At 56.2% G+C, this 230,686-nt stretch carries 201 protein-coding genes, 3 tRNA genes, 1 other RNA gene, 4 pseudogenes and 1 riboswitch (2 of these 210 cut by a window edge); of the genes and pseudogenes, 132 read left to right on the forward strand and 77 right to left on the reverse strand.

Features of this window, described 5'->3' with window-relative positions:
• Positions 1-528: the 3' end of a nif-specific transcriptional activator NifA gene (nifA, locus tag ACHZBS_RS19140; RefSeq protein ID WP_319408129.1), read on the forward strand. It extends 996 nt beyond the left edge of the window; only the last 528 of its 1,524 coding nucleotides appear in the window; its start codon lies off the left edge, out of view; the stop codon is at positions 526-528.
• Positions 529-536: 8 nt separating this feature from the next.
• On the opposite strand, the gene ACHZBS_RS19145 is transcribed toward nifA, so the two are convergent.
• Positions 537-1,097 carry a hypothetical protein gene (locus ACHZBS_RS19145; RefSeq protein ID WP_319408130.1) on the reverse strand — a complete coding sequence of 187 codons (561 nt, stop codon included), beginning with the start codon at positions 1,095-1,097 and terminating at the stop codon, positions 537-539.
• Between the two features lie 293 nt (positions 1,098-1,390).
• On the opposite strand from ACHZBS_RS19145, the gene thiD reads away from it, so the two are divergent.
• Entirely contained in the window at positions 1,391-2,203 is an 813-nt protein-coding gene (gene thiD, locus ACHZBS_RS19150; RefSeq protein ID WP_319408131.1) for a bifunctional hydroxymethylpyrimidine kinase/phosphomethylpyrimidine kinase, read from the forward strand.
• Positions 2,204-2,266: 63 nt separating this feature from the next.
• Here thiD and ACHZBS_RS19155 read toward each other — a convergent pair whose 3' ends face one another.
• From ACHZBS_RS19155 to ACHZBS_RS19170, 4 genes are all read right to left on the reverse strand, one after another.
• Complete coding sequence (locus ACHZBS_RS19155) at positions 2,267-2,461, reverse strand: hypothetical protein (RefSeq protein WP_319408132.1); 195 nt, start codon at positions 2,459-2,461, stop codon at positions 2,267-2,269.
• A gap of 34 nt (positions 2,462-2,495) precedes the next feature.
• Positions 2,496-3,929, reverse strand: coding sequence for a fibronectin type III domain-containing protein (locus tag ACHZBS_RS19160; protein WP_319408133.1), 1,434 nt, complete (start codon positions 3,927-3,929; stop codon positions 2,496-2,498).
• A 288-nt stretch (positions 3,930-4,217) separates the two neighbouring features.
• Positions 4,218-4,913: an anaerobic ribonucleoside-triphosphate reductase activating protein gene (locus ACHZBS_RS19165; RefSeq protein ID WP_319408134.1), complete on the reverse strand. Its 696-nt coding sequence runs from the start codon at positions 4,911-4,913 to the stop codon at positions 4,218-4,220.
• Positions 4,914-4,919: 6 nt separating this feature from the next.
• Positions 4,920-7,142 (reverse strand): ribonucleoside triphosphate reductase, encoded by a 2,223-nt coding sequence (locus tag ACHZBS_RS19170; protein ID WP_319408135.1) that lies wholly within the window; start codon positions 7,140-7,142, stop codon positions 4,920-4,922.
• A gap of 676 nt (positions 7,143-7,818) precedes the next feature.
• Between ACHZBS_RS19170 and ACHZBS_RS19175 the strand changes: the two genes are divergently transcribed.
• Positions 7,819-10,299: a vitamin B12-dependent ribonucleotide reductase gene (locus ACHZBS_RS19175; protein ID WP_319408136.1), complete on the forward strand. Its 2,481-nt coding sequence runs from the start codon at positions 7,819-7,821 to the stop codon at positions 10,297-10,299.
• 308 nt (positions 10,300-10,607) lie between these two features.
• Here the strand turns inward: ACHZBS_RS19175 and ACHZBS_RS19180 are convergent, their stop codons facing one another.
• On the reverse strand, positions 10,608-11,468 hold the full coding sequence (locus tag ACHZBS_RS19180; RefSeq protein WP_319408137.1) for a ChaN family lipoprotein: 861 nt from the start codon (positions 11,466-11,468) through the stop codon (positions 10,608-10,610).
• Positions 11,469-11,604: 136 nt separating this feature from the next.
• Between ACHZBS_RS19180 and ACHZBS_RS19185 the strand changes: the two genes are divergently transcribed.
• The gene (locus tag ACHZBS_RS19185; RefSeq protein ID WP_319408138.1) at positions 11,605-11,865 is read left to right on the forward strand and encodes a hypothetical protein; all 261 of its coding nucleotides are present in this window, start codon (positions 11,605-11,607) and stop codon (positions 11,863-11,865) included.
• Positions 11,866-11,897: 32 nt separating this feature from the next.
• On the opposite strand, the gene ACHZBS_RS19190 is transcribed toward ACHZBS_RS19185, so the two are convergent.
• The 4 genes from ACHZBS_RS19190 to proC all read right to left on the reverse strand — a co-directional run bounded on the left by ACHZBS_RS19190 (position 11,898) and on the right by proC (position 14,667).
• Positions 11,898-12,386, reverse strand: a complete 489-nt coding sequence (locus ACHZBS_RS19190; protein WP_319408139.1) for a thioredoxin family protein — start codon at positions 12,384-12,386, stop codon at positions 11,898-11,900.
• Between the two features lie 12 nt (positions 12,387-12,398).
• On the reverse strand, positions 12,399-13,157 hold the full coding sequence (locus tag ACHZBS_RS19195; protein ID WP_319408140.1) for a cytochrome c biogenesis protein CcdA: 759 nt from the start codon (positions 13,155-13,157) through the stop codon (positions 12,399-12,401).
• A gap of 101 nt (positions 13,158-13,258) precedes the next feature.
• On the reverse strand, positions 13,259-13,735 hold the full coding sequence (locus ACHZBS_RS19200; protein WP_394708011.1) for a DoxX family protein: 477 nt from the start codon (positions 13,733-13,735) through the stop codon (positions 13,259-13,261).
• Positions 13,736-13,812: 77 nt separating this feature from the next.
• Positions 13,813-14,667 carry a pyrroline-5-carboxylate reductase gene (gene proC, locus ACHZBS_RS19205; RefSeq protein WP_319408142.1) on the reverse strand — a complete coding sequence of 285 codons (855 nt, stop codon included), beginning with the start codon at positions 14,665-14,667 and terminating at the stop codon, positions 13,813-13,815.
• Positions 14,668-14,973: 306 nt separating this feature from the next.
• Here proC and ACHZBS_RS19210 point away from each other — a divergent pair, with 306 nt between their 5' ends.
• From ACHZBS_RS19210 to ACHZBS_RS19265, 12 genes are all read left to right on the forward strand, one after another.
• The gene (locus ACHZBS_RS19210; protein ID WP_319408143.1) at positions 14,974-15,693 is read left to right on the forward strand and encodes a FadR/GntR family transcriptional regulator; all 720 of its coding nucleotides are present in this window, start codon (positions 14,974-14,976) and stop codon (positions 15,691-15,693) included.
• Positions 15,693-17,783 carry an FAD-dependent oxidoreductase gene (locus ACHZBS_RS19215; protein ID WP_319408144.1) on the forward strand — a complete coding sequence of 697 codons (2,091 nt, stop codon included), beginning with the start codon at positions 15,693-15,695 and terminating at the stop codon, positions 17,781-17,783. Before ACHZBS_RS19210 ends, ACHZBS_RS19215 begins: the two co-directional genes overlap by 1 nt.
• Positions 17,776-18,930 (forward strand): FAD-binding oxidoreductase, encoded by a 1,155-nt coding sequence (locus tag ACHZBS_RS19220; protein ID WP_319408145.1) that lies wholly within the window; start codon positions 17,776-17,778, stop codon positions 18,928-18,930. The genes ACHZBS_RS19215 and ACHZBS_RS19220 overlap by 8 nt, the downstream gene beginning before the upstream one ends.
• A 35-nt stretch (positions 18,931-18,965) precedes the next feature.
• On the forward strand, positions 18,966-21,104 hold the full coding sequence (locus ACHZBS_RS19225) for an aldehyde ferredoxin oxidoreductase C-terminal domain-containing protein (protein ID WP_319408146.1): 2,139 nt from the start codon (positions 18,966-18,968) through the stop codon (positions 21,102-21,104).
• Positions 21,105-21,302, forward strand: coding sequence for a MoaD/ThiS family protein (locus tag ACHZBS_RS19230; RefSeq protein WP_319408147.1), 198 nt, complete (start codon positions 21,105-21,107; stop codon positions 21,300-21,302).
• A 228-nt stretch (positions 21,303-21,530) separates the two neighbouring features.
• A complete protein-coding gene (locus ACHZBS_RS19235) occupies positions 21,531-21,830 on the forward strand; it encodes a YggT family protein (protein ID WP_319408148.1) in 300 nt (99 codons plus the stop codon).
• Between the two features lie 26 nt (positions 21,831-21,856).
• Positions 21,857-22,354, forward strand: a complete 498-nt coding sequence (locus ACHZBS_RS19240) for a DivIVA domain-containing protein (protein WP_319408149.1) — start codon at positions 21,857-21,859, stop codon at positions 22,352-22,354.
• Between the two features lie 117 nt (positions 22,355-22,471).
• A complete protein-coding gene (locus tag ACHZBS_RS19245) occupies positions 22,472-23,554 on the forward strand; it encodes a type IV pilus twitching motility protein PilT (protein ID WP_319408150.1) in 1,083 nt (360 codons plus the stop codon).
• A gap of 45 nt (positions 23,555-23,599) precedes the next feature.
• Positions 23,600-24,763 (forward strand): PilT/PilU family type 4a pilus ATPase, encoded by a 1,164-nt coding sequence (locus tag ACHZBS_RS19250; protein ID WP_319408151.1) that lies wholly within the window; start codon positions 23,600-23,602, stop codon positions 24,761-24,763.
• A gap of 50 nt (positions 24,764-24,813) precedes the next feature.
• Positions 24,814-25,470 carry a zinc-ribbon domain-containing protein gene (locus ACHZBS_RS19255; protein WP_319408152.1) on the forward strand — a complete coding sequence of 219 codons (657 nt, stop codon included), beginning with the start codon at positions 24,814-24,816 and terminating at the stop codon, positions 25,468-25,470.
• Positions 25,471-25,518: 48 nt separating this feature from the next.
• On the forward strand, positions 25,519-25,677 hold the full coding sequence (locus tag ACHZBS_RS19260; protein ID WP_319408153.1) for a hypothetical protein: 159 nt from the start codon (positions 25,519-25,521) through the stop codon (positions 25,675-25,677).
• Between the two features lie 3 nt (positions 25,678-25,680).
• A complete protein-coding gene (locus ACHZBS_RS19265) occupies positions 25,681-26,622 on the forward strand; it encodes an MBL fold metallo-hydrolase (RefSeq protein WP_319408154.1) in 942 nt (313 codons plus the stop codon).
• Between the two features lie 67 nt (positions 26,623-26,689).
• On the opposite strand, the gene ACHZBS_RS19270 is transcribed toward ACHZBS_RS19265, so the two are convergent.
• The 6 genes from ACHZBS_RS19270 to ACHZBS_RS19295 all read right to left on the reverse strand — a co-directional run bounded on the left by ACHZBS_RS19270 (position 26,690) and on the right by ACHZBS_RS19295 (position 33,262).
• The gene (locus ACHZBS_RS19270) at positions 26,690-27,478 is read right to left on the reverse strand and encodes a type III pantothenate kinase (RefSeq protein WP_319408155.1); all 789 of its coding nucleotides are present in this window, start codon (positions 27,476-27,478) and stop codon (positions 26,690-26,692) included.
• Positions 27,479-27,491: 13 nt separating this feature from the next.
• Positions 27,492-28,424, reverse strand: a complete 933-nt coding sequence (locus ACHZBS_RS19275) for a CdaR family protein (RefSeq protein WP_319408156.1) — start codon at positions 28,422-28,424, stop codon at positions 27,492-27,494.
• Positions 28,425-28,429: 5 nt separating this feature from the next.
• Positions 28,430-29,308: a dihydropteroate synthase gene (folP, locus tag ACHZBS_RS19280; protein ID WP_319408157.1), complete on the reverse strand. Its 879-nt coding sequence runs from the start codon at positions 29,306-29,308 to the stop codon at positions 28,430-28,432.
• A 75-nt stretch (positions 29,309-29,383) separates the two neighbouring features.
• Positions 29,384-31,351, reverse strand: a complete 1,968-nt coding sequence (ftsH, locus tag ACHZBS_RS19285) for an ATP-dependent zinc metalloprotease FtsH (protein ID WP_319408158.1) — start codon at positions 31,349-31,351, stop codon at positions 29,384-29,386.
• A 74-nt stretch (positions 31,352-31,425) separates the two neighbouring features.
• Complete coding sequence (gene tilS / locus ACHZBS_RS19290; RefSeq protein WP_319408159.1) at positions 31,426-32,898, reverse strand: tRNA lysidine(34) synthetase TilS; 1,473 nt, start codon at positions 32,896-32,898, stop codon at positions 31,426-31,428.
• On the reverse strand, positions 32,873-33,262 hold the full coding sequence (locus ACHZBS_RS19295; RefSeq protein WP_319408160.1) for a DUF3568 family protein: 390 nt from the start codon (positions 33,260-33,262) through the stop codon (positions 32,873-32,875). The genes tilS and ACHZBS_RS19295 overlap by 26 nt, the downstream gene beginning before the upstream one ends.
• A gap of 238 nt (positions 33,263-33,500) precedes the next feature.
• On the opposite strand from ACHZBS_RS19295, the gene ffs reads away from it, so the two are divergent.
• The 3 genes from ffs (at position 33,501) to dnaK (ending at position 36,642) form a co-directional block, all read left to right on the forward strand.
• Positions 33,501-33,745, forward strand: an RNA gene (gene ffs, locus ACHZBS_RS19300) — signal recognition particle sRNA large type.
• Between the two features lie 288 nt (positions 33,746-34,033).
• A complete protein-coding gene (gene grpE / locus ACHZBS_RS19305) occupies positions 34,034-34,666 on the forward strand; it encodes a nucleotide exchange factor GrpE (protein ID WP_319408161.1) in 633 nt (210 codons plus the stop codon).
• Positions 34,667-34,713: 47 nt separating this feature from the next.
• Positions 34,714-36,642 carry a molecular chaperone DnaK gene (dnaK, locus tag ACHZBS_RS19310; RefSeq protein WP_394708012.1) on the forward strand — a complete coding sequence of 643 codons (1,929 nt, stop codon included), beginning with the start codon at positions 34,714-34,716 and terminating at the stop codon, positions 36,640-36,642.
• A 149-nt stretch (positions 36,643-36,791) separates the two neighbouring features.
• Here dnaK and ACHZBS_RS19315 read toward each other — a convergent pair whose 3' ends face one another.
• Positions 36,792-38,366, reverse strand: a complete 1,575-nt coding sequence (locus ACHZBS_RS19315) for a class I adenylate-forming enzyme family protein (protein WP_319408162.1) — start codon at positions 38,364-38,366, stop codon at positions 36,792-36,794.
• Positions 38,367-38,622: 256 nt separating this feature from the next.
• On the opposite strand from ACHZBS_RS19315, the gene ACHZBS_RS19320 reads away from it, so the two are divergent.
• The 12 genes from ACHZBS_RS19320 to ACHZBS_RS19375 all read left to right on the forward strand — a co-directional run bounded on the left by ACHZBS_RS19320 (position 38,623) and on the right by ACHZBS_RS19375 (position 49,704).
• Positions 38,623-39,012 (forward strand): hypothetical protein, encoded by a 390-nt coding sequence (locus tag ACHZBS_RS19320; RefSeq protein ID WP_319408163.1) that lies wholly within the window; start codon positions 38,623-38,625, stop codon positions 39,010-39,012.
• A 244-nt stretch (positions 39,013-39,256) separates the two neighbouring features.
• Positions 39,257-40,837, forward strand: a complete 1,581-nt coding sequence (gene serA, locus ACHZBS_RS19325; protein ID WP_319408164.1) for a phosphoglycerate dehydrogenase — start codon at positions 39,257-39,259, stop codon at positions 40,835-40,837.
• A gap of 113 nt (positions 40,838-40,950) precedes the next feature.
• A complete protein-coding gene (locus ACHZBS_RS19330) occupies positions 40,951-42,168 on the forward strand; it encodes an ISL3 family transposase (RefSeq protein WP_319405756.1) in 1,218 nt (405 codons plus the stop codon).
• A 41-nt stretch (positions 42,169-42,209) separates the two neighbouring features.
• Positions 42,210-42,530, forward strand: coding sequence for a DUF1844 domain-containing protein (locus tag ACHZBS_RS19335; RefSeq protein WP_319408165.1), 321 nt, complete (start codon positions 42,210-42,212; stop codon positions 42,528-42,530).
• A gap of 22 nt (positions 42,531-42,552) precedes the next feature.
• Positions 42,553-43,425, forward strand: a complete 873-nt coding sequence (ispE, locus tag ACHZBS_RS19340) for a 4-(cytidine 5'-diphospho)-2-C-methyl-D-erythritol kinase (RefSeq protein WP_319408166.1) — start codon at positions 42,553-42,555, stop codon at positions 43,423-43,425.
• Between the two features lie 48 nt (positions 43,426-43,473).
• Positions 43,474-43,548 (forward strand) — tRNA-Gln (locus ACHZBS_RS19345).
• Positions 43,549-43,578: 30 nt separating this feature from the next.
• Entirely contained in the window at positions 43,579-44,529 is a 951-nt protein-coding gene (locus tag ACHZBS_RS19350) for a ribose-phosphate pyrophosphokinase (protein WP_319408167.1), read from the forward strand.
• A gap of 33 nt (positions 44,530-44,562) precedes the next feature.
• A complete protein-coding gene (locus tag ACHZBS_RS19355; protein ID WP_319408168.1) occupies positions 44,563-45,195 on the forward strand; it encodes a 50S ribosomal protein L25/general stress protein Ctc in 633 nt (210 codons plus the stop codon).
• A 48-nt stretch (positions 45,196-45,243) separates the two neighbouring features.
• The gene (pth, locus tag ACHZBS_RS19360; protein WP_319408169.1) at positions 45,244-45,828 is read left to right on the forward strand and encodes an aminoacyl-tRNA hydrolase; all 585 of its coding nucleotides are present in this window, start codon (positions 45,244-45,246) and stop codon (positions 45,826-45,828) included.
• A gap of 42 nt (positions 45,829-45,870) precedes the next feature.
• Positions 45,871-47,868, forward strand: a complete 1,998-nt coding sequence (locus ACHZBS_RS19365) for a sodium-translocating pyrophosphatase (protein WP_319409099.1) — start codon at positions 45,871-45,873, stop codon at positions 47,866-47,868.
• 265 nt (positions 47,869-48,133) lie between these two features.
• Positions 48,134-48,679, forward strand: a complete 546-nt coding sequence (locus tag ACHZBS_RS19370) for a CarD family transcriptional regulator (RefSeq protein ID WP_319408170.1) — start codon at positions 48,134-48,136, stop codon at positions 48,677-48,679.
• An 11-nt stretch (positions 48,680-48,690) separates the two neighbouring features.
• Positions 48,691-49,704 carry an RluA family pseudouridine synthase gene (locus ACHZBS_RS19375; protein WP_319408171.1) on the forward strand — a complete coding sequence of 338 codons (1,014 nt, stop codon included), beginning with the start codon at positions 48,691-48,693 and terminating at the stop codon, positions 49,702-49,704.
• A 196-nt stretch (positions 49,705-49,900) separates the two neighbouring features.
• On the opposite strand, the gene ACHZBS_RS19380 is transcribed toward ACHZBS_RS19375, so the two are convergent.
• From ACHZBS_RS19380 to ACHZBS_RS19445, 14 genes are all read right to left on the reverse strand, one after another.
• Positions 49,901-51,994, reverse strand: a complete 2,094-nt coding sequence (locus tag ACHZBS_RS19380) for an FAD-dependent oxidoreductase (protein ID WP_319408172.1) — start codon at positions 51,992-51,994, stop codon at positions 49,901-49,903.
• A gap of 20 nt (positions 51,995-52,014) precedes the next feature.
• Positions 52,015-52,587 carry an electron transport complex subunit RsxA gene (gene rsxA / locus ACHZBS_RS19385; RefSeq protein WP_319408173.1) on the reverse strand — a complete coding sequence of 191 codons (573 nt, stop codon included), beginning with the start codon at positions 52,585-52,587 and terminating at the stop codon, positions 52,015-52,017.
• Positions 52,588-52,601: 14 nt separating this feature from the next.
• Entirely contained in the window at positions 52,602-53,225 is a 624-nt protein-coding gene (locus tag ACHZBS_RS19390) for an electron transport complex subunit E (protein WP_319408174.1), read from the reverse strand.
• Between the two features lie 15 nt (positions 53,226-53,240).
• Positions 53,241-53,834 (reverse strand): RnfABCDGE type electron transport complex subunit G, encoded by a 594-nt coding sequence (gene rnfG / locus ACHZBS_RS19395; protein WP_319408175.1) that lies wholly within the window; start codon positions 53,832-53,834, stop codon positions 53,241-53,243.
• Between the two features lies 1 nt (position 53,835).
• Positions 53,836-54,798, reverse strand: coding sequence for an RnfABCDGE type electron transport complex subunit D (locus ACHZBS_RS19400; RefSeq protein ID WP_319408176.1), 963 nt, complete (start codon positions 54,796-54,798; stop codon positions 53,836-53,838).
• Entirely contained in the window at positions 54,788-56,071 is a 1,284-nt protein-coding gene (locus ACHZBS_RS19405) for a 4Fe-4S dicluster domain-containing protein (RefSeq protein WP_319408177.1), read from the reverse strand. Before ACHZBS_RS19405 ends, ACHZBS_RS19400 begins: the two co-directional genes overlap by 11 nt.
• A gap of 74 nt (positions 56,072-56,145) precedes the next feature.
• On the reverse strand, positions 56,146-56,592 hold the full coding sequence (locus tag ACHZBS_RS19410; RefSeq protein ID WP_319408178.1) for a cytochrome c3 family protein: 447 nt from the start codon (positions 56,590-56,592) through the stop codon (positions 56,146-56,148).
• 345 nt (positions 56,593-56,937) lie between these two features.
• Positions 56,938-58,497, reverse strand: coding sequence for an ASKHA domain-containing protein (locus ACHZBS_RS19415; RefSeq protein WP_319408179.1), 1,560 nt, complete (start codon positions 58,495-58,497; stop codon positions 56,938-56,940).
• 37 nt (positions 58,498-58,534) lie between these two features.
• A complete protein-coding gene (locus ACHZBS_RS19420; protein ID WP_319408180.1) occupies positions 58,535-59,290 on the reverse strand; it encodes an NAD-dependent deacylase in 756 nt (251 codons plus the stop codon).
• Between the two features lie 93 nt (positions 59,291-59,383).
• Positions 59,384-60,223: an MBL fold metallo-hydrolase gene (locus ACHZBS_RS19425; protein WP_319408181.1), complete on the reverse strand. Its 840-nt coding sequence runs from the start codon at positions 60,221-60,223 to the stop codon at positions 59,384-59,386.
• A 25-nt stretch (positions 60,224-60,248) separates the two neighbouring features.
• Positions 60,249-61,082, reverse strand: a complete 834-nt coding sequence (locus tag ACHZBS_RS19430; protein ID WP_319408182.1) for a 50S ribosomal protein L11 methyltransferase — start codon at positions 61,080-61,082, stop codon at positions 60,249-60,251.
• Between the two features lie 13 nt (positions 61,083-61,095).
• A complete protein-coding gene (locus ACHZBS_RS19435; protein ID WP_319408183.1) occupies positions 61,096-61,773 on the reverse strand; it encodes a CBS domain-containing protein in 678 nt (225 codons plus the stop codon).
• A gap of 63 nt (positions 61,774-61,836) precedes the next feature.
• On the reverse strand, positions 61,837-62,787 hold the full coding sequence (locus tag ACHZBS_RS19440) for a histone deacetylase (protein WP_319408184.1): 951 nt from the start codon (positions 62,785-62,787) through the stop codon (positions 61,837-61,839).
• 102 nt (positions 62,788-62,889) lie between these two features.
• Positions 62,890-63,639, reverse strand: a complete 750-nt coding sequence (locus tag ACHZBS_RS19445; RefSeq protein WP_319408185.1) for an AAA family ATPase — start codon at positions 63,637-63,639, stop codon at positions 62,890-62,892.
• Positions 63,640-64,127: 488 nt separating this feature from the next.
• Between ACHZBS_RS19445 and ACHZBS_RS19450 the strand changes: the two genes are divergently transcribed.
• From ACHZBS_RS19450 to ACHZBS_RS19515, 14 genes and pseudogenes are all read left to right on the forward strand, one after another.
• A complete protein-coding gene (locus tag ACHZBS_RS19450; RefSeq protein WP_319408186.1) occupies positions 64,128-64,445 on the forward strand; it encodes a hypothetical protein in 318 nt (105 codons plus the stop codon).
• 10 nt (positions 64,446-64,455) lie between these two features.
• The gene (locus ACHZBS_RS19455; protein WP_319408187.1) at positions 64,456-66,153 is read left to right on the forward strand and encodes an AarF/ABC1/UbiB kinase family protein; all 1,698 of its coding nucleotides are present in this window, start codon (positions 64,456-64,458) and stop codon (positions 66,151-66,153) included.
• Between the two features lie 413 nt (positions 66,154-66,566).
• Positions 66,567-67,178: pseudogene (locus ACHZBS_RS19460) on the forward strand (transposase); the annotation flags it as partial.
• 705 nt (positions 67,179-67,883) lie between these two features.
• A complete protein-coding gene (locus ACHZBS_RS19465; RefSeq protein ID WP_319408188.1) occupies positions 67,884-69,305 on the forward strand; it encodes a sigma-54 dependent transcriptional regulator in 1,422 nt (473 codons plus the stop codon).
• Between the two features lie 338 nt (positions 69,306-69,643).
• Positions 69,644-70,336 (forward strand): response regulator, encoded by a 693-nt coding sequence (locus ACHZBS_RS19470; RefSeq protein ID WP_319408189.1) that lies wholly within the window; start codon positions 69,644-69,646, stop codon positions 70,334-70,336.
• Positions 70,337-70,469: 133 nt separating this feature from the next.
• Positions 70,470-71,708: an ATP-binding protein gene (locus ACHZBS_RS19475; RefSeq protein ID WP_319408190.1), complete on the forward strand. Its 1,239-nt coding sequence runs from the start codon at positions 70,470-70,472 to the stop codon at positions 71,706-71,708.
• Entirely contained in the window at positions 71,705-72,076 is a 372-nt protein-coding gene (locus ACHZBS_RS19480; RefSeq protein ID WP_319408191.1) for a response regulator, read from the forward strand. Before ACHZBS_RS19475 ends, ACHZBS_RS19480 begins: the two co-directional genes overlap by 4 nt.
• A 129-nt stretch (positions 72,077-72,205) precedes the next feature.
• Entirely contained in the window at positions 72,206-75,268 is a 3,063-nt protein-coding gene (locus tag ACHZBS_RS19485; protein WP_319408192.1) for an FAD-dependent oxidoreductase, read from the forward strand.
• A gap of 74 nt (positions 75,269-75,342) precedes the next feature.
• Positions 75,343-75,747, forward strand: a pseudogene (locus tag ACHZBS_RS19490) (hydrogenase iron-sulfur subunit); the annotation flags it as partial.
• Positions 75,748-75,871: 124 nt separating this feature from the next.
• Positions 75,872-76,690 (forward strand): 4Fe-4S binding protein, encoded by an 819-nt coding sequence (locus ACHZBS_RS19495; RefSeq protein WP_319408193.1) that lies wholly within the window; start codon positions 75,872-75,874, stop codon positions 76,688-76,690.
• A gap of 84 nt (positions 76,691-76,774) precedes the next feature.
• Entirely contained in the window at positions 76,775-78,820 is a 2,046-nt protein-coding gene (fdhF, locus tag ACHZBS_RS19500; RefSeq protein ID WP_319408194.1) for a formate dehydrogenase subunit alpha, read from the forward strand.
• A 104-nt stretch (positions 78,821-78,924) separates the two neighbouring features.
• Positions 78,925-79,740, forward strand: coding sequence for a transposase (locus ACHZBS_RS19505; protein ID WP_394708013.1), 816 nt, complete (start codon positions 78,925-78,927; stop codon positions 79,738-79,740).
• 144 nt (positions 79,741-79,884) lie between these two features.
• Complete coding sequence (locus ACHZBS_RS19510; RefSeq protein WP_319408196.1) at positions 79,885-82,416, forward strand: serine/threonine-protein kinase; 2,532 nt, start codon at positions 79,885-79,887, stop codon at positions 82,414-82,416.
• Between the two features lie 46 nt (positions 82,417-82,462).
• Positions 82,463-82,843 carry an FHA domain-containing protein gene (locus ACHZBS_RS19515; protein WP_319408197.1) on the forward strand — a complete coding sequence of 127 codons (381 nt, stop codon included), beginning with the start codon at positions 82,463-82,465 and terminating at the stop codon, positions 82,841-82,843.
• Between the two features lie 213 nt (positions 82,844-83,056).
• Here ACHZBS_RS19515 and ACHZBS_RS19520 read toward each other — a convergent pair whose 3' ends face one another.
• The 3 genes from ACHZBS_RS19520 to ACHZBS_RS19530 form a co-directional block, all read right to left on the reverse strand.
• On the reverse strand, positions 83,057-85,327 hold the full coding sequence (locus ACHZBS_RS19520) for a xanthine dehydrogenase family protein molybdopterin-binding subunit (RefSeq protein WP_319408198.1): 2,271 nt from the start codon (positions 85,325-85,327) through the stop codon (positions 83,057-83,059).
• 63 nt (positions 85,328-85,390) lie between these two features.
• Positions 85,391-86,269 (reverse strand): xanthine dehydrogenase family protein subunit M, encoded by an 879-nt coding sequence (locus ACHZBS_RS19525; protein WP_319408199.1) that lies wholly within the window; start codon positions 86,267-86,269, stop codon positions 85,391-85,393.
• 5 nt (positions 86,270-86,274) lie between these two features.
• Entirely contained in the window at positions 86,275-86,766 is a 492-nt protein-coding gene (locus ACHZBS_RS19530; protein ID WP_319408200.1) for a (2Fe-2S)-binding protein, read from the reverse strand.
• 480 nt (positions 86,767-87,246) lie between these two features.
• Here ACHZBS_RS19530 and ACHZBS_RS19535 point away from each other — a divergent pair, with 480 nt between their 5' ends.
• On the forward strand, positions 87,247-88,242 hold the full coding sequence (locus ACHZBS_RS19535; protein ID WP_319408201.1) for a tRNA 4-thiouridine(8) synthase ThiI: 996 nt from the start codon (positions 87,247-87,249) through the stop codon (positions 88,240-88,242).
• Positions 88,243-88,349: 107 nt separating this feature from the next.
• Here ACHZBS_RS19535 and rlmN read toward each other — a convergent pair whose 3' ends face one another.
• Positions 88,350-89,417 carry a 23S rRNA (adenine(2503)-C(2))-methyltransferase RlmN gene (rlmN, locus tag ACHZBS_RS19540; RefSeq protein WP_319408202.1) on the reverse strand — a complete coding sequence of 356 codons (1,068 nt, stop codon included), beginning with the start codon at positions 89,415-89,417 and terminating at the stop codon, positions 88,350-88,352.
• 196 nt (positions 89,418-89,613) lie between these two features.
• On the opposite strand from rlmN, the gene ffh reads away from it, so the two are divergent.
• From ffh to ACHZBS_RS19600, 12 genes are all read left to right on the forward strand, one after another.
• Positions 89,614-90,945: a signal recognition particle protein gene (gene ffh / locus ACHZBS_RS19545; RefSeq protein WP_319408203.1), complete on the forward strand. Its 1,332-nt coding sequence runs from the start codon at positions 89,614-89,616 to the stop codon at positions 90,943-90,945.
• 12 nt (positions 90,946-90,957) lie between these two features.
• Positions 90,958-91,212: a 30S ribosomal protein S16 gene (rpsP, locus tag ACHZBS_RS19550; RefSeq protein ID WP_319408204.1), complete on the forward strand. Its 255-nt coding sequence runs from the start codon at positions 90,958-90,960 to the stop codon at positions 91,210-91,212.
• Positions 91,213-91,259: 47 nt separating this feature from the next.
• A complete protein-coding gene (locus ACHZBS_RS19555) occupies positions 91,260-91,490 on the forward strand; it encodes a KH domain-containing protein (RefSeq protein ID WP_319408205.1) in 231 nt (76 codons plus the stop codon).
• Complete coding sequence (gene rimM / locus ACHZBS_RS19560) at positions 91,474-92,016, forward strand: ribosome maturation factor RimM (RefSeq protein WP_319408206.1); 543 nt, start codon at positions 91,474-91,476, stop codon at positions 92,014-92,016. The genes ACHZBS_RS19555 and rimM overlap by 17 nt, the downstream gene beginning before the upstream one ends.
• Positions 92,017-92,035: 19 nt before the next feature.
• A complete protein-coding gene (gene trmD, locus ACHZBS_RS19565; RefSeq protein ID WP_319408207.1) occupies positions 92,036-92,782 on the forward strand; it encodes a tRNA (guanosine(37)-N1)-methyltransferase TrmD in 747 nt (248 codons plus the stop codon).
• On the forward strand, positions 92,763-93,332 hold the full coding sequence (locus ACHZBS_RS19570; RefSeq protein WP_319408208.1) for an RNA methyltransferase: 570 nt from the start codon (positions 92,763-92,765) through the stop codon (positions 93,330-93,332). Before trmD ends, ACHZBS_RS19570 begins: the two co-directional genes overlap by 20 nt.
• Positions 93,333-93,389: 57 nt before the next feature.
• Positions 93,390-93,737 carry a 50S ribosomal protein L19 gene (rplS, locus tag ACHZBS_RS19575; RefSeq protein WP_394708014.1) on the forward strand — a complete coding sequence of 116 codons (348 nt, stop codon included), beginning with the start codon at positions 93,390-93,392 and terminating at the stop codon, positions 93,735-93,737.
• A 33-nt stretch (positions 93,738-93,770) separates the two neighbouring features.
• Positions 93,771-94,427, forward strand: a complete 657-nt coding sequence (locus tag ACHZBS_RS19580; RefSeq protein WP_319409101.1) for a ribonuclease HII — start codon at positions 93,771-93,773, stop codon at positions 94,425-94,427.
• On the forward strand, positions 94,428-94,799 hold the full coding sequence (locus ACHZBS_RS19585) for a YraN family protein (protein ID WP_319408209.1): 372 nt from the start codon (positions 94,428-94,430) through the stop codon (positions 94,797-94,799).
• A complete protein-coding gene (rsmI, locus tag ACHZBS_RS19590) occupies positions 94,774-95,667 on the forward strand; it encodes a 16S rRNA (cytidine(1402)-2'-O)-methyltransferase (protein WP_319408210.1) in 894 nt (297 codons plus the stop codon). Before ACHZBS_RS19585 ends, rsmI begins: the two co-directional genes overlap by 26 nt.
• Positions 95,668-95,672: 5 nt before the next feature.
• Complete coding sequence (locus ACHZBS_RS19595; RefSeq protein ID WP_319408211.1) at positions 95,673-96,251, forward strand: 4'-phosphopantetheinyl transferase superfamily protein; 579 nt, start codon at positions 95,673-95,675, stop codon at positions 96,249-96,251.
• Positions 96,252-96,580: 329 nt separating this feature from the next.
• Entirely contained in the window at positions 96,581-96,913 is a 333-nt protein-coding gene (locus ACHZBS_RS19600) for a hypothetical protein (RefSeq protein ID WP_319408212.1), read from the forward strand.
• A gap of 317 nt (positions 96,914-97,230) precedes the next feature.
• On the opposite strand, the gene ACHZBS_RS19605 is transcribed toward ACHZBS_RS19600, so the two are convergent.
• The 7 genes from ACHZBS_RS19605 to ACHZBS_RS19635 form a co-directional block, all read right to left on the reverse strand.
• Positions 97,231-98,181: an electron transfer flavoprotein subunit alpha/FixB family protein gene (locus ACHZBS_RS19605; RefSeq protein ID WP_319408213.1), complete on the reverse strand. Its 951-nt coding sequence runs from the start codon at positions 98,179-98,181 to the stop codon at positions 97,231-97,233.
• A 2-nt stretch (positions 98,182-98,183) separates the two neighbouring features.
• Entirely contained in the window at positions 98,184-98,951 is a 768-nt protein-coding gene (locus ACHZBS_RS19610; RefSeq protein ID WP_319408214.1) for an electron transfer flavoprotein subunit beta/FixA family protein, read from the reverse strand.
• A 113-nt stretch (positions 98,952-99,064) separates the two neighbouring features.
• Positions 99,065-100,402 carry an FAD-dependent oxidoreductase gene (locus ACHZBS_RS19615; RefSeq protein ID WP_319408215.1) on the reverse strand — a complete coding sequence of 446 codons (1,338 nt, stop codon included), beginning with the start codon at positions 100,400-100,402 and terminating at the stop codon, positions 99,065-99,067.
• Between the two features lie 397 nt (positions 100,403-100,799).
• On the reverse strand, positions 100,800-101,441 hold the full coding sequence (locus ACHZBS_RS19620; RefSeq protein WP_319408216.1) for a sarcosine oxidase subunit gamma SoxG: 642 nt from the start codon (positions 101,439-101,441) through the stop codon (positions 100,800-100,802).
• 38 nt (positions 101,442-101,479) lie between these two features.
• On the reverse strand, positions 101,480-104,395 hold the full coding sequence (locus tag ACHZBS_RS19625) for a 2Fe-2S iron-sulfur cluster-binding protein (RefSeq protein WP_319408217.1): 2,916 nt from the start codon (positions 104,393-104,395) through the stop codon (positions 101,480-101,482).
• Complete coding sequence (locus tag ACHZBS_RS19630) at positions 104,392-104,652, reverse strand: sarcosine oxidase subunit delta (protein ID WP_319408218.1); 261 nt, start codon at positions 104,650-104,652, stop codon at positions 104,392-104,394. Before ACHZBS_RS19630 ends, ACHZBS_RS19625 begins: the two co-directional genes overlap by 4 nt.
• Before the next feature lie 13 nt (positions 104,653-104,665).
• Positions 104,666-105,889 carry an FAD-dependent oxidoreductase gene (locus tag ACHZBS_RS19635; RefSeq protein ID WP_319408219.1) on the reverse strand — a complete coding sequence of 408 codons (1,224 nt, stop codon included), beginning with the start codon at positions 105,887-105,889 and terminating at the stop codon, positions 104,666-104,668.
• A 251-nt stretch (positions 105,890-106,140) separates the two neighbouring features.
• On the opposite strand from ACHZBS_RS19635, the gene ACHZBS_RS19640 reads away from it, so the two are divergent.
• The 18 genes from ACHZBS_RS19640 to ACHZBS_RS19725 all read left to right on the forward strand — a co-directional run bounded on the left by ACHZBS_RS19640 (position 106,141) and on the right by ACHZBS_RS19725 (position 130,578).
• Complete coding sequence (locus ACHZBS_RS19640) at positions 106,141-107,019, forward strand: MurR/RpiR family transcriptional regulator (protein ID WP_319408220.1); 879 nt, start codon at positions 106,141-106,143, stop codon at positions 107,017-107,019.
• 212 nt (positions 107,020-107,231) lie between these two features.
• Positions 107,232-108,755, forward strand: a complete 1,524-nt coding sequence (locus ACHZBS_RS19645) for a sigma 54-interacting transcriptional regulator (RefSeq protein WP_319408221.1) — start codon at positions 107,232-107,234, stop codon at positions 108,753-108,755.
• Positions 108,752-110,494 (forward strand): sigma 54-interacting transcriptional regulator, encoded by a 1,743-nt coding sequence (locus ACHZBS_RS19650; RefSeq protein ID WP_319408222.1) that lies wholly within the window; start codon positions 108,752-108,754, stop codon positions 110,492-110,494. Before ACHZBS_RS19645 ends, ACHZBS_RS19650 begins: the two co-directional genes overlap by 4 nt.
• 359 nt (positions 110,495-110,853) lie before the next feature.
• Positions 110,854-111,249, forward strand: a complete 396-nt coding sequence (locus tag ACHZBS_RS19655; RefSeq protein WP_319408223.1) for a 4Fe-4S binding protein — start codon at positions 110,854-110,856, stop codon at positions 111,247-111,249.
• A gap of 16 nt (positions 111,250-111,265) precedes the next feature.
• On the forward strand, positions 111,266-112,885 hold the full coding sequence (locus tag ACHZBS_RS19660) for a BCCT family transporter (RefSeq protein WP_319408224.1): 1,620 nt from the start codon (positions 111,266-111,268) through the stop codon (positions 112,883-112,885).
• Between the two features lie 12 nt (positions 112,886-112,897).
• The gene (locus ACHZBS_RS19665) at positions 112,898-114,808 is read left to right on the forward strand and encodes an aldehyde ferredoxin oxidoreductase family protein (RefSeq protein ID WP_319408225.1); all 1,911 of its coding nucleotides are present in this window, start codon (positions 112,898-112,900) and stop codon (positions 114,806-114,808) included.
• A gap of 33 nt (positions 114,809-114,841) precedes the next feature.
• Positions 114,842-116,053: an FAD-dependent oxidoreductase gene (locus ACHZBS_RS19670; protein WP_319408226.1), complete on the forward strand. Its 1,212-nt coding sequence runs from the start codon at positions 114,842-114,844 to the stop codon at positions 116,051-116,053.
• A gap of 159 nt (positions 116,054-116,212) precedes the next feature.
• Entirely contained in the window at positions 116,213-117,106 is an 894-nt protein-coding gene (locus tag ACHZBS_RS19675; RefSeq protein WP_319408227.1) for a sugar phosphate isomerase/epimerase, read from the forward strand.
• 83 nt (positions 117,107-117,189) lie between these two features.
• The gene (locus ACHZBS_RS19680) at positions 117,190-118,623 is read left to right on the forward strand and encodes a trimethylamine methyltransferase family protein (protein WP_319408228.1); all 1,434 of its coding nucleotides are present in this window, start codon (positions 117,190-117,192) and stop codon (positions 118,621-118,623) included.
• A gap of 319 nt (positions 118,624-118,942) precedes the next feature.
• Positions 118,943-120,199 carry an ABC transporter substrate-binding protein gene (locus ACHZBS_RS19685; RefSeq protein WP_319408229.1) on the forward strand — a complete coding sequence of 419 codons (1,257 nt, stop codon included), beginning with the start codon at positions 118,943-118,945 and terminating at the stop codon, positions 120,197-120,199.
• A gap of 92 nt (positions 120,200-120,291) precedes the next feature.
• On the forward strand, positions 120,292-121,047 hold the full coding sequence (locus tag ACHZBS_RS19690; protein WP_319408230.1) for an ABC transporter ATP-binding protein: 756 nt from the start codon (positions 120,292-120,294) through the stop codon (positions 121,045-121,047).
• 14 nt (positions 121,048-121,061) lie between these two features.
• Positions 121,062-121,769, forward strand: a complete 708-nt coding sequence (locus tag ACHZBS_RS19695; protein WP_319408231.1) for an ABC transporter ATP-binding protein — start codon at positions 121,062-121,064, stop codon at positions 121,767-121,769.
• Positions 121,770-121,788: 19 nt separating this feature from the next.
• Complete coding sequence (locus ACHZBS_RS19700; protein ID WP_319408232.1) at positions 121,789-122,829, forward strand: branched-chain amino acid ABC transporter permease; 1,041 nt, start codon at positions 121,789-121,791, stop codon at positions 122,827-122,829.
• Between the two features lie 10 nt (positions 122,830-122,839).
• Positions 122,840-123,859 carry a branched-chain amino acid ABC transporter permease gene (locus tag ACHZBS_RS19705; RefSeq protein ID WP_319408233.1) on the forward strand — a complete coding sequence of 340 codons (1,020 nt, stop codon included), beginning with the start codon at positions 122,840-122,842 and terminating at the stop codon, positions 123,857-123,859.
• Between the two features lie 96 nt (positions 123,860-123,955).
• Complete coding sequence (locus tag ACHZBS_RS19710; protein WP_319408234.1) at positions 123,956-126,373, forward strand: FAD-dependent oxidoreductase; 2,418 nt, start codon at positions 123,956-123,958, stop codon at positions 126,371-126,373.
• 215 nt (positions 126,374-126,588) lie between these two features.
• Positions 126,589-127,359, forward strand: a complete 771-nt coding sequence (locus tag ACHZBS_RS19715) for an electron transfer flavoprotein subunit beta/FixA family protein (RefSeq protein WP_319408235.1) — start codon at positions 126,589-126,591, stop codon at positions 127,357-127,359.
• A 10-nt stretch (positions 127,360-127,369) separates the two neighbouring features.
• Positions 127,370-128,329 carry an electron transfer flavoprotein subunit alpha/FixB family protein gene (locus ACHZBS_RS19720; protein WP_319408236.1) on the forward strand — a complete coding sequence of 320 codons (960 nt, stop codon included), beginning with the start codon at positions 127,370-127,372 and terminating at the stop codon, positions 128,327-128,329.
• Between the two features lie 245 nt (positions 128,330-128,574).
• A complete protein-coding gene (locus ACHZBS_RS19725; protein WP_319408237.1) occupies positions 128,575-130,578 on the forward strand; it encodes a (Fe-S)-binding protein in 2,004 nt (667 codons plus the stop codon).
• Positions 130,579-130,682: 104 nt separating this feature from the next.
• Here ACHZBS_RS19725 and ACHZBS_RS19730 read toward each other — a convergent pair whose 3' ends face one another.
• Together ACHZBS_RS19730 and ACHZBS_RS19735 are read right to left on the reverse strand one after the other, a co-directional pair.
• Positions 130,683-131,015 (reverse strand): PilZ domain-containing protein, encoded by a 333-nt coding sequence (locus tag ACHZBS_RS19730; RefSeq protein ID WP_319408238.1) that lies wholly within the window; start codon positions 131,013-131,015, stop codon positions 130,683-130,685.
• Positions 131,012-131,222 (reverse strand): annotated as a pseudogene (locus ACHZBS_RS19735) (HU family DNA-binding protein). The gene ACHZBS_RS19730 and the pseudogene ACHZBS_RS19735 overlap by 4 nt, the downstream one beginning before the upstream one ends.
• Before the next feature lie 967 nt (positions 131,223-132,189).
• On the opposite strand from ACHZBS_RS19735, the gene ACHZBS_RS19740 reads away from it, so the two are divergent.
• Positions 132,190-132,390 (forward strand): cold-shock protein, encoded by a 201-nt coding sequence (locus ACHZBS_RS19740; protein ID WP_319408240.1) that lies wholly within the window; start codon positions 132,190-132,192, stop codon positions 132,388-132,390.
• A gap of 92 nt (positions 132,391-132,482) precedes the next feature.
• Here ACHZBS_RS19740 and ACHZBS_RS19745 read toward each other — a convergent pair whose 3' ends face one another.
• From ACHZBS_RS19745 to ACHZBS_RS19755, 3 genes are all read right to left on the reverse strand, one after another.
• Entirely contained in the window at positions 132,483-133,139 is a 657-nt protein-coding gene (locus ACHZBS_RS19745) for a TPM domain-containing protein (protein WP_319408241.1), read from the reverse strand.
• A gap of 73 nt (positions 133,140-133,212) precedes the next feature.
• Positions 133,213-134,109 (reverse strand): TPM domain-containing protein, encoded by an 897-nt coding sequence (locus ACHZBS_RS19750; RefSeq protein ID WP_319408242.1) that lies wholly within the window; start codon positions 134,107-134,109, stop codon positions 133,213-133,215.
• Positions 134,110-134,119: 10 nt separating this feature from the next.
• Positions 134,120-134,710, reverse strand: coding sequence for a LemA family protein (locus ACHZBS_RS19755; protein ID WP_319408243.1), 591 nt, complete (start codon positions 134,708-134,710; stop codon positions 134,120-134,122).
• Between the two features lie 469 nt (positions 134,711-135,179).
• Between ACHZBS_RS19755 and ACHZBS_RS19760 the strand changes: the two genes are divergently transcribed.
• The 9 genes from ACHZBS_RS19760 to ACHZBS_RS19800 all read left to right on the forward strand — a co-directional run bounded on the left by ACHZBS_RS19760 (position 135,180) and on the right by ACHZBS_RS19800 (position 149,195).
• Complete coding sequence (locus tag ACHZBS_RS19760; protein ID WP_319408244.1) at positions 135,180-136,475, forward strand: GMC family oxidoreductase N-terminal domain-containing protein; 1,296 nt, start codon at positions 135,180-135,182, stop codon at positions 136,473-136,475.
• A gap of 243 nt (positions 136,476-136,718) precedes the next feature.
• Positions 136,719-138,212, forward strand: coding sequence for an MFS transporter (locus ACHZBS_RS19765; protein ID WP_319408245.1), 1,494 nt, complete (start codon positions 136,719-136,721; stop codon positions 138,210-138,212).
• A gap of 228 nt (positions 138,213-138,440) precedes the next feature.
• The gene (locus ACHZBS_RS19770) at positions 138,441-139,928 is read left to right on the forward strand and encodes an efflux transporter outer membrane subunit (RefSeq protein ID WP_319408246.1); all 1,488 of its coding nucleotides are present in this window, start codon (positions 138,441-138,443) and stop codon (positions 139,926-139,928) included.
• A 35-nt stretch (positions 139,929-139,963) separates the two neighbouring features.
• Positions 139,964-141,124 (forward strand): efflux RND transporter periplasmic adaptor subunit, encoded by a 1,161-nt coding sequence (locus tag ACHZBS_RS19775; protein ID WP_319408247.1) that lies wholly within the window; start codon positions 139,964-139,966, stop codon positions 141,122-141,124.
• The gene (locus ACHZBS_RS19780) at positions 141,121-144,261 is read left to right on the forward strand and encodes an efflux RND transporter permease subunit (protein ID WP_319408248.1); all 3,141 of its coding nucleotides are present in this window, start codon (positions 141,121-141,123) and stop codon (positions 144,259-144,261) included. Before ACHZBS_RS19775 ends, ACHZBS_RS19780 begins: the two co-directional genes overlap by 4 nt.
• A gap of 490 nt (positions 144,262-144,751) precedes the next feature.
• A riboswitch (cobalamin riboswitch) is annotated at positions 144,752-144,965 on the forward strand.
• Between the two features lie 104 nt (positions 144,966-145,069).
• Positions 145,070-146,383, forward strand: coding sequence for a phosphomethylpyrimidine synthase ThiC (gene thiC / locus ACHZBS_RS19785; RefSeq protein WP_319408249.1), 1,314 nt, complete (start codon positions 145,070-145,072; stop codon positions 146,381-146,383).
• Between the two features lie 284 nt (positions 146,384-146,667).
• Positions 146,668-147,732 carry a nicotinate-nucleotide--dimethylbenzimidazole phosphoribosyltransferase gene (cobT, locus tag ACHZBS_RS19790; protein ID WP_319408250.1) on the forward strand — a complete coding sequence of 355 codons (1,065 nt, stop codon included), beginning with the start codon at positions 146,668-146,670 and terminating at the stop codon, positions 147,730-147,732.
• Between the two features lie 118 nt (positions 147,733-147,850).
• On the forward strand, positions 147,851-148,792 hold the full coding sequence (locus ACHZBS_RS19795) for a DUF882 domain-containing protein (protein WP_319408251.1): 942 nt from the start codon (positions 147,851-147,853) through the stop codon (positions 148,790-148,792).
• A gap of 169 nt (positions 148,793-148,961) precedes the next feature.
• Entirely contained in the window at positions 148,962-149,195 is a 234-nt protein-coding gene (locus ACHZBS_RS19800) for a hypothetical protein (protein WP_319408252.1), read from the forward strand.
• A gap of 102 nt (positions 149,196-149,297) precedes the next feature.
• Here the strand turns inward: ACHZBS_RS19800 and ACHZBS_RS19805 are convergent, their stop codons facing one another.
• From ACHZBS_RS19805 to ACHZBS_RS19825, 5 genes are all read right to left on the reverse strand, one after another.
• The gene (locus tag ACHZBS_RS19805; protein WP_319408253.1) at positions 149,298-150,971 is read right to left on the reverse strand and encodes a cation:proton antiporter; all 1,674 of its coding nucleotides are present in this window, start codon (positions 150,969-150,971) and stop codon (positions 149,298-149,300) included.
• A gap of 490 nt (positions 150,972-151,461) precedes the next feature.
• Positions 151,462-152,412: a hypothetical protein gene (locus ACHZBS_RS19810; protein ID WP_319408254.1), complete on the reverse strand. Its 951-nt coding sequence runs from the start codon at positions 152,410-152,412 to the stop codon at positions 151,462-151,464.
• Between the two features lie 59 nt (positions 152,413-152,471).
• Positions 152,472-153,221 carry a hypothetical protein gene (locus ACHZBS_RS19815; protein ID WP_319408255.1) on the reverse strand — a complete coding sequence of 250 codons (750 nt, stop codon included), beginning with the start codon at positions 153,219-153,221 and terminating at the stop codon, positions 152,472-152,474.
• A gap of 272 nt (positions 153,222-153,493) precedes the next feature.
• Positions 153,494-154,138 carry a CPBP family intramembrane glutamic endopeptidase gene (locus ACHZBS_RS19820; protein ID WP_319408256.1) on the reverse strand — a complete coding sequence of 215 codons (645 nt, stop codon included), beginning with the start codon at positions 154,136-154,138 and terminating at the stop codon, positions 153,494-153,496.
• Entirely contained in the window at positions 154,102-155,607 is a 1,506-nt protein-coding gene (locus tag ACHZBS_RS19825) for a HEAT repeat domain-containing protein (RefSeq protein WP_319408257.1), read from the reverse strand. Before ACHZBS_RS19825 ends, ACHZBS_RS19820 begins: the two co-directional genes overlap by 37 nt.
• Before the next feature lie 143 nt (positions 155,608-155,750).
• Here ACHZBS_RS19825 and ACHZBS_RS19830 point away from each other — a divergent pair, with 143 nt between their 5' ends.
• From ACHZBS_RS19830 to ACHZBS_RS19875, 10 genes are all read left to right on the forward strand, one after another.
• A complete protein-coding gene (locus ACHZBS_RS19830; RefSeq protein WP_319408258.1) occupies positions 155,751-157,037 on the forward strand; it encodes an acetyl-CoA C-acetyltransferase in 1,287 nt (428 codons plus the stop codon).
• Positions 157,038-157,146: 109 nt separating this feature from the next.
• Positions 157,147-157,302, forward strand: coding sequence for a hypothetical protein (locus tag ACHZBS_RS19835; RefSeq protein WP_319408259.1), 156 nt, complete (start codon positions 157,147-157,149; stop codon positions 157,300-157,302).
• Between the two features lie 261 nt (positions 157,303-157,563).
• The gene (locus ACHZBS_RS19840; RefSeq protein ID WP_319408260.1) at positions 157,564-158,661 is read left to right on the forward strand and encodes an AI-2E family transporter; all 1,098 of its coding nucleotides are present in this window, start codon (positions 157,564-157,566) and stop codon (positions 158,659-158,661) included.
• A gap of 58 nt (positions 158,662-158,719) precedes the next feature.
• The gene (gene gyrA, locus ACHZBS_RS19845; RefSeq protein ID WP_319408261.1) at positions 158,720-161,215 is read left to right on the forward strand and encodes a DNA gyrase subunit A; all 2,496 of its coding nucleotides are present in this window, start codon (positions 158,720-158,722) and stop codon (positions 161,213-161,215) included.
• 5 nt (positions 161,216-161,220) lie between these two features.
• Positions 161,221-162,255 (forward strand): NAD(P)H-dependent glycerol-3-phosphate dehydrogenase, encoded by a 1,035-nt coding sequence (locus tag ACHZBS_RS19850; protein WP_319408262.1) that lies wholly within the window; start codon positions 161,221-161,223, stop codon positions 162,253-162,255.
• A gap of 20 nt (positions 162,256-162,275) precedes the next feature.
• Positions 162,276-163,001 (forward strand): DNA repair protein RadC, encoded by a 726-nt coding sequence (gene radC, locus ACHZBS_RS19855; protein WP_319408263.1) that lies wholly within the window; start codon positions 162,276-162,278, stop codon positions 162,999-163,001.
• Positions 163,002-163,055: 54 nt separating this feature from the next.
• Positions 163,056-163,331 carry a hypothetical protein gene (locus tag ACHZBS_RS19860; RefSeq protein WP_319408264.1) on the forward strand — a complete coding sequence of 92 codons (276 nt, stop codon included), beginning with the start codon at positions 163,056-163,058 and terminating at the stop codon, positions 163,329-163,331.
• Positions 163,332-163,401: 70 nt separating this feature from the next.
• Entirely contained in the window at positions 163,402-164,598 is a 1,197-nt protein-coding gene (locus ACHZBS_RS19865; protein WP_319408265.1) for a phosphoglycerate kinase, read from the forward strand.
• A gap of 87 nt (positions 164,599-164,685) precedes the next feature.
• Complete coding sequence (locus ACHZBS_RS19870) at positions 164,686-165,357, forward strand: VTT domain-containing protein (protein WP_319408266.1); 672 nt, start codon at positions 164,686-164,688, stop codon at positions 165,355-165,357.
• Between the two features lie 15 nt (positions 165,358-165,372).
• Positions 165,373-166,515: a hypothetical protein gene (locus ACHZBS_RS19875; RefSeq protein WP_319408267.1), complete on the forward strand. Its 1,143-nt coding sequence runs from the start codon at positions 165,373-165,375 to the stop codon at positions 166,513-166,515.
• A 7-nt stretch (positions 166,516-166,522) separates the two neighbouring features.
• On the opposite strand, the gene ACHZBS_RS19880 is transcribed toward ACHZBS_RS19875, so the two are convergent.
• Positions 166,523-167,374 carry an alpha/beta hydrolase gene (locus ACHZBS_RS19880; protein ID WP_319408268.1) on the reverse strand — a complete coding sequence of 284 codons (852 nt, stop codon included), beginning with the start codon at positions 167,372-167,374 and terminating at the stop codon, positions 166,523-166,525.
• A 45-nt stretch (positions 167,375-167,419) separates the two neighbouring features.
• Between ACHZBS_RS19880 and ACHZBS_RS19885 the strand changes: the two genes are divergently transcribed.
• The gene (locus tag ACHZBS_RS19885; RefSeq protein WP_319408269.1) at positions 167,420-167,872 is read left to right on the forward strand and encodes a hypothetical protein; all 453 of its coding nucleotides are present in this window, start codon (positions 167,420-167,422) and stop codon (positions 167,870-167,872) included.
• Positions 167,873-167,886: 14 nt separating this feature from the next.
• On the forward strand, positions 167,887-168,207 hold the full coding sequence (locus ACHZBS_RS19890; protein WP_319408270.1) for a YhbY family RNA-binding protein: 321 nt from the start codon (positions 167,887-167,889) through the stop codon (positions 168,205-168,207).
• On the opposite strand, the gene ACHZBS_RS19895 is transcribed toward ACHZBS_RS19890, so the two are convergent.
• Positions 168,208-170,187, reverse strand: a complete 1,980-nt coding sequence (locus ACHZBS_RS19895; RefSeq protein WP_319408271.1) for a penicillin-binding protein 1A — start codon at positions 170,185-170,187, stop codon at positions 168,208-168,210. It abuts the gene before it with no gap.
• Positions 170,188-170,388: 201 nt separating this feature from the next.
• Between ACHZBS_RS19895 and ACHZBS_RS19900 the strand changes: the two genes are divergently transcribed.
• Positions 170,389-170,688, forward strand: coding sequence for a hypothetical protein (locus ACHZBS_RS19900; RefSeq protein ID WP_319408272.1), 300 nt, complete (start codon positions 170,389-170,391; stop codon positions 170,686-170,688).
• On the opposite strand, the gene ACHZBS_RS19905 is transcribed toward ACHZBS_RS19900, so the two are convergent.
• From ACHZBS_RS19905 to mltG, 15 genes are all read right to left on the reverse strand, one after another.
• Positions 170,642-171,457: a dihydropteroate synthase gene (locus tag ACHZBS_RS19905; RefSeq protein ID WP_319408273.1), complete on the reverse strand. Its 816-nt coding sequence runs from the start codon at positions 171,455-171,457 to the stop codon at positions 170,642-170,644. The genes ACHZBS_RS19900 and ACHZBS_RS19905 overlap by 47 nt on opposite strands.
• The gene (locus ACHZBS_RS19910; protein ID WP_319408274.1) at positions 171,454-172,695 is read right to left on the reverse strand and encodes a U32 family peptidase; all 1,242 of its coding nucleotides are present in this window, start codon (positions 172,693-172,695) and stop codon (positions 171,454-171,456) included. The genes ACHZBS_RS19905 and ACHZBS_RS19910 overlap by 4 nt, the downstream gene beginning before the upstream one ends.
• Positions 172,692-173,528, reverse strand: a complete 837-nt coding sequence (gene cbiR, locus ACHZBS_RS19915; protein ID WP_319408275.1) for a cobamide remodeling phosphodiesterase CbiR — start codon at positions 173,526-173,528, stop codon at positions 172,692-172,694. Before cbiR ends, ACHZBS_RS19910 begins: the two co-directional genes overlap by 4 nt.
• Before the next feature lie 7 nt (positions 173,529-173,535).
• Entirely contained in the window at positions 173,536-174,498 is a 963-nt protein-coding gene (gene cbiB, locus ACHZBS_RS19920) for an adenosylcobinamide-phosphate synthase CbiB (RefSeq protein ID WP_319408276.1), read from the reverse strand.
• Positions 174,488-175,600 carry a threonine-phosphate decarboxylase gene (locus ACHZBS_RS19925; protein ID WP_319408277.1) on the reverse strand — a complete coding sequence of 371 codons (1,113 nt, stop codon included), beginning with the start codon at positions 175,598-175,600 and terminating at the stop codon, positions 174,488-174,490. Before ACHZBS_RS19925 ends, cbiB begins: the two co-directional genes overlap by 11 nt.
• Positions 175,597-176,325, reverse strand: a complete 729-nt coding sequence (cobS, locus tag ACHZBS_RS19930) for an adenosylcobinamide-GDP ribazoletransferase (RefSeq protein WP_319408278.1) — start codon at positions 176,323-176,325, stop codon at positions 175,597-175,599. The genes ACHZBS_RS19925 and cobS overlap by 4 nt, the downstream gene beginning before the upstream one ends.
• On the reverse strand, positions 176,322-176,870 hold the full coding sequence (gene cobU, locus ACHZBS_RS19935) for a bifunctional adenosylcobinamide kinase/adenosylcobinamide-phosphate guanylyltransferase (protein ID WP_319408279.1): 549 nt from the start codon (positions 176,868-176,870) through the stop codon (positions 176,322-176,324). The genes cobS and cobU overlap by 4 nt, the downstream gene beginning before the upstream one ends.
• 195 nt (positions 176,871-177,065) lie before the next feature.
• On the reverse strand, positions 177,066-178,601 hold the full coding sequence (locus tag ACHZBS_RS19940; protein ID WP_319408280.1) for a cobyric acid synthase: 1,536 nt from the start codon (positions 178,599-178,601) through the stop codon (positions 177,066-177,068).
• Between the two features lie 214 nt (positions 178,602-178,815).
• Positions 178,816-179,340, reverse strand: coding sequence for a cob(I)yrinic acid a,c-diamide adenosyltransferase (locus ACHZBS_RS19945; RefSeq protein ID WP_319408281.1), 525 nt, complete (start codon positions 179,338-179,340; stop codon positions 178,816-178,818).
• The gene (gene cobJ / locus ACHZBS_RS19950) at positions 179,337-180,125 is read right to left on the reverse strand and encodes a precorrin-3B C(17)-methyltransferase (protein WP_319409102.1); all 789 of its coding nucleotides are present in this window, start codon (positions 180,123-180,125) and stop codon (positions 179,337-179,339) included. Before cobJ ends, ACHZBS_RS19945 begins: the two co-directional genes overlap by 4 nt.
• Positions 180,089-181,174, reverse strand: coding sequence for a cobalamin biosynthesis protein (locus tag ACHZBS_RS19955; RefSeq protein WP_319408282.1), 1,086 nt, complete (start codon positions 181,172-181,174; stop codon positions 180,089-180,091). The genes cobJ and ACHZBS_RS19955 overlap by 37 nt, the downstream gene beginning before the upstream one ends.
• Positions 181,171-181,989 carry a precorrin-4 C(11)-methyltransferase gene (gene cobM / locus ACHZBS_RS19960; RefSeq protein ID WP_319408283.1) on the reverse strand — a complete coding sequence of 273 codons (819 nt, stop codon included), beginning with the start codon at positions 181,987-181,989 and terminating at the stop codon, positions 181,171-181,173. The genes ACHZBS_RS19955 and cobM overlap by 4 nt, the downstream gene beginning before the upstream one ends.
• A 23-nt stretch (positions 181,990-182,012) precedes the next feature.
• Positions 182,013-183,230, reverse strand: a complete 1,218-nt coding sequence (gene cbiE / locus ACHZBS_RS19965; RefSeq protein ID WP_319408284.1) for a precorrin-6y C5,15-methyltransferase (decarboxylating) subunit CbiE — start codon at positions 183,228-183,230, stop codon at positions 182,013-182,015.
• A 98-nt stretch (positions 183,231-183,328) separates the two neighbouring features.
• A complete protein-coding gene (cbiD, locus tag ACHZBS_RS19970; RefSeq protein WP_319408285.1) occupies positions 183,329-184,432 on the reverse strand; it encodes a cobalt-precorrin-5B (C(1))-methyltransferase CbiD in 1,104 nt (367 codons plus the stop codon).
• On the reverse strand, positions 184,429-185,445 hold the full coding sequence (mltG, locus tag ACHZBS_RS19975) for an endolytic transglycosylase MltG (protein WP_319408286.1): 1,017 nt from the start codon (positions 185,443-185,445) through the stop codon (positions 184,429-184,431). Before mltG ends, cbiD begins: the two co-directional genes overlap by 4 nt.
• 141 nt (positions 185,446-185,586) lie before the next feature.
• Between mltG and ACHZBS_RS19980 the strand changes: the two genes are divergently transcribed.
• From ACHZBS_RS19980 to ACHZBS_RS20120, 29 genes and pseudogenes are all read left to right on the forward strand, one after another.
• The gene (locus tag ACHZBS_RS19980; RefSeq protein ID WP_319408287.1) at positions 185,587-186,753 is read left to right on the forward strand and encodes a radical SAM protein; all 1,167 of its coding nucleotides are present in this window, start codon (positions 185,587-185,589) and stop codon (positions 186,751-186,753) included.
• Positions 186,753-187,277, forward strand: a complete 525-nt coding sequence (locus ACHZBS_RS19985; RefSeq protein ID WP_319408288.1) for a hypothetical protein — start codon at positions 186,753-186,755, stop codon at positions 187,275-187,277. The genes ACHZBS_RS19980 and ACHZBS_RS19985 overlap by 1 nt, the downstream gene beginning before the upstream one ends.
• Before the next feature lie 141 nt (positions 187,278-187,418).
• Positions 187,419-189,473 carry a methyl-accepting chemotaxis protein gene (locus ACHZBS_RS19990; protein ID WP_319408289.1) on the forward strand — a complete coding sequence of 685 codons (2,055 nt, stop codon included), beginning with the start codon at positions 187,419-187,421 and terminating at the stop codon, positions 189,471-189,473.
• 153 nt (positions 189,474-189,626) lie between these two features.
• Positions 189,627-189,974 carry a metalloregulator ArsR/SmtB family transcription factor gene (locus ACHZBS_RS19995; protein ID WP_319408290.1) on the forward strand — a complete coding sequence of 116 codons (348 nt, stop codon included), beginning with the start codon at positions 189,627-189,629 and terminating at the stop codon, positions 189,972-189,974.
• 126 nt (positions 189,975-190,100) lie between these two features.
• Positions 190,101-190,334 carry a thioredoxin family protein gene (locus ACHZBS_RS20000; protein ID WP_319408291.1) on the forward strand — a complete coding sequence of 78 codons (234 nt, stop codon included), beginning with the start codon at positions 190,101-190,103 and terminating at the stop codon, positions 190,332-190,334.
• A gap of 53 nt (positions 190,335-190,387) precedes the next feature.
• Positions 190,388-191,476: a permease gene (locus tag ACHZBS_RS20005; protein ID WP_319408292.1), complete on the forward strand. Its 1,089-nt coding sequence runs from the start codon at positions 190,388-190,390 to the stop codon at positions 191,474-191,476.
• Between the two features lie 46 nt (positions 191,477-191,522).
• A pseudogene (locus ACHZBS_RS20010) lies at positions 191,523-191,963 on the forward strand (arsenate reductase ArsC).
• A gap of 8 nt (positions 191,964-191,971) precedes the next feature.
• Positions 191,972-193,159: an ACR3 family arsenite efflux transporter gene (gene arsB / locus ACHZBS_RS20015; RefSeq protein WP_319408294.1), complete on the forward strand. Its 1,188-nt coding sequence runs from the start codon at positions 191,972-191,974 to the stop codon at positions 193,157-193,159.
• Between the two features lie 131 nt (positions 193,160-193,290).
• A complete protein-coding gene (locus ACHZBS_RS20020) occupies positions 193,291-193,698 on the forward strand; it encodes a PA2779 family protein (RefSeq protein WP_319408295.1) in 408 nt (135 codons plus the stop codon).
• A gap of 46 nt (positions 193,699-193,744) precedes the next feature.
• Positions 193,745-194,674 (forward strand): PA2778 family cysteine peptidase, encoded by a 930-nt coding sequence (locus ACHZBS_RS20025; protein ID WP_319408296.1) that lies wholly within the window; start codon positions 193,745-193,747, stop codon positions 194,672-194,674.
• A 251-nt stretch (positions 194,675-194,925) separates the two neighbouring features.
• The gene (locus ACHZBS_RS20030; protein ID WP_319408297.1) at positions 194,926-197,448 is read left to right on the forward strand and encodes a PAS domain S-box protein; all 2,523 of its coding nucleotides are present in this window, start codon (positions 194,926-194,928) and stop codon (positions 197,446-197,448) included.
• 102 nt (positions 197,449-197,550) lie between these two features.
• Positions 197,551-198,357 carry a glutamate racemase gene (murI, locus tag ACHZBS_RS20035; RefSeq protein WP_319408298.1) on the forward strand — a complete coding sequence of 269 codons (807 nt, stop codon included), beginning with the start codon at positions 197,551-197,553 and terminating at the stop codon, positions 198,355-198,357.
• Between the two features lie 815 nt (positions 198,358-199,172).
• The gene (locus tag ACHZBS_RS20040) at positions 199,173-201,311 is read left to right on the forward strand and encodes a TonB-dependent receptor domain-containing protein (RefSeq protein WP_319408299.1); all 2,139 of its coding nucleotides are present in this window, start codon (positions 199,173-199,175) and stop codon (positions 201,309-201,311) included.
• A 24-nt stretch (positions 201,312-201,335) separates the two neighbouring features.
• The gene (locus tag ACHZBS_RS20045; RefSeq protein ID WP_319408300.1) at positions 201,336-203,012 is read left to right on the forward strand and encodes an SAM-dependent methyltransferase; all 1,677 of its coding nucleotides are present in this window, start codon (positions 201,336-201,338) and stop codon (positions 203,010-203,012) included.
• 35 nt (positions 203,013-203,047) lie between these two features.
• Entirely contained in the window at positions 203,048-203,905 is an 858-nt protein-coding gene (locus tag ACHZBS_RS20050; RefSeq protein ID WP_319408301.1) for a DUF4198 domain-containing protein, read from the forward strand.
• Positions 203,906-203,956: 51 nt separating this feature from the next.
• The gene (locus ACHZBS_RS20055) at positions 203,957-204,793 is read left to right on the forward strand and encodes an SAM-dependent methyltransferase (protein WP_319408302.1); all 837 of its coding nucleotides are present in this window, start codon (positions 203,957-203,959) and stop codon (positions 204,791-204,793) included.
• 81 nt (positions 204,794-204,874) lie between these two features.
• The gene (locus ACHZBS_RS20060; RefSeq protein ID WP_319408303.1) at positions 204,875-206,293 is read left to right on the forward strand and encodes an amino acid permease; all 1,419 of its coding nucleotides are present in this window, start codon (positions 204,875-204,877) and stop codon (positions 206,291-206,293) included.
• 157 nt (positions 206,294-206,450) lie between these two features.
• Positions 206,451-206,936 (forward strand): hypothetical protein, encoded by a 486-nt coding sequence (locus ACHZBS_RS20065; protein ID WP_319408304.1) that lies wholly within the window; start codon positions 206,451-206,453, stop codon positions 206,934-206,936.
• 47 nt (positions 206,937-206,983) lie between these two features.
• Entirely contained in the window at positions 206,984-207,982 is a 999-nt protein-coding gene (locus ACHZBS_RS20070) for an FmdE family protein (RefSeq protein WP_319408305.1), read from the forward strand.
• A gap of 171 nt (positions 207,983-208,153) precedes the next feature.
• Positions 208,154-211,393: a fused MFS/spermidine synthase gene (locus tag ACHZBS_RS20075; protein ID WP_319408306.1), complete on the forward strand. Its 3,240-nt coding sequence runs from the start codon at positions 208,154-208,156 to the stop codon at positions 211,391-211,393.
• A gap of 57 nt (positions 211,394-211,450) precedes the next feature.
• On the forward strand, positions 211,451-211,615 hold the full coding sequence (locus ACHZBS_RS20080) for a hypothetical protein (RefSeq protein ID WP_319408307.1): 165 nt from the start codon (positions 211,451-211,453) through the stop codon (positions 211,613-211,615).
• A 673-nt stretch (positions 211,616-212,288) separates the two neighbouring features.
• Entirely contained in the window at positions 212,289-212,699 is a 411-nt protein-coding gene (locus tag ACHZBS_RS20085) for a hypothetical protein (RefSeq protein ID WP_319408308.1), read from the forward strand.
• Between the two features lie 192 nt (positions 212,700-212,891).
• Positions 212,892-213,341 carry a MaoC/PaaZ C-terminal domain-containing protein gene (locus ACHZBS_RS20090; protein WP_319408309.1) on the forward strand — a complete coding sequence of 150 codons (450 nt, stop codon included), beginning with the start codon at positions 212,892-212,894 and terminating at the stop codon, positions 213,339-213,341.
• Between the two features lie 59 nt (positions 213,342-213,400).
• Positions 213,401-213,658 carry a hypothetical protein gene (locus tag ACHZBS_RS20095; RefSeq protein WP_319408310.1) on the forward strand — a complete coding sequence of 86 codons (258 nt, stop codon included), beginning with the start codon at positions 213,401-213,403 and terminating at the stop codon, positions 213,656-213,658.
• Between the two features lie 162 nt (positions 213,659-213,820).
• The gene (locus tag ACHZBS_RS20100) at positions 213,821-214,438 is read left to right on the forward strand and encodes a methyltransferase domain-containing protein (protein ID WP_319408311.1); all 618 of its coding nucleotides are present in this window, start codon (positions 213,821-213,823) and stop codon (positions 214,436-214,438) included.
• Positions 214,439-214,718: 280 nt separating this feature from the next.
• Entirely contained in the window at positions 214,719-215,483 is a 765-nt protein-coding gene (locus ACHZBS_RS20105) for a transporter substrate-binding domain-containing protein (RefSeq protein ID WP_319408312.1), read from the forward strand.
• A 940-nt stretch (positions 215,484-216,423) separates the two neighbouring features.
• Positions 216,424-217,257 (forward strand): hypothetical protein, encoded by an 834-nt coding sequence (locus ACHZBS_RS20110; protein ID WP_319408313.1) that lies wholly within the window; start codon positions 216,424-216,426, stop codon positions 217,255-217,257.
• A 71-nt stretch (positions 217,258-217,328) separates the two neighbouring features.
• Complete coding sequence (locus tag ACHZBS_RS20115; protein ID WP_319408314.1) at positions 217,329-218,255, forward strand: DUF3883 domain-containing protein; 927 nt, start codon at positions 217,329-217,331, stop codon at positions 218,253-218,255.
• A 454-nt stretch (positions 218,256-218,709) separates the two neighbouring features.
• Positions 218,710-219,900, forward strand: a complete 1,191-nt coding sequence (locus ACHZBS_RS20120) for a hypothetical protein (protein WP_319408315.1) — start codon at positions 218,710-218,712, stop codon at positions 219,898-219,900.
• A 535-nt stretch (positions 219,901-220,435) separates the two neighbouring features.
• Here the strand turns inward: ACHZBS_RS20120 and ACHZBS_RS20125 are convergent.
• Both ACHZBS_RS20125 and ACHZBS_RS20130 read right to left on the reverse strand, forming a co-directional pair.
• Positions 220,436-220,512: transfer RNA gene (locus ACHZBS_RS20125), tRNA-Arg, on the reverse strand.
• 58 nt (positions 220,513-220,570) lie between these two features.
• A tRNA-His gene (locus ACHZBS_RS20130) sits at positions 220,571-220,646 on the reverse strand.
• A 512-nt stretch (positions 220,647-221,158) separates the two neighbouring features.
• On the opposite strand from ACHZBS_RS20130, the gene ACHZBS_RS20135 reads away from it, so the two are divergent.
• The 3 genes from ACHZBS_RS20135 to ACHZBS_RS20145 all read left to right on the forward strand — a co-directional run bounded on the left by ACHZBS_RS20135 (position 221,159) and on the right by ACHZBS_RS20145 (position 224,639).
• Positions 221,159-221,338, forward strand: a complete 180-nt coding sequence (locus ACHZBS_RS20135) for a hypothetical protein (protein ID WP_319408316.1) — start codon at positions 221,159-221,161, stop codon at positions 221,336-221,338.
• Positions 221,339-221,361: 23 nt separating this feature from the next.
• Entirely contained in the window at positions 221,362-223,275 is a 1,914-nt protein-coding gene (gene selB / locus ACHZBS_RS20140) for a selenocysteine-specific translation elongation factor (RefSeq protein WP_319408317.1), read from the forward strand.
• Positions 223,276-223,343: 68 nt separating this feature from the next.
• A complete protein-coding gene (locus tag ACHZBS_RS20145; RefSeq protein ID WP_319408318.1) occupies positions 223,344-224,639 on the forward strand; it encodes a DUF2333 family protein in 1,296 nt (431 codons plus the stop codon).
• Positions 224,640-224,786: 147 nt separating this feature from the next.
• On the opposite strand, the gene hemW is transcribed toward ACHZBS_RS20145, so the two are convergent.
• The 6 genes from hemW to larA all read right to left on the reverse strand — a co-directional run bounded on the left by hemW (position 224,787) and on the right by larA (position 230,259).
• Positions 224,787-225,998 (reverse strand): radical SAM family heme chaperone HemW, encoded by a 1,212-nt coding sequence (hemW, locus tag ACHZBS_RS20150; protein WP_319408319.1) that lies wholly within the window; start codon positions 225,996-225,998, stop codon positions 224,787-224,789.
• 108 nt (positions 225,999-226,106) lie between these two features.
• Positions 226,107-226,649, reverse strand: a complete 543-nt coding sequence (locus tag ACHZBS_RS20155) for a 2-oxoacid:acceptor oxidoreductase family protein (protein ID WP_319407880.1) — start codon at positions 226,647-226,649, stop codon at positions 226,107-226,109.
• Positions 226,650-227,453 (reverse strand): 2-oxoacid:ferredoxin oxidoreductase subunit beta, encoded by an 804-nt coding sequence (locus ACHZBS_RS20160; protein WP_319407879.1) that lies wholly within the window; start codon positions 227,451-227,453, stop codon positions 226,650-226,652.
• Positions 227,454-228,602, reverse strand: coding sequence for a 2-oxoacid:acceptor oxidoreductase subunit alpha (locus ACHZBS_RS20165; protein ID WP_319407878.1), 1,149 nt, complete (start codon positions 228,600-228,602; stop codon positions 227,454-227,456).
• Positions 228,599-228,808, reverse strand: a complete 210-nt coding sequence (locus ACHZBS_RS20170) for a 4Fe-4S binding protein (RefSeq protein WP_319407877.1) — start codon at positions 228,806-228,808, stop codon at positions 228,599-228,601. The genes ACHZBS_RS20165 and ACHZBS_RS20170 overlap by 4 nt, the downstream gene beginning before the upstream one ends.
• A gap of 161 nt (positions 228,809-228,969) precedes the next feature.
• Positions 228,970-230,259: a nickel-dependent lactate racemase gene (larA, locus tag ACHZBS_RS20175; RefSeq protein WP_319408320.1), complete on the reverse strand. Its 1,290-nt coding sequence runs from the start codon at positions 230,257-230,259 to the stop codon at positions 228,970-228,972.
• 81 nt (positions 230,260-230,340) lie between these two features.
• Here larA and ACHZBS_RS20180 point away from each other — a divergent pair, with 81 nt between their 5' ends.
• Positions 230,341-230,686 carry the start of an AAA family ATPase gene (locus ACHZBS_RS20180; RefSeq protein WP_319408321.1) on the forward strand. The gene runs 563 nt beyond the window's last position, so 346 of the gene's 909 nt are visible here — the first part of the coding sequence; the start codon lies at positions 230,341-230,343; its stop codon lies beyond the right edge, outside the window.

Genomic DNA, 230,686 nt, shown 5'->3' on the forward strand with positions numbered 1-230,686 from the left:
ATCGCCGCTACCAACAAGAACCTCGAACAGGCCGTGGAGGACGATTCCTTCCGGGGAGACCTGTATTACCGCCTCAATGTGTTTCCCATTTACATGCCGCCCTTGCGGGAACGCAAAACGGATATTCTGCTGCTGGCGGATTTCTTTCTGGAGCGATACGCCGAAGAGAACGGGCGGGAAGTCAAACGGCTTTCCACCCCGGCCATTGACATGCTCATGGCCTACCACTGGCCCGGCAACGTGCGTGAACTGGAAAACTGCATCGAACGGGCCGTGCTGCTCTGCGAAGAGGGCGCCATCCACAGCTACCATTTGCCGCCCACCCTTCAGACGGGCAAGGAGAGCGGCACGCTGCCGGATCTTTCTTTAGAGGATGCCGTGGGGGCGCTGGAAAAAGAGATGATCATCGACTCCCTGAAAAACACCCGGGGCAACATCACCATCGCTGCGGAGATTCTCAAAACCACGGTGCGCAAATTTGCCTACAAGGCCAAAAAATACGGTGTGGATTACCGTAACTACCGATAGATGCCATTTCAAGATGTTGCGTCGGGGTTGGTGCGGATGCGACTGATGAGCACCGCCTCGCCGCGGATGGCATCGGCCAGCTGACGGGTCAGCGTCCCTTTTTGTGAGCGGATCTGCCCGGTCCCTTCGGAGCGATCCACCAGCCAGGTGACATATATCTTCTCCAGCTTGGCGGATACATCGGCAAGCACTTTGGCCATGCCGTCCCGGGCGATGGTGAGTTCTCGGGTCTGGGCGGCAACGATCCCCCGCTGGTTGGGAAACTTTTTGCCGATCCGCTTCAGCCGGTCCAGTTCCTTGTCCATCATGACCACGATGTCGTCCGTAAGGACCATGTTGCCGTAAAGGGCTGTGGATACGTGGTCATGGGTGAAGGCGACCAGTTCCTCCTTGATCTTCATGGAGGCCAGCTTGGTCCGCAGCGGCTCCTTTTTAAAGTATTTGCCGTAAGTCCAATACCCTCCACCGCCGGCCAGGGCCAGCACGAGCACCAGGGCGATGAGGATCCCGGCGGCCCCGCCGTTGGCATTGCTGGTCGGGCGGATATGAAGGTGTGGGTTACGGGCCATGCTTCTTTCCACGCTTTCGGTGTTGTTTGTCATTCCGGCGAAAGCCGGAGTAACCGATTGATAACTTTTTCAGTTAACCGTATTTATCCAAATTAGATTTTCACAATCATTATCGGCAGGTGGTTGAAAATCTGTATATTTTTTGGCCATTTTTCCTCAGATGGCCACTTTAGATAAGCGGTGGCTCTGATTTTCGTTGACGATAGTCCCCCATTTAAATAATTCAGACGGTTAATTCATCCGGTCACCGAATCACTTTTTATATCAGAAACATTGCCCATCAGGAGATTGATATGCGCGTGGCATTGACCATTGCCGGATCCGATTCATCGGGAGGGGCGGGGATTCAGGCGGATTTGAAGACATTTCAGGCATTGGGTGTTTTCGGAATGAGCGCCGTGACGGCGGTGACGGTGCAAAATACGCAGAAAGTTTATGATATTCAGGAAATGAGGCCCCAGATCGTCCATGATCAGATCGTCTGCCTTTTTGAAGATATTGCCATTCATGCCGTGAAGATCGGCATGGTGGCCAGCATCCCGCTGGTCGAGGCCATTGCCCGGGCGCTGAACGCCATCGATCCGTTGCCGCCGGTGATTCTGGATCCGGTGATGATTTCCAAAAGTGGGTACGCCCTGCTCCAGCCCGATGCCCGGGCGGCCCTGGTCCGGCACCTGTTTCCCCTGGCCCGGGTGGTGACGCCCAATCTGCCCGAAGCCGAAGCCCTGCTGGGAAAAACGATTGCGGATATCGATGCGATGAAAACCGCCGCCCGGGAAATTTCGGCATTGGGTGCGAAAATGGTGGTGGTCAAGGGCGGCCACCTGGGAGGGGGCAGTGCCACGGATGTGCTGTTCGACGGAGCGGATTTCAGGCTGTTGGAGAATCGACGCATCGACACGGTCAACACCCACGGTACCGGGTGCACTTTCTCATCGGCGATTGCCGCCTACATGGCACGGGGTGAGTCGTTTTTCGATGCGGTTGCTCAGGCCAAGACCTACATTACCGGGGCCATTGAAAACGCTTTTGCGTTAGGAAAGGGATGCGGTCCCACCCATCACTTCTTCGACCTTTACCGACGGGCGAGAATGGATGTCGGCTGAAGGGGAGGGCCGATCGCCCTCTCCCTTCAGCACTCGCCAAGAGCGCACCCATGCACCCGTCGATCAGGCATATCGCCGCCTGTCGCGCCACTCTCCCTGAATGTCAGTTGCGGATTTTTTGTTCTGTCGCCGGTCATCGATGGTCCTGCGTTCGGGAAAATACCCATCGTAGGTCAGCACCCGGCGGTCAATGCCGGTTCGCCGGTCGCCAGCGATTCGTCCGCCCACTGATGCTGCTTCTTTCTCTTTGATAATCATGGCTATCCTTATCCCGACCGGTTTCGATATCCGGTTAGTGACCGACCATACCCGTCAGCAGCCGGCTCGTTTGATCCTTGATCCACTGCCAGGGGCCAGGGCCCGCATCGGTCCTCTTTTCCTGGCGGTAGAGGGAAACAATAAAGCAGCCCCCGCCCCCGCCACCGCCTGCGGTGGCGGTCGACGAAGAACCGTCGACCGAAGTGGAAAGCCCCGCCGGGTCGATAATGATTCCGTTGGCAACGCCGTCGGCATCGCCGTATCCGCCGTCTTTGACTTCAACGGTTACTGACCGGCGGTCTGCGGAAAATTGCGTGTGATCGGAGAAATCCTGCCATCCGTTGACTTCATCGTATTTGATCCATCTGGCACCGGCGGATGCAGGATCGGAAAGCTGAATTGTTACCAGAGCGCACTGGCCGGGTTCATAAAGGATCAGCTTATAGGCCAGCATGGCTGACGGCAGTCGATCCGGCGTTGTCTCATCGATTTCCAATTCAGCTGGATCGATCATCATCATCTGTTCGATTTCGGCAACGGTATCTTTGGATGCCACCACTAAAGCCATAGGTTCGCAGTTGGTGGTCGGCGATGATAGGGAGTGGGTCACTTGAGCCTGAACCAAACCACCCTCCTGATCGTCGCGAATACCGTTGCCATCGAAATCGTTAGTCGCTGCCTGTGTGGTGAAATGAACCATCGTCGACCAGGCTGACACCTTTCCGCCGGAGTCGAAAAAACGGGCACGCCAGTGGTAGGCCCCGTCCCCATTGAGCAACAGAAGCGGTACCTGCAACTGGTTGAGCCAGCGATCAGTCACCACATCCATCAGGCAATCTCCCGACCCATTGTCGTATACCTGCCACTGGGTCGCAATATGGGCATCCCCGTCGGTATCTGAAAAATTTCCGGCATCAAGCTGCGTGTTGCGTTCCACCTGGGTATCGGATTCCGGGAAAAGAGATTCTGGGCGCAGCGGTGCCGCACCTACACCCGGACCATCAGGCTCCAATCCAGCACGGAATTCGTCGCGATTGCTGATGCCGTCCCGATCGAGGTCTCCGTTGGCGTCATCGACCCGGGGGTTCAGGCCGAAGTGGGCTTCCCAGTCGTCGGGTATGCCGTCGCCGTCATTATCCGTTACCGGTGGAATATAGTGGGCTTCAGTGGAGTCGTTGCTCTCCAGACCGCCTTCATAGGCACGCACCACGAAGTAGTACTCGGCCTGGCCATCGAGAGTGTCGACGGTACAGGAAGTGGAGGCACCTTCCCAGTCGGGCCGGCTGTAATCATAGGCCTGGTCGATCTTTCGAGCGAACACCCGGTAACCTTGGGGGGCGGGATCGTTGGGATCCCAGCGAAGGCTCACGCTGGCGGCCATGGCGGAAATGGTTGTGAAAAAAATAACGATGGGAACGACAATGGTGCCGACTCGGACAATAATTGATCGTAGCTGTTTATTATACATGGTCGAAGGCAATTCTCCCGGTTTATTTTCAGTGTTTGCAGGGACGTGCCTGCATATTCCCGTCAGGAACGGTTGCCCCCGTTCAGAGCAATAGGTTTGCCAGATGGTCAACCATCATCGCTGATTATTTTTAGCCTATTGATTTAGTTCACAAAAAAAAATACATGAAAGACGTGGTGACAGGCGGGCAGATGGTGGAAAAGGGCATGCGGGCAAGGCTGGTAACCCCGCTGTGCAAAAACCGTAATCGGTTGGATCGGGGGAAGCGGAAAAGGAGCCCGGGAACGATTACCGGATCATGCAGGTTCTGACAAAGGGGGCCGCCAAGGTTTTTAACCGCATCATTTCGTCCGGAAAGAGGGTCGGATCCTGCCGTCGGTTGAACTCGGGGTCTAGGCACACGGCACGGCGGTTGAACGGCTGGAGCACATAGCAGGCGGCGCCTTCGATCGTTCTGGCGATGGTTTCAACTGAATTTGCGTTGACGAACGGTGCTGCACAGGTGGTGCGAAATTCGTAGGCGGGGGCGGATTCCATAATCATGCGGATGCTTGCGGCCAGCCGTTCATGGATTTTGGGGTCCCGGCTGAAGGGGTGATAGTCGTTTAGCGGCGCCTTGATGTCCATGGCGATAAAATCTACCAGGCCCTGCTCCAGAAGCCCGCGGAGCACCGCGGGCCGGCTGCCGTTGGTATCCAGCTTCACCGGATATCCCAGCGATTTGACGGCCCGGCAAAGATCGACGATGCCCCCCTCCAGGGTGGGTTCACCGCCGGTGATAGCCACGCCTTCCAGCATGCCCCGGCGGGATTTTAAAAAATCAATCACCTGCGCCAATTTGAACCGTGCCGGGTATTCGCCCCTTGCCAAGTCCGCGTTGTGGCAGTAGGGGCATATGAAGTTGCAACCGGTGGTGAACAGGACGCAGCTGATTTTGCCCGGAAAGTCGATAAAGGAGTTCTTCTGGAGACCGGCCAGGATCATGGGCTGCTACGCTGACCCCAGCTGCCGCAGTGCATCCTCGGTGCAGACCGGATCCATCGTAACGGTCGGGTTGTCCATCGGCGGGTTGCATGGGGCATCTTCCTTGAGTGCCACTGCCGCCGCCACACCCGGCTCCTCAAGGTTGATTTTAAACGGCCGCCGGCGGCAGTATTCCGCCTGTTTGCCGTCGTTCCACTGCTTCACCGGCCGCAGGTAACCCACCACCCGGGAGTAAACTTCCGTTTCGCGGTTGCAGTGCGAGCAACGGGTCTGCTCACCATTGAGATAGCCATGGGAGGGACAGATCGAAAAGGTGGGGGTCAGCGTGAAGTAGGGCAGATGGTAATTACCCGACACTTTACGAATCAGCGACTTCACCGTCTCGATATCGGTGATCTGCTCGCCTAAGAACAGGTGAAGCACGGTGCCGCCGGTGTATTTGGTTTGCAGGTTGTCCTGTAGCATCAGCGTCTCGAAGATATCGTCGGTGTGATTCACCGGCAGCTGGGTGGAATTGGTGTAATAGGGAACGGCACCTTTCCGGACGTCTTCCTCGTTGGCGCACAGGATGTCCGGATAGCGTTTTTTGTCGATCATGGCCAGGCGGTAGGAGGTGCCTTCGGCCGGGGTGGCTTCCAGATTGTAAATGTCTCCGGTGCGGTCCTGGACCTCGGTGATCATGGCCCGCAGTTCGTCCATGACCTTCACGGCAAAGGCCTGGCCCTTGGCGGTGGTGATGTCCGTTCCCAGAAAGTTCAGGCAGGCTTCGTTCATGCCCACGATGCCGATGGTGGAAAAATGGTTTTTCCAGTAAACGCCGGAGCGGTTCTTGATGGATCTCAAGTAGAATTTGGAATAGGGGTACAGGTTTTTGTCGGTAAACTGTTCCAGCACCTTGCGTTTGATGGTCAGACTTTCAATGGCCAGGTCCACCTTGGCCTGGAGGCTCGTGAAAAACTGGGTTTCATCCTTGGCCACATGGCCGATCCGCGGCAGGTTGATGGTCACCACGCCGATGGAGCCGGTCAGGGGGTTGGCGCCGAACAGACCGCCGCCGCGTTTGAGCAGTTCGCGGTTGTCCAGTCTCAGGCGGCAGCACATGGAACGGGCGTCTTCGGGAGACATGTCCGAATTGACGAAGTTGGAGAAGTAGGGGATGCCGTATTTGCCGGTCATTTGCCAAACGGTTTCCAAGTTGGGGTTGTCCCAGTCGAAATCCTTGGTAATGTTGTAGGTGGGGATCGGGAAGGTGAAGACGCGGCCCTTGGCGTCGCCTTCGATCATCACTTCGGCAAAGGCCCGGTTGAAGGTGTCCATCTCCGCCTGAAACTCGCTGTAGGTGGCTTTTTTGTCCTTGCCGCCAATGATCACTGGGTGGTCCTTCAAGGTGCCCGGCACACAGAGATCCATGGTGATATTGGTGAAGGGCGTCTGGAATCCCACCCGGGTGGGAATGTTGATGTTGAAGACGAATTCCTGAAGGGCCTGCTTGACCCGGGCGTAGCTCAGCTTGTCGTATCGGATGAAGGGGGCCAGCAGGGTGTCGAAGTTGGACAGGGCCTGAGCGCCGGCTGCTTCTCCCTGCAGGGTGTAGAAGAAGTTGACGATCTGGCCGAGTGCTGAGCGCAGGTGCTTGGGGGGTCCACTTTCCACCTTGCCCTCGACGCCTTTGAACCCATTGCGCAGGAGGTCGGTCAGATCCCAGCCCACGCAGTAGACCGACAGCAGGCTCAGGTCGTGGATGTGCAGGTCCCCGTCGGCATGCGCCCGCCGAATCTCCGGCGGATAGATCTTGTTGAGCCAGTATTCCGCGGTGACGTCCGAGGAAATGTAGTTGTTGAGCCCCTGGAGGGAGTAGCACATGTTACTGTTTTCTTTTATTTTCCAGTCCAGTTTGCGGATGTAGTGCTCCACCAGGTCCACCTGGGCCTCGGTGGCAATGCGCCGGATCTGGGCATGCTGCTCCCGGTAGATAATGTAGGCTTTGGCGGTTTTATAGTATGGAGAGTCCAGCAGCACCCGCTCTACGATATCCTGAATCTCCTCCACCTCGGGGGTGGAACCCATGCGAAGCTCATGGGCCATGGTCAGCACCCGCAGGGTCATTTTCTTGGCGTCCCGTTCCCCGAATTCCCCCGAGGCATGACCGGCCTTGGCGATGGCTGCGGTGATTTTGGATGGGGCAAATTCGACAATTCGGCCGTCACGCTTTTTGATCTGTTCAATCACGGGTCTCTCCTCGGGTGCAGCATTCGTTTTTGGCGGTTTGGAACGACGAAAAAATGCCGTGGCCAGCATTTTTTCAGGGTGTGCAACGCATCGGGCAATTTCGGATATGCTGTAATTCCAGCCCCATGGATCACGGGGCAGTGACGGGACTAATACAACAAGATGTTGTTGTCTGTCAAGGAGCAATTTCCATATGTAGTGGATGCGGCCGGTTAGTGCAGAAAGGGCCAACGCTTTGTGTTTGCTTAAAAAAACCAATCCGGGCCGGATTTCTTCCCTCGTTGGTCAATAAAAAAAAGGTGGCTTTTTTGACTTTTTGTTATGGGTATATGTTGTGCTAAAAGCTGCTTGACATACAATATGTTGTGTGAGAAATTAGTTCTGACGCGGGTACGGCAGGTTTGCGGCATAAACTGTTACCATCGTGTTAACCCTGTATGGCAGGTTCCCTTCTTCCCCGCGTGTCGTGCCGGCATTCAATTCGATTCGGGCAGGATTTCCACACCAGAGAAACACCGACACTACTCACTTGCGGGTGCCAGGGGTTTTTTTTCGTGGGCTGCCAAGTGGGATACCGGCTGGCGTAAACCCGAAAGTAATCAATCGGAACCATGGTTTCGGATCCGGGCAACAGTTCAGTAAAACCACTTACCCCATTACGGAGTTGTGATACCCTATGACACAGAAAGAGAAAATTCTCATCGTGGACGATGGAAATGTGGACCTGAATACCCATGTCTGGGATGACCAGGTTTTCTGCAAGAGCCTCATCGGCGCCAATGCCGTCAATAAAAGTCAGGCCAAAGAGATCGCCCGATTCATTCGATCCACCATCGATCGCATGGATCTGAGGCACATTTCATCGCCCATGGTGGACGAGATGGTGAAGGCCAAACTGGCTGAATACGGTCTGAATGCCCAAGGGCCGGTGCGATTGACCCGGGACATGTTCATCAGAAACGGTATCGATCTTTCTTCCAACGCCAAAACGGTACTGGAGCGGCGCTATCTGAAGAAAGATACGGACGGCAAAATCCAGGAGACGCCCGCCCAGATGTTTCATCGGGTGGCCAAACATATTGCGCAGGCGGAGGAAATATATGACGAGAACGCCGATATCCGAAAAATAACCGAGCAGTTCTATAGCCTGATGACGGATTTCAAGTTCCTGCCCAACTCGCCGACCCTGATGAATGCCGGCAGACGCCTGGGACAACTGGCCGCCTGTTTCGTGCTGCCCATCGAAGACAGTATGGAAGGCATTTTCGACTCGCTGAAAAACGCCGCCATTATCCATAAATCGGGTGGTGGCACCGGTTTCTCTTTTTCCAGACTGCGGCCGAAAAACTCCATGGTGGGCACCACGGGCGGCATTGCCTCCGGTCCTATTTCCTTCATGAAGATTTTCAATACCGCCACCGAACAAGTCAAGCAGGGGGGGACCCGACGCGGTGCCAACATGGCGATCCTGCGGGTGGACCACCCGGACATCATGGAGTTTATCCTCTGCAAGTCCACCAACACCGAGTTGAACAACTTCAACATTTCCGTGGGCATTACCGAAGCCTTCATGGAAGCGGTCAAAGCCGATGCCCTGTATGATCTGGTGGATCCCCGGGACCGCCAGACGGTGGGAACGCTCAATGCCCGGGAAGTCTACTCGGCGTTGATCGAACAAGCCTGGAAAAACGGCGATCCGGGCATCGTTTTTCTCGACCGGATCAACCGGGACAACCCCACGCCCGCGTTGGGTGAGATCGAAAGCACCAACCCTTGCGGTGAACAGCCCCTGCTGCCCATGGAGGCCTGCAACCTGGGATCCATCAATCTTTCCAAGTTTGTGGTCGACGATCCGGGTGAGGCAAAAATCGATTATGATGCCTTGAAAGAGACCGTCTGGACGTCGGTGCGCTTTCTGGACAATACCATCGACATGTCCCGCTACCCTCTGGACGCCATCGACAGGATGGTCAAGGGAAATCGGAAGATCGGTCTGGGGATCATGGGTTTTGCCGATCTGCTGTTCCAACTGGCCATTCCCTACAACAGCGAGAAGGCTTTGGCCGTGGCCGAGGACATCATGGGATTCATTCAGGCCGAATCCCACCGGGCGTCTCTGGCCCTGGCCCGGCAGCGCGGCGTGTTCCCCAATTATGAGCAAAGCCGTTTCATCGGTGACGAGCTGTCGGCCTACCGCAACGCCACCACCACAACGATCGCCCCTACCGGAACACTGAGCATCATCAGCAACTGCTCCTCGGGAATCGAGCCGCTTTTTGCTTTGAGTTTCGTGCGTACGGTCATGGATGGCGACAAGCTCACCGAGGTCAATCCCCACTTCGAGGCTGCCGCCAGACGGCAGGGCTTTTATTCGGAGGCGCTCATGGAGGCCATTGCCGGTGCCGGAACCATCGCCCACATGGAGGATATCCCGGATGCGGTGAAGCAAGTGTTCGTCACCGCTCACGACATCTCGCCGGAATGGCACCTGCGCATGCAGGCGGCCTTTCAAAAACACACAGACAATGCTGTTTCCAAGACAGTCAACCTGGCCCGGGATGCAACGGTGGCGGATGTGCAGAAGATTTACGACCTGGCCTGGGAACTGGGCTGCAAGGGTGTCACTATCTATCGGGACGGCAGCAAGGAGAACCAGGTTCTTTCCTTTTCAGCGGCCAAAAAGGAGGAGGATGCCTTCATGACCGCCGTTCGTAAGCGGCCCGACACCCTGAACGGCTTCACCACCCGGGTGAAGACCGGACTGGGGCAACTCTACGTGACGGTGACCGATTACCACGGCAAACCCTTCGAGGTTTTTGCCACCATCGGCAAGTCGGGCCGGTCCACCACCGCCAAGACCGAGGCCATCGGTCGGCTGGTCTCCCTGGCCTTCCGGTCCGGTGTTACTGTGGATAAGGTCGTGGAGCAGCTCAAGGGGATCGGCGGCGAGCATCCCATCTTTCAGAACGGGGGGCTGGTGCTCTCCATCCCCGATGCGATCGCCCGGGTCCTGGAACAGCATTATCTTAAGGATGAGAAAATGAAAAGGAAGGGGGGGAGTCTGATGGGCGAAGTCTGCCCGGAGTGCAGCCAGACCATCAGCTTCGAAGAGGGGTGCATGACGTGTCATTTCTGCGGATTTACCAAGTGCGGATAGATTGCCCGTTCAGAAATGGCATCTTTTGGCCCAAGCCTGCGTGCTCGCTCAGTTGAGCACCTTGTGAAGCTTCAGCGCTATCCTCGACGTAGCGCCGCTACGCCTCCGGTTTCAACATCGCTGCGGCCCTTGGCCGGAACTAAAATTCTCCACTGCTGGACGGCCGCCAATGTCAAATGACAAAGTTCAAATGTCAATTGAAGGATAGAAAAGCATTTTTATAAAACGCCCAAATGCCTTCATTTGGCACTTGGTTTTTTACCTTGGGCATTTACGCGTCCCAATGAAGTGGTACAAGGTAGGCCTGTTTATGGTTTCTTCATCCCGCCGCCGCGCATCTGGCCGTGGGGCATGCGCGTCTCCGGGGTGACCCACAGGTAGTCGGCCCAGGACAGTTCAGCCTCTCCGCCCACCGGCGCCAGGTAGATGGTTTTGAAGGGGGCGTGCGACCGGGCAAAGGCCCGGTCGGGGATGCCGAATTTGCGGATGATGTGGCCGTTTCCCGCCAGCACCACCATTTTTCCCGATTCCATGTTTTTGGCGACAGCTTCGGCCATGGCATCTTCCCAGGTGCACTGGGCTTCATAGAAAAATTCGAAGGTGTCGCTGCCGCTGAAGGCATGCAGATTAAAGATTTTTTCCAGATAGGCCCGGTGGTCGGCATCGGTGGTATCGATAATGTCCGGCAGTTGCATTCGATCCGCCTCCGACAGGCTGGCGAGCCCCCCCACCCTTATTCTGGAAGGGATGTAAAAAGGCACGTTCAGGGCGATGACCCGAAGTCCTTTTTCCTTTGCAAATTCCAGGATATCGCGGTACAGACCAAAATCGAAGCGCCAGTTGGCGTACCAGTGGGTTTTTGCTAAGAACGCGTTCTGGTCGAGTTTTCCGGCCGTCCATTGGTCCAGCACCGGCTGGTAGGTGTGATCGAACATCTCCATGCCGATGACCAGATGATCTGTGGTTTGCGCAAGCGCTTTGATGATTTCCAACTGGATGGCATGGTGGGAGGGATTGGTATGGTTTTCTCCGACATAGACCACCCGGGCATCGGCCATGTCGGCGATCAACTGCTCCCGGGATACCACCGACGCAGTGGCGGTTTTCAATATGGTATTTTCCATCAAGCGGGTCGGCTTATCCTTGATGGAGAGTGTCTTTGGGGTCACGGCACATCCACCGATACCAATTATCGTCAGCGCGACAAGCGTCACCATCCCCTGCCGGTATAACCGTCGCTTTTCCCGGCAAGTTCGTTCATATTTGCAGAATAGATCCATTGCTCAGCACGTTTTGGAGGTACGGGTGAAAGTGAAATTTAAAAGCGAGCTGCTTTTCCGCAAGGCCTTTATCCCATGGTACGACACGGAGCTCGCCATGATGCTCACCCTGGCCTTTGCCTTGGTGGTGCTGCTGTTCAGCATCACCGGTGTTGCCGCATCCGTGGATACGCCCAGCTACCATGCCTTCATCTGGGTTCCCTGTCTCTTGGGGTCCCTGTCACTGGTCATCACCATTTCTACGCTCATCCGCCTGCTCCGAAGAGGTTCGCCCGGATCAATCTGAAACGCTGGTTGATGTCGGGGTGCCTGCTCGCCTTATTTCTCCTTTTCCACAAAGGCCTTGAAACTCATGGACAGGTAGCTGTCAGTGCCGAAGAATTTTAGGATCTTCAGCATTTCGTCAGGCGCGATGTACCCGGGCCGGTTGGCAATTGGCTCACCGGTCTCGGAAATGAAATAAGTACTGGGCAGCCCCCTGACCTTGTATTTGGCGGCAATGTCCTGCTGCTTGTCCGAGTTGACGCTGATGGGTACAAAGTTGCGGTTGACGTAGGCGATGACTGTGGGATTTTGAAACGTTTCCTTTTCCATCTGCAGGCAGTAGCGGCACCAGTCGGCATTAAAAACCAGAAACACCTTCTTGTTTTCGGCCTCTCCCCGCTGACGGCCCTCGGCATAGGAGAGCCACTGGATGCCGCCGTCAGTGGACTGGGCGGCGTTCGCCCGAACAACACCGGATATCGAGGCGATCACTTCTATCAGGACGATCAGGAGCATCGCCGTGGATCTGCAATAATTTTTCATAGCGGTTCATTCCTATGTGCTGATCAGATTCAGTTTATTGCTGAGCAACAGCAGGCCGAGGATCACCAATAACGCACCTGCGGTCATGTTGATATACTTTATCGACCAGGATACCTTTTTAATCAAGGTCAACAATGAATCGACGAAAATTGAAATCACTAAAAAGGGAATCGCCAGCCCCGCGGCATAAACCGAGAGGAGGCCAATGCCCTGGCCCACCGTATCCTGGTTCCCCGCCACGATCAGGATCGAGCCCAGCAGCGGACCGATGCACGGGCTCCAACCCGCCCCGAAAGCCATCCCCACGACAAAGGTTCCCAGAAAATGGAGGGGTTTCTTTTGGATATTCAGCCGCCGTTCGAATTCCAAGAGCCGGAAGCGAAACAGCCCGGTCATATGAATACCGAAAAGGATAATCGCCACCCCGCCGATGATCCGTATCCAGTCGCGGTATTTGAATATGGCACCCCCGATGAAGGAGGCAGACGCTCCCATGAGGATGAAGACCAGAGAGAAACCCAGAACATAACTCAATGTCGACAGGACGACCCGTGTACGGATACCCACCCCATTCAGTTTTTCAAAGTCGGGTTTAGATCCAAGAATAATCTGCGCACGGATACGGGTCTGCCGGGCCTCGGTCAATTCATCCAGGGAAAGCCCGGTGATAAAGGTAAAATAGGCCGGTATCAACGGAAAGATGCACGGGGAGAAAAACGAGAGCAACCCTGCAATCAGGGCCGCGGAATACGAGATCGATTCTGTAAACATGCGTCCGGTCAATCCTGTAACGTTGTTGGCGGCATGAAACGGTGACTGTTTTTTCTGGTGAGCCGCCGGAACCGTATGGGGTTACAATAAAAGTGTCCCCTTTATCGGGCAGACGCCAGGCGCTGGTGTTTCGGAAAGAAAAGGACCCATGCTCCGGCCGCCAGAATAGACAGATTGCGCAGCGTGTTCACGGCGATATCCGAAGGCGCTTTGGCGGACAGCGAAAAGCAACCACAGGCGATGTTCAATCCACGATAGCTGTTATAAAGGATGAGCCCGGTAAAAACGACCATCATCAGGCTTACCAGCAGCGCCGCACCCTTTTCAAACCTGCCGAAAACCAGTGCCAGCCCGCACACGGCTTCGATCCAGGGGAAAACCACGGCGGTGGTTGTGACCAGTGGCGGCGGAAGCAACTGGTAGTTGGTCACAATTGCTGCAAAGCCCGCCGGGTCGGCAATCTTGCCGGCGCAGGAAAACAGGAAAACCGCCCCCAGAATGATTCGTACAACGGGCGTGACGTTTTTAACAAGGGCAGATGGAAGCGCTCTCACATGTTCACCCCGGGTTGCACTCAATGATGCCATTCTAACAATATAAACATATGAGCTGAATTCGGCAAGGCCGTGCATTGGCCAGGAGGATCAGGCGCGATTCAAGGCTGCGTTTGACCGTTGGCAAAGTTCTTGAGCATGGCTTCCCCCAGCTCCTTGGAACGGTTGGTGGCTGCCTCCACGGCATTGATCAGTGTCGTTCGGAGTCCGCCTTTTTCCAGGGTATGAAGGCCGGCGATGGCCGTACCGCCCGGTGAGGTGACCGAATCTTTAAGCTGACCGGGATGGGCATTGGTTTCCAGGAGCAGCTTGGCGGCGCCCAGGATAGTCTGGGAGGCGAGGAACAGGGCGTCTTTCCGGGAAAGCCCCACTTTGACGCCGGCATCGGCCAGGGCATCGACGATCATGAAAATATAGGCCGGACCGCTGCCGCTGAGTCCCGTGATGGCATCCATCAGGTCATTTTCCTTGAGGAAAATGGATTTGCCTACCGAATCGAAAATCGCCATGGCCAGCTTAACGTCTTCCTTGTCCGCATGGCCGCCGGCGGCGACGGCCGTGGCGCCTTCACGGACCGCCACGGCTACGTTGGGCATGACCCGGATCAGTCGAAGATCCTTATTGAGCAGCGACTCGATGGCTGCCAAAGGAACCCCGGCGGCAATGGATATGATCAGCTTGCTCATGTCCAGATAGTCGGCCGTTTCCTTGAGCACGCTGGCCATAATCTGGGGTTTGATGGCATAGATGATGATGTCGGCCGCCTTGACCACCTCGATATTGTCAGTGGTGGTGGTCACTTTGTATTTTTCATGCATGGTAGCCAACTGCCGTTCGCTGGCATCAGAACAGATGATGTTTTCGGGCTGGGCCGCACCGGATCGGATCAGTCCGTCAATCAGGGCGTTGCCCATGTTTCCGGTTCCGATCATACCGATTTTTTTGTGGGTCAACATGGATTCGATCTCCTTTTGAGTTGGCATTGTCGCAGATAGTTCACCTACGTTTTATACCTTTATGGTGTCAAGGGAAAACATGCGGTCGGCAGGTGTGTTGACTCGGCAACCCAGAATTCGCCAGGCGCTCCGATGGGGTCGTATGGGGCTTGACATCGATGGCGGAAATTTGTAATGGTTTAACCATTCAGTTAAATGGTTAAACCATTCCTATCTACCACTACCTGAAGGCCTTCGATTCTCTGATTCGGAAGCATGTCAATGGAGATACTGCAGGGGGATGCGGGATGTATTGGGACAGACGCTATGTTTAAAGCAGCCAAACAGAATCGAATTTTCCAGGACGTGGTAGAGCAGATCCAGGAGACCATTCTTGCGGGTAAGCTCAAACCGGGCGAAATCCTTCCCTCGGAAAGGGAACTCAAAGAGATGCTTCAGGTGAGCCGGGGAACCTTGAGAGAGGCCCTGCGGGTGCTGGAGCAGAAGGGCCTCATCGAGATCAAGCTGGGGGTGGGGGGGGGTGCGGTGGTGCAGGATGTCAGCTACGACCAGATCAACGAAAGCCTGGCCTTGCTGATTCGATACCAGAAGATCTCACTGCGGCATCTCTCGGAGTTTCGTGTGGGTGTGGAGGGCCGGGTGTCGGCATTGGCCGCAGAACGGGCCACACCGGCGGATGTCATCCGTCTAAAATCCCTGCTGAAACAGGCTCGCCAGTTTGCCGAAAAGGGCGGCGATTTCCAAAAGGAGTTTGTGGAGGTGGATAAGCAAATTCACCTGGCCCTGGCGGAAATTACGGGAAATCCGGTCTACATCTCCCTGCATCACACGGTCCATGACAACATTGACCATTACTATGAGACTTTTTTGGTCATGAACCAGCGGGAAATGAAGGAAAATTTTACCGATCTGGGCAGCATTATCAATGCCGTTGAAAAAAAGGATGTGGACGGGGCAAGGCAGTTGGCCGAAGCCCATGTGTTGCGATTCAACCACTACATGGAAAACCGGGAGATACAACCTTAATGTCGATTAAGCGAATTCAATCCCATCCGATTCTGACTGTGCCGACTGACGCTGAGGTTCCGTTTACCTGGAATGGCACGCCGTTGACCGGCAGGGACGGGGAAATGATCTCCTCAGCCCTGTTCGCCAACGATATTCATGTGTTTGGTCACCATCACAAGGACGGCAGCCCCCAGGGATTGTTCTGTGCCAATGGCCAGTGCTCCCAGTGCCTGGTTATCGCCGACGGCGTTCCCGTCAAAGCCTGCATGACACCCCTGAAAAAAAAGATGGCGGTGCAGTCTGTGGAAGGCCTTCCCCGGTTGCCGGAAGTTGCCGCTAAGCCCGTCTTTGAACCATCAGCGGAAAAATCGGTGACGGTCTTGATCATCGGTGGCGGACCTGCGGGGCTGAGCGCAGCCATCGAGCTGGGTAAACTGGGCATAGAAACGCTGATCATCGATGATAAGGATCGTCTGGGGGGCAAACTGGTTCTGCAGACCCACAAGTTCTTCGGCTCCGTGGAAGACTCCCATGCCGGTACCCGGGGATTTGAGATAGGAACTATTCTGGAGGCGCAGCTGCTATCATTTCCCTCGGTGGAGATCTGGCTGGAGGCTACTGCCGTGGGCGTCTTTTCCGACGGCATCGTGGGGGTGGTTCAAAAAAATGTGTATCGGAGGATCCGGCCCGAAAAACTGCTGGTGGCCACCGGTGCCCGGGAGAAGATGCTCTCTTTTCCCGGCAACACCCTGCCTGGCGTCTACGGTGCCGGGGCGTTCCAGACCCTGGTGAATCGGGACCTGATCAAATCGTCGGAACGCGTACTCATCGTGGGCGGAGGCAATGTGGGACTGATTGCCGGGTATCACGCCATCCAGGCCGGTATCCAGGTGGTCGCGCTCATCGAGGCCCTGCCCCGGGTGGGCGGCTACAAGGTCCATGCAGACAAGTTGATGCGGTTGGGGGTTCCCATTTACACCGGGCATACGGTGGTGGCCGCCCATGGCAAGGCGCATGTGGAAGGCATCACGATTGCCGCGCTGGACGAGGGGTGGCAGATCATTCCCGGAACTCACAAAACTTTTGCCGTGGACACGGTCTTGATCGCTGTCGGCCTGGCCGAGGTGAACGAATTTGTTTTGAAAGCCAGGCAATGGGGAATGGACGTCTACGCCGCCGGGGATGCCCAGGAAATCGCCGAGGCTTCGGCAGCCATGTTTACCGGAAAGATCGAGGGGTTGAAGATCGCCAAGGACCTTGAACGCTACCCCGGTGAGATCCCGGCCGAATGGGACGAAAAGGCCACCATTCTCAAATCCAGGCCCGGGACCCCGGTGCATCGCGAGCCGCCGCCGGGAGAGGAAGGGGTAATGCCGATCTTCCACTGCGAGCAGGAAGTGCCCTGTAATCCCTGCACGTCGGTATGTCCGGAAGGGGCCATCCGCACCGAAGATGATAGGATCACCGGGCTGCCCTATCTGGTAAAAGGCGCCACATGCCAGGGATGCATGGCCTGTGTGGCCATTTGTCCGGGACTGGCCGTCACACTGGTTGATTATCGCAAGGATCCGGATCACCCCACGGTGACCCTGCCATACGAGATCTGGCGGGATCAGGTGGAAAAGGGGCAGCGGGTGCCGGTGACCGACCGGGACGGGGCCATCCTCGGCTATTACCCGGTACAGCGGGTCGTGACCAACCCCAAAAGATACCCGGGAACCTTGCTGGTGCAGGTTAAATTGGAACGGGCCGCGGCCAAGCGGGCCATCGGCATCCGGGTCCAGGAGGTCCAGGTGGATCCCTCCGTCGTCTATGAAAAGACCCCCCTGCCCGACGAAGCGGTGATCTGTCGCTGCGAGCGCATTACTGCCGGTGAGATCCGATCCAGCATTCGCAGCGGGGTGAGGGACATGAATCAGATGAAAGCATTGAACCGTGCCGGTATGGGGGCTTGCGGGTCCAAGACCTGCCGGCCCATGATCCAGCGGATTTTCCAGGAAGAGGGCGTGGATATGAAATCGGTTACCGACCGGGTGGACCGCCCACTTTTCGTGGAAGTCGCCTTGGGAATCCTCGCCGGTGAAAAGAAAGGCGAACGGGATGGATAACATCGATGTCATTATCGTCGGAGCCGGCTCGGTGGGTGTCCCCACGGCGATGGCACTCGGGGCTTTGGGGATGAAGACCCTGGTGGTGGACGGTAAACCGTCTCCGGGCCAGGGTGACAACAAACGGGCCATCGGCGGGATCCGTGCCACCCACTCGGACCCGGCCAAAATCCAGGTCGGCCTGCGGTCCCTGGAGATTTTTTCCACCTGGACCGAGGTTCACGGAGACAACATCGAGTGGCTCAAGGGTGGCTATCTCTTCCCGGTTTACCGGGAACGGGAAGAGCAGGCCTTGAAGAAACTGCTGCCGCTGCAGCAGCAATTCGGCCTGAACATCGACTTCATCGATCCTGAGCAGTTGCGTCGTATCCTACCGGGCATCGATCCCGATGGTCTCATGGGCGGCACTTTTTCCCCGGACGACGGCTCGGCTTCACCTCTTCTGGCCGTTAATGCCTTCGCACGAAAAGCCCTTGAAAATGGTGCCCGATTCCACTTTAATGAACGAATCGACACCCTGGTGGTGGAAAAGGGTCGGGTGGTGGGCATTCAGACGGAAAAGGGGCAATACCGGGCACCGGTGGTCGTTGATGCGGCCGGTGCCTATTCCCGGCCTTTGTGCGCGACTGCCGGCGTGGATCTCCCTGTGTTCCCGGATTCCCACGAAGGCGCCATTACCGAGCCGGTGGCCCGAATGTTCTCATGCATGGTGGTGGATCTGCGTCCGGGGCCGGGATCGAAGAACTACTATTTTTACCAGAACAGTCACGGCCAGGTCGTGTTCTGTATTACGCCGGACCCGCCCATTGTCGGCACCGATACCCGGGAAACGTCTGTATTCCTACCCCAGGTGGCCGCCCGTATGGTGTCCCTGATTCCCCGTTTGAAAGCCCTGCGGGTGCGGCGGGTGTGGCGGGGGTGCTACCCCATGAGCCCTGACGGATCGCCTATCGTCGGCTGGAGCCCTGAATTGAAGGGCCTGTTTCATATCACCGGTATGTGCGGTCAAGGCTTCATGCTTGGACCGGGCATGGGGGAACTGGCTGCGCGGATGATTGCGGGCAGACCCTCCGAGCCGGACAAGGCGGCTATTTCAATTTTTTCACCGGGCCGACAATTTTCCGGAGTCCGTGAGGAACTTAAATAGGGTCAATTTCAACGATTATCATCAGGAGCAAGACCATGACCACAATGAAAACCACTTCACTCAATACCCTGACCTACCAGCGGCGAGATGTCGATAAAGGCTATACCAACCAGTATCTGGATGTGGACCTGTCGGACGGAACCATCGCTGTTGGCACCGTTGAGGAAAAGATAAAAAAGACCTTTATCGGCGGAAAAGGTTTCGACCTGTGGCTGCTGTGGGATGCCGTCAAAGGCGAAAACAAATGGGACGACCCCCAGAATGCCGTCTGCATCTCTTCGGGTCCCATGGGGGGCACGCCCGCCTATCCCGGTTCGGGAAAGAGCATCGTGACCTCGATTTCTCCGCTCACCGGTTCGGTGATCGATTCCAACGTGGGCGGCTATTTCGGTCCCTACCTGAAGTTTTCCGGTTTCGATGCCCTCCGGATTACCGGAAAGGCTCAAGGCGATACGGTGGTGGTTATCGACGGCATCGAAGAAAAGATCGAAATTCTCCAGATCCCCGGACTGCCTGAGGATGCCTATGCGCTGTCCGACGTGTTGACAGACCACTTCTCCCAAGGCAAGAAGGTGGGGATCTCGGTGATCTCCGCCGGGCCGGGCGCGGCTAACACCCGCATCGGCTGCCTGAATTTTTCCTGGTACGACAATGCCCGCAAACGGGTGCGTTACAAACAGGCGGGGCGAGGGGGTATCGGGACGGTGTTTGCCGACAAGGGCATCAGGGCCGTCGTGGCCCGCTGGGAGCAGGTATCGCTGAAAACCAACAACCCCGCCGACCTGGAGGCACTGAAAACCGTGGCCAGGTGCCACTCCAGGGAAATTGTGGAACTGGATCCCAAGCAGAACGAAATGGCCCGTCTCGGTACCGTCCACCTGGTGCCGATCATGAATGATTTTGACCTGCTGCCCACCCACAACTTCCAGTACGGTTCCCATTCGGGGGCGTCGCTCATCGGACGGGAGGCCTTTGAAAAGCTTTTCGACCCGGGTTACGATGGCTGCTGGAAAGGCTGCACCGTGGCCTGCGCCCACGGTGTCAAGGATTTCGTACCCTATACCGGTAAGTATAAAGGAAAGAAAGTCTTCGTGGATGGCCCGGAATACGAAACCATTGCCGGCTGCGGCTCCAACCTGGGGATCTTCGACCCCTTCACCATTCTGGAGATCAACTTTTACTGTGATGCCTATGGCCTGGATACCATCAGCGTGGGTACGGGCATCGCCTTCGTCATGGAGTGCTTCGAGCGGGGACTGATCAACACAAACCACACCGGCGGCATGGACCTGTCTTTCGGCAACCGTGTCAATGCCCTGGAACTGGTTCACCAGATGGCTGCCGGCAAGGGATTCGGCGCCATTGCCGGTCAGGGCATCCGCCGCATGAAGGGAATTTTTGCCGATCAGTTCGGCGCCGATCCGGCCATGCTGCAGGATATCGGCATGGAGTCCAAGGGGTTGGAATTTTCCGAATACATGACCAAGGAATCCCTCGCCCAGCAAGGCGGATACGGCCTGGCCCTCAAAGGCCCCCAGCATGACGAAGCCTGGCTGATCTTTCTGGACATGGTTCACAACTTCATGCCCACTTTCGAGCAAAAAGCCGAGGCGCTGCATTGGTTTCCCATGTTCCGTACCTGGTTCGGCCTGTGCGGCCTGTGCAAGCTGCCCTGGAACGACATCGTTCCCGAGGACAACAAGGATACGCTCGAACCGGCCAAGGTGATGAAGCATGTGAACTGGTACGCCGACTATTACACGGCGGTTACCGGCAACCCGGCCACACCCGAAGACCTCATCACCATGAGTGAGGCCGTTTACAATTTCCAGCGCATCTTTAACCTGAAAATGGGCTACGGCACCCGGGATCACGACACCTTGCCTTACCGTGCCGTGGGACCGGTTACCGTGGAGGAATACGAATCCAGGAAGGATCGATACGACACCGAACTCAAGGAAAAATACAGTATTGACATCACGGGCAGGGATACGGCGTGGAAAGTGGCTGCGCTCAGAAAGAGGAGGGAAGCCCAGTACGAAACTCTGAAGGACGCGGTTTACGAACGACGCGGATGGACCGCCGACGGGATACCCACTGTCGCCACTGTGAAACGGCTGGGTATCGATTTTCCCGAGGTCATGGCGGTGCTGGCCAAAAATGGTGTAAAATAGGTGGTCATCGTCGCCGACCAAGAACTTCCCTGGCAGGAAGGCTTGACCGTGGCCACGCTGCTCGCCCGACTGACGGACGGCCACATCTATGCCGTAGTTAAACTGGATGGCAAGCTGGTATCCCGGCCTCATTTCAACGTCACACCGGTTCCCGACGGGTCCCGGGTCACACTCATCCCCATGATTGCCGGCGGGTAGCAGGCCTTGTGCCTTCGGGCCGTTACCCATGCCGTCAGCGGCTCTACAGATTGCTGCCGGCATGTGTTTTATACGACCTGAAACCGTCCGGGAGTCTCCTTGAAGTTCTTCCAACCCCATGAAAAACCTTGACTTATCCGAGCAAAAGGTCGTATTTTTCCTATGTCAAGGACCCGGCCACCCATTGACATGCAGGACCAACCCTTTAACGCCGAGGATTATTTTTCAATGTATATCGTAGGCTACTTTCTGATGGCAGCGGCCAAGGTCATGGATGTCGTGCTGCTTTTTTTCATGTGGGTGGTCATTGCCCGGGCCATCCTTTCCTGGGTCAACCCGGATCCTTACAATGCCATTGTCCGTTTCATCAACAATGTCACCGAGCCGGTGCTTTACCCGATTCGGTCGAAACTGCCGATTAACTTCGGGGGGATTGATTTTTCTCCCATTGTCGTTTTTCTCGTCGTTATCTTTTTACGAACCTTTGTCGTGAACAGCCTGATGCGGATAGCTGCCTCGCTCATATAATATTCTCCAAAAACAGGAACCCCGACATGAAATTAACGCCGTTGGACATTCAGCAGCAGCAATTCAAAGTCCGATTCCGTGGCTTCGATGTGCGGGAGGTGGACCGGTTTCTGGAGCAGACCGCCGATGCCTTTACCGCTATTCAGGAGACCACGAAGCGTCAGGAGGAGGAGATTCGCCGACTGAAGCTCGAAACACAGGGCTACAAGGAGCGGGAAGAGACGTTCAAGCGGGCCATGCTCAATTCCCAGAAAGTCCTTGAGCAGATGAAGGACAACGCCCGTAAATCGGCGGAGATCATCATTGCCGACGCCGAAGTCAAGGCGGAAAAAATTCTCAATCGGGCCCACAGCCGCCTTTCCCAGCTTCACGAAGACATCGCCGAACTCAAGCGCCAGCGGGTGCAGATCGAAGTGCAGATCCGTTCAATTATCGATGCCCACACCAAACTGCTGGAGATCGGTATGGAAGGAATGGATGTTCTGGACGCGGAAGATACCAAAATCAAGGTGCTGAACAAGTAGCCCAACGATTCAAACAGCGCCTCGGTCATCAGGTTCTGGGCACCCTCCGCATTTTTTCTGATTTCGGTGTTGCCGGATCGCCGGGCCCTGCCCCCTATCAACCACCAGGAGACGTTTATGGCCAAGATCGACGCCTTTTTCAAGCTTATGCACGAACAGAATGCCTCAGACCTTCACCTGATTTCCGGTCAGCCTCCTGCGCTGCGCATCCATGGTGACATCGAGCGGGTAAAATTCAAGGTGCTGGACAACGACGACCTTCGCGCCATGCTTTACGAGATCACTTCCGAAGACAAGGTTAAAACCTTTGAAGAGACCGGCGATGTGGACTTCGGTTACGAAATCCCCGGCCTGGCCCGCTATCGGGCCAATTATTTCATGCAGAAGAACGGCATCGGAGCGGTGTTTCGAGAAATTCCCAGCACCATCATGACTGCTGAACAGCTTGGCCTGCCCCCGGTGATCTCCAAGCTGGCATCGCTGCCCCGGGGGCTGGTCATCGTTACGGGGCCGACCGGTTCGGGTAAATCCACCACCCTGGCCGCCATTATCGATGTGGCCAACCGGACCCGCAGCGACCACATCATCACCGTCGAGGACCCCATCGAATTTGTTCACAAAAGCAGGGGGTGCCTGGTGAATCATCGGGAGGTGGGGCTGCACACCAAATCCTTTTCCGCAGCCCTGCGCGGCGCGCTTCGCGAGGATCCGGACATTATCCTGGTTGGCGAAATGCGGGATCTGGAGACGATTTCCCTGGCCATTGAGGCCAGTGCTACCGGCCATCTGGTGTTTGGGACCCTGCACACCACCAGTGCCCCCAAAACCGTCGACCGGATTGTGGAGGTGTTTCCCGCCCAGGAACAGGCTCAGATCCGTTCGACCCTGGCTGACGGCATCCGGGCGATTATTTCCCAGACCCTGTTCAAGCGTATCGACAAAAAAGGGCGTGTGCCGGCCATGGAGATTCTGATCGCCACTCCGGCCGTACGAAACCTGATCCGCGAATCCAAGTCTCATCAACTGCCATCCATGATGCAGACAGGTAAAAAATACGGTATGCAGCTTCTCGACGACGCCATTATGGACCTGTACAACAAGGGGCGGATTTCTGCCGAGGACGCATACACCAAAGCCAACGACAAGGGACGATTCCGGCCGCTGCTCAAATCGCCGCCAACGGATTTCACCGAAGCCTAAAGCGATCCTGATACCGGTATCGATGGCCGAAAATAGAGGGAGAACATGAAAAAGCAGGAAGTCGATCATATCCTGACCCGGATGCTGGATTCCCACAGCAATGTCTCCGACCTCAATCTCACCGTGGGAAAGCCACTTCAGGTGGAAAGTGCCGGGGAACTGGTGCCCGTTGAGATCAAACCGGAAATCAAGGAACTGACCCCCTTCCAGACCGAGTCTTTCGCCTTGAACCTGATCAGCCAGGACCGGCGTCTTACCGAGACCCTCATCAAGACCGGATCCTGTGACCTTTCCTACTCGCTGCCCGGCAAGGCCAGGTTCCGCGTGAACATTTTTTCGCAGACGGGTCACTATTCCATTGTCTTGCGGAAACTGGAATCCAAGATTCCCACGATCCGGGACCTGAACCTTCCGGATACATTTTATAAAATTGCCAAAGAGCTCAACGGCATTGTTTTCGTCACCGGTGCCACCGGTTCGGGCAAGACCACCTCCCTGGCGGCGATTCTGGAAGAGATCAACGAAGCCCGGTCCGTTCATGTGGTGACCCTGGAGGACCCCATCGAATACCAGCACCCCCACAAGAAGGCCACCTTCAACCAGCGGGAACTGGGTGCCGATTACGATACGTTTGCCAACGGCCTCAGGGCAGCCCTGAGACAGGCTCCCAAGGTCATTCTGGTAGGCGAAATGCGTGACCGGGAGACGGTGGAAATCGGGCTGAATGCCGCGGAAACCGGCCATCTGGTGCTGACCACGCTGCATACCGTGGATGCCGGGCAGACCATCAACCGACTTCTGGGCATGTTCCCCAACGAAGAGGAGAAACAGATTCGCATTCGACTGGCCGATACCGTGCGCTGGATCGTCGGCCAGCGGCTGCTGCCGAAAATCGGCGGGGGTCGGGTGGCCGCCTTCGAAATCCTGGGCACCAACCTGCGGGTCAAGGACGCCATCCTCAACGGAGAGTCCGAAGGCAAGACCTTTTATGAAATCATGGAGGTGGGGCGGCCGTTCGGCATGACCACGTTCGACGACCATATCGTCGGGTTGTACGAGCAGGGGCTGATTACCCAGGAAACCGCTCTGGCATATGCGTCCCACAAGGGTGTGGCCGGTCGCGGCATTGACAAGGTGAAGAGCGCCCGGGGGGAATCCACCACGGATATCGATAACCTTGAGATAGACCGCCATTACGATAAAGCCTGATTGCAGCAAGTCCCGTTGCCTGCGTGACGGAAAGGATCGGTTAAAAAACCATGGAAATTATCTGTGAAAGCTGCCAGAGCAAATTCAGGATTGCCGATGAAAAGCTCCCCAAAGATAAGACGGCATTCCTGAAATGTCCCAAATGTCAGAACCGCATCAGTGTACCGCCGTTGTCAAAGGACGCCGACGGTACCGACAAGCCCGATCTCGAGGAGGATTTTTTTTCGTTCGATGAAGATGAAAGCGACGGCTACGAATCGTCGGACAAGCCCTTTGACTTTGTGGAGGAAGAGGGCAAAACCGCCCTCTTGTGCGAGTCCGACCCCATGATCACCAAAACCATCAAGCCGGTCCTGGATGTTCTCGAATACCATATCACAGAGGCCAGGAACAGCCGAGAAGCTTTAAAAAACATGCGTTACCACAATTATGACCTCATCGTGGTCAACGAATATTTCGATGCCAAAAACCCGGATGCCAACGGGGTGCTGATTTACCTGGAACGCCTCCATATGGCCGTTCGCCGCAACATCTTCCTGACCATGATCACTCGCCGCTTTCGAACCATGGACAACATGGCGGCTTTCCAGAAAAGTGTGAACATGATTGTAAATGTGGACAACATTGCCGATTTCGATAAGATTCTAAGACGGGGCATGGCTGACTTCGGTATTTTCTATCAGGCATACAAGGACTGTCTCGCCTGATTCATTCCCCCCACGCAACGCGAAACGCCGATTTTGCAGCAGGACCTCATGAAACCCGCCGGAAAATATACCTGCATGGAATATCGCCAAGAGATGATTCTGCTGGGCTTGAAGCGGCAGCTCGAAGATCCAGGTCTGTCGGAATTGCAACGGATTGATATTGAAGGGGAAATCCGTGAACTGGAGCGGCAGATGGGGATGGATTGACCCGTGGCCGCCACCGTTCATCATGTTTCCCCTGATCTTTACCTGATCGTTTTAGCGCCCCCCATCAGCGGATTCCAGAATTTTATCGGCGCCTGGTTGATGGTCGGGCCCGACGCGGTCTTCCTGGTGGATGTCGGGCCGGCGGCGACTGCAGACCAACTCGTCGAGGCAATCGCCGCGCTGGGTGTGGATTGCCTGGATTATATCTGCCTGACCCATATCCACATCGACCATGCCGGCGCCGTGGGTCACATGGCCAGACAATTTCCCGGCACACCGGTGGTTTGTCATCCCAAAGGCGCCCCTCATATTATAGATCCTGAACGCCTGTGGCAGGGCACGGTGAAGACCCTGGGAGAGACCGGCCGCGCTTACGGGCCGATGCTGCCGGTGGACCCATCGCGGATCGCCAGCGAGGAACAACTGGCATCGGCGCCCTTTCAACTGCTGGACACGCCCGGTCATTCACCGCATCATTATGCCATTGCCGCCGGTGACTATCTGTTTGCCGGAGAAGCGGGCGGCGTATGCCTGCCGTTGCCTTCGGGAGACCGCTACCTGCGGCCGGCAACCCCACCCCGATTCTTTCTGGAAACCTCCCTGTCTAGTATCGACCGGATCATGGCAACCCGTCCCAAGGCTTTGTGCTATGGGCACTTCGGTTTGCAGCCGGACGGTATGAACATGCTCGCCAGGCATCGGGAGCAGCTGCTTTTCTGGAAAAATACCCTGGCCGTCGAAGCTGCCGGTGGGGGCTTGGCGGCCGACGATAATATCAATCGGTGGGTGGATTTGTTGCTGAAAGCGGATCCGCAGCTCCACGGGTTTTCACAACTATCGCCTGAGGTACAGGTCCGGGAACGGGGATTTTTGAGCAACAGCGTCAAGGGCTTTGCCGGCTACCTGGCCAGACTGGAACGCAACGATAACCAGACCGATGAATAATGAAGAATTCCTAATTAATGGATCGGACTCGTGTAATACGATAGAATGCCCGCACTCAAATCGAAAATTATGAATTCATCGTTGGATTTTTGTCGAGGCTAACGCTGATGATGCGAAGTCCCTCCAGGGTCAGGGAGGACTCGACTTTTTCTATGCTTTCGGCCACATTGGCCATCAGGGGTGCCAGGCCGCCTGTGGCCAGCACCATGGGCACGGTGTTCATCTGTGACTTCATACGGCCCACAATCCCATCCACCAAACCGGCATAGCCGAAAATGATTCCTGATTTGATGCTGCCGGCGGTATCTTTGCCCACCACGTTTTCCGGCGGTTCGAAGATCTCCACCCGCGGCAATTTGGATGCTTCACGAAACAGGGCCTCGGAGGCGATCATGATGCCCGGGCTGATGGCACCCCCTAAATATTCCCCCTTCTCCGAAACCACGTCGAAGGTGGTGGCCGTACCGAAATCAATGATGATGAGGCTTCGGCGGTATTTGTGATAGGCGGCCACAGAATTGACGATACGATCCGCCCCCAATTCCGAGGGATTGTTGATCAAAATGGGCATGCGGGTATAGGAGCGGGCATCCACCCACTGGGGGGCATGGCCCAGGTATTTGCGGCAAAAGGAATCCAGAATGGTCACCATGGGGGGGACGACACAGGAAATCACGGTTTGCCGGATGCCTCCGGCATCGATGCCGCCGATGGCGAACAAGCTGGTGACGATAACGTTGAATTCGTCTTCCGTCGTTTTTCGTTCCGTGCGGATCCGCCAGTCTTTGACCAGCGTCTCATCGCGATAGATACCCATGACCGTATTGGTGTTGCCCACATCGATGACAAACAGCATGATCGCCTCCACCCTATTTGCTGATGGTTACGGAAAAACGTTCCGGACTGGTGCAGACCAGTGTGGTTCTGACCGGTAGATTGATGGCGGCCTTGAGGGAATGGGTCCCCGTTGTCAGATTGTTCAGGTCCAAGGTGACGGCAAAGGCCGGGTTGGTTTCGATTGTGTTGACAATAACCTCCGGACCCTTGACGGTCAAGGTGATGGACTCGGGGTGGATCTGAAGGGCCGCGGAGGTTCCCTTAACCAGGACCGGAACGTTTTCCAGCACTCGCGTGATGATGCGTTCTTTTACCTGGACTTGTGCCACCACAATACGAAGGGGCGGATCTACCGCAATGGTTTCCTGCAGGTTCAGGGGCACCTCTTTTTTGAAGGATTCCGAAGCGCCCTCCAGATTGATGGGCCGGGTTCTGACTGAGTCGATATCGGCCAGCAGGGTTGCCGTTCCCTTGAGAAGGACGTGGTCCGGTATTAGGGAAACGGCTGTTACCGCAAAGCCCGGTGCCGGTTGTCCCTCCAGTACCGCTATGACCCCCGCCGTTTTTTGGGACACCCTTTCCAGCCTGATGGTCAACGACGGTGTTAACAGCGCTTGGAGATCGATACCCGTGGGCAGGCAGATATCCGCCGGACGTACCGGGAGGGTGTGCGTTCCTTCTCCCAGACCGGACAGATTCACTCGACAGGAGGTTTCATTGGAATCGATCGTCTGGAGGGCACGGGTGGTGTCTGAAACCAAAAGCCTGACCGAGTGGCGGGGGGCGTCAATCAGCAGCAGGTTGTCGGCAAGGTTACTGAAAGTGACGGCAAGGGCAATTTCCCGCTCCTGTTTCTCGGTCCGGGAGATCAGTGCTACGGTTGCCGCACCCAAAAGCAGAGAAAGGATCAGCCATCGGATCCAGGTGCCGCGTGCGCGCTTGTTCGAAGGAACGAATGGTGTCATAAGGCTCACACGGATGTGATGGCGTTGACAATGGCAAGCGTGGCGCGGGTTCGGGCGACATCATGAACCCGGACAATGTGGACCCCTTTCATGGCTGCGGCGGCAACGGCTGCCTGGGTTCCCCGGGCCACCTCCACAGAAAGCGGATCCATGTCTTTTTGAGACGGATCTTTCAGCAGTTGACGGATGAACATCTTGCGCGACGGGCCGATCAGCAATGGGGCGGCCAGATCGTGAAACCGGTCAATGTCGCGGATGAGTTGAAGGTTATGGGCAATGGTCTTGCCAAACCCGATCCCCGGGTCGAGGATAATGGCGGAGCGTTCCACGCCGGCGGCTATGGCCCGGTTCATGGCGTCGGAGAGAAAGGCCATGATGTCGGTCGTCAGGTCATCGTAGATCGGTTCCACCTGCATGGTTTTAGGGGTGCCTTTCATGTGCATGAGGATAATCGGCACCCGGCATCGGGCGGTCGTAGCAGCCATCTGCGGATCCGTTCGCAGGGCGCTGACATCATTGATCAGGGTCGCCCCGGCCGCCACGGCCTGCTGAGCCACCGATGCTTTGGTGGTGTCGATTGAGATGGGAGTGGCCACACGGCTTGCTATGCCTTCGATTACCGGCAATACCCGGTCCATCTCTTCCGATTCGCCCACCGGGTCCGAAAAGGGGCGTGTGGATTCTCCACCGATATCCAGGATGTCCGCTCCCTCTTCGATCAAATGCATGGCTTGGGCAATGGCGCGGTCCGTCGAGAAAAAATGCCCGCCATCCGAAAAAGAGTCGGGCGTGACATTGACAATGCCCATGATCAGGGTTCGTTGCCCCAGCGCCAAGGTTTGTGACCCGCAGGTAATCGTGTATGATGGCATGGTACCGCTCATTTGAGTTCCAGGGCAAAGGGTATCGGTGGCGTTGTTTCCGTGGCACCCCGATGGCCTCGATTGGGATTTGGCGCATTATCGCGGCTCAGTATCGTCTCCCGAGTCCGTCTCCTGCGGTGCGCTGCCAAAGGTGTCATCCGCCTGCTCTGCATTCGTTTCCACTGCCTGCGTCGCTTCGGATGCTGCCGGCGCCGAGGTGGAAGTGTCCTCCGGAGGTTCTTCCTTGTCGGCGGGTTTTTCCGGAAGCTGGATGCCCGGCCGCACCTGGCGGATTATTTCATCCAACTCGGCGCCCAGAATGGTTTCTTTTTCCAGAAGCTGTTCGGCCAGTTTGTGCAGCACATCGATGTGTTCGGTCAATACGGAGTGGGCACGCTCATAGGAGCGCGTGACCAGGCGGTTGACCTCTGAATCGATCTTACGGGCGGTCTCTTCCGAGTAGTCGCGGTGTTGGGCGATTTCCCTGCCCAAAAACACCTGTTCTTCGTCTTTGGCAAAAGAGAGCGGTCCCAGGGTCTCACTCATGCCCCAGCTGCGGATCATCTGCTGGGCCAGATCAGTTGCTCTTTTGATGTCGTTGGAGGCTCCGGTGCTGATGCGGTTGAAAATGATTTCCTCGGCCACCCGTCCTCCGAAGGCGATGGCCAGTTCGGCTTCCAACTGGTCCTTGTAGCGAAAGTCCCGTTCTTCCGGCAGAAACCAGGTCACTCCGGCGGCCCTCCCCCGGGGAATGATAGTGATCTTGTTGACCACGTCGGTGCCGGGGATGAATCGGGCTACCAGGGCATGGCCGCCTTCATGGTATGCCGTGGTCAGCCGGTCTTCTTCCCTGATCACCTTCGACTTCCTTTCGAGGCCCATGTAGACCTTGTCCTTGGAGTCCTCGAAATCAACCATGTCCAGGCGTTCCTTGTTGCGCTTGGCGGCCAGCAGGGCGGTTTCATTGACCAGGTTTTCCAGATCGGCTCCGGAAAAGCCGGGGGTGCCTTTGGCCAGTACCACCGGATCCACATCCGAAGCGATGGGAGTGCGCTTCATGTGCACCCGCAAAATCTTTTCCCTCCCCTTGATGTCCGGCAGCGATACCACCACCTGCCGGTCAAAGCGGCCGGGGCGGAGCAGCGCCGGGTCCAGTACATCAGGCCGGTTGGTGGCGGAGATGAGAATGACGCCCTCGTTGGATTCGAAGCCGTCCATCTCCACCAGCAGCTGGTTCAGGGTCTGTTCACGCTCGTCGTGGCCTCCGCCCAGTCCGGCACCGCGGTGGCGGCCGACTGCATCGATTTCATCGATGAAAATAATGCATGGCGCATTTTTCTTGCCCTGCACGAAAAGATCCCGCACTCGGGAGGCACCCACGCCGACGAACATTTCCACAAAATCCGAGCCGCTGATGCTGAAAAACGGAACCCCGGCCTCACCGGCGATGGCCCGGGCCAACAGGGTCTTGCCGGTGCCCGGGGGGCCCATGAGGAGAACGCCTTTGGGAATGCGTCCTCCCAATCGCGTAAATTTTTTCGGATCTTTCAGGAACGCGACGATTTCCTCCAGCTCCTCCTTGGCTTCATCGATGCCGGCGACGTCCTCGAAGGTTACTTTTTCCTGCTGGTCGGAAAGCAGACGGGCCCTGCTTTTGCCGAAAGACATGGCCTTTCCGCCGCCGCTTTGCATCTGGCGCATGAAAAAGATCCATACGCCGATGAGCACGATCATGGGGAACCAGGATACCAGAACAGACATGTACCAGGGAGATTCGGCCGGCGGTTTGGCGATGATGGTGACTCCCTTGTCCTTCAATCGTTGAATCAACGAGGGATCTTGGGGTGCGTAAATCTTAAAATGGCTGCGGTTGAGGTCCGTAACCCGGAGCTCCTGGCCCTGGATGGTGACTTCCGATACCCGGTCGGCCTCTACCATGGCCAGAAATTCCGAGTAGCTGATGTCGTTTTGCGCGAGTTGCTGCTGATTGAAAAGATTGTAGAGCATGACCATCATTAACGTGATGACCAGCCACAGGGCCATGTTCTTGTAGAATGGATTCAAAAGTGTTTTCCTCCTCGAGATGCTTCAGGCACGGTAAACGGTTTCCGAATTTTTGGTTAGGATCATATTAACCATCATCGGGTGTCAAGCAAGAAAATTTCAACGCAGAGGACTTCAGATGTATGTGCGGTCACTTTAACATGATCATCGATGCGCTGCCCCACCAGCCAGATGATTCGCTGTTTGTCCGTCAGTACCGGTGCCCTGGCTCGGTCCTTTCGATGAATCCGGTGATCGATGAAGAACTTTTTCAATTTCTGGGAACCGCCGGCACCCAGGGGCGTGAACCGGTCACCGGGAATCGACGGACGGACCGTCAATGGAAGGGATAGCCGCGCCAAATCGAAATAGGCCTGATTCCGGCCAACATCGGCCCACTGCGGCAACTGGTTTGGCCGACAGGTTGAAAATCGCAGACCGGCTGCCATTTCCTTGATCTCAACGGTTGAGGGAAATGGCGAGGAAATGACCGTCGTCGATACCGCCTTTTCTTCAAGCGCCGGATCGACGCCGCCCCGGTAACGTCCATTTGCTATTACCAGCATCACTCGGTCGCCCGTTCGACGGGCGCGGATACCGCCGGGCAGATGAAGCCCTTTTTCATCGCATCCGTCCGTCAGCATGTGCAGCACGGCTTGGACGTGGGAGAAAGTGATCCGCCGCAGGGTGCCGGCGAGTTCCTCGATGGCCTTTCGCACCAGGCGGCGGGCCAGGGCGGGATGAGCCTGATTTATGGCACTGGCGGAGAGGGTGAGGGTGCCCTTGTCACGATTGAGCAATGCCTGTTCGTATTCGGCGGCTACCAGTTTGTCAATCCATGTTTCTTCAGTACGCATCACATCGGCGAGCTGGTTCAGATGCGTTTCGATGCGCGGGTTGTACTCGGATGACAAAAGGGGCAGCAGACGATGCCGGATGCGGTTGCGCATAAACCGGAGGTCATCGTTGGATGCATCCAGAACGCAGGCGATACCTTCTTCTGCAATGAAAGTTTCGATCTGTGAGCGATGGGCATTGATCAGGGGACGGATGATGTGTTTTCCCCGCACCGGGGCGATACCCGAAAGCCCGCGCGGACCGGTTCCACGCAACAAGGCCATGAGCATCTGCTCGGCGTTGTCGTCCGATTGGTGGCCAAGCGCCAGCTTGTTGTAACCGGCGTTGGCCATCGTTTTATTGAAAAACGCATAGCGTATCCGGCGGGCCGCTTCTTCCAGGGAGAGTCCCAGATGCTGCTTTACCTTTAATACGCGGGCATGACCGATATGGTAGGAATATCGTAATTCTTCGGCTGCCCGACGCACCACCTCGGCATCTCTGTCCGCCGATGCTCCCCGCAGGCAATGGTTCAGATGGGCCACCCCTATCCGGATATTTAAATCGGGTGCCAGCCGGTTCAGCAGGTGAAGCAGTGCCATGGAATCCGGTCCGCCGGAAACCCCCACGAGCACCCGATCTCCCGGATCTATCATATGGTGGGTGGCCAGCGTTTGTTCAACCGTGGACAGAAGGCTTTTTGGGTCAGATGGTGTTGAGGATGGTGGCATGAATCAGTTCGGCGTTTTTCCGATTCCAATAGCCGACATAACCGCATCTGACGGAAACCTCGGTCATGTCATAGCGGACCGTCCGGATGCTTACCGTCACCGGGGAACCGTCACTCTGGCGCGCCTTGATCGTGGTTTCGCTGCCCGTCTGGGTTTTCTCATCAATAGTGATCTTCAGATAATCCAGGCTCTGGAGGGTTGCCTTTTCGGTGTGGGTAAAATCATTCGCGTAGGAGCGGATCAATTCTCCCTTGACCCATGTGTAAACACCGGCCCCGGCTCCGGCACCGACGACGATGGCGGCACAGCCCGCTGTGAAAAGCAGGGCAAGCAATAAGGTGATCGCAGTAATGGTTCGTGCCATTATCGGTACCTCCCAATCTGTTGTAAGGGTTGTTCTCAACAACGTGTACCTCCTGCTCTATTGCATGGTTAAAGAGAAGTCAATACCGCAGAGCCGGCTGGAAAGTGAATGAAGGAACGCTGACAGCTGAAATTAAAGTTCAACCTGCGGTGGTGAGGTAATCTCAGTCCTGCCTGATTAAAAAGATCTGCACTTATCTCTTGTAAAAAAAGCAAGGATCATACTATAGGGGCTCCGGTTGTGCTAGGCGGGGAGCCAGCGGTGCCCTATACCCGAAATCCGCTTCATGCGGGGCTGAATTCCCCCTTTAGGGTTAATCCCGAGAAAATCGGGTCATTTTGACCGGCCGCCGCGCAACAGACGGTCTCGAACCTCGTCAGGTCCGGAAGGAAGCAGCGATAAGGGATGCGGTCTGTGTCGTGGATCGATCCCGGTCATGTTGTGGCTCCGATTTTTCGGATCAGCTCGACGGGGGGTGCACAACCATCTCTTCTGCCCACTATACGCGCCATTCAACTTGACGAGACAATCGCATCACAGCAGGGGGTAACACCCGCTGTATCTGTCCAACCCATCAAATTTACAATTAATTATTATTAGTCGGAGAAGGCCGGACTTGTCCTTGACAAGCCACCATCTGGTCTTATTTTTTATCAACTTTGCGGACCTGGTCGCAGTCAACAGCTTTAATTTCAAGCGTTTCGGGCCGACCGGGACCCCACCGGCCGTGAAGACAAGAAAATCCAGTGAAACCAGGAGATACAGGAGCTGATGGCAAAAAAGACAAAGATTGTGATTGATGACGAGAACGATAAAACGCCACAAGAACCCCCATCAACGCCTCCGGACCCGAGCGGTGCAACTGATGAACCGGCGGAGTCTGTTGATCCGCTGAAAGATCTTGAAGAAAAACTTACCGTGGCGCAGGCTGAAGCCAATGAAAATCGCGACCGCATGCTCCGGATGGCGGCCGAATTCGAAAATTTCAAAAAACGGTCTGCCCGCGAGTTGGACGATATCAGAAAATATGCCACCGAAAACCTGATTCGGGAACTGCTCAGCGTTGTGGACAATCTGGAACGGGCCATTGCTTCAGCCGCTCCAGAGAACGAAAACGACCAGCGTCTGGTTGACGGAGTGTCCTTGACCTTGGCTGAAATCAACAAAATCCTCGAAAGGCATTACGTCAGTCCCATTCAGGCCCTGGGAGAGTCCTTTGACCCGGCCTTTCATCAGGCCATGTGCCAAGAGGAGAGTACCGACCAGCCGCCCAACACGGTGGTACAGGAATTTCAAAAGGGATATTTGATTCATGACCGGCTGCTCCGCCCCGCCATGGTGGTGGTCTCAAAGGCCGTCCAGAACGGGCAACCAGCTGAAAGATCGGTTGATACCAACGCATAATTTATCACTATTTTCAAGGATACGCCGAAGGTAAGGAGGAACATCAGATGGGCAAGATTATCGGAATTGATCTCGGGACCACTAACTCTTGTGTGGCCATCATGGAGGGGGGCGACGCCAAAGTGATCACCAACCCGGAAGGCGGGCGAACGACACCTTCCATTGTGGCTGTCAGCGAAAGCGGTGAGCGAATGGTGGGGCAGATCGCCAAGCGCCAAGCCATTACCAACCCGGAGAACACGGTTTTTGCGGTCAAACGGTTGATCGGCAGAAAATTTTCATCTCCCGAGGTTCAAAAAGACACCAAAATCCTCCCTTACCACGTCAAACAGGCCGAAAACGGCGATGTTCGCATCGATTTAAGGGGAAAACTCCACAGCCCGGCAGAAATTTCATCGTTCATCCTGGCATATATCAAAAAATACGCCGAAGACTACCTGGGAGAACCGGTAACCGATGCGGTAATTACCGTGCCGGCCTACTTTAACGACAGCCAGCGCCAGTCCACCAAAGATGCCGGAAAAATTGCCGGCCTCAACGTGCTTCGCATCATTAACGAGCCCACGGCCGCCTCACTGGCCTACGGCTTGGATAAGCGCAAAGAGGAGAAGATAGCCGTATTCGACTTGGGCGGCGGGACTTTCGATATTTCCATTCTGGAAATCGGCGAAGGCGTTTTTGAAGTTAAAGCCACTAACGGGGATACCCACCTGGGCGGCGAGGATTTCGATCTGCGGATCATCGATTTCCTGGCCGACGAGTTCAAAAAAGATCAGGGAATTGACCTGAGAAGTGATAAGATGGCGCTGCAGCGGCTTAAAGAGGCGGCCGAAAAGGCCAAGATGGAACTCTCCTCATCCATGGAAACCGATGTGAATCTGCCCTTCATTACTGCTGACGCCAGTGGCCCCAAACATTTGAATATCAAGATCACCCGGGCCAAGCTGGAAGGTCTGGTTGCCGATTTGCTGGACAAGCTGGAGCCGCCCTGCCGGACCGCGCTGAAGGATGCCGGCCTGTCCACCGGGGAAATCGACGAAGTCATTCTGGTGGGTGGAATGACCCGGATGCCGGCGGTGCAGGAGCGGGTGAAACGGCTTTTCGGAAAAGAACCCCATAAGGGTGTCAACCCCGACGAAGTGGTGGCGCTGGGAGCGGCCATTCAGGGCGGCGTGCTTAAGGGCGATGTGAAGGATGTGCTCCTTTTGGATGTCACCCCGCTTTCATTGGGGATCGAAACTCTGGGCGGCATCATGACGCGGCTCATCGAAAAGAATACCACCATCCCGACCCGCAAGAGCCAAGTCTTCTCCACGGCGGCGGACAGTCAGCCGGCGGTCTCCATCCATGTGCTCCAGGGCGAAAGGGAAATGGCTGCCAGCAATAAGACCCTGGGACGGTTTGAACTGGTTGGCATACCGCCTGCCCCCCGCGGTGTTCCACAGATCGAGGTGACGTTTGACATCGATGCCAACGGCATCGTCAATGTGTCCGCGAAAGATATGGCTACTGGCAAAGAGCAGTCCATTCAGATTACGGCGTCCAGCGGCCTTTCCAAAGCGGAGATCGACAATCTGATCAAAGATGCCGAATTGCATGCGGATGAGGACAAGAAGAAAAAGGAACTGGTTGAAGCCCGAAATCATGCCGATACGCTTATCTATTCGACTGAAAAGTCCTTAAAGGATCTTGGCGAGAAGGTGGATGCCGGAACGCGAAGTAAAATCGAAGCCGCCTCGACGGCTCTCAAGAAGGCCATGGAAGGCGACGATCTCAAGGAGATTCAACGGCTGAGCGAAGAATTGACCCAGGCTTCCCACAAGGTCGCTGAAGCCATGTATAAGCAGGCGTCCGAAGCCGGTGCCGGCGCTGCGGGCGATCCGGGGCCCGATGCCGGTGCGGCGGATGCCGGGGGCGCGGGTGCTGATGACGATGTGGTGGATGCCGATTTCGAAGAGGTGAAGGATAAAAAGTAGCTCTGTACCAATTTGAAGGAGAGGCAAGTTCTCGCTTTCGAGATTAAAAAACCCGCGCCTGTTAAAGGTTGCGGGTTTTTCTGTATGGAAAACCAATGCCGGGTGATTCCGGTTGCGATGGTTGTGATCACTCGATCCGCCACGCTCGATCAGATGGCAAATCTTTCCGTTTGCCCGGCATACCGTCGTCGCAGTTTTGGTTTTTCGATCTTACCCGTGGGGTTTCGCGGCACGTCACTGAAAATGATTTTGCGTGGACGCTTATATCGGGCCAAGGCACTACAGAAGTCCTCCACCTCCGATTTGGTCATGTCGCAGCCGCTCTTTACCTTGATGATGGCCGTGGTGATTTCTCCCAGCCTGAGGCTGGGCAGGCCGATCACCGCCACATCTTGAATTTTTGGATGGCTTGCGAGAAAATTCTCGATTTCTACCGGATAGATGTTCTCTCCACCGGTGATGATCACATCTTTTTTTCGGTCCACCAGCCAGATGAACCCTTCCTCGTCCTGCCGGGCCACATCGCCGGTGAGCAGCCAGCCATTTACGATGGCAGCGGCCGTGGCCTCCGGATTTTTGTAATACTCCTTCATGACCCCGGGTCCCCTGATGATCAATTCACCCGGGTTACCCCGGGTTACCGGTTTCGATTGGTCGTCGACAATCTGAAATTCCCAGTCAAAACCAGGAACCCCGATGGCACCCACCTTGTGCATGTTTTCCATCCCCAAATGGATGCAGCCGGGGCCGGTGCTTTCCGTGAGGCCGTAGTTGGTATCATACTGGTGGTTGGGGAAAATTTTGCGCCACTCCCTGATCAGGCTCGAGGGGACCGGTTGGGCGCCGATATGCATGAGCCGCCATTGGTTCAATTGGTAGTCTCTCAATTTCAGTTCACCGCTCTCGATGGCCAGCAGCAGGTCCATGGCCCAGGGCACCAGCAGCCAGACGATGGTCACCTTTTCTTCGGAGATGGTTTCCAATATCCACCGTGGCTCGATGCCTTTGAGAATGACCGCCCTTGCGCCCATGATGAAATTGCCGAACCAATGCATCTTGGCGCCTGTGTGATACAAGGGAGGGATGCAAAGGAAATTGTCCCTGTGGGTTTGGTTGTGGTGGCGATTTTCCACATAACAGGCGTGCTCCAGGTTCCGGTGCGTCAGGCGGGTGGCCTTGGGTATGCCGGTGGTGCCGGAGGTGAAGTAAAGGGCTGCATCATCACAGATGTCTATGGCAACCCCCGGATCTTCGGCACGATGATCGGCGATGAGCCGGTCTAATGCTTCCGCCCACACGGGGCGCTTGTTCTCAGGGCCTGCAAAAATGAATGTTCGGACGCTGTTTTCAATCTCGGCCCGGATTTCCGTCACCCGGTCGATAAATTCCTCGCCGAAGATGAAGGCCTTTGCCTCGGCGGTGTGGGTGCAATTGGCGATCGTTTTTGCGACGAAACGGAAATTCAAGGGAACTGCCCAGGCCCCGGTCCTGAGAATGCCGAAATAGGCGGGCAGCCATTGGATGCCGTTCATCATCAGGTGTACCACGCGGTCTCCTTTTTTGACGCCCCTGGCCATCAGCGCCTGGGCAATGGCGCTGGCCTGGTCGTCGAAAGTTTTCCAGGTGATTTCGACCCGGCGATTTTTTTCCGGTTCCCGTTCGATGAGGGCGGTTTCCTGGCCATACATTCTGGCGTTTCTGGCCAGAATTTCTGTAATCAGCATGGTGATTATCCTTGTTTTCAATGGTGACGTGCCGGTTACCCGCGTTGCGGGTGTTGATCCACCAAGGGGGGGGAGATAACAGAATGCCGGCGGATGGTCAAGCCGGGACACGGATGATTGCCGTCGTCAGTTACCGCCGGTGCAATTGCCGCCAAGGCAGGGTGGCGAGTGGGGTGTCGTGAAAAAACGTTTGCCGTCAGCTGTTTGATTCTTTAGACTGATGCCCGGTTCACCATTGGCAAAAAAGGGAGATGGCATGATTATTTTTGACGGTTCTTACATGCTTGAACGAAAAGAGGACCCCGGGGCGAGCCCCGCCCATGCCTGCACCTGGCGTGTGAAGATCATTGATTTTTCATCCGGCGATCCCATGCATCCTCATATTCGCCCTTATGCCTTGCTGGCTTTTCGCAAGGAGGGCGGTATTTTTAAAACCAGCTGTGCCGAAAGTATGGGAAAGCGGATCTGCAGGGATTTCGACCTCAATGTGGATGATGTGCTTTGGGTCGAGGCGTTTCCCGACCTTCCCGGTGCTCTCTACGTGGCAGTTTTTACCCCCCGGTACCAGGATGCGGACATTCACTACACCGTTACCTGGCGGCCCATCTTGAAAAACGAGCAGGCTGCCGTGGAGCCCTGGTGCTGACAGCTGCATGGTCGGTTAACTGCCGGTTTACCAAAATATGGGTTGAATGTTCAATCGCTTTTCACTAAAATACGCCTCCAACAACGGGCCGTTCACCGCTTGTTCCCTCTATTGGGCCGATTGACAATTATCATTGAAAAGAGAGCGCTTGTCTCAGACGGGCGCCGGGTCCGTCAGCAGATCCATTCACGGCCGTTCAACAGGAATGGATGAATCATCAACCCTTAAATCAAGGATGCCCGTAATGAAGGTGCTGGTCAGTGACAATCTGGGTGAAGATGGAATTCGTATGTTTCGGGAGGCTCCGGGTATCGATGTGGATGTGAAAACCGGCCTTGCTCCGGAGGCGCTCAAGGCGATCATTGCCGATTACGACGCGCTGGTAATTCGAAGTGCTACCAAGGTGACCGAAGACCTGTTGCAGGCGGCCTCGCGGCTGAAGGTGGTGGGTCGGGCGGGTATCGGCCTGGATAATGTGGATATTCCGGCAGCCACCCGGCGCGGGGTGGTGGTGATGAATACGCCCACGGGCAACGTGGTAACGACGGCAGAGCACGCGATTGCCATGATGCTGGCCCTGACCCGTAACATTCCCACGGGAACGGCTTCCCTGCGGGACGGCCGGTGGGAGAAGAAGAAACTCCAGGGCCGGGAGATCTTTAACAAGGTGTTGGGTGTCATCGGGTACGGTAAGATCGGCGCTATCGTGGCGGACCGGGCCCGTGGGCTGAAGATGAACGTGATTATCTATGACCCCTTTGTCACCCCGGACCAGATTCAAAAGGCGGGGTTCGAGAGCGTTGATCTGGGCATCCTGTACCAGCGGGCCGACTATATTACCGTGCATGTGCCCAAGCTGAAAAATACCGTCGGAATGATCAACAAGGAGGCCTTCGACCAGATGAAATCCGGGGTGATGGTGATCAACTGCGCCCGGGGCGGGATCGTCGATGAAAGCGATCTGTACAATGCCCTTGTCTCCGGCAAAGTGGCCGGTGCCGCGCTGGATGTATTTGAAACCGAACCGCCGGGCCAGTCCCCCCTCATCACTCACGAACGGGTGATCTGTACGCCCCACCTGGGGGCTTCCACCCGGGAAGCCCAGACCAATGTGGCTGTGGCCGTCGCCCGGCAGATCATCGATTTCCTGACTGCCGGTACGGTGTCCAATGCGGTGAACATGCCTTCGGTGACCGGTGAAGTGCTGGAAAAGATCGGCCCCTACCTCACCCTGGCCGACCGCATGGGATGCCTCCAGGCCCAGTTGGTTCAAGGTCCCATCAAGGAGGTGGTCGTTGAATTTCACGGTGATTTCAAAGAGCTGGACCTCTCTCCTGTTTCAACCGCGGTACTCAAGGGCATTTTGACGCCCGTGGTCAAGGATGACGTAAATTTTGTCAATGCCCATGTCATGGCCCAGCAGCGTGGAATCAAGGTGACCGAAACCAGCAGTGCCGAGTCGGACTATTACGTGAACCAGATCACCGTCAGGGCGATTACTACCGAGATGGAAAGTGTGGTGTCCGGTACGATCTTCGGAAAAAAGGACCCGCGGATTGTCAAGATCAACAAGTTCCGGCTGGAGATGATTCCCCACGGCCACATGGCGTTGATCCAGAACATCGACAAACCCGGTTCCATCGGTGAAATCGGCGCCACCCTGGGCCGATACAACATCAATATCGGCAGGATGCAGGTCGGCCAGGAGGAGGAGGGGGATCGCAATATCATTTTCCTGACTACCGACACGCCCATTCCTGAGGCGGTGGTTGAGGAAATGCGGCATCTCTCTCTGGTTAAGACCGTTACGCCGCTGGAATTTTAAATCCGTCCGGTGGATCTCGCCGTCGGCGCAGGGGCTATTTTTATGGTTCCTCGCTGTTTCGTATGGGTAGATAGTTGATTGACTTACCGCACTAGTGATAATCGCTAAGCACTATGAAAGATACAGAACTCCTTCAAATGGCTCTTGGTCTGAAACCGCCCTGGCAGGTTTCGACAGCGGATTTCAACCCCGATGAAAAGCGTCTGGATATCCGCCTTGATTTTCCCAAAGGGAGCACCTTCACTTGCCCGAAATGTGGGCTATCGGGAGTCAAGGCCCACGATACCGTCGAGAAAACATGGCGGCATCTGAACTTCTTCCAGCACGAAGCGTATCTGACCGCCAGGGTTGCCAGAATCGACTGCAAAAAATGCGGCATCCGTCTGGTTGATGTGCCCTGGGCCAGACCCGGCAGCGGCTTCACGCTGTTGTTTGAAGCGATGATTATGATACTGGCCAAGGCTATGCCGGTGAAAACCGTCGCCGAGTTTGTCCGTGAGCACGATACCCGGTTATGGCGTATCTTGCATCACTATGTGGGCGAAGCGCGTAAGGCCGCCGACCACAGTCAGGTCAAGCATGTCGGCATGGACGAAACCTCAAGACGCCGCGGCCACAACTATGTCAGCCTGTTTGTCGATCTTGACGAAACCCGGGTTCTGTTCGCCACCGGCGGCAAGGATGCATCAACCGTTGATCGATTCAAAAGAGATCTCACCGACCATGGCGGCAATCCCGGCGCTATCGAGGAGATGTGCTGCGACATGTCTCCGGCGTTCATCAGCGGTGTCGAAAAACATTTTCCCGAAGCCCATATCACCTTCGATAAGTTCCATGTGCTGAAAGTCCTCAACGAAGCGGTGGACCAGGTTCGCCGGGAAGAATCCAAAGGCCGGCCGGTGCTAAAGGGCAGCCGCTATCTTTGGCTGAAGAACCCATCCAACCTCAAGGCGTCCCAGGCCGAACAGCTTGAACAATTGACGATCAAAAAGCTCAACCTCAAAACCAGCCGGGCGTACCACATCAAACTCAACTTTCAGGAATTCTACAATCAGACCGCCCGGACCGCCGAAACCTTTTTGAAGAAATGGTATTTCTGGGCAACCCACAGCCGCCTGGAGCCCATGAAAAAAGCCGCATACACCATCAAGAACCACTGGGACGGCGTCCTGCGTTGGTTTACCTCCAGGATCAATAACGGAATCCTAGAAGGGATAAACAGTCTGATTCAAGCTGCCAAAGCCAGAGCCCGAGGGTATCGAACTGAGCGAACACTTATCACCATGATTTATCTTATTGCAGGCAAACTGAAGTTCGATTTACCCACATGAAACAGCGAGGAACCATTTTTATCTTTTAAGGAGCGTTCGCCATGACAGACGAAAAGCAGGACAATATCGGCAAAGCAGGTCCGGGCGGCCAACCCAGATCCGCTGCAAAAGTATCCCTGCCGACCCTCAATTTCGCGACCTTTATCTTTTCGCTCAATTCATCGGCCCTGGTTCAACTGGGAATGATGGAAGACCCGATGACCGGTGAAAAAACCAAAAACCTCCCGGTGGCCAAACAGACCATAGACATCCTTTCCATGCTCGAAGAAAAGACACGGGGAAACCTGGATGTCGATGAGGCGGCGATGCTCAAGAACATCCTTTACGACTTGCGTATCCTTTACGTGAAAGAGAAGGGGTAGCCAACCACGGCTGTCACCTGACATGGAACCGTTTCGCGTAAAGGCGCCGGCGAAGATTAACCTGTTTCTTCGCATCACCGGGAAACGTCCCGACGGCTATCATGAGTTGTATAGCCTCATGTGCCCGTTGGCCTTGTACGACACCCTGACCCTGAGCGTGGGCGGGAAAGGGATTGTTGTTTTCTGCGACCATCCCGGTGTCCCGGAAGATGCATCCAACCTGGCGGCCCGATCGGCGCGCCTGTTTTTGGAGACCGTGTTCGCGGATCAGGAACCGCCGGTTCACGGTCTCACCATCCATATAAATAAGAAAATTCCCGTGGGTGCCGGGCTTGGCGGCGGCAGCAGCGATGCCGCCGCCGTCCTGAAGGCCTTGAACGACTTCTTCGGGCTGCCCCTTTCCAGGCGAAAACTCATGGCTTTGGGCAAGCGAATCGGTGCCGATGTACCTTTTTTTATCCTGGGTGCGCCGGCGCTGGCGACTGGAATCGGTGACCGGCTTGAGCCCTTTCCCCACCTGACGCCATGGACGGCGCTGCTGGTCTACCCCAACGAGGCGGTATCCACCGCCTGGGTCTACAAAAATCTGAATTTAAGATTGACAAAAGACGAAAAAAAACTTAGTAAATTCCACTTTGATGGCCGATTTTTCAACGTCGATGAGCATCTGGTCAACGATTTGGAACCGGTGACCGAAAGGGCGTTTCCGGTCATCAAAGGAATAAAGCGCTTGCTGCTGGCACATGGAGCGGCCGGGGCCATGATGTCCGGCAGCGGATCAACGGTGTTCGGATTGTTTGCGGACTCCGAGCGAGCCATTTCAGTTTGTACAGCCTTGCGTGACAATCAGCTAAATCAAAACTGGACGCTTTATGTCGCGGATCTTTTGATCTAAGTGCCGGTTGTTGCCGTAGTCCGGGCTCAGGACACCGGCATTTTTTGCTGGGGCGTCGTCAAGCGGTAAGACACAGGATTTTGGTTCCTGCATTCGGAGGTTCGAATCCTCCCGCCCCAGCCAATCTCATCGAACAGGAGTGGCGTTCAGAAAGTGACAACGAAAAAACAAAAGTTCTGTGTTTTTACAGGCAATTCCAATCCGGATCTGGCATGTAAGATCGGCGAATACTTGGGGATGCCCCTGTGTGGTGCCGTTGTCAAGCGATTCAGTGACGGTGAGATTCAGATCGAGATCGATGAAAACGTACGGACCAAAGATGTTTTTGTCATTCAATCCACCTGCCATCCGGTCAATGACAACCTGGTTGAGTTGCTTCTCATGGTGGATGCCCTGAAACGGGCCTCGGCCCGCCGGATAACCGCCGTGATTCCCTATTACGGTTATGCCCGCCAGGACAAAAAAGTGGCACCCCGCGTGCCTATCAGCGCCAAGCTGATCGCTGATCTGCTGACGACCGCCGGTGCCACCCGTGTGATTACCATGGACCTGCATGCAGGGCAGATTCAGGGTTTTTTCAACATTCCCGTGGATAACCTTTACGCGGCACCGGTTCTACTGGAATATATCAAATCCAACTTCAATGAAGGCTTGGTCATCGTGTCGCCTGATGCCGGCGGCGTGGAGCGCGCGCGGGCCTTTGCCAAACGCCTCAATGCCGGACTGGCCATCGTGGACAAACGGCGGTCGGCGCCCAACAAAGCCCGGGCCATGGCTATTATCGGCGATGTGAAGGACAAGACCGTCATTATTCAGGACGACATGATCGATACCGCCGGCACCCTCACCGAAGCCGTGAATGTGATCATGGGAGGAGGCGCGCGGGAAGTCCATGCCTGCTGCGCCCATCCGGTACTGTCCGGGCCTGCCGTTGACCGAATCAATGCCTCACCCATTACCAGCGTCGTCTGTACGGATACCATTCCACTTAACGAGAAGGCGGCTGCCTGCAATAAAATCAAAGTGCTTTCCATCTCCAGCCTGGTGGGGGAAGCCATTATCAGAAGCTACACCGGGGATTCGGTAACATCCCTGTTCGTGTAATATTCTTTAAGGAGGAAAAGATCGTTGGAAATAATGAACCTGAAAGCAAGTCAACGGGAAGCCGTGGGTAACGGGTCTTCAAGAGTTCTGCGGCGTGACGGAAAAATTCCCGCCATTTTGTATGGCCCCAATACTGAACCCATTAAGCTGTCTATCGACAAGCTGGAACTCGAACCCATTTTTAAATCCGGTGCCGTGGCCCAGAAACTGTTGAAGCTGCAGATCGAAGGTGCCGACGATACCCGCAACGTCATGATCAAGGAGATGCAGAGGCATCCTGTCTCCCATAATCTGCTTCACTTGGACCTTTACGAAGTGAGCATGGACCACAAGATCAAAGTCATGGTTCCTGTGGTCACTACCGGTAAGTGCATCGGCGTGGAGATGGGCGGCATGTTGCAACTCATTCGCCGGGAACTGGAAGTGTTCTGTCTGCCCGATCGGATTCCCGAGAAAATTACCATCGATATCACCGACCTTGACATCGGCGACTCGTTTCATGTCGAAGACCTCGCGCTGGAAGGGGAAGTCGAGATTCCCGCCGACGTCAACTTTACCATTCTGACCATCAGCAGTACGAAGGCGGAAGAAGAGAAGGCGGAGGGTGAAGAAGAGGAAGGTGAAGAAGAAGGCGCAGAGGCTGCCGAGGAACCGGCTACCGAGTAATCTTGCTGATGGGCAGTTTGACGTATTCCGGTTCGGCTTACCATCGCCATGAAGGCTGAAAGTAGACAGCACCTGGTCGTCGGGCTCGGCAATCCGGGACAGGTGTATGCATCGACCCGCCACAACATCGGGTTCATGGCCGCAGACCGACTGATACGGGAACATGGGCTGACCGCCTGCCGTAGCCGGGTCAACGCAGAGGTTGCCGAAGGGGATATCGCCGGCGTTCCGGTAATGATTGCCAAACCGCTGGCTTTCATGAACCGGTCCGGCGGCCCGGTGCGCAGCATCATCCAAATCTACGGGATTAAATGCGAGGATATGGTCGTCATCCACGATGACATTGACCTTGCTTATGAAAGATTGAAAATCAAAGAGAAAGGGGGGGATGGAGGACACAATGGTCTGAGGTCCCTGATTGACGCCCTGGGGACCGATGATTTCGTAAGGGTGCGAATGGGCGTCGGGCGGCCTGAAGGCGGCATTGGTGTGGTGGATTACGTTCTGGAGGAATTCGATGCCAATCAACGGATAACACTGGGACCCTTCCTATCACGGGCCATCGAGGCTGCTGCAACAATCCTTTGTGAGGGAGCAAAGGAAGCTATGAATCGGTTTAACCGCAAACCTTGATTTCACGCTAAACACTGAATGGAGGAAAGAATGGACGTTGTAATGAACAACATACCGCTCGTGTGTACATTGGTCGGTGTTGCTGGGGTAGCTTTTGCAATTATCCTCGCCGGTATCGTTAAAGGTGCGCCTGCCGGAAACGAAAAAATGCAGAGAATCGCCGGCGCTATTCAGGAAGGCGCCATCGCTTACCTGAACCGCCAGCTGAAAAGCATGGGTATTGCCGGGATCATTATTTTCGGCATCATTTTTACCACCATGGGTGCCAAGACTGCCTTCGGGTTCATGATCGGCGCCGTGGCTTCCTTCATGGCCGGCTACATCGGCATGCGGGTTTCCGTTCTGGCCAACGTGCGTACGGCAGAAGCCGCTAAAAAAGGCATGGCAGCCGGTCTCTCCATGGCCTTCAAAGGCGGCAGCGTAACCGGTATGATCGTTGCCGGTCTGGCCCTGACCTCCGTGGCCGGTTACTATACCGCCACCCATGATGTCATTGCCCTGGTCGCCCTCGGTTTCGGTGGCAGCCTGATCTCTATCTTTGCCCGTCTGGGCGGTGGTATCTTCACCAAGGGTGCGGACGTGGGCGCCGACCTGGTGGGCAAGGTCGAAGCCGGAATTCCCGAAGACGACCCCCGCAACCCCGCCACCATCGCCGATAACGTGGGCGACAACGTGGGTGACTGCGCCGGTATGGCCGCCGACCTGTTCGAGACCTATGCCGTCACCGCCGTGGCCGCCATGCTGATCGGCCACCTGTTGTTTCCCAAAGTGCTCATGGCGACGGAGTTTCCGCTGATCCTCGGCGCCATCTCCATCATCGCCTCCATGATTGCGGTCTTCTTCGTCCGCCTGGGCAGCGGCGGCTACATCATGGGCGCCCTGTACAAGGGTATGTTCGGTGCCGCCATCATCGCCGCCGTCGCCTTCTACTATGCCACCACGAAATATATGGCTGACCTGGGAACCATTTCCGCACTGAACATCTACTACTGCACGTTGATCGGCCTGGTGCTGACCGTCGTGATCGTGATCATCACCGAGTACTACACCGGCATCTACGGCCCGGTGAAGAGCATTGCCGAGGCCTCCACCACCGGCCATGGCACCAATATTATCGCCGGTCTGGCCGTCTCCATGCAGGCCACCGCCCTGCCGGTCCTGGCCATCTGCATCGCCATCCTGCTGGCTTTTAAATTCGCCGGCCTCTACGGTATCGCCATGGCCGCCATGTCCATGCTCTCCATGACCGGCATGGTCATCGCCATTGATGCCTACGGACCCATTACCGACAACGCCGGCGGCATCGCCGAAATGGCCGAGATGGACGAGAGTGTCCGTGCCGTCACCGATCCGCTGGACGCCGTCGGCAACACCACCAAGGCCGTTACCAAGGGATATGCTATCGGTTCCGCCGGTCTGGCTGCCCTGGTGCTGTTTGCCGCCTACGTTATGGAATTCCAGATGCAGGGCGCCGAAAAAGCGATTAAATTCGACCTTTCCGACGTCAACGTCATCATTGGTCTGTTCATCGGCGGCTTGCTGCCCTACCTGTTCGCCTCCATCGCCATGAAGGCTGTCGGCAACGCCGGTGGCGCGGTCGTCGAGGAAGTTCGCCGTCAGTTCCGCGAAATTCCAGGCATCATGGAAGGTACTGCCAAGCCGGACTACGGTGCCTGCGTGGATATCGTCACCAAGTTCGCCCTGAAAGAGATGCTGGTTCCCGCATTGCTGCCCGTGATCGCGCCCCTGCTGGTGGGTTTCCTGCTGGGCAAAGTCGCCCTTGGCGGCCTGCTTATCGGTTCCATTGTTACGGGTGTGTTCGTGGCCCTGTCCATGACCACCGGTGGCGCTGCCTGGGACAATGCCAAGAAATACATTGAAGACGGTCACCTGGGCGGTAAGGGCTCCGATGCCCATAAAGCCGCCGTTACCGGTGACACCGTTGGCGATCCCTACAAAGATACCGCCGGCCCGGCCGTAAACCCGATGATCAAGATCCTCAACGTGGTGGCTCTGTTGATGGTTCCGTTCCTGATGTAGTCACAACTGCGGGTCTGATCCGCAAATAGCGTTCCTTTTAAAAGGATTGGCGCCAATCGGCGCCAATCCTTTTTTTATTGATTATTGTTGGTCGCAGTGGTATATTTTGCTATTCCATATGGTTAGTATTTGCTCCCCCAGCAGGCGACGGGGGGCCTCCCCCTGCGGAATTCAATGCTGAACTGATCGCCTGTAATCCCCGGTTTTCGTTCCGGGAGAGCAACCCCGCTCAAGGTGGTTATAACCCCTGATCACTGGTACCCACATGTCAGATAAATCGGCCAAGGACAGCTCAAAAAATACAGCATCCGTGAAACGGTTCAAGGTCGGTGATCTTGCCGTATATCCGGCCCACGGCGTCGGACGGATCGAATCCATCGAAACCAAGGTCGTGAACGGCGAAGAGCACGACTTTTACATTATGAAGGTCATCGAAAATGCCATGGTGATCATGATTCCCACCTGGAATGTGGAATCGGTCGGTCTGCGGGACGTGATCCAAAAAAAAGATATCCCGAAGATTTTTGATGTGATGCGTTCCCGGCAGGAACAGCCTATTGACAACCAGACCTGGAACCGGCGTTACCGCGAGTATATGGAAAAGATTAAAACCGGTTCCCTGTTCGAAGTGGCCGAAGTTTATCGGGATCTGTCTCTGCTGAAGACCACCAAAGACCTCTCTTTTGGGGAGCGAAAACTTTACGACACCGCCCAGAACCTGCTCGTCAAAGAACTATCCACGGCCAAGAACAAAAACGAAAAGTCCATTATCAACGAGATTGAAGCGTTGTTCAAATCCGATGAGGCCTGAGCCTTTCACCCATGTCCAACCCACCTTCGTCCTTCTCCTTTCGCGTCGGTCACGCGCAGGCGGGAGTCCGTTTAGATTCTCTGGTTGCCACCGCAATTGATTACTGCTCACGCTCATTTGCCGCCACGCTGATCCGGCAGGGATGCATCACTGTCGACGGGTCGGTGAAAAAACCCGGCTATCCGGTAAAACCCGGAGAGACCGTCTCAGGAAAGGTACCCACTCCGGAGGTGTCAAGCTTTCTTCCGGAGAACATTCCCCTTCACATCCTCTATGAGGACGCTGAATTACTGGTGGTAAACAAGCAGCCCGGCATGGTTGTACACCCGGCTCCCGGGCACAGCCGAGGAACCCTGGTCAATGCACTGATGTACCACTGCCCGAATTTGACGGGAATTTCCGGAAGCCTTCGACCGGGCATTGTCCATCGGCTGGACAAGGATACATCCGGGGTGCTGGTGGTGGCAAAGAATACCCGCGCCATGCATCATCTGGCCGCTCAGTTCAAGTCCAGAGAGGTTCGAAAAAAATACTTGGCACTGGTCTATGGAATTCCGGGCAAAGATGCGGGAATCCTTGACAGCCCCATCGGCCGTCACCCGGAGGACCGGAAAAAGATGTCCATTACCACCCGCACGCCGCGTTCGGCGCTCACCAAATGGCGAACACTCGATAAGTTTCCGGGGGCATCTTTGTTGGAACTGGACATCCGCACAGGCCGAACCCATCAGATCCGGGTACATTGCAAAACCATGGGGCACCCGGTCATCGGGGACCCGGTATATGGCAACCGTGGTGATAAAAGAAGGCTGGCTTCGGTTTCACCCGAGATGAGTCGGGCCGTTATGACGCTGGACCGCCAGATGCTGCATGCCTGGAGGCTGTCTTTCGTCCATCCAGTAACCGAAAAGAAAATGATCGTTGAAGCCCCCATGCCACCGGAAATGGTTCAATTAATTGATCGATTCAGGGTGATTTCAGAAACCTCACGAAAAGCCGACGAGGCATGCGGATTCGCCAGATAAAAAAGATAAAATCGTAAAAAGTCGAAATCTCAGATTTATTATCATCCCCGCAAGGCGGGGATCCATAAGATTCAGATAGTTATTGATTCCCACCTTTGCGGGAATGACACATTGGGGACTTTTTACTAGGCCATCAAAAAAGGAGCAGCCAATAAACAGATAGCTGCTCCTTTGATGTCGATTATCAGCGGGAAGTTCAGGCGGCGTTCTGGCCTTTTTGATCGATGGTGTCCGGGTTGTAGCAAATCCGGCAGCAGTTGAGGCAGCGGCTGGATTCGTGTTTGGCCTCGGCTTCGGTGATGACCTGATCCACCTCGATCATGGAGTCGATCCGTTCGGCCACGGGCAGTTCGGGCATGGGGGTTCTGGGGGATTTGACCACGCCGGGAACGGTTTCGAACAGGGACTCGGGGATATGCCGCTTGCGCAGGGATTTCGGGGTTCCTTTGACTTCCTCGCCGGTGATGTACTGATGAATGGCGCGGGCCGCCCGCCTCCCGCCGCCGATGGCATCCACCACCAGAGAAGGACCAGTGGCGACATCGCCGCCGGTAAACAGGTAGGGCACGCTGCACTGCAGGGTTTCCGGGTCGTTGTCAAAGGTGTTCCAGCGGGTGATGGCGATGTTCTCCTTCTCCGGCTCTCCCTCCATGAAGCCGATGTCCGGCTGTTGGCTGATGGCGGAAATGACCATATCCACGTCGAGAACCGTCTCCGACCCCTCGATGGGCACCGGCCGACGGCGGCCGCTGGCATCGGGCTCACCCAATTCCATCTGCAGGTATTCAAGTCCTTTGACATTTCCCTGGCCGTCATCGATGACCTGCGTGGGGGCGGCTAGAAACTGGAATTTGACGCCTTCATGCTCGGCCGCTTCGATCTCGACCGCATTGGCGGGCATTTCCTTGCGGGTTCGGCGATAGACGATATAGACCTCTTCACATCCCAGGCGCAGCAGGGTGCGCACGCAGTCGATGGCCGAGTTGCCGCCGCCGACAACCGCTGCCCGTTTCCCGATAGGAACTTTCTTGTCGGGCGAACTGGCCACGGATGAGAGGAAACTGATGCCCTGGGAGACACCCTTCAAATCTTCACCCTTGATGCCGAGCTTGTAGTCCTTCCAGGCCCCGATACCCATGAAAATGGCTTCATACCCTTCGTCCCTCAGGGATTGGATAGTAAAATCCCTGCCGATGCTGGTGTTGTAATGGACGTCGATGCCCAGGTTTAAAATGCCCTCGATTTCCCAGTCGAGCACTTTGTCGGGCAACCGGTATTCGGGGATGCCGTAGCGGGTGATGCCGCCCAGTTTGGGCATGGCTTCGTAAATGGTGGGATGGTGGCCCAGCCGTCTCAGGAAATAGGCGCAGCTGACGCCAGCCGGACCGCCGCCGATGACAGCAACGCGTTTCCCCGTATCCGGAGCACATGCGATGGGGTAGCGCTTGCCGCTGTTCATTTCGTAGTCGGCTACGAAGCGTTTGAGCTGATTGATGGAAACCGCTTCATCCTCGATTTCGCGACGGCAGTAATTCTCGCAGGGATGGGGGCATACCCGGCCGCAGGAAAGCAGCAGCGGGTTGCGCTCGCGGATGGTGTTGACCGCCCCTTCATAGTCGCCTTCCTTGATCAGACGGATGTATTTGGGAATGTCGATCTCGGCCGGGCAGGTCTGCTGACAGGGGGCCAGGGCATGGTCTTCCTGGTTGAAGACCAACAGGCGCTGGGACATGGTTTTGACGGAGAGGAGGTCTTTCGGGCATGCAGCTGCGCAGGCACCGCAGCCCACACACTTGAATTCGTCAATGACCGGAAACCCCTGGGGGCCCATGTGGATGGCATCGAACTGACACGACCGGATGCAGTCGCCAATGCCCAGACAGCCGATGGAACAAACCCGTTTGCCACCGTAGAGGGCCGTCATGGCCGCACAGGTCATGGCTCCGTTGTAGATGAATTTGTCTTCCGCCCGGTCCCCACCGCTGCATGGGTTGAGGGATTTTATCGGTTCGGCGGTTCCCGGTTCGACGCCCATTACGCCAGCGATATTTACGGCGGCTTCGGTATCTGCGGCTACACAGACGCCGGGTTTGGCCTTGCCTTCGACGATGGCCACGGCCGCGGCACTGCATCCGGCGAATCCGCATCCGCCACAGTTTGCACCGGCGAGAAAGTACTCGACCTGTCCGATGCGGGGGTCTTCATAAACATAAAAGACTTTGGAGGCAACGCTGAGGATAATGCCGCAGGTTGCACCAATGCCCAGCATAACGAGGATAGCGATGGTCACGAAAACCTCCTTGAATCAGTCTATACCATTCCCCGGAAGGCGTAAAAACTCAGCGAAAAAATACCGGCGGTGACCAGGGCGATCGAGGTGTCCTGCAGCGGTTTAGGGACACGGGCTAACAGGATGCGTTCTCGCACACCGGCAAAAAGAACCAAAGCGAGGCCGAAACCGGCGGCGTAACCGAAGGAGGCAACCAGCGCCTGAAGGAAATTGAATTCTTTGTCGATGTTGAGCACACAGACACCGAAGACCGCGCAGTTGGTGGTGATCAAGGGCAGGAAAATGCCCAGGCCCGCATACAGGGCCGGAATGCTTTTTTTTAGAAACATTTCGACGAACTGCACCAGCGAGGCAATGACCAGAATGAAGGCGATGGTGCGAAGAAATTCCAGTTTATATGGCACCAGCAGCCATTCGTAGATGATCCAAGTCATCACGCCGGCCATGACCAGCACGAAAATGACTGCCATACCCATGCCCGCGGCCGTTTCCATTTTCTTGGATGTGCCCAAAAACGGGCAGTTACCCAGAAATTGTGCCAGCAGGATGTTGTTGACGAAGATGGTGGCGATAATTAGCTCAATGTATTCCATGGTGACTCCTCACACTATTTGCTGGGAATAAGGTTCATGGCACAGAGCATCAAGCCCAGAGCGACGAAGGCGCCCGGTGCCTGAACCGCAAAACCGAAGGGTTCGAAGGAAGCGCCGAAAAGGTTCGGAAAGCTGTAAGGGAGCAATCCGAATACGTCGCCTTTCAGCCCGCCGGTTCCCAAAAGTTCGCGGATGGCGCCTAATACAGCCAAGGCACAGGTATAACCGATACCCATACCCAGCCCGTCTGCTGTGGAAAAAACGACTCCGTTTTTAGAAGCAAAGGCCTCGGCCCGGCCCAGTACGATGCAGTTGACCACGATCAGTGGGATGAACACCCCTAAATCGATGAAAAGCGTGTAGGCATATGCCTGCATGAGCTGTTCTACAACGATGACGAAGGTGGCGATAATGATGATGAAGCAGGCAATGCGAACCTTGGACGGGATCACCTTTCTGAGCAGGGAAACCAGAATGTTCGAGCAGACCAGAACGAAGGTGGTAGCCAGTCCCATGCCGATGCCGTTTTTCATGGAGGTGGTCACACCCAGGGTGGGGCAGAGACCGAGGACCAGTCTGAATGGCGGAACCTCTTTCCAGAGGCCTTTGGTGAATTCAGCAACGAGTGATTTGGCCATTGGTGGTAAGCTCCTTTATTTTCCCATGCTTTTGATTTTTTCTTCCAGCTGCGGCTTCAAGCGGTTGTAAGTCTCGATGGCTTTGGTGACGCCGACGCACACGCCCCTGGAGGTGATCGTGGCTCCGCTCAGGGCGTTGATGGTTCCTCCATCCTGAGTCACCTTGACGGGTATGGTCAGCGGCTTGCCGGCGAACTGGGCGGCAAAGGAGGGGTCATCTTTGGCCCGGGCTCCCAATCCTGGAGTTTCCTTGCTCGTGGTCACGGCCATACCGCGAAGGGTATCATTGGCCATGTTGAATGCCACCACCATTCCCACTTTGTCTGCAAAACCATTGGCACTGGATTCAATCACGACCGTGTCGGGTTTCTCGCCGAATACACCGACAAAAATGGTGCGTTCGACATCACCGTCCTGAATTTTGAACCGGTCCGCTACAGGATCGTTGTCGGCCTCCTTGAGCATTTGCCGGATGGCCGGTCCTTTGACCAGATTCATCACCTGATTTTCAATTTTTGGCGCGGTAAAGTCTTTCAACCAGGAAAGGCCGCCTCCCGATATGACGCTCAATACGGTGAGGACAACCACCATTTTTATCATTTCGCCCATATTACGCTACCTTTCCAATCGCCTTGGGTCTGATCTTGTCGATCAGCGGATTTATCAGATTGATTAGAAGAATTGCGAAGATCACCCCGTCGACATAGTACCCAATGTTACGAATCAGGACGGTCATCATACCGCCCAGGGCACCGTAAATAAGCATGGGAATGAAATTGACCGGAGATGATGAGGTCTCGGTGGCCAGGAAAAAGGAGCCGATTATGGTGAATCCGGTGAGCAGGTGAAACGCCGGCGGGGCGAAGCGGGCCGGGTCGGCCATGTTGAAAAGGGCGGCCGTGACAAAGACCCCGGCCAGAAAAGAGACGCTGATTTCCCAGCGGATGAAACCACGGATGATCAGGTAGAGCCCACCCAGCACAAGGGCCAGGCCACAGGTGCTGCCTAAGGCACCGACCTGTTTGCCCAGAAACAGGTCCATGTAACTCAGACCTTCCACGGCAGAAGGACCGAAGGCCTTCAGGGCCGCCAGCGGATCCGTCGATGAGGGAAAGCTCAACGTAAAGTTGACCAGCCCGGTATTGAAATCCAGGTGGTTCTTGTAGGATACCATAAGAATGGCAAACGCCAGGGCTACCGGATTGAAGGGATTGGCGCCGATACCGCCGAAAATCTGCATGCCGATGACGATGGCCAGGAAGGTGCCGATGAGTACAATCCACCATGGCGTCGATGCGGGAAGCACCATGGCCAGCAGCAGGCCAACCAGGGCGGCATTGCCGTTGCCGATGGTAGGTGGCTTCCGCATGGCACGATTGAGCAGAAGCTCCCACAGGATGGCCGATGAAATGGCAAGACAGATGACGCCCAGCGCAGGAGCGCCGTAAAAGGCGATTCCCACGAATGCTGCGGGAAGGGCGGCGATGATGGTGTGATAGCTTCGCTCGGGAATCCCGCTGCCGTCATGCCAGAACGGTGCGTGGGATACAATTAGCGTTTTCTTACTGTTCATTCATCTCCTCCGCAGATGTGATCCGGCCGATTTCGTATTTTGCCAGTTTGATATACTGATAGATGGGAATGCGCGACACACAGACGTAACTGCACAGGCCGCACTCGATGCAGGAGTAAAGGTCGTACAGGTCCGCGCCTTCGGTATACTGTCCGGCCTCCAGAAAGCGGACGAGCAGGTTGACCGGTACATTGGCCGGGCAGATGCGCACGCAATCGCCACAGTTGATGCACGGATAGTCGCTGTAAAGGGGAATGACGCTTTTGTCCTGAACCAGGATGGCGTCGGTGTCCGGCCCGATGGGCAGGTCTTCACTGTAGATGGCGCTGCCGGTCATGGGGCCGCCGAAAATAATCTTGTCTTTGTCGTTGATCTGAACGTCAAAGGTCTTGAGCAGCGTGCCCACCGGTGTGCCCACACGGGCCCGGGCCAGATGCTTGACTCCGCGCTTGTCGATGACGGCAACCGTCTTTTCAACGGGCAGGCGGCCGGTCGAGAAAGCCTGCCCGATGGCGGCCACGGCTTCCGCACGGATGAAATAGATACCCATGGATGCCATGCCCTTTTCATCGGGCAGTCGTCCGGTCAGGTGGTGCAGGACCATGAGCGGCTGGGCATAGGGGTACTGGGACGAAACCGATTGGATCCGGGCGTCCAGGTGGCCGGAGTAGTTTTGTACACTCTCTTCCGGGACCACGATGACGATTTCTTCGATGCCCGTGGCTTTCCTGAGAACTTCGATGCCCGCATTGACCGCTTCGGCGCTTTGTTTAAGCACATACAGGCTGGTATCGATGAGAAGGTCCGCATTGCCGCCGGTGATGACGATGGTGTGTACGGGATTGCGTTCGTCCATCAACGGGCCGATGTCCGGTTCGCCGGGGCATGCGGCCAGATAGCGGTTGAGCGTCTCTAAGGTCGGCGCTTGGCTGGCGTCGGCAAAGTCGGTATCCGGGTTGTCGCTTCCTTCGGTTTTAATGCTGACGGCGGTCCATGCCCGTCCGTAATCGGCCAGGAAAGGAGCGATGGCACAGATGGTTCCGGTAACCGACGAGATGGCGCAGATGTCATCGCCTTCGTTGAGCACCAAGCGCTGTCCGGTTTTTACCGGTGTGCCTACTTTCAGGCTGCTGCTGGTTCGCTTCAGTTCTTGCTTGATATAAAGGGTAACCGTTGCCGGTATTGGGATGACCGTCGGATCGGTAAGGGCGCCGGTGGCCAGTTCGTAGTGGAAGCAAGGTTTGGACAGACCGAAGAATGATCGTTTTCGCATAGCTCAACCTTTTGTTAGGGCCGCGGTGATAAATGATACCGTCGAAACAGATCCATGAAGGCTACCTGCCTCGATTAGAGGACGTGACATTTGGAGCAGTTTTCCGAGCCGGACTGCGGTCCTTTGCCAAACTGCTCGTGACATTCGGTGCACTGCTGGTGGAACGCATCCGCCCGCGACACCATTTCCGTATCTTCAATGTCGCTCTCGTCGTGGCAATCCAGACAGCGTTCCGGCTTGGAACCGTCTTCGGCCGGCGCCTGATGACACTCCCCGCAGGCAATCAGTGCGCTGTCATCATCGCTGGGATGATGGTGGCAGTCAAAGCAGGTCGCTCCGTAACCGGATGCCGCAGTGTGTGTGTGGTGGTCAAAAAGGACTTTTCCCGCATTGGTCTGGTACATGATACGAATGGGTTCATCCGGCGCTTTGGCCGGGAAGGCGGCATAACAGATAATACCGACAAGCAACAGGTGGATTGCCAGACCGTAAGCAAACAGCAACTGTTTCTTCGAGGTCATGTGGTCTCGATCCTTTTTGGAGTTGGGTTGTGATTTATACGTGGGAAGAAAAAATCAACACATCGACTATCATAATGCACAAAACCTTTCAAGGCTTTATTTGGCGGTAAGCAACATGCTGAAAAGAATAGGGAATGGGCGTTTTATAAGATGAGAAAAAAAGCGGTTTTGGCCATCGGCCGTCGGGTCTGCATGCTCCCCGGCAAGGCCGGTGGATAGGCGCTGATTGTTTGATTTTCCGATCCGGCAGGTCATCAGCCCTTAAACCGGAGGTACAAATGCGTATACCGACAGTTATTGACGAAACGGGTCAGGGCGGCATTCCGGCAATGGCTTACCCGGCGGTCAACGGTCGGTGGGCCATCGAACCGAAGGAAATCGCGAGATGTCGGTATGAGGCAGAAACTTGGCCGCGGAGAAGCGGTTCATAAAATCCTGGTTCACGTTCAATTCCAGGTAAGTGATGCCGTCTCGGATTTGATTGATCCGGTCGAAGCACCCGGGATGTTCCAGCACCCGTGTGGCGCCGCCCAGCGAGCTGTTGCCCAGGCTGCGGAAGCGCTCCAGGGGCAAATCCGGGATCATACCGATGGTGACAGCGGATGCGGGATCGATGAAGGCGCCGAAGGTGCCGGCCACGAAAAAGGTTTCCAGATCCTGCTGTTTCATTCCCACGCTGCCGGTGATCGTTTCCAGGATGGTGTACATGGCGGCTTTGGAGCGGACCAGGCTGTCCAGATCCGCTTGGGTAACGCCAAGGTCTTCGCCGGAGGCCGACAGGTTGGCGGGTACGAGGGTCAGGTGCCCTAATCCGTCTTTCAGTTGAAAACGATCCCCGCAGCGCTCGGGCAGCAGTTTTCCCCGGATGTCGATCATTCCCGACCGGAACAGGGCCGCGGCCAGGTCGATAACGCCGGAGCCGCAGATGCCGCGGGGCGGCTGATCGTTGATGGTGTGGATGTCAAGCGCCAGGGAAACCGGATCGATGGTAATGCGGTCGATGACTCCCGGGCCGGCCGTGGTGCCCATGCGGGTGACGCCCCCTTCCAGCGCCGGGCCTGCCGCACCGGCGCAGGCCATCATCCAGTTGCGGTTTCCCAGGACCACTTCCGCATTGGTGCCCACATCAACCAGGATGGCTGTCTCCTCCCGCTGATCCATGTCGCAGTAAAGGATGCCTGCAATCAGGTCGCCGCCGAAGTAGCTGCCCACATTGGGAAAGACCAACACCCTGGCGGTGGGATGAACGTGGATGCCCAGTTCGACTGCCATAAACACGCCGGGCCGGTTTACCGCCGGGATATAGGGTTCCCGGATCATCCAGTGGGGATTGAGGCCCATCATCAGGTGGGTCATGGCCGTATTTCCGGCAACTGACAACAGATGGATATTCTCGGGAGAAATGCCGCAGCGGTTGCACAGGTCCTGCAGCTCATGGTTGATGCCGTCGATAATGAGACAGTTGAGCTGGCTCAGGCCGCCTGTTTTTTCCACATGGTGGATGCGGGCCAGCACATCGGGACCCACGCTGAGCTGGGGGTTGTCGAAAACCGATTCACCCCGGTGTTCACCGGTGCAAAGATCGATGATTCGCAGCACCACCCGGGTGGTGCCAAGATCCACGGCCAGGCCGCACAGGGCATCGATGGCGTCAGACGCGGCCAGGTGGACCAGGATACCGGTATCTCTGCAATCTTTGAACATCACGGCGGTGGCCCGGTAATTCCATTGCCGCAGCCGTTCGGGCAGCTGTTTCAAAAGATTCAGGTCCATGCGCACGGTCCGGGTTCCCAGCGCCTTTTTCAACGCTGCTTCCAGCCGGTCGGCATCGGCGGTGTTATCCCCCAATGAAGGGGGAGAAAGGGTGACGGTTTTGACCCAGCGGTGGTCATGCGTTTGCATCATGGATTGTCCTGCGTTCTCATGAGTTGGCTGAAGGCCCTCAGGGGGTTGCCAGTCGCCGCCGGATCGCCTTCAGCAGGCAGGGTATGATGCTGCCGGCTCCACCCAGCAGGGGCAGGCTGCTGATGCGCGATGTTAGCGGTGTGGGTTCGGGGTTGATCTCGATGATAACAGCGCCGTTGTCCTTGGCAATGAAGGGCATGGTCGCTGCCGGCTGAACCATGGCTGACGTGCCGATCACCAGCATTACGTCGCAGGCTGCCGATACTTGCTGGGAGCGGATTAACGCTTCGTGAGGGATCAGTTCGCCGAAAAAGATGCAGTCGGGTCGCAGGATGCCGCCGCAGCTGCATCGCGGCGGCATGTGCGTCAGATCCACCTGCGAGGTTTCGATACTCCGGTTGCAGTCCAGGCAGGATTGCCAGGCAAAATTGCCGTGGAATTCAATGACGTCGCTGTTTCCCGCCATCTGATGCAGGCCGTCCACATTCTGGGTAATGACGGTTTTAAGGATGCCGAGCCGCTCCAGATCGACCAGACCGGAATGTCCGGGATTGGGCCGGGCCGTGTCCAGTAAGATCTTCATGTCCTTGATCAGCAGGTTCCATACGGTCTCCGGGTCTTTCAGAAAAGCATCGATATGGGCGACCTTCATGGGGTCGATCTTTTCCCACAGGCCGCCTTTGCCCCGGAACGGAGGGATACCGCTTTCCACGGAGATGCCGGCACCGGTGAGGGCCACGGCACGGCTGGCGCTACTCAGAATATCGGCGGCGTGCTCGATCGGTTGGATCATGGTGAGTTTATTCAGTGTTAAGGATTAAGTTGTAGGTTCAAAGAGAAGATTTTCGAATTGGGCTGACACTCTTAATCCTTAAAACTTAACACTTTATATTGTAAACCGCATATCCCGGCCTACGGCGAAGCATTCGAGGGTTTTGCCTTCTTTGGCGATGATCTGCCTGCAGTGGTCCACGATCGCATCCATCTGGTCGTCGGTGCGCTCCTGGTTCAGGTGAAACAGGCCCAGGCGCTTGACCCTTGCCGCAAACGCCAGCCGCAAGGCATCGGTGTAGGAAGAGTGCCCCCATTCGGCGAGTTTGCGGTATTCGGTTTCGGTGTACTCTCCGTCGTGGATCAACAAGTCTGCTCCGGTGCAGAAATCCACGTAGTTCTGAAAAGGAAGCCCGCCGGGATGAACGAAGCCCAACTCATTGTCGGTGAGGAAGACAAAGGCTTTCCCGTTTTCCATGAGCTTGTAGCCCTTGCCGGTATTGGGGTGACTGATGGGGATGGGCACCACGGTTGCCGATCCGATCTGAAACTCGGCCGGGTGGCCCTCTTCCCAGACGATCTTGGCCTTGAGGTCCGAGTATCGTACCGGAAAATTAGGCGGCGCCATCACTTTGGAGAACATGCTTTCCATGAACTTTTTGTGGAACGGTGCCCGGTGCATATGAATTTCGGTTCGACTGAGAAATAGGGGCTTGAAGAAGGGGAACCCCATGAGGTGATCCCAGTGGCCGTGAGTGAGCAGGAAATTGTAACGGTAGCGGTCCTGATCGATGAGGTGATTGCCCAGCCGCCGGATGCCGGTGCCGGCATCCACGATAATGATGTCGTCGCTGTGGGTCCGGATGTCTATGCAAGTGGTATCACCGCCGTACTTGATGTACTCTTTTCCGGAGACGGGTATGGACCCTCTGGAGCCCCAGCACGTGATGACCATGATCAGTCCTTTTTATCTCCGCATGTCAGTGCGATGCACCGTAGAAGGTATGCCAGATGCCGTTTTGGTCCCATCTGCGAATAATTTCCACCGGAAGTTCGGCCAGCGTCGATTCGATGCGTGCGGCTTCACTGCGCATCAGCCCGGACAGAATGAAGCGCTTTTTCTTGAGAAAACCCGAAGTGCGAATCAGGTTTTTCATGACGTCGTAATGGATATTCGATACCACAAGATCGCTCGTAAAGTCCATAAATTTCTCGGCATCTCCCTGTGCCACGAGTATCCGTTCCGACAGCCTGTTGAGCCTGACATTCCTTAGCGCGGTCCGGGCGGCCAGCAGGGTCAGGTCTGCGGCCAGGACTTTCGGGCATCCCATCCTGGCTGCCGCCAAGGCCAACAGGCCGGTGCCCGTACCCAGGTCCAACGCACGGCGGATGGACAGGTCTTCGAAAGCCAGCTGGAGGGCTTCCAGACAGTCACGGGTGGTGGGGTGGGTGCCCGTGCCGAAAACGACGCCCGGGTCGAGGATGATCGTGGTATCGGCGTTATTCTTATCCGCTGCGAACCACGGGGGGGAGATGGTAAATCGGCCGATGCGGCAGGGCACGATGTCGCTGCCCTGCCATTGGTCATAGGTCATGTGGTAGTGGTCCAGCAGTTCCAGGCCCGCCAGACGGTCGACGGTTGCTTCCACGAGGGCCATGTTCGGTCGGGTGAAAAATAGAAAGGAGAATTCTCCCTCTTCCCAGCTGCCGATATAGTGATCGGGTTCAAAGCCGCGTCCCGGCCGGAACCGTCCGGATAAGTAGTAAATATAAAGGTCCTGGTAAGGATTGGCCTCAACGGGTGCGGATGTCATCTTCGCTGATCACTTACGGTTTTTTCGGCAGCCGATCCAGGTACCAGTCCATGGGGTTGATCAGTTTGTATCCCATCGCGGCCAGCTTTTTTTTGACTTTGGACACGTTGTTGGTAAGCAGATAGGGAAACACCGCCCGTTTGCCCTCATCCCAGGTCCGGGCCACCAGAACGCTGCCGAAGGAGATGTTTTCTTCGGTGATGGCGTCCACGATCTTTTTCATCTGTCCGATTTTTTCTTCCACTTCGATGCCCACCAGGGTTCCGGGCTGGCCGATGCCCAGGACGTTGATGAACGCCCGCAGCAGATCCCGAACAGATAGAATCCCTTTGAGCCTGCCCTCGTTATCCACCACGGGAAAGGCCCCCACTTTCTCCTTCTGGATCATGAGTAGGGCGTCCTGGATGGTGTACATGGGAGAGATGGTCTTGGGATTGCGGGTCATGACATCTTCCACTTTCAGCATGGCCAGTTTTTCCCGCTCCTTGGCGAGGCCTTTTTCCTTGATCAGGCTGTAGGGCATGACACTGCGGATGTCCCGGTCGGTGACGATGCCGATCAGGCGGTTGTCGGCGTCCACGATGGGCAGGTGACGGATGCCGTTGGCAGCCATTTTTTCCTGGGCCTCAAAAACCGATGCGTCCTTATCGATGGTGATGACTTGTGAAACCATGGATCGGCTGACAAACATAATATCCTCCAAGCAATCAGTAATAAGAAGTTGTGCCGAAGACTGCGCACCGGCATGTAAGGGTTATCCGTTGAGCATAATTCTGATGTGGTTGGCGGCCAGTTCACCCAGCCGCTCCAGGCAATAGCCACCTTCCAGCACCGAGATTACCCGGCCGGCGGCATATTGGTTAGCCAGTTTCATGATGGTTTCTATGATCCAGGAATACCCCTCGGTGGAGAGGCTGATGTCAGACATATCGTCCTCCCGGTGACCGTCGAAGCCCGTGGAAACGATAATCACTTCCGGTTTGAATCGCTCGAACGCCGGCAGCAGATCGCTTTGGATCAGCCGTTCGTAGACGTCGTCACCCTGGCCTGGCAGTACCGGTGAATTTTTTGTGAATCCCTGTCCCGCCCCGGTGCCTTCCTCAAACTCACGGCCGGTTCCCGGAAAGGCAAAGGAGGGGTGCTGGTGAATGGAGTAGTAGAATACGGTGGGGTCCTCTTCGAATATGTGTTGGGTGCCGTTGCCGTGGTGGACGTCGGAGTCAATGATTCCCACCCGCTGGATGCCGTGCTCCATCTGAAGGTAGCGGGCGGTAATGGCGACATTGTTGAAGTAGCAGAATCCCATGGCCTGGTCCCGCTCGGCATGGTGGCCGGGAGGACGGACGGCGCAGAACGCGTTGTCGAGTTCACCTTCCATGATTCTCCGGGCGACGTCCAGGATACCTCCCACCGCCAGGAAAGCAGTCTCATAGGTGTCCACGCACATCTGGTTGTCGGGATAGTCGAAAGTCCGGTTGCCGGACAGGCAGACCTCCTCGAAGCGGCGGATGTAGTTGGGGTCGTGGACGGTTTTGATCCACTTGATGTCGGCGCGAACGGCCGGGATGAGGGTCAACTGGTCCAGCAGGCCGGCGTCCTTGATACCGTTGTAAACCGCGATGAGCCGGTCTGCCATTTCCGGGTGATAGGGTCCCGTGTCGTGGAGCAGATACCTGTTGTCATGCAAATAGCCGGTTCTTTTCATAGGCGTCCTCGTTTAGTTGGACCGGGTTTAGGGTTTGCAAGCGGTTTAAACTGTCGGTGCGGTTCAATACGGGCGCCGGGTGCCTTTCGCTATTGCGCCCGTTCAGGGGATGATTTTGTCGAAGATGGAATAGGCGGCGTTCAGGGCCGGGTTTCCCTCCGCAATGTCGATGGTGGGGCGGCCGTTCAGATCGAATTCGTAGACCTGTTCGTCCTCCGGGATGACGCCGGCCAGTTGCAGGCCGTTGTCGTCGATCATTTTCAGAACCACTTCGGACGGGTCGCTTTTGGCCTGGTTAATGATAATGTAACTCTTGCCGACGCCAATGTTCAGGTCCTTGGCCAGCTGGTGGATACGCAGCCCCGCCTGCAGCCCCCTGCGGGAGGTGTCGGTGACGATGAGCAGGACATCCACGTTCTTGGTGGTGAGTCGGCTCAGGTGCTCCATGCCCGCCTCGTTATCCATGACCACGTAAGGGTAATTGCCGGACAGGCGCTCCAGGAATCCGGTCAGCAGGGTGTTGGCGGCGCAGTAGCAGCCGGCGCCTTCGGGCTGGCCCATGACCACCAGGTCGAAGCCCCGTTGCTCCATGACGGCCTGTTCCAGCCGCATGGACATGAACACATCCTTGGTCATGCCGCTGGGCACAATGCCCTTTTTCATCTCTTCGCGGGCATTACCTATGGTGTCGGTCACCTCCAACCCCAGGATCTCGTTGAGGTTGGCGTTGGCATCGGCATCGACGGCCAGCACCGGGGACTTGCCCCGGCTGATCAGATATTTAATCAGCATGCCGGAGACGGTGGTCTTTCCGGTGCCCCCTTTTCCGGCCATGGCAATGGATACGGGCATGTTTGTATACTCCCTTTTGCAATTGAAATTCCTGTCAGGGCGGCCAATCGCCGCCGTCAAACCCACAAATCATTAAGCCAGTTGGGGAAAACAGTCAAGGATCTAAGTTGACGGTCCTGTAAAAAATACAATATCGGCAACAACCTCGGCCATCAATTAACACAGGAAACCGTTTATCCCGGGTTGATTCTTCCCGGCGGCAGACCCTTCCCCGAGCCGAAAATTTTACTGTTTTCAACAGCCATCGGTTTAGTCATCTCTTTGGGCGATTGCCTGAATCTGGTGTAAAGCAAACACCTTGCTAAGAAAGAGGCCTTGTGTTAAATTCCTGCTACCGTTCCCCCGATCCGAGGATGGGACCGGCTGTCGGGCTTTTCGATCGGCCCATACCCGTCATGAAATGGCACCTATTAATTGCAGGCCGCGGACACGGTGTCCTCGGCTGCCGTTTTGATTACGACTTTCCTTCAATTTAAAAGGAGACACCGATGTTTGATCTGGTCAGAAAGAGTATGCTTGCCGGCGTCGGCCTTGCCCTCAAAGCCTGGGACGAGGTGGAGGACATGGCCAAGGAAGTGGCCGAGCAGAGCAAGATGACGGAAAAAGAAGGCCGAAAGTTCATTGACGAGCTGCAGGAACGCTACGAAGACGCCCAGAAGAAGCTGGAGGAGCGGGTGGAGAAGAGCGTCAAGGACCTGCTCAAGAAGGCCGACGTGGTGACCCAGGACGAGCTCAAGGGGTTGAAAAAAGAGATTCGTGACCTGAAAAAGCTGATCAGCAGTCAGGCCGAAGAGGAAAAGCCCTGATACGGCCCGGATGATCAGCATACGCAAAATCGGTGTGATCGGTCGCACCTATCGAAACCTGAACCGCTATCGGCAGATTCTGGCGGTGTTGTTCAAATATGGTTTCGACGATATCGTGGAGCTGCTGAAGATCGATCAGTATATCGAGATCGGTCTCCAGGTGATCTCCCGCAAGCGCGGCGAGCGCGTGGAAAGGCTTTCCCGGGCGGTGAGGGTGCGGCTGGCCATCGAGGAACTCGGCCCCACTTATATCAAGATGGGTCAGATTCTCTCCACCCGCCCTGATCTCGTGCCCGTGGATTTCATCCGGGAGCTCTCCCGGCTCCAGGACAAGGTTCCTGCCTTCCCCTTCGCCGACGTCAAACGAATCATCCGCGAAGAAACCGGCCAACCGGCCGATGACCTGCTCGACCAGCTGGATCCCGAGCCCCTGGCATCGGCCTCCATCGGACAGGTCCACCGGGCCCGCCTGAAAGACGGCGAAGAGGTGGCGGTCAAGGTTCAGCGCCCGGGGATCCGCAAGCTGGTGGAGGTGGACCTGGAGATCATGCTTCATCTGGCCACCCTGGCCGAACGCCACATTGAAGAGCTGGCCCACCACCGTCCAGTGAAAATCGTCGAGGAGTTCGCCCGATCCATCGAAAAGGAGATGGACTATACCCTTGAGGCGACCAGCATGGAGCGGGTGGCCGGCGCCTTCCTGCACGACAACACGGTATACATCCCCAAGGTGTACCGGGAAATCACCACCGAGCGCGTGCTGACCACCGAATACGTGGACGGCATCAAGGTCTCCCTGCTGGACCGGCTGGACGATAACGGCTACGACCGCCAGTTGATCACCCAGCGCGGCGCCGACATCCTGCTGACCCAGATTTTCCAGCACGGTTTCTTCCACGCCGATCCCCACCCCGGCAATCTCTTTGTCCTGCCCAACAACGTGATCTGCCTGCTGGATTTCGGCATGATGGGCACCGTGGACCGCAATACCCGTGAGAACTTTGTGGAACTGGTGGACGCCGTGGTGCGTCGCGACGAACCGCGCACCACCCAGGTGCTGCTCAAGCTGACCCTGTGGGACGAGGAGCCTGACCTGCGCTTGCTGGGAAAAGACGTGGCCGACTTCATGGGGGAGCATCTCTACAAGCCGCTCAAGGATATCCAGATCGGCCGGCTGCTGCAGAGCATGCTGGAACTGGCCGCCCAGCACCGGCTGCGCATTCCACCGGAGATCTTTCTAATGATGAAGGCCCTCAGCACCGTCGAAGGAGTGGGCCTGTCGCTGGATCCCGATTTCGACATGATCGCCCACGCCGAGCCCTTTATCCGGCAGGTCAAACTCTCACGCTTTTCTCCCAAGCGACTGGGCAGCGACGCCTTGAGTATTTTCGCACAATACATGGACTTCGTCCAGGAATTCCCCAAGGATCTGCTGGAGATCACCCGCACCATCCGCCAGAAGAAGTTCACCTTCATGCTGGAGCTGAAAAGCATGGAGAGCATGCTTCACACCCACGATCAGATCAGCAACCGCATCTCCTTTTCCATCATCATCGCCTCCCTGATCATCGGTTCGGCGCTGATCGTCATCTCCAAGACCCCGCCGCTCTTCTACGGCATCTCCCTTATCGGCATCATCGGCTTCCTCGCCGCCGCGGTCATGGGCATCTGGCTGCTGGTGGCGATTATCAAGAAGGGGAAACTGTAGCAACTTAAAAGTTTTTTATCCTGTCAGGGCGGGTACTTGGCAGGGCTTTGGTACACTCCTTAGGGAGGATGTCCGGGTGTCCGGGGACGGGCCAAGTTCCGGGTGTCCGGGACCGGGTGTCCGGGGACGGGGGGTGTCCGGGATAAGGTGTCCGGGAAGTGTCCGGGGACGGGCCAAGTCAACTATCTAAAATTAAGGCGAAAATGTTATAAAAGAGGGCCGAAATACCCTCTATATTGAGATTTTCAGCGTCAAAAATTGCGATATAGGATGATTCAATGGCACGGGCCAAACGACATTACGTTCCGGATCAAATCTGGCACATAACCCAAAGATGCCACAAGCGGGAATTCCTGCTGAAATTCAAACAGGACCGTCAGCGTTGGATTTAGTGGCTCTTCGAAGCCAAAAGGCGTTTCGGGCTGGTGGTATTAAACTATGCGGTGACCTCCAATCATATCCACTTGATCGTGAAAGACGACAGCGATCACAGGATTATCCCGCAGGCGGTTGGGCTGATCGCCGGAAGAACCGCCCAGGAATATAACCGGCGGAAACACCGGAAAGGTGCCTTTTGGGAAGATCGATACCATTCAACCGCCATTGAAACCGGCGAACATCTGCTGCGTTGCCTGGTATACATCGATTTGAATATGGTTCGTGCCGGGGTTGTCAACCATCCATCTAATTGGCCTCACGGTGGGTATAATGAGATCCAGAAGCCACGGCGCAAAAATATCATCATCGCCTACGAAAGGCTGCGGGAGTTGGCTGGATTCAAGGACTATGACTCTTTCGCTTCAGCCCACTTGAAATGGGTTGAAGACGCCCTGGAAGACATTGACGCCAAACGGGCAAGCCGATGGACGGAAAGTATTGCCGTGGGGAGCAGTCCGTTTGTCGAACACATTAAAAACGCCATGGGGGCGATGGCCAAGGGCCGCTCCATCCAACCCACCGAAGGGTCATTTGAACTGCGGGAAGCACAATGCGTCTATAATTCGATTTTTGACCCCGAAAATTGAGATATAGACTCAAAATAGACCCCCTATTCCAATTTATATTGTTTAATTCATGGCATTTAACTTAGCCCGTCCCCAGAATTCCTCCCAGAATTCCTTAACTTGGCCCGTCCCCAGAATTCCCGTCTCCGCCAAAGCCGGAACGGTCACTGTTATGATTGAAAGCGCCCTGAAGAATAAAGAAAAAGTGGAAGCTGACCTGAAAAAGGCCCTCCGGGGTATCGATGGGGTCAAAACAATCGATGTCTCCTTCAAACACTGACCCTGAACAACACCGTCTTCTTTCTGTTGGACTTCATGTTGGCTGCCCGTTCAGCCGGATACCAACCCTTGGTGTATTAACCATGATTTCCCTTTATACACCCTGCCGGAAACCTTCCTTAAAGGCAAAGACGGGCCCGTAGATCTGTTCGCTTGCTAACCGGCAAAACTGAAAGGAAGGGCGTGAAGCAACTGCACCCGCAGGCAGAAAATCATACTCGATATGGTTGACATATGCGTTATGCTTATGATCTAAATTACCGTTTCGCTGGGCATGGTCCGGCCGGCGTATCGACCTTGGTGCAGGGGTTGGTTTGCACACCGTGCAGGGATGTTAGGCCAAATTGTCCGAAAGCGCTGCCGAAGCCCGGCGGTTTGAAACCCACAATCCGGTGATGGGGGATTGGCACCCCCTTGCATGGATCCCGAAGCAGGGATAGAGTCCCGATGATGGAAACGGAAGATCGACCCATCCTGATTATTGACGATGAACCCTCCATTTGCGCCGGTTGCCGCATGGCGCTCGCGGACAGCGGTTACTCGGCCGACATCTGCAACACCGGCAGGTCCGGCCTGGAGGCGCTGCTCAGCGGCCGGTATCAACTCGTCCTGCTGGATATGAAACTTCCCGATATGGATGGGATGGACATTTTGCAAAAGGTGAATGATGCCCGGATCGATATCTGCGTTATTGTCATGACCGGCTATGCCAGCGTCAAAAATGCCGTGGACGCCATGAAGTTGGGCACCTTCGATTATCTTGCCAAGCCTTTTTCGGACGATGAACTGCTCGCTGCCGTGGCGCTGGCCGTCGAAAACAGGAGATTTAAAGAAGCGCATCTGGCCGTTCGTCGTCAGCTGCCCTCGCGGGAGGATTTTGGGTCCATCATTGGTGAGAACCCACGGATCCTGCAACTATTTGACGATGTGCGCAAGGTCGCGCCCACCGACACAACCGTTCTGCTGAACGGCGAGAGCGGTACCGGAAAAGAGTTGTTTGCACGGGAAATTCACGCCCACAGCAATCGGGCGGATCATCCGTTCATGGCGGTGGACTGCAGCACGTTTTCGTCATCCCTTTTGGAAAGCGAACTGTTCGGGCATATAAAAGGAGCTTTTACCGGCGCGGTTCAAGACAAGGATGGCATTTTTAGTGCAGCCAGTCACGGAACCCTCTTTTTGGACGAAGTGGCCAATCTGACCTTGGACATTCAGGCCGCATTGCTACGGGCCATTGAAACCCATGAATTCAAGCCAGTGGGGACCAGTCGCCTGAAAAAGGCGGATGTGCGTTTTATTGCCGCCACCAATCGCGATTTAGAGACGATGGTGGACCAGGGAACTTTTCGAGAAGACCTGTTTTACCGCCTTAACGTTTTTCCCATTACCCTTCCTCCATTACGGGAACGGCGCGATGACATCCCCCGGTTGCTATACCACTTTCTGCGACAAACCTGCCGTGAAACCGGTAAGCGTGTCGACGGCTTCTCGGACGATTCCCTGGAAATGCTGGTCAACGATGACTGGCCCGGCAATGTGCGACAACTCAAGAACGTGGTGGCGCGTCTAGTGATCATCGCCGACAGTCCCGTTTTGGAATGCCAGCACCTCTCGGACCATTGGGAAACCCAGCCAGAGCCGACCCGTGATGAGGTTCCCGAAAACCTGGAAGCGTTGAAGGCGGCCAAGCAGAACCTGCTGGAAAACCAGTTCGGGGATATCGAGAAAGCCTTTCTCAAGAAAGCCCTTTCCGAAGCATCGGGTAATATTACCCAGGCGGCACGAAATGTGGGTATGCAGCGGTCGAATTTCTCAACGCTGATGAAAAAGCACGGGTTTGGCGGAACTTCCGGCCCATCGTTTCCGTAGATTGAAGACAGCCTTCACCCACCGTATGGCCGTTCATACCTCCGTATAATCCTTTATACGGAAATATCCTGCTGCGATCATTCAAAAAACACTCGCTTTCGCTTTTTTCAGCCATATAAAAACATATACGGATGCCATCTTTCCCCCCCCTTTTTCCCGGTATACTTGGGTATTTTATAACCATAAGAATATATTATAAATAGTGTGATTCTATCATTCAATTCAACAGGGGTAGGCATGATGGCACGGCCTGTGCTGTTACTGTAGTTAATGAAGGATCGAAACCTGAGAAGTTAACAACCCATTCAGATAAAAAACCAGAAGAAGGAGGTAGCATCATGATGACCCAACTGGAGAATGCGGCCATGAAGTATGGGGTGCCCCCTCATATCCTGGTGATGGAAGACGATCTCACCGTGGCCAAAGGGCTGGAGATGGTGTTGCGTGAAGATGGATTCGACGTGAACCTGGCCGGTACGGGTGAACTTGCCATGGAGGCATTCCGGCAGAAACGCTTCGATCTGCTGGTGGCTGACCTACGACTGCCGGACATCGACGGAATGGAAGTGATTCGCCGGATCAAGGCCCAAAAGCCGGAAACCGAAGTTATCGTGATTACGGGATACGGAACGACGGCAACGGCCGTAGAGGCCATGAAACTGGGCGTGTCTGAATTTCTGCCCAAACCGTTTACCGAAGACCAGATCAAGTTGGCGATCACGGCAGCGCTGAAATCGCAAGAGGAGGCGGTCGGTGATGAACCGGCGGTGAAAGAGCCGGAAACCGAGTCGGAACGGCTCATCCAGAAGCGGGAAGTCATTCAAGTGATGAATCGCACCTGGGACGATCGGACATTCTGGACGGATTTGATGGAAAAGGGGACCACCGCATTGGATGGATACCGGCTTTCAAGCGAAGCCAAGGCTGCCATCACGTCGGGGGATTTGAGGTGGATAAATGAAAACGTGGGTGAGCTTACCCAAAAGCAGTTGATGTTCATCCATTCGCGCCTGGAACGGGAAGCATGGTAACGATGATGACATCGCCATTGTCGACTGTCGATCCACCATCAATGGCTTGGCGGACGCTTCCGCCCCCGGATTAAAGGCAGATGTTGTCAACCCTACAAAGGCTGGCAATCGGTTTCTCAATGATAGGCATCCTATGACTGCTTCCACCCCATACGAGAGTTATTTCCACGTATTCCGGGATATCATCCGGTCCATGCACTCCAGCAACAACCTGCAGGAGGTGCTGGACGTGGCGGTAACCAAATCGGCGGCGGTGCTGGACGCCAAGGGTGCGCTGCTGAGAATTTTCAACGAGGAAACCGAACGGTTCGATGTCCGGGCAGCTTGCGGGTTGGGGGAAAACTATCTTTCCAAAGGACCTGTCTCCACTGAAAAGGTACTGTCCGATCCATCCGAACTGCACCGGGTAAAAATTATTTCCGATATCTGGCATGCTCCCCGGGTGGAGTACCCTCAGGAGGCTTGGGACGAAGGTATCCGCATGATGGTCGATGTTCCCCTGGCCATCAAGGATCAAATGCTTGGCCTGATCCGGATTTATCTGGGTCAGCGCCGCTCGTTTTCCGGTCATGAGCTGGATTTTATGCTGACCCTTGCCGAGCAGTGCGCCTGCGTCATCGAGCGGGTCCAGCTGATGGAAAATCAGAAGGAAAATTTCAACTATTTGGCCACCCGGATGGACAAAATGTCGTCCCTGGGTCGCATGGCGGCGGGCATCGCCCATGAAATCAATAATCCTCTGGCCGGCATCCTCCTCTACAGCTCCAATATGCGAAAAAAGGTGCCTTCCGAGGGAAGGCTGGCCGAGGGATTAGATATTATCATCAAAGAGACCCAGCGCTGTAAAGTGATCATCCAGGGGCTTTTGGATTTCTCCCGTGACACTGAACCCAAGCGGGTTCCGGCCAACCTTAACCATATCGTGGAATCCGCGTTGGGTATTGTGGAAAATGAGTATCATCTGCAGCACGTGGATATAGGGCTGAGGCTGGCCAAAGACATGGTCAACACCCTGTTGGATGGAAACCAGATTGAACAGGTGGTGCTCAACCTGCTTCTCAATGCGCTGCATGCGGTAGCCGAATACGGTAAGGTGACCGTCACCACTATTGTTGATCATGATGCCGGAGCCATTCGTGTTGAAGTCGTCGACAACGGCTGCGGTATTTCTCAGGAGCATCAAAAAAGGATTTTCGAGCCGTTTTTTTCCACCCGGCCGAACGGAACGGGTCTTGGCCTGGCAATCAGCTACGGTATTGTTCAGAACCACCAGGGAGACATTCGGGTCTCCAGTGACCCTGGAAAAGGCACACGATTTGTGATCGTGCTCCCGATTCGAACGGACGCTGCTGCCGGGAAGGGGCTTTTATGAAACCGTTGAACGTGCTGGTCATCGACGATGAAACGGTGATTTGCGATGCCTGCCGGATGGTGCTTTCAGAAAAAGGTCATCGTGTTGTCCTCCGTAACACCGGTATCTCCGGGTTGTTGGAAATCGAGGGCAACGGCGGCTATGACTTGATCCTGCTGGACATGAAGCTGCATGACATCGACGGGTCACGCATCCTTAAATTGATCCAGGAGCAGTCAACGAAGGTTCGTGTGATTGTGATGACGGGGTATTCAACCCTGTCGAACGCGCTGGAGGCGATGAAACTGGGGGCCGCAGACTATTTGGCCAAGCCGTTTACCGAGGATGAACTGCTGGCGACCATCAATGGGGTGTTTGCCGACCGGTAACGGACAGGATGCCGAAGGAAATTACGCGGTGATACGGGTGTCGTCGTGAACGAATTGCCCGTGAGGGATGTGGCTGTGAGCTGGATGCAGCCGTCAATAAACACTATCAACCGAGCAGGGAGCAGGGGTATGGAAGAAAAGCAGACGAAAACGGTGGCCTTGGGATCCGTCATGGTCGTCGGCGGCGGTATCGCCGGCATGCAGGCGGCCCTGGATATGGCCAATTCCGGTTATTACGTATACATGGTAGAACGGTCTCCGGCGATCGGCGGGGCCATGGCCCAATTGGACAAGACCTTTCCGACCAATGACTGCTCGATGTGAATTATCTCACCTAAACTGGTCGAGGTCGGCCGGCACACCAACATCGAACTGCTTACCTTATCCGAAGTTACCGCCATCGCTGGTGAGGAGGGCAACTTCACGGTTTCCGTTCTCCAGCATCCGCGATATGTGGATATGGACAAATGCATTGCCTGCGGCCTGTGCGCCCAGAAGTGCCCCAAGCGGGTGGATGACCGCTACAATGAAGGCCTGGTCACACGCAAGGCGATTTATGTTCCCTATTCCCAGGCCGTTCCCCTGAAGTATGCCATCGATGCGGAAAACTGCATTTATCTCAAAAACGGCAAATGCGGTGCCTGCGAGAAGCACTGCCCCTCGGGGGCCATCAATTTCAAGGATACGGAAAAGACCCTTGAGGTCCGGGTGGGGTCGGTGGTCATGGCGTCGGGTTTTCAATCCTTCGATCCATCCGGTCTCGACACCTATGGGTACGCCCGCCTGCCGGACGTGGTGACTGCACTGGAGTTCGAACGCATCCTGTCGGCCACCGGCCCCTATGGCGGCCACCTGGTGCGTCCGTCGAGCATGCGCGGTAAGAAGGCCACGGGCAGGCCGCCGAAACGGATTGCCTGGCTGCAATGTGTGGGTAGCCGGGAGATGAACCGCTGCGACAACGGCTTCTGCTCATCGGTGTGCTGCATGTATGCCGTCAAGCAGGCGGTGATGGCCAAAGACCACAGTGAAACCCCTCTGGAATGCACCATCTTTTATATGGACCTGCGCACCCAGGGCAAGGATTTCGACCGCTATTGCGAAAATGCCCGCAACAGTGGGGTCCGGTTTGTTCCGGCCCGCATCCACACGGTGGAGTCGGTTCCCGAATCCGATGACCTGATGCTGCGCTATGCGGACGACGGCGGCGCGGTCCACGCGGACGGCTTCGACATGGTGGTGCTGTCAACTGGCCTCGAAGTGAGCAAAGCGGCCGTGGAATTGTCGCACACCCTGGGGGTCGAACTGGACAAGGACCAGTTTGTCCGTTCGAGCTGTTTTCATCCGGTGGCCACCTCGGTACCGGGAATTTATGCCTGCGGGGTCTCCACCGGTCCCAAGGATATCCCCCAGTCGGTGATGGAAGCCAGTGCCGCCGCCTGCGCCGCCACAGAAAACCTGGCCGACGCGCGCAACACCCTGACTCAGACCGTTAAAATTCCGGCTCAACGGGATGTCAGCCGTGAAGCCCCGCGCATCGGCGTCTTCGTGTGCAACTGCGGCATCAACATCGGCGGAATCGTGCGTGTGCCTGAGGTGGCCGCCTATGCCCGGACCCTGCCCGGGGTCGAGTATGTGGAGGAAAACCTGTTCACCTGCAGTCAGGACACCCAGGACAAGATGACGGCTGTGATTCGGGACAAACGGCTCAACCGAGTGGTCGTGGCGGCCTGTACGCCGCGGACCCATGAGGAATTGTTCCAGGAAACCCTGGTGAATGCGGGCCTGAACAAATACCTGATCGAGATGGCCAACATCCGCAATCAGGATTCATGGGTGCACACCAATGATCCCGATGCCGCCACCGAAAAGGCCTTTGACTTGGTGCGCATGGCCGTGGCCAAATCGTTTCTCGCCGTTCCACTGAAAGAGACCGACCTCCCGGTGACGCCTGCCGCCATGGTGGTGGGCGGCGGGGTGGCCGGCCTTGCCGCGGCTCTCTCCCTGTCCCGTCAGGGATATCCTGTTCACCTGGTGGAAAAGGGTCCCGTCCTGGGCGGCAATGCCCGCCGCCTGGTCAGAAGCTTCCAGGGGGAAGATGTGGCCGGCTTTCTGATTGACCTGATCGATGCGGTGGAATCCGAGCCGCGAATCACCGTCCACCTGGAAACGTCGGTGAGCGATGTGGACGGTTTTGTGGGCAATTTCAACAGTACCCTGTCCACCGGCACGACGGAAACGACCATCCACCATGGGGTGGCGGTTCTGGCTACGGGTGCCAGGGAAAGCAAACCGTCCGAATACCTGTATGGCCAGCATCCGGCCGTAGTCACCCACCTGGAGATGGATGACCTGTTTAGGCAGGAGGACCTGCGCATCAAACGGGCGACGGACGTGGTCTTCATCCAGTGCGTCGGGTCGCGGAACGAGGCACGGCCATACTGCTCCAAGGTATGCTGCACCCATTCCATCCAGAACGCCCTGGAGCTGAAAAAGCGCAACCCCGATACGAACGTCTATATTCTCTACCGGGACATCCGTACCTACGGCAAAAGAGAATACCTGTACAAGGAGGCGCGGCAGCAGGGCGTTCTCTTTTTCCGCTACGACCCGGATCACCCGCCGGTCGTCACCGATGGCGACAAACATGTCGCGGTGCGATTCAGCGATCCGGTCCTCGGTCGTCAGGTGCGCGTGGATGCAGATCTGCTCTGTCTGGCCACTGCCATCGAGGCCAGGGAAAATACCGGGCTTGCCCAGTCCTTCAAGGTCTCCACGGATGCCGACGGCTGGCTGATGGAGGCACACCAGAAACTGCGGCCGGTGGAATTTGCCAACGAAGGGGTGTTCCTCTGCGGCATGGGGCATTACCCCAAGCCGTTGGAAGAGAGCATCGCCCAGGCCCAGGCCGCCGCGGCCAAGGCGCTGACCGTGCTGTCCAGGGATCATATCATGGTGGGCGGCATCGTCAGCCATATCGACCCTGCGCTGTGCTCCGGTTGTCTGGGGTGCATCAATGTCTGCCCCTATAACGCCATTACCTACAATCCTGAAAAGGGCGTCGCCGAAGTCAACCAGGCCCTTTGCAAGGGGTGCGGGGCCTGTGCAGCGGCCTGCCCATCGGAGGCCCCGGTGCTGCTGGGCTTCAGCAACCGGCAGTTGTATGCCCAGATTAAGAGTGCCATGTGCGCCTGATTTTCATTGCTGAGGGCGTGACGAAGTCTTTGGAAGTACCCATTTACTTTTTACCAGTTTGCCAAGGAGAAATCGTGGAAAAGAAACCGTTCGAACCCAATATACTGGCATTCATATGCAACTGGTGCGCATACGGAGCCGCTGATCTGGCCGGTGTCAGCCGGTTGCAGTATCCCCCCAATGTGCGCGCCATCCGGGTCATGTGCTCAGCCACCGTATCGCCCCACCACATACTGCGTGCGCTGCAGGACGGCGCCGACGGTGTCCTGGTGGGCGGTTGACACATCGGTGACTGCCATTACCTGTACGGTAATCACATGACGGTTAAACGGATCACCTTTCTCCAGGAACTTCTTACTTTTATGGGCCTTGACGGACGTGTGCACCTGGAATGGATTTCCTCGGCCGAAGCCCAGAAATTCGTCCGGGTGGTCACTGACTTCACGGAGAAAATCCGATCCCTGGGACCCAACCCGCTTGCGGGAACGAATGCAGCGATGGCGCGTCGGCTTTCTGCCGCGCCCCCATTGAAAAGGGCCCGTTCACCCCACAACCTGCAATTGGCGCAGCCGGACGGCGCCGGCATGACCAAGGAGGCAATCAATGAAAGCCAAAGTCAAACGGTGGCTTGAAACGGGTGTCGTCGACCTTTTTCTGGGGTACAAAATGGTCATGGGCCACCCGTTGCCCTGCAGCTTTACCAAAGACGATCTCGAGGCGGTAGAGGACCTGGTCGACGGGCCGGCGCGCTATTCCCTGGAAAAGGTGGCCACGCATATCGCCGCCATCGATCCGGAAATCAAAATCGGCATGCTGGCCCGGGACTGCAACCAGCGGGCCCTGAACGTTCTTTATATCTGGAACCAGCTCAATCCCGACCAGATTAGGGCGGTCAATGTCAACTGTTGTCCCTCGAACCTGAAGCCGCACGGAGACTGCTCCTACCTGGAGCCCGAGAAACCGGCGCCGCTGAAACAGAAGGCGGGCGTGGACAACACCTGGTGCCCCGGGGACCTGGAGCAGATGGACCCGCCGGACCGTCTGTCCCGGTGGATGAATGAATTTCAAAAATGCATCAAGTGCTATGGTTGCCGGAACATCTGTCCGGTCTGTTTCTGCAAGGAATGCAGCCTGGAGCATGGCGACCTGGTCAGCAAAGGCTCCCTGCCGCCGGAGGTGCCAATTTTTCACTTGGTGCGGGCCGTGCACATGGCCGGACGCTGCATCGACTGCGGGCTGTGCGAGGATGCCTGTCCGGTGGACATCCCCTTGCGTCTGCTCTACCGCAAGGTCAACGAGATCGTCAAAACCGTTTTTGACTATGAAACCGGATTCGCCGCCGACCAGTCGCCCTTCAGTGTCCTGGGGGAGACGGTCACCCTGGAACCGAAACCGATGAGAACTGTCAATTTAGCGAACTGATCGTGATGACGATTTTAATACGCACCCATTCATCCGCGGTTCAGGTTTTTTTGTTTATCGGATATTAAACCAAAGGAGTGCACCATGCAGTGCAAGTTCGTACCCTCCATCTGTTCCTATTGTGGAACCGGATGCGGTGTCCTTTTTGAAGTCATCGATGGTAAGATCGTCAGCACCCTGCCTATGAAAACCCATCCGGTCAACCAGGGCAAACTGTGCATCAAAGGCTGGAACCTTCACGAGCATATAAACAGCGTCCTGCGCCTGAAACAGCCGCTGGTAAAGACCTTCGGCCGATTCATCAAGTCCGGCTGGGATGAAGCCATCGGCCTGGCCGCCGACCGCTTCCGGGCCATCATCGACCAGTACGGACCGGATTCCGTCGGCGTGCTGGTGTCGGCCAAGGTGACCAACGAGGAAAATTATCTGGCCCAGAAGTTTGCCCGGGCCGTACTGGGCACGAACAACGTCGATCACTGCGCCCGTCTCTGACATGCGTCCACGGTGGCCGGGCTGGCCGCCGCCTTCGGAAGCGGTGCCATGACGAACTCCATTGCGGAGATTGAATCGTCGGGGTGCATTTTCGTGATCGGGTCCAATACCACTGCCTGCCATCCGTTGATCGCCCGGCAGATCTTCAGGGCCAAGGAGCGCGGCGCCAAGCTCATCGTGGCGGATCCGCGACACATTCAGCTGTCCCGTTTCGCCGATGTGGCCGTCACCCACCGGCTGGGCAGCGATGTGGCCTTATTGAACGGTATGATCCACATCATCATCGAAAACGGCTGGCAGGCCGACACCTACATCGCCCAGCGTACCGAGGACTATGACGCCATGGCTTTGGTGATCAAGGCCTATACGCCGGCCAGGGTCGAGGAGATTACCGGGGTGGGCACTCGAGACCTGGAACGTATGGCCGAGCTATACGCCACCCACAGCCCGTCCACCCTGCTCTATGCCATGGGCATCACCCAGCACACCACCGGCGTGGACAACGTCAAATCCTGCTGCAACCTGGCCATGCTCTGCGGCAACGTGGGTGTGCACGGCGGCGGGGTGAACCCGCTGCGAGGGCAGAACAATGTCCAGGGGGCCTGCGACATGGGCGGGCTGCCCAACGTGATGACCGGCTACCAGCCGGTGGCCGACCCCCAGGTGCGTGAAAAATTTTCCGCGGCGTGGGGCGTGCCGCTTTCCGACCGTCCGGGGCTCACCATAACGGATATGATCCCGGCCATTCTCGAGGGCAAACTCAAAGGGCTTTTCGTGATCGGCGAAAACCCCAAGCTGAGCGACCCGGACTGGAACCACCTCAACGAGGCCCTTAAAAAATTGGATTTCCTCGTGGTTCAGGACCTGTTCCTGTCGGAAACCGCCCAGGTGGCCGATGTGGTTTTCGCAGCCGCCGCCGTGGCTGAAAAGGAGGGAACCTTCACCAACACGGAACGCCGCTGCATGCGTATCCACAAGGCCGTTGAGCCCATCGGCAACACCCTGGCGGACTGGGAGATCATCAGCCGTCTGTCGACGGCCATGGGTTACGAGATGCGCTACGACAACCCCGAAGCCATTTTCGACGAGATGGCCTCCCTGACGCCCAAGAGCTATGCCGGCATGACCTATGATCGCATGGGCCTGGACGGACTCCAGTGGCCCTGTCCTGACCGGAACCACCCGGGAACCCCTTACCTGCACAGGGACCAGTTCGCCCGGGGCAGGGGAAAATTTCACGCCGTCGACTACCTGGCCCCGGCGGAAATGCCCGATGCGGAATACCCTTTTTTCCTGACCACCGGCCGCATGTTTGCCCATTTTCATACCGGCACCATGACCCGCATTTCCCCCCATCTGGATGTGGAACAGACCACCGGCTACGTCTCCATCAGCCCTGCGGACGCTGATGCGCTGAATGTTCAGGAGGGGGATGTATTGGTGCTTGCTTCGCGACGGGGCCGCATGGAAGCGCCGGCCAAGATCAGCACATCCCTGAAACCCGGAACCTTGTTTCTGCCTATTCATTTTGGGGAAAACCCGACCAACGTGCTGACCAGTTCGGAAGCCTTCGATCCCCTGGCGAAAATTCCGGAATTCAAGGTGAGCGCTGTAAAAATAGAGAAGCTGTCCGCATAAGCAGTGATATACCCGGTACGGCGAGGTACTTTCAGAATAAAACGGATAACGTCCATAAATATATAAGTTGACCAGCCAGGGGCCCGGCTTATATGTTGACGGTCATGCCCCGACAGTCACGCATCGATGCACCCGGCGCCCTGCACCACGTCATCATCCGTGGTATCGAGGGCAAGGCGATTTTCAAGGACGATGCCGACCGCACCGAATTCATCGAACGGATGGCATCCATCTTTGCCGATTCGTCGACGCCCTGTTTTGCCTGGGCTCTGATGACCAACCACGTGCACCTTTTGATCCGCACTGCGGATACGCCCCTGACAACCTTGATGCGGCGGCTGTTCACCGGTTATGCTATAGCGTTTAACCGCCGGCACCGCCGCCACGGTCAGCTTTTCAAGAATCTCCATAAATCGTTTCTGTGCCAGGAAGTCACCTACCTGCTCGAACTGACCCGCTACATCCATCTGAATCCGCTGCGTGCCGGCATCGTCAAGGACCTTGGCGCGCTGGATACCTGTCTGTTTGCCGGCCACAGCGTCATCATGGGCAACCCGCAGGCCGGGTGGCAAAATGACGACCGGATCCTGGCGATGTTTGCCAAGACCAAGAAAGCGGCCCGACGCAAGTACCTTCGGTTTGTGGAAAAGGGGATTGCCGCCGGCCGTCGTCCCGAATGGGTGGGCAGCGGGCTTATCCATAGTGTGGGCGGCTGGAAGCTGGCCAAAACGCTTTCGAAAGGACAGGACCGGGTAAAAGGGGACGAACGGGAATTGGGCGACAGCGAGTTTGTTCAATCCGTTTTTAAGCGCTGCAATAAAGACTATTCGCGTGGGGGCAACGCCGGGTTGCCCAAGGGGTGGACCTACAGACCCCTTACACGCTCAATAAAACTTCAAAATTGCATTGATTTTGCATAACGTTCAATGATTTACCGGTTGAACGAAAACCATGCGCGGATGCAACATGGATAGCATGCAACACATTGCAAATGAACATACAGGTTGTGACGCCTTCTGTATACAGCGCCATTACCAGATCCTGATCCGAAACGAACGCGGCATATGTTGAAAAAAATTCTCATGGCGCCATTGATTCAGATTGTCCTGCTGACCGCGCTGGTGTTGGCCGGCATGGTGGCTCCATTGGGCCCTTGGGACTATTTTGAAAACAGGAGTTACGATTTCTGGGTTGACCGTTTTTTCCACGCGGAAGAACAGCCCATTGCCATTGTGGCCATTGATGAAACCAGTATCCGCCAGTTTGGCGACTGGCCCTGGCCCCGCTCACGAATTGCCGACCTGGTCAATCTGATATCGGAGCAAGGCGCCGAAGCCCTGGGCATCTGCATCCTCTACATCCAACCGGATCATAGCCCCGGGCTGATGGAAATCCGGGAACTTAAAACCCGACTCAACGACCCGCAGTGGAAAGGTGACGGACCGTCCAAACAGAGGTTTGCCGGCATGCTCGGCGGTGCCGAAGCCAGGTTGAACCAGGATGACCGGTTGATTGCCGCCATCCGGCGGGGCCGGAACGTCGTTCTGCCGATCCATCTCGCCATGCAACACCCGCCCGGGGACGAAACCGCCGACCCATCGGGAATGATGATCGTCAATTCCCTGAATGCCGCGGTGCTGCCCACCGGGAGAGACAATACACCGTTGGCGGTAGTCAACGCCATCGGTGCCGGGTTGCAGGGACCCCTGACCGCCTATGGGGTGTTGGAACCTTTCGAGGCCCTGGCGGGCAAAGCCGGGGCGCTGGGGCACATGAACCTGCAGGAGGATTCAGACGGCAGGGTCCGGACCGTTCCTTTGCTCATCGATTTCAAGGGGCGGCTGATTCCCGCGCTACCCTTACAGATGGCCCTCAAACATATCGGCGGCCGGTTGAACGACATCTCTGTGGATCTGGATTTTTTCGGACAACCCCACCTTCGGATAAAACATCTGGACCTGTCCACCGACGGCGTCTATCGGATGTTGCTGAATCATGACCGTAAATGGACGCGCCAACGGTTTTTCTCCTGTTCCGAGATATTCAATGGGGAGATCGATCCGGTTGTTTTCAAGGATAAAATCGTAATGATCGGGGTAACCGCCGAACCGACTGCCCGATCGTATCGGGTGGGATTGGACGACCGTGCGTCGGATGTCGAGATCATGGCCAACGCGCTGGCCGGAATCCTGGCCACCGAACGATTGTTACGGCCGTCATGGTCCCGGTTGCTCGAGATCGTGGTCGTTCTCTATTTTGCCTTTTTCCTTGTTGTTGTGATTCCGCGTGTGAACACCCGGGTCGGCGCCACCATCCTGCTTATCTTCCTGACGACATGGTATGCCGTGGCCGTCGGGCTTTTGCTGGGATATGGATACAGGATCGAGGTGCTGGGCCCGGTGGTTCTGGCGGTGGGGGGCTTCCTCCTGCTCCAGTTCACGCTTGCTTCCCACAGGCTGCAGGCGGACAAAATGGATGCCTGCAAGACCTTGGGGCTCTCCTTCCAGGGTCAGGGGATGCTTGACATGGCCTATGAGAAGTTTGTGCAGTGCCCGGTGCAGGATCGGACGGTCAAAAACCTGCTGTACAATCTGGCGCTGGATTTCGAACGCAAGCGCATGCTCAACAAGGCCCTGGACATTTACCGTCATATCCGGACGGCCGGTGCCTTCAAGGATGTCGACAAGCGCTGTCGCCGGCTTACCGAACTGGACAGCACGATGGTTGCCGGCGGCAGAGGTGAAACCTTTTTGAGAATAGGGGGCGGAAGCGCCACACCGACCTTCGGACGCTATGAAATTCTCAGAGAAATCGGACGCGGTGCCATGGGGACGGTTTATCTGGCCCGCGATCCTAAAATCAACCGCGATGTCGCCATCAAAACGCTGGAGTATTCGGAAGTCGAACCGGCGGAACTGGCCGAAGTTAAAATGCGGTTTTCCCGGGAAGCCGAGGCGGCTGGCAAGTTGTCCCATCCCAACATCGTTTCCATTTACGATGTCGGTGAAGAACATGATATGGCTTATATCGCCATGGAACTGCTCAACGGTGAAACCCTGACCCGATATTGCAATAAGGACAACCAGCTGCCGACTCCCCGGGCTTTGGCCGTTGTCGCCGAAGTCACGGCCGCTTTGGACTATGCCCACAACCAGGGCGTGGTGCACCGCGATATCAAACCGGCCAACATCATGATGCTGAAAGACGGCCGCGTCAAAGTCACCGACTTCAGCATTGCCCAAGTCGTCGATGCTTCCCAGACGCGCACCGGGACGATTCTGGGAACACCGAGTTACATGTCTCCGGAGCAGGTGAACGGAAAGCCTGTAGATGGTCGCTCGGACCTTTTTTCCCTGGGGATCGTCGCTTACGAATTGCTCACCGGAGCCAGACCCTTCAGGGGCGATTCGATGTCCGCCATTTTGTATGCGATTTCCCATAATGCGCCTACTCCGATGACCCAGGTTGCTCCAGGCCTGCCGGCCTGCGTGAAGGCGATTATCAACCGAATGCTGGCCAAGCGGACAACCAAACGATATGCCTCCGCTGCCAAGGCAAAAGCTGACATCGAAGCGTGTATGGAAAAACTGAAATGAGGCTTACCCGTCAAGAAAGGGTAGTGATTAAAAAAGGAGAAGAGAAATGGCGATGCTCGTTCTTACCCATGAAGGTCTAACCATCAAGAGGATTCCCCTTGATAAGGCCGAGCTGCGGATCGGCCGGAAAACCGATTCGGATATTTTCATCGACGACATGCTGGCCAGCCAGAACCATGCAACAATCGAAGTGATCGAAAACACGGACGCATCGGGCGGGTCGGACTATTTTATCGAAGACTTGAACAGCACGAACCATACCTACATCAACGGGGCCCCCATCGACCGGAAGAAACTGGCGCACAACGATGTCATCCGTATCGGCAAGCATACGTTCAAGTTCATCGACGAATCCGCGGACCCGGGTGACAAAACGGCCAAATTGCATAAAAGCTGGATCCCCGGTGTTTACTACACGAAAGACTGATAGGATTGCCGTCGGCCAAACCGGAAGACAATGGACATGCGGTATTCCTGTTCAGCCCGCGGATCGGTATGGTCTGCTAACGTTTTTTATTTCGTTTCTTCAGTTTTTGCCTGCGCCGATAACGCTTTCAGTCCCCGGCAGACCCGCAACCCTTTTCAACAGGAAAGGAGGGCATCGCCGCCATCGTGTCCCTGCCCATCGTCCGTCTTCGGCCTAAAGCTTACCCAATCCCTTGAGCACTTTCTCCGGCGTGATCGGCAGATCCTTGCACCGGTAGCCGGTGGCATGAAACACCGCCTCGGCGATGGCTGGCGCCGTGGGGGAAACCAGCCCCTCGCCGGCCTCCTTGGCGCCCATGGGACCTTCGGGTTCAAAGGTGTCGATGCATACCGACTCACCCGGCGGCATGTCTGCGGCGTTGGGGATTTTATAGTCCAGGAAGGTCGTATTCAAGGTCTTTCCGCCGTCCATGACGAACTGCTCGGACAAGGCGTAGCCCAGACCCATGTGCACGGATCCTTCCAACTGGCCTTCCACGGCCATGGGGTTGAGCACCGTGCCGCAGTCGTGGGCGGTCCACATTTTTTCCACCTGGACCTGGCCGGTATCGGTGTCCACCTTTACTTCAGCCACCTGGGCGCCGAAGCTGAAGGCCGGACTCACCAGCCCCTTGCCCCGGGGAGTGTAGGACCCCCTGGCCACCAGCGGTTCACCCCGCTGGGTCTTCTGGACAAAGGCCACCGCCTCGCCAAACGTCATTCCTCGGTCCGGTTTGCCTGCCGCAAACACCCGCCCGTCTGCAAATTCGATGTCGAAGATCACGTTGAGGTCGAACCGGGCCGAAACGGCGCCGGCCAGCCGTTCTTTGATTTTTCCGGCCGCGTCCAGAACCGCGTTGCCGGCCATCAGCGTCACCCGGCTGCCCCATGTTCCCAGGTCCGCCTGGGGGGTCATGGCCGTGTCGGCGGCGGTGAGCCGGACGTCTTCCATCCGCAGGCCCAGGGTTTCGGCCAGGATCTGCTTGAGCACCGTGTCCGATCCCTGGCCGATATCCGAGGCCATGGTAAGCAGATGGACGGTGCCGTCGTCAAAGGCCCTTACTTCGGCGGCCGAGAAGGGGTACTGGGTGTTGAACCAGTTGAAGACGCCGCCGGAGATGAAGCTGTAGCAGCCGATGCCCACGCCCCGGCCCGGTTTCAAGGTCTTGCGCTTGCGTGACCAGCCGCTGATACGCCTGACTTCCTTGAGGGATTCGATGAAACCGCAGGAGCTGATGGTGGCGACACCGGGCAGCTCGTCGCCGGAGACCATGGCGTTTTTCAGGCGGATCTCTACGGGGTCGATGCCGAGTTCTTCCGCGGCTATGTTCATCTGGGTCTCGGCGGCAAAGAGTGTCTGGGGGGCGCCGAATCCGCGCATGGCGCTGGCCGGAGGTTTGTTGGTATAAACGTGTTCGCCCAGGTAGCGGTAGTTGGGGTAGCGGTAGAGCATGGCGCCGAAGTTGCCGGAAAGGAAGGTGGCCGTGGGGCCCATGGCGTTGTAAGCGCCGCCGTCCAGATAGATGTGCAGGTCCTTGGCCACCAATGTGCCGTCGTTTTTAAAACCCACCTTGGAGTGCACGGTCATGGGATGGCGCCGGCGCCCGAAAGCCAGCTCTTCTTCGCGGGTGAGGGTGAACTTCACCGGCCGGCCGGTCTGACGGGCCATGAACGCCGCGCAGAACTCCCAGGGCCGCAGCTCCATCTTGCCGCCGAATCCGCCGCCCACATTGGGCTTGATCACCCGGATGTCATTTTCGCGCATGTTCAGGGTGGATGCCAGCAGGCACTGCACGATGTAAGGGGTCTGGGTGGAAGTCCACAGGGTGATGCGGCCGTCCAGGTCGCTCTGGGCGACGCAGGCGCAGGGCTCCATGTAAGCGTGGCTGACGGCGTGGACGGTGAAGGTGTCCTCGCGCACATAGTCCGATGCGGCAAATCCCGCATCGATATCCCCGTAGGCGATCTTGCGGTCGATGCTGATATTGGTGGGCGACGTGTCGTGAACCACCGGCGCACCCGTGGCCAATGCCGATGCCACATCGAAGACGCCGGGAAGTTCTTCGTATTCCACTTTAATCTGTTCGATGGCCGCCTCGGCGGCATCCCGGTCCACGGCGGCCACGGCGGCGACTTCATCGCCGATGAAGCGCACCTTGTCCATGGCCAGGGCATATTCGTCCTGCGTGCCGGGGAATAGCCGCCAATTCCCGTAGGTGACCCGGGGGATGTCCTGTCCGGTAATGATGCAGTGCACACCGGGCATGGAAGCCGCTCGGCGGGTGTCGATGCTAAGTATTCTGGCGTGGGGCAGCGGGCTTCTGAGCAGTTTGCCGTGAAGCATACCGGGCAGTTTGATGTCGTCGGCATAAATAGCCTGGCCGGTGGCTTTGGCCCGGCCGTCGGTCCGGGGGATATCTTTTCCGATGATGCTGTGCGCGTTCATGGGCAATCCTTTGTTGAGAATCGGCGCGTGCCGCCGGTGCAAGAAATCTACGCGATGCCGGCCCTACTGTTTGCGGATCGCCATTTTCCGGGCGTCGGTAAGGGCTCGTATGACCAGCACCGAGACCATCTTCCAGCGATAGGGGGCGCTGGCCCGCACGTCGGTGATGGGCGACGTCTCTTCCGATGCCGTCCGGGCCGCCTGGCGAATCAGGGTGTCGGTCATTTTTTTCCCGATCAGCATCTTTTCCGCCGCCTGGGTGCGCATGGGCACCGGGGCGCAGGCGCCGACGATGATCCGTGCATCCGTGCAGCGGTCGGCTTTGAGAACAACCAGGGTGCCTACGCCTACCGCGGAGCAGTCCAGTTTTCCCCGCTGGGAGAGGCTGTGGTAGGCCGTGCCCGATCCGGCAGCGGGAAAAGGAACGCGGATGGCGGTGACGATTTCACCGGGCTTGAGCGCGGTCAGGCCCGGCCCCAGGAAGAATTGGTCCAACGCCATGCACCGGCAGCCCGTGGGGCCGGCGATGTCCACCATCGCGCCCATGGCCATCAGGGTAGGGGCATTGTCCGCCGACGGAGAGGCGTTGCACAGGTTGCCCACCACGGTGCCCATGTTGCGCACCTGCACGTTGGCGGTACCACCGGCCGCTTCGGCCACGGTGGGATAGTAGCGGCGGATGCCTTTATGAGCGGCCACGTCCGCCAGCAGGGCGGTGGCGCCGATGGTCAGCCCATTTTTTTTATCAACGGTGATGGCATCCAGTCCCGCGATCTGCTTGAGGCTCAGGATGCGTTTGGGAGATAGCATCCGATGGCGAATCTTGACCAGCAGGTCGGTGCCGCCGGCCATGACCCGGGTGTCCCTGTCGCCCTCGACGAGAGCGGCCACCGCCGCATCCACGGTTGTTGGGGCGATATAATCAAATCGGGCTGCTGGCATGACCGTCACCTCCTGGATTTGGATGGGTGTTTGATGCGTCGGCCGGCTTCGGCGATGGCATCCACGATTTTGTTGTAACCGGTACAGCGGCAAAGGTTGCCGGAGATGGCCGATCGGATCTGGGTGTCGCTGGGAGACGGGTTGGTTTTCAGCAGGTTCAGGGCGGAGAGTTCCATGCCGGGGGTGCAGAATCCGCACTGGATGGCCCCTTTTTCGATGAAGGCCTCCTGGATGGGATGCAGCGTTTCACCGGAGGGGGCCAGCCCTTCCACGGTGAGGATCTGTCTGCCATCCATCTCCACGGCCAGGGTGAGGCAGGAACTGACGCTTTTGCCATCCACCATCACCGTGCAGGCGCCGCAGTCTCCCGATCCGCAGCCCAGCTTGGTTCCCGTCAGGTTAAGATCCTCGCGTAACACTTCGTTGAGCGTACGCCAGGGCTCCACGGAAAGATGGTAGGTGTCGCCGTTGACCGTCAGATTGATGTCATGTTTCATGGGTGGCTCCCAGGGGGGATGGTTAGGTTTTTAGGCTGAAGGTTAAAGGCTTAAAGTTCGCATCCGGTTTCCGTCCACGGACCTTTGTCGTCTAAGAGGAGCTATATCATAGCTGTTATGTATTCCGTCAAGGCCTAAACCCAAAACCTTGATCCCGGGCTTGATTTTTCCGATCGCTTCGTGCAGTAACGGTGGCCCCGGATAGATGGGTGGGGAGTGTTTGTCAACGGCCATGCCCCGACAGCGGCGCGGCCATCGCTTGACAGGCGTGTGGTGTGTCTTTACCCTTATCAAACGGTCAATTATAAAATATCCCGTTTCGATCAATAAGAGGGCGGGCTCCCATTTCAGTTCTCGACCGATGCCATGTCTGCTTTCGGTTGAAATGATTGTCCGCCTGATTGGTCCAGACTGAAGCGTTTTGAAGCAGGCTCCAAAATATCGTGAAGTCGTGGTGCCTGCGTTAACGGAAAGGAAATCATGTCTTCAGACAAAAAGGTTGTTCGTGCCCTGGGGCTCTGCTCCGGTGGGCTGGACAGTATTTTAAGTGCGCTGGTTTTGCGGGAACAGGGGATCGAGGTGCACTGGGTATCCTTTGAGACTCCCTTCTTTTCATCGGTAAAGGCAAAAAAGGCCTCTGAAAAAACCGGCATTCCGCTCATGGTGCGCAAAATTACCCCGGTATACCTGGCGATGATGCGGTCGCCATCCGTGAAATACGGCAAGAACATGAATCCGTGCATGGACTGCCATACGCTGATGTTTCGCCTGGCCGGCGAGATCATGACTGAGCGGGGTTTCGATTTCCTCTTTTCCGGAGAGGTGCTGGGGCAGCGCCCCATGAGTCAGACACGCACCTCCCTGCGTTATGTGGAAAAGCACTCCGGATATGACGGGACCATCGTAAGGCCCCTTTCCGCAAAAAATCTACCGGAGACCCTCCCGGAAAAACAAGGACTCGTGGACCGGGAGCGGTTGCTGGATATTTCCGGCCGGTCCCGGAAACCGCAGCTGCTACTGGCCGAAAAATTCGGGGTGACCGATTTTCCGGCGCCGGCCGGCGGGTGTCTGCTGACGGACAAGATTTTCAGCCGCCGGCTCAAGGATCTTTTCGACCACCAGGCCGACTACCCGGAAAAGGACCTCGACCTTCTCAAATTCGGCCGGCACATGCGCCTGGATCCAAAGACCAAAATCGTTGTGGGCCGCACCCGCCAGGACAACGAACAGATCAATCACTGCATCGACCCGGAAACGGACATGGTGTTGAAAGTGGATGATTTTCCCGGCCCGGTGGTGGTGATTCCCGGCGGCGGCAGTGAGCCGATGGTGACGCTGGCCGCTGGCATCTGTGCCGGCTACAGCAAGGCGCCGAACCAAACCCCGGTGGCGGTGAACGTGCAGATGGGTCTGAATCGCCGCCAGGTGACGGTCCTGGGGATTCCGCCGGCAGAGATTAAACGGTATATGATCTAAAGAGGTGGATAGGCTGAAGGTTGAAGTCGGATGTCGGGGGACAGAAGCTTGAGGACAGAAAAGGCCGAAAAAGTTGAAGACCGATTGCGGTCCTCAGCACCCGGAGATCAGTCTCCCTTTTTCAGTCCTCGGACCTCGGCACTCAGTTGGCCGCAGGCGGCGCCAATGTCCTGCCCCTTGCTGTGGCGGACGATCACCGTGTAATGATGATCGGCCAGGAATTCCTGGAACTGGCTGATCCGGGATGCATCGGGGCGCTTGAATTCGCTTCCCGGGTGTTCGTTGAAAGGGATCAGGTTGATCTTGGCTTTGATGGGGCGCAGCAGTTTCACCAGCCGTCCGGCGTCGGCCATGCTGTCGTTGACGCCTTTCATCAGGATGTATTCGAAGGTGATCTTTCGGCGGGGCGGCAAGGGATAGCTTCGGCAGGCCGCAATCAGGTCGGCGATAGGATACTTGCGGTTGATGGGCATCAGGCGGCTGCGGGTGTCGTCGTCGGTGGCATTGAGGGATACGGCCAGATTTACCCGGATGTCACGTCCCAGGTCGGCCATTTTAGGAACCAGCCCCGCAGTGGATACGGTGACCCGCCGTGTGGAGATCTTAAGGCCGAAATCGCCGTCGGTGATTACATCCAGGGCCTGGACCACATTTTTATAATTGGCCAGCGGTTCTCCCATACCCATGAAGACGATGTTGGTCAGGGGCATGCCGCCTTGCACACTTACCTGATGTTGGACATCGCGCACCTGTGAGATGATCTCTCCGGCAGATAGGTTGCGTGCAAATCCCCCCCGGGCCGTCATGCAGAAGCTGCATCCCTGGCTGCATCCCACCTGGCTGGAGATGCACAGGGTGAAATGCTCCTTTTCGGGGATGATCACCGTTTCGATGTGAAGGCCGTCGTGAAGCCTGAACAGCAGCTTGCGGGATCCGTCCCGGGAGACGGCCTCGCTTTCCACCTGCAGGCGGGGATTGACGAAGGCCGCTTCCAGGTCCGCCCGGAGCGGTTTTCCCAGGTTGGTCATGTCGTCAAACCGGTCGGCCTGGCGCAGGTACACCCACCTTAAAATCTGGTCGGCGCGAAAGGGACGTCTGCCCTGGCCCGTCAGCCAGTCGGCCAACTGTTGCCGGGACAGGTCTTTGATGTCGATTTTGCTTGATTCTGGGGCCATGATGTGGGATCCACGTGCCGGACCGGGTTGTCGGACCGGGGTTGTCAAGGGGTACATGGGTAATGCAAGGGCTCGAATCTGCCCGTGCCCATCGATTGAACAGGAATACGGGGCCTTTTGGCCTTTTTTATTGTCTTGACATACCATTTAAAAAAATCTACTTTCAAGGTTTTAGTTGATCTGCCGGTGGAATGTCATGTTTGACACGCTCAGCGACAAGCTAAATTCGGTCTTCAAGCAGCTCAAGGGGCAGGGCAAGCTTTCTGAAAAGAATATTGCCGACGGCCTGCGTGCGGTGCGTATGGCGCTTCTGGAGGCCGATGTCCACTACCAGGTGGCCAAGAAGCTGGTGGCCGATATCAAGGTGCGCGCGCTGGGCAAGGAGGTTATGGGCAGCCTCACTCCTGGCCAGCAGGTGGTGAAGATCGTCAACGAATCGCTCACCGAGCTCATGGGGGAAACCCATCAGGGGCTGAACCTGTCTGGGGAAAAGCCGGTCGCAGTTATGCTGGTGGGCCTTCAGGGCTCGGGTAAGACCACCACGGCGGGAAAACTTTCGGTGATGCTGCGAAAATCCGGAAAACTGCCCTACCTGGTGCCGGCCGACGTCTACCGGCCCGCGGCCATCGACCAGCTGAAAACGTTAGGCGACCAACTGGGCGTGCCGGTTTACGATTCCACACCGGACATGGATCCGGTGAAGATCTGCCAGGATGCCCGGGTGGCGGCCCAAAAGGCGGGCTGCGACACCCTTTTGCTGGACACCGCCGGACGGCTTCACATCGATGAAACCTTGATGGATGAGCTGGCGCGTATTCGCGCGGCGGTGAAGCCCACGGACATCCTGCTGGTGGCCGACGCCATGACCGGCCAGGATGCGGTGAACATCGCCAAGTCCTTTGATGAACGCCTGGACATCGGCGGTGTGGTGCTCACTAAAATGGACGGTGATGCCAGGGGCGGGGCGGCTCTGTCGATCCGTTTCATTACCGGTAAGCCCATCAAGTTCATCGGCGTGGGTGAAAAACTCAGCCAACTGGAAGCCTTTCATCCGGATCGCATGGCCTCCCGGATTCTCGGCATGGGTGACGTCCTCACCATGATCGAGAAAGCCCAGGAGGCGGTGGACGAGAAAAAAGCCGTCGAGCTTGAAAAAAAGTTACGCAAAAACCAGTTTACTCTGGAGGATTTCCGCGATCAGATGCGCCAGATTCGCAAAATGGGATCCTTGACGGATATTCTGGGCATGATTCCCGGTATGGGCAAAATCAAGCAGATGAAGAACCTGCAGGTGGACGAAAAGGAACTGGTCCACATCGAAGCCATTATCAATTCCATGACGCCCCATGAGCGGCATCAATACGGAATTATCAACGGCAGCCGCCGCAAGCGGATTGCCGCCGGGAGCGGAACCCGGGTCCAGGATGTAAACCGTCTGCTGAAAAATTATGCACAGGTGATGAAAATGATGAAGAAAATCAATAAAGGCGGTATGCGCGGATTGGGCCGCGGCATGCTGCCCTTCTAAAGGAGAACAACAATGGCAGTAAAGATCAGACTGGCCCGGCATGGGGCAAAAAAGAGACCCTTTTACCGGATCGTCGCCGCTGACAATGACAGCCCCAGGGACGGTCGTTTTCTGGAAAAACTCGGAACTTACAATCCGCTGCAGGATCCGGCACAGGTGATTCTGGATGCGGAAAGGGTCAAGTACTGGATCGGCCAGGGAGCCACTCCCAGCGATACGGTCAAAACGATCCTGAAACGTGAAGGTGTTTTCGCCGCTGCGGAATAACGGATTGCACCGAACCTGGTCTCAGCCGCAACAAAGGAGACGGAGCTATGAAAGAGCTGATCAAATTCATTGCGCGGGAGTTGGTTGATTTCCCCGACCAGGTTTCCGTTGAGGAGATTGAAGGTAACCAGACATCCGTTATTGAATTGAAAGTGGCCAAAGAGGATTTAGGTAAGGTGATCGGCAAGCAGGGGCGGACGGCTCGAGCCATGCGCACCCTGTTGAGCGCGGCGTCCGCTAAAATTAAAAAACGTACGGTTCTTGAAATCATCGAGTAGCCTCAACGGCAGGGACGACCTCGTCCTGGTGGGCCGGGTGGTCGGTGCCCATGGCATTCGGGGTAGCCTCAAGGTCCACTCCTATGCCGAATCCCTGTCCGTCTATGAAGCGGGCAAGGAAATCCTGGTTTCACACCCCGATGGCTCGGTACGGACCCTGACCGTTCAATGGGTGCAGTCCTACGGACGGGGGCTGCTGATGACCCTTGAGGCGGTGACCGACCGCGATCAGGCCGAAAGCCTGGCCGGATCGGAATTATTCGTGGGCAAATCTCGCCTGCCGGCGCTGGAGGAAGACACCTATTACTGGTTCGATCTGGTGGGACTGAGTGTCTATAATACCACCGGGACCCTGCTGGGTCGCCTAGAGGAAGTCATTCCCACCCCTGGCAACGATATTTACGTGGTCAAGGGCAAGCAGAACGGACAGCCAAAGGAACTGCTGATTCCCGCCACCGGCGACGTGGTCGTGAAGGTTGACCTGGAAGGCCGGACCATGATCGTGGATCCGCCGGAAGGGCTTTGAACCGGCGGCTGATGGAACCATGAACGTTTGTGTACTCACCCTTTTCCCTGAGCTGTTTGGCCCGTTCTGGGATCACGGAATCATCCGGCGCGCGGTTCAGGGTCAAAAAATAAACCCCGCTGTCATCAATATCCGCGACCATGCCAAAGGGCGGCATCGGGTTACCGATGACCGGCCATACGGCGGCGGATGCGGGATGGTGATGAAACCGGAACCCCTGGCAGCGGCCCTGGCAGAAGCCAGAAAAAGGGTGCCTTCGGCAACGACGCTGCTTCTGTCGCCGCAGGGAAAGCGGTTCGATCAGTCCCTGGCCCAATCCCTGGCCGTCGAGGAAGGACTCATTTTCGTCTGCGGTCGTTATGAAGGCGTGGATGAACGGTTTGTCGACCAGCATATAGATGCGGAGATCTCCATCGGTGACTTCGTTCTCACCGGCGGCGAGTTGGGGGCCATGGTGGTGATCGATGCGGTGGCAAGGCTGATCCCCGGTGTGCTGGGCAACGAGGATTCTGCCGGAAGCGATACCTTCAGTGACGGGCTTGTAGAGCACGCGCACTTTACGCGGCCGCCGACCTTCGGAGATGCGCCGGTGCCCGATGTGCTGCTATCCGGGAATCACCAGGAGATCGACCGGTGGCGCCGGGAAACCGCCTTGATCCGGACTGTCTTGAAACGGCCGGACCTTTTAGCGCAGCGGGATTTTTCTCCGCAGGAGCGGGCAATACTGGAAAAATGGCGCCGGGACATTGACAGGCTCATCGGGTAAACGGCTTTACGTCGCCTTGATTCACCATCCGGTGATCGACAAGAACGGGAAAACGATCGCTTCGGCGGTCACCAACCTGGATCTGCACGACATTGCCAGAGTGTGCCGAACCTATGGGGTCAAAGGCTACTATGTCATCACCCCGCTGAAGGACCAGATGGTGCTCGTGAACCGCATCCTTGACCACTGGGGCACCGGGGTGGGGGGAACATACAACCCCAATCGCCGGCAGGCGCTGGAGCTGGTCCGGGTCAAGGCCACCTTCGAGGAGATGATCGGCGAAATTGCCGCAGCGGAAGGGTGTCGGCCCAAGACCGTCGGCACGACGGCCAGACGGCATGCAGGCAGCCTGCCATACCTCCGGTTGCGTGAAATGCTGGTCGATGCGACGCCGCTCGTTCTGGCCTTCGGCACGGCATGGGGGCTTTCCGACACGTTCATGGCCGAGGCGGATTATATACTGGATCCGTTGACCGGGACGGGCACATACAATCATCTGTCGGTGCGGTCTGCGGTGTCGATCATCCTGGACCGGGTGCTGGGCGGCTGAATCCGAGTATAACGCTGAATGCAGCTTTGAAACATAACATCATTATCGGGAGTAATCATGGAAATCATCAAGAACATCGAAAGAGAACAGATCCGCATGGATCTGCCCCACTTCACACCGGGAGACACCGTCACCGTTCATGTGAAGATCCGTGAAGGCAACAAAGAGCGTATCCAGGCCTTCCAGGGCGTTGTCATCAGCAGGAAAAAAGGGATGGCCAATGCTACCTTCACCGTCCGCAAAGTCTCATACGGCGTGGGTGTTGAGAGGGTCTTCCCGACAAATTCGCCCATCATCGACCGGGTCGAAGTGGTTACCCGCGGTCGGGTGCGGCGGGCCAAGATCTACTACCTGCGCAAACTGCGCGGAAAAGCTGCCAGAATCCGGGAAAAACGATTCAAGTAAGTCATTGCCACCGCCCACACACGCCCTTGGCCCCTGGCGTCGGTTCGTCGGCAAACCCGCAAACGGTCGGATCACATGATATCAGACCTCTGGGCATTTGAAAGAAGAGCCCGCGACATGGGCCGTCAGATCGTTGCAGGCATCGACGAGGCCGGCCGGGGTCCCTTGGCCGGCCCCGTCGTTTCTGCCGCGGTCGTCCTGCCCGACGGTGCCGACCTTCCCGGGATCGACGATTCCAAGAAGCTGACACCGGCCATGCGCAGCCGCCTTTACGACCGGCTGTATACCGTTGCCAGTGCCATCGGGATCGGAATGGTGGACGCGTCCGAGATCGATCGCGTCAATATCCTGCAGGCCTCCCTGCATTCCATGGCCATGGCGGTGGCCAACCTGCAGCCCCGCCCGGACCATCTGCTCATCGACGGCATTTTCACCATCGCTTCGGATCTGCCCCAGCAGGCCATCAAAAAGGGGGATTCGCTGAGCATCTCCATTGCCGCGGCCTCCATCGTGGCCAAGGTCACCCGGGATCGGATCATGACCCAGGTAGATACCCTTTTCCCCGAATTCGGATTCTGCCGTCATAAAGGGTATCCCACCCAAACTCACCGGGAGGCCATCATGCGCCACGGATGCTGCCCCATTCACCGCCGGACCTTCAAGGGGGTTCGGGAGTATCTGGGACGATAAATGCTCAACCGGCAGCAACAATTCGGAAAAAAGAGCGAGCGACTGGCCGAGGAATTTCTCAAGCGGACGGGCTACCGCATCCTCGAAACCAACTATCGATCCAAAATGGGTGAAATCGACATCATTGCCATGGAGAAGCGTACCATCGTTTTCGTGGAAGTGAAGGCCCGGAACACCCGCCGGTTCGGCAGTCCCAAAGGCGCCGTCACCCCTGCCAAACAGCGAAAAATATCCATGGCCGCCCTGGACTACCTGAAACGGTCCGGACAGACCGGCGCCAGCGCCCGTTTCGACGTGGTGGCCATCGACACCGCTTCCGGGAAAATCGACATCGAGGTCGTCAAAAATGCCTTTGCCCTTGCCTATGGATGACCGGGAGCCGGTTCGATGCCCAAGCGGCCTGTATGTGGTGGCAACGCCCATCGGCAATCTGGAAGACATCACCCTGCGTGCCATCAGGGTCCTGAATGGGGTCGACCTGATCGCCGCCGAGGATACCCGCCACACCACCCGACTGCTGTTCCACTACGGCATTCGCACGCCCCTCATCTCCTGCCATGAGCACAACGAACGCCACCGTACCCCGGAGCTGATTGACAAGATCCGGTCCGGTGGCTCCGTGGCCCTGGTTTCCGATGCCGGCACACCCTCGGTTTCCGATCCTGGTTACCGGCTGGTGAGCACAGCCGTAGAATCGGGTCTGACTGTCTTTCCCATTCCGGGCGTGTCGGCGGCAGTCACGGGGCTGTGTGCATCGGGACTGCCCACGGATGCCTTCGTCTTCCTGGGATTTACGCCCAAAAAAAAGGGTAAACGGATGGATCTGCTGGCTTCGCTGGCCGCTGAACCCCGGACGCTGATTTTTTACGAATCTCCCCGGCGAGTGTCGGTTTTTTTAGATGAGATCCGTGCGGTGATGGGCGACCGGCACGCGGTGCTGGCCCGTGAGATGACCAAAATTCACGAGGAGTTCATCCGCGGCACGCTTTCCGAAATCCTGATCGTGCTGGCCGATCGTCCCGAGGTCAAAGGAGAATGCACGCTGATGGTGGACGGCGCAGCGGCTTCCGATTCAGTTCCCACGGATGACCTGGCCGACGCGCTTCGCGATGCGCTGGCGCAACCCGGGGCCCATCTTTCGGGCCTGTCCAAAGCCTTTGCCCACCGCTACCAATTGCCCCGGAAAACGGTCTACGAGATGGCCTTGGCGATTCAAAAAGAAACCGGTGCACCGGATTGATTCCCATGATGCCAGCAGCGACGACAATCTTTCCGGTGATCTTGACGGTCTCTGAAGCCGATCAGCGCCTCAGCGGGCGGGACAAGGTCAAGGCGCTGAGCCGTCTGGCCCGGTCGGCCCTGATGAAATCATGTGAAAAAAGCGGGCTTCATCTGAACAGCTTCCCCAAGAACCAGAAGGGCGTTCCGCTTCCGGTAGGCGGCGTCCACTGGTCAGTGACCCACAAATCCGACATGGTTGGCGGCGTGGCGTCCACTTCGCCAGTGGGAATGGACCTGGAGACGATCCGTCCGGTGAGCGACGCCTTGCTGGCGAAAGTTGCCAGTGAGGACGAATGGAAACTGGTGGGCGGCAATCGGCAGAATAACTTTTTCCGCTTCTGGACCGCCAAGGAGGCTGTGCTCAAGGCTGTGGGAAAGGGCATGGCCGGCCTGTCCCGCTGCCGGGTGGCGGCGATCGCCGACGACACGTATATGACGCTCACCTACGATGAGACCCGCTGGCCGGTGGCCCATTACTGGTTCGACGACCATGTGGCCGCTCTGACCGCCCGGCACTTCTCGGTTTCCTGGATACGGTATTAATACCGCTTGTCCGCTCCACCTTCCTTGGCACTCTCCATATCGCGAAAGACCTGGCACGTATGGGAAAGCACCGCCTGCTTTGGATCCTACCAATAAACTACCAATCGGTTTCTCAATTGATATTGATTTTGCTTCTCTCAGATCTTAACGTAAAAACCTTCCGGAGTTAGGATTAAAATGAAAAGGAACTTGGGCGCTTATTCTTTAATATATCCTGATCGTCAGCATTATCTCCTTTTACGGCCCACGGTTGGTCTTACCGATTGACCGAACGTGTAACCCGAATTTGCACCACTACTCCAAACCATTTGTGAAGGGAAAAGTTGGTCATGTTGAGAAAAAAACCATACATCGAAGAACGTAAGACCGTAACGGAAGAACAGTTGCTGGGGCGGGTGGAAACGCTTAAATCAATAGGGATGACCGAAAGCCAAATTCAACGGGATGCGCAGGTCAGACATTTTAAAGGAAAGATTCGCCAGGCAAAACACCAATTGGCCGGCATTCTGGAACTGGAAAACCAGATCATCCGCAAGAAGGAAATCAAAGCCGAAAAACTGGCGGCCCCGAAAGTGGCGCCTCCCAAAAAGCGACATGCTCAGGATCCCGTAAAGAAAAAGGCTAAAAGGGAAAAACAAATCGCCCCGGCAGCGGCAGACTAATTGACAGCCAGACGCGATAGGTGCTGGAAATCTATTTGAGAAGAGACCTTCTGATCCTTTTGGACCGGCAATGGTGTGCGTGATGCATCAAGTGCCTACGACACCGACGGTGATAGTGACAAGACGGATAAGCCTGACCCCATTTTATTGTGGTCAGGCTTATCCGTAAAAAAAAGCTTGTCTGGGGCGTGTTTTGAACATGGGTGACAGGCATTCAGAGAAAAATTTTTCGGTTGACTGCTGTCGCATCGGTTCGATTTGAAATGCTTCCGAATCAACCATAAAACCGGGCTGCCAGGTCTTCACGATATTCCCTTTCAATGCCTTGCCGCCGCCAAGGCTTTTTCCAGTTCAGGCAGGATTTCAAAAAGGTCGCCCACGGCAAAATAATCGCAGTTGGCCATGATGGCGGCGTTTTCATCGGTGTTGATGGCAATGATCATTTTGGCGGTTTTCATTCCGGCAAAGTGCTGGATGGAACCGGAAATGCCTACGGCCATATACACTTTGGGATTCACCTTGACGCCGGTCTGGCCCACCTGCATGGCGTAGGGCACCCAGCCGTTGTCTACGGCCACCCGGGAGGCGCCGACAGAGGCATTCATGTGCCTGGCGCAGTCAAAGAGCAGTTTAAAGTTCTCAGCGCGCTTCAATCCCCTTCCACCGGAAATGATGATGTCCGATTCGGCCAGGTACTTGGACCCGCTGCCGTCGGTTCGTGTTTCGATTACTTCGTACCCGCTGCCTTGATAACCGTCAAAGGAGAAATCGATAAATTCCGCCGTCGCCGGTGCTTTCAGGGGGGTGACGACGTTGGCCCGCATGCCATAGATAAAATGACCGCCGGTCAGGGCGATGGTGGCGACGGTCTTGCCCGAATACTGGGAGGTCTTCACCCGGTGGACGTCCAGGTCGATTTCGGTGCAGTCCATGATCAGCGGGGCGTCCAGGAGGGCGGCGATGCGCGGCAGCAGCTCCCTGCCGCTGGGGCTGGTGAGGCCGATCAGGCTGTCGATCCCAAATTCCTGCATGGCAGCGGCCACCGCCGCCGCCCGGCGGGCCGGATCCCAACTGCGGTTGCCGGTGCGGATGTTTACGATGCGGGCCACGCCATAGGCTTCCAGCACCGTTTGGGCGTCCGTGGCCGATTCATCCACTACCAGGGCAACGAGTTGCCGGTTTTCTCCGCGGGCGGTGGTGGCCATGCCGAAATTGGCTTCCTTGACCTGCCCGTCCTTGAGTTCGATGAGAAGTCCGATAGATTTCATGATCAGATCACCTTGGCTTCATTTTTCAGGATGTCCACAATCTGCGCGGCGATGTCGGCGGCGCTGCCCGTCAGCGCTTTGGGGGTGCGCTGCTCGACAGCCGGCACCAGTTCCTGGATCTGCATGCCGGCTACCGGCGGATCGATGGCCAGTTCAGCCAGGCTGATCTTTCTGACCGGCTTCTTGCGGGATTTGACGATGTCGGGGAAGGTCGGGTAACTAGGCGTGTTCAAACCCTTGCCGGCGCCGATAACGCAGGGTGCAGTCATACGGATGACGTCGATGGTTCCCGCTTCTCTTTCGCTTTCCACCCGCACACAGTACCCGTCGATATCCACCTTGATCACATTGGTGGCCACGGGAAGGCCCAGGTTCCCAGCCAGGCGGAACTGGGTCTGCATGCCTTCGCTGTCGATGGATTCCTTTCCAGTGAAAATAATCCACGGCCGGCCGTCGGCCTGAATGGCGGCGGCCAGGGCGAGCGCGGTAAAGATACTGTCCTGGCGTCGGTCGGCTTCGATGAGGATACCGCGGTCCGCCCCCATGGCCATAGCCGCGCGCAGGGTGTTTTCCGCAGCCGGTTTGCCTAAACAAACGGCCACCACCTCGCTATCGGGCACCTCGGTTTTTATTCTGGCCGCTTCGGTGACAGCATGCTCGTCGTAGGGGTTGAGCAGGAAAGTGATCTTCTCGTTGATACCGGTCCCGCCCTCGACGGTGATGGTGGCAGCGGAGTCGGGAACGTGCTTGACACAGACGTAGATGTTCATGATTTTTCGGTTCAGTCCTGATTCGGGTTCCACAAAAAAAACGGGCCTGCCGCAGCAGACCCGTTTCAATTAGCAACAACTCATCCGTCTTGCAAGCATGGATGCCACCGGCGTTATCCGTTGACGGAAAAGCTAGAGTTATAGTTGATTTCGCGTTTACGGGAGAAGAAACCCACATCCAGGTTTCGTCCGGTGTATTTCATTTTGAACTGGAAGGGCTTTTTGTCGTGATCCAGACCTTTTTCACACGCATCGATCAGTTCGGCCATCATGGCACCGACCACCGGCGCGTTCTTGTACTGGTTGCCGCTGGTGCCGACGGCCATGTAGAAACCGCCTAGATCGGATTTGTCGTAGACCGGGATCCAATCGTCGGAGATGTCGTACAAGTCGCAGACACCCTTGGGCTGATTGGGTACCTTCAGGGTGGGGACACGTCGTGCCAGGCGGTAGCACTGGGCTTTCCACTGCTCTTCGGTGAGCTGGTTGTCGCGGCCATGGCCGCCCCTGCCAGCGTAGAATTCGTCTGGATCGGGATACTCTTTGGGATCGCATTCCGGATCTTCGGAGCCGATCAGGAACAGGTTGCCCACTTCCGGGCGCACGTAGCAGCCGATATCTCCATCGCTCTGATGGTAGCCCTTATTAATGTAGTCATAATCCTCGGGGGCAGGGCAGTACATGACCTCATGGCGCAGGGCTTTGGTTTTGATGTTGCAGCCTTCCCAGACGCCCGGGGCCATCTGGTTGATCTTGAAGGAGTGAGGGCCGGCGCAGTTGACCACGACCGGTGCGTCGATTTCGGTGCCGTCGGCCAGGGTGATTCCCTGGACCTTGCCTTCGGCGGCGCGAATTTTGACCACCTCGGCGTTGAACATGAACGTGGCGCCCTTGGCTTCGGCGGCGCGCATGATATTGTGGGCGGACAGGGCCGGGTCATTCACATAACCTCCCTCGGGACAGAACAGGCCGCCTTCGAGCATCTTGGTAGGTTCTTCCCAGAATGCCGGATCCTCGGGACGTTTGACCGGCCAGAATTCGTGCAGGTCGAGCACCGGAACCATCTCCAGGATCTCTTCGTTGGTCAGTTCCTTATACTGTACGCCTACGGCATCGTAGTGTTTTTTCACGTTCTGCCACTTGTGCCCCTGGGATTTGATCAGCAGGGAGCCGGTGTTCATGAACTTGGCCAGGCCCTTTTCGTCTTTCACATGATCCAGGTAGTTCTCCCAGTCCAGCCAGTATTTGAAACCCTCGTAGGCAAAGGCCACACCGTCTTCGGTGGAGTAGTGCGCGCGGACGATGGCGCATGAACCGGCCGTGGAGCCTTCACCGGCATCGGGCAGCTTGTCCACGCTCATGGTCTTGTAACCCATCTTGGAAAGCTCGTAGGCAATGGGGGCACCGATCACGCCGGCCCCGATGATAATGGCGTCATACTTTTTGGTCATGGTTTCCTCCGTCAAGTGAGATGCGTAATTGTTCGGTCTGATTGAATGGTATAACGATTCCTGAAAATTACAAATGCAAAATAGGCGCCGAAAGTAAATTAAATATGATTTTTTTAAAATCTTTTTTAATTATGAATCCAATAAGTTATTTGATTGATGCATGGACCGGCGTATAATAAACCATTCCGTCACGGAAAAAATGAAAAAAAATTTAACTGAAAAGAAAAATATTTTTCTGATTTTAAGAAAACTTTTTTTCACCTTGGCCCGATAATCCGGTATTGATCATTGGGCGGTTGTTCGCCAGAATCCCAAGCCGGAGACCGAAGCGGAAGTCACCCGCTTCAGTCTCGCTTTCAGTCTTGTTACTCCACGTAAACGCTCTCGTGCACAAAAACTACCCCTGAAGGCCTTGAATCCAGGCATTGAAGCGGTTTTCCCCTGCCGGCCTCAGACCAAGCGCGGACCCGGCTTCCAGCATGGCGTGAACCATGCTGTCCCCATAACCCCGGCTGCAGGTCAGCAGAAATCCGCCGTTGCCGTCGGCGGTCTTTTCCAAGGTTACGATCTGGCAGGGCACGTGGCAGAAAGGGCCCTGATACAGAAACGGCGCATTTTTGGCCGGGTCCAAAAAGTCCAGGGCGGTCAGCTTTTCGGCGATGAAAAACGCCTTGGGGCCGAACAGGGCCAGAAACACAGTGGACTCGGTGACGTCGGTATAGCCGGAAAAATCAGGCAGGCCCGGCGCTTCCGCGCCCAGGTGGAAGATCGATGCCTGGGTGCGGTTCATGCGGTTGATCAGCGTGTTGTCGGCAAAGGTGCATTCGCCCGGTGCTTCCGGCACAGCCAGGTCGCAGGGAGTCAGTTCGCCGACTTTCCTGTCCTGCAGATCCCAGCGGGTTTTGTGCGCCAGGTCCACCAGCCAGGGGCCCTGGCCCTCTTCGTCATATTCCAGTGCTACCGTCCAGTTGTCGCGCGCCTCAACTTTCAGCGGGCTGACTTTGAACTGCACCGGGGATTCTCTTTTTATTTCAGCCATCGTAGTTACCTCTATTTGCCTTATGGAATATCGAATTCTTAATTTTTCATTTTCTTGCCGTCCGGGTCATAAAAGGGCGTGGCAACAACCCTGGCATACAGGCGAACGCCGTTGCACTCATCCTCAAATATCTCTATCCGGGTCCCGATGTCAGCCAGCTGGGATTCCACCAGGGCCATACCCACGGCCTGGCCGGTGGTGAAGCTTTTGCGCATGGTGGCCACGTAGCCGCGGACCTTGTTGTCGACAATCAACGCGCCGTCGCGGGCGGGCCGGTTGTCATCTTCCATGCGGATGCCCACCAGCTTGAGCCGGCCGGTGTCTTTTTCGGCCTGGCGCAGGGCCACGGCACCCACGGTCTTGGCATCGGTCTTCCTACGGTCCCAGAGAAAACCCAGGCCCAGGTCCAGCAGGTTGGTGCGCTGTTCGGATTCGGAGCCGAGAATGACGTGGCATTTCTCCATGCGCAGCACGTTCTGGGCTTCCACGCCGAAGTTGCGGATGCCGAATTCGGCGCCGGCTTCCTTGAGCATGTCCCAGACGGCCTGGGTGTAGGATGAGGGTACGTGCAGTTCGTAGGAAAGCTCGCCCACAAATCCCAGGCGCATGGCCCGCACGAAGATGGCGTCCTTGATCAAAAACTCCTGGTACCCGGAAAAGGGAAAAGCTTCGCTGGAAAGGTCGATGTCCACTACCTTGGAAAGGACCTTGCGGGCATTGGGGCCGGAGATGTTGATCACGCCCATGGCGTCGGTCAGGTTGACCAGAGAAAAATCCCACCCGTCGAAACGGGTATGGTAGCGGATCCATTCCACGGTCTGCCCGGCCCGGCCGGTGGAGGTGGTGAAATAGTAGTCGTTTTCACCCAGTTTGACCACCACGCCGTCATCGATGACGCAACCGTCGTCGTTGCACATGGCCGAATACTTGATGCGGCCCTCCTTGACCTTGCTCATGTCCGATACGTACACCCGCTGAAGGGCCTTGAGGGCATCGGGTCCGTGGATACGGAACTTGCCCAGGGTGGAGCCGTCCAGCATACCCACATTGTTGCGGACGTTGAGGATCTCTTCCTTGCAGTCGAAGTCCTCGGAAAAGTAACGCGCCCGCTGCCAGACACCGATGTTGCGGAAGATGCCTCCATCGGCGATCTGGGAGTCGTGCAGCGGCGTATGCTTGAACATGTGATGGTTGTAGCCGGCATAGGTGGCCAGAAACGTCGGCACCAGCGGCGGACGCACCGTGGTGGGAACCGGCGTGCTGATGGATGCCGTATACTTGGCCACGAACAGGGGCAGGTTGTGCCCCGGGATGCCGCCCTGGCCCGGGCCGGTGCCGGCCGAGGTAAAGCGTTTGATCAGTTCGGGGACATCGAAGCCCATCTCGATGGCCTGTTTGATATTTTTAATGGTGGTGTCTTCATCGAAGCAGATGAAGCTCTTGCGTCCCTTGACCGGCGCTGTGACCAGCTTGCAGCCGCGTTCCGGGCCGGGGAGGGCCGATGCAGCCTTCTCTGCCTCGGCAACGGTTTTGCCCACGTCCGCACCGGCGGCAGCCGCCGCCTTGAGGCCGGCCAGGCGCCCGGAGGCTTCGATGGCGTCGGGATGGTTGACGCCGGTGATCCGGCCGGCGGGGAACATTTTTTCGGGCAGTTCGGTGGGCAGGAAGTAGCCGGTGTGGCTGTCGTAGCCCATCCTGGCCTGGGCCAGGATGAAGGGGCCGGTTACCGGGGTCAGTCCGGCAGATGCCACCAGCAGGTCGCAGGGGAATTGCCGCTTGACAGTGCCTTCAACGGTGGACAGGGTGACTTTTTCGACTTTTTTGCAGCCGTGCGCCTTGGCCGCCACCCATCCCTTGAGGACCGGTATCTTGCGTTCGGCCAGGGCCAGCATCAGCTCCGGGTTCTGGCCGTCTTCACGGATATCGGCCACACAGTTGATCTTCAGCCCCAGGTCGAACAGATCGACAGCGGCTTCGAGGCCCAGATCATGGCCCACGGAAAAGACTGCCTCGCTGCCCGGCAGCAGACCGTAGGTGCGGGCCATGCGATGGGCGCATCCCACCTGCATGACGCCGGGGCGTTCGTTGTGGTCGAAGATCAGCGGGCGTTCGATGCAGCCGGTAGCCACCACGACGCTGTCCGAGCGGATCTCGATGTAGCGTTCGGTAAAGGTGTCCGAGGCCTTGCCCACCTGAAAAGCGGTGATCAGGTTGTTGTTGTAGGCCCCCACCATCGAGGTGTGCGTGAAGACCCGGATGTTGCCGGTCTGTTTCACCTTCTCGGCCAGATCCCGCGCCCGCTCATAAAGGGGCGTTCCCCCGGCGGTGGTGCTGACCCGGTAGTCGAAGCATCCGCCCAAGTGGGGGCGGGATTCCAGCAGAACCACCCGCAGGCCCGACTCGGCCGCCGCCAGGGCGGCGGACATGCCGGCGGCGCCGCCGCCGATGATGGTGACCTCGGCTTTAATGAACATCTCGTCATACTGGCCCTTCATCTGGTAGTCGGCGGAAATGACGCCGATGCCGGCGGCCTTGCGGATCTGCTTCATCGCCACGGGCCAGATGGCTGCGGGCTTGTGCATGGTCTTGTAGTAGAATCCGGCCGGCATCATCCAGTCCAGCTTGTCGATGAAGGCCAGCCAGTCCCGGTCGGCAGATCCTTTGACATTCTGTTCCCTGACCACCATGCCGTCTTTCAGCAGGGTGTTTTCGGTGCGGACGTTGGGGACGCCGTTGACATCCATGCAGGTGTTGCTGCACTCGCCGTCGAGACTGTAAAGCCCGCGGGGGCGGTGATATTTCAAACTGCGTGCAAAGACCCGGACGCCATTGGCAAAAAGGGCCGTCGCAACAGTATCTCCGGCCACCCCCTGGACGGTTTTTCCCCGGTAGTTCAGGGACAGTTTTTCCGACGGGGTGATGCGGAGTGTGGGCAATTGGTTAAGCCTGTTCATTTGCTTGCCTCCGGTTTAGCCACTTCGAGGTTTTGGGTTGTGTCACGCCAGGTGGTGAACCAGGATCCGCATCCATCGCGGTGAAACCACCACTCTTTCTGGACGCCGGCCGTGCACTTGTTCATATGGACATAATCGCACCAGGCGGCAGGGGTCAGCCCCGCTTCGGCCGGGCGCGGTCCCTTGTCTTCTCCCCCATAGCGAAATTCGTATCCGTTGCGTTTGCCGCAGACGGGGCAGGTGAGTGTTAGGGCCATAATTCAATCTCCTTTAGTTGTTGGGCGTATAGCTGACCAGTTCGGCGGTTTCACCCATCAACTGGTGGTTTTCATATCGGCGCAGGTTGAACGGCTTGAGCATGTCCGGGCAGTGGCCGCTGGCCATGTACTGTGCCATGTATTTGCCGACGGCGCTGCAGGATTTAAAGCCGAAGTAGCCCCAGCCGCAGTCCATGTAGAAGCCTTCGAAATGATCGTTGCCGTCCATGATGGGCGCCATGTCCGGGGTCATGTCCGCCAGACCGCCCCAGATACGCATGAATTTTACGCCGCGCAGGCAGGGCAGCCAGTCGGAAAGGGCTTCGGCCTGGTGCTTGATGTAATGGGCCGTGTTTTGCGTCGTATAGTTGGGCCACTGGTCCATGTGGGCGCCGGTGGCGATTTCGCCTTTGAGCGTCTGGTTGGCATAGCAGTGGTAGGCACCCGACGAGACCACGTGGTCGAGCAGGGGTTTCAGCGGCTGAGTGACCATCGCCTGGATGGTCAGCACGGCGATGGGCAGCTTGATACCCAGCATGTGGTAGATCAGACCGGCACTGTAGCCACCGGCACTCACCAGCACGCGGGGGGTGTGGATACGGCCGCGGGAGGTTTCCACACCGGTGATTTTTCCGCCTTCGGTGTGAATGGCGGTGGCTTCGGTGTGCTGGTGGATGTCTACGCCGTGCTTGGCGGCCCCTTTGGCCAGCCCCCAGACCACGGCGTCATGGCGCACGATGCCTCCGGGGGGGTGAAACATGGCCCCGTGGATAGGGAAGGTGATATCCTCGGAAATGTTCAACGCCGGCACCAGTTCCTTGGCCTGCTTGGCGTCGATGAGGTGGCTCTCCACGCCGTGGAACTGGGCGGTGGCGATGGTCATGCGAGCCGCCTTCATGGCCGCTTCACTGTGCATCAGGTTGAGGTTGCCGCAGTTGTTGAACATCAGGTTGTAGTCCAACTCTTTGGTGAGTACCGGCCACAGATCAAGCGCTTCCTTGTAGAGCGGAACGTTGTACTGCGTGCGCTGGTTTGCCCGCACGATGGCTGTGTTCCGGCCGGCACCGCCGAACCCGATGAAACGTTTTTCAATGATGGCCACATCCGTGAGGCCATGCTCCTTGGCCAGGTAGTAAGCTGTGGCCAGACCGTGAAGGCCGCCGCCGATGATCACTGCATCGTAGCTGGACTTCAGTCTGGTTTGGTTGCCCCACAGGGGCTTGGATTTCCAGAACATACGCTCTCCCTACATGATTTTAAGATAAAAATGCGTGGGTGACGAAGAACCCTATCACTCCCAATTGTTGTTGAAGGTAACTGAATGAAATGAAACATGTCAATAGGAAAATAAAAAATTGATGTGAAAATATTCAAACAGCCTTGACAAAAAAAATTAATAGTAATAAATACATTTAAAAAAAATGGGTTATGGAATAATCAATGATATGAAATAAACATTTCATTATCGCCTATATTAAGGACGTTATTATGAATGATTCCCAGGCACATCCGGTGATCAAGGGCATCGTGAATCACCTGGACACACTTACCCCCAAAGGAAAAATCCTGGGCAGCTACATTATTCAAAACCCCCGCAAGGCGGTTTTTATGACCACCAAAGAACTTTCCGAAGCCTGCGGGGTCAGCGAGGCCACGGTGGTTCGGTTCGTGGGGAAGCTGGGCTACGGCGGGTATGGAGAATTTCTTCAGGCGCTGCGGGATTTTGTGGATTCAGGATTGACCCTACCGGACCGGGTGGACCTGCCCGGGATGAAGGGGCCCGGCACCGACCTGCTGCACCGGGTGGTCTTCGAGGAGATGAACAACCTGCGTCAGTTTTACGAGGGCATCGACATGAAGGTGCTGGGCAAGATCGTGGAGCAGCTTGAGAAGAGTCCCGCCGTTTATGTGGTCGGCTCAAGAGTCTCCTACACCTTTGCCTATTACCTGGGGTGGTCATTGACCAAAGTCCGCCGGGGTGTCCATATCTTAAAAGGCAGTGACAGTACCGCCATCGACTGGCTGACCAATGCGCCCGACAACAGCCTGGTGACGATTATCACCACATCCCGCTATCCCAACGAACTGATCAAACTGGGAAAGGTCGCCCGGCGGCTTCAGCACAACCTGCTGGTGATCACCGATAACACCCTGTGCCCGGTAATCCCCTTTGCCCATCTCTCCCTGGTGGTTCCATCCCGCTCAATCCCGCTGATCGGTTATCCGACGACCATTTCCTGCATCATCAACTATCTGGTGCTGGAAATGGTCAATCGTCAGCGCCCGCAGCTCAATGAGCACCAGGAGAAGCTTGAGCAGATGTACCTGGAAAACGATATTTTGTTCAACATGTACGCCCACGACTGACATGGCTTCTAATTAAGTCATCGATGGCAGGACCGGCATGCAGGCGACAGGGTCGAAAATGCGCGGTGGCCGGATAGACCGGCTGGTGTTACACTGCCTTCAGGCACCCTGAGCAAAACCACCGATTTGCCTGATTCATCAAAATGTGCCATGCTTTTTGATATGCGGTAATCCGCCCAACCAAACCTGATCAAACCATGGAAATAATGGCCATGAATACCTTCCCACGCCATTCCATCGCTCGGACGCTCGATATCGGCTATGAAGAATTCCTGCCCTTTTTCGACGGCTTCAGCGAGGGTTTGCTCATCGTCGACCGTACCGGTACCATTATCTACTATAATCCCACCATGGCCGCCATTGATGAACTGGACCCGGCTGAGGTGCTCGGAAAGAAAGTGGTGGATGTATACGACCTGTCAGAGGAAGGCAGCGTGATCATGCAGTGCCTGAAGGATCGGCTGCCCATTGTTGACCGGTCGCTGCTTTATCGAACGCGGCGGGGAAAGGTGGCCAACACCATTCATACCGTGTTTCCCTTGTTCAAGCGTGGCCGGTTAGAAGGCGCCATCTGTCTGGTACGGGAATATAACGTGCTGGAAGAGACCATTTCATCTATTTCCATTCCCCGGCCCAAACGGTCGCTGCCCAATGATACCCGCTTTGATTTTGAGGCCATCGTGGGCAGCAATATCGATTTTCTCAGGGCGGTCAACACGGCCAAAATGGCCGCCATAACACCTTCGCCGGTGATGCTGTATGGGGAGACCGGATCCGGCAAAGAGCTTTTTGCCCAGGCCATTCACAACCACAGCGGTCGCAAGAGCGGCCGCTACACGGCGGTGAACTGCGCCGCCATACCGGAAAACCTGCTCGAAGGATTGCTTTTCGGAACCACCAGCGGCGCCTTTACCGGGGCGCGAAATAAGATGGGAATTTTCGAGCGTGCCAGCGGCGGCACAATTTTTCTGGATGAACTCAACTCCATGGGCACCGGGCTTCAAGCCAAGATCCTGCGGGTCATCCAGGAGCGCAAGGTCCGCCGGTTAGGGTCCCTCCGGGAATCGGAGATCGACCTGAAAATTATCAGCAGTGTGAACCAGGAGCCCCATGTGGCCATCGCCACAAATCATTTGAGGCCTGACCTGTTCTACCGGTTGGGCGTGGTGTTCATTCCTATTCCTCCCTTGCGTGAGCGTAAAGAGGATATCGTTTTGCTGGCGCGGCATTTTCTGGACAAGCATAGCCGGGCGTTGAACCGCAAGGTCTCCGACATTTCCAGTGACGTGCTGGCTTTGTTTAACGATTATGATTGGCCCGGCAACGTTCGTGAACTGGAGCATGTCATCGAGGGGGCCATCAACCTGGTTGTTTCCAGCCGGACCATCGAGCGACGTCACCTGCAGTCCCACCTGACCACCTGGCGTCGGTTGCGGGGACAGCCGGACGCGGTTCAGCCACCCTTGGCCGGTTCGCCGCCACAAGGATACGGTGTTCACGGACAGGGGCCAGAACGATTGCCGGTCCCATCCCCCGGTGCCGGTCAGCGTTCGCCGGACAGCGGGAAAGGCTTGCTGGCCACCCAGGCTGATCAGGAAAAGGCGGTGGTGGCGGATGCCCTGGCCGCCCACGCGGGCAATATCACCCGGGCGGCAAAAAGCATCGGCATTTCACGGCAGCTGTTCAACTATAAGATGAAAAAGTATCGCATCGACCGACACGACTATCTGTCATGAATGCAACGGACCACCACCGGCAATCCTATTTCGAAGCCATCGTAGAGGCCTTTGACGGCATGGTCTACGTGTGTTCGCCGGATAACCGGATCGAATTCGTCAACCGGCAGGTCCTTGAGCAACTGGGGCGTGACCCGGTGGGGGAGGCCTGCCACAAGGCCCTGTATGACAGCGATCAGGTCTGCCCGTGGTGCCCGGAACAAGATGCTTTCCGCGGAAAGACGATTCGATGGGAATTTAGGCATCCGACTAGCGGGCGCTGGTTTTACAACATGGCCACGCCTATTGTCCATCCGGACGGGTCCACGTCGAAACTGAGCCTGTGCGTCGATATCACCGAAAAAAAAAGCGCCGAAAATGCCCTCCTGGAAAGCGAAAGACGTCTGAGCACCCTGATGAACAACCTGCCGGGGATCGTTTATCGCTGCCGGGCGGACGAGACATTCACGATGGAGTTTGCCAGCCGGGGCAGCAAGCGGCTGCTGGGCTTCGAACCGCATGAACTCCTCGGCAAAGGACCCCATGCCTATCAGCGGATCGTTCACCCGGAAGATCGCAAAAACATGCTCAATCTGGTGAGTGAAACCGTGGCCATGCGGCGGCCATTCAGCTTCATCTACCGCATCCGCGCGGCCAGTGGAGAGGAAAAGTGGGTCTGGGAGCAGGGCGAAGGGGTGTTCGACGACGATGACCGGCTGGTTGCCCTGGAGGGGTTTATCAGCGATGTGACCGCTTATAAAGAGGTGGAACTGGATCTTCGCAAGGAGAACCTGCGTCTGCGTTCATCCATCAGCGACCGTTACCGGTTCGGGGACATTATCGGCAAGAGTGAACCGATGCAGGCGGTGTATGACCTGATTCTCAAGGCGGCCGCCAGCGACGCCAGCGTGATCATATTCGGGGAGTCCGGTTCCGGCAAGGAACTGGTGGCCCGGGCCATCCATCGGTTGAGCGATCGTCGGGCAGGCGAATTCGTTGCCGTCAACTGCGGAGCCATTCCAAAAGACCTGATGGAGCGGGAATTTTTCGGCCACATGAAGGGCGCTTTTACCGGAGCCACTGCGGACAAGGGCGGGTTCCTGGATTCGGCAGACGGGGGGACCCTGTTTCTTGATGAGATCGGTGAGATCGGGCAGGATATGCAGGTCAAACTGCTGAGGGTGCTGGACGGTGTGGGTTACACCCCTTTAGGCGGGATCAAGCTCAAGCGCAGCGACTTTCGGGTGATTGCCGCCACCAACCGGGACCTGGTGAAGCTGGTCAAGGATGGACGGATGCGCGAGGATTTTTTTTACCGTATCCGCATTCTGCCCATCCAGTTGCCGCCGCTACGTAAACGCAAGGGAGATATCCCGCTGCTCATCGATCATTTTTTGTCAACGCTCACCAGGGGCAATGAGCAGCCCCCGCATTTGCCGGTGCGGGTTCGCGAGGCCATGGAAACCTACACCTGGCCCGGTAATGTCCGTGAGCTGCAGAATGTGCTGCATACCTACGTTACCTTGGGGAAACTGGACCTGATGGGGCAGATTTCCGACCGGTCGGGCGAAGGACAGGCGGTCACGGAACCGCCTTTTTCAGCCGGTGCCGGCCTTCGACAGCGGATGGATGCCCTGGAAAAAAAGATGCTTCTCAGCGCTCTGGAAGCGAATCGATGGCATCGCGGCAGGGCGGCTGAAGCCCTGCAGCTCAACTACAAGACGCTCCAGCGAAAAATGAAAATGCATGGCATAAAGTAGTCCGTATTTAGGACATTTATGTCTTAACGCACTAAAACGCTGACATTCCAATCGATTAATTCCGTTCCTGCTTGCACACAAGGACATTTATGTCCAATCCCCTCTAAACCGCTGTACCTGAAAAAATAAAACTTTTTCTTTCATTTCAAGGGGCTGAAAAAAACCGTTCCGATGGCATAAAGATTGAAATCTTTCTTTCATCAATGGTGGGGTCAGCTTTCACCCCTTTTGCGGTGACGATACAACCCGCTTTCATCGCTCACCCCCCTCGACGTTGCAAAGATTCTCGAATAACCATCGTTCCACGCCTTTCAGATGGTTCATCTCATATGTTCAACCCTTACCCAGGGAGTGTTTCCATGACGCCAACTGTCATCCACGAAAAATGTTCCGGATGCGGGACCTGTAAGCTGGCCTGTGCAATGGAAAATTTCAATGCGGTTCAGCCCGCCCGGGCGCTTTTGCGGATCGAAGGGCGCTTTCCCGCACCGGGAGATTACCAGATCCATTTTTGCGATCAGTGCGGCGAGTGCGCTGACAGCTGCCCGGTGGATGCCATCGCCATGGATGCCGGGGTTTACCGCGTGGACCCGGACCTTTGCACCGGTTGCATGACCTGCGTGGCGGTCTGTCCGAAAGGGGTCATGGTGGAACAACCGGGATCCGAGTTACCGGCAAAATGCATATTGTGCGGCGCCTGTGCGGAAATCTGCCCGCGCGGTGCCATCGTGATGACAGAGTCAATGCATGCCTGACTAAGGTGATGACGGTATGACTGACGATCAGAAAGGAAAAGGAATGAACGACAACTCCATCGACAAAACCGTATCCATCACCTCGGCCGTCTGCTGCCTGGCCTTCGTTTTTATGACGATGGCTTCGCCGGATCAGGTCAAGGACCTTTTCGACAAGATCTTTAAATTTTTCATCAGCAATTTTGGCTGGGCCTATATGACCTGCGTGGCCGGTTTCGTGGTTTTTTGTCTGGCCGTGGCTTTTTCGCGCTTCGGTAATATTCGCTTGGGCAAGGATGATGAAAAACCCGAGTTCAGCCTCAGCGCCTGGTTTGCCATGCTCTTTGCCGCCGGCATGGGCATCGGCCTGGTTTTCTGGGGGGTCGCCGAGCCGATCTACCATTTTGCCGGTCCGCCTTTTGCCGACCCCAAAACACCGGCGGCTGCATCCGAAGCCATGCGAACCGTCGTCTTCCACTGGGGGCTTCACCCCTGGGCCTGCTACGCCACCGTGGCCCTGGTGCTGGCCTATTTCCAGTTCCGCAAAGGATATCCGGGGTTGATCAGCGCCACGCTGACCCCCCTGATCGGCGAAAAAGCCGCCCAGGGAACCACTGGAAAGATCATCGATTCCCTGGCTGTGGTCACCACCCTGTTCGGTGTGGCCACGTCGCTGGGTCTGGGCGCCCTGCAGGTGACCACCGGCCTGGACCTGCTTTACGGCATCGGCAAGGGTACCGCAATCTCCATCTCCGTCATTGCCGTCGTGACAATCCTTTATATTACCTCCGCCGTCACCGGGATCAACAAGGGGATCCGTATCCTGAGCAACACCAACATGATCATGGCTTTCGGCCTCATGCTACTCGTTCTGGTCCTCGGTCCTACCCGCTACATTTTAAATTCGTTGATCGAATCCATCGGCAACTACTTGCAAAATATCCTCTGGCTCAGTTTTTTCGTGGACGCCAGCGGCGGGGTGGCCAAACACACCGGCTATGACTGGTCCGGCGCATGGACAGTGTTCTACTGGGCCTGGTGGCTTACCTGGGCGCCTTTTGTGGGGGTGTTCATCGCCCGCATATCCCGCGGCCGAAAAATCCGGGAGTTCGTTCTGGGCGCCCTTCTGGCGCCGACCCTGCTGTGCGCCATTTGGTTCAACATACTCGGCGGTTCGGCGATTTTCCTGGAACTCAACGGTACGCCGGGCATCGCCGATGCCACCTTTAAAGATGTAACCACGGCCATCTTCACGCTCTACAACAACTTCAGCATGAGTGCATTTCTTTCGCTGATCTCCATGATCATCGTCTCCATTTTTTTCATCACGTCGGCCGATTCGGCCACCTTCGTGGTGGGCATGATGACCTCCGGCGGCAGCCTGGAGCCCAAAACCGGACTGAAGGTCTTCTGGGGGCTGGTCTGCTCCTCCATCGCGGCGATGCTGCTGGTTGCCGGGGGCTTGAAGGCCGTGCAGACGGTTTCCTTTGTGGTCTCCTTTCCCTTCATGATTCTGATGCTCTTCATGGCTTGTTCTTTTATCAAGGCGATTTCGGCAGAAACCGAAACCGCCAGAAAACCCAAAAAACGCAAATCGACGAGCCGGTCCACCGAAACTGCCGCTGCGGTTGAAGCCGCCCCGAGCTTGTCAAATTAAGGAGTCGGATCCATGTACGGATATGCCGGAACCATTCTTAGGATCGACCTGTCCAGCGGTGCAATTGAAAAACAGCCGTTGGATGAGACCCTGGCGGAGCGATTTATCGGTGGTCGGGGATTCGTGGCCAAGCTGCTCTTCGACGAATTGCCGCGCGGCATCGACCCCTACGATGAGCGGAACCTGTTCATTGCCGCCACCGGCCCCCTGTCCGGCCACCTGGTGCCGGCCAGCGGCAAGACCCACTTCGGCACCAAATCGCCGGCGACCGGCGGATATGCAGACAGCAACATGGGCGGCCATTTCGGCCCGGCATTGAAATATGCCGGGTACGACATGCTGGTTATTACCGGGTGCGCGCCGGTGCCTAGCTACCTGTTCATCGACGACGACCAGATAGAGATCCGTCCGGCCGGGGATTACTGGGGGCAGGGGGCGCTGACCGCCGAGAAAAGCCTGAAAGTGGATCTGGGGGAGGATTTTCAGATTTTGACCATCGGGCCGGGCGGTGAGCAGCGGGTGCGTTATGCCTGCCTTTCCCATGATTTCGGCCGTCAGGCCGGACGGAGCGGAGTGGGGGCCGTGTTGGGGTCTAAGCGAATCAAGGCCATTGCCGTCAAAGGTTCAGGCAGTCTGCCGGTGTTCGATGTGCAAAAGGCCTTTGCCGCCGGCAAGGACGCCTTCAAGAAGGTGTCCGCCAAACCCGGCTTCACCGAGTGGACGCCTGAAGGAACTGCGGGGATCACCAACTGGATCAACGAGGTGGGCGCTTTTCCCACACGCAACTTTAAAACCTCATTTTCGGACCATTATGAGGAGATCAACGGTAAGGCCATCCTGAAAAAACTGAAAATTACCGACAAGGGCTGCTACTGCTGCCCCACGCCCTGTGGCAAGTATGGCCACACAAAAACCAAGTTGGGTGATGCATACGTGGAAGGCCCAGAGTACGAAACCATCGCCCTGTTCGGTGGCAACTGCGAACTCAAGACCATCGAAGAAGTCGCCTATGCCAATTACCTGTGCGACGAACTGGGGATAGACACCATTTCAGCAGGCGCCGTTATCTCCTGGACCATCGAGTGTTTTGAAAAGGGTATGCTCAGCGAAAGGGAGATCGGTCGACCGGTGAAATTTTCCGACATCGAAACGGTTGACTACCTGGTGCGCAAGATCGTGGCCCGGGAAGGCATCGGCGATCTGCTGGCCGAAGGCGTGAAAAAAGCGGCTGAGAAGGTGGGGCAAGGCTCCGATGCCTTCGCCATTCACGTCAAGGGGTTGGAATGGACCGGTTATGAGTGCCGCAACGCCCCTTCCATGATGCTGGCCTACATGACGGCCGACATCGGTGCCCATCACTCACGGGCATGGGTGTTGGGGCATGATATGGCCGGCGCCTGGACCAATGTCAACGATCTGGTCAACAGCGGCGGCACGGTGGAGCGGCAGCCCCCGGCCCGGATCAGGGCGGACAGTGCCCGCTTTGTGATTGACTCCCAACACACCCGTCCCCTGTTCGATGCCCTGGGGATCTGCCGGCTTCAACTGATGGAGCTGGGCTTCGAGGTAGAGAATTACGAAGCACTTTTCTATTTCATTACCGGAGAAAAGCGTTCGTGGAAGGAGATGCTGGGTGTCTCCGAACGGATATGGAACCTTACGCGTTCAATCTCCGCCAGGGAAATCAAAGGCTTTGGCCGCAGCTGGGATTTCCCGCCGGATCGGTTTTCCACCGAGCCGATTCCCTCCGGTCCCAACGAGGGCTATTTCATTCCCAAGGAAAGCCTCGAACAGCTGCTGGACTGGTATTACGCGGAAAGGGGCTGGGATGCCAACGGCCTCCCCACCCGGCAAACCCTGGTGCGGCTTGGGCTTGAAGAGGTAGCCGACCAACTGACTGCTGAAGGAGTGCTGACCAACTAAGTATTCAATCCAACCAATCGGGAGAATAGGACCATGAGAAAAATACTGACTCCGGACGCATTTGATCAGGAAACGGCCGATGCCGTAGTCATCGGTGGTGGGATTATCGGTGTGGCAACGGCGTTCTGGCTCTCCCGCGCCGGTTTTTCAACGATCCTGGTGGAAATGCGCAACGGTTTGTCCACACTCACCACCACAGCATCCATCGAATCGTTTCGGGCCCAGTTCACCGAACCGGCTATGGCCGCCCTAGCCAAGGAGTCCATCGAGGTGTGGGAGAACTTTGCCCAGACCACCGGCCTGGAAGGCTATGAAATCGATCTGCACCATGGCGGCTACCTGTTTTTGACCACCGAGGAGAATATGGTTGCTGACGTGAAGGCCACGGTCGAGGCCTACCACAAGGTCGGCGTAACCGATTCCGAGTATCTCAGCGGCGGCGAGATCCTCAACCGCTGGCCCTGGTTGTCACCTGAAATCAAAGCCGGCGCGTTCCGGGCCAAAGACGGCTGGTTTTCCGCCCATGAGGTGACCCAGGGTTTTGCCCGGGCGGCCGAGAAGGCGCGCTTTTATGTGCGCACCCGCGCCACCGGTATCGAGACAGACAATCAGGGGGTCTGTGCGGTGCTCACCGACCGGGGGCGCATCAACACGCGCGTGGTGGTCAATGCCGCCGGGCCTTTCGCCATCAACGTGGGCCGTTGGGTGGGGTTGGATCTGCCCATCTACCAGATGCGCCGTCAGCGCGTCTTTGTGGCGCCTCATCCTAAAATCCCCCAGAATGCTCCCCTGATCATGGATGTGGACAACGAATCCTACTGGCGACCGGAAACCGGCGGTGCCCTTCTCGGTTGGCACGACCCCGACGAGCAGAAGAGCGACCCCATGGAAGATCCCCCGGGCGACTGGGACTTTCCCGCTTTCACCCTGGAGATGTGCTCGCGTCTCAGTCCTTTTTGGAGAGAGGTGGTCGACGACCTGAAACAGGAGGATCTGTCGGTTTATGCCGGCCAGTATGTGCATGCTCCCGACGATCAACCCCTGATCGGCCCGGTTGCTGATATTCCCGGTTTTTATCTGAACTGCGCTTACTGGCCGGGAGTGATGCTGTCGGCTGCTGCCGGCCGCTGGACCTGTGACCTGATTACCGGAAAGATGAAGCCCGAAGAGAACCCGCTGCGCCTGAGCCGCTTCGAGGAGGGGCTGGCCACGCCGCCGGGGGCTTTTATGCGCGGCCGCCATTGAAAAGGGTTCAAGGGGTCGAGGTGTCAAGGATTCAAGGGATAGGGCTATGCATATCACCTGTACCGCCACTGGACCCCTCGGCCCCTTGAATCCTCGAATCCTTTGTCTACGAAGAGCATGTCAAGCCTGGGTTGCATGGCGAACAAAGGAGAATACGTTATGGCCAAAAAAATGAAACTGGGGCTGCACACATACACCCTCCATCTGTGGGGCTTGGGCCAGAACTGGGGCATTGTGGCGGATCCGCGGCCCAAGGAGATAAACCTGCTCCAGTTGATTGACAAGGCGGTCGAGTGGGGGCTCGACGGACTGCACATTACCGGCTGCGATTTAGAGACCAAGGACGATGGGCGCCTGGAGGAGGTGAAGTCGGCAGCCGCCTCCCACAACCTTTACCTGGAGTACAATTGTTCACGGGAGGAGGAGTTCGATCCGCGCCTCTCCGATGGGGTCGAATCGGGCATCCGGATTGCCGAAAAACTCGGTGCCGACCTGACCAAGCTCAGCCTGGATATCCGGCGGCCCCGCCCCCTCTACGGCAGCTGCTTCCATCCGGAAGTGATGCGGCAGTTGTGCGACTGCCACGATGAGATTGTGGCGGTGCTGCCTCTGCTGGAGCGAACCGGCATGCGCCTGGCGCTGGAAAACCATACCGAGACTTTTGCCGACGAGATCGTCTGGCTGATCGACAAGATCAACCACCCCCTCGTCGGGGCCTGCGTTGATACGGTCAACTCCATGGGAGTCCTCGAAAACCCGGAAACCGCTGTCAACAAGCTTGCGCCCTTGGCATTTTGCAACCATTTCTGCGATCACAAACTCGACCGGGACCAGTTCGGCATTCGGTTCCATGGGGTGGCCTTGGGCGACGGGGACATCGACTGTTTCAAAACCTACCGGACCATCCGGGAGTTGTCGCCGACCGACCGGATTACCTTTGAAATCGAATGGGATATAGGCGAAGACGCACTGGAAATAGCACGGGAAAAAGAGATGGATGCCTGCATCCGGAGCATTCAGTACGCCCGCAACGTTCTTAAGATCGGCAGGTAACGATATGCATTCGCCGGTAGCCGACAGGGCGTACCGACAACCGACCGGATGACGGATTAACCATACATTGAGGAGGAACGTCCATGCAGCGGTTTGAATATTTTACTGACCATGATGTCCAGAAGATTCATGAAGCGACCCTGCACGTGCTGGAAACGGTAGGTGTAGACTTCGGGTACGCACCGGCCGTCGAGGTCTTCAAGAAGGCTGGCTGCCGGGTTGAAGGGGAAAGAGTCTTTCTGTCACCCAAGATGGTAATGGAACAGGTGGCCAAGGCGCCTTCCGAATACACCCTGCAGGCGCGCAACCCGGAAAAGAACGTGGCCATCGGCGGCGATAATATCGCCTACATTCCCTGCTACGGCGCTCCCTTTGTCCATGACCTGGATCGGGGAAGAAGAGAATCCACCCTGGAAGATTACAGTAATTTCGTCAAGCTCTCCCATGCCAGCAAGAGTATGGATATCACCGGCGGCATGATGGCCGAACCCAACGACATTCCCCATGCGCGGCGCAATGCCGAGATGATGTTCGCCTCCATGCGCTATTCGGACAAGCCCTTCATGGGCGGTGCAATCGGTGCCGAGGCCGCTCGGGAAACCATCGAGATGGCAGCCATTGTCTTCGACTGTTCGGAAGCAGCGCTGGCCGAGAAGATGCCCATGATCAGCATTTTGTGCACCCGTACCCCCCTGGCCTACGACGACCGAATGCTGGGTGCGATCATGGAATATGCCAAGGCCGGGATACCCCAGCTGATTTCCTCTCTGTCCATTGCCGGGGCCACTTCGCCGGTGACCATGGAAGGCACCCTGGTGGTTCAGAACGCGGAGGTGCTGGCCGGCATCGTGTTGACCCAGTTGATCCGTGAAGGCACGCCGGTGGTATTTTCCGGATCATCTTCAGCCGCCGCCATGCGTTACGGCACCTTGAGCATCGGCGCACCGGAGATGGCCGTGAACACCGCGGCTACGGCCCAAATGGCGCGCTTTTACGGCATCCCCAGCCGGGGAGGCGGCGCCATTACCGATTCCAAGCTTCCTGATGCCCAGGCTGGCATGGAGTCCATGATGAGCCAACTCATGGCCACCTTGTCCGGCGTGCATTTCGTGCTGCATTCCGCCGGTATCCTCGAAGGCTATATGGCGGCTTCCTATGAAAAATTCGTCATCGACGACGAAATCTGCGGCATGTGCAAACGCATCAAACGCGGGGAGCAGGCGGACCCCGAAAAAATGGCCCTGGATGTGATCTCCCAGGTGGGGCCAGGCGGCGAATACCTGACCCACATGCATACCTTCCAGAATTTTCGCAGGGAATTCTACACGCCCATCATTGAGCAGAGGGAAGCATACGCCGGCTGGAAGGAAAAGGGCGGTGAATCCATCGAAAAGGCTGCCAATCGCAAGTGGAAAGAAATCCTGGAAGCCTACCAGGAGCCGGAATGCCCGATGGAACGCTTATGGCGCTCGAAAAGTACATCGAGAAAAAATACGGGAAATAGCGAAGGAGAATAAATACGGATCGGGTCAATGGGGACCTCTGCTGAAGTGCAAACTAATTTTCACTGATTGGCGAAAAATAGTTTGCTTAAAAGCAAAAGATTTTTCTTTTGAGACTTTCGTCAAGAATAAATGCAAAATTGAGCGTTTCTTAAAAAATTTTTTAACAAATTGTTGTTAAAGAAAAAATATCAACTCGTGAAAGCTTTTCCAAGTAGATGAATATGCATCAGTTTTTGCGGTATGTTTATTGCTTTCATACGATTCACCACATTTTAATCGGCATGTTTTTCATTCAAAAAGAGGTAAAACCCCAACCCCAACGGAGGAACCTATGAGAGGAAAGAAACTGATCGTGAGTATTGTAATGGCATGTTTTGCCTTGAGCCTGTTTGCCGGAACGGCGGCCGCCGAGAAGGTCCTCAAGGTGGGGATCATCGGTCCGTTTACCGGGCCGTCGGCTAAAACAGGCCAAGAGTTCAAGGGGTCGGTGACCATGGCCTTTGAAAAAGTCAACAACATGGTGGGCGACTACAAGCTCGAACCCGTATGGGTGGACAGCCAGAGCGACCCGGCCAAGGTTGCCAGCGCCTATTCAGAGGCCTGTGAGCGCATCGGCATTCAGGGCGGTGTGCTCAACTGGCACAGCTCCACGGCCGTGGCCGCCATGGATGTGGCCGCCCAGTACAAGGTGCCCCATATGTTCGGCTTTGGGGCCACCGAAGTGGTTAACCAGAAATGGCGCAGTGATCCGGAAAAGTACAACTACTGGGGCGGCAAAGGCTGGCCCATCCCCGGCAAGCTGATGGCCGGCTACGCCGAGACCATCGATAATGCGGTCAAAAGCGGCAAGTTCAAACCCAAGGCGAAGAATGTTGCCATCGCCTGTGAAGACACCGATTGGGGCCACAGCGCCGGTGATGCCGTGGCCGCCGAGTTCGAGAAAAAAGGATGGACGGTGGTGTCAAAAGACTACTACCCCATTACCCAAACCGACTTTTACCCCCTGCTGGGCAAACTCAAGAAACAAAATGTGGCCGTTATGTTCAGCACCAGCACCGCCGCACCGGTGACATCTGCTTTCATCAAGCAGACCCGTGAAGTGGGCCTCAAGTCGCTGATCATCATCGACGGTCTGGGTTGGTCGGGCGACTGGTACAAGATGGCCGGCGCTGCCTCCGACGGCGTGCTGGACATGATTCCTCAGTTGACCACCCAGGAAGCCAAAGACTGGGCCGTTGAATTTGAGAAACGCTTCGGCATGAAGCCCAGCCCTTCGGCAGGCGGGCTTTCCTATGACGGCGCCAGTTTTTTCGTCAAGATTTTACAGCGCGCCAATGAAAAATACGGCAAGCTGGACAAGGAGACCATCCACAAGGTGATAGTGGAAGAGGTCAACACCGGCAAGCTGACCTACGCCAAGGCCGATGGCGCCATCATCATGAACGAATACCGCTACAACATGGATACCATGCCCGACCCGGTCGTCGCCCGCGACGGCTATTTCTTCCCGGTGATCCAGTACAAGGGCGGTGTTGGCAAAATCGTCTACCCCGAAGACTGGGCCGAAGCCGAGTTCATGGCGCCCTGATCGGATCCATCAGCTCTCAAATGCAACCGCCGGGGGGCGGCTTCGACCGATCCCCGGCGGCATCCCCAACTCCTCAGTCAGGTGAGATGCAAATGATCGTTCTGGAGACCAAAGAGTTAACCAAGCAGTTCGGCGGTTTGACGGCGGTCAACGCGGTGTCCATGCACATCAACGAAGGGGACATCGTGGGGTTGATCGGCCCCAACGGGGCGGGCAAGACCACCCTGGTCAATGCCATTTCCGGTTTGAACCCGCCCACCTCGGGCCAGGTGTTCTTGTTCGGCGAAAACACGACCGGCAAGACCCCGGAGAAGATGTGCCGGCGGAAATTGTCGCGCACGTTTCAGATTCCGATCCCCTTTCCCAAGATGACCGTGCTGGAAAACGTGATGACCGCGGCGATCTTCGGCAACCGGCCGGGAACGATCAAGGATCCGGCGGCCCACAGCCGCAAGATGCTCGAATTCGTCGATTTTCCCATCGCCGAGGACGCCATCAGCGAGCAGCTCAACACCGTACAGCTCAAACGCCTGGACCTTGCCCGCGCATTGGCCAGCGGTCCGAAGATGCTCTTTTTGGATGAACTGGCTTCGGGACTGAGCGAAGGCGAGCTCAAGGATATGATCACCCTGATTTTCAAGATCCGCGACCAGGGGATTACGATCCTGATGATCGAGCACATCATGCAGCTGATCATGAACCTTTGCAACCGGCTGGTGTGCATCCAGTTCGGCACCAAGATCGCCGAGGGGACCACCGAGGAAGTGGCCAACGACCCTGCGGTGACCAAGGCCTACCTGGGCGACGCGGCGGACAGCTGCGCACCCGAAGCCCGACAACCCGCTTAGCCAACGGAGACGCGATGCTACTGGAAGTGAAGAACCTCAATGCCGGCTATGGCTTTCTGCAGATCCTGCGCGACGTGTCCCTGACCGTGGATACCGGCGAGTACGTGTGCCTGGTGGGCCCCAACGGGGCGGGGAAGAGCACCACGCTCAAGACCATCGCCGGACTGGTTCCGCCCATGAGCGGCGAGATCCTGTTCAAGGGCGAGCCCATCGGCGGGCTACCGGGCAACAAGGTGGCCCGCAAGGGAATCGCCCTGGTATCGGAGGCGATGAACCTGTTTGTCAACATGACCGTGCAGGAGAACCTGGCCATGGGGGCGTACACGATCAAGGACAAGCGGCTGCAAAAGGACCGGTTGGACTTTGTGTTCGACCTGTTTCCCCGTCTGGTGGAGCGGCGTAACCAACTGGCCGGGACCATGAGCGGCGGCGAGCGCAAGATGCTGGCCATCGGCCGGGGGCTGATGTCCAATCCCACCTTGCTTTTGGTGGACGAACCCTCCTTCGGCCTGGCTCCGCTGCTCACCGAAAACGTGTTCCAGAGCCTTGACACCTTGGTCAAACAGGGCATGACCATCATGGTGGTGGAGCAGAACGTGACCAAGACCCTGTCGGTGACCGACCGGGGCTACGTGCTGGAAAACGGCCGCATCGAGCTGTCCGGCAAGAGCAGCGACCTGGCCTGCGACGCCCATGTGCGCAAGGTGTTTTTAGGAGTCTGATACTGAAAGGAACGGGTTCATGGTAGAACAGCTAGAAAAACGCATCTGGGAACGCATCTTCAAATGGAGCGGGTCAGCAGCGGGGATTGCGGTGATTGCGACTGTGGTCGTAGCCGTGGCGGCCACCCTGGACCGCGGCGGTTACTTGCTGGTCAACACGGTGGTGACGGGCGGCATGCTGGCCCTGGTGGCCATGGGGCTGGCCCTGGTGTTCGGTGTGATGAACATCCCCATGTTCGCCCATGGGGAATACTTCATGATCGGCTCGTTGACGGCCTATTACGTGTTCACGCCCATCAACAATTATATCACGATGCATCCCGATTCACCCCTGACTTTTTTAGGCCCGTTGATCACCATCGTGGCAGCGATGATCGTGGGCGCCCTGGTGGGGGTGGCCTCCGAGGTGCTGGTATTTTCCCAGCTTAGAAAGCGCAGCCGCGAGAACTGGGTGATGAACTCGTTCCTGCTCACCGTGGGGCTGTCGGTGGTACTGATCAACGCCCACCAGCTATTCTTCGGGGCCGACTTCAAAGGGATCACGCGCTACTGGGCCGGCATGCCCATCACGGTCATGGATGTGTTCATTTCCCGCGACCGGGCGATGTCCTTCGCCCTGGCAGCCATCGTAGTGGTGGTGTTCTGGTTCTTCATGACCTACACCCGCACGGGCCGGGCCATCCGCGCCGTCTCCCAGGACGAGAACGGCGCCCTGATGGTGGGCATCGGCCTCAAGGGCATCCTGATGCTGACCATGTCCCTGTCCTGCTCCCTGGCGGCCATTGCCGGCGCCAGCCTGTTGTTCATGTACCCCGCCTACCCGTCGGTGGGCCTGGAACCCCTGTACATGGCCTGGTTCGTGGTGATCCTGGCCGGCCTGGGTAACGTGCTCGGGGCGGTGATGGGCGCCTTCATGGTCGCCCTGTTAAAGGTGCTGACCATCGAGTATATCGGCTCCGGCTGGGACTTCGTGGTGCCTTCGGCCCTGATCATCGTCGTACTGATCTTCAAACCCAGCGGCATATTCGGTTCCGAAGTGCGCGGCATCCTGGACAAATAGCGGAGGACTCATGGACCAGACCAACCCTGTTAACAAGCTGCTGAACCTGTTGTGCTTCACCCCGGCCGGACTGATCGCCCTGGTCGTGCTGTTCTTGCTGCCCCTGATCCCGCCCTTCAATCAGGAGTACCTGCTGCGCTGGCTGATCAGTGCCGCCTTTATCGCGGCCCTGGCGGTGGCCTTCGACTTTACGGCCGGGTTCATTTCCATCGTCAACTTCGGCTATGCGGCCATCATGGGCCTGGGGGGCTACACCTCGGCCATCCTGGCAGAGCGCATCGGCCTGAACCCGTGGATCGGGATGCTGGCCGGCGGGTTGCTGGCCGCCTTCCTGGGGTTCGTGATCGGCGCCATCACGCTTCGCCTGCGGGGCATCTTCGCCGCGTGTCTGGCCTGGTTCTTCGGCCTGGCGCTGATGGGGCTGGCCACAAAGATGGTCTGGCTGACCCGCGGGCCGTTGGGGATGCGCGTGGACCGGTTGTTCGAATCCCAGTCCAACGTGCCCTACTACTACCTGTGCCTAGTGATGATGGTGGTGATCTTCATCATCTGCAAGTGGTGTACGCGCACCAAGATGGGCCTGGCCTTCAAGGCCATCGGACAGAACATGGAAGCTGCGCGCACCTCGGGGATCAACCCGATCTTCTACCGGCTGGTGAACTTTACCTTGAGCTGTGCGCTGGCCGGGTGGATGGGAGGCTTTTACGCCCACTACTACGGCATCCTGACCCCGGATATGATGCACACCGCCAAGACCGTGGAGGTGCTGGCGGTGGCCTACATCGGCGGGCGGGGCAGCCTGTGGGGCGGGGCGGCCGTCGCCTTCCCCTTCATCTTCGCCATGGAACTGGTGCGCTCGTCCCTGTCCAACCTGCCGGGACTCAACCTGCTGCTTTACGGCCTGCTGCTGATCCTGGTGATGATCTACTACCCCGGCGGCTTTGCCGAGTTCTTCGACAACACCTTCAGAACGACCAAAAACAAGGCGTTGGGCTATTTTCTCAACGGGGCATACGGCTCCGCCAAATGAGGTCAGTTCGAGAATGACATCAATTTAATTTTGAAATATTTATCGGTGCCGAATCTGCACCGAAGCCATATCCATATCAAAAGGAGAAGAAAGGTTATGAAAACACAGGCACGCGTGGTTGTGATCGGCGGCGGCGCTATTGGCGTCAGCGTGGCCTATCACCTGGCCAAATACGGCTGGAAAGATGTGGTCTTGATCGAAAAGCACGAGCTCACCTCCGGCTCCACCTGGATGGCGGCGGGGAATTGTTCATTCTTCCACGGCAACTATTATTGCACCCAGGTCAATATGAAGAGTATCGAGATCTACCAGCAGCTGGAAGCCGAAACCGGCCAGAGCGTGGGCTGGCACACCACCGGCTCCATCCGCACCGCCGACAATCCCGGTCGAATGGAAGAACTGGGATACATTTACAGCATGAACCGCTGCCTGGGATTGGACGTGAGCTGGATCTCTCCGGAAAAGATGAAGGAAATGCATCCGCTCATGAACACCGAGGGTATTATCGGCGGCCTCTACTGGCCCGATGACGGCGATGTGGACCCCAGCGGCATCACCATGGCGATGAGCATCGGTGCCAAGCGGCACGGCGCCGAGATCAACACCCATACACAGGTGACCGGCATCGAGCATACCGCCTCCGGCGAATGGCTGGTGCACACCGACAAGGGCGACGTCACCTGTGAATACGTGGTCAACGCCGCCGGCCTGTGGGCCCCCCGGGTAGCCAAAATGGTGGGGCTGGAGATCCCCTCCATCCCCGGTGAGCACACCCATATCCTTTTCGAAGCCATCGACGTGGTGGAAAACCGCGACACCTATCTGCCCCTGATCCGTGACCCCGACCGCTCCATTTACATCCGCCAGGAAATGGACAGCCTGATCCTGGGTCTGTATGAGAGCAAGGTCAAGCAGTGGAACCCCAAAGGGGTGCCCTGGGACTACGCCCAGACGGAACTGCAGCCGGATATCGACCATATCGCCGATTTTATCGAAAACGGCATCTATCGTTTCCCGATCATGGGCGACACCGGTTTCAAACACGTGACCGACGGACCCATCACCTACACGCCCAACGGCGACCCGCTGGTGGGGCCGGCCTACCCGCTGAAGAACTTTTTCCACGCCTGCGGCTACAGCTTCGGTATCACCCAGGCCGGCGGCATCGGCCACTACCTCGCCGGCTGGATCATGGACGGCGAGCCCGAAATCGACCTGTGGCCGGTGGACAGCCGCCGCTACGGCAGCTACGCCAACTGGGCCTACAACCACGAGAAGATTGAGGATACGTATCCGAGGCTTTACGCGATCATCTGCCCCAACGACTGGCGCGACGCCGCCCGTCCCAACCGCACCGCACCCATTTACGAGTACCAGAAGCAGGCCGGTGCGGTGTTCGGCGACTACTACGGCTGGGAGTGCCCCAACTATTTTACCGACAGCAGCGCGGACAGCCGCGAAAATCCAGGCTGGAAACGAAACAACACCTTCGGCTATGTGGACGCCGAGTGCAAACACGTCATGGAAAAAGTGGGCATTCTGGATCTCTCCCGCTTTGCCAAGACCCGCATCTCCGGTCCCGGCGCCGAGGCCTGGCTCAACCGGATGACCTGCCAGAAGGTGCCGACCACCGACGGCCGCATCGCCCTGTCTCCCATGCTGGACGGCAACGGCAATTTCAAGTCGGACATGACCATCACCTGGGTCAAGGACGGCGAGTTTTTCTGCGTTACCGCCTCCGTGGGCAAACGCCACGACCAGCACTGGCTGATGGAAAACCTGCCCGCAGACGGCAGCGTTTGCCTGGAAGACGTGACCTACCAGATGGGCTGCCTGATCCTGGCCGGCCCCAAGAGCCGGGAGGTGCTGGCCAAAGCATCCTACGACGATGTCTCCAATGCGGCGTTTCCCTTCGGCACCAGCCGGGAGATCTTCGTGGGAAGGGTCAAATGCCGGGTCAACCGCATGAACTATGTGGGGGAGCTGGGCTACGAAATCTTTCACCCCATCCAGTCCCAGATTGCGGTATTCCAGACCCTCATGGCCGCCGGTGAGGCCTTCGACCTCAAGATGTTCGGCATGTACGCCATGGATTCCATGCGCCTGGAAAAGGGTTACCTGGCCTGGAAGAGCGAAATGAACGTCCACCACACTCCCCTGGAGACCAACGTGGCCTGGACGGTGAAGATGGACAAAGACTTCATCGGCAAGGCAGGTCTGGAGAAGCAGAAGGCCGCCGGCGTGCCCCGCCAGCTGGTCTGCCTGGTGTGCCAGGCCGACGATGCCGATCCGTGGGGCTACAATCCCATCTTCGACGGTGACCGGATCGTGGGCATGACCTCTTCGGGCGGGTACGGACACCGCACGGACAAGAGTATTGCTTTAGGCTATGTACCACCCGTACTGGCAGCGCCGGGAACCCGGCTGGACGTGGAAGTGCTGGGGCAGAAACTGGCCGCCGAGGTGGTGGCCATGCCCCTGTACGATCCGAAAAATGAGCGGATGAAGGCGTAGAAAGCTCAATTATAAATTATGAATGGATGAATTCTGTCGATTTAAAGAATGCCTTCATTCAAAATTAAAAACTGATCATTAAAAATTCTTGTATGCAGGGGCCTCCTCCTGCTGCCGGGGCGGGACCGACCCACGGCACCTCCCCAAAGGGGGTCGGTCCCGCTTTTCCCGGTGACCGGTGTGCCCAAAAATAAGAGACAGCAGAGGACATTATCATGCAGATTTATGTATGCGTTAAACATGTGCCCGACACGGCGGCCAACATCAAGATAGTCGGGGAAAAAGGCTTCGATGATGCCGGTTGTAAATTCATCGCCAATCCTTACGACGAATACGCCGTCGAGCAGGCCGTGCAGTTGGTGGAAACGAACGGCGGCGAAGTAATTGTCGTCACCGTCGGCAAGGCGGCTGCTGCCGCCACCATCCGCGCGGCCATGGCCATGGGTGCCCACCGCGGCATCCTGGTCACCGTGGAGAGTCAGTTTCTGGACAGCCGGACCACGGCTCAGGCGCTCAAAGCAGCTATCGAACAGGACGGCAAACCGGACGTCATCTTCACCGGCAAAGGCGCCGTGGACACGGAAGGTTTTCAGACCTTGTACCGCCTGGCCGAGGCTATGGGGCTGCCGGTAGTCAACGAAATCAATAAATTGGAACTGGCTGACGGCAAGGCCACCGTTGGACACGAGATCGGCGGTGGGGCGCGGGAAGTGCTCGAGGTCTCTCTGCCCTGCGTGCTGGGCACCACCAAAGGCCTTAACGAGCCGCGTTACCCCAAATTTCCCGACATCATGAAGGCCAAGAAAAAACCGATCAAAGAGATGACTATCGCCGATCTGGGCGTTTCCGTCGACGGCGCCCGCAGCGAACTGGTCAAGCTGGAAAAGGTTCCCGAGCGTACCGGCGCCAAGATGATGGACGGCGATATTCGCCAGGCGGTGGAAGCGTTGGTTACCATCCTAAAAGAAGAAGAAAAGGTGATTTAAGGAGAAAAATATGGCTACCATCGGTATATTGATTGAAACCGAAGACGGAACCGTCAAGGACACCAACTTCGGCATACTCACCGCTGCCCGCGGGCAGGGCGACGGGACGATTATCTCCTTGATGATGGACGGTTCGGCGGACGACGCCAAGGACGTCCTCGGTAAATACGGTGCCAACAAAGTGGTTCAGGTCTCCGTCGACGGCGCCGACCTGTCGGCCAGTCCGGACCTCAAGGCCCGGGCACTGGCCGCGGCCATCGAAAACTACGGTCTGGATGCCCTGCTGGGCCTGGCCAGCGCCCAGGGGCGCGACATCTTTGCCCGTCTGGCGGCTTTGATGGATCTTCCCCTGGCTTCTGATTGCATGGCCGTGGATTTGTCTGCTAAAATCGCAAAAAAATCCCATTTTTCCGGCAAGACCTTTGCCGCCGTCAGAATGTCCGGTTCGGTGATGCTGTGCGCCATGCGTCCAAATGCCATTGACGCGGTCGAAGCACCGGCGGCCGCCTCCCTTGAAATGTTCACAGCGTCAGTTAAGGACCCGGGTCGGGTCAAAGTGGTGGAAGTGAATAAAGAGGCTGCCGACAAGGTGGACTTGACCGAAGCTGCCGTCATCGTTACCGGCGGCCGGCCGATCGCATCGGCGGACAACTATAAAATTCTGAGCGAATGCGCCCGGCTGCTGGGCGGTACCATCGGCGCCTCCCGTGCCGCCGTGGATGCGGGCTTTGCCCCCCACGCCATGCAGGTGGGACAGACCGGCAAGACGGTCAGTCCCCGGCTCTACATCGGCTGCGGCCTGTCAGGTTCGGTGCAGCATTTTGCCGGGATGAAAACGTCCAAGGTGATTGTAGCCATAAACACGGACAAGGATGCCCCCATCTTTGAAAAGTGCGACTATGGCATCGTTGGCGATCTGTTCGACGTGGTGCCGGTTTTAACCGAAGTCCTCAAAGAAAAACTGAAATGAGTTTTCGGAAACGGCATCTTGAGGCCCATATCGGCGTTCTCGGATGGTTGAAATTCTCGACGTAGCGCTGCTACGCCTGCGGTTTCAATCATCCTGCGGCCTTGATCTGGACCTCAACCTACCGCTTCTGAACACTCATTCGGAATCCGTATCTTCTCAGCAAGGCAGAGTTGCTGGATTGGTGCCTGAAAAAGTACCGTAATCTGTCTTTTATGTGACCGTCAAGGTCTACTCCGGAGTATGGAATGGAACAGTACACGATCATTAAATCATTTGTCATGCTCATGGCCCTGGCCGGAGCCTTCTCGTTTTTCTTCCTGCGGGTCAGACGGCTCTATCGCCTGATGATGGCTGTCGAAGGCACCACGGAATTCAAATTGGACCAGATTTCCACGCGTATCGGTGTGCTGTTCAAGGATGTGCTGGGCCAGGCCAACGTACGGCGCAAAAAACTGCCGGGGCTGGCCCATACCTTGATCTTCTTCGGCTTTCTGGCCGTGCAGCCCCACAGTCTGGAATTGATGATCAAGGGAGTGTGCCCGGCCTTCGAGGTGGGTCACTGGATCCCGGGTCTTTACGGCGGCTACTTGTTTGCGGCCGATATTTTGGCTTCATTCGTTCTGGTCGGGTTTGCCTACGCCATTTACCGGCGGACCCTCCTGCGCCCGCCCTACCTGACCCTGGGGACCGACGCCAACCTGATAATCCTGTTTACCTGCCTGATCATCATCACCTTCCAGTTGATCAACGCCTTCCAGACCCTGCTGCCACTCGAGCCCGGTGCCTATGACTACCGGGGAACTTTTCCCGTCTCAGGCCTGCTGGTGACTCTTTTCGGACTGAATTCGCTGAGTCCGCAGCAGGTCTTTGCGGGATACGAGATGGCCTACTGGATCCACATGGCCACCATATTGAGTTTTCTGGTCTATATCCCCGGTTCCAAGCATCTGCACCTGCTGGCTGCCGCTCCAAACGTGTTTTTTAAACCTCTCCAACGCGAAAAGGCCATCGTCAAGACCGACATCGAAAATGAGGCATTGGAGACATTCGGCCTGGGCAAGGTAAGCGAACTGAACTGGAAGAACGTACTCAACCTGTATGCCTGTACCGAGTGCGGACGCTGCGAAGAGCAGTGCCCGGCGGCCAATACGGGCAAACCCCTCTCACCCAAGAAAGTGATCCATGACCTTAAAATGGACCTGCTCGACCAGGCCGACGCCATTCTGGGAGGAAGCTTCGACCAGGTGAAACCTATCGTCCGTGACGGCGCCCCGGTCACCGGTGACGTGCTCTGGTCCTGCACCACCTGTCGGGCCTGCGAGGACATCTGCCCGGTGAACATCGAACACCTGGATTTCATCATCGAAGCGCGCAAGCATCAGGTGCTCATGGAAGCCAGTTTTCCGCCGGAAGTCCAAGAGACCTTCACCAACCTGGAGAACCAGGCCAACCCCTGGGGCTTCGGCGCCGACAGCCGGGCGGACTGGTGCAAGGGCATGGATGTGCCGCTGATGGGCGACAATCCCGACGCCGACCTGCTCTGGTTTGTGGGCTGCGCCGGGTCCTTCGATGACCGGGGCAAGAAAATCTCCCAGGCCATGGCCCGGGTGCTTCAGCGCGCCGGGGTGAACTTCGCCATACTCGGCCCGGAGGAGGCCTGCAACGGTGACATGGCCCGGCGGGCCGGCAACGAATACCTGGCCCAGATGCTGATACGGCAGAACGTGGAGATTCTCAACGGCTACCAACCCAAACGAATTCTTACCGGCTGTCCCCACTGCTTCAACATCATCAAGAACGAATATCCCCAGTTCGGCGCTGCCTACCCGGTGGTCAGCCACGCTGAATTGCTCTTCGATCTGCACAAGCAGGGACGCCTGACGCCCAACGGCACCAGTATGGGGTCGCTGACTTTCCACGATTCCTGCTACCTGAGCCGCTGGAACGGCATCGTCCAGCCGCCCCGTGACCTGCTGCGTTCGATGAACAACGGCCAGTTGACCGAGATGCAGCGTATTCGTGAAAAGGGATTCTGCTGCGGTGCAGGGGGAGGGCGCATGTTCATGGAAGAGACCCTGGGCAAACGCATCAACATGGATCGGGCCGAAGAGGTGATGCGCAGCGGTGCGGCCACCGTAGCCGCCGCCTGTCCGTTCTGCGCCACCATGCTTTCCGACGGCCTCATGGACAAGGACTCGGCCATCACCGTAAAGGATATCGCCGAAATTGTCGATATGGCTACCGCTTAACGCGTGGGGTGTCGTCGTCCTTCGGTTAAGGTTCGCTCAAAACGAGATGAAATAGAACACCTCTCAAAGAGTAGTAAAGGGCCCGCAGCCGACCTCCTTTATTTTTAGGTTGATCGATTGATCTCATGGACGATCTCTGGCAGTTGACCATTTTTAGACGCCAGCGCATCAAGAAGCTCATCGAAGGCCACTGCAAACCCATCAGACTCCACGCGGACCACCTTTCCAGAAACCTGAACGGTATTGTCAAATCGAAACAATGGAAATTCGAGTTTGATTGATTGTCCATCGGAGATCTTCCTCGATGTTCTGATGAACAAGCCGCCAGCGCCAATGTTCTTGATCACATCTCGGTGAGTTCCCTCTTTAACGGTGTACTCAGCGATGATATAGGACGTCCGGCGTGAATTTTTGGGTCGATTCGGTCTGGGCATCATTTTTTTCCGTTCACCTTGTTGCGCAGCTTACCAGAGCATTTGAACGCCATCACCCGTTTTGCCGGCACAATTGCATCCTCACCGGAAGCAGGATTTCTCACTTCCCGCTCCTTTTTTCTTCGTAACACATTTACCGAAGCCTGAAACCAAGACATCGTCACCGGTCTCCAGGGCATATTTGATGATTCCAATCTGGGCTTCAATGATTTCAGCGGATGGAGCCCTGCTGAGAAATCCGCGTTCGGTCCTTCTCCGCTATAAACTATCGTGTATCGTCAGGGTTACGGGGGTCCCTCCGTTTTGGAGATGGCGGATCAATTTCAAAGAATGGTTTAAGCCGACGAAGGAATTCTCCTCCGGAACCGCTATTTCCCATCTAAAATGCAATATCGGCTATTTTGTTGTCAACCTTCGATATTTTTTCTTTATTGCGAACCGTGCAGATATCGGAAATGGGGCCCAATGTGGATAAGGAGGGCAAAACCATTCTTGGGGCAATTCATAGGTACCTGTGGTATGGTCAACTAATAAGGAGAAAATATGCGATAGATCTAACCCATGATTGTCCATAAAACGTGGAGTCTTTATTCGTAAAATGGCGAGCCAGTTTCAAAACGCCCCATTTCGCCCAATATCGGCGTTGGGCTCACATTTCAATCCTCAACCTATCGCGGCTACGCCTGCGGTTGAAATGATCGTCCGCCTTGATATTGACCGAACTAAGACGTTTTGAAACAGGCTCTGGCGGTTGAAATTTTGTCAATTGCAATACGATTGACAATTGGCAGGTGCGTTTTCAGTATTTACCTGCTTTTCAAGCAATCCCGTCTTGACGCTATTCCACAACTTAATACGGATCTTCGTTCCTATGGGTTTTTCGGAGGCGCGATTGGGTCGACGAAAATAGATCTGTTTACATTCTGTCCTTCAAGCGGGCCTTCGTAGTCGGCGGGTGACATTGGAAAAATACAAAAAGGGGGCCTTCCCTTGAACATTTTATGCAAAAAACTGACAAATGACTTGCATTTATTCTTTTGCGTGATATTGCATATAAATCATAAACGCCCGCCGGTGTTGGCGGGCCGGTTTCTTTCTAAGGGATCGATCCATTTGTCAAAGTGGCGCCTGAAGTCTGAAGCAATGATTTAATTTTTTTTCGTAGGAGGAAGTAAGCATGGCAAATGGCATCGTGAAGTGGTTCAATGACAGCAAGGGGTTTGGTTTTATCGAGCAGGAAGACGGTCCGGATGTATTCGTTCATCATTCGGCAATCAACGCCACCGGATTCAAATCTCTCAGCGAGGGTGACCGGGTTACCTTTGATATCGAGCAGGGTCCCAAGGGTCCTGCCGCAGCTAATGTGACCGTGGTCTAACGCTTCATTTTCATTCTTAAAGGGCATTTATTCAGAAGGTTGAATGAATGCCCTTTTTTTGTTGGTCCGGCAATGGGAGCAAATACGGTCTTTCAGGCATCCCCAATGATCAGGTTTTTGAGTTCATCGGTATCGCCCGGCTTGATGGGAAAATGGGTCTGCAGAAGAACTCCAATGTCCTGAATGGCCTTGCAAATGGCTTCAGCACCCTGGCCTTTACGGATTCCCGCGGTGATACGGCCCACCAGGCGGTTCCATTCTTCCTGGGAGATTTTTTCGTGGATTCCTTTATCGGCCAGCAGCCATACTTTATGCTCAAATACGGAGATAAACAGCAAAACCCCGTTGGCGTCTCGTGTCCGGTATAGTCCCTTCCTGAAAAAGCTGTTAACGGCGGCCTCCTCCACTTCCTCATCGATTTCCCGCCGGGAGATGAACAGACGTTTGAGGGTCGGGCAGCTTCCGATGATCCAATGAAGCAATGCGAAAAAGATGGCGAAAAGGCCGAGAAACAGCCACATGTTCTGAGTGCCGATCCACAGCCATCCTCCCAGAAAATGGGCGGCCAGCAAGGCCATGGGCAGGGCAAATGCCGTTGCGCCCAATACGTTGGCCATTGCATAGTGGTAGCTGGACGATACGATCATGCAGACGATCTCTCCGGCGGTCCTTTTTTCCGTTGCAGCGACAACGGTTTCAATTCGTTGTTGATCGGTATCCGATAAAAGCGTTTCAGCCAGGTTTTTCATCCGTAAACCTTTGTTTCTGATCGTGAGATCTTGTTCATCCCGACCGTTTCTGACCGGACCAGCGCTGGCGGCGCTACCACCCGCCTGATGCGCCGCCTCCGCCGAAACCGCCGCCGCCGCCGGAGAAACCGCCAAACCCTCCGGATGAAAACCCGCCCCCGCCGAAACCACCGCCCCAATATCCGCCGCGATGACTGGAAATGGTGCGGCCAGTGGAGAGCGGTCCACCGATCAGGCTGATCAGCAGACCGGTCACCAGGCCTAAAGGAATGAGTCCCAGCAGCAACAGCGGACCCGGGCCGAAGAAGAGCGCCCCGGCAATTGGAAAAAGAATTGCACCGGCGGTTGCTCCCATCCACCGGCTGGCCCGGCCGAGCGCGTTGATCAGGAAAAACAGCGCAAAAACAGCGATTATGGGAACTCCCTTTTGTGCCTGCCGGGGCTGCCGGGAGGCGTCGGTCCCTGAGTATTCTCCCCGCACGGCATCGATCATGGCAGCCACCCCCTCGGTGATTCCCTGATCAAACTGTCCTGACTTGAATTGGGGCGCAATCACATCGCGGATAATGCGCCCGGTCAGTAGGTCGGTCAGGCGCCCCTCCAGCCCATATCCGACATCGATGCGGATTTTCCGGTCGTTTTTGGCAATCAACAGAATGGCGCCGTTATCCAAATTTTTTTGACCGACCTTCCAGGCCTCGGCCACGCGGATAGAGAAGTCTTCAAGGGAATCGCCTTGCAGCGATGGAATGGTTAATACCACGATCTGGGTGGATTCCTTCTGCTCAAAGTCGGTCAGCACCGCTTCCAACTGCCGTTCGCTGGCGGTGCTGAGCATGGCGGCATAGTCGTTGACATGACCGTTGAGCCGGGGCACCTCCAGCGCTGAAGCATTGAAGGGGACTGCCAATACCAGCAGGAAAATGATTATGATTGATCCGTATCTGCACAAATGGCGGTCGGTTTTCATGGCGAGCAGTCTAATTAAAATTGATTTTAGGCACCTGTGCGGCACCGGCTTCCGCTTTGAAGTACTCTTTTCGATCCAGATGCAGTATCAGACTGTTGGTGAGGCTGTAGGGCAGGCTGCGAATCTTGGCGTTAAATGCTTCGACAGCCTGATTGTAGCGCTGGCGGGCCACATTGATTCGGTTTTCCGTGCCTTCGAGCTGGTTCTGCAAGTCCAGGAAATTCTGGTTTGCTTTCAGGTCCGGATAGCGTTCCACTACCACCATCAGGCGCGAAAGCGCTGACGAAAGCCCCCCTTGGGCATCCTGCATCTGCTGCATGGCCTGGGCATTGCCCAAATCTTTGGTGGAAAGCTGGACACTGGTGGCCTTGGCCCGCGCCTCGATGACCGCCTGCAGGGTTTCTTTTTCATGGGAAGCAAAGCCTTTGACGGTGGCCACCAGGTTGGGGATCAGATCAGCCCGGCGCTGTAAATTGCTTTCCACATCGGACCAACTTCTGAACACCTGTTCTTCCATCTGCTGAAGGGTATTGTAACCGCATCCGCCGGCGACAGCCGTTAACATTATCGCCGCCATCATCCATTTTACGTATTTGAGCATGGTGGCTCCTTCACAGTTTCCTTGAGATTTTATGTTAAAGGGCGTTTCCCCCGCCTTGTGCTGTCCGCTATATTGCGACATGAAACCGGATTTGACAACCCCTTGAAAAAATACCATGCCTTTAGCAACCTTGCGTTGGCATCGTGGCGTGGAGGATAAGTCTGAGATGCCGGCGACCTTCGATTTGCCCGCCAACCCGCTTCCGATTGAGAGTACCGTCATCATTTTGAATATTGACAATGAGAATTTATCCAATTAATCAACACGATAAAGGGAAAAATAAAGGTACACTCACCGAAGTTTTGATGCTGATCCTCCTGCATCCCGTTTACGTTTGAACGTCACCATGACTTTTTCGGTTTGTTCTACTGTTCTGCCTTGGATTTACTGTACCCCGTCAACCGTTATTCTATCATGCTACGCCAATGGTGTTCTTCACCACTGACCCCAAAATAACCGAGATCTCTTCATGCACGTTTATGAAAATACAAAATTTGATGCGATTGTGGTCGGTTCCGGACCCGGTGGGGCTGCCACTGCCAAAGAACTTAGCCAAAAAGGCAAACGGGTTTTAATCCTTGAAAAAGGGACCAACCAACCCATCATCGGGTCCATTCTTCAAACCATTGAAATGGCAATGGTTCCAGGAAAGAGCTTGCTCTTCACGGAACAATTGCTTGCCCTTGTCAGGGGTATTACTGCCGGCGGTTCGTCGATTTTTTACTATGCAACGGCCATCGATCCACCCTTTGAAATGTTGGAATCATACGGGGTCAATATCCGCAATGAAGTTGCAGAGGTAAAAAGGGAACTACCCATTGCTGTCCTGAAAGACAGTTTGATCGGGCCGGCTGCCGTAAAAATCATGGAGAGTGCCAAAAGTCTTGGATATCAATGGGAAAAACTGCCAAAGATGGTCTTTCAGGATAACTGCCGTAAAGAATGCGATAAGTGTACCATGGGATGCCCTTACCATGCCAAATGGACGGCACGGGAATTTATCGATCTTGCATGCTCGGAAAACGCAACCCTGGTTTTAAAAGCCGATGTAAAAAAGGTCCTCGTTGAAAAAAATAATGCGGTGGGGGTCTTATTTTCAATCAACGGAAAAGAATACCAATCCTTTTCAGATGTCACCGTATTGTCAGCCGGTGGGATCGGTACCCCTGTCATTCTCCGGTCAAGTGGGATCAAAGATGCCGGACAAGGTTATTTCTTTGATCCCTTAATCATCGCGAACGGTTTTATTGAGGACACTGCCAGCGGCAGGGAATTTCCCATGGCCACTGGAATTAATTTGCATGAAGACGGCATTATGATGACCGACCTTATGTGGCCTTCCTGGGTTTACTGGCTTTTTACCCTGGAAGTGTTCCGTTTTGACTGTCTCTTTCCCTATAAACGAAGGCTTTCAATAATGATAAAAATCAGGGACCAATTGGGAGGACGGATCACGGTAAAAGGAGGCGTTCGAAAACAACTGCGTGCGATCGACAAAAAAAAACTTATGAATGGATATGACCGAGCCAGGAAAATCCTTGGCAATGCGGGTGCGACGAATATTTTTAAGACATGGTATACCGCGACGCATCCCGGAGGAACAGCCAAGTTAGGCGATATCGTCGATTCAAACCTCCAAACAAAGATAAACCACCTCTATGTGTGCGATTGTTCCGTCATTCCGGAACCATGGGGATTGCCCCCCACACTCACTCTGCTTTCACTCGGTAAGAGATTGGCAACGCATATTGCCGAACGATGGTAGGTGTCAAAAGACAAAAGTTTCCTGAGAACCCCTCAGAATAAGATTTACTTGATCTGACAACTTGGAATTGTGCTATCAGTAATTTGGTCATCCTAAGACTTATCTCAATATCTGGAATCGAGTGGTATTTGGCTTTCTGACATTGAATCTGAACATATCCCATACTTTTAATTGATCCCGAATTTTTCTATCTTCCTCCATTTTTAAGACAAACAAAAAGCAATCCATGAAAGTGACGGTATAATGGTAACCGTAAAAATCGGTGAAAAACAGCCGGCGCAAGATAGATCCACCAACCCGGCAGGGAAATTTCTTAACATCGAAACCAAATGGCTGGTCTTGCTGGCGATTGGCGTGGGAACTTTTATGTCGGCTCTGGATGGCAGTATCGTCAATGCCATTTTGCCGGTGATCACAGTTTTTTTTAACACGGGTGTCGCTACCATTGAGTGGGTTGTGACGGTATACCTGTTGGTTGTCAGTGGTCTGCTGCTGAGCGTGGGGCGCCTGGGAGATTTGCGCGGCAACAAGAAAACTTATATTATTGGATTTATTATCTTTGTTCTCGGCTCGGTATCGGCCGGATTTTCACCATCTGAGGCTTATTTGATTGGGTCACGCGGATTTCAGGCCATCGGAGCAGCCATGCTCTTTGCCAATGCACCTGCCATTCTCACCAAAATATTTCCAGCCTCCCAGCGCGGCCAAGCACTTGGCCTGCAGGGCACGATGACATATCTGGGCCTCACCACGGGGCCTTTCCTCGGCGGATGGCTTGCCGACCATTTAAGCTGGCACTATGTTTTTTTCATCAATGTGCCCATCGGTTCGTTCGCCATCTGGTTGGGCCTGAAAGTTATCCCTAATGACACACCGGAAAAAGGTGGAGAGCCGTTTGATATAGTCGGGGCGTTAACCTTTATGATCGGACTGACGACCCTGCTGTTTGCCTTGAACAAAGGGGAAAGCTTAGGCTGGACATCTCTTCCTATACTTGCAATGATGGTTGCATCGTTTATAATCTTAAGCCTTTTCATCTGGATTGAAGGACATGTTAAAACGCCGATGCTGGACCTCAGTCTCTTTAAAAGAAAAATTTTTGTCATTTCAACCGTCAGTCCCATCTTAAATTACATGTGTATCTACAGTGTCCTGTTTTTAATGCCGTTTTATCTGATCCCTGGCCGGGGCTTAAGCGCATCCCATGCAGGTCTGATCTTAACGGCTCAACCGATTGTCATGGCACTGACGGCACCCTTTAGTGGAAGCCTTTCCGACCGGGTTGGATCACGCCTGCCCACCACTTTGGGCATGTTGATCTTAGCAGCCGGATTATTTTTACTTGGCAATTCAAGTTCGCAAACGCATCTGGGCATCATTGTACTTGGTCTTGCAACCTGCGGGCTTGGTATAGGGCTGTTCGTATCCCCGAATAACAGTTCGCTGATGGGGGATGCGCCCCGTAACCGCCAGGGAATTGCTTCAGGGATCCTGGCCCTTGCCCGCAATGTGGGAATGGTGCTCGGGATTGGACTTACGGGTGCTATTTTCACTACCTTCCTCAGCTTTGGGAACGCAAAAGATCCCGGAATCATGATCCATGCGTTTGATATGGGATTACGCTTTGCATGCGGATTGGCTTTGTTGGCAGCAGTTATCACCTCTTTGCGCGGCAATGACCACCCAAGTATGAAAAAAGACAGCGTAAAAAATGATAGGGAAAACGCAAGCTGTTAGGATGTGCAAGGAGACAGACTCAGATAATCGACCGTAGGTAAGACGCCGAACCACGATTCGGCACGAGGCTGATTTTGCCCAAAAGTTTCTTGTCGCTTCACTAATTATCTTTCCTTATGGGCGGGACTTCGCTATACACCATCTCCGATTCACCGCACTGATTACGATGGCGATTGGCTAACCTGACAATTGGAGCTTTGTACCCCGATGCGCGGCGGACATATTCGCTTGATCGCTTTTATGGGTTGGGGGTTGACGGCCCTGCTGGCAGGCTGTGCGCCGGTCGGGCCCGATTATCACCCGCCCCGCCCGGAACTACCGGCCGCCTGGAGCGGAGCGGGTGCGGGCGGCACCGCAAACGCCGGCACCGCCGCGCTGGAAACCTGGTGGACCCTATTCGACGATCCCCGGCTCAACGGCCTGATCCAGCGAGCGATTGCCGCCAACCCCGACCTCAAGATCGCCGTGGCCCGCATCCAGCAGGCCCGCGCCCAGTATCGGATAGCCACTGCTGCGCTTGCACCGGCGGTGGATGTCTCCGGCACCTACGCCCGTACCCGGCGCAGCGAAAATGCCGGCGGCAGCAACGCCGGGACGACCCAAGATCTCTACCAGGCCGGGTTTGATGCCGGCTGGGAACTCGACATTTTCGGCGCCGCCCGTCGGTCCGTCGAAGCGGCCGGGGCGCGGCTGGCCGCCACCGCTGAAGACCGCCGGGATGTCCTGGTGTCCCTGGAGGCGGAGGTCGCCCGAAATTACCTTGAACTGCGCGGCAGCCAGCAACGACTGCAGACGGCCCGGGAAAATGTCGGCATCCAGGACCGGACTCTGTACCTGGCTCGGGGCCGCCAGGATAGCGGACTCGGCAACCGGCTGGAGGTAGTCCAGGCCGAAACCCAGCTGGCCCTGACCCGTGCCCAACTGCCCCCTCTGGAAAACAGTGCCGGGGCGGCCATTTATGGCCTGTCGCTGTTGCTGGGGTTGCCTCCCCGGACTCTCGAGAAGGAGCTCGCGCCGGGGGCGCCGCTGCCGGCGCGGCCAGCATGGCTGCCGGAAACCCTTCCCTCCGACTTGTTGCGACGACGGCCGGATATCCGCCGGGCCGAACGCCAGCTGGCGGCTTCCACTGCTGATATCGGGGTGGCCACCGCCGACCTTTTTCCCCGGTTTTCTCTGACCGGCCTCCTGGGCCTGCAGAGCGCCAGTCTCGGCGATCTGATCAGCGCCGGCAGCCGCTACTGGACCGTCGGCCCCACGGTGAGCTGGTCGCTGTTCGATGCGGGCCGGGCGCGGGCCAACATCGATCTCAACCGGGGACGACAGGAAGAGGCCCAGGTTGCCTATGAAAAAACAGTCCTTGCCGCCCTGGGCGAGGTGGAATCCGCCCTGCTGGGCCTTTCCCGGGAGACGGAGACCTTCCGGAGCCTGGCGGATGCCGTGCGTTCCGGGCAACGAGCGGTGGAACTGGCCAGCGGCCGCTACCGCGCCGGAATCAGCGATATTCTTTCGCTCCTTCAGAGCCAGACCGCCCTCTACCTGTCACAGGACCAGCTGATCCAGAGCGAGCAGCGGCTGGCGTTCTACCAGGTCGCTCTGTTCAAAGCGCTGGGGGGCGGATGGGAGATTGACCGGGATGAATCGACAATCTCAAGTAGGCCGTCGGCGAACACCTTGGTCGGCCTGCAACCCATACCAACGGGAGAGGTGAATCAATGAACCGTTGTCCTGCAAAGCACGAGGGGCCTCGGTGTTTGCTCCTGCACGCCGGCTGCGGGCTGATCCTGGCGCTGTGCCTGCTCTTCATTCTGCCGGGTTGTTCCGTTTCCGAGACACAAAGTGACACTGGCGGGAAAACGGCCCGGCCCAGGGAATCATCGGTACCGGTGAGCGTGGCCACCAGCAGCCGCAAGGACATGCCCGTCGAAGTCCAGGCTGTGGGTAGCGTCGAGCCCTTTGTCGCGGTGGGAATCAAATCCCAGGTGGCCGGGGTCCTGGAAAAAGTCAACTTCAGGGAAGGGGATCCGGTCAAGGCCGGTGACCTGCTCTTCCGCATCGACCCACGTCCGTTCGACGCCCGGCTCCACCAGGCTCTGGCGGCCCTGGCCAAGGACCGGGCCGCCCTCGATAATGCCCGCAAGCAAGCGGCGCGCTACCGCCCGGCCGCCGAGAAGGGGTATGTCTCCGAGGAGCAGTCCGATCAGGCGCAAACCAGTGTCGCCGTGCTGGCGGCCACCGTAGCGGCCGACGAAGCGGCGGTGGAGAGCGCCCGGCTGGATCTGGACAACTGCACGATCCGTGCGCCCATCTCCGGATACACCGGCGCCCTGCTGGTGGACCAGGGGAATCTGATCAAGGCCGAGGCGGATCAGCCGTTGGTGACGATTAACCAGGTCAAGCCGATCAAGGTCAGTTTCGCCCTCTCCGAGCAGGCCCTGCCGGAGCTGAAAAAATACCTGGCCGCCGGGAGTCTGGCGGTGCAGGCGGTTCCGGACGGCTACCGCGGCGAACCCCTGGTGGGGCGGATCTCCTTTCTCGACAACAGGGTCGACGCGGCCACCGGCACCATCCGGCTCAAAGCGACCTTCGCCAACCCGGACCGGATCCTTTGGCCGGGTCAGTTTGTCTATGTCCGCCTTCGGTTGACCACCCGACGGGATGCCACGGTCGTTCCCGCCCGGGCCGTGCAGACGAGCCAGAATGGCAACTTCGTCTACGTGGTCAACCCGGAGCAGCGCGTGGAGATGCGGCCGGTGACACTGGGCTTCAGCGTCGCCGGCGAGTCGGTCATCGAAACGGGGCTGGCCGCGGGCGAGACGGTGGTGACCGACGGTCAGTTGCGGCTGGCTCCGGGGGTCAAGGTCCGGCTGGCCGAGGCGGACACCGCAACGGGCAAGACCGAGGCGACCCCGTGAGTATTTCGGGGCTATTCATCCGTCGGCCGGTCATGACGAGCCTGGTCATGCTGGCGATCATGATCTTCGGCGCCTTCGCCTACTGGCTGCTGCCGGTCAACGATCTGCCGAGCATCGATTTCCCGACCATCCAGGTGCGGGCCAGTCTCCCCGGCGCAAGCCCGGAAACCATGGCCAGCGCTGTCGCCACCCCCCTGGAACGCCAGCTTTCGACCATTGCCGGCATCGACTCGCTGAGTTCCACCAACGGCCAGGGATCCACGATCATCACCATCCAGTTCACATTGGAGCGGGATATCGACGCGGCCGCCCAGGACGTGCAGACGGCCATCTCCCAGGCCGCCCGGCAGCTCCCCCGGGAGATGCCGAGTCCGCCCTCGATCCGCAAGGTCAACCCGGCCGATGCTTCGATTCTCTACCTGGCCATGACCTCGCCGACCCTGCCGCTTTCCGAAGTCAACGAATTTGCCGACACGGTCATCGCCCCGCGCATCTCGATGGTCGACGGGGTGGCCCAGGTCAACGTCTACGGTTCGCAGAAATACGCCGTGCGGGTCGGCCTCGACCCCCGGAAGCTGGCCAGCCGACACATCGGCCTGGACGAGGTGGAGGCGGCTCTGGCCAGCTGGAACGTCAACCTGCCCACCGGTGGGCTGGAGGGGCCGAGCCAGTCTTTCACGATCCAGGTCAACGGCCAGCTTTACAATGCCGAGGCGTTCAAGCAGCTCATCGTGGTCTACCGGGGTGGTGCGCCGGTGCGCCTGCGGGACATCGCCCAAGTCACCGACAGCGTCGAAAACGACAAGGTCGCCGCGTGGTTTTACACCAAGGGGAAGGCCAACCGGTCCATTATTCTGGCGATTCAGCGCCAGCCCGGCACCAACACCATCGCGGTGGTTGACCGCATCAAACGGCAGATGTCCGCTTTCCGCCAGCAGCTGCCCGGCGCGGTGGATCTCGAGGTCATGTACGATCGCTCCAACTCGATCCGGGAGTCGGTGGCGGAGGTCAAGTTTACCCTCGTTCTGACCGTCGTCCTGGTGATCCTGGTCATCTTCCTGTTTTTACGCAACCTCTCCGCCACCCTCATCCCCAGCCTGGCGCTGCCGCTTTCCATCGTCGGTACCTTTGCCGCGATGTACCTGCTCGGCTTTTCGGTGAACAACATCACCCTGATGGCACTCACTCTGTCGGTGGGTTTCGTAGTGGATGACGCCATCGTCATGCTGGAGAACATCGTCCGCCACATGGAACACGGCGAGGCGGCCCGGGATGCGGCTTTCAGGGGGGCGCGGGAGATTGGTTTCACCATCGTTTCCATGACCGTCTCACTGGTGGCAGTGTTCATTCCAGTGCTGTTCATGGCCGGCATGCTCGGGCGGGTCCTTCACGAATTCGCTGTCACCATCGCCGTCGCCATCCTGATCTCGGGATTTGTTTCGCTGTCCTTGACGCCCATGCTCGGCAGCCGTTTTCTCAAACCCCATATCGGTCGGCGGCACGGATTTCTCTACAACCAGATGGAACGTTTTTTCAACGGCTGGCGGGCTTTGTACGAAAAGACCCTGACCTGGGTGCTCAACTACCGGCGTTCCGTTCTGCTGTTAACGCTGCTGCTGATTGCGGCGACGCTGTGGCTCTTCACCCGGATTCCCACCGGCCTTTTTCCGCCGGACGATGTCGGCGCGCTACGCGGTAGTACCGAGGGGGCCCAGGGGGTGTCTTTCGAAGACATGAAACGCAACCAGGCCCTGCTGGCGGCAATCGTCATCCGTGATCCTGATGTGGAAGCCTTCATGTCCTCGGTGGGTGCCTCGGGATCGCGGGTGGGTTCCAACAGCGGTTTCATGTTCATCAAGCTCATGCCCCGGGACCGGCGCAAATCCAATGCCGACCAGATCGTCCAGCGCCTGCGCCCCCAGCTCGACGGGATTCCTGGGATCCGCGTTTTTCTGCAGAACCCGCCTCCGATCCGCCTTGAGTCGGTCTCGTCCAAGGCCCAGTACCAGTTCGTGCTGCAGAGTCCCGACAGTGACGAGCTTTACGCCCGGGCCGCCGAATTCGAGGCCCGGCTGCACGGCCTGCCGATGCTCCAGGACGTCACCTCGGATCTGGAAATCAAGAACCCCCAGGTCAACCTGACCATCGACCGCGATCGGGCGGCGGTCTTGGGCATCACCGCCGAACGGATCGAAAACGCGCTCTATTCGGCCTACGGCAGCCGACAGGTCTCGACCATCTTTTCACCGACCAACCAGTATCAGGTGATCATGGAACTTGAGCCGCGCTACCAGGCCGATCCTTCGGTCCTGCAGATGCTCTACATCCGTTCCGACGCCGGCATCCTGGTACCCCTGTCCTCCCTGGTGACCATCACCCGTGGCCTCGGGCCGCTGTCGGTCAATCATCTGGGTCAGATCACGGCGGTAACCCTATCCTTCAACCTGCGGCCGGACGTGCCGCTGGGAACCGCGGTGGCGGCCGTCGAGAAGGAGGCGCGCAGCCTGCCGGCGACCATCACTACCGGCTTCCTGGGGGCCGCCCAGGTCTACCAGGCCTCCACCAAGGGGCTGGTGCTGCTGCTTGTCCTGGCGATCCTGGTCATCTACATCGTACTCGGGATCCTCTATGAGAGCTACATCCATCCCCTGACCATCCTATCCGGGTTGCCGGCGGCCGGCCTCGGCGCGCTGGTCACCCTGATGGTCTTTCACAATGATCTCAACCTCTATGCCTTTGTGGGCATCATCATGCTGGTAGGGATCGTCAAGAAGAACGCCATCATGATGATCGATTTCGCCCTCGAGGCCCAGCGCCAGGAGGGCAAGGCGCCCCTCGAGGCCATCTTCCAGGGGTGCGTCGTCCGTTTCCGGCCGATCATGATGACCACCATGGCCGCGCTGATGGGGACGCTGCCCATCGCCATCGGTGTCGGTGCAGGCGCCGAATCCCGGCGTCCCCTCGGGCTGGCGGTGGTCGGCGGCCTGCTGGTCTCCCAGCTGCTGACCCTCTATATTACCCCGGTGATCTACTACTACCTCGATCGGGCCCAGAGCTGGACCAGGCGGCGCATTTCCGGGCGTCGGACGGGACGCCTGAACTCCCCTGGGCGCGCCGAAGAAGGCCCCAGCGCCTGATGCTCGCCGTCAGCCTTTGGATATCCGCGTAAAGACCAGGTTTATGATAGCCCTATCAAATAGCATGGCGTGCTCAACTTGCACTTACTGCCATTAAAGACCGCATGGACAAAAATAATGGCCGACCACTATTGATGGTTTCGTAAAAAGTCCCCAATGTGTCATTCCCGCGAAGGCGGGCACACGCAGTGAAGCTTTAGCGCTATCTATAACTATTTGAATCTTATGGATCCTCGCGGGGATGACAATAAACCTGAGATTTCGACTTTTTACGATTCCATCACTATTAGGTGCTTGGCTTTTTTCTAAAATATGTTGGCTCTGACATTGATATCACAGGTGAAAATTGGTCGCAGATTTTTCTGATTTCTACAACCTGCAGTGATAGAGGCCTATGAAATTTTGTGACATCGACGGGAGGCGCGGAAGCAAGTGCAAGGAAAGAAATCCATTGACAGTCGGCACCGCTTCTTTTACATCATGACCCGAATTGACTGTTGAACCTTCCGGTGCCCGCATTCCGAATGGAGTGCAAAGGATAATAGGGAACCCGGTGCGATTCCGGGACGAACCCGTCGCTGTGAGCGGGGACGAAGGCCGTCATAACCACTGCATCGGTCAATTATGAACGAAACGGTGCGGGAAGGGGCGGTCGGTAGAACGATCCGCGAGTCAGAAGACCTGCCGTGAGGAAACGCGTCTTGGTGGTGACGGCAAAACCCCAGACTGAAAATTTATTTTTCGGTCCGGGGTTTTTTATTTGGCTGAAGATGCCGGCTTCCCCGTCCCGATCCTTAAGGGAAGGTTTATGAAAACGCAGATTGAACTGGCACGGGGAGGGATCATCACCGAACAGATGCAGACGGTGGCGATCGATGAGAAGATAGACGCAACGATCATCCGGGACCGGGTAGCCAAGGGGCAGATTGTCATTCCCAACAACCCGTTCCGAAAGGGGCAACAGGTGGTGGGGATCGGACGGGGGCTGCGGACCAAGGTCAATGCCTCCATCGGTACGTCGTCGGATATCTGTGACATCGACCTTGAGGTGAGAAAAGCGCTGGCCGCTGAACAGGAGGGCGCCGATACCCTCATGGAACTGTCCGCCGGCGGTGACCTGGATGCCGTGCGCCGGGCGGTGCTGGCTGCGACCAGCCGCCCGGTGGGCAACGTTCCCCTCTATCAGGCCTTCAAGGAGACCACCCGCAAATACCACAACCCCGCCCGGTTGGATCCGGAGTGTCTGTTCGATCTCATCGAGCAGCAACTGGCCGACGGACTCAGCTTCATGGCTATCCACTGCGGCATCAATCAGTACACCATCCGGCGCTTGAGAAAACAGGGCTTCCGGTACGGCGGCCTGGCCTCCAAAGGGGGCACGTTCATGGTGGCCTGGATGGACATGAACAAAAAAGAGAACCCCCTGTACGAACAATTTGACCGGGTTTGCAACCTGATGAAAAAGTACGATGCCGTGCTTTCTCTGGGCAACGGCATTCGGGCCGGCGCCATCCACGACAGCCACGACCGGGCCCAGATGGCTGAGATGATCATCAACTGCGAACTGGCCGAGATCGGCCGCGAAATGGGCTGCCAGACCATGGTGGAAGGCCCGGGCCATGTGCCCATGGACGAAATCGCCGGCAACATCATGCTGGAAAAACGGATGAGCGGGAATGCTCCCTATTATGTGCTGGGACCGATTCCCTCGGACGTCGGGGCCGGATACGATCACGTGACCGCTGCCATCGGTGCGGCCACCTCGGCCCGGTATGGGGCCGATCTGATCTGCTATATCACCCCGGCCGAACACCTGGCCCTGCCCACGGAGGCCGATGTACGCGAAGGGGTGCGGGTTACCCGCCTGGCCGTTCATATCGGCGACCTGAGCAAATACCCCGAGCGGCGCGACCGGGACAAGCAGGCGGCCATGGCCCGGCGGGACATGCGCTGGGAGGACCTTCAGGAACTGCTGCTCTTTCCGACGGTGGCCCGGTCCATCCGGGACAGCCGGCGGCCGGAACAGTCGGAGACCTGCACCATGTGTGGCGACTTCTGCGCCATGAAAAAGGGCATGGAGGTATTCAGCCAGGATATCGGTGGCGATAAGATAGCATTGTGAAACGGCATCTTTTGGCCCGGGTCTTCGTTCTCACGGCTTTGCGATCCTCGACGCAGCGCTGCTACGCCTGCGGTCCCAACGTCGCTGCGGCCTTGACCCGAAGCAAAATCTGATGGCCTCGTAAAAAGTCTCCGATGTGTCATTCCCGCGCAGGCGGGAATCTATAACTATTTGAAACTTATGGATCCCCGCCTTCACGGGGATGACAATAAATCTGAGATTTCGACTTTTTACGATTCCATCAAAATCTACCACCTCACGCAAAACATTAAAAAGGAGATTTTATGGAGTTGTTAAAGAGAAGCATTGCAGCCATTCAACCGTTGAACGAAAACGTCTACGAACAGGCCAATGAACGCCTGGCCAATCAGGCCCGGCCCGCCGGCAGCCTGGGGATGCTCGAAGCCGTGTCGGCGCGGTTGGCGGCCATCTTTGGCACCCTGGATGTCCGCCTGACCCACAAGGTGATCATTACCTGTGCCGGGGACCACGGCGTGACCGAAGAGGGTGTGAGCCTGTTTCCCCAGGAGGTGACGCCCCAAATGGTCTTCAACTTTGTCAACGGCGGCGCCTCGATCAATGTGCTGGGCAAACACGCCGGGGCACGGGTGATTGCCGCCGATTTGGGCGTCAACTTCGATTTTGACCCGTCTTTGCCCATTTTTCACAAGAAGGTGGCCAAGGGTACGGCCAACTTGGCCCGCGTACCGGCCATGACCCGTGAGCAGGCCGAGCAAAGTGTTGCCGCGGGCATCGAAATCGTGAACGAACTGATTGCCGAAGGGCCGTTGGAGATGCTCGGCACCGGCGACATGGGCATCGGCAACACCACGCCGTCGTCGGCCGTCATCGCCGCCTTTTCGGGCATTGCCGTGGATAAGCTCACCGGTCGGGGTACGGGCATCGGTGATGCAGCCCTGGCCAACAAGATCCGGGTCATCGAACAGGCCCTGGCCCTGCACCGGCCGGATCCTAAAGATCCGATGGACGTGCTGGCCAAGGTGGGGGGGTTCGAGATCGGCGGACTGGCCGGGCTGGTGATCGGGGCCGCGGCCGCCGGCATCCCCGTGGTGTGCGACGGTCTCATTGCCACCGCCGGCGCCCTGATCGCCTGTGAACTGGCCCCGGCAGCCAAAGCCTATCTGTTTGCCAGCCATCGATCGGTGGAGGTGGGCCACCGGTTCATGCACGAAAGGCTGGATGTCGCCCCCCTGCTGGACCTTCAATTCCGGCTGGGAGAAGGTACCGGAGCAGCGATTGCCATGGAACTGCTGGATGCCGCCACACGCATACTGTGTGACATCAAAACATTTGAAGAGGTGGCCATCGCAGATGCCCAGAAAAAATAGGGAACCTGACACCCATCTGCATCAAAACTTGCCCTTTCTGCCGGCGTTGGTTATAGCTGACCTGAAACACCAGTTCCCATTCACCCGGTGGGTTGAGAGAAGGAGTGGCAGGGCCTGCATGTTTTTTAGAACGCTCATATTGACGTCGATCATTCTCGAGTTGGCGGCGGTACCGGTACCGGCGAAATCGTCGATGACCACGCGATTCTTTCACAGCGGCAACGGTGTCATTCGTCTGGTAAGCGAGAAGAACGGCAAAGCCTTCAGCGGTCGCTTCCGTCTGGCTGACGGGCAGTATCGCACCGATGCAGTCCGGGCGATTGCCGCTGTTTTCGGTGCGCCCGACGATCCCTCGCGTCAGGTGATCTCGCTGCGGCTGATCGAATTTCTCGATTACCTCGAAGACCGATTGAATCCGGGCGCCCAACTGACCATTACCTCCGGCTATCGGGCGCCGGAATACAACACCCGCCTGCGCAAGCGGGGAGGGCTGGCAGCCAAAGCCAGTCTGCACCAGTACGGCATGGCCGTCGATCTGGTCATGCAAGGTGTTCCTTCCAAACGCGTCTGGGAAACGGTTAAGACCATCGGTTTTGGCGGCACCGGTTACTACCATGGCCGGGCGGTGCACCTGGACGTGGGGCCGGCGCGATCCTGGGACGAAAAGACCTCGGGCGTCGGATTGGGGCTGTCCGATGACAACAAGTTGATCGGCCTGGTTACCGACTACGATGTCTATCATCCCGGGGATACGGTGGTACTGAGTTTTATCCGTATGACCGCTTTTCCCATCGGGGTCCGGTCGGAATTCAGGCTGATTCGGAAGAACCCATCGGAAGATGCCGGGGAAACGGTGGCAGTCGATATCGATGGGGGTGTGTCGGCCGACGGTTCCTGCACCGAATTTCATGATATCGATCAGATGGCGGGTTTCCGCTGGCCTCTGCCTCCCGATCTGCAGCCCGGGCGTTACCGGATTTGCGCCGATTTCTGCGGCACGCGGTGGGAGAAGATGCCGGCGTCCATTCTGACCCCTGAATTCGACGTTCGCCGGCCATGAATGGCATCGTCCCGGTTGCTTACAGCTTTGCCCTGGCGGACAAACAAGTGATGGAAGGCCCTGGAGGATAGGGCGAACGGGTCACGAAGGATGGAGAGATTGTTTCAGCCCTCAGGCGGGGGGCGGAATCCGGCAATAAAGAGCGAAATTACCGGCTCTGGGACAACTGGTGGTTATGGTCAACGGCATCAGCTCGGCGATTGGCCATCATGTAGCCCTGCTGAATATCCATCCTGGGTACCGTACCAAAATCGTCAGCCGCCGTATTCACTACCGCGAGAGGCCCGTCGACCTTAAACTGGAAATCGCTGCAGGCTGCAGCAAGAGTTTGCAGTTCGAACTGATTCAAGTCATCCGGAGGGACACGAAAATCGACACGGACCTGATTGATAACCGGGGATAGGTGATCCATCCCGTCAGTTTTATTGCGAAGCTTCGGGCCTGACACCCCGTCGCATACGACGAAAAGAGTGTTTGACTCTTATGGTGATGAAACCCCGTCCGCTCATGGCGGGGAGATTCGTATGTGCGCTGAGAGTAAATCGTTGTGTCTCACAATTCCCACCAGAGATTTAGGATTGTTTTCTTCCACTACCAGCAAATAGGCGTCATTCGGGTAGTCTTTGAGCGCAGCCATGGCCTTTTCCAGGCTATTCTCAGGAGTCAGCATCAAGCGTACGTTAGTGGCGATATCATCGGCCACGACCAGATTTCGAAGGTTGGGGTCGAAAAGCGTATTGGCAATATCTGCATATTTAATGACGCCCACCAACTCGTTTTGATCATTGATCACCGGCAATCTATCATAACGAGAGTGCCCCAAGGCTTTCAATACCTCGTCGAACGGTGCCCGGTTTGATATTACTTCTACGTTCCGCCGCATGATATGGCCGACCAGAATCCCCGCCGGACCTTTCCTACCTGCAGCAGTTGAAATTCCAAGTGCGTTTTCGAACTGGTTGAAAACCTGAATGAGCCCATCCCCATAACCCACACGGCTTCGCTGGGATATGAGATTGAGAACCGTCACTTCTCCGGCGTTTACCAAGGCGGTTCGCGTAAAAAGGGGGCCCACTCCCTCAAAAACAACCACCGATGCCAGAATGACTGTCTGTATCGTTGCACCGGGGCCCTGCCACTCTCTGGCCAAGACCTCTGCCAGGCCGATGGCCAAACCCGCCTGAGCGAGCATGGCTGGCCCCAACCAGGACTTTATGGTCTGGGAATCACCGGCCCAAAAGGCACCTATCCGGCAGCCGAAAAATTTTCCTATTAACCGCATGACCACATAAGCCGTTCCAATGAGGCCCATGTGACCGAGGGATTCGAGATGCAGCGCTGCACCGGCCATTATGAAAAATAGCACATACAGGGGATAGTCAATGGCAGTAAGTTCTTTGAGGATTCGATTGCCATAGGGTGAGGCATTTACGGCCACCATGCCGGCAATCAATGTCCCCAGCATGGCAGATATGTCAAGGACTATGGCTATACCGGCAGTGATGGCAATCAACGCAAGCATCAGTATTTGTCGCTCCACCTGCCTGGTAAGGCGCTGATCCATGATAGCGATAACCATGCCGACAAACGATCCCAGAAAAAAGGGACCGAAAAGTTGAACCAACACTATTGAAAAGGATGCCTTATCCGACAGGACACTGTTTTTCAGCAGAATGAAGGCGATGATGGCCACCAGGTTGTTGACGCCAATAAGCGGCAGAATAGTGTCGGTAAGAGAGCCTTCGGATTGATATTCCCGCAACACCATCTGGGTCGCTGCCGGGGCGGTGGTGATCGCCATCAAGGCAAGAAAACCGGCAGTCAATGGCAATGCTCCGGTGGCGAAGGTTCCTAAAGCAACGAGAAGGGCGGTAAGTCCGATTTCAACGGCGCTGATGCGGAAGCGTTTCATCCCCATTTTCCGAACCGCTCTCAGGCTGAAACTGCCGCCGATGGTGAAGACAATCAATCCCAGAATGACATCATGTAACGGAACGAGAGCGTGTAGCTGCTCCTGGGTGATGAGTGCAGGCAGCCCAAGACTGCCAAGGGAGGGGCCGGCGGCAAGACCGACTATCAGATACCCGGTCACTCGCGGCAGGCCGATGGCGGCACACAGCCTGCCTGCGCCGAGGGATAGCAAATACGCAATGCCGATAGACAGGAGCAAGGGCATCATGATCGATACTTATCTGTAAAAGTGAGCCATGAAACCGAGGATGCCGCGCCATTGCAAGTCGCACCGATTCGACTTTTCATCATCGGGCCGTATTCTATTTTTCCCTAACTGTCAAAGTTAAACCACACCATGTGATGGGTATGTTTTTAGGGTCTTTGGTAATTGCCGGAAAGGTTGTGCTTCAGCATTGTGTCAACCACGCAATGCTGTCCGCGCTCGCATTGATCAGGGCCGCAACTAGTGCCTGACAATCGGGCTTGTCGATTTATAATTTGATCTCAAGGCCGGCGGCCGTGTAGACTTCCTTCAGTTTGGCGCCGCCGCCGAACTGCAGATACCGCCTCGGGGGTGGACACGTTGGCGGCTTTGGCAATAAACCGGCTTTTCTTGATTTCTTCCCGGTAATCCGTCTCTTGGGTCAATGTAAACCTCGATCGCACACCCTCTCTTGGAGCAGAATCTAGAATCAGAGGTGCCTATGCTTCCGTCGCTATTGGGAGCGGTTGTCCCGGGGACGCTCGTAGGCATCCACCAGGTTCTGCCAGGCCTGTTTATAACTGTTCAGGGCCTCGGCCAGTTTGGGGATGGTCTGTTCCGCTACCACATCGTAGCGCCGGCGATCCATGGGGTTGACGTTTTCGTGGCGGGTGGCTTTCAGGTAGGCCAGGGTTTCCAGAGCAAAGGCCATGCGTTGAGCGCGCTGCAGGGTGGGCGGCCGATAGTGATAGGTGGATCTGATTCTTTCGACCTTTTTTGCATCCGGCGGCAACAGCGCCAGGATGCTCCCGGTACCTGTACAAAGGGTTTGGTGCGCGTTTTTCAGCCGTTCCAGCAGTTCTTTAAGATCCGTCCGGCTTCGCCATACCGTGTCCGCCACCTGCCTGATTTCCCCGGGCAGCGCCTGTTTACGATACTCCACGGCGGTCTGAAAAAAGCGGGCGAGCGCCAGATCGTCGGTGCCCTTCAGCCGGCTGCTTTCGATCTGCCTGCGGATGTCCGAAAAGCGCAGACAGTCCGCGGCGCAGATGTGCAGCATCTTGTCCAGCAGGATGTCGTTTAAAATCATCGGGGAGGAGATTGACGGGGTGTTCAGCCGCGTCTCCAACACGCCGCAGGTCCGCTCGAGGCAGTCGTTCATCAGTGACCGCATGAACAGGGGGCCTCTCATTCGGATGCGCACCGCACGCCGCTTGAGCCGCTTCACGCCCATGTAAACACCGACCATCAGCCAGAAAATGATCAGCAGGGGCAACACCGGGCCAAAGGGCCCCAATTGGGTCATGGCGCCGGTTAGATCCAGGGTTGAATAGACCACGATAATCAGGACCAACCCGAAAAAGATGGTGGCGGCCACCGGATTCACGAGAAACCCATTTTCATTGGCGGCCACGCTGCGGTTTCGTTGGCGGTCTGGACGGGTTGAAGGCATGGTCGTGGGCATCGAATCCCGGGTCCGCGGGATGCGGTCGGTTGGCCGGCTTCCATGGTTTGGCCGTTATGTCATTTGGATGGTGGCAGGATCTTCAGGGTTTCCCGCTCTTCGGATGGCTTCTGGGATTCCGGCGGAAGCAAATGCTTCTGGCTGATCAGTTTGCCTTGCTTATCGATCACCGTATCGTCTTCCATGATGAGAAAACCGAGCTTTTCCATCACATCGTTGCGGTAGCGGTATTCGTGTTCCATGTGCCGTCTGCTGAGCTTATAGTTGCTGACGATCCAAGCGATGCTGACAATCAGGCCGGCAACCAGCAGTGCACCGCCGGCGATGATGCTGTAGGTGACCATTTTCTCCCCGGCATTGAAGATGAAGAGAAAGATGGCATCCAGTTTGTAGAACAACACCGTGCAGGCCACGATGGCAAACAGCATCGGCAGAAAGGGCACCTTTTTCATGTGGGTGAGAAAGAGGTTGAACTGGAAGAGCTTGGATCGGCTGTCGTCCGCTTCCGTGCCTGCTCCGCCATCCTCTCCGGTAGCCGCGGTATTGCCGAAAATGAACTGGTTGAAGGCCAGAATGAATACCCCCAGCAGGAAGGTGATGGCCACCGGGGTGATAAAGGAAACGTAGAAATAAAACTTCCACGGAAAGGGTCCCTTGTCCGGGCCCAGGTTACCCAGAAAGCTCACCAGAAAGATCACAATCTCCACGGCGATGATGAACCAGAGATAGTTGATGAAAAAGCTTTTGAGCTCCACCCCGTCGAAGAGAGTGGCCAGTCCGGTATGTTTTTCTTTTTTATCGGCACTCATTTGAATTCACTGAATGATTTGGGTGAGGCTCCGACGCTGATGGGAGCCTCTGTTCAACAGTTGATACGGGGACAATGGTTTGGCCTGTGAAACGGAAAAGCCCTGCTGTGAACTTTGAATCTATTAAAACGGTCGGGAACTGTCAAGGCGTGAATCATTGATCGCACCCGCTACGACATAATCTCGGTCATTCATGACAGCAGGGGGGGACACCGAAAGCCGCTCAGAATGTCGGTGATAGCCAAATCGCGGGAGCGCTGGACCTGCCGGCGTCAGTGGAAGACGGGCAGGGAGAGCGTGAAGATGGCCAGGTTGCCCAGCACGTGGATGACGATAGGAACCATTAAGCTTTTGCCCGTGTGGTAGGCCACGGCAAAAACGACGCCTCCCACGATCTGGGTGATCGGGACGGCCGGCAGATGAAGGGCCGCGAACAGGGCGGTGGAGATCAGAACCGCCGCCGGAACTCCCCAGCGGCGCAGGTAGCCGAAAATCAGCCCCCGGAAAAAGATCTCCTCGGCCATCGGGGCTACGATTCCTCCAACGAAGAAAAACAGAACCCGCTGGCCGGCTCCTTCCGGGAGGGGGGAGCGGACCAGCATCAATGGGTCCAGGCCGGCCATGAACAGGCCCAAAAACAGCAGAGCGGCAGACATGGCAAAACCGGCAGACCAGGCCAGTCCCTTTCTGAGACCGGGCAGAATGGATTGTTTGTCCAGCCCGAGCCCATGAAGTCCGCCGGCCTGGAACATGGCCAGGGTCATTACCGCGAGTATCTGCGCCGTTCGGGTACCTGCGATCAGCCACAGCCGCGGCAGGTGCACCCGGGTGCCCAGATAGGCGGCTGCCGTCTCCAGCAGGGCTACGGCCAGTATCGATGCTAGTAGGAAAGCTGTGGAGATCGGGGCTGGACCCATCCCAGTGTCCTCAAGGCGCGATAGCCATACATTTGAATATACCAGTGGGGGGAGGTGTTGATCCGGTCGATGATTTCCGGAACCGCGGTTGGGTTTCTGCGCTCGCCCATGGCCCACAGGGCCTGGCAGACCACGATGGGCACCGCATCGTCGGCCAAAGCCAGCAGCATGGTGTGGGCGGCCGGATCTTTGGACCAGGCCAGGCTTCGTGCCAGCCAGTAGCGTTCGGCGATATGGGGGCTTTTTTCGAGTCCATGCGTTTTTGCATCCATGGCGATATCCCGCCGGTCCTGGCACGCCTGCCTGAGGGCGGCGATGCGTGTGATTGTCGACGGTGCAGAGAAGGCGGTGGACGGATTGGCGGGGGAAACGGTGGCGGTATGTCCCTGGTAAACCGGCACCAGCAGGATCCCGCCGACCACGATGCAAAAGGCGGCGGCAATCCCGTCCGATACAGCTACGTTAAAAAAAAGATTGGGCAACGCGCCCAGCACGCTGAACAGAAAGCTGAAGAGAACCAGAGGAAATCCCAGCAGCAGGCAGGCCAGGGTCAGGGTCCTGAACATGCGGTTATGGTCAAGGTGATTGGAGTAGGCGGTCAGCACCTTGTCCGGACTACCGAGAAACTCCCCATCGGGAACAATCAGGACAGGGTGCTGATTGTTCCCCAGGGAAAAGCGGTTTTTGTCCGTATCCCGGCCAATGGTCAGGTCGGCCGGAAAGCCGGCCGGGAGGGGCAGATAGTCATGGGCACGGACGGTTCGTTCGAGCCGGATCCAGTCGGCCCGGTTCAGGGTGCCGCCGAGTACGCAGGTACGGATTTGTTTCTGTTCCAAGGATTTGAACGCCTCGGCGGGAAACAGGGTGTAGGCATAGTAGGCGTCGGTAATGGACTGGCCGGCCCGGTTTCCCAACAACAGATTGTCACGTATGTTGCTGAACATTTGGCGGTCGAGCACCAGGCCCCACAGCAGGGCCAGGATGATGGCGGCGGATACCGGCCAGAATGCCCCGGCGGGTGAAACCAGGGTCGTGCGGGCCGGCAGCAGCTGGATGGCGGCGACACCGGTAACCAGCGGTACCACCACGAGGTAGATGGAGGCCACGACATTCAGGCCATTGTCATTGACCAGGGCAAGACCGGCAGCCCATATCATCAGGTAGAAAAAGACAGCCTTCCGGCGCCGCCCGAAAGCCCGGTCCCACAGCCAGGCACCGATCAGCGTAAACAGAGAGAGGCCGGCACCGATGCTCAGGGTGAAGAGCAGACCTCCGGCCATGGCGGTTGTCAGCGAATCGAGATGCTCGGCGACTATAGCGTTGGGGACAGTCAGGTAGCCGGTGTGCATCACCGCCTCGGTGGCCTGCAGCAGGTCCAGATTGGACAGGTAGACATGGGCGGTGGCGACGATCTGCGCGCTGAGCAGACCGACGAAAAGCACGGCCGGTGCATAGAGGCGGCGTTTCATTTCGTGTTGGACACCTTCGCGGAATCTGTGGTATTGACCAAAGCCGTTTGGGGTGGATCTTTTGCCTGAAAATTTGCTATTTGATTATTCTTTTTATTCATACCAGCTGAAGTCACAAGAATCAACAACAGGAGGAGATCACAATGAGAGAAGTCGTCATTGTCAGTGGTGCCAGAACCGCAGTGGGTTCATTCGGCGGATCGTTCAAGACCGTTCCGGTGGTGGACTTGGGTGCCATCGTCATGAAAGAGACCCTGAAAAGAGCCGGACTGCGGCCCCAGTCCAGCCCCGCATTGAAGGCCGCCGGGCCGGATGCCCTGAAAGACCAGGGACTCATTGAACTGGAGAAGAACGGCATGGACTGGGCCGATGATCGGCCGGCGGTGTCCATCGATGAGGTCATCATGGGCAACGTGCTTCAGGCAGCCCAAGGCCAGAATCCGGCACGGCAGGCCATGATTCGCGCCGGCCTGCCCAAGGAGACTCCGGCCTTTTCCCTCAACAAGGTGTGCGGCAGCGGGCTGAAAGCCATCGCCCTGGGGGCATCGGCCATCATGACCGGTGAGTCGGATGTGGTGTTGGCCGGTGGCATGGAAAACATGAGCATGGCGCCCATGGCCCTGCCCAAGGCCCGCTGGGGCCACCGCATGGAACTGACCGGAACCGGCGATATCTATGATCTCATGGTGTTCGACGGCTTGTATGAGATTTTTTACGGCTACCACATGGGCATGACCGCCGAAAATATCGCCAGCCTTTACGGCATCGGCCGTCAGGAGCAGGACGAACTGGGGGTTCTCAGCCACACCCGGGCCCGAGGCGCCATCACCCAGGGCCTCTTCGCCCGGGAGATTGTTCCGGTGACGATCAAATCCCGCAAGGGGGATACGATTGTGGACACCGATGAGCGACCCATGGATACCAATATGGAAAAAATGGCCAACTTGCGGCCGGCATTCAAGAAGGACGGCACCGTTACCGCCGGCAACGCGTCGGGTATCAACGACGGTGCGGCGGCCGTGCTGCTCATGAGCGCGGAAAGGGCCAAGGGCCTGGGACTGGAGCCCATCGTCAAGATCAAGGCCTTCCGCTCCGGTGGGCTGGATCCGGCCTACATGGGTCTGGGGCCGGTGCCGGCGGTGAAAAAAGTGCTGGCGGCCACGGGCATGACCCTGGATGACATCGACATGATTGAACTCAACGAAGCATTTGCCTCCCAGGCAATCGGCTGCATGCGGGAGCTGGGCATCGACACCGATCGGCCCAACGAACTGGGCAGCGGCATCTCCCTCGGGCACCCCATCGGCTGCACCGGCGCCCGGCAGATGGTCAGCGGCATGAACCAGATGAAGCGCAAGGGCTATTCCACCGGTTTGATCACGATGTGCATCGGCGGCGGCATGGGCATGGCGATGATCGTCGAAAGGTGATTTTTTTCTTTACTTTTTCGACTGTTACTGGTAAACATCGGCCGTTTAAAGAACGCAAACAAACCCCTCGCCAAATAGGGTTGCCAGCGGCGACAGGAGATTAAAAAATATGGATATCAGCAGAAAGTTGGGGATTTTGGTGTTTTGCGGGGTTCCTGCCATTATCGGTGGCGGGATCGTCTACGGGATGGCCGGTAGCTACATTCCTGTAGCTGTTTATGAGATATTGCTCTATCTCGTAGCCGGTGCCATTGTCAGCAAGTGATCTGCTTCGCCGCTCCCCCTGTCTGATTCAGGCTGGCAATTGAACATCCGAGTCTGACGCATTCAACATCAATTCTGCGCAAATGCCTCTTCCCTTGTTTATCAGGCGTTTGCGCAGATTGCGTTATGCCCCGTGGCATCGTGATTCCACTACCGTTATGAACCGGCGATGACTTGCTGCCCGGCTTTGGGGTGCCGGTGCTGTTTTCTTCAGGAAGACCCTGACAGCCTGACACAGCCACTGCCGGTTTCTGGAGGCACCATGGAGGATCGGACCTCCCAAAACATGATTTTATGGTTTTTTCTGGCCTGCTTTCTCATCTCCATTTCCTTGATGGGATGGCTTCTGTCGCCGTTTCTTTCCATCATCGTTCTCGGTGCCGTTGTTGCCGGTGCATTCCATCCGGTTTACCGGCTGCTGACGGCCCACGATAAAATCAGTCCGGGATTCGGCTCTTTGTTAACCTGCCTGCTGATTTTTTTTATCCTGTTTGTCCCCATCGTTTTTTTCGTGGGGGTTTTGGCCCAGGAGGCTTACGAGCTGATCCAGCTGGCCAAAAGTCCGGCCCTTTCCAGCTTCATCAACACGCATTTTACCAACAGTGCCCTGCTGGATCGAATCAACCCGCTGCTGACCGGTTTCGATATCGCCATCACCGGTGAGGAGTTGAACAAGACCATCTCCGACATCGGCAGGGCGGTGGGCCTGTTTCTTTACGACCAGGCCCGATCCATCGCGTCCAACACCTTGTCCTTTCTGGCCAGCTTTTTCCTCATGTTGCTGGTTATATTTTTTCTGCTCATCGACGGGCCGAAGCTGGTGCGGTTTCTTATCGATCTGTCGCCCCTTCCCGAGGATCAGGATGCCCAGCTCATCGGCAAATTCAAAGACATGGCTGGTGCCATCCTTGTGGGAAACGGGCTTTGCGGAGCCATTCAGGGCGTCGCCGGGGGGATGATTTTTTGGTTGTTCGGTCTTCAGTCCGCTTTTTTGTGGGGTGTGATCATGTCCCTGCTGGCGTTTCTGCCGATCATCGGCATCGGGGCGGTGTTTATTCCCACGGTTATTTTTCTCTTTTTGAAGGGGCGTATCGGTGCCAGCATCTTTTTTCTGGTATTTTATCTGCTGCTCTCGGGCCTCGTCGAATATATCTTAAAACCCAGGGTGGTGGGAAAGCGGGTGCAGATGCATACCCTGGTGGTTTTTTTATCCATTATCGGCGGTCTCAATATTTTCGGTATTCTCGGGATCATTTATGGCCCGCTGATTGCTACCGCCTTTCTTACGTTGACCAATATCTACCATGCCAGTTACCAAACATTCATTGAACACTCCCAACCCAAACCAGACCGGCCGTGATGGTGAACCAGCGGTTCACCCGGAGCCGGGATGGTCAGAGCAAGGATAATTCGCGAACATGAACGATAACACCACCGAAGTTCTGAAGAGCTCCGAGATCAGCATCGAAGCGGAGATGAAGAAGTCCTATCTCGATTACGCCATGAGTGTAATCGTCGGCCGGGCGCTTCCCGATGTGCGCGACGGGTTGAAGCCCGTTCACCGGCGCGTGCTTTACGCCATGCGGGAGCTGAAAAACGACTACAACAAACCCTACAAGAAGTCGGCACGCATCGTAGGTGACGTTATCGGTAAGTATCATCCCCATGGCGACAGTGCGGTCTATGACACCATCGTGCGATTGGCCCAGGATTTTTCCATGCGCTACCCGTTGGTGGACGGCCAGGGCAACTTCGGGTCCATCGACGGTGATTCGGCGGCAGCCATGCGATATACGGAAATCCGCATGATGCGGCTGGCCCATGAGATGCTCGATGATCTGGATAAAGAAACCGTCAACATGGTCCCCAACTACGATGAGTCCCTCACCGAACCATCGGTGCTGCCGGCCAAATTCCCCGCCCTTCTGGTCAATGGGTCATCCGGAATTGCCGTAGGTATGGCTACCAATATTCCGCCCCACAACCTTTCCGAAGTGATCGAAGGAATCAAGGCGCTGATCGATAATCCGGAAATTACCTGCGGGCAGCTCATGGCCTTTATTCCCGGCCCGGATTTTCCCACGGCAGGCATTATTCACGGAATTCAGGGTGTCCGGGACGCCTATGAGACGGGCCGAGGTATCGTCCGTACGCGCGCACGGGTGACGGTGGAGGAGGATAAGCAGACCGGGCAGGAAACCATCGCGGTCACCGAGATTCCCTACCAGGTGAACAAGGCGAGGCTCATCGAAAAGATCGCCGAACTGATGAAGCACAAGGTGATCGAGGGGCTGCGATTCGTGCGTGACGAGTCCGACCGGAGGGGCATGCGCATTGCCATGGGGGTGAAGAAAGACCACATGGCCGGCATCATCATCAACCAGCTCTACAAGCATACCCAGATGGCGAGCAGCTTCGGGATTATCCTGCTGGCGGTGGTCAACAACCGGCCCCAGGTTCTCAACTTGAAACAGATTCTGGAACATTTCGTCCTTCACCGCAAGGAGATTGTTATCCGGCGTACCCGTTTCGACCTGAACAAGGCCGAGGCCCGGGCCCATATTCTGGAAGGGTTGAAGGTGGCCCTGGAAAACCTGGATGCCGTGGTCAAGCTGATCCGCGAATCCAAGACCCCTGTGGAAGCCAAGGATCGGCTCATGGCCACCTTCGGCCTCAGCATTATCCAGGCCCAGGCCATTCTGGACATGCGGCTGCAGCGGCTCACCGGCCTTGAGCAAGACAAAATCCTGGAGGAATACGATGCCGTACTCAAGGATATCGCCCGGTTCAAGGAAATCCTGGGCAGTGAAAAGATGGTGCTGAGCATCATCAAGGACGAGCTGGATTTTCTCAAGGGAGAATTCGGCGATGTTCGCCGGACGGAGATTCTGACCTACACCCGGGAACTGACCATCGAGGACATGATTGCCGAAGAGGACATGGTGGTGACCATTACCAACACTGGGTACATCAAACGCAACCCCATCACCCTGTATCAAAGCCAGCGGCGCGGCGGCAAAGGCAAGACCGCCATGGGCACCAAGGAAGAGGATTTCGTCTCCCACATGTTTGTGGCCTCTACCCATCACTATTTTCTTTTCTTCACCAATCTGGGAAAGGTCTACTGGTGCAAGGTCTACGACATCCCCCAGGCCGGCCGCCAGAGCCGGGGCAAGGCCATCGTCAACCTGCTGGATTTTGCCGACGGCGAATGGATGACCGCCGTGCTGGCCGTTCCAGAATTTGAGCCGGGCCTGCACGTGCTCATGGCCACCCGCAACGGGACGGTGAAAAAGACCGATCTGATGGCCTTCAGTCGTCCCCGGGTCGGCGGTATTATCGCCCTGGGCCTGGCCGAGGGCGATGAACTGATCGCGGTGAAACTTTCCGACGGCACCCAGAATGTGTTTCTGGGGTCCGCCATGGGCAAATCCATCCGCTTCCATGAATCGGATGTCCGCCCCACCGGCAGAACCGCACGGGGGGTTCGGGGAATGCGCCTGACCAGGGGTGACCGCGTGGTCGGCATGGAAGTGCTTCAGCACGGCCAGACGCTGTTTACCGTAACCGAAAACGGGTACGGCAAACGGACCTCCATCGACGAGTACCCCATCCACCGGCGGGGCGGTAAAGGGGTTATTTCCATTAAGACCAGCGAGCGCAACGGTCAGGTCGTGAACATTATCCTGGTGCAATCCGAAGACGACCTGATGCTGGTGACCGACACGGGCAAGCTGATCCGCAGCCCTGTTTCCGGCACGTCGGTAATCAGTCGCAACACCCAGGGCGTAAGGCTGATGGACATGGAGCCCGGGGAACGGGTGGTCAGTGCCGCCGGGTTGGCTGAAACAGAAGATGAAAACGGAGAATCGACGGATGGCGAAACAGCGCCGGCCGATCTGTCGGAGGAATAGATACGATGAAAACGACTGTGGATGTCGAGACCACGACCATCGGTGTGGTCGGTGCCGGCAGCTGGGGGACCGCTCTGGCCAACCTGCTGGCCGTCAAGGGCTTTGCCGTCGACCATTGGGTATATGAAGCCGAGGTGAAGGCGCAGATGCTGGATAAGAAGGAGAATCAGCGCTTTCTGCCCGGTGTTATCCTGTCCGACAATCTTTTTCCCTCCGGGGACCTGGAATCCGTCGTGGCCGGCAAGGACCTGGTGCTGGTGGTGACCCCCTCGCATGTCACCCGCCGGACGATCGAGCGCTGCGGCCATGCCATCGGTCCGGACACCATTGTGGTCAGCGCTTCCAAGGGGATCGAAAACCAGACGCACCTTACCATGTCCGGCGTGCTGGGAGAAGTTGTCCCCGGGTTGTCGGCGGACCGTCTGGCCGTGCTGAGCGGCCCCAGCTTCGCCAAGGAGGTGGCCCGCCAGGTGGCCACGGTGGTGACGGTGGCGTCCAGTCACGAAAAAACGGCGGCCTTTGTCCAGCAGGTGTTTGTCACTCCCTATTTCCGGGTCTATACCATCGATGACGTGGTCGGTGCCGAGTTGGGGGCGGCCGTGAAAAATGTCATCGCCATCGCGGCCGGTGTGATTGACGGTCTGGGGCTGGGTCTCAATACGCGAGCTGCCCTGATCACGCGCGGGCTGGTTGAGATCCGCCGGCTGGGGCTGGCCATGGGTGCCCAGCCGAGAACCTTCACCGGCCTTGCCGGTGTCGGGGATTTGATCCTTACCTGCACCGGCGACCTGAGCCGGAACCACACCATCGGCAAACGGATCGGTGAGGGCAAAAAGCTCAAGGACCTGCTGGCCGAGATGCACATGGTTGCCGAAGGGGTGAAAACCGCCCGGTCGGTATACAACCTGTCCCGCGAACGGGGTGTCGACATGCCCATTTCTCATGCCGTTTATCATGTGCTTTATGATGATCTGGATCCGAAGACAGCCCTTTATCAGCTGATGACCCGGGATCTGAAACAGGAACTGGACGACATCTGAGTGTCAAAGAGAGCAAGCAGGTGACGGAAAATCCTAAAAAAGCGCCGCATAAGGGGGAGGGCCACCGGAAACGCTTGCGTGACCGGTTTATCCACTCCGGGCTCGACGGATTTCACGATTACGAGGTCATCGAGCTGTTGCTGACGCTTGGCACGCCCAGAAAAGACTGCAAAGAAGCGGCCAAAGCGGCCTTGAACCGGTTCAAGACCTTGCAGGGTGTCCTCGATGCGTCGCCGGCAGACCTTTGCCGGGTACCGGGCATCGGCCCGGTCAATCTGTTGGGGATAAAGCTGGTTCCGGCCGTTTCCCGGCGATACCTCCAACAGCGGCTCGAAGGGAAAAAAGCCCTCACCAACTCGCGGGAGCTTTTCGACTATCTCAATCACACCATCCGTGATAAAAAAAGAGAGTGCTTCGTGGCGATCTTCCTGGATGCCAAAAACCGGGTGATCGCCGACGAAACCCTTTTCACCGGAACGATTTCCGCCAGCGCCGTCTATCCCCGTGAGGTGGTGGGCGCCGCGTTGGCTCATGCGGCAGCAGCCGTTATTTTTGCCCACAACCATCCATCCGGGGATCCGGCGCCATCTCCCGATGACATGGCCATCACCCGACGGCTGGCTCAGGCCTGCGGGGTGATGGGCATCACCGTTCATGAACACCTGATCATCGGCACCGAAGGCTATTTCAGCTTTGCCGATCATGGCCACATGGCCAGAATCAACGCTGCCGTCGACTCCCTGTAGCCCCTCCGACGGCTGTGCCCCCGGATGAAGTGACAGTAACGTGAGGGCTTTCCGATGACCGTCAATCAGAAAAAATTTCCTCCCTGTTTTGGAAACCTCGAAAGCGTCTTTCCCCTGGGAGAAGAAGGGTTGAGACAGACCCCGGAATCCTGTATGCCCTGTTGCTACAAGACCGCGTGCCTGAGAAAAGCAATGGCGGACAAGGGTGGAATAACCGTCCGCCAGGAGATGGTGGATCGGGCTTACGCATCCGGCATGGTGGGTTTTTTCGAACGCTGGTCCCGGAAAAAGGCCTTGAGCGACCAAAAACGGAAAAAAGATAAAACCTGAAAATACCTTCAACGATTTATTTCGGTGGATGGCCTGAGCGCCTGCCGCCACAACCGCAAAGGAGAAATCCATGGCAAAGCTTACCGTTTCCGATCTCGACGTCAAGGGGCGCCGCGTGCTGATGCGGGTGGATTTTAACGTTCCGCTGGAAAAGGGGCAGGTTGCCAACGACAAGCGACTGCGGGCGGCCCTGCCCACCATTCGTAACATCCTGGAGCGCAGCGGCAAACTGATCCTCATGTCCCATCTGGGCCGGCCCAAGGGAAAACGGCTGCCCGAACTTTCCTTGAAACCTTGCGCCCGCGCACTGGAAAAACTGCTGGGTCAACCGGTGGCATTTGCCGACGACTGCATCGGACCCTCCGCCGAAACCGCCGTTGAGGCCCTTTCGGCCGGTGAGGTGCTGCTGCTTGAAAATTTGCGGTTTCACAAGGCCGAGACGGACAACGACGAGACGTTCGCCCGGAGCCTGTCCGCTTTGGCGGACGTGTATGTCAACGATGCCTTCGGTACAGCCCATCGGGCTCACGCCTCTACGGAAGGCGTGACCCATTTCATGGACCGTTGCGCCATGGGTTTTCTCATGGAAAAGGAGATTGCCTACCTGGGTGATGCCCTGGATGCGCCCAAACGGCCCTTCGTGGCCATTCTCGGTGGTGCGAAGATTTCGGGAAAGATCGACGTCATCGACAGCCTGCTGCCCAAAGTGGATCGACTGATCATCGGCGGCGGCATGGCCTATACCTTTTTTAAGGCCAAAGGCTTTGAAATCGGCAACTCGCTCGTAGAGCCGGACCGGATCGATATGGCCCGATCCTTGCTGGACAAAGGGGAGAAAAAACTGGTTCTGCCGGTGGACTGCATGTGCGCGGACCGCTTTGATTTTGATACGAGAGCCGTCGGTGAACTGTTGCCAACAGGTGTTAACGTCATCCCTGAAGACGGTTTCGGCCTGGATATCGGCCCCGCTTCCGTGTCCCTGTTCGAAAGCGTTCTGGAAAAGGCCCGGACCATCGTGTGGAACGGACCCATGGGCGTCTTCGAAATCGATGCCACCGCCGTCGGCACGTATGCCGTGGCCCGGGCTATGGCCTCGGCTACGGACAAGGGCGCCATTACCGTTATCGGCGGCGGCGATTCGGCAGCGGCTGTTGAAAAGGCAGGCCTGGCCGACCGAATGACCCATATATCGACCGGCGGCGGCGCCTCCCTGGAGTTTCTGGAGGGCAAAATCCTTCCCGGCGTGGCTGCTCTGACGGATCGCTGACGCCGGCCTATTCCTGATTTTATTCATTTTCCGGGTGCGCCATTGAAAACAGGGGATGCAAAGAAATGGGCCTGGACGGCTTTTTTTATGTCGGGATTTCTGCTGCTGGTGCTTCTTTTCCGCCATGAAGTCGCCACCGGCCTGATGACTGCTTACCGATGGATCTCGGACCGTGATCAAGTTGAGCAGTTCGTTGCCGCCTTTGGCCGCGGGGCACCGCTGGCCTTTATAACACTTCAGGTCCTCCAGGTGGTCCTGGCGCCGGTTCCGGGTGAGGCCACAGGATTTATCGGCGGTTATATCTTCGGCACTGCCAGAGGGTTCATATACTCCAGCCTGGCGTTGGCGGCGGGTTCATGGATTAACTTTGCCATCGGCCGATTCGTCGGCCGCCGGTATGTCAGGCAATGGATTCCGACCGAAAAAATGGCGCGCTTCGATCACTTGTTGAAGCGGCAGGGCATCATCGTTTTACTCATCCTTTTTATTTTTCCCGGTTTTCCCAAAGATTACCTGTGCCTGTTTCTGGGAATCACAGCGATTCCCCTCAAGGCGTTTTTGCTGATTGCCTCGATTGGCAGAATGCCCGGAACCTTCATGCTGAGCCTCCAGGGAGAATACCTCTTCCAAAAAAACTACGCTGTATTTGCCGTGGTTTTTGGGGTGACCCTGCTGGTGGCCTTTTTGAGTATCAGGTATCGGGAAACAATTTACCGGTGGATGGAGAAACTGAATAGAAAAACGCCTGGTAGCCGTTGACCCCTATGGGCAATCGTGTTATTTAAGGATACCAATAACATCCGTGTCATCAACGTCTGCATTACCAAAACCACAACCCGCCCGAGAGGAATCGTAGTGGCCTTCTGGAGCGTAAGAGAAGAACTCAGTCAGTTCAATCGCCTGCGCCGTTCTTATTATGAACTTTACAGGGATGAACTGGATCAATTTATGATCGACTATGCCCTGATCCAGTCATACAATCAGTTTGCCGACCGAAATCTTCCCTATCCGTTCATTGAAAAAAGGGAACTCAAGCCTCGCGCGCGGATTCCCGGCATAGAATATGAGAGCCAGAAAACATTCCTGGTACTTTTTGTGGAGGACGTCATTCCGGCGACCCACAAGAAGTATATTCGATTTTTCGATGTAAACAAACCCACCAAAACGAACCTGTTGGAATCCAAGGCGCTTCCCTTGCCCGAGAAGTTCGATCGGACCCACAAATATCTGGACTCCGTTCAGTTCTATGATTTCATCGATGTACTGCTGCCGGTGGATTATGCGTTGTTGATTCAGCGCGACCCCACGACCCGTTCGGCCAACCGCTACAGCCTGACCCACTTCCATGTGAGAATCGACTGGCCCATTGCCGATGCCGCCGAAGATCTGGCCCAGAGCCTGCGATATATCTCCAAAGATCTTTATGAAAAGGGAGATAAGTACGCCGAACTGGCCCAGCGGAAGCTCTTCGAGTATTATGGTATGCCGGTTATGGTGGGCGGCCGTCGGACTGCCGCTATGGTGGCTGCCCAGTACCTTAAAAGGATTCCATGCATCTCAACCGTTTATGCCGGCAGCAGCGAATCCCGGGCGTTGTATCGCATTTCCGAACGCGGTGTGTCCAAGGCGGCGCTGGTTCGTTTCTCCAACGACGAGGTCCGGCAGATCGCCGAGTCCCAGAAGATGCCTCCCCGCACCTTCAGAAAAAATTACGTCGTCGCCACCAAAGGCCGGCATAATGTGTGCGTCTTCCAGGCTACCTACGCTTATACCGATCATTCCCGTCCGCCGGATGACGGCAAACTCCGGGAGATCAATCCCGACGTGAACTGGCTCACCGTGGGGGCTGAGCATGTGATACCCAAGCCCGGGGTCAGTAAATACCCGCCGATCAATCTGAATCTGATCTATACCTGATCCCTGTTTACAGATAGCGGGCCGCCACCCATTGCCTCAAATCCTCCAGCACCCTTTCCCGATCGGGACGTTTTTCATTATAAATCTCGTGATACAGGGTCTCATAGTGGAAAAGGGTTTTGTCGGCCACTGTCAATGCGTCGAAGTAGGCCAGAGCCGAGGAGGCGCTGACCAGGCGATCCTCTCCGGCGATCTGCATGAGAATGGGGTCGGTGATCGCTTCGGGTGAACCGCCGGTTTTTTCGATCTCCGCCATGCACCGGGCAAACCAGCGTGCACTGATTTTGCTGTGCACCCGTTCACTTTGCTCATACGCCCTCACTTCATCATCATCGTGGCTGATGAATGACGGGTCCAGTCGGTTATTCAAAGAGAGCGTCGGCCAGATGACCGACATGATGCGGGCAACGGCCTTCAACACCGGCGGTGGTGGTTTGGGGACGCCAAGCAGGGGAGAAGAGACGATCAGGCCATCGACATGCCGGGGAAACTGTCGGGCAAAGGACAGCGCAATCAAACCGCCCATGCTGTGCCCCAGCAGAAGGCGCGGCAACCGATCGGTTCTATCTGTTCTCGCCAACGCCATCAGCATTTTAAGATCTTGGACATAGTCGTCGAAATCGTTGACATGTCCACGTTTGCCCTGGCTCCGGCCGTGGCCGCGATGGTCATGTATCCACAGGGATGCGCCCATGGGGCAAAGGGCGTCGACCACATGCCCGTACCGGCCTGAATGCTCTCCCAGTCCGTGGGATATCACCACCTGAAACCGCTCCTTTTCGGGAATATAGTTGCGGTAGAAAAGGCTTGTGCCGTCGCGGCCTTCAAACTTGCCGGTATTTTCCTGTATTTCTGCCATCGGTGGCCTCTTGGTTCGGGTTGATCATCTAATCATTTCAGGCAGGTGACCGATCGGGTCGATGAATCGTCGTTGTCGGTCGCCATCGTTTTTAGCACAGGCCCCGACCAAAAACAATTTACTTATAAATTGCTTGAAATCGATCTTCATAACCGGTACCGTGGCAGTCATCGCCGCGTTATCAAAAAGAATTTGGCGGCTCGTCCGTCAACCGGTTCTGGAAAAGGAAAAACCATGGAAAATGTTGTTGCCCACCTGAAAAAAGAGTGGAAAAATTATGTCATGGCCATCTGGATGATTGGGGTGGCCGGTTTTTTGTATCAATTGAATGAAAAGTATCAGGCGATTGAGCAGACAAGCATGAAACTGAGTTCCGACGTGGATTCCATTGAGAGCATCTTCATCAGTACGGACAGCAATGTTGCCGAAGTGAAAAAGCAGCTCGAAGAAATGTCCGCCAAAGTGACGGTTATTCATAAACGCGTCATGCGACGATAGGGGAAGGAATCCATATGGACCGTTTGAAAGGTTTTCAGAAACGATTTCTCAGGGGGGTGGCCCACTCACTCAAACCGGTGGTGTTTGTGGGACAGAAAGGTTATACCCAATCGTTGGCCGATGCCATGGACGACGCCCTGGATCACCATGAACTGGTGAAGGTCAAATTCGTCGAGTTCAAGGAAAAAGAGAAGAAGCTGGCCCTGGTCGAGCAGATAGAGAAAGCGGTTCCCTGCGAGATGGTGGGACTGGTCGGTCATATCGCCACCTTTTTTCGCCAGCAAAGCGATCCTGAAAAAAGAAAAATCAACCTTCCCAAACATGCTGACGGCTGATTACCGCAGACCTTCATCATTATCTGGCTTGGGTTCCGTCCCGCTGACAAACAGCGCTTTCACAGCACCTGCGTCGCTATCCGATGCCGCTCGGCCGGTCACCGGATCCATCAGCACCTTTTTCATATGGTCCGGGATGTCAAAATAGAGGGCTGTTGATGCGGGTCGGGTGGCCGCCATGAAGTCGATCCAGACGGGAAGTGCGGCCCGGGCGCCGGTTTCTTTATTCCCCAGGGGCGAAGAATCGTCCATGCCCACCCACACCCCGGCGGCCACTGCGGGTGAGAACCCCACGAAAAGGGCATCCTTGAAGTCATTGGTGGTGCCGGTTTTACCGGCGACGGGCATATTTAGCTGCCGGGCCTGTTTTCCCGTTCCCTCCTCAACCACACCCTGCAGCATGTCCACCATGATGGCGGCTTCGGTTTCAGTCATCACGGACCGAATGACCGGACTGGCACGCCACAGCGGCGCATGGTTTCTGTCTAGAATTTCGGTGACACCAAAAGGCGGGATATGGTTGCCGCCATTGGGAAAGACGGCAAAGGCGGAGGTGAGTTCCAGCAGGGTGGTGGTGGCGGTTCCTAAAGCAATGGACAGGTCCGGTGAAAGGGGCGAGTCGATGCCCAGCTTATGCGCAAACTGCACCACCGCCGATGGTCCCAGCCTTTCCACCAGTCTGACGGCCGGAATATTCTGGGAAAGGGCCAAGGCTTGGCGGAGGGTCATTTCTCCTTGGTAGCGTTTGGAAAAGTTTTCCGGCTGCCAGTCTTCGTTATTGTTTCCGCCTTTGAAGACGACCGGTGCGTCAAGCACCAGGCTGGCCTGAGTGAAGCCGTGGGCGATAGCCAGCGCGTAAATAATGGGCTTGAACGCCGATCCCGGTTGGCGTCGGGCATCGGCGGCACGGTTGAAGGCGCTCTCGGGGAAATGTCTGCCTCCCACCATAGCCAGAATACCCCCGGTCCTGATGTCGATGGCCACCAGCGCTCCCTGGGGGGCGGCTTCCCTGTTCTTCTTTGAATTCATTCTCTGCTGCAGGCGGGTCAGACCGTTCTCCACGGCCTCTTCGGCAGTTTGCTGAAGGCGATGGGACAGGGTGGTGTGAACCGTCAGGCCGCCTTTGTACAGCAGGCTGGGGCCGACGGCCGCCTCCAGTGCCGGCTTGATATACTGCACGAAATACGGGGCGGATCCGGGTGCCGTTGCGTGTGAGGTTTCCATCACCGGTTCACCGATGGCCAGCCGGTACTGGCTAAGGGAGATGAGGCCCTGGTTTCGCATTAAGTTCAGAACGAGATTCCGCCGTTTTTTCGCCAGATCCGGGTTGACCAACGGGGTGTATCTGGACGGCGCCTTGGGCAGGCCGGCGATAAGGGCGCACTGGGCAAGATCCATCTGAGAGGCCGATTTGCCGAAAAACAGTTGCGCCGCCGATTCCACGCCGTAAGCGCCGCTGCCAAAATAGATCTGGTTCAGATACAGGGCCAGCAATTCATCCTTGGTATAGCGCCGTTCCAGTTGAACGGCCAGGATGGCTTCCTTGATTTTGCGGGTGATCGTTTTCTCTTGTGATAAGAATAGTGTTTTGGCCAACTGCTGGGTGATGGTGCTGGCGCCTTCCACAAATTGGCCGGCTATGATATCTTTGATCACGGCCCTGAGAATACCTTTCAGGTCTATGCCGCTGTGGGCGTAAAACTGGCGGTCTTCCGTGACGATCAGCGCGGCTTTCAGGTCAGTGGGAATCTGGTCGATGCCCACCGGCGTCCTTTTTTCCAGAAAAAGCTCGGCCAACAGCACCTGTTCTGCCGAGTAGATGCGGGTGGCGGCTGACGGTTCGAAATTTTCCAATTCCCGTATCTGGGGCAGGTCTCGGGTGAAGGCGAAAAATACTCCCGCCGTGGCCCCCGAAAGCAGACCGATCAAACCGGTAGTCAGAATGATCGATCGGATTCCCGAAAATCGGTGATTGCTCATGGTTCCTTTTTTCCGTGTGTCTGGCGCCAATGCCTGTTCGCTTTCATGGTTTTAACGGCCATTATCAGTATAGGCAAGTACTGATTGGAAAAAACCCGCGTCTCGGGTGGTTGACTTCGATTCAGGGGCGGCGTAGATTGAGGGAAAGCCAGCGGCATCCACCGAATTGTCAATCCCATACTCACATGCAGGAGAACGCATATGTCTCACCACCATGACCACGATCACGATCATGACCATGACCACCCGCATGGGCAGGACCATCACCATGGCCACGCCCACAGTCATGCGCCGCTTTCATTTTCAGAAAAGCTTGTCAAACTGCTGGACCACTGGATTCAGCACAACGACCATCACGCCGAAGACTACCGCAAATGGGCCCGGGACGCCCGGGAAAACGGCCAGACCGGGGTGGCCGATCTTCTGGACTCGGCCACCGAGCTGACTGGCATTATCAGCGACCGGTTGCGTGAAGCGGGGAGTAAGGTGGTTCCCAGGTAAAGATCCCGCCATCAATGATATTCCGACACGATTCGACCTCACGCATGATCTCCATATCCATGACATTTAACAGGATCATGCTTGCGCCGGCAGCGGCGAGCATAGGCAGGAAGGCGAGCTGGTAGCGCCGCCGCGTGTCGGGGTCCGGCGCTCCGGTGGTGAGGTTGGACAGGCCGGCGATGGTCCGCACGGGAAACCCCAGCAGGTCGGGCAGCGTCCGGATCACTTCCAGCACGGCCATGTTCTGGCGGTTGCCGTCCTGCCAGGCCAGCGGCGCCACAACCGGGTCAATGATGATCTTCCCGGGAGATATCCCCGCGGTTTGCATTTCGTTGAAAAGGGCCACGGCAGCCTCCATTCGACCCGAGGCATCCACGGGCACCTGGCCGTCAGGGCGCAGCAGGTAGCCGATGACGTCGCAATCATGCTGCCGGGCCAGGGGCAGGATCCGCTTCAGTTTCTCAGGCTCCAAGGAAACGCCGTTGATCATCGATTTTTGCGTGCATGCCGCCAGGCCGGCTGCCATGGCGCGCGGGTTGGCGGTGTCCAGAACGATGGGCAGGTCGGCAGACTCCTGAACGGTGTGGACCAGAAAATTCATTTTTTCTTCAGGGCGGCGGGACAGCGGACCGCTGTTGATATCGATGGCCTGGGCACCGGCGTCCCGGCAGGCGTCGACCAACTGCCGGATCGGGCCGGGATCCAGCTGGTCTACGGCGCGGCCGATGGCCGGCAAGGTGATCCGCAGGTTGTCGGCCACGATGATCATGATGGCTCCGCAGGGGCTTGAGGCTCGCGGCGTCGGATCAGGTCCAAGGGCTCCGGCGGGCGGCCAAGGTAAAGGATGACCGTGGAACCTGGCTGGGCCTGGGATTGGGTTAACCCATGCAGGTCAACGATGCGCTGAATCGTATCTTCCCGGGTGGGGCCATCGGGGCAAAGAAGGTCCACCGCATCGCCTGAAAGGATCTTGTTCTTCACCAGCACCCGGACCCCGCCATCAGGGGTCTTGTCGAGCACTTTAGCCACAAACGTATAGCCGGGATGGATAACCTCATCCAGGTTGGCCGTGGTCTGGTCCGGATCCCCGAAATAAAAACCGGTGCAGTAACCCCGGTGGCTGATGGCAGACAACTCCGCCAACCAGCGTTCCCGGACCCGATAGGCGTCAGTATCCCGATACCAGGCATCGATGGCTTCCCGGTAGACCTTCACTACGCCGGCCAGGTAGTGGATGCTTTTCATGCGGCCTTCGATCTTGAGGGAGCAGATGCCCGCATCGATCATCGCCGGTAAATGTTCGATCATACACAGGTCCCTGGAGTTGAATACATAGGACCCCCGAGGGTCTTCGGCGATGGGGAAGAACTGGCCGGGCCGGGTTTGCTCCATCAGCGTATAGTGGAACCGGCAGGGCTGGCAGCACATGCCGCGGTTGCTCTCCCGTTTTTTCATGTAGCCGGATAGCAGGCAGCGCCCCGAGTACGCGATGCACATGGCGCCGTGAACAAATGCCTCTACGCCGATACCGCTTTGTGCCGCCATCTGACTGATTTCCGCCAGGGTCAGCTCCCGGGCCGCGTTGACCCGGGCGGCGCCCAGGTCCCGCCAGAATCGGGCCGTTCCCGTGTTGGTGGTGTTTGCCTGGGTGCTCACGTGGAGAGGGATACGGGGGATCAACTTCCGGGCCTGCATGAAAATGGCCGGATCGGCGACGATCAGGGCATCCGGTTCGATGGCTTCCAGTGATCTCAGGTAGTCGGCAATGACCTGCGCTTCGCTGTTTCGTGAGTAGATGTTTACGGCTACGTACATCTGCACGCCCTTTTCACGGGTCAGGCAGCGGGCGGCCTGCATCTCCTCACGGGAAAAGTTGGCGGAAAAATTCCTCAGGCTGAAGTCCTTCCCGGCCAGATAGACCGCATCGGCACCGTAATGAACGGCGATCTCCAGCTTTTCCGGCGTGCCGGCGGGCGCCAGCAGCTCGATTTTTTTGTTCTCATTCATGAAAAAACACCTTTTTCCCATTCGCGGCACAGATGGGCCAGGGAGGCGTTGAGCGCAGGGTAGGCGTACACCTCCAGAGAAACCACACCTGAAAAGGCCCGCAGGATCTTCAGGACCGTCTTCATCCGATGTCCAGAAAGACGGTCCAGGGGCAAGTGGTCGGTTGCTCCGTCCACCCCGTGCAGATGGACGATGGTGATGCGGTCCTTCCAATGGTCGAAAAACGGCGAGAGCTCGATGCCATGCGCCATGAGATGGCCCATGTCCATGCACACGCTCAGGTTCGATTCGGCGATGACGGACGCTACCAGCTCAAATGGATAGTCCAGCGTCTCCACGGAGATCGTCCGGCGGTTTATTTTCGACGGGATCATCCTTAAAAGCGTGTCAACCAGGTATTCCTGCCACCGGGCTGCGGGCATCGCCGGAAGGTCCGGCGGATTACGATTCAGATGCAGGGTAAAGGTGGAAGGGGTGAGCGGTTCGCAGCACGCGATGATCCGACTAACGACATCGGCGGCCCGCCGGCGTTCGGCGGGATCGGGATGCCCCGGATAAATATCCGAGGGCAGGTGGACATTGTAGGTGAGTTTTTCGCTGGCGGCCAGGTCTGCCAGTTTCCGGATCAGTTTCGGAGACGGGAGGCTTTCCGGCGTCCGGCTTTCAAAGAAGAGCAGTTGGATTTGATCTACGAATGGGGCCAGGTGACGGACGTTGTCCACATAGCCCGCCGGATAGACAAAGGAGGGGCAGGCCAGGGTAAACGGAAACCGGTTTTTACACACCGTGTCCAGGGTCGGAAAAGGCTGCCCGGGATGCTCTTGGTCTGACATGGTTGGTCTACCCCGCCATCGGTTGCAGAAGCACTGCCGCCGCCGCAACCATGAAGACCAGCAAAGCGGTGGCAGTCATCAATCGGCAGGCCTGATGGATATGGGTCGGCCGGGCGTCGGCGAGCCCTTTGCCGATAAACGGTTTCTCCACGATCCGGCCGTGGTAGTGGTTGGGGCCGCCCATCCACATCCCCAGGGCGCCGGCGAAAGCCGCTTCCGGGTATCCGGCGTTGGGACTGGCGTGGGCGCGTCCGTCCCGGCAGGCGGTGTTCATTGCCGTCCGCCCCCGTCCACTGAGCAATTGCGCGGCCAGGGCGATGAAGGGCACGCTGAGGCGTGCGGGGATGAAATTGGCGACATCGTCCATACGGGCGGCGAAGCGGCCGAACAGCAGGTAGCGGTCGTTCTTGTACCCGACCATCGAGTCCAGGGTGTTGACCATTTTATAGGCCATGGCCAGGGGGGCACCCCCCAGAACGGCAAAGAACAGTGGGGAGACGAACCCGTCTACCAGGTTTTCGGCCACGGTCTCCACGGCGGCGCGGGCTACCCCCTTTTCATCCAGCCGGTCCACTTCCCGGCCCACGATCATGGACACGGCCTGCCTTCCAGCGCTGAGACCCGATTCGCCGAGCGCTTTTTCTACGGCCAGGGCGGCATCGGCCAGGGACCGTGCGGAGATGCAGGTGTAGATTATCAGAGCCTGTACGAGGATTCCTGCGGCAGGATGGACGGCTGCGGCGATGTTGACCAGCAGCCATCCGATGATCCACACGGACATCACCAAAAGTGTTGCCATGAACGCACCGGACACCCGGGGGGAAAGGGACAGCGCCCGAAACCGGGGCTCCAGGCGTTCGATGGCCCTGCCCATCCAGCGAACGGGATGGGGCAGCCACAGCGGATCGCCCAGCAGCATGTCCAGGCTTACCGCCAGGGTCAGGGCCAGGGCCGATGCTTCAGTCGGCATGGCGGCCCTCCTCGCCGGCGGGGTTGCGGAACAGGCGGACCAGCAGGTCGGTCGCCCGGCGATTCTCCGCTTCGGTTTTCAGGGAGATGCGGATGAATGCGCCGGACAGGCCGGAAAAGTTGCTGCAGTCGCGGATCAGAATGCGGTTGTCGGCCATATGCCGCCACACCGTCGGTGCGTTTAATCCATCCGGCAGACGCATGAGAATAAAAGAGGTGGCCGAGGGGAAGCAGTGGGCTTCAGTCTTCTGGTGGATATGTTCTTCTATTCGTCTTTTCTCCGTTTCTATCATGTGTCGGGTGGATGAAAGAAACGGTTCAACCTGTTCGGGGCGGTCCATGAGCCACTGTACGGCCGCCTGGGCCAGGCTGTTTACCGACCAGGGCAGGGCAAAGGGTGCCAGCGGCTGCATCAGCGGTTCCGGGGCCTTGACGAAGCCGATGCGCAGTCCGGGGATCCGAAAGGCCTTGGACATGGAGTTGAGCACCATGACATTGGGAAGGTCCGATCCGATCATGGTGGCATCTGCCGGCACTGGTGCAAAGGGCAGATAGGATTCGTCGATCACAAAGACCGTGCCGGGAAGAGACTGGCACAGGGCCTCGATATCCGGCCGATTGACCAAGGCGCCCGTGGGATTGTTGGGATTGCATAAAAAGACCAGGTCCGTCCTTGCCGCTTCTTTTCGGATCGCCTGCATGTCAGGCACAAAATCGTCCTGCTCCCGGCAGATCAGATGATCGCAGGCGACTTGGTTCATGGCGCAGGCATCCCGGTAGTCGGAATAGGTGGGACCCACCACCAGGGCTTTTTTTACACCTAATGCTCTGGGAATCAGGTAAATGAGTTCAGTCGTGCCGTTGCCCGCCATCACCTGTCGAGGCTCGATGCCGTAAAACCGGGAAAAGGCGTCAACGATGCCGCCGGCGTCCACTTCGGGCAGGGCGGCGATTGCCGATGATATACCGCCCTTTAAGTGCTCAATCAATGCCGGCATAGGGCCAAGGGGATTGACGTTGGCGCTCATGTCGCTGATTTCCGATGGTCGGCACTCCAACTGCTGGGCCAGTTGATAGATGTTGCCCCCGTGTCCGCCGATCATGGGCTGCCTCCCACGCACACCGCCAGAAACAGGACCGCTTCCAGGATTTCGGTCATGGCGCCGAGCAGGTCTCCGGTGATGCCTCCCAGTTTCTTGCGGTAGATGGCGATCAGGGCTGCGGTGGTGGAGGCGAAAAACAGGTTCAGCAGGAGTCCCCGCCATCCCAGAAACAGGGACAGGATGACCGGCGCGGCCACGAATTTGAAGTCGATCGCCGTAAGCGGGGTTTCAAAGAAGGCGCTGCCGGTGCCTTCCTTGCCTCGGGCATAGGGCAGCAAGCGCATGCCGACAATCATCGCGGAGCGGGCATAGGCCGGAACGACCATCAGTGCCAGAAACCGTCCGTGCCCGATACTCCCCAGAGCAGCGGCTTTGACGAGCAGCACGCAGGCCACGGCCACCAATCCCATGGCGCCCACCCGGCTGTCTTTCATGATGGCAAGGGCTTTTTCACGCTCACGGCGGCCGTACAGGCCATCCACCGTGTCGGCCAGACCGTCCAGATGAAAGGCGCCGGTGACGGCCGCCAGCAGCACGACATCAAGTACTCCTGCCACGGCGGGCGGCCAAAGTGCCGATGCGGCCAGGTCGAAAAGGGCCAGTGCCAGGCCGATGGCCAGTCCGGCCAACGGAAAATGGACGATGATCCCTTTTGGATCGAAGGGTCGCGGCTGACCTAGCGGGACGGCGGTGATGAACTGGAGCGAGGCGATAAATGCATTCATGGGGTGTCGTTCGGTAAAGGGGGTTTGATCGTTACGGGAATGCCGGCGACGGTCCAGACAACACGCTCGCAGGCGGCTGCCACGGCCTGGTTGGTCCAGCCGGCCAGATCCCGGTAAAGGCGGGCCAGGCGGTTTTCCGGAACGATGCCGGCACCTACCTCGTTGGAGACCAGTATCACCGCGCAGGGGGCCGATTTAACGGCCTCTGCCAGACCGTCGATATGTCGCCGAACCTGTTTGACGTCCTGAGTTTGCATGAGCAGATTGCTCAGCCACAGGGTCAGGCAGTCCACCAGCATCACATCCGCCGCCGGGCCGTGGGCAGTGATGGCATCGGCCAGGTCCACGGGGATTTCCAAGGTGTTCCAGGTGTCGCTGCGTTCCTGCCGATGCCGGGCCACCCGGGCCTGCATTTCGTCGTCATGGGGCACGCAAGTGGCCACGAACACCCGGCGTCGGCCCATGCATTCGGCCAGCTGCAGGGCATGGCTGCTTTTGCCGCTGCGGCAGCCGCCAAGGACCAGAATCTTATCGGTATCGGTCACGATGATTTCATTAAGGGATCTTTATCGATTGGTTCTTGTTTTGAATGAGATCTAACCCGGATAGCCCGGAAACATCAAACCTCAATTAACAAATCTCAAATAAATTTCAAATTACAATGTCCAAATCTCAAAGAAGGGCAAAACAAACAGTTGATTGTCATCTTGGTTTTTTTCGGTTTCGAATTTTGAATTGGGTTATTGAGATTTATTTGTCATTTGATTTTTGATCTTCACCAGGTTGCTGAGCCGTTCCATATCCACATGGCGCCCGAAATGATCGGCCAGCAGGGCGTATTGCTGCATTTTAGCCTCCAGGCCGCCGGCGGCCGGCACGTCGATGCCGGTAATCCCTACCGTCGTCAGCCACTGGGAGATCAGTGCCGGGGTGTCGAACAAACCGTGCATGTAGGTGCCTATGGCCCGCCCATTCTCAATCGCACACCCGTCGGCGTCATTGACGGCGTTGCCGTTTCTTTCATGGAGCATCAGCAGGGGCTTTCCGCCGTGCAACCGGGTCTGGCCCATATGGATCTCATAACCGGTTCCCCAGATGCCGTTCCAGGAAAAGCGGCTGAGGGTCGTGGTCTTGGGTGCCTGGAGCACGGTGTCCACCGGCAACAGGCCCAGTCCGGCAGTTGCTCCCGGTTGGCCTTCCAGCCCGTCGGGATCGTGGACCCGGGTTCCCATCATCTGATAGCCGCCGCAGATGCCGGTGATGTGGCCGCCGCGGGCGTTGAAGTCGGCGATCCGGGATCTCCAGCCGCTGGTTTCAAGCCACTCCAGGTCGAAGCGGGTATTTTTGGATCCCGGCAGGATCACCGCGGAAAAGGCGGTGAGATCCTGGGGTGTTTCCACAAAGTGGAGGGTCAATCCCGCGAGCCCCCGCAGCGGATCGAAATCGGTGAAGTTTGAAATATGGGGGATGCGGACCACCGCCACCGCGGGCATGCCATCTGCTTTCACAGCAACGGTTCCGGGGCGTTCGATGACCACCGAGTCTTCCGGATCGATGCGAATGTGGTCATACCAGGGCAACACGCCGAATACCGGCAGTCCGGTTCTTTCTTCGATCCATTGCACCCCGTCCGCGAACAGCCGCAGATCTCCGCGGAAGCGGTTGATGATGAATCCGGCCACCCGGTCGCGGAAGTGTCGGGGAAGGCAGTCCAACGTGCCCACCAACTGGGCGAAGATGCCGCCGCGGTGGATATCTCCGACCAGGATTACCGGGGCATCGGCATATTCGGCCATGGGAAGATTGACGATATCGTGGGCCAGAAGGTTCACTTCGGCGCAGGAGCCGGCGCCTTCCATCACCACCAGATCGTATTTGGACCGCAGGCGGTCCAGTGCTTCGTTGGCGGTCTGCACCAGACGGGCTTTCTTCTGATGGTAATCCATGGCCGTCTGGTTGCCGATGGCCTCGCCCAGGAGCACCACCTGCGAGCCCACGTCACTGGTGGGCTTGAGCAGAATCGGGTTCATGTCTACGTGGGGGACGATTCCGGCAGCCTCGGCCTGGACGATCTGAGCCCGGCCCATTTCCAGCCCCTCCGGAGTAACCCCGGAATTGTTGGACATGTTCTGAGCCTTATAGGGCGCTACCCGTATCCCCCGGTCCGCAAAAAGCCTGCACAGGGCGGCGGCGATGACGCTCTTGCCGACGTCGGAGCCGGTGCCCAGCACGGCGAGGCAGGGGGCTTGAGGGGCATTTTTTGTCTTGGTTTTCATGATCATCGGTGAACCTGTCCCCGGCGGTGAGTTAAGGGGTTCGAGGATTCAAGGATCCGAGGGGTCAAGGGAACCGATTCCTGGCTTCCCGTAATTGTATTAACATATTCATCGTTTCTCGAGCGATCCGTTGCCGATAATTGTTGGGTAATGTTTCTGACCCCTCGAATCCTCGACCCCTTGAATCCATGGACCTTCAATACTTTAGGAACCCTCACTTCTCAATCCCAACGCGAGCGGCCACCCCATCTTTGTAATAATGCTTGACGGCTTTCATTTCCGTCACCAGATCGGCGTTGTCCATGACGCGCGCGTCGGCTCCCCGGCCGGTGATGATCAATTCCACGTCAACGGGCTTTTGCGACATGATCGCCAGAATCTCCTCAACCGGGAACAACCCGCACTTGGCCGCCACGTTGCCTTCTTCCATGATGACTACCTGGTACCGGCCGGAATTCAGGGCACCGCGGATAGCTTTTAGCCCCTTTTGAGCGGCTGCCACGTCTTCCGGCGACGGCTTTCCCTTGATGAACCGGCCCAGACCGAACTGCTCTACGGTGATCCGGTCCGCCAGGCACGACAGGGCCTTGATTTCGCTGTAGTCGCCGGATTTGATAAACTGAGCGATGTAGACCTTCAGGCCTGCGCCGGCGGCGCGCAGGGCCAACCCTAATGCAGCAGTGGTTTTTCCCTTGCCGTCACCCGTATAGACCTGAATGTAACCCTGTTTAAATGTCATGGGGTTGCTGTTTCCGACGTGCCGATGTCATATTTTTGGGCGTACCCACGGGGGGTAATCATAAATCCGTCGTAACTGAAAGTGGATGAATTTCCAACAAATACGGTGGTCTGCATATCCACATCACCCCGGTGAAGATCCGTCAGCGTGGTGATCGTGACCCGCTGGTTCTCCCGCATGGCGCCGGTGACGATGCCCACCGGGGTGGCCGGGTCGCGGTGCCTCAGGATGATCTGTTGGGCGCGGGCCAGGTGATCGGCCCGGCGCCGGCTCTTGGGGTTGTAGATTACAATGACAAAATCGGCCCGGGCCGCTGCTTCCAGGCGGGTTTCGATGGTCTTCCAGGGCGTGAGCAGATCGCTTAAGGATATGGCGGCAAAATCATGGGTTAACGGTGCCCCCAGAAGCGACGCGCCGGCGCACAGGGCGGGGATGCCGGGCACCACCTCGACAAATAGTCGATCCGAATCTTCAGCTTTTTCGGAACCGCCGATGGCAATGGCCCGCTCCCGGCACATTTCCAGCACCAGGCCGGCCATGGCGTAGACTCCCGGATCCCCGCTGGAAACCACGGCGCATGAGGTTCCCGACAAGGCCAGGTCCAGGGCCGCCGATACCCGGTCAACCTCTTTTTTCATGGCGGTGCTGACGATCTGCTTGCCGGTGATCAGCGGCCGGATCAGGTCGATGTAGGTGGTGTACCCGGCAACGGCATCGACGGTTTCCAGGACCCGGGCGGCGCGTTGGCTCAGGTGCTCCGGCCCGCCGGGTCCGATGCCGACGATATATAGCCGTCGGCGGCCACCGCCACGGTGACGTTGGCCGTCTTCTGTTTGGGAACGATCAGTCGTCCCCGGTGTGTCGCCAGCAGGGCTGCAGCTTCGCATACGCTTTTGACTCCTATGTGTTTTTCCACCACGGTCGACGGGGTGGGCACCTGCTCCACCCTGTTGAGCCGGTCACGGTTGAATATCGTAATCTTCAGGTTCAAGGACGCGGCCAGAGCCAGCAGACCGGGTTCGTCGGCTTTCAGATCCACTGTGGCCAGGGCGCGCAGGCTGGAAATGGCCAGGTTGTGGGTCCTGAACGTTTCCACCAGCAGGTCCCGCATTTCCGCAACATCAGTGCCCCGATTGCATCCCATTCCGGCCACCAATGATCCGGGTCGCAATACCAGCACATGGGGGGGCAGGTCAAGACGCAGGTAATCCACGAAAATACCGGCATCGTTCTGCCCGAATGCGTTTACGGCAGTCGGGATTATCTGGCCTTCGGGCAGCCGGGGGGCCACCTTCCCAAAGGGATCGTGGATGAAGATCGGGTTGCCGGTGATCAGGGCCATGTTGACATTTTTAATGGCATCGGGATTTTCGATGGTCAGTTTGTTTTCCACGGCGATGACATCGATGGCCGGCACCCGGTTGACATCGGTGGCCGTGGTGATCACCGGCAGGCCGCCGGTGGCCCGGGCAGTTTCCCGGGCCAGGGCGTTGGCTCCCCCGATATGGCCGGAAACCAGGCTGATGGCAAATTGTCCGGCCTCGTCGCAGACCACGACGGCCGGATCCGTGGTCTTGTGGGCCAGGTGATCAGCGATGCTGCGCACTACGATGCCCGTGGCCATAATGAAGATGTGGCGGGGGAACCTGGCGAATTGCCGGTCGACTTCATCTTTCAACCGGGCAAAGCGGATTGCGCCGTCGATGGTCGCTTTCAGTTTGTCCGATAGAAACAGGGTAATGCCGGGCATCTCTTCGGCGATGATCCGGGCCAGCCGGGCGCCGTTGGGGGTCAGTGCCCAGATGGCGGTGCGCTCTTGGGCGGTCGACTTCACTGGTGGTTTTCCGCCTCACGGTAGCCGTGGGCAAAGTGGCGGTCGTAGAGTCTGGAGCGGTGAACCAGGGCCTCGAGGCTTACATCCAGCACGCGTCCGACGACCACCAGGGCCGTACGGGTGATCTTCTCTTTTTTGACGGTTTCGGCCAACTGGCCTGTGGTGGTCCAGATAATTTTCTGATCGGGCTGGCTGGCCCGGTAAACCACCGCACAAGCCCCGTCAGTTCCATAGGCAGTCGACAGGATTCGCGTCATCTCATCGACCATGGAGATGCTCAGGTAAATCGCCATGGTGGTCCGGTGGGCGGCCAGGGATGCCAGGGTTTCGCTTTCCGGCACCGGCGTCCGGCCGGCCATGCGGGTGAGAATCAGGGTCTGGGAAATCTCCGGCAGAGTATATTCGACGCCCAGGGCCGCGGCGGCGGCAAAGGCGGCGGTGACACCCGGGATTACCGTGTAAGGAATGTCGCGCCGCGACAGTTGGGCCATCTGTTCGAAAATGGCCCCGTAGAGACAGGGGTCGCCGGTGTGCAGGCGCACGACCTTCCGGCCCGCCTGCCAGGCGTCGGCCATGGTCGATACCATTTCGTCCAGGTGCAGGCCGGCGCTGCTCAGGTGGCGGCACTCCGGCCGGGTCCATTTGAGCAGGGCTTCGGGCACCAGGGAGCCGGCGTAAACGACCAGGTCGGCTGCTGCCAGGGCCTGCTGGCCCTTTACCGTGATCAGATCCGGGTCGCCGGGGCCGGCGCCGCAGAAGATGATGGGGTTCGGGGCCTTTTTGTCTGAATTGATAACGGCGGATTCGTGAATCACGATGGTTACTTTCTTTGGGCGCGTCAGGGGCGGCTGCCGGTGATGATCCAGACGGGGTTGGCCGCTTCCAGACGGTGGCTGAAGGGCATGGGGGTTGCCCGGCTCACCTGGATCTGAACCATGTCCACGTCAAAACCGAGGTCTTCCAGGGTATGCACGGCCGTGGTGAGGTTGTCGATCAGGACCGTGTTGATCACGATAATGCCAGACGGTTTCAGGCGGTGGGCAGCCGAACGGATAATGTCGGTCAGGGCGTTGCCGCCGCCGCCGATAAACACCCGGTCCGGGGAGGGCAGGTCGGTCGTCCCTTCCGGCAGGCGGGCCTGGACGACCTGCAAATTGCCGATGCCGAAGCGCGTGCGGTTTTCATGGATATGTCGGATCCGCCGCTCCTTTTGTTCCACGGCGTAGATTTCTCCCCGGGTGACTGTCAGCCCTGCTTCGATGGATACCGAACCGCTGCCGGCACCCAGGTCCCAGAAGACCGCCCGGTCGAACAGGCGCAGCCGGGACAGGCTTACGGCCCGGACTTCGGCTTTGGTGATCAGACCCTCGTCATGGGCGAAGCGGTGGTCGGGCATGCCGGGAAACAGGATCGGGGCGGTCTGCCGAACGGGATCGGGCTTCAGGATCACCAGATTCAGATCGGAAAAAGTCATGGCCCGCGCTTCCGCCGGCGTGGTCCGGGTGATCCGTTCATCCGGCATACCCAGCCGTTCCAGAACGCACATGCCGACGTCCGAAAACGCATTTTCCTCCAGAAGGCCCGCCAGCCACGCAGGGCCGCGGGTCGGGTCCGTATAGACGGCAACCGTATCGCCGCCGGCCAGGTGCCGCAGCAGTTCGCCGGTGCGGTTGCGGCCATGCAGGCTCACGACGCGGACGTCCTGCCAGGGTTCGCCCAGGCGCGCAAAACCGGCCGCCACGGTGCAGACGTTGGGCAGGATGTGCACCTGATCGGCACCCAGGCGGCGAACCAGGAAAGCGCCGATGCCGTAGAACAGGGGGTCGCCTGAGGTGAGGACCACGATGGTGTTGCCGGGCATCTTCTCCTGGAGAAAATCGCCCAGTCCGTCAAGATCCCTGTCAACCACCCGCCGTTGGCAGGCCAGATGTCCGAAGTGATCGATGAGCCGTTGTCCGCCCACAAGAATATCGGCCGCCTCGATGATTGATCGTTGCCGGAGGGTGAGGTCATCGGGGGAGACGCCCATGCCGATGATGGTTAATGGTGGTGCCACTGATGTTTTCCTTATCACCCCTCACCCCGGCCCTCTCCCCTCAAGGGGAAAGGGCCGGGGTGAGGGGTGTTTTTTTCAAAATAATCTGCGTCGCCACCCTAGCCCCAATCCGCTTGCGTGTCAACTGCTGCGGTACCGTCGTAATCGAAAATAACACAGCGGACGCGCACCTGGTTTTCAGAAAAGCCCACCGCGCAGCGTCGGGCCTCTCCGGCCACCTGGGCGATCACCGGCAGGGCGCTTTCCTTGAGCGGGTCAAAGGCGTGTCGGGCGGTGTTGGCGGCGGCAATCCGGCGAGCCAACGCCGGGTTGCCGGTGTGCTCAAAGGTCCAGCGCGCGAGGGTTTCCAGGGTCAATTCGGATTTTGCCGCGTGGGTGTGGGGGATGTTTTGGGCCATCTTTACCGCTTTGCCGAAAAAGACGGCCAGGGTTGCCGACGAGAATCCGCGTTTCGCTGCGGCGGCCATGGCCGTCTGGAAGAAATCGCCGATTTGAATGAAAGCCTCGTCGGGCAGCGTCGGCCAGCGTTTCTGGGCAAAGCGTTCGCTGCGCCTGCCGGTGGTCAGCACCAGGTGCGCCAACCCGGCTGCCCGGGCCACATCCATGGATTTTTCGATGGTGGCTGCATAGGCTTCGTGGGACATGGGGCGGACGATGCCGGTGGTGCCCAGGATGGACAGGCCGCCAATGATTCCCAGTCTGGCGTTTAAGGTTTTTTGGGCCAGCCGCTCGCCTTCGGGAACAAATACCTCGATGTGGATGCCGGCATCGGTGGAACGGGCGTCGAGCAGCGCATTGACGCTGTTGGTGATCATGGTGACGGGTCCCGATGTAATTGCCGCACGGCCCGGTGGAATCTCGAGGCCGGGCTTGGTCACCACGCCGACCCCTGTTCCGCCGGTGATTCGGATAGGACCCCTGTCCGATCGTTTTTCCAGGGTGACCTCGGCACCGATTTCGGCGCCATGGGTGATGTCCGGGTCGTCTCCGGCATCCTTGATCACCGTACAGCGAGCCTTGTTCGATTCCACCAGCCGGCAGTGATGAACCGCAATCGTCGTGGTCTCACCGGTTAAGAAAGTGATTTCCACCCGCGTCGGCGCCTGACCGGTAAGCAGCAGCTGAAGGGCTGCCTTGGCGGCTGCCGCCGCTGCCGCGCCCGTCGTAAAACCGGACCTTAGCTTTCCCGTCGGTTTTTTCAACGTTTTCGTTTCCTCAGCTGGTACTTTTTTACTGCCGCGTTGTGTTCCTTGATGGTGGTGGAAAACTGATGGGTTCCGTCTTTTTTCGAGACGAAATAGAGGTAGTCGCTTTGGGCGGGAAAAAGGGCCGCTTCCATGGCAAGGGCTCCCGGGCTGGCAATGGGGCCGGGGGGAAGCCCTTTGATCTTATAGGTGTTGTAAGGGGTGTGGGTTTCCAGGTGACGGCGTTTGATGTTGCCGTCGAAATCGGGAATGCCGTAGATCACCGTGGGATCGGTCTCCAGGCGCATGCCTTTTTTCAGCCGGTTGTGAAAGACCGAGGATATCAGCGGGCGCTCCTCGGGGGCGCCGGTTTCTTTCTCGATGATGGAGGCAAGGGTGACGATTTCATGAACGGTCATCCCCTGGGCTTTTGCCTGCTGATCCCAGGCCGGTTTAAAGGCGGCCTTGAACTGTTTGACCATTGTGGCGATGATGGTGGCGCTGTCCAGCCCGCGTGGAAAATAATAAGTGTCCGGGAACAGATACCCTTCCAGGGTATCGGCGTCGATGCCGAGGCTTCTGGCTATCTCCGGATTGCGGGTGGCATCGAGAAAGTTTTTTTCCGATTCCAGGCCTGCAGCGGCGACCGCTGCGGCGATTTGAACCAGGTTGTATCCTTCCGGGATGGTGAGCCGATACAGGTGTACTCGGCCCTCTACCATCTGTCCCAGGATTTCTTTTGGCGTCATGGTGGTCGAAAAAAAGTATTCCCCGGCCTTGAGCAGTTTGTCCTTCTTGTCGAGCCTGGCCAGGATCGTGAAACGAAGGGCATCCGAAACCAGGCCTTCCTGCTGGAGGGCATCGGCCGTCTGCTTAAGGCCCTGGCCCGGGGAAACGGTGAACAGTTTTTCCAGGGCAGCCGTTCCAACCGGGCGATCCGCCCATGACATGAGATACATGTACAACACTCCGGCAGTGCAGACCCCCACGAAAATCAGAGCAAATATGATCAAACCCAGTTTTTTTAGCATTCCCCGGTGCTTTCAGTATTCAGTATTTATCGGAGGCCTACCATAAGGCATGCCATCGTTGCTTGTCAAAGGGGGTTTATTTTTGAACCGATGAAAGGTATACAAAAAGGTCAACCGCTTTCGGACAGGAGACCGGCGACGATGGCCCAGTGCAACCATGATAAGGATCGATACCCCGGTTTCGAACAGGGCCCCATCCGGCCGCCCAGCGAAGCCGGCAGCCTGCTGGTCCGGGTAACCCGTAACTGTCCTTGGAACCACTGCGCTTTTTGCCCGGTTTACAAGGGAGCCCGCTTTTCCGTTCGCCCCGAAGCCCACGTCATCGAGGATATCGATGCGGTTTACCGTCACGTGAAGACGCTGGAAGGCCTCTCCGACGGATCCGGGCAGATTTTGCGTCAGGATATCAGTGAGCTGATGCAGGGCCTCCCCATTCACGAGCATCAGTCCTTCGGCGCCGCACTGAATTGGTATGCCGGCGGCATGCAATCCATTTTTCTGCAGGACGCCAACAGCCTGGTGGTCAAGCCCGACCAGCTGATCCGTATTTTGCGTCACCTCCGATTCCGTTTCCCCCAGGTCGACCGGATCACCTCGTACGCCCGTTCGCACACGATTGCCCGCATCAGTGACGACCACCTGCGCCAGATGCGGGAGGCGGGACTGAACCGGATCCACATCGGTCTTGAGTCCGGTTCGGACGCGGTACTCAGGATGGTTCGCAAAGGGGTGGACAAGCTCACCCAGATCAAGGCCGGCAGGAAAGTGAAAAAGGCCGGAATCGAATTGTCTGAATATGTAATGCCGGGTCTGGGGGGAAAGGACCTGTCCCGGGACCATGCGTTGGAAACCGCCGACGCCCTGAACCGAATCAACCCGGATTTCATCCGCTTGCGCACACTGGCCATTCCCGACGGGATACCCCTGGCCGAGGAATATCGTTCCGGGCGGTTTGTCAAACTGAACGATATCGATATGGGCCGCGAGATACGCTTGTTCATCGAGAACCTGAACGGCATCACCGGCATGATCGTCAGCGATCACATCCTCAACCTGTTCGAAGAGGTTCGGGGCCGCCTCCCCGAAGCCAGATCCGATATTCTGGCGGTGCTGGACCGGTTCCTTGCCCTGTCGCCCCAGGACCAGTGCCGCTTTCAGGTGGGCCGGCGCCTGGGCATCTTTACCCGCCTGGTCGATATGTACAGCCCTAAAAGGCTGGCCAGGGTGGATGCCTTCTGCGCACAGCACGATATCACCCCGGACAATGTGGATGGGGTGATTGATGAAATGATGAAACGGTTTATATAATGGGACTTAAGCACAGCTTCAGGGCGGCCCGAAAGAGAATCGAGGGTTTGGATGCCGATGAGCGCAAAACCCTGTTGGCCATCTGCCGGGACATCCAGGATGCCCAGGAGACCCTGACAAAAAAAGGCGTTCCCCTATTGGCCAATTGCAGTGCCTGCCAGGGCCTTTGCTGCCGGAACATCCATCCCGCCGATATCATCACGGAGTGGGATCTGGTGTACATTCTCGCCATGGCGCCGGCGTTTGAAGACGCCATGACGGTTTGCCTTACCCGAGAAAGCTATTTCCCTTCAGACTGCATTTTTCTTGAAAACGGCACCGGGCCATGCCTTTTCCCCGACAACCTGCGGCCGGAGCGCTGCATCATCTCCTTCTGCCGCGTGGAACCTTCGGTGGAAAAAGAGATCGGCCGGGTGATGGGCGGATTCAGCCGGCTCATCCGCTTTTTCATGTTCCGGCCGCTTCGCCGGTTGTCGAGGCGGTTTAGGCCACTCACCCCCGCCCGCCGTCACACCAACGGGTAAGCTCCTCATTTGACCTAATCATTAAAGATTTTCCCACCCAGATCGATAACCTTATCGGACCGCTGTGTTTGATCTGGTTTTCCTGCACCCTTCGGGCGCGGGTTCCACAACTATTGCTTAGTGATTCTGGAGTCGTCAAACATGTTCAATAATCTGCCATTGCTCGTCAAACAGATGATTTATTTTTCATGCATCACGCTGATTCTGGTCGTCGTTGGCCTGGTGGGGCTCTTCGGCATGCGCAACGTGGGCACCAAACTCCAGGCCACCACCGAGTCGGGTCCGCTGATCTATGCGGCCATGGAGATGAAGATGGCGGTGGCCAACGACCTGCAGTTGTTCAAGAGCCTGGAAGCGGCGCAATGGCCGGACGAGGTCGATGCCACTTGGCGCGAGCACGAAAAAATCGCCCTTAAATTCAACGCCCTGGGCAACGCCATTTTAAAAGGAGGGGAGACGGAAGCCGGAGTCGTCCAGGCGGCCAAAGATAAACGGCTGCAACAGGTGGTAACTGATGCCCTTCAATTCTACGACGCCTCCTTTCACGCAACCTTTAAAATACTGGCGGATCTGATCACCAAGAAAATTTCGGCAGAGCCATATGATTATGCGCTGCTGGACCAATTGGGCGCGGAGGCCAGCCAGATCGGTGAAAACATCATCTCCCGCCTCAAGGACCTGGAGACCGGGGTCAAGGCGTCTATCGAATCGGTGAACCAGGAGGCCCGGCAGGCCATGGCCAGGGCCAACACATCCATGCTGGTGGGCATTGCCGCAGGGGTCCTGCTGGCCTTGTTGCTTGGATTCGTGAGCACCCGCAATATCACCCGTCCCATCCAGCAGGTGGTGAAACTGGCGCAACAGATGTCTGAAGGCGATTTTACCCACCATTTAAAAATCGATCAAAAGGATGAAATCGGGTTGCTGGTGGATGCCTTGAACCGTCTGGTGATGAGGATGGAGCGCATGCTCAGGCGGGTGGTGAACAGTGTGGACACGCTCCGCTTTTCATCGGGGGAAATGACCCGGATATCAGAGCGAATGGCCCGGGGTGCAGACCTCACCGCCGCAAAATCTAACACGGTGGCAACGGCGGCAGAGGAAATGAGCGCGAGCATGAGCAGCGTATCCGCGGCCAGTGAAGAAGCCACCACCAACGTGTCTATGGTGGCAGAGACGGTGGCTGGCACCACCGAAACCATCAAAACGATCGCCGGGCATTCGGAAAAGGCCAGAACTATAGCGGATAGTGCGGTGGTTCAGGCGGACCAGGCATCGGCGAAAATGAATGCCCTGGGCAGCGCCGCCGATGCCATCAGCAAGGTGACAGAAGTGATTACGGAGATTTCCGAGCAGACCAACCTGCTGGCCCTCAACGCCACCATCGAAGCGGCCCGCGCCGGCGAGGCCGGCAAGGGGTTTGCCGTGGTGGCCAACGAAATCAAGGAGTTGGCTCGCCAGACGGCCCAGGCCACCCACGAAATCAAGGCCAAGATCGAAGGGATCCAGCATTCGACCGATGAAACCGTCGGTGAAATGCAGCAGATTTCCGAGGTGATCAACCAGGTGAACGACATCGTCGCCACCATCGCCACGGCTGTGGACAGTCAACTGGCATCCACCGAAGCGGTGGCCGGCAACGTGCGGGAGGTTTCTCTGGGATTCGGGGAGATTAATGAGAATGTGGCCCAGTGCTCGCGTGTAACCGGCGAGATTTCGGCGGATATCGCCGATGTGAAAACCTCGGCGGACGAACTGACGCATACCAGCATCGAGGTGGCCTTTAATGTCAAGGAACTTTCTCAACTTGCGGAGAAGCTTCACGACGTGGTCGAGTATTTTCACCTCAGTCCCCCTAAATTTAACATCGCAGAAGTAAAAAAAACGCATATGGCGTGGCTTGAACGGCTCACCGCGGCCATCAAAGGGGATATAAAAATATCCCCGAACGATGTTCCCGATCAAAAAAGCTGCGATTTAGGCCGCTGGTACCAAAGCGAGGCGGGACAAGCCCTGGCCGATCTGCCGGGATTTGCCGAAGCCGGCAGGCACCACGAGGATCTTCACCGGCTGGCCCGTGAGATTGTTGTCCTGATAAACCAGGGAGAGCATAGCAGGGCCAATGCCCTGATGCAGGCTTTCAACGATGCCCGGACCGGGCTTTTCGGGGAACTGGACACCCTGTATTGTGCCTGATCCTGTTTTCTTAAGATAGCGCTGAAAAAAAAAGCACTGCCGGCCGCCGAACGTCAACGGCCGGCAGTGCTTTTTTTTGTGATGGCTTCAGATTGTGGGTTGACACGTTCCGAATGATCCAATATATTCTAAAAAAACGATATGGAGGTGGGGATGAAAGAATTTATCAGAGTCATGAAGGCCGTGTCCGATCCCACCCGGGTCAAAATTCTCAAGATCCTGGAAAAACGCATGATGTGCGTCTGCGAACTGCAAACCGCCCTTGGTGCCGCCCAATCAACGACCAGCAAGCATCTGAAAATTATGGAAGACGCTGGGCTGGTGAGTTCCCATAAGGACGGGCTGTGGGTTAATTATACCCTGGCCGACGGCCGCCAGAGCCCCTTTGCCGCGTCTCTGCTCGGCAATCTGCGCCACTGGCTCAACGATGAGGCGGAAATATCGGAGCTCGTGGAAAGAACAGCACGCATCGACCGGTTCGAGATCCTGAACCGGAACTGATTTTTTTTGTCCCTATTATATGGTTGAATGACGATATATAGAATTAACGGGGCTTTTTATAAAACATCCACCCATCGTGGCTCACGGCAGGGAGCATGTGATCCACCGTCTTTGAAAGGAAAAAAAATGGAAATCAAGGTGTTGGGACCAGGTTGTGCCAAGTGCAAGCAAACCGAACAAGTCGTAAGGGAGGCCGTTGCCACTGCCGGTGTTGAGGCCATGGTGGAAAAAGTGACTGATGTAATGGCAATAGCCGGTTACGGGGTATTCGGCACGCCGGCGGTGGTGGTGGACGGCGAGGTGAAAAGCGTGGGAAAGATTCCCAAAAAAGAAGAGATTATCGACTGGCTGAAAAAATAAGAAGCCCGGCGTTTTAACGCAGCGGTTTCGTGGCTGCATCGATGGAGACGCGCATGAACCAGATTGAAAATAATGTAGGTGGTTTTACGGTGGCAAATGGCAAAAAAGGTCCCGGCTTCCGGGAGGCCATGTGGTTCCACTTCTTGTTGGGGGCCTGCGGCGTTTACCTCTGGTGGCTGGTATACGGCGTATTGCCGCAACTCTCCCGGTTTTTGACCTACTCGCTGTTTAACATCGGCAGGGGCACTCACCTGGGGGCGGCATTGGAATTCTTCTTTTATGACACCCCCAAGGTGATGATGCTGCTGGTTCTGGTGGTATTCGGCGTGGGCATCATCCGAACGTTTTTCACTCCTGAGCGCACACGGGACATATTGTCCGGAAAAAGCGAATTCGTGGGCAATGTCATGGCGGCCTCGCTGGGCATCGTCACCCCGTTTTGTTCGTGCTCGGCCGTGCCGCTGTTTATCGGATTTGTAACCGCCGGTGTACCCCTGGGAGTGACGTTCTCTTTTCTGATTGCCGCGCCCCTGGTCAATGAGATCGCCGTGGGACTGCTGTATGGCTTGCTGGGGTGGAAGGTGGCCGGCATATATATGGCTACGGGATTGACCATCGCCATTATGGCGGGTTGGGTGATCGGCCGCATGCATCTGGAAAAATATATCGAGGAGTGGGTGGTCAAACTCAATGTCGATACGGCTGCGGCACCCCAGATTAAAATGGTGTGGCGGGACCGGATAACCGCCGGCTGGGAAGCTGTTAAGGAGATCGTGGGCAAGGTCTGGATCTATATGATCATCGGCATCGCCGTTGGCGCCGGGATCCACGGCTATGTGCCGGAGGGATTCATGGCCTCGATAATGGGCAAGGGCGCCTGGTGGGCCGTACCGGCGGCCGTTGGCATGGGCGTGCCCATGTATTCCAATGCCGCCGGGATCATACCGGTCGTGGAGGCGCTGCTGGGCAAGGGCGCCGCCCTGGGCACCGTACTGGCTTTCATGATGTCGGTGATTGCGCTGAGCCTGCCTGAAATGATTATCCTCAGAAAAATACTCAAGCCGCAACTGATCGCTGTATTCATCACTGTGGTGACCTGTGGGATTCTGATCGTGGGATATTTATTTAACATTCTGATTTAATGCATATCTTCCCATTCAGCTCAAAAGCAAAGGGAAGCGATTACCAATGAAAGACAGGCTGAAAATTTTTTTCCTATGTACCGGAAACTCCTGCCGCAGCCAAATGCCGAGGGGTGGGTGAACCACCTGAAGCGCGACCTGATTAAGGCTCGGCCGGCCGGCAAGTCCCCGGACTCAACCTGCTGGCTGTCAAGGCTATGGCCGAAGTGGGGTAGACATTTCCCACCACCGCTCCAAACCGGCCCAGGATTTTATTGATGAACCATGGGATTTTGTGGTGACCGTGTGTGGCCATGCCCACGAAACCTGTCCTTACATTCCGGGCAATGTAAAGATCGTTCATGTGGGATTCGACGACCCGCCGGCCTTGGCAAAGAATGAACCTGCCGAAGAAGCGGTCATGGCCCATTATCGCCGGGTGCGCGACGAAATCCGCGCATTTATCAAATCCCTGCCCGACGCCCTCAACAATCGAGATCAGGAGTGAATCAGCCAATGAACAGCGATGCGGCCCCCGACAACGACCGCAGGATGACCGGTATCTTCGAACGCTTCCTTTCCCTCTGGGTGATCCTGTGCATCGTTGCAGGCATCCTGCTGGGAAAAGTCGCTCCCGGCATCGCCCGGACGCTGGACGGCATGGCCATAACCGTGAATGGTGCGCCGGTGGTCTCCATCCCCATCGCCATATGCCTGTTTTTCATGATGTATCCCATCATGGTCAAGATCGATTTCGGCGAGGTGATCAGGGCGGGGAAAAGCGGCAAGCCTGTTTTTTTGACCCTGCTCATTAACTGGGCGATCAAGCCCTTCACCATGTACGCCATTGCCCTGTTTTTTCTCGGAACTCTCTTTTTGGGGGTCATCGGACCCGATGCGGTGGACCTCGTGAAGATGCCCTTCGGCCTGGACCTGCCTGTGGGGGCCACCCACGGTGCCGGTACCGTGATTTTGGCCGACGGCATCAAGATGCTGGAGGTGCCTCTGTGGCGCAGCTATCTGGCCGGGTGCATCCTGCTGGGCATCGCTCCATGCACGGCCATGGTGCTGGTGTGGGGGTTCCTTTCCCGGGGCAACGACGGCCTCACCCTGGTGATGGTGGCCATCAACTCGCTGACCATGCTGCTGCTTTACGGCGTGCTGGGGGGCTTCCTGCTGGGCGTGGGGCGGTTGCCGGTACCCTGGCAGGCGCTGCTGATTTCCATCGGCATCTACGTGGCTCTGCCCCTGGTGGCCGGCTTCTTTTCCCGACGCTGGATCATTGCCGCCAAAGGGGTGACCTGGTTCAAGGAGAAATTCCTGCATGTGCTCACGCCTGTCACCATCGTCGCCCTGCTGCTCACCCTGGTACTGCTTTTTTCATTCAAGGGGGAGGTCATTTTAGGCAACCCGCTGACCATCCTCTGGATCGCCGTGCCCCTGTTCATCCAGACAGTGCTCATTTTCTGCCTGGGATACGGCCTGGCGCGGCTGCTGAAACTGCGCTACGAGGATGCCGCCCCGGCGGCCATGATCGGTGCGTCCAACCATTTCGAGGTGGCCATCGCCACATCCACCATGTTGTTCGGCCTGAGTTCGGGTGCAGCCCTGGCCACGGTGGTGGGGGTTTTGATCGAAGTGCCGGTGATGCTCATGCTGGTCAATGTCTGCCTCAAGACCCAGTCATGGTTTCAGCAGGAATGAATCTGAATCGGGGGCATCTATTGCTGTCACCGGCAGTGGAAGGCTCCGGTGGGAATCTCATCGGTGCATCTTGACTTTTTAGCGGGTTTATGTGTAATGACATCAACTTCCATTCAATCAAGAGGTGGCATATGAGAAAGATTCGAGCGATAGCAAAGCCGGTCAGTTGGTTCCTGGCGGTCCTCATGATCGTCATCCTAACTCCCTGCCAGACGGTCCTTGCGAAGATGATCACTGCCGAAACGGTCCTCGATGCCGGTCGTATCAGCGATGCCCGCGCCTATGTCAATTCCGTGCTGTCCAGAGAAGATGTGAAGGCGGCACTGGTCGCACAGGGTATAGACGTCCGTGAGGCCTTGATGCGAACCCATGCGCTCTCCGACGCGGAGATTCTCGCCATTGCCGACCGCATGGAAAGCCTGCCGGCCGGCGGCAGCACCGGCGAGACCATCATCATCGTTTCCCTGATCGTCTTCGTCGTGCTTTTAGTCACCGATATAATGGGATATACTGATATTTTCCCTTTTGTTAAGAAATAGCGTCACGAATAAAAAGACAGTTTATCCTCAATCTGCTCCACGCGGGTTGGGATGGTTCGGGCTGGTCATCGCACTTGTCGTGGCCGTTGCCGGTTGCGCGGGTCCTGCCGGGATCAGCCGGCCCACCCTGGCCAATGCTCCATTCGACCGATGCCTGCTGACAGCGGTTCCGTTCTTCCCCCAGAAAGAATTCCAATGCGGTCCCGCAGCGCTGGCGATGGCCCTGGCATGGAGCGGCGTTCCGGTCTCCCCTCAAGAATTGACCTCTGAAGTATTTACTCCGTCACAAAAAGGCAGCCTCCAGTCCGCAATGATCGCTGCCGCTCGACGGCACGACAGGATTGTCTACCGGCTGTCCGATCCGAAATCCCTGAGCGATGAGATTGCCGCCGGACACCCGGTCCTCGTGCTGCAGAATCTCGGACTTTCCTGGTATCCCGTCTGGCACTATGCGGTTGTCATCGGCCTGGACTTTACTGACGACACCGTGATCATGCATTCCGGGACGGCATCCCACAAACAGATCTCATTGAAGACCTTCGAGTACACCTGGGCCAGGAGCAACTACTGGGGGCTGCTGGTGCTGCCGCCATCCAAACTGCCTGCCGTGGCTTCGGAAGAGAATTACCTGAGGGCGGTCGGCCATCTTGAACGCTTGGGCCGTTGGGATATTGCCGCCGGGGGCTATCAATCCGCACTGCACCGTTGGCCGGAGAGTCTGCCCGCCACCATAGGACTGGGGATGTGCCGATATGCGCAGGGAAACTTGAAAACAGCCGAGGCAATCTTTCGCGATGCGATTCTGAAATTTCCCGATGAAGGGGTCCTGTTCAATAACCTGGCACAGGTGCTGATTGACCAGGGCAGGAAAAGCGAAGCCCTGGACGCGGTCATGAGGGCTATCCAACTCGGCGGTCCGTTGAAGGCCCATTTCGAAAACACCCTCGAAGAAATCCGGAAACATTGCGCACGATGAGATCGAATAATCCTCATCAGTGCATCGGCAGGTCGTCACACCCCGCATCCGGTGCCGTTAACCGGCTTCGATCCGCGAACGCCGGACATCTTCCTTTCTGACCGGAATATTCAAGAATACGCCATATGGGTCGATAAAAGAACCTATGGGGTCATGTCACCGGTGACTCTTGAAATCGCAGGTGCTGCAACGCGTTTCAACGGATAAAAACCAGTATTTCTGGCTCCGGGAGCCCAACGCGAGATAAACGATTGAAATCAAGCTTGTTCGAGAAATTTTCAAAAGCCTGGACCCGCTGGGAGCGGCGGTTCATGCCCGACACCGTGTGGGCCAGCGATCCGCTGACCTTCTGGCGGGAGCGGATCCTGTTCGTCATCTGCTTCACGGCCAGCGCCCTGGGCCCCTTTGCCCTGATACCTTCCTTGGCCCTGGCTTTTCTTGAAGGACTGTGGAGCGTCATCCTTTTAGACAGTGGTGCATACCTTTCCGCCCTGGTCATTTTGCTGAGTCGAGGGTTATCGTTTCAAATACGGGCCTGGACCATCTGTCTCATGCTATACAGCCTCGGCGCCGGATTGATGTTTATCCTTGGCCCGACGGGTGCCGGGTATATCTGGCTGTTCGGTGCCTCGGTGATCATGGCCGCCATTTTAGGCTTTTCCGCGGCCCTGTGGTCCCTGGCGCTCAATCTTCTTACCCTGGTGGCAGTGGGTTTCCATATCGTTTACGGAAGCCCGGCGTGGTCGCTGCTCATTGAGAACCCCCTGGAAAAGTGGGGCGTGATGTCGGTCAATTTTCTGCTGATCAACACCCTGGTGACCCTGACCACCGCCCTGATGCTGAACGACCTGAAGAAGACATTGTTGAACGAGCAGGAAAGCAGCGCCAGTCTGCGGGAAAGTGAAGCCCGCTATCGGACGCTGGCCAGGAATTTTCCCAACGGCGCGCTCTGTCTCGTTGACAGGGATTTCAAATTGATTGCCGCAGACGGCCTGGAACTGCAAAAACACGGTCTTTCCACCGATGCGCTCGTCGGGCGCACCATCCGGAAGGTCCTGCCGGAAATTGCCGACATCATAGAATCCGAATGTCGTCAGGTTTTCGAAGGAAAGACCAGGGATTTTGAGTTCGACTACGGCCAACAGACATTCATGAACCAGGCCCTTCCCATTACCGGTCGTGGCGGTCGCATCGATTACGGACTCATCATCGCCCAGGATGTTACCGAGCGCAAGAAAGCAGAGGCGTCTTTACGCACCAGTGAAAGTCGATTTCGTGCCCTTGTCGAAAATGCGCCGCTGGGCATCATTACTATCGATCGCAACGGGGATATCATCGATGCCAACTTCAGGTTCATCGAGATCATCGGCGCTTCGTCCAAAGAGGCCACCCTGCAGATCAACGTCTTTCAGTCCGGCCAAATTGAACCGACACGATTTCCGGATCGATTCAGGGATTGCATGGAGAACGGCACATCCGGCGCCTATGAGGCTGAATTTACCAGCAGTTGGGGAAAGTCGCTTTTTCTGCGCTACCTGCTGAGTCCCCTGTTCGATTCCAATGGCGATATCTATGCGGTGCTGGGAATATTTGAAGATATCACCAAGCAGCGAAGCCAGGCAGAACAGTTGCGGCGGGCTCAGAAAATGGAGGCATTGGGGCTTCTCGCCGGTGGCGTCGCCCATGACCTCAACAACGTATTGTCCGGAATCGTGAGTTATCCGGAATTGCTGCTGCTGGACCTTCCGAAAGACAGTCCCTTGCGAAACCCGGTGTTGACGATCCAGCGGTCCGGCCATCGGGCCGCTGATATTGTGCAGGACCTGCTGACGCTGGCACGCCGAGGGGTCATCAGCACCGAGGTGCTGAATCTCAATCGGATGGTCTCCGAATATCTCAACTCTCCCGAATTGAAGAAGCTGGTATCGCATCACCCGACGGTTCAAATAGAGACCCGGCTCCAGGGTGATCTGCTCAATGTGGCCTGTTCCGCCATTCATCTGAAGAAGACCATCATGAACCTGGTGTCCAACGCGGCGGAGGCGCAGCCCGATGGTGGTAAAATCTTCATTGCGACGGAAAACCGGTATGTGGACCGATGTCTCGAAGGTTACGACGATGTCAAAGAGGGCGACTATGCCGTCCTGATTGTGGAAGACAAAGGGATCGGCATCGCCGCCGATGATCTCAAACGGATATTCGAGCCGTTTTACACGAAGAAGGTCATGGGCAGGAGCGGAACCGGCCTGGGGATGGCGGTGGTTTGGGCAACCGTCCAGGATCACCAGGGTTATATCGATGTCAGGAGTGTCGAGGGCGAGGGAACGACATTTGAGCTGTACTTTCCGGCCACGCGCAAGATGCTGGCCGCAGATAAAGCGTCGGTGCCCATCGAACAATATACGGGAAACGGAGAATCGATCCTGGTTGTAGACGATGTGAAAGAGCAGCGGATGATTGCCCGCGGCATACTGGAGCGGTTGAACTACCGGTTGGCTTCCGTTTCCGGTGGAGAAGCGGCCGAGGCCTACCTGCAGACCCACCGCGTGGATCTGGTCCTGCTGGACATGGTCATGGACCCCGGTATTGACGGACTTGATACCTACCGCCGGATATGCGACATTTACCCCGGTCAGAAGGCCATCATCGCCAGCGGCTTTTCCGAGACCGCGCGCGTCAAAGCGGCCATCGAGATGGGTGTGCGGCAATACATCAAAAAGCCCTACACTATCGAAAAGATCGGCCTGGCCGTCAAGAAGGCCCTTGATGACTGATGGGCATCGCAAACGAATGGGCCGCCATACGTTTGCCTGATAGATATCCCCAGGACTACCTTGACGCTTTTTTAACAGTCATCGACAGGGACGGCTTCAGTGATGCAAGGTGCCCCCATTGGCGTGTTCGATTCCGGCGTCGGCGGACTGTCCGTGCTTCGAGAGATCCGTCACGCGCTGCCCGAGGAGGATCTGCTATACGTTGCCGACTCAGGCCATGCCCCGTATGGAAATCGACCCGGTAAATTCATCACAGACAGAGCGGAAGCGATCGTCGAGTTTTTTCTCAATGAGGGCGTGAAGGCCGTTGTGGTGGCTTGCAACACCGTAACCACGGTGGCTATACTGACGCTGCGGTCACGGTTCACGATCCCAATCGTCGCCATAGAGCCTGCCGTGAAGCCTGCCGCCCAACTCACCCGATCCGGCGTCATCGGCGTACTGGCTACGAGTCAGACGCTGGCGAGCGAGAGCTTCTCTCGTTTGGCTGAGAAATACGGCATGGGCGTGCAGATTCTTGAACAACCCTGTCCCGGACTGGTGGAGCTTGTCGAAAAGGCGGAGCTAAATGGTCCCAGAACGGAGGCATTGATCGTGCGCTACGTTTCTCCTCTGCTTGAGCAGGGCGCAGACACAATCGTGTTGGGGTGCACGCACTTCCCGTTTCTCATCTCAACCATCAGAGCGGTAGCAGGGCCGAATGTGGCCGTACTAGACCCTGCCGTTGCGGTGGCGCGGGAGCTGCATCGTCGTTTGAAGGCCAGCGAACTGCTGGCGAGTAAGGCCAACGGTAGTACTGAGCAATTCTGGACGAGCGGCTCACTTATTCGAGTGCAACCCGTAATCGCGAAACTGTGGGGGGAAAATGTCCCCATCCGTTCGTTGCCATCTGCCTTTTGCGCGCTATAGTGATAAAAAATACTGACCGGCCCGTCGACGCCGACATTCGCCAGGGTGTGCTTCCCCCGCTTGCTCGGCGCCCCCATAGCGCTGCTATTGTCGCTTCTCCCGCCTTGCGATCCGGGCGCCTCGGCAAGATCGGTGCGTCACCGTATTTACGAACAGGGGAACTCAGTTTTTCCAAGAATCCATTGCCTGGATTCCATTGGTGTAAATTTTCACACAAGCCAGGAAAATAGGGTCTGCTCAGCAGCCTCATGAATTTTTCAAGCTTTAAAATTAGGATGGCAAAGCAAATAAATGCGATTGGTGAAAGCCGGTTGATCGGTAACTGAAAGCATCAACCCCTCAAATTTGTTTCACATCTTCATTAAGCCCGGCCAACCTGAAGTTAATGGATGGAAAGGAGGATCGTGGTGGATTATTTGCTTGACGGTCCGGCAGTAATGAGTTATATCCCGCCTACCGTTAAGTGATATCCCATATCCAGCACAATGAAGGTGCCCTCGCTTAACAAACTTCCAGCAACAACCCATATATCCATAAATAGTGCATTAATTTTCATTTAAGCCACGAAGGCAAGGGTTAAGCCACCCCTGTTTTTGTGGTTTTTTTTGTCAGAATAAAGAAACCGATAGCGGGTTTCAAATTGTCATATCACAAATAAAAAGGCAGCCTCATCCCGGCCAGGACGTATTGGCTGCCTTTAGGTTAGCGTCCCCGGCAGGGGGCCGCTTTGGTATTTGTACACTGAAGCTTCCCCGGCGTCAATTCGTGATGCCTTCGTGCCGGTTGTTACCAGCCATTCTGCTGGAGATATTGACATGGGAAGGATCAGGAAGATGAAACGGATTGGCGCGTTGGCAGTATTGTCTGGATTCTTTTTATTAATCAGCGTTTTCGCCAGCAGTACCACCTGGGCGCAGCAGGCGGATTCGGAATCCAAAGCGGTCAAGAAACTTGAACCCATTGTAGTTACCGGTAAAAGTGGGGCCGCTGGCTTGGAGCAACTGCCGGAGAAGACGGTGATCGATCTCGAGGATTTCAAGACTATCGGTTCTCAGAACAGTGTTCTTGATGTTCTAAAATCCCAGGCGGTAGTTGATTTTCGGGGAGCCACGGATCAGGATCCAGGGGTCGACTCCATTTATCTGCGCGGTTTCGATGCCACACGCTTTGTGACCGCCATCGATGCCGTGACGGTTCAGAAAACCGGGGGACGCAAATCCAGCAATATAGTGGATTATGCGCTGTTGCCCACCTTTCTGATCAAGGAGATAGAAATCCTGCCCGGACCCCACTCTGCCCTTTACGACAGCAAAAGTATCGGCGGCGTGATCAACATGGTCACTCAGCGTCCAACGCATCGGGATAGTCTGAAGCCGGATTTCTCACTGACCACGAGCTATGGAACATACGATACCTGCAACACCATTGTTACGGCCCGGGGCGCCATCGAAAACCTCACCTACGATACCGCCTACCGCCACTATTCAACGGACGGTTTTTTAAGAAACAGCGAAACGGACATCGAGACGCTGTATGGCCGCATCGGCTATCTGCTGCCGGCCGACGGTTTCATAACGGTCAGCGCCTCGGGAACCGATACCGATCGTCAGGCGCCGGTCAACAACCCCGGTGAAGCGGATGGCGACTACGACAGCGACTATCCGCGGGCGGAAGGCGGCGCCTTCGATCCGTTCCAGCAACCCACCTGGAATGGGGAATCGTACCTCTACCGCCTGAACCTGGAGCAACCTTCGCCCATCGGGCGGATCGAAGCGGGCGCCTATAGCGGGAAAGACAAACGCATACGCGCCTATTATGTGAACCCGGGGGATGCCGAGCGCAGCGTGATGGACACCGACTGGTGGCAGGAGGGAGGGAAAATCCAGGATGAAATTCAGTGGACAGCCAACCATACGACAACGATCGGGTACGATCTGGCGCGACTTTTCGACGAGGGACTGGACGACGATAAAAAAGAGCGCATCAAAAAGCAGGGCGGCTATCTTCAACACCGCTGGGGAATATTTTCTTCCCTGGAGACGACCCTTGGCCTGCGCTACGAGAAGGTCAATATCTGGGTGAGCAACGAATCCGGGGGAAATCTCTGGAACCCATCTTACGGACGGTACGTCGAACGCGACTGGGACGAGTTCGTGCCCAAATCCTTTACAACGTGGCGCATGGACAGTCTGGCCTCCTGGCTGCGGGACAGCTCGATCTCTTTAGGCATCAGCAAAATCTGGCGCGCACCGGATTATCATGGCGACTACAATCCCCAGGGGCGGCCGGCCGGCATATTCCTGGAGCCGGAGCACGGCATCGGCTACGACCTGATTCTCGATCGCCGCCTGTTCGGGGATGTCATGTTCAAATTCGGCTACTCGTTTTACGATATCAAAGACTACATCGCCACCAACAGCAGCTATGCCCAATACTCCGCGGGAAGCGCCGGAGACTTGCGCTTCAGCGATTATAAGATCAACCTCGACGAGGTGTACCGCCATGGCATCGATGTGCAGCTCAGCGGGCACATCATCGACCCGCTTTCGTTTTATCTGGCCTATTCATGGCAGGACTTTGAGAATCAAGGCGATGAACCGGCCGGGGAAACCGAGTTGGATCAGCGGGCCAAGCACCGCGTAACAGCCGGTCTGCGCTATCAGCTCTTCGAAAAGACAGCCCTTATGCTGGATTACCAGTACCAGAGCGATGAGGTGACCGAAATCTCCGAGGAGATCGCCGAAGATGTCTACGATTTCCGCGAAGTGGAGATCGAGGCCTACCATACGGTCGACGCAGGCATCGAGCAGGTGCTCTGCAAAAAGAAATGGCTGCTCGACGAAGCGGTCCTCAGCCTTTATGTCAAGAACTTGTTCGATGTCACCTATTCCGACGCCAGCGGATTCCCGGCAACGGACCGCACGATTGGGGCGACGCTGAATTTAAAATTTTAACTGAGAAAAAATGGAGAAGATCGGATGCAAGGCGGAAAGATAAAGAACCGGATTTGGATCGGCGGCCTGCTGGTGGTTCTGGTGTGGATGTTCGCCGTGGGGTGCAGCGGTCATACGCTATCGGCCGGGAGCAGCCGGGTGAAGACGCCGGGCAGCTACACGGTGGTGGGGATCGGGCCAGGCGACGGAGACCTGTTGACCGTGAGAGCGGTGGAGGCCATCCGCCACGCGGATGTGGTTTTCTGCAGTCCGAAAAACCGGCAGAAGCTGGCCCCTTACGTTGATTTTACCGGCAAACAGGTCCTGGACGGGTATGGGGTCCTGTTTCGTTTCTACGGCAAGGATTGCAAACAACTGAGCACGGAGGAGAAGCCCGGGTGGTCGATGGGCTGTGAGGAATACCATCGCAAGCAGGCCGAATTCGCCGCCTTGGTAAGGGAAGCCGTATCGGCGGGCAAGCATGTGGTCATGCTGAGCAGTGGCGATCCCACCATTTATGGGCCGGACATCTGGAGCCTCAAGGAACTGCACGACCTCGACCCGGTGATCGTTCCCGGTCTCAGTGCATTCAATGCCGCCAATGCAGCCCTTCAGGTCAGTTTGGGGGAAGTCATTCTCACGGCGCCTTTTAAAAAGGAAGGCGCACAGGATACCATCGAGCAGCTGGCCGTCCATGAGCGGGCCACCATGGTTATTTTCATGCCCCGGAAAATGCAGGAGCTCTTTGCGCGTCTGGAACAGGCCTATCCTGCCCAGACACCGGCGGCCATCGTCACCAATGCCGGAGTGGTCGGCCAGGAGACGGTCACGCTGGGAACGGTGGGCGGATTCGCCGCGGACCTTTCCGGGGTCGATCAACGCCGTTCCATTGTTTATGTGGGCCGGACATTGGAGCGGGCGCAGTTCAGACGGCCGGCACCCTCAACATCGGCCGGCAGCGGGAAATTCTACTTGGTGGGCGTGGGACCCGGCGATCCCGATCTAATTACCCTGCGGGGATTGAAAGTGATCGAATCGGCCGACCTGATTTTCGCCCACCAGCGGCTAAAGGATAAATTCCAGGACATTCTGGCCGGCAAGAACGTCCTCACCGGTTACCATCGCCTTTTTCCTTTCCACGGGAAGAAGTGTACCGATGTTACCGAAACCGAAAGTTCCCGGGAGCGCATGAGCTGCGAGGAATACCATCAAAAGCAGGCGGAGTTCGCCGCTCTGGTGCGGACGGCGGTGGCCGAAGGCAAGACCGTGGCCGTGCTCGACAGCGGCGACCCCCTGGTCTACGGCCCGTGCTCCTGGTCGCTGACCGAGCTTAGCGACCTGGACACCGAGGTGGTGCCCGGCCTGAGCTGCTTCAATGCGGCCAATGCAGCCCTCAAAGCCGGCGTCACCGAAGGTCGTGCCTCCCATTCGGTCATCCTGGCCTCGGGATGGTCCGTGGAGGAGATGGCGGTTCACCAAAGCACCATGGTGCTGTTTACCATGCGCACGGAGTTCAAGAAATTCATCGACAGCCTCTCCAACCATTATCCTTCCGACACGCCGGTGGCCATCGTCTTCAGCGCCGGTTATGCCGACCGCGAGCGGGTGATGCACGGAACCCTGGGAACGATTCTGGAGCAGATGGGAACCGGGCGGCCGCCCTTCGAGTATCTGCTCTATGTGGGTGACTTTCTGGCGGATGGTGGCCGCTTCGCACAGTAACCAATAGCAATCGACGCCAAAAACGGAGAATCCAAATGCGACGCCAATTTTATATCGTACCGCTGCTGACCCTCTTTTGCCTGATTACGTTCAGCCTGACCGTCCGGGCCCACAACCTGTGGCTCAATCCGGACAATTACTTCCCCCGGGTCGGAACGACCGTCGACATCGGTATCGGCTGGGGGCACAAATACCCGGCCAACCGGGTCGACCAGGAGATCAAGGAAGGCCGGGTGGAGGCCATCCAGGCGGTCGATCCCGACGGTACCACGGTCGATCTGCCCACGGTCTCGACCGGTCGGTATCGGCTGAAAATCGACAAGCCGGGCGCCTGGCTGATCACCGCCCGGATCAAGCCGGGCTTCTTTACGACCACGCCGGAAGGCCGCAAATGGGGGGATAAGAAGTCGATTGCCGATCCCATCAAGTGCACCAACTTTCACATCCAGGCCAAGACCGTGCTCATCGCCGGCGGCAGCGATAAAAATCTCACCGGCGCAGCCGGTCAACCCCTGGAGGTCATCCCGCTGACCGACCTCGAACGGATGAAACCGGGCGATTCGCTGGCCATCAAGGTGCTGTTCGACGGAAGTCCTCTTTCCGATGCAACCGTGAGGGCCACTTTCGCCGGATTTGAAGCCGAAGACGTCGCTCCGCATAAACCGCCGGTCAAAGACGATAGCGCAAAACATCAGCCCCCGGCCAAGGGTCAGATGCACCCCCACAAACATTTCCCGGTGGAGACCGAAACCAACGCCCAGGGGCGGGCCGATCTCAAGATAGAAAAAGCCGGTTACTGGATGATCATGCTTTCCCACAGATGCCCTTACACGGACACGGCCACCTGCGACGAGTATATGTACAATATGGCGTTTTCTTTTGAAATTCGATAGGACCTGCTTGAAATCGCTGCGATCAATTCTTCCTTGTCTATGGAGGTAAAATTGAAAATTAAAAAACAATCATGGACCCTGGCTGCGCTTTTTATTACGGCCATATTCCTATCGGGTGCACCCCAGTCCGCCCTGGCCCATCAACAAACCAAAAGCCAGTTTTATCTGGTCAGTCTCGGTGTCGGCGATGCGGATCTGATCACCCTGCGGGCCATCGATACCATTAAGGCGTCCGACGTCATCGTCTGCAGGGACCAGACCCAAGAGGAGTTTGCCGGCTATTTGCACGGCAAAACGGTCCTGGACCCATCCCTGGCGGGTTGGCGCACGTACAGGAGGGATTGCGCATCCATCAAAGATCCGCAAAAGCAGGCCGAATGCCAAGCGCACGCGAAATCCCGGGCGCAATTGATCAAACAGATCCGTTCCGCGGTTCAGGCCGGCAAGACGGTCTCGGTTCTCGGCAGCGGCGACCTGATGATTTATGGCGGCCCTTACCGCTGGTATCTTGAAGAATTCAAAGACCTGAATCCGAAAATTATTCCCGGTGTGAGTTGCTTCAACGCGGCCAACGCGGCCATGGGCAAGGATATCATGTCGGGCAGGGCGAGCCATTCGGCGGTGCTGACCACTTACCGGGAAATCGACAAACTGGCCGAATACCATCCCACGATGATCATCTTCACCATGCATACGAAATTCGATGAATTGGTGGAGAAACTGAAAAACCACTATCCCGTGGAAACCCCCATCGCCATTGTTTTTCACGCCGGCTACAAGCAGAAGGAACACATCGTCAAAGGCCGTCTGGATACGATTCTCGAAGCGATGAAAGGCAAGGACTTCCCCTTCGAACACCTCGTGTATGTCGGTGATTTCATGGATTAGCGCGCGTCCATCCATATTTGGCCTGTTTCTGGATGGACACTTACAAGTTTTTTACGGCGGCACAGGTGGGCGGAAAGATCAATGACGAACGATTCCTCAAAGGGCAACGGACTGAAAAGAGAATTGGGGCTGTTCTCGGCAACGGTCCTGGTGATCGCCAACATGGTCGGCACCGGTATTTTCACGACCTCCGGTTTTATCATGGCCGAGCTGGGCGATCCCCGGGCGTTGCTTTTGTGCTGGCTGTTCGGCGGTCTGTTCGCCCTCTGCGGCGCCCTTTGTTACGGAGAACTCGGTGCCCGGTTCCCCCGGGCCGGCGGCGAGTATGTCTTCCTGAAGGAAAGTCTGGGCAAACCGGTGGGGTTTTTGTCCGGCTGGATCTCCCTGATTGTCGGCTTTTCCGCCCCCATCGCGGCAGCCTCGGTGGCCTTTGCGACTTATTTCTTTCAGACGTTTTCAATTCCCATGGAGCACGACATCGCTTTTTCGATATCCGGCGTCCGGATGGCGACCCTGTCGCCCCTGACCCTGACCGCCATCGGCGTTATTTTGCTTTTCTCTCTGCTCCATTACCACAGCCTGCGCATCGGCAGCCGGGTGCAGAACGGACTGACCCTGTTTAAGGTCACGCTGGTGGTCGTGTTCATCGGCGCCGGGTTTTGGGTGGGCAACGGTTCCGTGGATCATTTTTCCGCCACGGCATCGATTCCCTGGTCCGCGGAAAAATTCGCCGTGGCCCTGATTTTCGTCTCCTTTGCCTACAGCGGCTGGAACGCAGCCGCTTATCTGGGCGCCGAGATCACCGCTCCGCAGAGAAATATTCCGCTTTCCCTGTTTGCCGGCACCGTCGTTGTGATGATTTTGTACCTGCTGCTGAACCTGATCTACCTGTACGCCCTGCCACCCGAAGCCATGCAGGGGGTTATGGAAATCGGCGCCAAATCGGCCGCATCGCTTTTCGGTTTCAACATGGGCCGCCTTTTCAGCGGTGCGGTCGCCCTGGGGCTTCTGTCCGTTCTGAGCGCCATGATGATGACCGGACCGAGAGTTTACTATGCCATGTCCAAGGATCGCATTTTTTTTGATGTGTTCGGCCGGCTGGACACGGTGCGCAAAACCCCGGCCGCATCCATTTTCCTGCAGGCCGGCATTGCCATCGTAATGGTTGTTTCGGCCTCCTTCGAGACCCTTTTGCTGTACATCGGTTTTACGCTTTCGCTGTTTGCCATGCTGACCGTTATCGGGTTGATGCGGACCCGGCGGTTCTCTTCATCCGTAGCGCATTCCTATAAAACATTCGCCTATCCGCTGACGCCTTTGGTGTTTATTCTCGGCAATCTTTGGATCATCATTTTTTCCATCAAAAGCCGGCCGATTACCGCCCTGTTCGGATTGGGCACCATTGGAATGGGCATTGCGGCCTACGTTTTCTTCGACCGCCTGCAGCGTCCGAAAAACAGCGCGATCCTGGCTATGGATGGGGTGAACGCTGAAGATTGATGGATTCGTAAAAAGTCGAAATACTCTCTTTATTGTCATCCCCGCACAGGCGGGGATCCAGTGTTATCAATTACTTATAGATAGCGCTGAAGCTTCACTGCATGTGGACACATCTTGATACTTTTTACGAATCCATCAAGATTGAAAGGAGAACGAAATGAATCCCATTCTCATTTTTCTCGCTGGCTGGATGGTTGCGATGCTGAACGTCTCCGAAGGCTGGTGTCATGGCGTCGAGGGAACCGTCGAGCCGATAATGGGCTACTGTCTCACGGCCATGTACGATGACGGTGAACCGATGAGTTATGCCGGCGTTGAAATCAAGGCCCCCAATTCCGATATCGCCTTTCAGACCGGCCGGACCGATCGCAACGGCTGTTTCATGGTAAAAACGGACTCATCCGGAGCCTGGCGGGCGGCGGTCAGCGACGGCATGGGGCACCGGCTGACGCTCGACTTCGCGGTTGGCGCTGACGGCGATGGGCAAAAATCAGACCAATCCACTGCCCCTGCAACTTCCGGCGGAACGAGTCGTCCGATAAGAGTAGTTGCCGCGTTGTCGATTATTTTTGGTCTGTGCGGGTTTTTTTACGGCTGGAAAGCACGGCGCAAGGATTCATACGTAGGTCAGGTTGCGCAATAGGCGTTACCTGACGATCGGGTGGGTTCCATGGAAAAGGAGAAATAGACATGCAAAAAATTGCCGGTATTACTGCTGTGGTTGTTCTCATGCTTGCCATCGTTTCCAGTGGATGCGTCTGTGCCGCACCTTTCGACGAGACGGTTTCCCAGGCCATGCAGACGCTGGACGTGTCGAAAGGTGATCCGGGCCTGCTGGTCCTGACTGACGCCCCTTATGTCAAGGTGGACGGCGAATGCGCACTCCCCTGGTTAGCGAAGGCTCAGGAGAAAACCGGCTGCACGGTGGGCAGGGGCAACCTGCTCTTTTTTCAGCGCACCCAGGACCACCCCTTCCGCCTGATGCTTTTCCGCAAAAAAGACGGCGATGCCGTTATACTCAGCCGGATGGAAAACCGCTGGATCACCGACACCCTCAACATCGGTCCGTCCGCCATATCGCGACCTGCTTTCTGGGAGAAGATCGACAGATACCAGGCCGGCCGTGACCTGTTTTCCCTCGCCGCCATGGCCAATGCCTGGGCCAAGGGAGCGCCGTATGATTTTTTGAAAAGCGCCGAGCTTCACAACCACATCTGCCCGGGGCTGACCTCGGGTTACCTCATGGCGCATTATATTATCGACCATTTCCCGCTTGAGCAGGGCGAACGCTACATAGTGGTCGCCTGTCCGGTGTGGTGTAAGGAAGATGCCTTTCAGGTGGTCATGGATTGCACTGCCGGCAAGAAGGGGTTGATCGTCAAACCGCTCTCAGACGATCAGAAGAAGCAGATCGTCATTGCCAACCCGGCCGGCATGATACTCGTCTGGGATGCCGAGAAAAAGACCGGCAGGGGAGCGGCCCTGAGCTTTAACTTCGATCCCCTGCGTGCCCTGTCGTCCAAAGATACGCCCAAGGCGGCCATGGTACTGGCTGCCGTGGATCATCTGGATCACCCGGATCGATTTGTCTCCATGGCGGCCGAATTCCAGCTGGATGAAGAACTTTACGAAGCGATCACACAGGCGGGCGGCAATCCCTGGGAGGCAACCGGACTGGTAAAAAAATAGTGCGGATTCAATGCGGAGGGTATCGTCGGTAGAACCGAATTGAACAGCAGGCCGTGGCATCGTTTCGGCAATGCCGCAGCCTGCTGCAGTTTATCGAAGGCCAATGTCTAACCGAAATAGTTATTACACAATCGCAAAACTGGAAAAGATCTGGCAAAAAAGGACAACCCATTGCATCGCATTTCGTCGAACAACAGAACCCAGATCGCTGCCGGTGAAAACCGAATCATCGTCTTTTTCGTCGCCGTCTGTTTTTTTCTCTCCGGCGCTGCCGGCCTGGTCTATGAAGTCATCTGGATCCGGTTGATCGACAAGGTCATCGGCAGCGCGCCGTTTGCCGTGTCCACGGTGCTTTCCGTGTTCATGGCCGGACTGGCCCTGGGCAGTTATCTGGCCGGCCGGACCGTCGACCGGTTCACCCGGCGCGATAGACTTCTGGCGTTGTACGGAAAAATGGAAATCGGGATCGGGATCTGTGCCCTGGCCGTGCCCTTGATGATCCGGAGCCTCCAGCCGGTTTACGAGGCTATCTACGACTCTCTTCTAACCCATTTCTGGTGCTATCAAGCCGCTGCTTTTGTCGGCTGTGCTCTTGTTCTGATTGTGCCTGCGGGTCTGATGGGAGCGACGCTGCCAGTCCTTTGCCGCTTTTACGTCCTGCGGTTGGAACATATCGGCACCCGTACAGGCTGGTTGTACGGCCTTAATACGGTCGGGGCGGCCCTGGGCGTGGTGCTATGCGGGTTCGTGCTGATAAAAACATTTGGCGTGCGAATGACTTTGGGCTTATTTGGCGGCCTCAATGCATTGATCGGCATCTCCTGTCTTCTGCTATGCCGTTTTACGATAGTTGACAGTTCCTGGACGAACCTGTCGGGAACGATATTGGATTCAAACGGAGATGTGGAGAATGAACCCATCGGCAGCAGCGGACAGATCCATTGGGCGGTGGTGATTTTTACTGTCTCCGGGTTTTGTGCCATGGCCTACGAAGTTTTATGGACACGGTTGCTGGGACTCATCGCCGGGCCGACCACGTACTGTTTCACCATCGTGGTCGCGACTTTTATCGTCGGTCTGGCCGCTGGCAGCATCCTTTTCGGGCGATTGGCTGACAAAACACGCCACGCGCTTAGCTGGCTGGCCTGCACCCAGATCACTGCAGCCATTATGGCGCTTTTGGTCAGCCAAACATTGGGTAACGGTCAGTTCTTTTTCGCCAAGCTGATTCATACGGTTCAAGGGCAGTTTTCTCACCTTGTCCTCATCCAATCCATGGTGCTTTTTTTTCTGTTGCTGGCCCCAACCCTTTTTCTTGGAGCCGCTTTCCCGCTGGTCAACCGGCTTTGCGTCCATTCGATCAACGGTATGGGCCGATCAGTGGGAACGGCCTATGCCTTGAATACCGTTGGGGCGTTGACCGGTTCCTTGGTCGCCGGGTTTGTGCTGGTTCCGTGGATGGGCAAGATGAACGGCCTGCGTCTGGTCATCGCGGTCCAATTCCTTATAGCCGGTTTAATACTTTTGCATCAGGCAAACACGAAAAACCAGACCAACCGGCCGCGTTGGCCCGTCGTTGGATTTGTTGCTGTAGGATTGCTGCTGTTGACTCACTATCCGAGTTGGCGCACCGATCTGCTCTCACGGGGATGGTATCGCGATTTCGGGGTCCTCCAAGCGGACCTGGACCGCGCCGGATGGGGGGAGGCATTAGTTCATGGAGCCCAGCGGATTGCCGGCCATCGTCAGGGACTGGAAGTCGTATTCCAAGGCGAGGGGATCGGCGGTTTCACCACCGTTGAAAAGGAAACCACCAGTTTGGGAACGATCGAGGTCGCCATGTTCAACAGCGGCAAAGCGGATGCCTCTTCCCATGGTGACCGTTCCACCCAGACACTTTCCGCACATATTCCCATGCTGTTCCATGCCGATGCCCGGAAGGTTATGCTGCTGGGGTTGGCCAGCGGCATGACAGCCGGAGAGGTGCTGCTTTATCCGGTCCAACAGTTGGACATCCTGGAGATCAACAGCGCGGTTGTGACTGCCTGCCGAAAATTCTTCTACCCCTGGAACAACCATTGCCTGGATGATCCACGCACACGTTTGATTGTCCAAGACGGCCGCAATCATTTAGCACTGACCCGTGAATCCTATGATGTCATTATTTCAGAGCCGTCCAATCCCTGGATGGCCGGACTGGCCAATTTGTATTCCCTGGAATTCTTTCAGTTGGCCAGACGGCGATTGACCGCCAACGGGATCTTTGCACAATGGATTCAGGCCTATGAAATGGACTGGAAAACATTTTCTCTTCTGGGAAGGACCTTTGCTACTGTTTTCTCCACCAGCGCACTGATCAAGGTGGGGCCTGTGGATTACCTGATGGTAGGGTTCAACAACAATGACAGCCGATTCGACTGGAACCTCGCCAAGCAGAACGCCATCATTGCACAAAAATCGAGGATCGTTAGGTTTCCAGGGGTTTCTTTCCTTGTCCACCTGATCCTGACTGAGGATTTGCAGCGACTTTTCGGAGATGGGCGGCTGCATACGGACAACCTGCCTTTCCTTGAATTTTTGGCCCCGATGAAACTTTTCAATAATAACCTGGATATCGATCAGGTTGTGGCGGATCATCGCCGTTTGTCTCCTGGAACCAAGAAGTTCTCCGATGCCAACAACGATCTCGAAACTCTGCTGGATCTGGTGGAGTTCGCCGCATCGGCCGAGGTACCCATGTTCAATGTGCTTCCGTGGGCTCGCTTATCGGAAAGCCAGAAGTCACGCTATCGCCGTATCGTCGACAACTACTGCAGCCATGTATTGATTCCTTCTTATGGAATTTTCGATGATCGGGAGTTGAAGCATCAATGCGCCGATATTCAGGTAAACGCGATCAATAAAAAAATTTCGGGTGGATCGGCAAACGTTATGGATCACTACAATCTGGCCTTGGCTAACATAGCTGCCGGACAGAATAAAGCGGCCATCGACAATTTGCACACGGTCATCATCCTTGATCCGGTTCATGAACCTGCCATGGTGACATTAGGCCTGATGTTGGCAGAAACCGGATCGTTGGATGAAGCTGCGCGAATACTGAGTAAAGCGGTTCAGCTGGCACCGCAGAAGGTTGAACCTTACAAATATCTGGGAATGGTTGAACTCCGTAAAGGCACCCTTGAGTGTGCGGTAAGCAACTTGTCGGCCGCACTATCCATAGATCCGGACGATTGCGTGATTCTCAGTGAGTTGGGGACCGCCTATCTACTGCAAGGTAAAAACAGAAAAGCGGTGACTTATCTCTCAGAAGCCTTACGGAAAAATTCGCGCGATAATCAGAGTCGGTATTATTTGAAAATGGCCAAACAAAAACTTGAAGCTGGAGAAAGGAACTTCAGCGATGAGTAGACAACTGTTTCTTTGATATAGAAATCAATGGCCCTTGTTCAATCAAAGGAAGGCTTCATGGGGAAAGCAGCCGAGAAATTTTTTCCGGAGCCGGCCGTGTTTTCTTTCCTTTTTTTTGCTTACGGAGAGCGTTACGATTTATCACCAATCAGGCCAGCAGATTGTTTATTCTCAACCGTTTGGCGCATCGGAACGGCTTTTATTTTTCTCTTGTCGTATTGATCCGACCACCATTGCCCGTCATGCTCATCGACGAGGCGACAATTCGTTCTAAACCGCGTTAAAATCGGCCGATATTTATTTAACGGTTTTCCAGATGGACCACTGGCCGTCCCGAGGGAAATTGTGCCTTCCCGGGCCTATCAGGCGGTTTCCGGGTTTTGCCACCGACCGCCATCTCAAAACGGGTTCACGATGGCCCGGATCCGATGAGCATCAACGATCATTCGGATATCCAGGTGATATTCAAGGAGTTCGAGATCAACCCGGTAAGTTTGAAATAGACGGTGTCCAGGGGAAAGCAGACAACTGTCAGAGAGTTGCTGATTAAGAATTATAAACTGCCGATAAATCGAATAATCTTGTGAAGCACCAAACTTCCTTTGAATCTTCGAATTATCATCACCATGATGATGTGTTGAAAATTATCCGTAAATACGGATAAGCATCAAAATCGGCATAAAACCCGTCTATTTTAACTTTTGCAGGCGTTGTCAAAAAAGTCATCCAAAAAAGGAAGGATTAAATTCTCTTGATTTAAGAGATGGATATGGTAGGAAAAAAGAGCTAAAGCTCAAAAAACCGGGCTTTTTCGAACTTCAACGCGTAAACTTGATTTCAACCAAACAGTTTATTCATCGTATTGCGATGAATAAACTATGTTCTGTGCAAAGAAATGCCAAAAAAAATAATCGTGTTTGTTTGCGTTTTGTTTGTTATGGGCGCTGTAGATGCTTTCGCGGAGAGTCCGCAAGAAGCGTCATCAACAATATTGAAGTTATTGAAGGATAAAAACTACAGTGATCTATCCCAGCAGCGTTTCACAGAGTGGTATAAAGCCGAGGCAGAGGGTATTGAAACGCAAACAGCCATTAAGAAGCTAACCCCAAGGTGGGAAAAGAATCATGGGATTATGGTGAATCTTTTCGAACAGCTTTCTCAATCAGAGTTTACACTAACAAAAGATGAAAAGTATCTAAAGACTGAAACAGGAGATGTCGCAACAGCAAAAGTTACAATACAAGGGAAAGAGATACCCTACCGTCTATATAAGATGAAAAATGGTCTTTGGGGATTTCGTATGTGAATGACCACAGAACATCGGCTTTCAGAGCGGACTCGGTCCCCTCGCCGCTGAAGCCGGGCGTTAGTGCGCCAAGCGCAGCTTGGTGCTTCTTATGGGCTGCCCTGTCTACGTTTCTGGGCAGGAAGTCCCCATCGGGTAAAGGTTAACTGGCCGTCCTACCTCGATTACGCCAAGGCTAAAGAGCAAGCAAGTATGGCAAAACGATATTTTGAGGATATTGCCGATGGCGAACATCTCCTTTGCCAAAAGATTGTTTTTACCCAAAGTGACATCATTGAATTCGCCAGAAGATTTGATCCACAGCCATTTCATATTGACGAGACCGCAGCAAAGGAATCAATTTTTGGTGGTCTTGTTGCTTCATCGCTCCACACCATTTCCGCCTGTACGCGTAAGGTTGTGGAAGCGCAGGCTGATGTAGCAATTTTAAGTGGGGTTGGAATGTATGAGGCGAAAATGTTTAATCCAGTAAGACCAAAAGACGTCCTTTCTATCGAAGCTTGGTGGACTGATCTCAGACGATCTTTAAGTAAACCGGATTTAGGATTTGCTGGAATTAAATGCAAAGTAACAAATCAGAAAGGTGAACCTGTAATTGAGTATGGTTATCGATATATTATTGCTTGCCGAAACTTATCTTAACCGGCGATCTCATAATCTCGCATAATCGTTCGGCTTTCGCCAACTTATGGGAAAACATAATGAATAAGAATAACGAAGGTATCTGGTTCCCTGCGATGAAATATGGAATCGGCTGGGGGCTGCCAGTTACTTGGCAAGGATGGATTGTTTTCTTGATATATATCGTTCTTGTGACAATCGGCATTCTCTTTTTAAAGCATTCTCCCTGGTTGATCATTCCCGTTGTCGTTTATGTTTTCTTGCTGACTGGAATATTACTTTTCATATGTTTTAAAAAGGGAGAAAAAATTGAATTGCGATGGGGTAAAAAACTATGAATATCGTCAGCGGCGAACCGGTCAATTGAGCGAAAACGGAAGAAATGGTGGCATTTTCAGGCTGAGTCATTGTTTTGAATTGTCAAAGTGGCCTGAATACCGGTTTTTGGCTGTTTCACGGCCCATCACGTCATCGTTTTGTAAAAAGAACGAAGGAATACAATGGAAAGAAGAAAAATAGGTGATTTTCTTTCAGGAAAGAACAGGGAATCAATACCAAACATAGCGTTTAAAGCTATGACTTTTATTATGAATTTGATGGATATTTTTGGACAGTATTCTCGTAGGAACTTTGAAACCCTAGAATTAAAATCTGGTCAAACGGTTATTGATTACGGTTGCGGTCCCGCACGATATGTTGAATTCGCGTCAAATGCTGTTGGGAAGGCGGGCAAAGTCATAGCGGTGGATGTCCATCCACTTGCTATTGCCAAAGTGAAAGGGAAAATAAAAAAACGAAAACTATCAAACGTAGAAGCTGTTCTCGCGGAAAAATATACAACGCCTATAAGTGCTGAAATAGCTGATGTGGTTTACGCTCTGGACATGTTTCATATGATAGCGCAACCAAACGAACTTTTAAAGGAATTAGGTAGATTGGTAAAAAAGGATGGAATAGTCATTATTGAGGATGGTCACCAATCCCGGACAGATACAATTCAAAAGATTGAAATATCGGGGATTTTTAAGATTTTTCAAGAAACCAAGTCTCATGTAAAATGTCAGAGGCTTTCTTCTGTAAAAAAGCTCCAACAGGAATCAAACGGTACATACTTTTAAATTTACTATTAAATGGCTATTTACAAACCCTTTTACACGGCTTTAAACCAGGTGAAGATTACAGCTTTCTTTGAATGGCGTTGGGCTCACATTTCAATCCTCAACATAGCACTGCTACACCTGCGGTTGAAATGATCGTCCGCCTTGATCTTGACCGAACCAAGACGTTTTGAAACAAGCTCACCAGTCATTCATTTCTCCCAAACGGGCAACCGTTTTTAACGATATGTATTTGATAATTTAGAAAATCATTGGCGTCGCACACAGAAGGTGGTAATCAGTGAAGATCCTAAAGTCCATGACTGTCTTTACCATGCTTGTCTTTCTGAATAGTGCTATCGCTTTGGCGAGTTCATTTCCTAAAACGCTTCATTTTTGTTTCGCTGATTGGAAACCCTACGAATTCTGTGAAGGCGACGAAGTCAAAGGTGTTAATGTCGAAATCGTTGAGGCTGTAGCCAGGGCTTTAGGAATAAAGATTAGATGGACAGCATACCCATGGCCTCGTTGCATAAAGATGGCAAAACGTGGCGAGGTGGACGGGCTGATGTCTCTATATAGATCGACAGAAAGAGAAGGATTTTTTTATTTTCCAGATGAGAATGTTAATCTTGATGAGAGTGTGTTTATTACCTATCCAGGAAGCGGATTGATTTTTGATGGGGCGCTGCAGAGTATAACAGGTATGGATGTCCTCGTGGCACGAGAAAACTCGTATGGGAAATTGTTCGATGAGGCCATTAATTTTAATAGAATAACAGCGCCTCACCAGAATAATGTGGTGTTAATGATAGCCAGCAAACGATACAAACTTGGAATAGGAAGCAGAGGGCGTTTCGAAAACTTGATAAAGGCGAGAGGCCTTGCAGATAAAATAATCATCATGGATCCGCCGTATATGATTAATACCTATTTTGCATTCACCCAAAATAAGGGTGCCTCCTACAAAGCCTTGGCGGATGAGTTCAGCAAGGTTTTAACAGTTTTTAAAACCACTGAAGAATATAAGCAAATACTAGAAAAGTACGGGTTTGCATCACAGTAAAATAAAGTGTGCAACACGTTAAGCCCAGCCGGAAAGGGATGCGATGGGTGTCTTTGACAGGCACTTTTTAGATGATTGTGCCCTGCCACATGGTTTGCAACCACCCGGGATTTGACGGGAAGCGACGGTGTGCAGTGGGAAGTCCTATAGCGGCGCGGGTTTGTGCTTGAGATGGTCGGACCTGGTGCGATGGAATGGACTTGCAACCGGTTTGTATTTTTATGGCTGCGTGACGGATGGTTTGCAACCATGTTTAAGGACAATTAAAATAGCGTTAATGCCCATTGTTAGCTGGCTTGCGTGAATATGCGTTGGTAAATGAGTGTCCGACTAAACCACGTTATGCCGGACACTCGCGGACAGCAACCATTTTAGGACGGCAATCGTGATAATAACCCTTAAAACCGGCATTTATACAAGTTCAGCGCTTTTTTCTGCACCCTGCTAAGTCGGACATCAAAAACTGGTTAAGATTATAAATCGGCAAGTTTTTAACCATTCTAGTAGGAGGCAGATAGTTTGAGAAAAAAGTGCAAAAATAGTATTGTAATAGGCTTAAAAGCTATTCCTTTATATTCGCCAAAATACAATCTGGGTTAAGATTCTTGGAGAAAAACGTTGGATTGAGAATGAAAAGCTTCGTTTTAAGGCTCTGAAGACAGATGAGTTACCTAAAGCAAAAACAACCTCATGGATAAAAATGGGGATTAATTTTGGCGGATTAATGTTCTGTATAATGAGCCTTCCTCTAATTATAAAAAATAGAATGTCGTCAGTAGAAATCGTCATTCAAATTACAATTTGGGCTATGGCTGGCTTTGTATTTAAATTTGTGATGAAATACTTTATCGGTAAAAAAAGAAAACGTAGAACCTCAGCGTTCACAGGACGGCGAGGACCATGCCGCCTGTGACGCTGGCCGTTGGGGAAGGTATGAAAAATGATGAGTCAGGATTTAAAATCTATCATTTATAACATATTAGGTGGAATAATAGTTTCCATCCTGACTGCAATTTTAATATACCTGCGGCATAAATGCAGACACTTTCATTTGCAGAGACTTTTAGGATTTATTCTCAAACCAGAAATTGATGCTAAAATTGTTTATGGTCAATTAACACTACCACCAGTTCATAATACAAACGGCCAACCTATTTCACATCCTTTTGTTAAACCGCCAAGAAATGGTGGTGCATTAACTCTGCAAGGAACTTACTCAATTACACATCCTATAAGCGAGTGCGAAGTCCGGGCTACTTCATATCTTACCAGTATGCTCTCATCTCCCGGGAATACTCAACCAAATGTTATTTCAGATACTGATGCAAATGCTCTTTTAGACTGTAATCTTTTTACGTTAGGAGGTCCGGGAACAAATTACAAAACTGCTGATATTCTTGCTTCACCTGCGAATATTTTTATTAGAATGTCGCATAATGGTTTTTCATTACATTCAGGAGAGGCTCTTCCTTTTGTATGTGATCAAACCACAGATTATGGTTTTATTTTGCGAATAACTCCAAATCAGTTCCCAAAGCGTTCTTGGATTGCATGCGCTGGATTAGGTGAGTGGGGAACAAGTGGATCAGCATGGTTTCTGTCTAATAAGTGGCGACAATTGCTGTGCGCAATTTACCCTTTTGCTTATTATACTAGCTTTATGCCTATTCCCGACTTTGTTGCAATTGTAAAAGTAACACGTGGGCAAGACCAATCTTCCGATATTGTCGCTTTATATCGTAGGTCAGGCAAAAAGCTTAAAAACGTAAAATAATGCCCAACCCATCACTGGTGCCGACCCAAAAAGCCGGGCGGCACAGTTCAACCGTTATGCAAGGAGGATTGATGAAAAAAATCATATTCCTACATACAGGGTGGATGAATTATTTCCAGGGACTTAAAGGGGATATAATCCGATTCGGCGGTAGCTTTGTTGACGAACATGGCTATGGACATGAAATGTATAATTTCCAAGATGTAAATGGAAAAATGTATGGATATGTCCAAGCTCCCGGAAACGGCACGATAAACATAAATCGACTTGGTGCTAATGAAGAAGATGAAAACATTAAAAATGTTGATGTTTATTGGATGGCAAAGCACCCTAGTGGAGGGGTTTGCATCACTGGTTACTATAAAAATGCTACGGTTTACAGATATTGGCAAAACAAAAAATTGAGAGGCAAGAGGAAAAAATATGGGTATTATGTGGAAGCAGACTCAAAAAACTGTTCTTTGATTCATTCCGCAAAAAGATTTGTGAAAGTGCCAACAGGCAAGGGTGGTAAAGGCCGCAGTTTTGTATGGTATGCCGATTCAAATATTGGTCAGAATTTCATAAAGAAACTTCCGTCTCTGCTTTCGAGTTCAAAAAAGCCAAAAAAGAAAAGAACAATTGACCCAGAAAAAAACAAAAGAGTTGAAGAGATTGCCGTTGAGACAGTTAAAAAATATTATTCTGAATTTGAAATAATAGATGTGCAAAATGATAATGTGGGCTGGGATTTAACAATAAGAAATGATGACAATGAAATTTTTATAGAGGTAAAAGGATTATCTGGCAAGGACCTTCAAATTGAATTAACACCTAATGAATATCATCATATGCAAAAACTGAAATCAAAATACAGGGTGGCGATCGTAAGTCAAAGTCTATCTAAAAAACCGAAGTTCACTATATTTCAATATTTTAGCGACTGCAAGAAATGGTTGAATGATAAAAACACTCAATTGAAAATAAAAGAAAAAATCGCTGCAAGGTGCTTTGCATAACAAGGCTTTTTCAGCGGAGCGCAAAAAACCGCACCCGCTTAAAAGCAACGTTATGTTTCAAGAATTCTAATAGAGGTTATCCACTTCGATTTTTTGAAACTATACCTCTACACCATTATAAATCTACGAAATGAATAAACACCCACGCTATACTCAGAAACAATTTATCGTAATCATAAGCATTTTTGCCCCAATAGGACTTGCTATTCCAGCAATATTAACCAGTATTTTAGGCGTCCCTAACCAATCGATACTTGTAGTGCTTTTTCTAAGTTTACCAGCTGTGATATTCAGTTGTATTTTTGGATTCTACAAAGGAATGATTAAACATTACGGATTTAAAGAGATAAAATCAGAGGATGCTAAGAACAGCGAAACACAACATGTCGCTGGAAATCGACGCGCAAAAACCGTGCTCATCTCAGCTCGGACGATAGACTATTGAGAATGTAATATGTCCAAGAAGTCGCGCAAAAAAAAGCCACGGAAAAAGAAGCATTACACTCCTCAGCCGGCCTTAGTGCCATTGAGAAAACTTAACTTCCCGATTGTCGAAAACCTGGTAGGGTTTGTTGTAGAGACCGCTCAGCCTGGCGAAATGGCAAAGATCCAAACGCGTGGTTCTCTTGTTTCCGATAATCCTCTCTTCTACACCTACATCGATCAAATATCGGGTATTTTTTTAAAGACAGCTTTTGTTAATCATGTTTTTCAATTTCTTGTGCTAATTCATGAAAATTTGTCTGCAGATCTCTATTTGAACGATTTGCCGGTTAAGGTCTTGATGATGGCAAAGAGAGATTTTAAGAAAGGAGGGGTAATCACAACCGGCGATATCGCAGACATTCAACAACTGAGCTTTGAAGGAATCAACATCAAAGACACCGATAAAGTCATATATTGCTTTAAAGTGGGATGGAAATTTGGATTGTTTTTTGACCTCGATAGAGAACACACAATCAACCTCCCTTCAATGGAAACAGAATTGGGTGCGTTGTATAGATATTTATCATTTCAGTATATATACGATGTTCTTGAGTCAAAGCCTCATTTTGACATACTGTTGAAGGATGGTTGGTTTCCTTTCATAGAAATACTCGCTTCGGAGTTCAAAGAATTGAGCGAGGCATATAAGAATCTTCCCGATCCACAAAACAAACTTCAAAAAATAGTCGCCAAATTCAATGAAAAAAGAATTGAACGTATCGTTAAAAAATGGTGGAAAAAGAAAATATTCTCGGAAAAGAAAACCATATTGGAATCGGGTATTCAGTGCTATCTTGGATTTGATACCAAAGGATTTATTGTTTGCATCAAAATTTTATTAACTGAGATCGAGGGGATCATACGGCTTCATTACTTCGAAGAAACCGGAAAAGGAAAGCACGTCCACATTCCTGAACTAATTAACCATTTGTTTGACAAAGGTAAGCTCAAGACCGGGTCGGAAGCATCGCTGTTCTTCCCACGCGATTTTCTTTATTACTTGAAAGAGGTTATATTTCCACATTTCGATCTTGAAAAAGGCGATATTGGCTTGTCAAGGCATACGTCAAGTCATGGAGTTGCCAAGGGCGAGGAATACAGTAAAATAAGGGCTGTCCAAATGATTCTCATATTGGATCAATTGTATTTCTATATTTAAGTCTAACCAATCACTGGTACGGACGCAAAAAGCCGCGCCGCACAGTTCAAGCGTTGAATGACGATTTAAGGCCCATTTACACGGTTTCAAACCACCCGTTAAATGGTTTCAAACCAGGTGAAAGATTACACAAAAATTACCATTCGGATTGAATGGTAGCCGGAAGCTACCAGTTAAAAAGTGGTTGCAAACCAATCGTCACCTGGTTGCAAACCTCGTGGCGGGTTACAACCATGTTAACGTGCCTTAAAACACCCTTCAACTTCTGTCTATAAAATTGCCATTCGGATTGAATGGTAGCCGGAAACTACCAGTTGAAAAGTGGTTGCAAACCTTCCGTCACCTGGTTGTAAACCTCGTGGCGCGTTACAATCGTTGGCCGGTTAATTGCCTCGAGAACAATCAACCGAGGATACACCACCTACCTTCCTGAGCACAACTTTTGATTATAGCTCCCGAAAAGCTTTCCTGGTTCCAGAAAAAACCAATAAAAAAGCCACTCAGGAAATCATTCCTGAGTGGCTTTTTTATTATTTGGTACGCCCGGCCCGATTCGAACGGGCGGCCTACGGATTCGAAGTCCGGCGCTCTATCCAGCTGAGCTACGGGCGCACAAGCGATAAAGGCCATTGCCACAATGAGTGTATGGTGCAATGGCCTTTTAGTTTTATGGGGTGAGTGATGGGGCTTGAACCCACGACCCTCAGGGCCACAACCTGATGCTCTGCCAACTGAGCTACACCCACCATAAGAGCCATTTTTTTATCAGATCACCTGCACCATTTCAACCTCTATTTTGATCAAATCCAAAAAATTCCCGGCAATTCGACAGGTTGCTAAGTGGTAGGATGACGCAGATTGCTTTCATTGAAAAACCAATGTGTTCCCCATAAGTATTGACCTAATTTGGCTTCTAATATACCCTAACGGTGCATCGAAAAAGATGGTTTTTTGGTTTTAATGAATTGATAATAAAAGATAAATCCATTCCTAAGGACATTGACCAGGATTGATCGCCAATGAGTTCGAGAACACTGTCCCTTTCCGGCAATGTTTTTGCCCTTCGATCTTCGATACACGAGGCCCCGACCAATCGGGGCATCCGGAGAGTCCCGGCGTCTTTGTTGTCAAGGTTTCGCAGTAGGCGAACGACGGCTTGGTTTTTTTCGATGCCGATCTGAATTGCTGCAGCTTTTGCTGCGCGATGACATGTTATTTGTGTACTCGCTCAATTGTCCGATTGGAAAGGGGTAATATCTTGACCCAATTTCATATTTTCATCATCAGGGCCATTCTGGGGGCTGTTTTTGCCGTCATCCTCTCGCGCATGTTTTATCCCGACGCCAACATCATCTATGTGGCCGGATTGGGCATTATCCTCGTGGGGCTGGCCTATTTTGCAGAATACCTGAGAAATCGTAAGAAGCAGCAACCATGACAACCTGCTGGAGCGCATCGATCGTGAAACAGATTATTCTCGGCACCGCCGGACATATTGACCACGGCAAGACCAGCCTGATCAAGGCCATCACCGGCACCAACACCGACCGACTGAAGGAAGAACAGAAACGCGGCATCACCATCGAACTGGGCTTTGCCGCTCTGGACCTTCCCAGTGGGCGGCACCTGGGCATCGTCGACGTGCCCGGTCACGAAAAGTTCGTCAAGAACATGGTCGCCGGCGCTACGGGCATTGACATCGTCTCCATGGTTATTGCCGCCGATGAAGGGGTTATGCCCCAGACGCGCGAGCACATGGAGATTTGCGCCCTTCTGGGCGTCAAATACGGCATGGTGGTGCTCACCAAAATCGACATGGTCGATGAAGAGTGGCTGGAACTCGTCACCGAAGATATCCGTGATTTTACAGTCGGCACCTTTCTCGAAGGGGCACCGATCGTACCGGTCTCCTCGGTTACCGGAGAAGGGATCCCCCAATTCATCAATGCACTCGACGCCTTGTGCGAAAGCGTTCCCGAGCGATCCACCACTGGGCTTTTCAGGCTCCCCGTGGACCGCGTTTTCTCCATGAAAGGCTTTGGCACCGTGATCACCGGCACCTTGATTTCGGGCAGGGTCAACGTCGGGGATACCATCATGATCTATCCCGGAAAAACCACCTCCAAGGTCAGGGGAATCCAGGTCCACAATCAGAGCCGAGAAACCGCCGAGGCCGGCATGCGCACCGCCATCAACTTCCAGGGCCTGGAAAAGACTGCTATCAACCGCGGGGATATCCTGGCCCGGGAAAACACGCTGATGCCCAGCTACATGGTGGACCTGGAACTCCACTTTCTATCCAGCAATAAAAAACCCATTAAAAGCCGAACCCAGGTAAGGTTCCACACCGGTACGAGCGAGACCATGGGAAACCTGATTCTTCTGGACCGGGAGGAACTGGCGCCCGGAGAGACCTGTGCGGCACAGATACGTCTGGATGAACCGGTCAGCCTGATCCGCGACGATCGGTTCGTGATCAGAAGCTACTCACCGGTTCGGACCATCGGCGGCGGCAAGCTGCTCAACCCCATCCCCGTCAAACACAAACGGTTTCAGCAGGAGATCATCGACGGACTCGAGGGCCTGGTCGATGCCGCACCCGAAGGCATCATCGACTACCATGCCCGCATGGCCGGCCCGGCAGGCGTCAATTTCGACGAACTGCTCCTGATGACCAACCTGCCGGCAAAATCCCTGGAGGCCGCTATCGGCACCATGCTCAACAGTCAGACCATCCTCCTGGTCGACAAGGAAAACCGCACATACATCCATCTTGACGTCTTTGACGGACTGAGGCAGTTGAGCCGGGATGTGCTGGAACGATACCACCGCGACAACCCACTCAAAAACGGCATCTCCAAAGAGGAATTGAAATCCAAATTTCCGCGGCAGGCCAGCGGCAAGCTCTTTACCCTGGTACTCAACCGGATGATCAAAGACCAGCAACTGGTCCTCGATGACGATACGGTCCGGCTGGCTTCCCACACGGTATCCCTTCAAGTGGATCAAAAAGCTTCAAAGCAGCAGATCCTGGACATCTATGGCAAAAGCGGGTTGACACCTCCCTATTTCCGGGACGTCGTCAAGGAACTGGATGTGGATCCCAAATCTGCCAAAGGCGTTCTGGAACTGCTGGTCGGGGAAGGCGTGCTGGTCAAGGTGAAGGAAGATCTCTATTATGATCGGATAACCATTGAAAAATTGAAGGAGGAACTGGTGGCGTATATCCTGGAAAACGGTGAGATATCCACACCTGCATTCAAGGATATGACTGGAGCTTCCCGCAAATATGTGATACCTTTGATCGAACATTTCGATGCCACCAATGTCACCATCCGGGTGGGGGATATCCGAAAACTCAGAAAGCGCCAATAACGCAGTCCCAATACCAACATCGGCAATAGATTACCGCCGGACCGAACGATATCGAAGACGGAGCAGTCATGGAAAAAAACGCCAAGGGATTTGAGTTCAGAAAGTTTGCAACCCCGCGCATCATCGGCGGCATCGCCATAGCGGTAATTATCCTGTGGGCCCTTTCCATCATCTTCAGTTCCCCGCAAGGTCAATCATCGAAAAACACGGGTGCCCGCCAGCCGGATTCGGCCGCATCAACGTCCCCCCCAGGCAGCGACGGTCATAGCAAACCGATGCTTGCCGACTATCCATCCAAAGCACCCGGTGCCGCTAAAGGACATACTACCGCAACGGCTGACACCACCGATCAAGGGACCCCTGCCGTCCAGGAAACTGCCGGTAGTCATGGGGCCACTGCTGCCCACGAAACCGCCTCCCATGGATCATCTGTAATGACGGCAGGCTCAGCGGACGACGAACAGCCAACAACGCACCAGCAGCCAGTGGTGGCACCTGGGCACAGCGCACAGACAAGCGGTCACGGTGCCGGCCAGACCGCCGCGGAACCCAGCACCACCATCGGACATCCCCTTGCGGCCACCGCTGTTGTCGCTCCGGTACACAAACCCACTCCAAAAGGCGTCGCCTTTGTCGAAGCGGTCATCAAGCCACTGAGGTACGAACTGGAAGAACGCTGGTGGGGATGGAGACCCAACGACATTATTGATGTCACGGACAATGTTAACAATTTTCAGATGGGCGTGTTGGAGGTAACCCGAAGGGCGGCCGTAGCCCTGGCGGAGCGGATTTCAAGAACCGGCACCACCGACGCTTTTGACAAGAACCTGGAGCAGGCCATGAACTGGTTCATGGTCAAGGCCAGCAGCTACTGGTTCCCCTCTGCCGAATCGAAATACCGCGAGGGTCTGGAAGAAATGGAGGCCTATCTTGTAAAGCTCAGGGCAGGCAATGCGACCTTCTATACCCGGACAGACAACCTGATCCCATTGCTGGCCTCCTTCGAAGATCTTCTTGGCAGCTGCGACGAGAACCTGGTGAAGCAGGTCAATTCAGACGGTACGCCGATGAGCTTTTTTTCAGCGGATGACCACTTCTTCTACACCCAGGGCGTAGCCAGCTCCATGGCGACGGTGCTGGAGGCTGTTCACCATGATTTTCTCTCGACGTTGGAATCCCGCCACGCCACCGAGCTGCTGCACCACGCCATCGTCTCCTGCCAGCGCGCTGCGGAAATCGATCCGTGGATCATTCTGGACCGCAACTTGAGCAGCGTCTTTGCCAACCACCGGGCCAATATGGCAGCCCCCGTCAGCCATGCCCGGTTTTACCTGGGCCAGTTGATCAAGACGTTGTCAACGTAAAGAGAAATCAGGGGGCCGAGGTCTGAGATCGGATGACCGATAACAATGGGCCAGGAGCTCGGAAGGGACAGCCAACCCAGTCGGTCAAAACAGCTTGAACGCTTACCAGCAAGCAACTTCCCGGCTCAACAGCCAATCAGTATGACCTCAACTGAGCAGCCGATCGACCACATGCTCAAGAAACCGCATGCCCCGGGTTGTCAGTCGAATCCGCCCTGACAACCTCTCCACCAGCCCTTCACTGAGCAGACGGGCCACCTCCGGTTCAAAATGGTCGGAGAAATCCACCCTAAACCGCGACGCGAAGTCCGCGGTATCGATTCCGTCCGTCTGTCGCAGCCCGAGGTAAACGAATTCCATCATCCGTTGCTCACGGGTCAGCGTTTCCGTTCCCGCCACGGGGCGTTTTCCGGCCTCCAGGTCCGCCAGGTAATCGTCCAGAGACCGATGATTCCACCCGCGCGTGTTGTCCAGAAAACTGTGTGCAGCCGGCCCGAACCCCAGGTACGGTGAAAAGGTCCAGTATTTGCGGTTGTGCCTTGAGCGGCGGTCGGTCGTATCCCCTTCGGCATTGCGGGCGAAGTTGGATATCTCGTATTGGCGGTATCCCTTGCTGTTCAGATATTGCAGGGTGGCCGAGAACAAATCCCCGGCAGTTTGCTCATCCAGCGGTTGAATCAGCCGGTTTTCCACCTGTTTCGCCATTGGCGTTCCCGGCTCTATCGTCAGCGTGTAACAGGAAAGATGATCCGGCGCCAGTTGGATGACGCCGGCCATTTCAGCTTCCCAGCGGCTTGGAGTCTGGCCGGGAACCCCGTAGATTAAATCCAGCCCCACATTGTCGAAGCCGGCCTCCCGAGCCCAGCGATAGGTATCGATACCTTTTTTTGCCGTATGGATCCGCCCCAAAAAAGTGAGGATTTGATCATCGATCGATTGGAGGCCGATGTTGAGCCGATTGATGCCGACTGACCGATATGCAGCCAGATCCGCTTTATTCACGGTTCCCGGATTGACCTCCAGGGTGGCCTCCACGTCGGGTGTCAATGAAAAGCAGGAATGGACGCCTTCAAGAATCCGGGCAATCTGAAGCGGCGTCAGGACAGACGGCGTTCCACCGCCGAAATAGAGGGTGTCCGCACGAGGAACCCGGTGCCGAAGCAGGTTCAGCTCAGCGAGAAGGCCGTCGATGTACTCGGGAATCAGGCTACGGTCGGTGACTGAGTAGAAATCACAGTAGGGGCATTTGGCCCTGCAGAAAGGGATGTGGATATAAAGTCCTGCCGGCGTTGAGGCGCTGGGCGATCCTGCTGAAGATTCGGGAGCATGTTCCGCTATCGTTGATGACTCTTTTTGCATGGCCAGGTGTAAGATCTGCAGGCTGCGGTTACGGATCGCGGCGGCAAGCCGCTCCTGCGAAAAACGGAGCCGGTCCTCAGCCTTCCGACCTCAGTCCTCTGTCTTCCATCACTTCACGCCCCGGCCCATTTCCAGCCCCAGCTCCAGGGCCTGGCGGTTCATCTCGATAAACCCCGACGGAATGCGCTGCTCCAGCACCTTCATGATCGATTCCGCACGCACCAGACCCGTCAGTCCCACCACCGCACCCAGCATGCAGATGTTGAACACGATCGGCTTGCCGATCCGGTCCATCACCGTCTGGTACATCGGCAGCTGACGCTGCACCGCGTCCACCTTCAGCTGCGGTTTCACGTAGCGCGTGTCCATGATCAGCAGTCCCCCCGGACGGATGATGTCGTAAAACTTGTTGTATGCCTCCTGCGTCAGGCACACCAGCACGTTCGGCTGGATCACCTTGGGAAAGTTGATCTGGGAATCCGATACGATCACGTCCGAGCGCGTGGCGCCCCCCCGCGCCGCCGCCCCGTAAGCCTGGGTCTGCACCGCCGTCAGATTCTCGTGCAGCACCGCCGCCTCCGCCAGGATGATCGCGGCCGTGATCACCCCCTGGCCGCCCGATCCCGAAAACACCATCCTGCATCGCTCCATCTATCTTCCCCCCATGGCCCGTTCGATGATCCGGTTATACTCGCTGCAGTACTCCGGCTTGTCCAGCTGGACGAAGACGCCCCGCTCGATCAGCTCCGGATGCTCCGCCTTGGCCTTCGATCCGATCGGCGTCGTACTCTCCTTCATGCGCTTCATCATGTCCACCGCCCCGCCCTGCTTGTTCTTGCGCCCGAAGTAGGTCGGACACTGGCTCATCACCTCCACCACCGAAAACCCCTCGTGAAGGATCGCCTCCCGGATGATATCGGCCATCTGCTGCACATGGTACGTCGTGGTCCGCGCCACGAACGTCGCTCCCGCCGCCTTGGCCATCTCCACCACGTCGAACCCCTGGTCGATGTTCGAATACGGCGCCGTCGTGGCCATCATCCCCGGTCCGGTCAGCGGGCTGTACTGCCCCCCGGTCATGCCGTAGATGCGGTTGTTCATCACGATCGCCGTGATGTCGATGTTGCGCCGCGCCGCGTGGATGAAGTGGTTGCCTCCGATGGACAGGGCGTCCCCGTCCCCCATGGGCACGATCACGTTCAGATCCGGCTTGCTCAGCTTCACCCCCGTGGCAAAGGCCAGCGCCCGCCCGTGGATCGTGTGCAAGGTGTGAAAATCCATGTATCCCGAGATGCGCGACGAACAGCCGATCCCCGACACCATCACGATCTCGTTGCGGCTCATCCCCAGCTTCTCCACCGCACGGATCAGCCCGTTGAGCACGATCCCGTGGCCGCACCCCGAACACCACAGGTGCGGAAAAAACCGCTGGCGGATATAATCCTTGACTGCCATCTATACCCCCTTGCCCTTGATCAGGCGCAGTATGTTCTTGATGTCCGTGGGCGTGATGAACGCGCCGTCGATCCGGTTGGCCAGAAACACCCGCTCCGGATGCCGCACGCTCGTCTTGACCATCTGGCACACCTGGCCCATGTTCATCTCCACCACCACCGTGTACTTGGCGGGGTTGCAGTACGCTTGAATCACATCCGCCGGAAACGGCCACAGCGTCTGCAGCTCCAGCAGCCCGATCTTTTCCCCCCGCGGACGCAGGCTCTCCACGATGTGCAGGGCACTGCGCGCCGCGCTGCCGAAGCTGACCAGCACCGTCTCCGCATCCTCCAGGTAAAACGTCTTGTAGCGCGCCATCTGGTTGGCGTTGTTCTCGATTTTGTCCACCAGGTGCCGCAACAGCCCGTGCACGATCTTGGGGTTGTCCGACGGAAACCCCCACATGTCGTGCACCAGCCCGGTCACGTTGTAGCGGTGCACGTCCCCGAAGTCGCTCATCGGCAGCCGCCCGTCCTCGCGCGGCAGGTAGGGATGATAGTCCACCCCCCCCTGCACCGCCGTGCGCAACCGCTCCACCAGCGGAATCTCCCCCGGTTCGGGAATCTCCAGCCGTTCGCGCATGTGCCCCACCACCTCGTCGAACAAAAGGATCACCGGCGTCCGAAAGGTCTCGGCGATGTTGAACGCCTCCACGGTCATGGCGAACACGTCCTGGTGGTTCGACGCCGTCAGCGCCACGATGCTGTGGTCCCCGTGCGTGCCCCAGCGCGCCTGCATCACGTCCCCCTGGCTCACGTGCGTCGGCACCCCCGTGGACGGTCCGCCCCGCTGCACGTTCACGATCACGCAGGGAATCTCGGCCATCACCGCGTACCCCAGCGCTTCCTGCTTGAGCGAAAACCCCGGTCCCGAGGTCGCCGTGAGCACCTTGCGCCCGGTCAGACTCGCCCCGATGATCGCGCACATCGACGCGATCTCGTCCTCCATCTGGATGAACTTGCCCCCGCGCTGCGGCAGCCGTCTGGACAGGTGCTCGGCGATCTCCGTCGACGGCGTGATCGGGTAGCCGGCGAAAAACTCCAGCCCCGCGTAAAGGGCCCCTTCCACGCAGGCCTCGTTGCCTTGGATGAATTTGATCTGTCTGCTCATGGTTTCTCCGTCTCCACCTCGATGGCCAAATCCGGGCAGCGCAGCTCGCACAGCCGACAGGCGATGCAGTCTTGCACCCGCACCGCCACCGCCTTGTCCTCATCATCCAGCTCCAGCACCGCCTTCGGACAAAACGCCACGCAGATCCCGCACCCCTTGCACCAGTCCCGGTTGATCCGGTGTTCCTTCAATCTCGCTTTCGCCATGAATCTTCCCCTAACGTGTTGTCTCTCGCCCTGACTGCGCCCGACTCAAAATCGTGCCCCTCTTAAAAGCTCGTCGGGGCATTGTCAAGAAAAAGCGGGTGGTTTGGCTAAAATTGCTTTTTCCGGCAGGAAAAATATGGATGGTGTTAATTCATGGAATACTATTTTTTGGGAGTTCGCGCAAGGTCCGCATGGTGTTCCAATTGACGCCGGGTCTGTCTTCTGACCAGCAGGCTGGCATTGGGAACCACGGCAAGGGACCCGATGCACCGCCTGACCCTATCCTCAGCCGATCCCGGGTCAAGACGGGTGACGCCAATGCGTCGGCACACGTCAGGCGACAGGTCGGTAACCAGAAATATCTTTATCCGCCGGGTTTTTGCCATCAGGGCCAGGGCCGTACCGCCGTTGCCCTGATACGCGTGAGAGAGATGGTCGAATGCGGCATTCCATCCCCCCATGTCGAACCAGGGTAAAAAGGTCGTTGATCCAATCCCATCGCGGCATTGGGCGAAAACGATAAGGGCGCCCCCATTCTTTACAAAGGCGGCGGCATGGTGGACGGCCTTGTGGGCCTGGATAAAATTAATGTCCTTGGGGTATCCACCGCAGGACGCCACTACCCAATCGTATCCGTCGCCGACATCGATTTCGCAGTTCTGAGCATGACATTCGCAGGCCTGCCGGAAGTGAGCGATGCCACGTCCCACCATCAGCCGGCAAACTGTACCCTGGCTGTCCAGGATGCCGTGAATGGCCAGATCGGCAGGTCGATAATCTTCGATGTCGTCCAGGTCTTCAGCAAGCGGGTTGCCGGCCAGACAGCCCGATCGACACCCGGCAGACAACGTCCGGCGGTGCGGGTCCAGAAAAAGGCTGTGGTTGCGGTAGATGGCCGCCCGCTGACCCAGCCCCGGGAATATCAGTTTGCGTCCCCCGCCGTACCCGGCAAAGTAGTGATGCGAGATCGCGCCGAAAGTGACGACGAAATCGGCTTCGACAATGTCCTTACGGATACGGACCGGCGTGCCGCGCCGGGTAGCGCCCAGATCGGCAAAGCATGTGTCCTCAGTGCAGTCATGATGAACGAATCGGTATCGTGAAAAAACATCGCCGTAGGTCGCCCGGCAATCGGCATCGCTTTGGGCGGGATGAGTGCCGTAGGCGATGTACACGGTGATGTTCTCTTTTAAGGCGCCTCTTTTCTCGAGAGCGTCGATGAGGATGGGCAGATACCGATCATACCCGCACAACCGGGTCTTGTCCGCCACCACCACGGCCAGCCGCTTCCCGTGCAACGGATGGGACGCCAGGGCATCAACCAGATCTGCCGAAAAACTTTGCCCGGAGACAATCTTTGGCGGTTCCCGGTTCATCAGGATATCCGCGTCATCCGGCAGCGGCATCCCGAACCGATGACTATCGATTTTTAATTCAATGAATTTTCCCATAGGGTTCCCCAACCCGCCATCATTTTTCCGACTGGGATTCGATTCTTCCAGACTTGCCGGCATGTCGGCATTATAGGCGCTATGGAAACGGATGTTAATCGAAAAATAAAAGGGTATGGGAAAATCAAACCGCTATTCGGCAGCCGGTCCGGTGTTGACAGGGAGGATTGGTTCCGCTTTAACAGCTGTAAAAAACAGTTAACGCTGTCGATCATTTTCATCCGTGCTTTTCAGCTCAATGGCGACGAGCTGGACAGGCAGCCGGCGGCAACCCACTGGAGCCCACTCATGCACTTGAAAAGCGTACGCATTGCCCATGACCGATTCCCGACAACCGAGGCGTATCCCTTTAATCTACCCATCATCCAGCATACCGCCGCCATTGACTTTCCCTCGCCGGTGACGGTTTTCACCGGTGAGAACGGCA

The organism is uncultured Desulfosarcina sp., assembly GCF_963664155.2.
GTDB lineage: Bacteria > Desulfobacterota > Desulfobacteria > Desulfobacterales > Desulfosarcinaceae > Desulfosarcina.

Coding starts and splice junctions, on each gene's coding strand:
- ACHZBS_RS19435 (WP_319408183.1), bottom strand. CDS start 61,773: ATGTTTGTCAGCCGATCCATGGTTTCACAAGTCATCACCATCGATAAG.
- ACHZBS_RS20005 (WP_319408292.1), top strand. CDS start 190,388: ATGAACCAGATTGAAAATAATGTAGGTGGTTTTACGGTGGCAAATGGC.
- ACHZBS_RS19440 (WP_319408184.1), bottom strand. CDS start 62,787: ATGAAAAGAACCGGCTATTTGCATGACAACAGGTATCTGCTCCACGAC.
- ACHZBS_RS19660 (WP_319408224.1), top strand. CDS start 111,266: ATGACTGACGATCAGAAAGGAAAAGGAATGAACGACAACTCCATCGAC.
- ACHZBS_RS19655 (WP_319408223.1), top strand. CDS start 110,854: ATGACGCCAACTGTCATCCACGAAAAATGTTCCGGATGCGGGACCTGT.
- folP (WP_319408157.1), bottom strand. CDS start 29,308: ATGAGCGGTACCATGCCATCATACACGATTACCTGCGGGTCACAAACC.
- ACHZBS_RS19815 (WP_319408255.1), bottom strand. CDS start 153,221: ATGAGTGCCGATAAAAAAGAAAAACATACCGGACTGGCCACTCTCTTC.
- ACHZBS_RS20080 (WP_319408307.1), top strand. CDS start 211,451: ATGGGGAAAGCAGCCGAGAAATTTTTTCCGGAGCCGGCCGTGTTTTCT.
- ACHZBS_RS19585 (WP_319408209.1), top strand. CDS start 94,428: ATGCTCAACCGGCAGCAACAATTCGGAAAAAAGAGCGAGCGACTGGCC.
- tilS (WP_319408159.1), bottom strand. CDS start 32,898: ATGCCACCATCCTCAACACCATCTGACCCAAAAAGCCTTCTGTCCACG.
- ACHZBS_RS20100 (WP_319408311.1), top strand. CDS start 213,821: ATGGAAAGAAGAAAAATAGGTGATTTTCTTTCAGGAAAGAACAGGGAA.
- ACHZBS_RS19515 (WP_319408197.1), top strand. CDS start 82,463: ATGGCGATGCTCGTTCTTACCCATGAAGGTCTAACCATCAAGAGGATT.
- ACHZBS_RS19670 (WP_319408226.1), top strand. CDS start 114,842: ATGAGAAAAATACTGACTCCGGACGCATTTGATCAGGAAACGGCCGAT.
- ACHZBS_RS19160 (WP_319408133.1), bottom strand. CDS start 3,929: ATGTATAATAAACAGCTACGATCAATTATTGTCCGAGTCGGCACCATT.
- ACHZBS_RS19605 (WP_319408213.1), bottom strand. CDS start 98,181: ATGAAATCTATCGGACTTCTCATCGAACTCAAGGACGGGCAGGTCAAG.
- arsB (WP_319408294.1), top strand. CDS start 191,972: ATGAACAGCGATGCGGCCCCCGACAACGACCGCAGGATGACCGGTATC.
- ACHZBS_RS19425 (WP_319408181.1), bottom strand. CDS start 60,223: ATGGTCATCACGTGCTGGGGCTCCAGAGGGTCCATACCCGTCTCCGGA.
- ACHZBS_RS19240 (WP_319408149.1), top strand. CDS start 21,857: ATGAAATTAACGCCGTTGGACATTCAGCAGCAGCAATTCAAAGTCCGA.
- ACHZBS_RS19870 (WP_319408266.1), top strand. CDS start 164,686: ATGTCGGGATTTCTGCTGCTGGTGCTTCTTTTCCGCCATGAAGTCGCC.
- ACHZBS_RS19600 (WP_319408212.1), top strand. CDS start 96,581: ATGTTGAGAAAAAAACCATACATCGAAGAACGTAAGACCGTAACGGAA.
- ACHZBS_RS19905 (WP_319408273.1), bottom strand. CDS start 171,457: ATGATCATCGTGGCCGACAACCTGCGGATCACCTTGCCGGCCATCGGC.
- ACHZBS_RS19450 (WP_319408186.1), top strand. CDS start 64,128: ATGTTTGATCTGGTCAGAAAGAGTATGCTTGCCGGCGTCGGCCTTGCC.
- cobS (WP_319408278.1), bottom strand. CDS start 176,325: ATGAATGCATTTATCGCCTCGCTCCAGTTCATCACCGCCGTCCCGCTA.
- ACHZBS_RS19765 (WP_319408245.1), top strand. CDS start 136,719: ATGGTAACCGTAAAAATCGGTGAAAAACAGCCGGCGCAAGATAGATCC.
- ACHZBS_RS19705 (WP_319408233.1), top strand. CDS start 122,840: ATGGACCAGACCAACCCTGTTAACAAGCTGCTGAACCTGTTGTGCTTC.
- ACHZBS_RS20170 (WP_319407877.1), bottom strand. CDS start 228,808: ATGGCGAAAGCGAGATTGAAGGAACACCGGATCAACCGGGACTGGTGC.
- ACHZBS_RS19755 (WP_319408243.1), bottom strand. CDS start 134,710: ATGCTCAAATACGTAAAATGGATGATGGCGGCGATAATGTTAACGGCT.
- ACHZBS_RS19985 (WP_319408288.1), top strand. CDS start 186,753: ATGGGACTTAAGCACAGCTTCAGGGCGGCCCGAAAGAGAATCGAGGGT.
- pth (WP_319408169.1), top strand. CDS start 45,244: ATGAAGGCTGAAAGTAGACAGCACCTGGTCGTCGGGCTCGGCAATCCG.
- ACHZBS_RS19475 (WP_319408190.1), top strand. CDS start 70,470: ATGACTGCTTCCACCCCATACGAGAGTTATTTCCACGTATTCCGGGAT.
- ACHZBS_RS19220 (WP_319408145.1), top strand. CDS start 17,776: ATGGATAACATCGATGTCATTATCGTCGGAGCCGGCTCGGTGGGTGTC.
- ACHZBS_RS19145 (WP_319408130.1), bottom strand. CDS start 1,097: ATGGCCCGTAACCCACACCTTCATATCCGCCCGACCAGCAATGCCAAC.
- ispE (WP_319408166.1), top strand. CDS start 42,553: ATGGAACCGTTTCGCGTAAAGGCGCCGGCGAAGATTAACCTGTTTCTT.
- cobT (WP_319408250.1), top strand. CDS start 146,668: ATGGAGTTGTTAAAGAGAAGCATTGCAGCCATTCAACCGTTGAACGAA.
- ACHZBS_RS19695 (WP_319408231.1), top strand. CDS start 121,062: ATGCTACTGGAAGTGAAGAACCTCAATGCCGGCTATGGCTTTCTGCAG.
- ACHZBS_RS19165 (WP_319408134.1), bottom strand. CDS start 4,913: ATGATCCTGGCCGGTCTCCAGAAGAACTCCTTTATCGACTTTCCGGGC.
- ACHZBS_RS19700 (WP_319408232.1), top strand. CDS start 121,789: ATGGTAGAACAGCTAGAAAAACGCATCTGGGAACGCATCTTCAAATGG.
- ACHZBS_RS19890 (WP_319408270.1), top strand. CDS start 167,887: ATGGACCGTTTGAAAGGTTTTCAGAAACGATTTCTCAGGGGGGTGGCC.
- ACHZBS_RS19680 (WP_319408228.1), top strand. CDS start 117,190: ATGCAGCGGTTTGAATATTTTACTGACCATGATGTCCAGAAGATTCAT.
- rnfG (WP_319408175.1), bottom strand. CDS start 53,834: ATGGGCGAAATGATAAAAATGGTGGTTGTCCTCACCGTATTGAGCGTC.
- ACHZBS_RS19520 (WP_319408198.1), bottom strand. CDS start 85,327: ATGAACGCGCACAGCATCATCGGAAAAGATATCCCCCGGACCGACGGC.
- ACHZBS_RS19255 (WP_319408152.1), top strand. CDS start 24,814: ATGGAAATTATCTGTGAAAGCTGCCAGAGCAAATTCAGGATTGCCGAT.
- ACHZBS_RS19900 (WP_319408272.1), top strand. CDS start 170,389: ATGTCTCACCACCATGACCACGATCACGATCATGACCATGACCACCCG.
- proC (WP_319408142.1), bottom strand. CDS start 14,667: ATGTTGACCCACAAAAAAATCGGTATGATCGGAACCGGAAACATGGGC.
- ACHZBS_RS19275 (WP_319408156.1), bottom strand. CDS start 28,424: ATGACACCATTCGTTCCTTCGAACAAGCGCGCACGCGGCACCTGGATC.
- ACHZBS_RS19295 (WP_319408160.1), bottom strand. CDS start 33,262: ATGGCACGAACCATTACTGCGATCACCTTATTGCTTGCCCTGCTTTTC.
- ACHZBS_RS19665 (WP_319408225.1), top strand. CDS start 112,898: ATGTACGGATATGCCGGAACCATTCTTAGGATCGACCTGTCCAGCGGT.
- ACHZBS_RS19895 (WP_319408271.1), bottom strand. CDS start 170,187: ATGAGCAATCACCGATTTTCGGGAATCCGATCGATCATTCTGACTACC.
- ACHZBS_RS19760 (WP_319408244.1), top strand. CDS start 135,180: ATGCACGTTTATGAAAATACAAAATTTGATGCGATTGTGGTCGGTTCC.
- ACHZBS_RS19610 (WP_319408214.1), bottom strand. CDS start 98,951: ATGAACATCTACGTCTGTGTCAAGCACGTTCCCGACTCCGCTGCCACC.
- ACHZBS_RS19615 (WP_319408215.1), bottom strand. CDS start 100,402: ATGACCAAAAAGTATGACGCCATTATCATCGGGGCCGGCGTGATCGGT.
- larA (WP_319408320.1), bottom strand. CDS start 230,259: ATGGGAAAATTCATTGAATTAAAAATCGATAGTCATCGGTTCGGGATG.
- ACHZBS_RS19260 (WP_319408153.1), top strand. CDS start 25,519: ATGAAACCCGCCGGAAAATATACCTGCATGGAATATCGCCAAGAGATG.
- ACHZBS_RS19685 (WP_319408229.1), top strand. CDS start 118,943: ATGAGAGGAAAGAAACTGATCGTGAGTATTGTAATGGCATGTTTTGCC.
- ACHZBS_RS19840 (WP_319408260.1), top strand. CDS start 157,564: ATGGAGGATCGGACCTCCCAAAACATGATTTTATGGTTTTTTCTGGCC.
- ACHZBS_RS19990 (WP_319408289.1), top strand. CDS start 187,419: ATGTTCAATAATCTGCCATTGCTCGTCAAACAGATGATTTATTTTTCA.
- ACHZBS_RS19810 (WP_319408254.1), bottom strand. CDS start 152,412: ATGCCCACGACCATGCCTTCAACCCGTCCAGACCGCCAACGAAACCGC.
- ACHZBS_RS19155 (WP_319408132.1), bottom strand. CDS start 2,461: ATGATTATCAAAGAGAAAGAAGCAGCATCAGTGGGCGGACGAATCGCT.
- ACHZBS_RS20020 (WP_319408295.1), top strand. CDS start 193,291: ATGAGAAAGATTCGAGCGATAGCAAAGCCGGTCAGTTGGTTCCTGGCG.
- ACHZBS_RS19455 (WP_319408187.1), top strand. CDS start 64,456: ATGATCAGCATACGCAAAATCGGTGTGATCGGTCGCACCTATCGAAAC.
- ACHZBS_RS20155 (WP_319407880.1), bottom strand. CDS start 226,649: ATGGAGCGATGCAGGATGGTGTTTTCGGGATCGGGCGGCCAGGGGGTG.
- ACHZBS_RS19210 (WP_319408143.1), top strand. CDS start 14,974: ATGTTTAAAGCAGCCAAACAGAATCGAATTTTCCAGGACGTGGTAGAG.
- ACHZBS_RS19820 (WP_319408256.1), bottom strand. CDS start 154,138: ATGGGTCCAGCCCCGATCTCCACAGCTTTCCTACTAGCATCGATACTG.
- ACHZBS_RS19215 (WP_319408144.1), top strand. CDS start 15,693: ATGTCGATTAAGCGAATTCAATCCCATCCGATTCTGACTGTGCCGACT.
- ACHZBS_RS19650 (WP_319408222.1), top strand. CDS start 108,752: ATGAATGCAACGGACCACCACCGGCAATCCTATTTCGAAGCCATCGTA.
- ACHZBS_RS20045 (WP_319408300.1), top strand. CDS start 201,336: ATGCAAGGCGGAAAGATAAAGAACCGGATTTGGATCGGCGGCCTGCTG.
- ACHZBS_RS20115 (WP_319408314.1), top strand. CDS start 217,329: ATGAAAAAAATCATATTCCTACATACAGGGTGGATGAATTATTTCCAG.
- ACHZBS_RS19865 (WP_319408265.1), top strand. CDS start 163,402: ATGGCAAAGCTTACCGTTTCCGATCTCGACGTCAAGGGGCGCCGCGTG.
- ACHZBS_RS19620 (WP_319408216.1), bottom strand. CDS start 101,441: ATGGCTGAAATAAAAAGAGAATCCCCGGTGCAGTTCAAAGTCAGCCCG.
- ACHZBS_RS19720 (WP_319408236.1), top strand. CDS start 127,370: ATGGCTACCATCGGTATATTGATTGAAACCGAAGACGGAACCGTCAAG.
- ACHZBS_RS20165 (WP_319407878.1), bottom strand. CDS start 228,602: ATGAGCAGACAGATCAAATTCATCCAAGGCAACGAGGCCTGCGTGGAA.
- mltG (WP_319408286.1), bottom strand. CDS start 185,445: ATGCTAAAAAAACTGGGTTTGATCATATTTGCTCTGATTTTCGTGGGG.
- ACHZBS_RS19245 (WP_319408150.1), top strand. CDS start 22,472: ATGGCCAAGATCGACGCCTTTTTCAAGCTTATGCACGAACAGAATGCC.
- ACHZBS_RS20145 (WP_319408318.1), top strand. CDS start 223,344: ATGGAAAAAAACGCCAAGGGATTTGAGTTCAGAAAGTTTGCAACCCCG.
- ACHZBS_RS19480 (WP_319408191.1), top strand. CDS start 71,705: ATGAAACCGTTGAACGTGCTGGTCATCGACGATGAAACGGTGATTTGC.
- ACHZBS_RS20050 (WP_319408301.1), top strand. CDS start 203,048: ATGCGACGCCAATTTTATATCGTACCGCTGCTGACCCTCTTTTGCCTG.
- ACHZBS_RS19505 (WP_394708013.1), top strand. CDS start 78,925: ATGCCCCGACAGTCACGCATCGATGCACCCGGCGCCCTGCACCACGTC.
- ACHZBS_RS20070 (WP_319408305.1), top strand. CDS start 206,984: ATGCAAAAAATTGCCGGTATTACTGCTGTGGTTGTTCTCATGCTTGCC.
- ACHZBS_RS19835 (WP_319408259.1), top strand. CDS start 157,147: ATGGATATCAGCAGAAAGTTGGGGATTTTGGTGTTTTGCGGGGTTCCT.
- ACHZBS_RS19925 (WP_319408277.1), bottom strand. CDS start 175,600: ATGATCGGCGGACACGGGGGCAACATCTATCAACTGGCCCAGCAGTTG.
- ACHZBS_RS19555 (WP_319408205.1), top strand. CDS start 91,260: ATGAAAGAGCTGATCAAATTCATTGCGCGGGAGTTGGTTGATTTCCCC.
- hemW (WP_319408319.1), bottom strand. CDS start 225,998: ATGCAAAAAGAGTCATCAACGATAGCGGAACATGCTCCCGAATCTTCA.
- ACHZBS_RS19315 (WP_319408162.1), bottom strand. CDS start 38,366: ATGCTGATTACAGAAATTCTGGCCAGAAACGCCAGAATGTATGGCCAG.
- ACHZBS_RS19725 (WP_319408237.1), top strand. CDS start 128,575: ATGGAACAGTACACGATCATTAAATCATTTGTCATGCTCATGGCCCTG.
- ACHZBS_RS19510 (WP_319408196.1), top strand. CDS start 79,885: ATGTTGAAAAAAATTCTCATGGCGCCATTGATTCAGATTGTCCTGCTG.
- ACHZBS_RS19595 (WP_319408211.1), top strand. CDS start 95,673: ATGATGCCAGCAGCGACGACAATCTTTCCGGTGATCTTGACGGTCTCT.
- ACHZBS_RS19235 (WP_319408148.1), top strand. CDS start 21,531: ATGTATATCGTAGGCTACTTTCTGATGGCAGCGGCCAAGGTCATGGAT.
- ACHZBS_RS19745 (WP_319408241.1), bottom strand. CDS start 133,139: ATGAAAAACCTGGCTGAAACGCTTTTATCGGATACCGATCAACAACGA.
- ACHZBS_RS19445 (WP_319408185.1), bottom strand. CDS start 63,639: ATGCCCGTATCCATTGCCATGGCCGGAAAAGGGGGCACCGGAAAGACC.
- thiC (WP_319408249.1), top strand. CDS start 145,070: ATGAAAACGCAGATTGAACTGGCACGGGGAGGGATCATCACCGAACAG.
- ACHZBS_RS19740 (WP_319408240.1), top strand. CDS start 132,190: ATGGCAAATGGCATCGTGAAGTGGTTCAATGACAGCAAGGGGTTTGGT.
- ACHZBS_RS19940 (WP_319408280.1), bottom strand. CDS start 178,601: ATGAAAACCAAGACAAAAAATGCCCCTCAAGCCCCCTGCCTCGCCGTG.
- ACHZBS_RS19690 (WP_319408230.1), top strand. CDS start 120,292: ATGATCGTTCTGGAGACCAAAGAGTTAACCAAGCAGTTCGGCGGTTTG.
- ACHZBS_RS19795 (WP_319408251.1), top strand. CDS start 147,851: ATGTTTTTTAGAACGCTCATATTGACGTCGATCATTCTCGAGTTGGCG.
- ACHZBS_RS19365 (WP_319409099.1), top strand. CDS start 45,871: ATGAACAACATACCGCTCGTGTGTACATTGGTCGGTGTTGCTGGGGTA.
- trmD (WP_319408207.1), top strand. CDS start 92,036: ATGAACGTTTGTGTACTCACCCTTTTCCCTGAGCTGTTTGGCCCGTTC.
- murI (WP_319408298.1), top strand. CDS start 197,551: ATGCAAGGTGCCCCCATTGGCGTGTTCGATTCCGGCGTCGGCGGACTG.
- grpE (WP_319408161.1), top strand. CDS start 34,034: ATGGCAAAAAAGACAAAGATTGTGATTGATGACGAGAACGATAAAACG.
- ACHZBS_RS20120 (WP_319408315.1), top strand. CDS start 218,710: ATGTCCAAGAAGTCGCGCAAAAAAAAGCCACGGAAAAAGAAGCATTAC.
- ACHZBS_RS19410 (WP_319408178.1), bottom strand. CDS start 56,592: ATGACCTCGAAGAAACAGTTGCTGTTTGCTTACGGTCTGGCAATCCAC.
- ACHZBS_RS19250 (WP_319408151.1), top strand. CDS start 23,600: ATGAAAAAGCAGGAAGTCGATCATATCCTGACCCGGATGCTGGATTCC.
- ACHZBS_RS19830 (WP_319408258.1), top strand. CDS start 155,751: ATGAGAGAAGTCGTCATTGTCAGTGGTGCCAGAACCGCAGTGGGTTCA.
- ACHZBS_RS19980 (WP_319408287.1), top strand. CDS start 185,587: ATGGCCCAGTGCAACCATGATAAGGATCGATACCCCGGTTTCGAACAG.
- ACHZBS_RS19825 (WP_319408257.1), bottom strand. CDS start 155,607: ATGAAACGCCGCCTCTATGCACCGGCCGTGCTTTTCGTCGGTCTGCTC.
- ACHZBS_RS19330 (WP_319405756.1), top strand. CDS start 40,951: ATGAAAGATACAGAACTCCTTCAAATGGCTCTTGGTCTGAAACCGCCC.
- ACHZBS_RS19630 (WP_319408218.1), bottom strand. CDS start 104,652: ATGGCCCTAACACTCACCTGCCCCGTCTGCGGCAAACGCAACGGATAC.
- ACHZBS_RS19320 (WP_319408163.1), top strand. CDS start 38,623: ATGATTATTTTTGACGGTTCTTACATGCTTGAACGAAAAGAGGACCCC.
- ACHZBS_RS19465 (WP_319408188.1), top strand. CDS start 67,884: ATGATGGAAACGGAAGATCGACCCATCCTGATTATTGACGATGAACCC.
- ACHZBS_RS20065 (WP_319408304.1), top strand. CDS start 206,451: ATGAATCCCATTCTCATTTTTCTCGCTGGCTGGATGGTTGCGATGCTG.
- ACHZBS_RS19635 (WP_319408219.1), bottom strand. CDS start 105,889: ATGTTCTGGAAATCCAAGCCCCTGTGGGGCAACCAAACCAGACTGAAG.
- ACHZBS_RS19400 (WP_319408176.1), bottom strand. CDS start 54,798: ATGAACAGTAAGAAAACGCTAATTGTATCCCACGCACCGTTCTGGCAT.
- ACHZBS_RS19405 (WP_319408177.1), bottom strand. CDS start 56,071: ATGCGAAAACGATCATTCTTCGGTCTGTCCAAACCTTGCTTCCACTAC.
- ACHZBS_RS19190 (WP_319408139.1), bottom strand. CDS start 12,386: ATGAAAAATTATTGCAGATCCACGGCGATGCTCCTGATCGTCCTGATA.
- ACHZBS_RS19910 (WP_319408274.1), bottom strand. CDS start 172,695: ATGAATGAGAACAAAAAAATCGAGCTGCTGGCGCCCGCCGGCACGCCG.
- ACHZBS_RS19995 (WP_319408290.1), top strand. CDS start 189,627: ATGAAAGAATTTATCAGAGTCATGAAGGCCGTGTCCGATCCCACCCGG.
- cbiB (WP_319408276.1), bottom strand. CDS start 174,498: ATGCCGACTGAAGCATCGGCCCTGGCCCTGACCCTGGCGGTAAGCCTG.
- ACHZBS_RS20000 (WP_319408291.1), top strand. CDS start 190,101: ATGGAAATCAAGGTGTTGGGACCAGGTTGTGCCAAGTGCAAGCAAACC.
- cbiR (WP_319408275.1), bottom strand. CDS start 173,528: ATGTCAGACCAAGAGCATCCCGGGCAGCCTTTTCCGACCCTGGACACG.
- ACHZBS_RS19710 (WP_319408234.1), top strand. CDS start 123,956: ATGAAAACACAGGCACGCGTGGTTGTGATCGGCGGCGGCGCTATTGGC.
- ACHZBS_RS20040 (WP_319408299.1), top strand. CDS start 199,173: ATGGGAAGGATCAGGAAGATGAAACGGATTGGCGCGTTGGCAGTATTG.
- dnaK (WP_394708012.1), top strand. CDS start 34,714: ATGGGCAAGATTATCGGAATTGATCTCGGGACCACTAACTCTTGTGTG.
- ACHZBS_RS19335 (WP_319408165.1), top strand. CDS start 42,210: ATGACAGACGAAAAGCAGGACAATATCGGCAAAGCAGGTCCGGGCGGC.
- ACHZBS_RS19945 (WP_319408281.1), bottom strand. CDS start 179,340: ATGACATTTAAACAGGGTTACATTCAGGTCTATACGGGTGACGGCAAG.
- ACHZBS_RS19175 (WP_319408136.1), top strand. CDS start 7,819: ATGACACAGAAAGAGAAAATTCTCATCGTGGACGATGGAAATGTGGAC.
- ACHZBS_RS19625 (WP_319408217.1), bottom strand. CDS start 104,395: ATGAACAGGCTTAACCAATTGCCCACACTCCGCATCACCCCGTCGGAA.
- ACHZBS_RS19420 (WP_319408180.1), bottom strand. CDS start 59,290: ATGATCCAACCGATCGAGCACGCCGCCGATATTCTGAGTAGCGCCAGC.
- rlmN (WP_319408202.1), bottom strand. CDS start 89,417: ATGGCCCCAGAATCAAGCAAAATCGACATCAAAGACCTGTCCCGGCAA.
- serA (WP_319408164.1), top strand. CDS start 39,257: ATGAAGGTGCTGGTCAGTGACAATCTGGGTGAAGATGGAATTCGTATG.
- ACHZBS_RS19850 (WP_319408262.1), top strand. CDS start 161,221: ATGAAAACGACTGTGGATGTCGAGACCACGACCATCGGTGTGGTCGGT.
- rsxA (WP_319408173.1), bottom strand. CDS start 52,587: ATGGAATACATTGAGCTAATTATCGCCACCATCTTCGTCAACAACATC.
- ACHZBS_RS19750 (WP_319408242.1), bottom strand. CDS start 134,109: ATGAAAACCGACCGCCATTTGTGCAGATACGGATCAATCATAATCATT.
- ACHZBS_RS20095 (WP_319408310.1), top strand. CDS start 213,401: ATGAATAAGAATAACGAAGGTATCTGGTTCCCTGCGATGAAATATGGA.
- ACHZBS_RS20110 (WP_319408313.1), top strand. CDS start 216,424: ATGATGAGTCAGGATTTAAAATCTATCATTTATAACATATTAGGTGGA.
- ACHZBS_RS19730 (WP_319408238.1), bottom strand. CDS start 131,015: ATGATGCCCAGACCGAATCGACCCAAAAATTCACGCCGGACGTCCTAT.
- ACHZBS_RS20085 (WP_319408308.1), top strand. CDS start 212,289: ATGCCAAAAAAAATAATCGTGTTTGTTTGCGTTTTGTTTGTTATGGGC.
- ACHZBS_RS19715 (WP_319408235.1), top strand. CDS start 126,589: ATGCAGATTTATGTATGCGTTAAACATGTGCCCGACACGGCGGCCAAC.
- ACHZBS_RS19390 (WP_319408174.1), bottom strand. CDS start 53,225: ATGGCCAAATCACTCGTTGCTGAATTCACCAAAGGCCTCTGGAAAGAG.
- ACHZBS_RS19195 (WP_319408140.1), bottom strand. CDS start 13,157: ATGTTTACAGAATCGATCTCGTATTCCGCGGCCCTGATTGCAGGGTTG.
- rpsP (WP_319408204.1), top strand. CDS start 90,958: ATGGCAGTAAAGATCAGACTGGCCCGGCATGGGGCAAAAAAGAGACCC.
- ACHZBS_RS19470 (WP_319408189.1), top strand. CDS start 69,644: ATGATGACCCAACTGGAGAATGCGGCCATGAAGTATGGGGTGCCCCCT.
- ffh (WP_319408203.1), top strand. CDS start 89,614: ATGTTTGACACGCTCAGCGACAAGCTAAATTCGGTCTTCAAGCAGCTC.
- gyrA (WP_319408261.1), top strand. CDS start 158,720: ATGAACGATAACACCACCGAAGTTCTGAAGAGCTCCGAGATCAGCATC.
- ACHZBS_RS20090 (WP_319408309.1), top strand. CDS start 212,892: ATGGCAAAACGATATTTTGAGGATATTGCCGATGGCGAACATCTCCTT.
- ACHZBS_RS19415 (WP_319408179.1), bottom strand. CDS start 58,497: ATGATGCAAACGCATGACCACCGCTGGGTCAAAACCGTCACCCTTTCT.
- ACHZBS_RS20160 (WP_319407879.1), bottom strand. CDS start 227,453: ATGGCAGTCAAGGATTATATCCGCCAGCGGTTTTTTCCGCACCTGTGG.
- ACHZBS_RS19375 (WP_319408171.1), top strand. CDS start 48,691: ATGTCCAACCCACCTTCGTCCTTCTCCTTTCGCGTCGGTCACGCGCAG.
- ACHZBS_RS19355 (WP_319408168.1), top strand. CDS start 44,563: ATGAACCTGAAAGCAAGTCAACGGGAAGCCGTGGGTAACGGGTCTTCA.
- ACHZBS_RS19860 (WP_319408264.1), top strand. CDS start 163,056: ATGACCGTCAATCAGAAAAAATTTCCTCCCTGTTTTGGAAACCTCGAA.
- ACHZBS_RS19880 (WP_319408268.1), bottom strand. CDS start 167,374: ATGGCAGAAATACAGGAAAATACCGGCAAGTTTGAAGGCCGCGACGGC.
- ACHZBS_RS20060 (WP_319408303.1), top strand. CDS start 204,875: ATGACGAACGATTCCTCAAAGGGCAACGGACTGAAAAGAGAATTGGGG.
- ACHZBS_RS19370 (WP_319408170.1), top strand. CDS start 48,134: ATGTCAGATAAATCGGCCAAGGACAGCTCAAAAAATACAGCATCCGTG.
- ACHZBS_RS19225 (WP_319408146.1), top strand. CDS start 18,966: ATGACCACAATGAAAACCACTTCACTCAATACCCTGACCTACCAGCGG.
- ACHZBS_RS19525 (WP_319408199.1), bottom strand. CDS start 86,269: ATGCCAGCAGCCCGATTTGATTATATCGCCCCAACAACCGTGGATGCG.
- rplS (WP_394708014.1), top strand. CDS start 93,390: ATGGAAATCATCAAGAACATCGAAAGAGAACAGATCCGCATGGATCTG.
- ACHZBS_RS19805 (WP_319408253.1), bottom strand. CDS start 150,971: ATGATGCCCTTGCTCCTGTCTATCGGCATTGCGTATTTGCTATCCCTC.
- ACHZBS_RS19270 (WP_319408155.1), bottom strand. CDS start 27,478: ATGCTGTTTGTCATCGATGTGGGCAACACCAATACGGTCATGGGTATC.
- ACHZBS_RS19430 (WP_319408182.1), bottom strand. CDS start 61,082: ATGACATCCGCACCCGTTGAGGCCAATCCTTACCAGGACCTTTATATT.
- ACHZBS_RS19675 (WP_319408227.1), top strand. CDS start 116,213: ATGGCCAAAAAAATGAAACTGGGGCTGCACACATACACCCTCCATCTG.
- ACHZBS_RS19495 (WP_319408193.1), top strand. CDS start 75,872: ATGAAAGCCAAAGTCAAACGGTGGCTTGAAACGGGTGTCGTCGACCTT.
- ACHZBS_RS19530 (WP_319408200.1), bottom strand. CDS start 86,766: ATGAAACATGACATCAATCTGACGGTCAACGGCGACACCTACCATCTT.
- ACHZBS_RS19645 (WP_319408221.1), top strand. CDS start 107,232: ATGAATACCTTCCCACGCCATTCCATCGCTCGGACGCTCGATATCGGC.
- rsmI (WP_319408210.1), top strand. CDS start 94,774: ATGCCTTTGCCCTTGCCTATGGATGACCGGGAGCCGGTTCGATGCCCA.
- ACHZBS_RS19640 (WP_319408220.1), top strand. CDS start 106,141: ATGAATGATTCCCAGGCACATCCGGTGATCAAGGGCATCGTGAATCAC.
- thiD (WP_319408131.1), top strand. CDS start 1,391: ATGCGCGTGGCATTGACCATTGCCGGATCCGATTCATCGGGAGGGGCG.
- ACHZBS_RS19535 (WP_319408201.1), top strand. CDS start 87,247: ATGTCTTCAGACAAAAAGGTTGTTCGTGCCCTGGGGCTCTGCTCCGGT.